This window comes from Micromonospora sp. A202 (assembly GCF_006715105.1).
Taxonomy (GTDB): domain Bacteria; phylum Actinomycetota; class Actinomycetes; order Mycobacteriales; family Micromonosporaceae; genus Micromonospora; species Micromonospora zamorensis.
Window position 1 is genome coordinate 3,736,787 of sequence record NZ_VFMP01000001.1, and the last position, 230,686, is coordinate 3,967,472.

At 70.7% G+C, this 230,686-nt stretch carries 202 protein-coding genes and 4 pseudogenes (2 of these 206 cut by a window edge); 99 read left to right on the forward strand and 107 right to left on the reverse strand.

Translation table 11 applies throughout. The features are described from left to right. Both FBZ33_RS17400 and FBZ33_RS17405 read left to right on the forward strand, forming a co-directional pair. A protein-coding gene (locus FBZ33_RS17400; protein WP_141909878.1) for a DUF1996 domain-containing protein crosses the window boundary here: on the forward strand, positions 1–632 show its 3' portion. It extends 262 nt beyond the left edge of the window; only the last 632 of its 894 coding nucleotides appear in the window; the start codon falls outside the window, past its left edge; it ends in the stop codon at positions 630–632. Between the two features lie 72 nt (positions 633–704). After that, complete coding sequence (locus FBZ33_RS17405) at positions 705–1,307, forward strand: DUF305 domain-containing protein (RefSeq protein ID WP_141909879.1); 603 nt, start codon at positions 705–707, stop codon at positions 1,305–1,307. Between the two features lie 21 nt (positions 1,308–1,328). Here FBZ33_RS17405 and FBZ33_RS17410 read toward each other — a convergent pair whose 3' ends face one another. Together FBZ33_RS17410 and FBZ33_RS17415 are read right to left on the reverse strand one after the other, a co-directional pair. Beyond that, positions 1,329–2,063 carry an alpha/beta fold hydrolase gene (locus FBZ33_RS17410; protein WP_141909880.1) on the reverse strand — a complete coding sequence of 245 codons (735 nt, stop codon included), beginning with the start codon at positions 2,061–2,063 and terminating at the stop codon, positions 1,329–1,331. Further along, on the reverse strand, positions 2,056–2,688 hold the full coding sequence (locus FBZ33_RS17415; RefSeq protein WP_141909881.1) for a TetR/AcrR family transcriptional regulator: 633 nt from the start codon (positions 2,686–2,688) through the stop codon (positions 2,056–2,058). Before FBZ33_RS17415 ends, FBZ33_RS17410 begins: the two co-directional genes overlap by 8 nt. 138 nt (positions 2,689–2,826) lie before the next feature. Between FBZ33_RS17415 and FBZ33_RS17420 the strand changes: the two genes are divergently transcribed. After that, positions 2,827–3,930, forward strand: a complete 1,104-nt coding sequence (locus tag FBZ33_RS17420) for an aldo/keto reductase (protein ID WP_141909882.1) — start codon at positions 2,827–2,829, stop codon at positions 3,928–3,930. Here FBZ33_RS17420 and FBZ33_RS17425 read toward each other — a convergent pair. The 3 genes from FBZ33_RS17425 to FBZ33_RS17435 form a co-directional block, all read right to left on the reverse strand. After that, a complete protein-coding gene (locus FBZ33_RS17425) occupies positions 3,885–4,946 on the reverse strand; it encodes a carboxylesterase (RefSeq protein ID WP_141909883.1) in 1,062 nt (353 codons plus the stop codon). The two genes, FBZ33_RS17420 and FBZ33_RS17425, sit on opposite strands and share 46 nt — an antisense overlap. A gap of 3 nt (positions 4,947–4,949) precedes the next feature. After that, positions 4,950–5,846, reverse strand: coding sequence for an acetyltransferase (locus tag FBZ33_RS17430; protein ID WP_141909884.1), 897 nt, complete (start codon positions 5,844–5,846; stop codon positions 4,950–4,952). Positions 5,847–6,004: 158 nt separating this feature from the next. Further along, on the reverse strand, positions 6,005–7,201 hold the full coding sequence (locus tag FBZ33_RS17435; protein ID WP_141909885.1) for a low temperature requirement protein A: 1,197 nt from the start codon (positions 7,199–7,201) through the stop codon (positions 6,005–6,007). 306 nt (positions 7,202–7,507) lie between these two features. Between FBZ33_RS17435 and FBZ33_RS17440 the strand changes: the two genes are divergently transcribed. Next, complete coding sequence (locus tag FBZ33_RS17440) at positions 7,508–8,620, forward strand: glycoside hydrolase family protein (protein WP_255508921.1); 1,113 nt, start codon at positions 7,508–7,510, stop codon at positions 8,618–8,620. 1 nt (position 8,621) lies between these two features. Here FBZ33_RS17440 and FBZ33_RS17445 read toward each other — a convergent pair whose 3' ends face one another. After that, positions 8,622–9,515, reverse strand: coding sequence for an NAD(P)-dependent oxidoreductase (locus FBZ33_RS17445; RefSeq protein ID WP_141909887.1), 894 nt, complete (start codon positions 9,513–9,515; stop codon positions 8,622–8,624). A gap of 235 nt (positions 9,516–9,750) precedes the next feature. On the opposite strand from FBZ33_RS17445, the gene FBZ33_RS17450 reads away from it, so the two are divergent. Then, positions 9,751–9,996: a hypothetical protein gene (locus FBZ33_RS17450; RefSeq protein ID WP_255508922.1), complete on the forward strand. Its 246-nt coding sequence runs from the start codon at positions 9,751–9,753 to the stop codon at positions 9,994–9,996. 78 nt (positions 9,997–10,074) lie between these two features. Beyond that, a complete protein-coding gene (locus FBZ33_RS17455; RefSeq protein ID WP_088948766.1) occupies positions 10,075–10,494 on the forward strand; it encodes a PPOX class F420-dependent oxidoreductase in 420 nt (139 codons plus the stop codon). Positions 10,495–10,543: 49 nt separating this feature from the next. Here the strand turns inward: FBZ33_RS17455 and FBZ33_RS17460 are convergent, their stop codons facing one another. After that, positions 10,544–11,425 (reverse strand): bile acid:sodium symporter family protein, encoded by an 882-nt coding sequence (locus tag FBZ33_RS17460; protein ID WP_141909888.1) that lies wholly within the window; start codon positions 11,423–11,425, stop codon positions 10,544–10,546. Positions 11,426–11,570: 145 nt separating this feature from the next. Here FBZ33_RS17460 and FBZ33_RS17465 point away from each other — a divergent pair, with 145 nt between their 5' ends. Then, a complete protein-coding gene (locus FBZ33_RS17465) occupies positions 11,571–12,914 on the forward strand; it encodes a glycoside hydrolase family 18 protein (protein WP_141909889.1) in 1,344 nt (447 codons plus the stop codon). 26 nt (positions 12,915–12,940) lie between these two features. Here FBZ33_RS17465 and FBZ33_RS17470 read toward each other — a convergent pair whose 3' ends face one another. Continuing rightward, complete coding sequence (locus FBZ33_RS17470) at positions 12,941–13,321, reverse strand: hypothetical protein (RefSeq protein WP_088948769.1); 381 nt, start codon at positions 13,319–13,321, stop codon at positions 12,941–12,943. A 166-nt stretch (positions 13,322–13,487) separates the two neighbouring features. On the opposite strand from FBZ33_RS17470, the gene FBZ33_RS17475 reads away from it, so the two are divergent. Next, positions 13,488–16,289 carry a M14 family zinc carboxypeptidase gene (locus FBZ33_RS17475; protein ID WP_141909890.1) on the forward strand — a complete coding sequence of 934 codons (2,802 nt, stop codon included), beginning with the start codon at positions 13,488–13,490 and terminating at the stop codon, positions 16,287–16,289. A 73-nt stretch (positions 16,290–16,362) separates the two neighbouring features. Here FBZ33_RS17475 and FBZ33_RS17480 read toward each other — a convergent pair whose 3' ends face one another. The 8 genes from FBZ33_RS17480 to FBZ33_RS17515 form a co-directional block, all read right to left on the reverse strand. Next, positions 16,363–16,788, reverse strand: a complete 426-nt coding sequence (locus tag FBZ33_RS17480; RefSeq protein WP_088948771.1) for a hypothetical protein — start codon at positions 16,786–16,788, stop codon at positions 16,363–16,365. A 60-nt stretch (positions 16,789–16,848) separates the two neighbouring features. After that, complete coding sequence (locus FBZ33_RS17485) at positions 16,849–19,032, reverse strand: hypothetical protein (RefSeq protein ID WP_141909891.1); 2,184 nt, start codon at positions 19,030–19,032, stop codon at positions 16,849–16,851. 274 nt (positions 19,033–19,306) lie between these two features. Continuing rightward, complete coding sequence (locus FBZ33_RS17490; RefSeq protein ID WP_141909892.1) at positions 19,307–21,373, reverse strand: cellulose binding domain-containing protein; 2,067 nt, start codon at positions 21,371–21,373, stop codon at positions 19,307–19,309. Between the two features lie 285 nt (positions 21,374–21,658). After that, positions 21,659–22,072 (reverse strand): hypothetical protein, encoded by a 414-nt coding sequence (locus FBZ33_RS17495; RefSeq protein WP_141909893.1) that lies wholly within the window; start codon positions 22,070–22,072, stop codon positions 21,659–21,661. Positions 22,073–22,074: 2 nt separating this feature from the next. Beyond that, positions 22,075–22,560, reverse strand: coding sequence for an EndoU domain-containing protein (locus FBZ33_RS17500; protein ID WP_141909894.1), 486 nt, complete (start codon positions 22,558–22,560; stop codon positions 22,075–22,077). Continuing rightward, positions 22,553–23,047 (reverse strand): hypothetical protein, encoded by a 495-nt coding sequence (locus FBZ33_RS17505; protein ID WP_141909895.1) that lies wholly within the window; start codon positions 23,045–23,047, stop codon positions 22,553–22,555. The genes FBZ33_RS17500 and FBZ33_RS17505 overlap by 8 nt, the downstream gene beginning before the upstream one ends. Before the next feature lies 1 nt (position 23,048). Continuing rightward, on the reverse strand, positions 23,049–23,375 hold the full coding sequence (locus FBZ33_RS17510) for a hypothetical protein (RefSeq protein ID WP_099854663.1): 327 nt from the start codon (positions 23,373–23,375) through the stop codon (positions 23,049–23,051). Positions 23,376–23,400: 25 nt separating this feature from the next. Then, on the reverse strand, positions 23,401–24,228 hold the full coding sequence (locus FBZ33_RS17515) for a hypothetical protein (RefSeq protein ID WP_141909896.1): 828 nt from the start codon (positions 24,226–24,228) through the stop codon (positions 23,401–23,403). 116 nt (positions 24,229–24,344) lie between these two features. On the opposite strand from FBZ33_RS17515, the gene FBZ33_RS17520 reads away from it, so the two are divergent. Next, positions 24,345–24,584, forward strand: a complete 240-nt coding sequence (locus FBZ33_RS17520; RefSeq protein ID WP_141909897.1) for a hypothetical protein — start codon at positions 24,345–24,347, stop codon at positions 24,582–24,584. Here the strand turns inward: FBZ33_RS17520 and FBZ33_RS17525 are convergent. From FBZ33_RS17525 to FBZ33_RS17540, 4 genes are read right to left on the reverse strand one after another with little or no spacing between them, the layout of a single operon-like run. Continuing rightward, positions 24,523–25,566, reverse strand: a complete 1,044-nt coding sequence (locus FBZ33_RS17525; protein ID WP_141909898.1) for a LacI family DNA-binding transcriptional regulator — start codon at positions 25,564–25,566, stop codon at positions 24,523–24,525. The two genes, FBZ33_RS17520 and FBZ33_RS17525, sit on opposite strands and share 62 nt — an antisense overlap. Positions 25,567–25,619: 53 nt before the next feature. Then, positions 25,620–26,456 (reverse strand): carbohydrate ABC transporter permease, encoded by an 837-nt coding sequence (locus tag FBZ33_RS17530; protein WP_141909899.1) that lies wholly within the window; start codon positions 26,454–26,456, stop codon positions 25,620–25,622. Beyond that, positions 26,453–27,451, reverse strand: coding sequence for a carbohydrate ABC transporter permease (locus tag FBZ33_RS17535; protein WP_141909900.1), 999 nt, complete (start codon positions 27,449–27,451; stop codon positions 26,453–26,455). Before FBZ33_RS17535 ends, FBZ33_RS17530 begins: the two co-directional genes overlap by 4 nt. A 52-nt stretch (positions 27,452–27,503) precedes the next feature. Beyond that, a complete protein-coding gene (locus FBZ33_RS17540) occupies positions 27,504–28,799 on the reverse strand; it encodes an extracellular solute-binding protein (protein WP_141909901.1) in 1,296 nt (431 codons plus the stop codon). Positions 28,800–29,051: 252 nt separating this feature from the next. Here FBZ33_RS17540 and FBZ33_RS17545 point away from each other — a divergent pair, with 252 nt between their 5' ends. The 6 genes from FBZ33_RS17545 to FBZ33_RS17570 all read left to right on the forward strand — a co-directional run bounded on the left by FBZ33_RS17545 (position 29,052) and on the right by FBZ33_RS17570 (position 35,087). Continuing rightward, positions 29,052–30,677: a glycoside hydrolase family 43 protein gene (locus tag FBZ33_RS17545; protein ID WP_141909902.1), complete on the forward strand. Its 1,626-nt coding sequence runs from the start codon at positions 29,052–29,054 to the stop codon at positions 30,675–30,677. A 453-nt stretch (positions 30,678–31,130) separates the two neighbouring features. After that, a complete protein-coding gene (locus FBZ33_RS33630; protein ID WP_185755325.1) occupies positions 31,131–32,333 on the forward strand; it encodes a chitosanase in 1,203 nt (400 codons plus the stop codon). Between the two features lie 158 nt (positions 32,334–32,491). Next, positions 32,492–32,884, forward strand: coding sequence for a MerR family transcriptional regulator (locus FBZ33_RS17555; protein WP_099854677.1), 393 nt, complete (start codon positions 32,492–32,494; stop codon positions 32,882–32,884). Beyond that, positions 32,854–33,201, forward strand: coding sequence for a thioredoxin (gene trxA, locus FBZ33_RS17560; RefSeq protein ID WP_141909903.1), 348 nt, complete (start codon positions 32,854–32,856; stop codon positions 33,199–33,201). The genes FBZ33_RS17555 and trxA overlap by 31 nt, the downstream gene beginning before the upstream one ends. Before the next feature lie 73 nt (positions 33,202–33,274). Continuing rightward, on the forward strand, positions 33,275–33,784 hold the full coding sequence (locus tag FBZ33_RS17565) for an HAD domain-containing protein (RefSeq protein WP_255508923.1): 510 nt from the start codon (positions 33,275–33,277) through the stop codon (positions 33,782–33,784). 52 nt (positions 33,785–33,836) lie between these two features. After that, positions 33,837–35,087, forward strand: coding sequence for an HNH endonuclease signature motif containing protein (locus FBZ33_RS17570; RefSeq protein ID WP_141909904.1), 1,251 nt, complete (start codon positions 33,837–33,839; stop codon positions 35,085–35,087). A 159-nt stretch (positions 35,088–35,246) separates the two neighbouring features. Here the strand turns inward: FBZ33_RS17570 and FBZ33_RS17575 are convergent, their stop codons facing one another. Together FBZ33_RS17575 and FBZ33_RS17580 are read right to left on the reverse strand one after the other, a co-directional pair. Next, positions 35,247–36,515, reverse strand: coding sequence for an MFS transporter (locus FBZ33_RS17575; protein WP_255508924.1), 1,269 nt, complete (start codon positions 36,513–36,515; stop codon positions 35,247–35,249). 61 nt (positions 36,516–36,576) lie between these two features. After that, entirely contained in the window at positions 36,577–37,431 is an 855-nt protein-coding gene (locus FBZ33_RS17580; protein ID WP_141912752.1) for an oxidoreductase, read from the reverse strand. Positions 37,432–37,783: 352 nt separating this feature from the next. Here FBZ33_RS17580 and FBZ33_RS17585 point away from each other — a divergent pair, with 352 nt between their 5' ends. Together FBZ33_RS17585 and FBZ33_RS17590 are read left to right on the forward strand one after the other, a co-directional pair. Next, complete coding sequence (locus tag FBZ33_RS17585) at positions 37,784–38,413, forward strand: hypothetical protein (protein ID WP_141909906.1); 630 nt, start codon at positions 37,784–37,786, stop codon at positions 38,411–38,413. A 51-nt stretch (positions 38,414–38,464) separates the two neighbouring features. Continuing rightward, a complete protein-coding gene (locus tag FBZ33_RS17590; protein WP_141909907.1) occupies positions 38,465–40,357 on the forward strand; it encodes an ABC transporter ATP-binding protein in 1,893 nt (630 codons plus the stop codon). Between the two features lie 72 nt (positions 40,358–40,429). On the opposite strand, the gene FBZ33_RS17595 is transcribed toward FBZ33_RS17590, so the two are convergent. From FBZ33_RS17595 to FBZ33_RS17610, 4 genes and pseudogenes are all read right to left on the reverse strand, one after another. Further along, positions 40,430–40,984 carry a PepSY domain-containing protein gene (locus tag FBZ33_RS17595; RefSeq protein ID WP_141909908.1) on the reverse strand — a complete coding sequence of 185 codons (555 nt, stop codon included), beginning with the start codon at positions 40,982–40,984 and terminating at the stop codon, positions 40,430–40,432. A 106-nt stretch (positions 40,985–41,090) separates the two neighbouring features. After that, positions 41,091–41,643 (reverse strand): annotated as a pseudogene (locus FBZ33_RS17600) (DUF5872 domain-containing protein). 28 nt (positions 41,644–41,671) lie between these two features. Beyond that, entirely contained in the window at positions 41,672–42,961 is a 1,290-nt protein-coding gene (locus FBZ33_RS17605; protein WP_141909909.1) for a HAMP domain-containing sensor histidine kinase, read from the reverse strand. Further along, on the reverse strand, positions 42,958–43,653 hold the full coding sequence (locus tag FBZ33_RS17610) for a response regulator transcription factor (RefSeq protein ID WP_141909910.1): 696 nt from the start codon (positions 43,651–43,653) through the stop codon (positions 42,958–42,960). Before FBZ33_RS17610 ends, FBZ33_RS17605 begins: the two co-directional genes overlap by 4 nt. A 102-nt stretch (positions 43,654–43,755) precedes the next feature. Here FBZ33_RS17610 and FBZ33_RS17615 point away from each other — a divergent pair, with 102 nt between their 5' ends. Then, positions 43,756–44,220 (forward strand): septum formation initiator, encoded by a 465-nt coding sequence (locus FBZ33_RS17615; RefSeq protein WP_141909911.1) that lies wholly within the window; start codon positions 43,756–43,758, stop codon positions 44,218–44,220. A 36-nt stretch (positions 44,221–44,256) separates the two neighbouring features. Here FBZ33_RS17615 and FBZ33_RS17620 read toward each other — a convergent pair whose 3' ends face one another. Continuing rightward, positions 44,257–44,709 (reverse strand): MarR family winged helix-turn-helix transcriptional regulator, encoded by a 453-nt coding sequence (locus tag FBZ33_RS17620; protein ID WP_141912753.1) that lies wholly within the window; start codon positions 44,707–44,709, stop codon positions 44,257–44,259. A gap of 118 nt (positions 44,710–44,827) precedes the next feature. Here FBZ33_RS17620 and FBZ33_RS17625 point away from each other — a divergent pair, with 118 nt between their 5' ends. Then, positions 44,828–45,124: a hypothetical protein gene (locus FBZ33_RS17625; RefSeq protein WP_210924645.1), complete on the forward strand. Its 297-nt coding sequence runs from the start codon at positions 44,828–44,830 to the stop codon at positions 45,122–45,124. A gap of 395 nt (positions 45,125–45,519) precedes the next feature. Here FBZ33_RS17625 and FBZ33_RS17630 read toward each other — a convergent pair whose 3' ends face one another. Next, positions 45,520–49,461, reverse strand: coding sequence for a ThuA domain-containing protein (locus tag FBZ33_RS17630; RefSeq protein WP_141909913.1), 3,942 nt, complete (start codon positions 49,459–49,461; stop codon positions 45,520–45,522). 394 nt (positions 49,462–49,855) lie between these two features. Between FBZ33_RS17630 and FBZ33_RS17635 the strand changes: the two genes are divergently transcribed. Next, a complete protein-coding gene (locus tag FBZ33_RS17635; protein WP_088948797.1) occupies positions 49,856–50,158 on the forward strand; it encodes a DUF1540 domain-containing protein in 303 nt (100 codons plus the stop codon). Positions 50,159–50,237: 79 nt separating this feature from the next. On the opposite strand, the gene FBZ33_RS17640 is transcribed toward FBZ33_RS17635, so the two are convergent. From FBZ33_RS17640 to FBZ33_RS17650, 3 genes are all read right to left on the reverse strand, one after another. Next, positions 50,238–51,698, reverse strand: a complete 1,461-nt coding sequence (locus tag FBZ33_RS17640; RefSeq protein WP_141909914.1) for a hypothetical protein — start codon at positions 51,696–51,698, stop codon at positions 50,238–50,240. Continuing rightward, positions 51,695–53,551 carry a dynamin family protein gene (locus tag FBZ33_RS17645; protein ID WP_141912755.1) on the reverse strand — a complete coding sequence of 619 codons (1,857 nt, stop codon included), beginning with the start codon at positions 53,549–53,551 and terminating at the stop codon, positions 51,695–51,697. Before FBZ33_RS17645 ends, FBZ33_RS17640 begins: the two co-directional genes overlap by 4 nt. Before the next feature lie 115 nt (positions 53,552–53,666). Next, positions 53,667–54,551 carry an IniB N-terminal domain-containing protein gene (locus FBZ33_RS17650; protein WP_141909915.1) on the reverse strand — a complete coding sequence of 295 codons (885 nt, stop codon included), beginning with the start codon at positions 54,549–54,551 and terminating at the stop codon, positions 53,667–53,669. 297 nt (positions 54,552–54,848) lie between these two features. Here FBZ33_RS17650 and FBZ33_RS17655 point away from each other — a divergent pair, with 297 nt between their 5' ends. The 6 genes from FBZ33_RS17655 to FBZ33_RS17680 all read left to right on the forward strand — a co-directional run bounded on the left by FBZ33_RS17655 (position 54,849) and on the right by FBZ33_RS17680 (position 62,269). Beyond that, positions 54,849–56,114 (forward strand): Hsp70 family protein, encoded by a 1,266-nt coding sequence (locus FBZ33_RS17655; protein ID WP_141909916.1) that lies wholly within the window; start codon positions 54,849–54,851, stop codon positions 56,112–56,114. A 5-nt stretch (positions 56,115–56,119) separates the two neighbouring features. Further along, positions 56,120–58,684 carry a LuxR family transcriptional regulator gene (locus FBZ33_RS17660; RefSeq protein ID WP_221629475.1) on the forward strand — a complete coding sequence of 855 codons (2,565 nt, stop codon included), beginning with the start codon at positions 56,120–56,122 and terminating at the stop codon, positions 58,682–58,684. 43 nt (positions 58,685–58,727) lie between these two features. Then, on the forward strand, positions 58,728–60,650 hold the full coding sequence (locus FBZ33_RS17665) for a nitrate- and nitrite sensing domain-containing protein (RefSeq protein WP_141909917.1): 1,923 nt from the start codon (positions 58,728–58,730) through the stop codon (positions 60,648–60,650). Then, positions 60,647–61,096, forward strand: a complete 450-nt coding sequence (locus FBZ33_RS17670; protein WP_141909918.1) for a roadblock/LC7 domain-containing protein — start codon at positions 60,647–60,649, stop codon at positions 61,094–61,096. The genes FBZ33_RS17665 and FBZ33_RS17670 overlap by 4 nt, the downstream gene beginning before the upstream one ends. Further along, the gene (locus FBZ33_RS17675) at positions 61,074–61,454 is read left to right on the forward strand and encodes a DUF742 domain-containing protein (RefSeq protein WP_099854725.1); all 381 of its coding nucleotides are present in this window, start codon (positions 61,074–61,076) and stop codon (positions 61,452–61,454) included. Before FBZ33_RS17670 ends, FBZ33_RS17675 begins: the two co-directional genes overlap by 23 nt. Positions 61,455–61,528: 74 nt before the next feature. Then, a complete protein-coding gene (locus FBZ33_RS17680; protein ID WP_141909919.1) occupies positions 61,529–62,269 on the forward strand; it encodes a cellulose binding domain-containing protein in 741 nt (246 codons plus the stop codon). Between the two features lie 151 nt (positions 62,270–62,420). Here the strand turns inward: FBZ33_RS17680 and FBZ33_RS17685 are convergent, their stop codons facing one another. From FBZ33_RS17685 to FBZ33_RS17695, 3 genes are read right to left on the reverse strand one after another with little or no spacing between them, the layout of a single operon-like run. Then, positions 62,421–62,984 (reverse strand): GerMN domain-containing protein, encoded by a 564-nt coding sequence (locus tag FBZ33_RS17685; RefSeq protein WP_088948807.1) that lies wholly within the window; start codon positions 62,982–62,984, stop codon positions 62,421–62,423. Further along, positions 62,981–64,336: a cell wall metabolism sensor histidine kinase WalK gene (locus FBZ33_RS17690; RefSeq protein ID WP_141909920.1), complete on the reverse strand. Its 1,356-nt coding sequence runs from the start codon at positions 64,334–64,336 to the stop codon at positions 62,981–62,983. The genes FBZ33_RS17685 and FBZ33_RS17690 overlap by 4 nt, the downstream gene beginning before the upstream one ends. Beyond that, complete coding sequence (locus FBZ33_RS17695; protein ID WP_088948809.1) at positions 64,333–65,022, reverse strand: response regulator transcription factor; 690 nt, start codon at positions 65,020–65,022, stop codon at positions 64,333–64,335. The genes FBZ33_RS17690 and FBZ33_RS17695 overlap by 4 nt, the downstream gene beginning before the upstream one ends. A gap of 151 nt (positions 65,023–65,173) precedes the next feature. Here FBZ33_RS17695 and FBZ33_RS17700 point away from each other — a divergent pair, with 151 nt between their 5' ends. The 4 genes from FBZ33_RS17700 to helR all read left to right on the forward strand — a co-directional run bounded on the left by FBZ33_RS17700 (position 65,174) and on the right by helR (position 68,924). Continuing rightward, positions 65,174–65,542, forward strand: coding sequence for an STAS domain-containing protein (locus FBZ33_RS17700; protein ID WP_141909921.1), 369 nt, complete (start codon positions 65,174–65,176; stop codon positions 65,540–65,542). Beyond that, a complete protein-coding gene (locus tag FBZ33_RS17705) occupies positions 65,539–66,135 on the forward strand; it encodes an STAS domain-containing protein (RefSeq protein WP_088948811.1) in 597 nt (198 codons plus the stop codon). Before FBZ33_RS17700 ends, FBZ33_RS17705 begins: the two co-directional genes overlap by 4 nt. Before the next feature lie 74 nt (positions 66,136–66,209). Continuing rightward, entirely contained in the window at positions 66,210–66,590 is a 381-nt protein-coding gene (locus FBZ33_RS17710; protein ID WP_185755327.1) for a YccF domain-containing protein, read from the forward strand. Between the two features lie 141 nt (positions 66,591–66,731). Beyond that, positions 66,732–68,924 carry an RNA polymerase recycling motor ATPase HelR gene (gene helR / locus FBZ33_RS17715; protein ID WP_221629476.1) on the forward strand — a complete coding sequence of 731 codons (2,193 nt, stop codon included), beginning with the start codon at positions 66,732–66,734 and terminating at the stop codon, positions 68,922–68,924. Between the two features lie 14 nt (positions 68,925–68,938). On the opposite strand, the gene FBZ33_RS17720 is transcribed toward helR, so the two are convergent. Together FBZ33_RS17720 and FBZ33_RS17725 are read right to left on the reverse strand one after the other, a co-directional pair. Then, complete coding sequence (locus FBZ33_RS17720) at positions 68,939–71,011, reverse strand: PQQ-dependent sugar dehydrogenase (protein ID WP_141909923.1); 2,073 nt, start codon at positions 71,009–71,011, stop codon at positions 68,939–68,941. Between the two features lie 122 nt (positions 71,012–71,133). Continuing rightward, positions 71,134–71,682 (reverse strand): RNA polymerase sigma factor, encoded by a 549-nt coding sequence (locus FBZ33_RS17725; RefSeq protein ID WP_141909924.1) that lies wholly within the window; start codon positions 71,680–71,682, stop codon positions 71,134–71,136. Between the two features lie 56 nt (positions 71,683–71,738). Here FBZ33_RS17725 and FBZ33_RS17730 point away from each other — a divergent pair, with 56 nt between their 5' ends. Continuing rightward, complete coding sequence (locus FBZ33_RS17730; RefSeq protein WP_141909925.1) at positions 71,739–73,100, forward strand: serine/threonine-protein kinase; 1,362 nt, start codon at positions 71,739–71,741, stop codon at positions 73,098–73,100. On the opposite strand, the gene FBZ33_RS17735 is transcribed toward FBZ33_RS17730, so the two are convergent. Continuing rightward, positions 73,097–73,801 carry a hypothetical protein gene (locus FBZ33_RS17735; RefSeq protein ID WP_141909926.1) on the reverse strand — a complete coding sequence of 235 codons (705 nt, stop codon included), beginning with the start codon at positions 73,799–73,801 and terminating at the stop codon, positions 73,097–73,099. The genes FBZ33_RS17730 and FBZ33_RS17735 overlap by 4 nt on opposite strands. Positions 73,802–73,996: 195 nt before the next feature. On the opposite strand from FBZ33_RS17735, the gene FBZ33_RS17740 reads away from it, so the two are divergent. Continuing rightward, the gene (locus tag FBZ33_RS17740) at positions 73,997–74,794 is read left to right on the forward strand and encodes an SAM-dependent methyltransferase (RefSeq protein ID WP_141909927.1); all 798 of its coding nucleotides are present in this window, start codon (positions 73,997–73,999) and stop codon (positions 74,792–74,794) included. 55 nt (positions 74,795–74,849) lie between these two features. Here FBZ33_RS17740 and FBZ33_RS17745 read toward each other — a convergent pair whose 3' ends face one another. Together FBZ33_RS17745 and FBZ33_RS17750 are read right to left on the reverse strand one after the other, a co-directional pair. Beyond that, complete coding sequence (locus FBZ33_RS17745; RefSeq protein ID WP_141909928.1) at positions 74,850–75,572, reverse strand: cellulose binding domain-containing protein; 723 nt, start codon at positions 75,570–75,572, stop codon at positions 74,850–74,852. A gap of 216 nt (positions 75,573–75,788) precedes the next feature. Beyond that, positions 75,789–76,886 (reverse strand): winged helix DNA-binding domain-containing protein, encoded by a 1,098-nt coding sequence (locus FBZ33_RS17750; protein ID WP_141909929.1) that lies wholly within the window; start codon positions 76,884–76,886, stop codon positions 75,789–75,791. Positions 76,887–77,146: 260 nt separating this feature from the next. Between FBZ33_RS17750 and FBZ33_RS17755 the strand changes: the two genes are divergently transcribed. Then, a complete protein-coding gene (locus FBZ33_RS17755; protein WP_141909930.1) occupies positions 77,147–82,609 on the forward strand; it encodes a carboxyl transferase domain-containing protein in 5,463 nt (1,820 codons plus the stop codon). Positions 82,610–82,637: 28 nt separating this feature from the next. Here the strand turns inward: FBZ33_RS17755 and FBZ33_RS17760 are convergent, their stop codons facing one another. From FBZ33_RS17760 to FBZ33_RS17800, 9 genes are all read right to left on the reverse strand, one after another. Beyond that, entirely contained in the window at positions 82,638–83,216 is a 579-nt protein-coding gene (locus FBZ33_RS17760) for a sigma-70 family RNA polymerase sigma factor (RefSeq protein ID WP_255508928.1), read from the reverse strand. A 194-nt stretch (positions 83,217–83,410) separates the two neighbouring features. Then, positions 83,411–85,261: an ABC transporter ATP-binding protein gene (locus FBZ33_RS17765; RefSeq protein ID WP_255508929.1), complete on the reverse strand. Its 1,851-nt coding sequence runs from the start codon at positions 85,259–85,261 to the stop codon at positions 83,411–83,413. Then, positions 85,258–86,964, reverse strand: coding sequence for an ABC transporter ATP-binding protein (locus FBZ33_RS17770; protein ID WP_141909932.1), 1,707 nt, complete (start codon positions 86,962–86,964; stop codon positions 85,258–85,260). The genes FBZ33_RS17765 and FBZ33_RS17770 overlap by 4 nt, the downstream gene beginning before the upstream one ends. Before the next feature lie 32 nt (positions 86,965–86,996). Beyond that, a complete protein-coding gene (locus FBZ33_RS17775) occupies positions 86,997–87,569 on the reverse strand; it encodes a gluconokinase (protein WP_141909933.1) in 573 nt (190 codons plus the stop codon). Beyond that, positions 87,559–88,788, reverse strand: coding sequence for a D-mannonate dehydratase ManD (manD, locus tag FBZ33_RS17780; RefSeq protein WP_141909934.1), 1,230 nt, complete (start codon positions 88,786–88,788; stop codon positions 87,559–87,561). Before manD ends, FBZ33_RS17775 begins: the two co-directional genes overlap by 11 nt. A 35-nt stretch (positions 88,789–88,823) precedes the next feature. Then, positions 88,824–89,972, reverse strand: coding sequence for a galactonate dehydratase (gene dgoD, locus FBZ33_RS17785; protein ID WP_088948825.1), 1,149 nt, complete (start codon positions 89,970–89,972; stop codon positions 88,824–88,826). A 7-nt stretch (positions 89,973–89,979) separates the two neighbouring features. After that, the gene (locus FBZ33_RS17790; protein ID WP_088948826.1) at positions 89,980–90,795 is read right to left on the reverse strand and encodes a carbohydrate ABC transporter permease; all 816 of its coding nucleotides are present in this window, start codon (positions 90,793–90,795) and stop codon (positions 89,980–89,982) included. Beyond that, entirely contained in the window at positions 90,792–91,742 is a 951-nt protein-coding gene (locus FBZ33_RS17795) for a carbohydrate ABC transporter permease (protein WP_088948827.1), read from the reverse strand. Before FBZ33_RS17795 ends, FBZ33_RS17790 begins: the two co-directional genes overlap by 4 nt. 74 nt (positions 91,743–91,816) lie before the next feature. Beyond that, on the reverse strand, positions 91,817–93,103 hold the full coding sequence (locus FBZ33_RS17800) for a sugar ABC transporter substrate-binding protein (RefSeq protein ID WP_255508930.1): 1,287 nt from the start codon (positions 93,101–93,103) through the stop codon (positions 91,817–91,819). Positions 93,104–93,238: 135 nt separating this feature from the next. On the opposite strand from FBZ33_RS17800, the gene FBZ33_RS17805 reads away from it, so the two are divergent. Then, on the forward strand, positions 93,239–94,024 hold the full coding sequence (locus FBZ33_RS17805) for a FadR/GntR family transcriptional regulator (protein WP_141909936.1): 786 nt from the start codon (positions 93,239–93,241) through the stop codon (positions 94,022–94,024). A 109-nt stretch (positions 94,025–94,133) separates the two neighbouring features. Here the strand turns inward: FBZ33_RS17805 and FBZ33_RS17810 are convergent, their stop codons facing one another. The 11 genes from FBZ33_RS17810 to FBZ33_RS17860 all read right to left on the reverse strand — a co-directional run bounded on the left by FBZ33_RS17810 (position 94,134) and on the right by FBZ33_RS17860 (position 105,570). Then, complete coding sequence (locus FBZ33_RS17810) at positions 94,134–94,916, reverse strand: hypothetical protein (RefSeq protein ID WP_141909937.1); 783 nt, start codon at positions 94,914–94,916, stop codon at positions 94,134–94,136. Between the two features lie 138 nt (positions 94,917–95,054). Next, a complete protein-coding gene (locus tag FBZ33_RS17815; protein ID WP_141909938.1) occupies positions 95,055–95,852 on the reverse strand; it encodes an SDR family NAD(P)-dependent oxidoreductase in 798 nt (265 codons plus the stop codon). Between the two features lie 81 nt (positions 95,853–95,933). Further along, complete coding sequence (locus FBZ33_RS17820) at positions 95,934–97,238, reverse strand: L-fuconate dehydratase (RefSeq protein ID WP_141909939.1); 1,305 nt, start codon at positions 97,236–97,238, stop codon at positions 95,934–95,936. Further along, positions 97,238–98,077, reverse strand: coding sequence for a fumarylacetoacetate hydrolase family protein (locus FBZ33_RS17825; protein WP_141909940.1), 840 nt, complete (start codon positions 98,075–98,077; stop codon positions 97,238–97,240). The genes FBZ33_RS17820 and FBZ33_RS17825 overlap by 1 nt, the downstream gene beginning before the upstream one ends. Continuing rightward, positions 98,074–98,916 (reverse strand): amidohydrolase, encoded by an 843-nt coding sequence (locus tag FBZ33_RS17830; RefSeq protein ID WP_141909941.1) that lies wholly within the window; start codon positions 98,914–98,916, stop codon positions 98,074–98,076. The genes FBZ33_RS17825 and FBZ33_RS17830 overlap by 4 nt, the downstream gene beginning before the upstream one ends. Beyond that, on the reverse strand, positions 98,913–99,890 hold the full coding sequence (locus FBZ33_RS17835) for an aldo/keto reductase (RefSeq protein ID WP_141909942.1): 978 nt from the start codon (positions 99,888–99,890) through the stop codon (positions 98,913–98,915). Before FBZ33_RS17835 ends, FBZ33_RS17830 begins: the two co-directional genes overlap by 4 nt. Continuing rightward, positions 99,887–101,419, reverse strand: coding sequence for a sugar ABC transporter ATP-binding protein (locus FBZ33_RS17840; protein ID WP_141909943.1), 1,533 nt, complete (start codon positions 101,417–101,419; stop codon positions 99,887–99,889). Before FBZ33_RS17840 ends, FBZ33_RS17835 begins: the two co-directional genes overlap by 4 nt. After that, positions 101,416–102,366, reverse strand: a complete 951-nt coding sequence (locus FBZ33_RS17845; protein WP_141909944.1) for an ABC transporter permease — start codon at positions 102,364–102,366, stop codon at positions 101,416–101,418. The genes FBZ33_RS17840 and FBZ33_RS17845 overlap by 4 nt, the downstream gene beginning before the upstream one ends. Further along, positions 102,363–103,436, reverse strand: coding sequence for an ABC transporter permease (locus FBZ33_RS17850; protein ID WP_088948838.1), 1,074 nt, complete (start codon positions 103,434–103,436; stop codon positions 102,363–102,365). The genes FBZ33_RS17845 and FBZ33_RS17850 overlap by 4 nt, the downstream gene beginning before the upstream one ends. Then, complete coding sequence (locus FBZ33_RS17855) at positions 103,433–104,521, reverse strand: mandelate racemase/muconate lactonizing enzyme family protein (protein ID WP_141909945.1); 1,089 nt, start codon at positions 104,519–104,521, stop codon at positions 103,433–103,435. Before FBZ33_RS17855 ends, FBZ33_RS17850 begins: the two co-directional genes overlap by 4 nt. Continuing rightward, on the reverse strand, positions 104,521–105,570 hold the full coding sequence (locus FBZ33_RS17860) for a substrate-binding domain-containing protein (protein WP_221629477.1): 1,050 nt from the start codon (positions 105,568–105,570) through the stop codon (positions 104,521–104,523). The genes FBZ33_RS17855 and FBZ33_RS17860 overlap by 1 nt, the downstream gene beginning before the upstream one ends. Before the next feature lie 123 nt (positions 105,571–105,693). On the opposite strand from FBZ33_RS17860, the gene FBZ33_RS17865 reads away from it, so the two are divergent. The 4 genes from FBZ33_RS17865 to FBZ33_RS17880 are packed head-to-tail and all read left to right on the forward strand — an operon-like array spanning position 105,694 to position 109,201. Next, complete coding sequence (locus FBZ33_RS17865) at positions 105,694–106,413, forward strand: GntR family transcriptional regulator (RefSeq protein ID WP_141909946.1); 720 nt, start codon at positions 105,694–105,696, stop codon at positions 106,411–106,413. Between the two features lie 30 nt (positions 106,414–106,443). Then, the gene (locus FBZ33_RS17870; protein WP_088948842.1) at positions 106,444–107,154 is read left to right on the forward strand and encodes a (Fe-S)-binding protein; all 711 of its coding nucleotides are present in this window, start codon (positions 106,444–106,446) and stop codon (positions 107,152–107,154) included. Beyond that, complete coding sequence (locus FBZ33_RS17875) at positions 107,151–108,596, forward strand: LutB/LldF family L-lactate oxidation iron-sulfur protein (RefSeq protein WP_141909947.1); 1,446 nt, start codon at positions 107,151–107,153, stop codon at positions 108,594–108,596. Before FBZ33_RS17870 ends, FBZ33_RS17875 begins: the two co-directional genes overlap by 4 nt. After that, positions 108,593–109,201, forward strand: coding sequence for an LUD domain-containing protein (locus tag FBZ33_RS17880; RefSeq protein WP_255508931.1), 609 nt, complete (start codon positions 108,593–108,595; stop codon positions 109,199–109,201). Before FBZ33_RS17875 ends, FBZ33_RS17880 begins: the two co-directional genes overlap by 4 nt. Here FBZ33_RS17880 and FBZ33_RS17885 read toward each other — a convergent pair. Next, the gene (locus tag FBZ33_RS17885) at positions 109,190–109,690 is read right to left on the reverse strand and encodes a signal peptidase II (protein WP_141909948.1); all 501 of its coding nucleotides are present in this window, start codon (positions 109,688–109,690) and stop codon (positions 109,190–109,192) included. The genes FBZ33_RS17880 and FBZ33_RS17885 overlap by 12 nt on opposite strands. 92 nt (positions 109,691–109,782) lie before the next feature. On the opposite strand from FBZ33_RS17885, the gene FBZ33_RS17890 reads away from it, so the two are divergent. Next, positions 109,783–111,642 (forward strand): copper resistance protein CopC, encoded by a 1,860-nt coding sequence (locus FBZ33_RS17890; RefSeq protein WP_141909949.1) that lies wholly within the window; start codon positions 109,783–109,785, stop codon positions 111,640–111,642. Positions 111,643–111,938: 296 nt separating this feature from the next. On the opposite strand, the gene FBZ33_RS33635 is transcribed toward FBZ33_RS17890, so the two are convergent. The 3 genes and pseudogenes from FBZ33_RS33635 to FBZ33_RS17900 form a co-directional block, all read right to left on the reverse strand. Beyond that, positions 111,939–112,208, reverse strand: a complete 270-nt coding sequence (locus FBZ33_RS33635) for a cupin domain-containing protein (protein ID WP_305069772.1) — start codon at positions 112,206–112,208, stop codon at positions 111,939–111,941. 67 nt (positions 112,209–112,275) lie between these two features. After that, positions 112,276–113,073: pseudogene (locus FBZ33_RS17895) on the reverse strand (cupin domain-containing protein); the annotation flags it as partial. 13 nt (positions 113,074–113,086) lie between these two features. Next, positions 113,087–113,440 carry a hypothetical protein gene (locus FBZ33_RS17900; RefSeq protein WP_141909950.1) on the reverse strand — a complete coding sequence of 118 codons (354 nt, stop codon included), beginning with the start codon at positions 113,438–113,440 and terminating at the stop codon, positions 113,087–113,089. Between the two features lie 199 nt (positions 113,441–113,639). Between FBZ33_RS17900 and FBZ33_RS17905 the strand changes: the two genes are divergently transcribed. Beyond that, positions 113,640–115,241, forward strand: coding sequence for a helix-turn-helix transcriptional regulator (locus FBZ33_RS17905; RefSeq protein ID WP_141909951.1), 1,602 nt, complete (start codon positions 113,640–113,642; stop codon positions 115,239–115,241). Next, the gene (locus tag FBZ33_RS17910) at positions 115,241–116,068 is read left to right on the forward strand and encodes a GNAT family N-acetyltransferase (protein ID WP_141909952.1); all 828 of its coding nucleotides are present in this window, start codon (positions 115,241–115,243) and stop codon (positions 116,066–116,068) included. Before FBZ33_RS17905 ends, FBZ33_RS17910 begins: the two co-directional genes overlap by 1 nt. 8 nt (positions 116,069–116,076) lie before the next feature. Here FBZ33_RS17910 and FBZ33_RS17915 read toward each other — a convergent pair whose 3' ends face one another. Next, a complete protein-coding gene (locus FBZ33_RS17915; protein ID WP_141909953.1) occupies positions 116,077–117,087 on the reverse strand; it encodes an aldo/keto reductase in 1,011 nt (336 codons plus the stop codon). Positions 117,088–117,203: 116 nt separating this feature from the next. Here FBZ33_RS17915 and FBZ33_RS17920 point away from each other — a divergent pair, with 116 nt between their 5' ends. Further along, positions 117,204–117,812, forward strand: a complete 609-nt coding sequence (locus FBZ33_RS17920) for a TetR/AcrR family transcriptional regulator (protein WP_141909954.1) — start codon at positions 117,204–117,206, stop codon at positions 117,810–117,812. A gap of 30 nt (positions 117,813–117,842) precedes the next feature. Here the strand turns inward: FBZ33_RS17920 and FBZ33_RS17925 are convergent, their stop codons facing one another. Then, positions 117,843–118,472 carry a VOC family protein gene (locus tag FBZ33_RS17925; RefSeq protein ID WP_141909955.1) on the reverse strand — a complete coding sequence of 210 codons (630 nt, stop codon included), beginning with the start codon at positions 118,470–118,472 and terminating at the stop codon, positions 117,843–117,845. A 139-nt stretch (positions 118,473–118,611) separates the two neighbouring features. Further along, on the reverse strand, positions 118,612–119,595 hold the full coding sequence (locus FBZ33_RS17930; RefSeq protein WP_255508932.1) for a GlxA family transcriptional regulator: 984 nt from the start codon (positions 119,593–119,595) through the stop codon (positions 118,612–118,614). 162 nt (positions 119,596–119,757) lie between these two features. On the opposite strand from FBZ33_RS17930, the gene FBZ33_RS17935 reads away from it, so the two are divergent. Beyond that, entirely contained in the window at positions 119,758–120,396 is a 639-nt protein-coding gene (locus tag FBZ33_RS17935; protein ID WP_141909956.1) for an HD domain-containing protein, read from the forward strand. 4 nt (positions 120,397–120,400) lie between these two features. Here the strand turns inward: FBZ33_RS17935 and FBZ33_RS17940 are convergent, their stop codons facing one another. Both FBZ33_RS17940 and FBZ33_RS17945 read right to left on the reverse strand, forming a co-directional pair. Further along, on the reverse strand, positions 120,401–121,285 hold the full coding sequence (locus tag FBZ33_RS17940) for a pyridoxal-phosphate dependent enzyme (RefSeq protein WP_141909957.1): 885 nt from the start codon (positions 121,283–121,285) through the stop codon (positions 120,401–120,403). 63 nt (positions 121,286–121,348) lie between these two features. Then, on the reverse strand, positions 121,349–121,882 hold the full coding sequence (locus FBZ33_RS17945) for a hypothetical protein (protein ID WP_141909958.1): 534 nt from the start codon (positions 121,880–121,882) through the stop codon (positions 121,349–121,351). A gap of 351 nt (positions 121,883–122,233) precedes the next feature. Between FBZ33_RS17945 and FBZ33_RS17950 the strand changes: the two genes are divergently transcribed. Both FBZ33_RS17950 and FBZ33_RS17955 read left to right on the forward strand, forming a co-directional pair. After that, positions 122,234–123,448, forward strand: coding sequence for a hypothetical protein (locus FBZ33_RS17950; protein ID WP_099854836.1), 1,215 nt, complete (start codon positions 122,234–122,236; stop codon positions 123,446–123,448). Next, a complete protein-coding gene (locus tag FBZ33_RS17955; RefSeq protein WP_099854838.1) occupies positions 123,441–124,022 on the forward strand; it encodes a hemerythrin domain-containing protein in 582 nt (193 codons plus the stop codon). The genes FBZ33_RS17950 and FBZ33_RS17955 overlap by 8 nt, the downstream gene beginning before the upstream one ends. A 99-nt stretch (positions 124,023–124,121) precedes the next feature. Here FBZ33_RS17955 and FBZ33_RS17960 read toward each other — a convergent pair whose 3' ends face one another. Further along, on the reverse strand, positions 124,122–124,835 hold the full coding sequence (locus FBZ33_RS17960) for a GAF and ANTAR domain-containing protein (RefSeq protein ID WP_141909959.1): 714 nt from the start codon (positions 124,833–124,835) through the stop codon (positions 124,122–124,124). Between the two features lie 198 nt (positions 124,836–125,033). Next, positions 125,034–126,161, reverse strand: coding sequence for a DUF4185 domain-containing protein (locus tag FBZ33_RS17965; protein WP_141909960.1), 1,128 nt, complete (start codon positions 126,159–126,161; stop codon positions 125,034–125,036). A gap of 230 nt (positions 126,162–126,391) precedes the next feature. Here FBZ33_RS17965 and FBZ33_RS17970 point away from each other — a divergent pair, with 230 nt between their 5' ends. From FBZ33_RS17970 to FBZ33_RS17990, 5 genes and pseudogenes are all read left to right on the forward strand, one after another. Continuing rightward, entirely contained in the window at positions 126,392–127,834 is a 1,443-nt protein-coding gene (locus FBZ33_RS17970; RefSeq protein WP_141909961.1) for a VCBS repeat-containing protein, read from the forward strand. Positions 127,835–127,853: 19 nt separating this feature from the next. Next, the gene (locus FBZ33_RS17975; RefSeq protein WP_141909962.1) at positions 127,854–129,902 is read left to right on the forward strand and encodes an N-acetylmuramoyl-L-alanine amidase; all 2,049 of its coding nucleotides are present in this window, start codon (positions 127,854–127,856) and stop codon (positions 129,900–129,902) included. 19 nt (positions 129,903–129,921) lie between these two features. Further along, positions 129,922–131,439 carry an FG-GAP-like repeat-containing protein gene (locus tag FBZ33_RS33760; RefSeq protein ID WP_370453017.1) on the forward strand — a complete coding sequence of 506 codons (1,518 nt, stop codon included), beginning with the start codon at positions 129,922–129,924 and terminating at the stop codon, positions 131,437–131,439. Positions 131,440–131,454: 15 nt separating this feature from the next. After that, positions 131,455–132,446, forward strand: a pseudogene (locus tag FBZ33_RS17985) (alpha/beta hydrolase). 86 nt (positions 132,447–132,532) lie between these two features. Beyond that, entirely contained in the window at positions 132,533–133,243 is a 711-nt protein-coding gene (locus FBZ33_RS17990) for a DNA alkylation repair protein (RefSeq protein WP_141909963.1), read from the forward strand. A 9-nt stretch (positions 133,244–133,252) separates the two neighbouring features. Here the strand turns inward: FBZ33_RS17990 and FBZ33_RS17995 are convergent, their stop codons facing one another. Then, on the reverse strand, positions 133,253–135,532 hold the full coding sequence (locus FBZ33_RS17995; protein ID WP_141909964.1) for an LLM class flavin-dependent oxidoreductase: 2,280 nt from the start codon (positions 135,530–135,532) through the stop codon (positions 133,253–133,255). 144 nt (positions 135,533–135,676) lie between these two features. Between FBZ33_RS17995 and FBZ33_RS18000 the strand changes: the two genes are divergently transcribed. Together FBZ33_RS18000 and FBZ33_RS18005 are read left to right on the forward strand one after the other, a co-directional pair. Continuing rightward, on the forward strand, positions 135,677–136,204 hold the full coding sequence (locus tag FBZ33_RS18000; RefSeq protein WP_141909965.1) for a MarR family winged helix-turn-helix transcriptional regulator: 528 nt from the start codon (positions 135,677–135,679) through the stop codon (positions 136,202–136,204). 147 nt (positions 136,205–136,351) lie between these two features. Further along, complete coding sequence (locus tag FBZ33_RS18005) at positions 136,352–137,287, forward strand: hypothetical protein (RefSeq protein WP_141909966.1); 936 nt, start codon at positions 136,352–136,354, stop codon at positions 137,285–137,287. A 117-nt stretch (positions 137,288–137,404) separates the two neighbouring features. Here FBZ33_RS18005 and FBZ33_RS18010 read toward each other — a convergent pair whose 3' ends face one another. Next, complete coding sequence (locus tag FBZ33_RS18010) at positions 137,405–138,127, reverse strand: alpha/beta fold hydrolase (protein ID WP_255508933.1); 723 nt, start codon at positions 138,125–138,127, stop codon at positions 137,405–137,407. A gap of 94 nt (positions 138,128–138,221) precedes the next feature. Continuing rightward, positions 138,222–139,223: a GlxA family transcriptional regulator gene (locus FBZ33_RS18015; RefSeq protein ID WP_255508934.1), complete on the reverse strand. Its 1,002-nt coding sequence runs from the start codon at positions 139,221–139,223 to the stop codon at positions 138,222–138,224. 144 nt (positions 139,224–139,367) lie between these two features. Here FBZ33_RS18015 and FBZ33_RS18020 point away from each other — a divergent pair, with 144 nt between their 5' ends. The 4 genes from FBZ33_RS18020 (at position 139,368) to FBZ33_RS18035 (ending at position 142,776) form a co-directional block, all read left to right on the forward strand. Beyond that, positions 139,368–140,006, forward strand: a complete 639-nt coding sequence (locus FBZ33_RS18020) for an HD domain-containing protein (RefSeq protein ID WP_141909969.1) — start codon at positions 139,368–139,370, stop codon at positions 140,004–140,006. A 48-nt stretch (positions 140,007–140,054) separates the two neighbouring features. Continuing rightward, on the forward strand, positions 140,055–141,005 hold the full coding sequence (locus tag FBZ33_RS18025; RefSeq protein WP_141909970.1) for an NADP-dependent oxidoreductase: 951 nt from the start codon (positions 140,055–140,057) through the stop codon (positions 141,003–141,005). Positions 141,006–141,145: 140 nt separating this feature from the next. After that, positions 141,146–141,562, forward strand: a complete 417-nt coding sequence (locus tag FBZ33_RS18030) for a YciI family protein (protein WP_141909971.1) — start codon at positions 141,146–141,148, stop codon at positions 141,560–141,562. Continuing rightward, positions 141,562–142,776 carry an RNA polymerase sigma factor gene (locus FBZ33_RS18035; protein ID WP_185755329.1) on the forward strand — a complete coding sequence of 405 codons (1,215 nt, stop codon included), beginning with the start codon at positions 141,562–141,564 and terminating at the stop codon, positions 142,774–142,776. Before FBZ33_RS18030 ends, FBZ33_RS18035 begins: the two co-directional genes overlap by 1 nt. 25 nt (positions 142,777–142,801) lie before the next feature. On the opposite strand, the gene FBZ33_RS18040 is transcribed toward FBZ33_RS18035, so the two are convergent. Together FBZ33_RS18040 and FBZ33_RS18045 are read right to left on the reverse strand one after the other, a co-directional pair. Continuing rightward, positions 142,802–143,110, reverse strand: a complete 309-nt coding sequence (locus FBZ33_RS18040) for a hypothetical protein (RefSeq protein WP_141909972.1) — start codon at positions 143,108–143,110, stop codon at positions 142,802–142,804. 372 nt (positions 143,111–143,482) lie between these two features. Beyond that, positions 143,483–144,688: an MFS transporter gene (locus FBZ33_RS18045; protein WP_141909973.1), complete on the reverse strand. Its 1,206-nt coding sequence runs from the start codon at positions 144,686–144,688 to the stop codon at positions 143,483–143,485. A gap of 45 nt (positions 144,689–144,733) precedes the next feature. Between FBZ33_RS18045 and FBZ33_RS18050 the strand changes: the two genes are divergently transcribed. Next, positions 144,734–145,279 (forward strand): ABATE domain-containing protein, encoded by a 546-nt coding sequence (locus tag FBZ33_RS18050; RefSeq protein ID WP_141909974.1) that lies wholly within the window; start codon positions 144,734–144,736, stop codon positions 145,277–145,279. A gap of 121 nt (positions 145,280–145,400) precedes the next feature. Next, a complete protein-coding gene (locus tag FBZ33_RS18055) occupies positions 145,401–146,855 on the forward strand; it encodes an alkaline phosphatase PhoX (protein ID WP_141909975.1) in 1,455 nt (484 codons plus the stop codon). A gap of 64 nt (positions 146,856–146,919) precedes the next feature. Here the strand turns inward: FBZ33_RS18055 and FBZ33_RS18060 are convergent, their stop codons facing one another. The 3 genes from FBZ33_RS18060 to FBZ33_RS18070 form a co-directional block, all read right to left on the reverse strand. Then, positions 146,920–148,647 carry an IlvD/Edd family dehydratase gene (locus FBZ33_RS18060; RefSeq protein WP_141909976.1) on the reverse strand — a complete coding sequence of 576 codons (1,728 nt, stop codon included), beginning with the start codon at positions 148,645–148,647 and terminating at the stop codon, positions 146,920–146,922. A gap of 103 nt (positions 148,648–148,750) precedes the next feature. After that, complete coding sequence (locus FBZ33_RS18065) at positions 148,751–150,268, reverse strand: aldehyde dehydrogenase (NADP(+)) (RefSeq protein ID WP_141909977.1); 1,518 nt, start codon at positions 150,266–150,268, stop codon at positions 148,751–148,753. Then, positions 150,265–151,476, reverse strand: a complete 1,212-nt coding sequence (locus FBZ33_RS18070; RefSeq protein WP_141909978.1) for a fumarylacetoacetate hydrolase family protein — start codon at positions 151,474–151,476, stop codon at positions 150,265–150,267. The genes FBZ33_RS18065 and FBZ33_RS18070 overlap by 4 nt, the downstream gene beginning before the upstream one ends. Before the next feature lie 160 nt (positions 151,477–151,636). Between FBZ33_RS18070 and FBZ33_RS18075 the strand changes: the two genes are divergently transcribed. Beyond that, positions 151,637–152,515, forward strand: a complete 879-nt coding sequence (locus FBZ33_RS18075) for an IclR family transcriptional regulator (protein WP_141909979.1) — start codon at positions 151,637–151,639, stop codon at positions 152,513–152,515. A 47-nt stretch (positions 152,516–152,562) separates the two neighbouring features. Next, positions 152,563–153,507 (forward strand): acyltransferase domain-containing protein, encoded by a 945-nt coding sequence (locus FBZ33_RS18080; RefSeq protein ID WP_141909980.1) that lies wholly within the window; start codon positions 152,563–152,565, stop codon positions 153,505–153,507. Positions 153,508–153,566: 59 nt separating this feature from the next. Here the strand turns inward: FBZ33_RS18080 and FBZ33_RS18085 are convergent, their stop codons facing one another. Then, positions 153,567–154,085: a CGNR zinc finger domain-containing protein gene (locus tag FBZ33_RS18085; RefSeq protein ID WP_141909981.1), complete on the reverse strand. Its 519-nt coding sequence runs from the start codon at positions 154,083–154,085 to the stop codon at positions 153,567–153,569. Between the two features lie 110 nt (positions 154,086–154,195). Between FBZ33_RS18085 and FBZ33_RS18090 the strand changes: the two genes are divergently transcribed. The 8 genes from FBZ33_RS18090 (at position 154,196) to FBZ33_RS18125 (ending at position 161,285) form a co-directional block, all read left to right on the forward strand. Beyond that, positions 154,196–154,879: a pyridoxamine 5'-phosphate oxidase family protein gene (locus FBZ33_RS18090; RefSeq protein WP_141909982.1), complete on the forward strand. Its 684-nt coding sequence runs from the start codon at positions 154,196–154,198 to the stop codon at positions 154,877–154,879. Beyond that, on the forward strand, positions 154,869–155,351 hold the full coding sequence (locus FBZ33_RS18095; RefSeq protein ID WP_141909983.1) for a nuclear transport factor 2 family protein: 483 nt from the start codon (positions 154,869–154,871) through the stop codon (positions 155,349–155,351). Before FBZ33_RS18090 ends, FBZ33_RS18095 begins: the two co-directional genes overlap by 11 nt. A 38-nt stretch (positions 155,352–155,389) precedes the next feature. Further along, positions 155,390–156,145 (forward strand): MBL fold metallo-hydrolase, encoded by a 756-nt coding sequence (locus tag FBZ33_RS18100; RefSeq protein WP_141909984.1) that lies wholly within the window; start codon positions 155,390–155,392, stop codon positions 156,143–156,145. An 80-nt stretch (positions 156,146–156,225) separates the two neighbouring features. After that, the gene (locus tag FBZ33_RS18105) at positions 156,226–157,767 is read left to right on the forward strand and encodes a phenylacetate--CoA ligase family protein (protein ID WP_141909985.1); all 1,542 of its coding nucleotides are present in this window, start codon (positions 156,226–156,228) and stop codon (positions 157,765–157,767) included. Between the two features lie 128 nt (positions 157,768–157,895). After that, positions 157,896–158,210: a hypothetical protein gene (locus FBZ33_RS18110; RefSeq protein ID WP_255508935.1), complete on the forward strand. Its 315-nt coding sequence runs from the start codon at positions 157,896–157,898 to the stop codon at positions 158,208–158,210. Further along, a complete protein-coding gene (locus FBZ33_RS18115; RefSeq protein ID WP_141909986.1) occupies positions 158,207–159,292 on the forward strand; it encodes a hypothetical protein in 1,086 nt (361 codons plus the stop codon). Before FBZ33_RS18110 ends, FBZ33_RS18115 begins: the two co-directional genes overlap by 4 nt. Further along, positions 159,289–160,182, forward strand: coding sequence for a hypothetical protein (locus tag FBZ33_RS18120; protein WP_141909987.1), 894 nt, complete (start codon positions 159,289–159,291; stop codon positions 160,180–160,182). Before FBZ33_RS18115 ends, FBZ33_RS18120 begins: the two co-directional genes overlap by 4 nt. 98 nt (positions 160,183–160,280) lie before the next feature. Next, a complete protein-coding gene (locus FBZ33_RS18125) occupies positions 160,281–161,285 on the forward strand; it encodes a DUF3800 domain-containing protein (RefSeq protein WP_221629478.1) in 1,005 nt (334 codons plus the stop codon). A gap of 27 nt (positions 161,286–161,312) precedes the next feature. Here FBZ33_RS18125 and FBZ33_RS18130 read toward each other — a convergent pair whose 3' ends face one another. After that, positions 161,313–161,747 carry a VOC family protein gene (locus tag FBZ33_RS18130; protein ID WP_141909988.1) on the reverse strand — a complete coding sequence of 145 codons (435 nt, stop codon included), beginning with the start codon at positions 161,745–161,747 and terminating at the stop codon, positions 161,313–161,315. A 1,034-nt stretch (positions 161,748–162,781) separates the two neighbouring features. Between FBZ33_RS18130 and FBZ33_RS18135 the strand changes: the two genes are divergently transcribed. The 5 genes from FBZ33_RS18135 to FBZ33_RS18155 all read left to right on the forward strand — a co-directional run bounded on the left by FBZ33_RS18135 (position 162,782) and on the right by FBZ33_RS18155 (position 166,656). Beyond that, positions 162,782–163,063: a hypothetical protein gene (locus FBZ33_RS18135; protein WP_141909989.1), complete on the forward strand. Its 282-nt coding sequence runs from the start codon at positions 162,782–162,784 to the stop codon at positions 163,061–163,063. An 83-nt stretch (positions 163,064–163,146) separates the two neighbouring features. Beyond that, positions 163,147–164,385 (forward strand): MFS transporter, encoded by a 1,239-nt coding sequence (locus FBZ33_RS18140; protein ID WP_141909990.1) that lies wholly within the window; start codon positions 163,147–163,149, stop codon positions 164,383–164,385. A 149-nt stretch (positions 164,386–164,534) separates the two neighbouring features. After that, a complete protein-coding gene (locus tag FBZ33_RS18145) occupies positions 164,535–164,891 on the forward strand; it encodes a YciI family protein (RefSeq protein WP_185755330.1) in 357 nt (118 codons plus the stop codon). Then, positions 164,888–166,153 carry an RNA polymerase sigma factor gene (locus FBZ33_RS18150; protein WP_141909992.1) on the forward strand — a complete coding sequence of 422 codons (1,266 nt, stop codon included), beginning with the start codon at positions 164,888–164,890 and terminating at the stop codon, positions 166,151–166,153. The genes FBZ33_RS18145 and FBZ33_RS18150 overlap by 4 nt, the downstream gene beginning before the upstream one ends. Further along, positions 166,150–166,656: an SRPBCC domain-containing protein gene (locus tag FBZ33_RS18155; protein WP_185755331.1), complete on the forward strand. Its 507-nt coding sequence runs from the start codon at positions 166,150–166,152 to the stop codon at positions 166,654–166,656. The genes FBZ33_RS18150 and FBZ33_RS18155 overlap by 4 nt, the downstream gene beginning before the upstream one ends. 13 nt (positions 166,657–166,669) lie before the next feature. Here FBZ33_RS18155 and FBZ33_RS18160 read toward each other — a convergent pair whose 3' ends face one another. Together FBZ33_RS18160 and FBZ33_RS18165 are read right to left on the reverse strand one after the other, a co-directional pair. Further along, positions 166,670–166,885, reverse strand: a complete 216-nt coding sequence (locus FBZ33_RS18160) for a hypothetical protein (RefSeq protein WP_141909994.1) — start codon at positions 166,883–166,885, stop codon at positions 166,670–166,672. Between the two features lie 40 nt (positions 166,886–166,925). Then, positions 166,926–167,318, reverse strand: a complete 393-nt coding sequence (locus FBZ33_RS18165) for a nuclear transport factor 2 family protein (RefSeq protein WP_141909995.1) — start codon at positions 167,316–167,318, stop codon at positions 166,926–166,928. 157 nt (positions 167,319–167,475) lie between these two features. On the opposite strand from FBZ33_RS18165, the gene FBZ33_RS18170 reads away from it, so the two are divergent. Continuing rightward, the gene (locus FBZ33_RS18170) at positions 167,476–168,117 is read left to right on the forward strand and encodes a DNA alkylation repair protein (protein ID WP_221629551.1); all 642 of its coding nucleotides are present in this window, start codon (positions 167,476–167,478) and stop codon (positions 168,115–168,117) included. 68 nt (positions 168,118–168,185) lie between these two features. Here FBZ33_RS18170 and FBZ33_RS18175 read toward each other — a convergent pair whose 3' ends face one another. Next, positions 168,186–168,359: a hypothetical protein gene (locus FBZ33_RS18175; protein WP_185755332.1), complete on the reverse strand. Its 174-nt coding sequence runs from the start codon at positions 168,357–168,359 to the stop codon at positions 168,186–168,188. A gap of 139 nt (positions 168,360–168,498) precedes the next feature. Here FBZ33_RS18175 and FBZ33_RS18180 point away from each other — a divergent pair, with 139 nt between their 5' ends. After that, a complete protein-coding gene (locus tag FBZ33_RS18180) occupies positions 168,499–169,089 on the forward strand; it encodes a DinB family protein (RefSeq protein ID WP_141909997.1) in 591 nt (196 codons plus the stop codon). A 91-nt stretch (positions 169,090–169,180) separates the two neighbouring features. Here FBZ33_RS18180 and FBZ33_RS18185 read toward each other — a convergent pair whose 3' ends face one another. Further along, the gene (locus tag FBZ33_RS18185) at positions 169,181–171,214 is read right to left on the reverse strand and encodes a hypothetical protein (RefSeq protein ID WP_141909998.1); all 2,034 of its coding nucleotides are present in this window, start codon (positions 171,212–171,214) and stop codon (positions 169,181–169,183) included. 162 nt (positions 171,215–171,376) lie between these two features. On the opposite strand from FBZ33_RS18185, the gene FBZ33_RS18190 reads away from it, so the two are divergent. After that, positions 171,377–171,817, forward strand: coding sequence for a hypothetical protein (locus FBZ33_RS18190; protein WP_141909999.1), 441 nt, complete (start codon positions 171,377–171,379; stop codon positions 171,815–171,817). A gap of 129 nt (positions 171,818–171,946) precedes the next feature. Here FBZ33_RS18190 and FBZ33_RS18195 read toward each other — a convergent pair whose 3' ends face one another. Beyond that, positions 171,947–172,234: a hypothetical protein gene (locus FBZ33_RS18195; protein WP_218906239.1), complete on the reverse strand. Its 288-nt coding sequence runs from the start codon at positions 172,232–172,234 to the stop codon at positions 171,947–171,949. A 690-nt stretch (positions 172,235–172,924) separates the two neighbouring features. Here FBZ33_RS18195 and FBZ33_RS18200 point away from each other — a divergent pair. From FBZ33_RS18200 to FBZ33_RS18210, 3 genes are all read left to right on the forward strand, one after another. After that, positions 172,925–174,343 (forward strand): family 43 glycosylhydrolase, encoded by a 1,419-nt coding sequence (locus tag FBZ33_RS18200; protein WP_255508936.1) that lies wholly within the window; start codon positions 172,925–172,927, stop codon positions 174,341–174,343. A 36-nt stretch (positions 174,344–174,379) separates the two neighbouring features. Beyond that, positions 174,380–176,032: an RICIN domain-containing protein gene (locus tag FBZ33_RS18205; protein WP_141910000.1), complete on the forward strand. Its 1,653-nt coding sequence runs from the start codon at positions 174,380–174,382 to the stop codon at positions 176,030–176,032. A 158-nt stretch (positions 176,033–176,190) separates the two neighbouring features. Continuing rightward, positions 176,191–176,544 (forward strand): VOC family protein, encoded by a 354-nt coding sequence (locus tag FBZ33_RS18210; protein ID WP_185755333.1) that lies wholly within the window; start codon positions 176,191–176,193, stop codon positions 176,542–176,544. Between the two features lie 54 nt (positions 176,545–176,598). Here the strand turns inward: FBZ33_RS18210 and FBZ33_RS18215 are convergent, their stop codons facing one another. After that, entirely contained in the window at positions 176,599–176,748 is a 150-nt protein-coding gene (locus FBZ33_RS18215) for a hypothetical protein (protein ID WP_255508937.1), read from the reverse strand. Positions 176,749–176,956: 208 nt separating this feature from the next. Here FBZ33_RS18215 and FBZ33_RS18220 point away from each other — a divergent pair, with 208 nt between their 5' ends. Continuing rightward, positions 176,957–177,838, forward strand: coding sequence for a fructosamine kinase family protein (locus FBZ33_RS18220; RefSeq protein ID WP_141910001.1), 882 nt, complete (start codon positions 176,957–176,959; stop codon positions 177,836–177,838). A gap of 57 nt (positions 177,839–177,895) precedes the next feature. Here the strand turns inward: FBZ33_RS18220 and FBZ33_RS18225 are convergent, their stop codons facing one another. Beyond that, positions 177,896–178,084, reverse strand: coding sequence for a hypothetical protein (locus FBZ33_RS18225; RefSeq protein WP_141910002.1), 189 nt, complete (start codon positions 178,082–178,084; stop codon positions 177,896–177,898). 258 nt (positions 178,085–178,342) lie between these two features. Between FBZ33_RS18225 and FBZ33_RS18230 the strand changes: the two genes are divergently transcribed. Then, positions 178,343–179,053 carry a flavodoxin gene (locus FBZ33_RS18230; RefSeq protein ID WP_141910003.1) on the forward strand — a complete coding sequence of 237 codons (711 nt, stop codon included), beginning with the start codon at positions 178,343–178,345 and terminating at the stop codon, positions 179,051–179,053. A gap of 45 nt (positions 179,054–179,098) precedes the next feature. Here the strand turns inward: FBZ33_RS18230 and FBZ33_RS18235 are convergent, their stop codons facing one another. Then, complete coding sequence (locus tag FBZ33_RS18235) at positions 179,099–179,977, reverse strand: helix-turn-helix transcriptional regulator (protein WP_141910004.1); 879 nt, start codon at positions 179,975–179,977, stop codon at positions 179,099–179,101. A 242-nt stretch (positions 179,978–180,219) separates the two neighbouring features. Here FBZ33_RS18235 and FBZ33_RS18240 point away from each other — a divergent pair, with 242 nt between their 5' ends. Both FBZ33_RS18240 and FBZ33_RS18245 read left to right on the forward strand, forming a co-directional pair. After that, entirely contained in the window at positions 180,220–181,104 is an 885-nt protein-coding gene (locus tag FBZ33_RS18240; RefSeq protein ID WP_141910005.1) for an aldo/keto reductase, read from the forward strand. A gap of 80 nt (positions 181,105–181,184) precedes the next feature. Beyond that, entirely contained in the window at positions 181,185–182,168 is a 984-nt protein-coding gene (locus FBZ33_RS18245) for an aldo/keto reductase (RefSeq protein ID WP_141910006.1), read from the forward strand. A gap of 121 nt (positions 182,169–182,289) precedes the next feature. Here the strand turns inward: FBZ33_RS18245 and FBZ33_RS18250 are convergent, their stop codons facing one another. Then, positions 182,290–183,498 (reverse strand): cellulose-binding domain-containing protein, encoded by a 1,209-nt coding sequence (locus tag FBZ33_RS18250; RefSeq protein WP_141910007.1) that lies wholly within the window; start codon positions 183,496–183,498, stop codon positions 182,290–182,292. Between the two features lie 361 nt (positions 183,499–183,859). Between FBZ33_RS18250 and FBZ33_RS18255 the strand changes: the two genes are divergently transcribed. Beyond that, positions 183,860–184,882, forward strand: coding sequence for a zinc-dependent alcohol dehydrogenase family protein (locus FBZ33_RS18255; RefSeq protein ID WP_141910008.1), 1,023 nt, complete (start codon positions 183,860–183,862; stop codon positions 184,880–184,882). 68 nt (positions 184,883–184,950) lie between these two features. On the opposite strand, the gene FBZ33_RS18260 is transcribed toward FBZ33_RS18255, so the two are convergent. Next, positions 184,951–187,431, reverse strand: a complete 2,481-nt coding sequence (locus tag FBZ33_RS18260) for a M14 family metallopeptidase (protein WP_141910009.1) — start codon at positions 187,429–187,431, stop codon at positions 184,951–184,953. 359 nt (positions 187,432–187,790) lie between these two features. Here FBZ33_RS18260 and FBZ33_RS18265 point away from each other — a divergent pair, with 359 nt between their 5' ends. Continuing rightward, positions 187,791–188,876, forward strand: a complete 1,086-nt coding sequence (locus FBZ33_RS18265; RefSeq protein WP_141910010.1) for a hypothetical protein — start codon at positions 187,791–187,793, stop codon at positions 188,874–188,876. An 80-nt stretch (positions 188,877–188,956) separates the two neighbouring features. On the opposite strand, the gene FBZ33_RS18270 is transcribed toward FBZ33_RS18265, so the two are convergent. Continuing rightward, positions 188,957–189,301, reverse strand: a complete 345-nt coding sequence (locus tag FBZ33_RS18270) for a DUF1801 domain-containing protein (RefSeq protein WP_088951848.1) — start codon at positions 189,299–189,301, stop codon at positions 188,957–188,959. A 244-nt stretch (positions 189,302–189,545) separates the two neighbouring features. Between FBZ33_RS18270 and FBZ33_RS18275 the strand changes: the two genes are divergently transcribed. Together FBZ33_RS18275 and FBZ33_RS18280 are read left to right on the forward strand one after the other, a co-directional pair. Beyond that, a complete protein-coding gene (locus FBZ33_RS18275; protein ID WP_255508939.1) occupies positions 189,546–190,781 on the forward strand; it encodes an MFS transporter in 1,236 nt (411 codons plus the stop codon). Positions 190,782–190,916: 135 nt separating this feature from the next. Further along, positions 190,917–191,414, forward strand: a complete 498-nt coding sequence (locus tag FBZ33_RS18280) for a polyketide cyclase (RefSeq protein ID WP_255508940.1) — start codon at positions 190,917–190,919, stop codon at positions 191,412–191,414. A 129-nt stretch (positions 191,415–191,543) separates the two neighbouring features. Here the strand turns inward: FBZ33_RS18280 and FBZ33_RS18285 are convergent, their stop codons facing one another. Both FBZ33_RS18285 and FBZ33_RS18290 read right to left on the reverse strand, forming a co-directional pair. Continuing rightward, the gene (locus FBZ33_RS18285) at positions 191,544–191,960 is read right to left on the reverse strand and encodes a VOC family protein (RefSeq protein ID WP_197699542.1); all 417 of its coding nucleotides are present in this window, start codon (positions 191,958–191,960) and stop codon (positions 191,544–191,546) included. Between the two features lie 147 nt (positions 191,961–192,107). After that, positions 192,108–192,470 (reverse strand): VOC family protein, encoded by a 363-nt coding sequence (locus tag FBZ33_RS18290; protein WP_231927066.1) that lies wholly within the window; start codon positions 192,468–192,470, stop codon positions 192,108–192,110. Positions 192,471–192,595: 125 nt separating this feature from the next. Here FBZ33_RS18290 and FBZ33_RS18295 point away from each other — a divergent pair, with 125 nt between their 5' ends. Next, the gene (locus tag FBZ33_RS18295; RefSeq protein ID WP_231927067.1) at positions 192,596–193,603 is read left to right on the forward strand and encodes a zinc-binding dehydrogenase; all 1,008 of its coding nucleotides are present in this window, start codon (positions 192,596–192,598) and stop codon (positions 193,601–193,603) included. A gap of 95 nt (positions 193,604–193,698) precedes the next feature. Here the strand turns inward: FBZ33_RS18295 and FBZ33_RS18300 are convergent. Further along, positions 193,699–194,615: pseudogene (locus FBZ33_RS18300) on the reverse strand (tyrosine-type recombinase/integrase). A gap of 163 nt (positions 194,616–194,778) precedes the next feature. Here FBZ33_RS18300 and FBZ33_RS18305 point away from each other — a divergent pair. Together FBZ33_RS18305 and FBZ33_RS18310 are read left to right on the forward strand one after the other, a co-directional pair. Next, on the forward strand, positions 194,779–195,324 hold the full coding sequence (locus FBZ33_RS18305) for a DUF4240 domain-containing protein (protein WP_088948927.1): 546 nt from the start codon (positions 194,779–194,781) through the stop codon (positions 195,322–195,324). A gap of 58 nt (positions 195,325–195,382) precedes the next feature. Beyond that, complete coding sequence (locus tag FBZ33_RS18310; RefSeq protein ID WP_141910012.1) at positions 195,383–196,192, forward strand: DUF5984 family protein; 810 nt, start codon at positions 195,383–195,385, stop codon at positions 196,190–196,192. Positions 196,193–196,304: 112 nt separating this feature from the next. Here FBZ33_RS18310 and FBZ33_RS18315 read toward each other — a convergent pair whose 3' ends face one another. Then, entirely contained in the window at positions 196,305–196,712 is a 408-nt protein-coding gene (locus FBZ33_RS18315) for a nitroreductase family deazaflavin-dependent oxidoreductase (protein ID WP_141910013.1), read from the reverse strand. A 222-nt stretch (positions 196,713–196,934) separates the two neighbouring features. On the opposite strand from FBZ33_RS18315, the gene FBZ33_RS18320 reads away from it, so the two are divergent. After that, positions 196,935–197,576, forward strand: coding sequence for a DUF4291 domain-containing protein (locus FBZ33_RS18320; RefSeq protein WP_141910014.1), 642 nt, complete (start codon positions 196,935–196,937; stop codon positions 197,574–197,576). 49 nt (positions 197,577–197,625) lie between these two features. Here the strand turns inward: FBZ33_RS18320 and FBZ33_RS18325 are convergent, their stop codons facing one another. The 3 genes from FBZ33_RS18325 to FBZ33_RS18335 form a co-directional block, all read right to left on the reverse strand. Further along, entirely contained in the window at positions 197,626–198,018 is a 393-nt protein-coding gene (locus FBZ33_RS18325) for a hypothetical protein (RefSeq protein WP_221629481.1), read from the reverse strand. 154 nt (positions 198,019–198,172) lie between these two features. Further along, complete coding sequence (locus tag FBZ33_RS18330; protein ID WP_141910015.1) at positions 198,173–199,402, reverse strand: hypothetical protein; 1,230 nt, start codon at positions 199,400–199,402, stop codon at positions 198,173–198,175. A gap of 101 nt (positions 199,403–199,503) precedes the next feature. Then, a complete protein-coding gene (locus FBZ33_RS18335) occupies positions 199,504–200,127 on the reverse strand; it encodes a VOC family protein (RefSeq protein WP_255508941.1) in 624 nt (207 codons plus the stop codon). A gap of 324 nt (positions 200,128–200,451) precedes the next feature. Here FBZ33_RS18335 and FBZ33_RS18340 point away from each other — a divergent pair, with 324 nt between their 5' ends. Both FBZ33_RS18340 and FBZ33_RS18345 read left to right on the forward strand, forming a co-directional pair. Continuing rightward, positions 200,452–201,582, forward strand: a complete 1,131-nt coding sequence (locus tag FBZ33_RS18340; RefSeq protein WP_255508942.1) for a sensor histidine kinase — start codon at positions 200,452–200,454, stop codon at positions 201,580–201,582. Continuing rightward, positions 201,573–202,217 (forward strand): response regulator transcription factor, encoded by a 645-nt coding sequence (locus tag FBZ33_RS18345; protein ID WP_141910017.1) that lies wholly within the window; start codon positions 201,573–201,575, stop codon positions 202,215–202,217. Before FBZ33_RS18340 ends, FBZ33_RS18345 begins: the two co-directional genes overlap by 10 nt. Before the next feature lie 94 nt (positions 202,218–202,311). Here the strand turns inward: FBZ33_RS18345 and FBZ33_RS18350 are convergent, their stop codons facing one another. Continuing rightward, positions 202,312–204,000 carry a cellulose binding domain-containing protein gene (locus FBZ33_RS18350; protein ID WP_141910018.1) on the reverse strand — a complete coding sequence of 563 codons (1,689 nt, stop codon included), beginning with the start codon at positions 203,998–204,000 and terminating at the stop codon, positions 202,312–202,314. 432 nt (positions 204,001–204,432) lie between these two features. Here FBZ33_RS18350 and FBZ33_RS18355 point away from each other — a divergent pair, with 432 nt between their 5' ends. After that, the gene (locus FBZ33_RS18355) at positions 204,433–205,140 is read left to right on the forward strand and encodes an SDR family oxidoreductase (RefSeq protein WP_141910019.1); all 708 of its coding nucleotides are present in this window, start codon (positions 204,433–204,435) and stop codon (positions 205,138–205,140) included. Positions 205,141–205,164: 24 nt separating this feature from the next. On the opposite strand, the gene FBZ33_RS18360 is transcribed toward FBZ33_RS18355, so the two are convergent. Together FBZ33_RS18360 and FBZ33_RS18365 are read right to left on the reverse strand one after the other, a co-directional pair. Continuing rightward, complete coding sequence (locus FBZ33_RS18360) at positions 205,165–205,533, reverse strand: MerR family transcriptional regulator (RefSeq protein ID WP_141912776.1); 369 nt, start codon at positions 205,531–205,533, stop codon at positions 205,165–205,167. Between the two features lie 92 nt (positions 205,534–205,625). Further along, the gene (locus tag FBZ33_RS18365) at positions 205,626–206,828 is read right to left on the reverse strand and encodes a low temperature requirement protein A (RefSeq protein WP_141910020.1); all 1,203 of its coding nucleotides are present in this window, start codon (positions 206,826–206,828) and stop codon (positions 205,626–205,628) included. Positions 206,829–207,045: 217 nt separating this feature from the next. On the opposite strand from FBZ33_RS18365, the gene FBZ33_RS18370 reads away from it, so the two are divergent. Beyond that, a complete protein-coding gene (locus FBZ33_RS18370; protein WP_141910021.1) occupies positions 207,046–207,639 on the forward strand; it encodes a hypothetical protein in 594 nt (197 codons plus the stop codon). A 95-nt stretch (positions 207,640–207,734) separates the two neighbouring features. On the opposite strand, the gene FBZ33_RS18375 is transcribed toward FBZ33_RS18370, so the two are convergent. From FBZ33_RS18375 to murQ, 5 genes are all read right to left on the reverse strand, one after another. Then, entirely contained in the window at positions 207,735–208,499 is a 765-nt protein-coding gene (locus FBZ33_RS18375; RefSeq protein WP_185755334.1) for a class I SAM-dependent methyltransferase, read from the reverse strand. Between the two features lie 28 nt (positions 208,500–208,527). Further along, complete coding sequence (locus FBZ33_RS18380) at positions 208,528–208,935, reverse strand: helix-turn-helix transcriptional regulator (protein WP_099854951.1); 408 nt, start codon at positions 208,933–208,935, stop codon at positions 208,528–208,530. 149 nt (positions 208,936–209,084) lie between these two features. Then, positions 209,085–210,185, reverse strand: a complete 1,101-nt coding sequence (locus FBZ33_RS18385) for a Gfo/Idh/MocA family protein (RefSeq protein WP_141910023.1) — start codon at positions 210,183–210,185, stop codon at positions 209,085–209,087. Further along, entirely contained in the window at positions 210,155–210,865 is a 711-nt protein-coding gene (locus tag FBZ33_RS18390) for a ThuA domain-containing protein (protein WP_141910024.1), read from the reverse strand. Before FBZ33_RS18390 ends, FBZ33_RS18385 begins: the two co-directional genes overlap by 31 nt. A gap of 147 nt (positions 210,866–211,012) precedes the next feature. Continuing rightward, positions 211,013–211,906: an N-acetylmuramic acid 6-phosphate etherase gene (gene murQ / locus FBZ33_RS18395; RefSeq protein ID WP_099857663.1), complete on the reverse strand. Its 894-nt coding sequence runs from the start codon at positions 211,904–211,906 to the stop codon at positions 211,013–211,015. 267 nt (positions 211,907–212,173) lie between these two features. Between murQ and FBZ33_RS18400 the strand changes: the two genes are divergently transcribed. Together FBZ33_RS18400 and FBZ33_RS18405 are read left to right on the forward strand one after the other, a co-directional pair. Next, positions 212,174–213,370, forward strand: coding sequence for an anhydro-N-acetylmuramic acid kinase (locus FBZ33_RS18400; protein ID WP_141910025.1), 1,197 nt, complete (start codon positions 212,174–212,176; stop codon positions 213,368–213,370). Positions 213,371–213,394: 24 nt separating this feature from the next. Beyond that, positions 213,395–216,259 (forward strand): FAD-binding and (Fe-S)-binding domain-containing protein, encoded by a 2,865-nt coding sequence (locus FBZ33_RS18405; RefSeq protein ID WP_141910026.1) that lies wholly within the window; start codon positions 213,395–213,397, stop codon positions 216,257–216,259. Between the two features lie 9 nt (positions 216,260–216,268). Here FBZ33_RS18405 and FBZ33_RS18410 read toward each other — a convergent pair whose 3' ends face one another. Further along, positions 216,269–216,451 (reverse strand): ribonuclease, encoded by a 183-nt coding sequence (locus tag FBZ33_RS18410; RefSeq protein WP_099857667.1) that lies wholly within the window; start codon positions 216,449–216,451, stop codon positions 216,269–216,271. Between the two features lie 458 nt (positions 216,452–216,909). On the opposite strand from FBZ33_RS18410, the gene FBZ33_RS18415 reads away from it, so the two are divergent. After that, complete coding sequence (locus FBZ33_RS18415) at positions 216,910–228,984, forward strand: non-ribosomal peptide synthetase/type I polyketide synthase (RefSeq protein WP_141910027.1); 12,075 nt, start codon at positions 216,910–216,912, stop codon at positions 228,982–228,984. Continuing rightward, on the forward strand, positions 228,981–230,686 hold the 5' portion of the coding sequence (locus tag FBZ33_RS18420; protein WP_141910028.1) for a non-ribosomal peptide synthetase. It continues 1,456 nt past the right edge of the window; the window shows 1,706 of its 3,162 coding nt (coding positions 1–1,706); its start codon is at positions 228,981–228,983; the stop codon falls past the right edge of the window. Before FBZ33_RS18415 ends, FBZ33_RS18420 begins: the two co-directional genes overlap by 4 nt.

Sequence of the window (230,686 nt, forward strand, 5' to 3'; positions counted from 1 at the left end):
ACGCCAACACCACCCTCCCTGACCTGGTCAACTCCCCCAGCACCTGCAACCCGCGGGTGGACGTCTCGTCCTACTGGGTGCCGACCCTGTACCGCGACAACGTGCCGGTGGAGCCGGCGATCGCCACGTTCTACTACCTGGGCGAGGGCGTACGCTCCGACGTCGTCGCGAACACCCAGCCGTTCCCGCTCGGGCTGCGACTCGTCGCCGGCAACGCGAAGGCCACCGGCTCGAACGACAGCATCGCCCGGTGGTCGTGCCTGCACGCCGGGCACGTGCCTCCGTCGAAGGACTTCGTCAACTGCCCGTCCGGCACGATGCTGGAGTCGTACCTGGACTTCCCGCAGTGCTGGAACGGCCGCGACCTGGACTCGCCGGACCACAAGAGCCACCTGGCGTACCCGGTGAACCAGGCCTGCCCGAGCACCCACCCGGTGCACGTGCCCAAGCTGCGGCAGGTGCTGCGATACCCGGTCACCGGCGACCCCTCGCGGATCCGGCTCGCCTCCGGGCCGGGCTACACCATGCACGGTGACTTCTTCAACGCCTGGCCGGTCGCGGAGATGGCCCGTCGGGTCCAGGACTGCATTCGTCCCGTCATCAAGTGCGGTCACGACGGCCGACCGATCTGAGCCGACAGGCTCCCACCACGGAGGCGGGTCCGGTCACGCCGGGCCCGCCGTTCGGGGGCGAGAGGAGGCCGGATGCGAGCCCTCGTGAGCGCGTCCATGTCCCTGTTCCTCGCGGCGCTGCTCGTCACGGCCTGCGCCACCGGATCACCGACCACGACCGCACCGTCGACCGTCGCGCCCTCGGCTGCCAGCCAGTCCGGCTCGGCCTCGCCCAGCGGCTCGGCCAGCCTGTTCAGTCCCACCGACATCGCGTGGCTTCAGCTGACGGTGGCGATGAACGAACGCCTACTGCCGGTGCTGGACATGGTGCCGGGTCGGACCACCGATCCCGGGTGGCAGACCTTCGCCGCCCGGCTCGGCACGGCGCACCGCGCCGACCTGAGCACCGCCCGACGGCTGCTCGCCGAGTCCGGCGCTCCGGCGACCAACCCGCACGAGGGCCACGACATGCCGGGCATGGTCACCGAGCAGGAGTTGACGACGTTGCGGTCGGTGACCGGTGTCGCGTTCGAACGATTGGCAGGTCAGCACGTACGTGCGCACCTGCAACAGGCGGTGCGGGTCGCCGCCGCGGAGCAGCGGAACGGCGTGTATCCGGCGACGACCGCGTTGGCCGCGGAGGTGGTCCGGGCCGGCGACGCAGAGCTCGCCCGACTCGATCGGTTGACCCCGTAGACCGCCACGCCGATCGTCCTCTCAGCCGGCGGCCAGCAGCCGGGCGATCGTCGCTGGCTCCGCCAGGTGCGGGAAGTGGCTACCGGGCAGCACGGTCACCACGACCTCCGGCAGGGTCTCCGTCAGCCAGGTCAGATAACGGGGTGGCGGCTCGGACGAGGTCACCCAGCGGTAGGGAATCCCGCGCTCACCGATGGACCGCAGATCACTGTGGCGCTCGGCGGCGATGTCCTCGTCGGAGCCGCGCAGGATCTCACCCCAGTAGCCCAGCAGCAGGTCCGGCCGGGGATCGGTCGCGGTGGTCACGATCTGGCGGGCCTCGGCCGGCAACGACTCGATGCCCATCCCGGCCAGCATGCCGTCCCACACCCGCCGCCAGTCCGGGCCGCGCAGTGTCGACTCCGCCTGGCGTACGGCCACACCGAAGGGGCCGGGCAGCAGGATCTGGTCCAGATTCACCACGCCGCGCACCGGATAGCGGGCCGCGTACGTCGTGGCGACCACCGCGCCGACCGAATGTCCCACCACGATCGGCTGCGCGAGGCTGGCCCCGGTCACCTGGTCGTGCAGGACCTCGGCGACCTCCGCCATCCGGTAGGACTCCCGACGTGGTGCGTCGCCGTGACCGGGCAGATCGAGGGCGAGGATCTGCCGGTCGGGGTCGATCGCCGCGAGCTCGCGCCGGACCGGGTCCCACTGTCGCCGGTCGTAGGTGAGGCCGTGCAGCAGCACCAACGGTGGTCGGTCGTCATTCATTGTCGCGCCTTTCCTGCTCTCCGCTCGCCCGGGCGCTGGCCCGAAGCGAGTCGATGGTGAGGTCGAGAGCCGCCTCGAGGTGATCGATCTTCCCGGTGGAGAGCAGCAGCAGGACGCCGCCCTGAATTCCGGCCAGCAGCGCCGCGGAGGCACGGTCGGCGTCCACGTCCGGGCCGATGTCCCCGGTCGACTGCATATGGCGGATGCCCTCGGTGATCGCCGCCTGCCAGCGCCACATCAGCCCGGTCACGATCGCCTGCGCGCCCGGCGCGCGTCGGCCGGTCTGACCGAGCAGCCCGTTGAGCGGGCACTTCACGCCCTGCGCGAGGTAGCGCTCGATGAGCCGGTCACGCCACGCCAGCCAGGCCGACCAGGACGTCAGGTTGCTGAGCATCGGCTCCTGGTCGATGAGCACCTGATCGGCCTCGTGCTGGGCCACCGCGAGCAGCAGGTCTTCCTTGCCGCCGGGGAAGTAGTGGAACAGCTGTCCCTTGCTGGTGCTGGTGTGGGCCATCACGTCTTCGAGGCGTACCTCGTCGACGCCGCGCTCGCGGATCTCGGCGGCCGCGCCTGCGACGATCCGCGCCCGGGTGGCCTCGCCCTTGCGGGTCAACGCCCGTGTCATGAGACCCCCGTCACCGATCTGCGTCCGTACCTGCCGGTCCAACGCTAGCGCGGACTTTGGACTTGCAGGTCCATTTTTGCCGAGCAAAGGTCTGGGACGGCCCGCTCGGGGCCGACGCGCGATCGAGAGGACGCAACGATGAACCACTACTACCTGCTCGGGCGGTCCGGGCTGCGGGTGAGCCGGCTGGCGCTGGGCACCATGAACTTCGGCGTCGACGGGTTCCATGCCGCCTACGGCAAGACCGAGGAGGAGGCGGAGCCGATCTTCCGTCAGTACCTGGAGTCGGGGGGCAACTTCATCGACACGGCAGACTTCTACACCGCCGGCGAGAGCGAGAAGATCCTCGGCCGCCTGATCGACCGGGCCGGCGTCCGCGAACGGCTCGTGCTCACCAGCAAGGCCACCAACACCGTCGACCCGACCGACCCGAATGCCAGCGGCAACGGTCGCAAGCACATCACGCGGGCGGTGGAGGCCTCGCTGCGCCGACTCGGCACCGACTACATCGACCTGTACCTGCTGCACACCTGGGACCGGATCACCCCGGTCGAGGAGGTCGTGCACACCTTCGACGACCTGGTGCGGGCCGGCAAGATCCGGTACGCCGGGCTCTCCGACGTACCGGCCTGGTACGCGGCCCGGGCGCAGAGCTACGCCGAGGCACACGGTCTGGCCCCGATGATCAACGTGCAGCTGCCGTACTCCCTGGTCACCCGGCACATCGAGGCGGAGTTCGTGACGATGGCCCAGACCCTGGGAATGGGTGTCACCGCGTGGAGCCCGATCGGTGGCGGCCTGCTCAGCGGCAAGTACCGCCGGACCAGCGAGGGCATGAGCGGCACCGGCCGGTTGACCAACCCCGACGCAGCGGGTCGGGAGATCAGCCCCGGCGACTGGCAGGTGATCGAGGCGCTGGAGAGCGTGGCCGCCGATCTCGGGCGCAGCATGGCGCAGGTGGCGATCAACTGGGTGGCCACCCAACCCGCCGTCGCCTCGGTGGTCGTCGGGGCGAGCAGCCCCGAACAGCTCGCCAGCAACTTCGGCGCGCTCGACTTCGAGATCCCGGCGGACGCCCGTCGGCGACTCGACGAGGCGAGCGCCCCGAACCTCGGGCTGGTCTACAGCATGTTCACCCCGCAGTACCAGTCCTGGGTGGTGAGCCCCGGCCTCGGCATCGGCGACAAGCCGGCCGGTTACGCCCCGCCGGTGTTCAACGGCGCCACCCCGCCCACCCGGTAGGGGAACGGTCCGGGGAGCGGCTCCCCCTCGTAGAGCGCGATGTACAGCCGGCGCAGCTCGGGCCCGTCGGCGCCGAGCGCGGTGAGGTTGAGGGTGTTGTGGCCGACGCCCAACGCCTCCGGCAGGGTGCAGACCTGGAGCGGAATCGCGTTCGCGTCGGCGATCCGGCGCGGCACGCGCTCCGCCGCACCGAGGTCGACCACGCCGTCGAGGGGGCTGATCGCGACGGCCGCGGTCCGCAGACCGGTCCGTCGTGGCGGCTTCGGCAGAGTACGCGCGATGCTCAGGTACTGGGTGACGGCGGCGAGGGAGTAACCGCGCGACGTGACACGGTCCGGGAGGATGCTGCGCCCGTACAACATGATGAGCGGTCGGACCGCGAAGGCCGGCGTCTGCCGACGGTCCGGGCCGAAGAACGGCGACAGCAACAGCAGACGCCGTACGACGGTGCCCGGCACCTGGGCCAGCCAGGCGGCCAGGACGGCACCACCGGAGATCCCCACGACGCCCACCTCGTCTCCCAGGCCCTCGGCGACGGCCAACGCCTGCGCGGCGTACGTCGTCAGCTCGTCGGCCTGGACCCGGTGGTGGGCCCGCAGGTCGACGGTGCCGTGCTGCGGGGCGCGCGGAACCCAGACGTTGTAGCCGCGGTCGAAGAACTCCTCGGCCAGTTCGTCGTACTGGTCGGGCGCGAGGGTGTATCCGTGCAGCAGCAACACGGCCCTGCCGGTGCGGGAGCCGTGGCTCAGGAGACGGCCGTGCGACTCCGGCCGGACCTCCGGGTCAGCCGCCTCGGCGGCGATGACGGCCTCGGCGGCACGGACGGCGGTGTCGAAGTCGAGCGGCCGCGCCGGTGCGACCGAGAGCTCACGGCGCAGCGACCGCCACAGACAGAGCGCGGCGACGGCCGCCACGACCAGCGCCAGTACGCCGACGATGAGCATGCCCCGATGCTGACAGGGCCAGCGGTCGGCGCCGGTGCGGGGGTGCACCCCGGTGACAGGGCGCACCCCCATCCGCTATTCCTGCTGGTCCGCCGGCGCGAAGACGACCCTGGTGCGCAACTGCCGGAACCCGGTCCGTTCCAGCTCGGCCAGCACCGCCACCCGACGCGCGTCCACGTCGGCGATGACCTCCCGGGCGCCGCCGGCGGCCAGCAGCCGGACCGCCTCGACCAGCAGTTCTGGCCGGGCCGCCTCGTCGAGCAGGCCGAGGTAGACGAGGAGCGGATAGCAGGCGTCCCCGGCGGTGCCGACCAGACCCACCGGCTCTCCGGCGTCCAGTGCGACGCGCCATCCCTCCACTCCGTCCCCCAGCCAGCCCAGAGGGTCGGTGGAGAGGTCGACGCCGCTGACCACCCGTGCGATCTCGACGCCGGTCAGCACGTCCGGCTCGTCGATCCTGGCGACCAGGGCGTTGACCTCCGTCGCGTCGAGCGGCGGACGGAATTCGTACCGTCCGGAGGACGCCGGCAGGGGTGTGCCCGTCCAGGAGCATCGGAGCCGCTCCCCCCGCTCGACCAGGCCGGCGAGCCGGGCCGCGGCCATCGGTGCCTCCACCACGGCCCGCACCTCGGGGCGGCGCCGCCAGTGTGCCGGCAGCGCGGCGTAGTACAGGCCGGGACCGCCCAGCGCCTGGTGGGCGGCGTGCAGCAGTTCGGCGCCGACCTCGGGCTCGGCGTCCAGATCGAACCGGTCCAGCCAGGGTGCGCCGACGGCGCCCGGTGGGAGGAGCCAGGCGGCCCGGCCGACCACCCGGCCGTCGCGCAGGGCGACCCAGGTGGTCTCGGGCCGATAGCCGCCACCGGCGACCCCGTCGGCGTAGCCGACCTGGCGCAGTTGGGGCAGCGGATCAGGCATGGAGTCGAACAGGTTTTCCTCGCCCGCGACGAGCGGACGGATGACCAGATCAGTCATGGCGTGGTCCTCCGGGAAGCGAGCGCCCCGGATCAGATCCGCGCGGACGCCGGAGCGCGGAGGGGGCGCAGAACATCGGACATTGTTCTGACCTCCTCCCGGCTCGACGGCGTGCCGGAAGAACATACGCCGATCGGTCGCCGGCCCGCAACGGGTTGTCACAGAGTCGGGTTGGTTTCCGGCCCTCGCTTGTGGGCCCGCTGGTCGAAGACGGCGATGCCGGCCAGGATCACCGCTGCGAGGGCCGCCACGGCGACCGGCGGGAGAAACACCATCGGTACCGCCGCCAAGGCCAGCGTCACCGCACCGACGTACAGCACCCGACACCGCGGCGTGGTTCTGCTCGCCCGCTCCAGGCTGCTGCGCCCGATCAGGAACAGCACCGGGCCGCCGAAGATGATGACCACCAGAGCCCAGTCGATCGGCGGGTGCGGATCCTCGATGACCTGCCCGAAGCCGACGGCGGTGCAGATGATGCCACCGACGATCAACAACAGGCTGTAGCTCGCCCACGGCGACAGCTGGACCCCCTCCCCGCTCGGGGTCGAGGCATGGCCGGACCTGACGTGGTAGAAGTAGATCCGCCAGAACGAGACCACCGCCACGAACGAGGCGACGAGGACGATGGTCCCATCGGTCGAGAAGCCCGGAAAGCTGACCGCGGCGCCGGCTTCGAGCACCACCTCGGCGAGAGCGATCATGAAGAACTGGTTGTACCGCTCGGCGAGATGCGCCTCCGAGACGGTGACCCCCATGCTGTTGAGCTGTCTCCCGCCCATGCGGGGAAGGGGGTAGGTGGTGGCGGCGCCGATCATCTCGATGGCGAGCGCGATGGTCCAGAAGATGCCTCGACCGAGACCGCCGCTGATGCCGCCACTGATCCAGAGCACGCTGGTGACCAGGTGCCAGGTCAGCACCCGGAGCGCGAACGCGTGCACCGGGTGGCCCCGCAGGGCGAACGACAGGAACAGCGGTCGGCCGACCTGGATGACGACGTAGGTGCAGGCGAAGACGACGCCGCGCTGGCCGAAGGCCTGCGGCAACGTGACGGCCAGCACCAGCGTGCCGAACATCGTGGCCAGCAGGACGACTTGGAGATCGGGGCGTCGAGGGTCGTAGGTGCTCGCCAGCAGGGCGTTGAGCGACCAGATCATCCACATCGCCGTGAAGAACAGCACCGTCTGGCCCGCCTCGGACAGCAGCGTGTGCCGGACGATGGTCAGGTCGTCCGCGACCCGCCCGGCGAGACGGGCCAACGCGAAGACGTACACGATGTCGAACAGCAGTTCCAGGACGGTCGCCGAGTTCGGGCTCCTGCTGTCCCCGAGCCCACGGGACCCGATGCGCGTCAACACGGACGGCGGGACAGCTCAGCCGGCCAGGGCCGCCGACACGGGCGGGCCGAGGTGATGGCGGTGCTCGGCGATCCGACCCTTTGCCATCGCCCCCGAGCCCCCTCACCGACCGCGTGATCCAGTTACGCGTACTTTATCCATCTTCTGGCCGATTACGCGGTAGATGGCGGATCTGGCCCGCCGCTCACCCGGGCAGAAACTGTTATCCCGGTACGGGCGTCCAGTCTCCTGAGGGGAAGGTGGTGGCAAGATCCGCCGCCGCCACGGCATCGGACGGCGATGCGACCACACGGAGGAGTCGAGACGATGCGCGCAACAGGTCAGGGTGGAGCGGGCGCCGCGAACGGGAATCGGGGCGTCCACGCGGACCCCCGACGCGGGTTGTCCGGCCGCCTCCCGACCGGCGCGAGGCGTCTGCTGTGGCCGCTCGCCGTGGCCGCCGTGGTCGTCCTTCTGGTGACCGGGGTGATCGTCGTGATCCAACCGACCGGGCCGACGCCCGCTCCCGCGGCAGCCCCGCAGGCCGTCGACGAGCCGCTGGGCGCCAACCCGGCGTCCAGCTCCGCCACCGCGACCACGCCGGTCGCCACGCCGAGCCCGACGGGAGCGACCCCGTCCCCGACTCTGACGCCGACGGCGAAGCCGACGACCGGGCGTACGGTCGCCCCGGCGGCACCCGTGGTGACCTCGAAGCGCAAGGGTGTCGGGGTGTGGACCTTCGACGGCGTCAACCCGGCGCTGGCCAGCTCCGGGGCGAGCTGGTACTACACCTGGGACGTGGCCCACCCGGGCGTCACCAGCCCGAAGGGCGCCGAGTTCGTCCCGATGATCTGGGGGGCGAAGAGCGTCACCGCCACCAACCTGCAACAGGCCAGAAAGAACGGCAGTTACCTGCTCGGGTTCAACGAGCCGGACCTGAAGGGTCAGGCGGAGATGACCGTGGAGCAGGCGTTGGAGCTGTGGCCGCAACTGGAGGCGACCGGCCTTCCGCTGGGCAGCCCCGCCGTGGCCTGGGGCGGTGACCGGCCGGGCGAATGGCTCGACCGCTTCATGGCCGGCGCGAAGCAGCGCGGGTACCGCGTCGACTTCATCGCCCTGCACTGGTACGGCGGCGACTTCACCACCGCCAACGCCGTCAACCAGCTCAGGTCGTATCTCCAGGCGGTGCACGACCGCTACAAGCTGCCCGTCTGGCTCACCGAGTTCGCCCTGATCGACTTCTCCAACGGCGTTCGCTTCCCGACCCAGGCACAGCAGGCCGCGTTCCTCACCGCGGCGACCCGGATGCTGGGCGGCCTGTCCTGGCTTCAGCGGTACGCGTGGTTCGGCCTGCCGGCAACGGACAAGGATCAGACCGGGCTCTTCCGCACGGGCAGCGAGGCGACCGCTGTCGGCCGCGCCTACCAGGCGGCTCGCTGACCTAGAGCTGATCCACGTGGTCTCGCCAGGAGTGCTGCGGCTCGCAGCCCAGCACCCGGCGGGCCTTGTCGATGCTGAGCAGGGTCTCGTGCTCGCCCAGCTCCTTGCGGATCTCGACGCCCGGGTAGACCTCGGCCATCAGGCTGGCGCTGGACCTGGTCATGACGGTGTCGGCGTTGGCGATGATGAACACGTCGGCGCCGGGCTGGTCGTGGGCGAGGGCCCGCTCGACCGCCTGGGCTCCGTCCCGGGCGTCGATGTAGCCCCACAGGTTCCACCGCCGCAGCAGCGGGTCGGCGTCGAAGGAGGGGAACGGGGCGTAGTCCTCGACGTCCATCACGTTGGAGAAGCGCAGGCCCACCATGACCAGCTCCGGGTCCCAGCGGCAGAAGTGCCGCGCCATCTCCTCCTCAAGGGCCTTGTTCAACGAGTACGTCGACTCGGGGCGCGGCGCGTACTCCTCGTCGACCGGCGCGTACGGCGGTGGGGTGTCGAACGGCAGCCCGAGGACCGTCTCGCTGGACGCCCAGACGACCCGCCTGATCCCGGCCGCCCTGGCCGCGGCGAAGACGTTGTACGTGGCGGCGGAGTTGTTGGCGAACGTGGTCGCGTTCGGCATCAGCCCGGGGGCCGGGACCGCCGCCAGGTGCACGACCGCGTCGACGCCGCCAGCGTGTTCGTCGGCGCCTCCGGTGAGCGCCTCCACCACCTGCCCGTAGTCGGTCAGGTCGACCTGGAGGAACTCGCCGGCCACGTCGCGGGGGTCGCGGCCTCCGGCGCGGTCGACCGCGAGCACGTCGACGCCCACGGCGCGCAGGTGGGAGACGACGGCACGGCCGAGCTTGCCGGTGGCCCCGGTGACGACAACACGCCTGGGCAGTGCGGGATTGCTCATGACGACATCTTCTCCGGCGTGGCGCGGCACCCCGCACGCGGGTGGAGCACACCCCAGCGTCCCTGCCACGTGGTCGACGGCGCGACGCTGGCACCGCTGCTGGCCGAAGCCGGCGCGGCGCGCGGCGAGACCCGATGGCAGGCTGAGGGACACCGGGTACGCCTGGTGGTCCGACCGCTGCTGCCGCACGAGCGGACCTGCGCGGACCTCGACCAGGCGGCATCACGGTACAACTTTGGGAGTCAGCGCGATGGGAATGATGGTGACCGCGAGGCGGATCGAGGCCACCGCGGATGAGGTCCGCTATGAATTCGGGTTCGAGGACAGGTTCGACCGGGTTCTCACGATCGATCCCAGAACCCTTGAAGCAGGTGTCGACGACGGCGAATTCAACTCGGCCGCCGGCGCGATCACCGTAAAGATCGTCAAGGCGTGGCGGTCCAGCGGCGAGTTCCCCGCCACGATGATGTACGCCAGTTGAGCGATCACATCCCACGGTGACCGGGACGGAGGGTGCGTAACGTGCAGGGGTAACCCTGACGCGACGAGGAGAGACTTCATGTCCAAGCCACCGCTGCCCGAGCCCGCGATCGCCATGCTGCAGAAGCCGAATCCGGCCGTCATGACCACCCTGCAGGCGACCGGTCAGCCGGTGTCCGCTGCCACCTGGTACCTGTGGGAGGACGGCCGGATCCTGGTGAACATGGACGAGAGCCGCCGCCGGCTGGAACACGTCCGCAACGACCCGCGGGTGTCCCTGACCGTGCTCGACGAGGCCGGCTGGTACACCCACGTCAGCATCATCGGGCACGTCGTCGAGCTGCGGGCCGACGAGGACCTGGCCGACATCGACCGGTTGTCGCAGCACTACACCGGCAATGCGTACCCCCGGCGGGAGCGCGCCCGGGTCAGCGCCCTGATCGAGATCGACCGCTGGCACGGTTGGGGCTCCCTCAAGGACAACGACCAGGTCGGCTGACCAGCATCAGCCCGGCCGGCGGCACCGCCGGCCGGGCTGGCGGCACCCGTCAGGGCTGCACGGTGGCGGGCCGGGCGCCGACGCGGGTCACCAGGTAGCCGAAGGCCGCCGCGGTGAAGAACATGACGATGCCGTAGACGGCGCCCGGGATCGCCATCTGCGTGCTGTTGAGCAACGCCGGGCTGAGCGCGATAGTGATGGCCAGGGTGCTGTTGTGGATGCCGATCTCGAACCCGGCTGCCGTCGCGGCGCTCCGCTCGACACCGGCGAGCCGCGGCACCCCGTACCCGATGGCGAGGCTCAGCAGGTTGAACGCGAGCACGGCCAGGCCGACCGAGACGAAGTAGTCGGCGATGTTCTCCCGTTCGCCGAGCACGGCCCCGGCGATCACCGCGACGAGCACGACGACGGAGAGGATCCGGACCGGCCGGTTCAGACGCTCGGCGACGTGCGGCAGCCGGGCCCGGATCAGCATGCCGATCGCGACCGGGACGAGCACGATGGCGAAGACCTGCACCACCTTGTCGAACTGCAACCCGATGTTCCTGCCGTCGGGCAGGAAGTACGCCGCCGACAGGTTGACCAGGATCGGCAGGGTGAACACGGCGAGCACCGAGTTGATGGCGGTCAGGGTGATGTTCAGGGCCACGTGGCCGCCGAACAGGTGGCTGTAGAGGTTGGCCGTCGTGCCGCCCGGCGAGGCGGCCAGCAGCATCATGCCGACGGCCAGTTCCGGCGCCAGGCCGAACGCGAGGACGAGGCAGAAGCAGAGCGCCGGCAGCACCAGCACCTGGCACACCAGGGCGATGACGGCGGCTCGCGGGTGCTGGGCCACCCGGCGAAAGTCCGCGATGGTCAGTCCGAGACCCAGACCGAGCATGATGATGCCGAGGGCGATGGGCAGGCCGATCAGAGTCAGGGCGGAGTCCATGGCACAACATCGTTACCACCGGGTAACGCCGCAACAATCCCCCATGTGGCTGGACGCTCTTGACCCCGGACTGTGATCGGCTTAACTTCATCAATCAAATAAGTCTCTTTACTAATTCTGCTTGATGCCTCGTGGGAGTGTGCCGATGCGACCATTCCGCCACCGCCGTCTCACGGCCGTCGTCACACTGGCGGCCCTGCTGTTCACCGCCGCCCCGCCCAGCGCCGCCAGCGCGGGCGACAACCAGCAGCGCCGCACCGGTTACCACCGGGTCGGCTACTTCACCCAGTGGGGCATCTACGGTCGGGCCTTCCCGGTCAAGAAGCTCGACACGTCCGGGGCGGCGAGCCGCCTCACCCACGTCAACTACGCCTTCGGCAACGTCAGCGAGGACGGACGCTGCTACGTGGACGGCGGGCCGGGCGAGGGCGACGCCTGGGCCGACTACCAGCGACCCGTCCCCGCCGAGGAGAGCGTCGACGGCGTCGCGGACGCCCCTGGCCAGGCCCTCAGCGGCAACTTCGGCCAGCTCGCCAAGCTGAAGGCCAAGCACCCCAAACTGAAGGTGCTGATCTCGCTGGGTGGCTGGAGCTGGTCGACGTACTTCTCGAACGCCGCCCGCACCGACGCCTCCCGCAAGGCGTTCGTCGCGTCCTGCATCGACCTCTACCTGAAGGGCAACCTGCCCGGCGGGGACGGCGCCGCCGGCGGCCCGGGTGCCGGGGCCGGCGTCTTCGACGGCATCGACCTCGACTGGGAGTGGCCCAACTGGGAGGGTGAGCCCGGCAACGTCATCCGCCTGGAGGACCGGGAGAACTTCACCAAGCTGCTCGCCGAGTTCCGCCGGCAACTCGACACGTACGGGCGCACCACCCGGACGCACCACCCGCTGACCGCCTTCCTGCCGGCCAACCCGGCCACCATGGACGCCGGCTACGAGGGCCGCAAGATCTTCAAGTACCTGGACTTCGCCACCGTGCAGGGGTACGACTTCCACGGCGGCTGGGAGGCAGTGGCCAACCAGCAGTCGGCGCTGCGCGTACCGGCGGGATCGCCGGACAACCCGGACTTCTCCGTCGAGGTGGCCATCGACAGCTGGATCGCCCGCGGGGCGCCGCGCGACAAGCTCGTGCTCGGCATCCCGTACTACGGTCGGGGTTGGACCGGTGTCACCGGAGGCGGCAACGGCCTCTTCCAGCCGGCCACCGGGCCCGCGCCGGCCACCTTCGAGGCCGGCTACGAGGACTACAAGAAGCTCAAGACCCTGGCCGGCAACGGCTACACCGTGCACCGCGACCTCCGCGCCGGGCACGCCTGGCTGTTCGACGGTACGACGTTCTGGACGTACGACGACCCGGCGGTCGTGTTGCAGAAGACGCTCTACATCCGCCGTGCCGGCCTGGCCGGAGCGATGATCTGGTCGCTGGACGGCGACGACGACAACGCCACGCTGACCAAAACGATCGGCCTCGGCCTGACCACCTGGTAGGCGTACCCGCGACGCGCCGCCCGTGATCAACTGGTCGCGGGCGGCGCGCCCTGTCCGGGGGAAACCGCGCGCACGGCGGCCTCGATGAGCGCGGTGACCTCGTCCATGTCCCGAGCCCGGTGCACGTCCAGCTCGGCCGACCAGCCGTCCGGACGACTGAGCTGGACCGTGACGTCGTCGCGGCGATGGGTCAGCCAGCCGGCGATCGCCTGCACCAGCACCATGACGGTGCCAGCGTCGTCGGCCACCACCCGCAGCACCTCGGTGTCGCCCGCCGACGAGGTTGTGGTCACCTCGTCGCGCAGCCGGTCCTCCGCGCGCAACCAGGACGTCAGCGAACGCCGAGCATCGGCGGACGGAAGATCCGGGAAGACCGAGAGCGTGATCATCTCCAGAGACGCCGGCACTGTCTCCTCCTTCCGGGCGAGGTGGACCCCACCCCTCCATCCTGCCAGCCGGCCCCGGCGCGAGCATCCCGTGCAGTCACCGAAGTCGATCGGAGCTTGACCTGCGCATCGGCGGTTCATAGGCTCCGGCCACTGCGAGGCTTTCCCCAGGAAGGGAACCCGAGACATGGCCCCATCGTCGCGTCCGTTCTGGACGGTCCCTCCGAAGCGGCTGGCGGGTGCCGCCACGATCGCGCTCCTGCTCGGCATGGCTCCCCTGCTCAGCGGCACGGCGACCGCGAGCCCCACCCGACCCTCCCCCTGCAGCAACGACCCGACCTCCCGGCTGAGCACCGTGCCCGCCCCGGAGACCGTGCTCGGCTTCCCCCTCGGCGCGGGACAGGAGCGGGTCGTCACCAACGACGAGGTGCGGACGTACCTCGGGGCTGTGGACAGCGCCTCCAACCGGGTCGTCACCGGAGTGATGGCCACCAGCGTGCTCGGCCAGCCGCTGCCGTACGCGGTGGTGTCCAACGAACGCCACGTGCGGCCGTCCGCCCTGCGGAAGATCGCCGACGACGTACGGGACCTGCGCGACCCGCGCCGGACCAGCGCGCGGACGGCCGACCGGACGGCGAAGGACAGCCCGGCCATCGTCTGGGTCACCGCGAACGTGCACGGCGGTGAGAAGAGCGGCACCGACGCGGCGCTCAAGACGCTGTACGAGTTGGCGGCGGGCCTGTCCTGCGAGGTCGCCCGGCGCAACGACAACCTGGTCACCATCATCGTTCCGACCCAGAACCCGGACGGCCGCGACGCGACGCGTCGGCAGAACGAGTTCGGCTTCGACATGAACCGGGACTGGTTCGCCCGCACCCAGCAGGAGACCGACGGCAAGCTCGAACTGCTGCGCCGCTACCCGCCGCAGGTGTTCATCGACGCGCACGAGATGGGTGGCCGGCAGTACTTCTTCCCGCCGAACGCGGACCCGATCCACCACGAGATCGCCGGCGAGGCGGTGGACTGGATCAACCGGATCGGCGAGGCCAACAAGGCCGGCTTCGGCTTCAACGGAGCCTGCGACGACACCGTCACCACCGAGTGCTACTTCAACTACGACACGTACGACATGTTCTTCATGGGCTACGGCGACACAGTGCCCACCACCGGTTTCGGTGCGGCCGGCATGACGTACGAGAAGGGCAGCGCGTCGGCGGTCGCCGACCGGGTCCAGCAGCAGTTCCACACCCAGTGGTCGACGCTGGGCTGGGCCGCCGCGAACAAGCGCGAGGTGCTCAGCGGCTACTTCAACATCTGGACCGATGCGCTCGCCCAGGGCAGGGCGGGCACCCTGGAGCCGAACGAGGTGGTGCAGCCCACCAACGAGGTCCAGTTCCCCGTGCCGGACATCAAGATCCGCTCGTACTTCCTGCTGCCGGACCGGCAGCTCGCCGACGTCCGGCAGCTCGTCGAGCGGCTGCGCCGGATGGACGTCGAGGTGTACGAGGTGCAGAAGCCGACCCGGGTGCCCACCGCGCGGGTCTTCGGCGGACGGACCGCCACGAACGTGACAGTGCCCAAGGGCGCGTACTGGATCCCGATGGACCAGCCGCAGAAGCACTGGATCCAGGCCATCATGGGCGAGGACCCGTACGTTCCGTTCCCCTACTTCTACGACGTGTCGTCCTGGAGCAACCCACTGCTGATGGGCGTCTCCACCATCTACACCGGCGACAACGTCCGACCGAAGGCCGAGCTGGTCCGGGAGATCTCCGGCGGCCGGGGCCCGCTCGCGTGGCCGTGGGGTTCGTACACGTACCCGCTCGACTCGGCCGCCGCCGCGGAGTTCACCTTCCGCCTGCTCGGTCGCGGCGTTCCGCTCGTCCGTGACCTGAAGACCAGCCGCGTCGCCATACCGGCGACCAAGCTGAGCCGCACCGTGGACGAGCTGGCCGAGTCGTTCGGGGTGACCCTCACCCCGGGCGGGCGGCCCACCGGCACAAGCCTGGCCCTGCCCGACGTCGGGCTCTTCCAGGGCACCGGCATCTCCACCACCTCGGGTTCGCACGGCGAGGCCCGGTACGTGCTCGGCAAGCGGTGGGGGCTCGACCTCACGCCGGTCACCACTGCCGACATCAACGACAACACCGAGGCGTTCACCGGGCGTACCGTGCTGCTGGTCCCTGATGGCAGCAGCGCGACCGGCGGTCTGACCGCGACCGGGCAGGCCAACCTGCGCGACTGGATCGCCCAGGGCCACACCTACCTCGGGCTGCGCAACGAGGGCACACGGGTGGCCCGCGCGGCCGGGCTCACCTCCACCACCGAGAAGACCAAACCGGCCGACTACCTGGTGATCGGCTCGCACCTGCGGGTCGACGTCGACACCGACAGCCCGGTCGCGCTGGGCCGCCCGGCGGAGGACTTCGAGTTCAACAACAGCGACCCGATCCTCAACCCGAGCACCACCGGGACGAACGTGCTCAGCTACCCGACGGGTGACACGTTCTGGGCCAACGGCTACACCGTCGGCGAGGATGCCCTGAGGGGCACGGCGGCAGTGGTCGACGAGCCGACCGGTGCCGGCCGGGCGGTGCTGTTCGCGTTCAATCCGCTCTTCCGGGCGTACAACGAGAATGGTCTGCACCTGGTCGCCAACGCGCTGCTCTACCCGGCGGGCGCCTCGGACGCCCGGCGTTCCGCCGGGGTCGACCCGGCGCGCGCCAGCGCCGCCGCCGCGCCGGTCACGCCGGACCTGGGCGGCGGTTGGCGGCCGATCACCATCCAGGTGGCGGCGGCGGACCTGCCGCGCGCTGAGGCGATCGTCGAACGCTTCACCACGGACGCCAAGGCGTCCGCGAAGGACGGCTCGGCGTACGTCGTGATCCCCAACCCGCAGGGCCTCCAGGTCGACGAGCACCCATTCGCGAGCGATCTGGTACGCGCGCTCCGCGATGCCAAGGTGCCTCTGCGGTCGGTGGTCGGCTGACCAACCCGGCACGACAGAGCGCCCGTCCCCGACACGGAGACGGGCGCTTTGTCGTGCGCGCTGTTGCTGGGAACTATGCGCCGAGCTGGCGGAAGATCTCACCACACACGTCGACGCAATGCGCCAGCACGACGTCGGCCGTCCGCACCCCGGCCGTGGTGAACAGGAAAACCTCGCGGTCGACGCGTTCGACCGACTCGGTCCATGGGGCGGCCGTCATCGCCTGCTCGAAGAGGTCGTTGCCCGGGCGGGACAGGCCGAAGACGGCCAGCTTCCCGTCGTCGAAGCTGAGCGTCCACTCCCGGCCGTCCTTTGTGGAGACGGCCAGATAGCCCGGCAGGTCCTCCAGTGCCGGGTCCTGCGGCAGGCGCGCGGCGGCCTCAGCCACCGCGGATGACCCGGCCAGCGCGTCACCGTCGAAGACGTCCCAGCCGTCGACGCGCTGCGGCTCGACACCGTCGACCGCATAGCCAGGGCGGGACCGTTGCCACCAACTCATGGTTCTCACTATCAGGTAAGGGGGGCCCGGTGTCGCCACCAGGCCCCCACACGGACGGGATCAGGGCCAGAACGAGCCGTTCGAGGGATAGATCTTGTACGGGATGCGCTTGGTGCGCAGGCAGTCGAGGAGATCCTGCGGGATGTCCAGCGAGCCGTTGGCGTGCGGCAGGAAGTGCCACGTCGCCTCGGCCACCTGCGCCGTGTCGAGCAGGTGCCGGTCCTGTTCGCACTGCTTCAGGTAGTGCCCAGGGTACGGCTTACCCGTCTTCACCTCGTGCAGCTTGCGCGGCGGGCCGGTCTCCAGGAAGTCCGGCTCCCGTGCCGACCCCGGCCTGGGTACGCCCGGGGTGGCGATCCGCCCGGCGTGATTGCGCACGCCCGGCACCCCCGCCATCACCACGTCGGCGAAGTAGTCCTCGCCAGCGGGCGCCCCCCGCAGCCACGGCGTCGGCGATGGCGGCGGCGTCACCGCGCTGGTCAACGCGTCCGCCAGCCGCCCGAGGCTGTTGTCGGCCCGGCGGGCCATCCGCAGGATGATGTCGTCGGCGAAGCCCGCGTCGGTGAGCCGGCCGTAGTTGCCGAGCAGAATGGCACGGATGGTCAGCGTCTTGACGCTGTCGGAGATCTTGTCGTACTTGGCGACAAAGTGGATCACCTTGTCGAGCCGGTGCAGGTACCGCGCGACGAACTTCGCGGCCTTGCCCGGGATCGCCACCGCGTCACCGGCGTACGGGACCAGGCCCAGGATGCTCAACCCGGCGCCGACCCAGTCCTGGTGGATGATCCCGGCGACGGTGTCGCGCAGGTCCGCCAGGCCGCCGAGCACCCAACCGACCACCGGGATCAGGCTCAGCCCGCCGGAGCACAGGTAGCCCGACAGCCACGCCATCGAGTCCCGCGGTGAGAAGTCCCCGGCGATCAGGCCGACCACGAAATCGGTCACGTACGTCCACTTGCTGACCCGCTCGTCCGGGATCAGCGGATCCAGGCCCTGGTCCTCGGCGTGCGCGAGTTCGTACCCGTCGGCGAGACCGTCCCCGTCGCTGTCGGCGCTGAGCGGGTTCGTCAGGTGCTCGTTGATCTCCGCCCCGTCGCTCAGACCGTCGCCGTCGCTGTCCGGGTTCGCGGGGTTGGTCTCGCTGTCGTCGGTCTCCGTGGTGTCCGCGATGCCGTCACCGTCGGTGTCGGTGTCGGTCGGCGTGGTCTGCACCGGGTCGGCCGGCCCGCTGACTGGCGGCGGCGGGTTGTCCGCCACCAGCGGGTTGCGGCCCTGGGCCACCTCGGCCCCGTCGCCGAGGCCGTCGCCGTCGGAGTCCGCCTCGGTCGGCGAAGTGCCCAGCTCCTGCTCGCGCAGGTTGGACAGCCCGTCGCCGTCGACGTCCTCGGCGCCGTCGTTCGTCCCGTCACCGTCGGTGTCGGACCGGCCCGGCATGGTCCAGCCGGCGAGCTTGGTGATCTCGAACTTGTCGGTCAGGCCGTCGCCGTCGGAGTCGACCAGCAGCGGGCTGGACCCGAAGCGCAGCTCGACCACGTCGACCACGCCGTCGGAGTCGTGGTCGCCGCCGTAGGTGATGCCGAGGCGGGTCAGCACCTTGAAGCCGTTGGCCCAGGCGTCCGCCGACTGGATCGTCGCCGGCACCGGATTGGCCTTGACCAGCATGTCGTCGGCCTTGGCCAGGTTCACCTTCGCCGCAGCCAGATCCGCGAACGCTTCGGTCAGCCCCACCGGAGCGGGCGCGGGTGGTGGGCTGGCCCGGAACGGGCCGATGGTCGCCTCGGCGTCCTGGATCGCCGCGTCCGCCAGGAGGCGGGCCCCCGACAGGGTCTCCACCAGCGCGACCACATGGGCCTGCTCGGCCTCGCCGTTGGGCGGGCTGGCGCCGGTGAGCCGACTCTTGAGGAACGCCTCCAGGTGCTTGAGGTTGTCGAACGCCGCCGCGCCGTCGCCGGCGCTCTTGAGCCGGGCGCCGTCGAAGTACCGGCTGCCGACGTCCGCCAGCACCGGGTCGATCCGGCTGTCGCCCAGCCCGTCCCCCACGTACGGCCGCAGGGCCTGAGTCGACTCGGTGATGTAGACCTGAGCGTCGCTGGTGTAATCGGCGGTGGGGATCTTGGCGACCTCCACCTCCCAAAGGTGTCTACCTTCCGCCGACGCGGGCGTGGCGACCAGCGCCACCGGCACGGCGACCAGTGCCGCGACCACCGCGGCAAGACTCGAACGCAATCGTCTGCTGTGTCCCACTGACACCTCCGTCTATGTGTAACGACCAGGGATCAGGGGAATGCTATTCAAGGATGTGATTGCTTTCGGCCCCGCCAGAATTAGCCCCTCAAATGGCCAATTATCAATATGTGGGTAACAAAAACCCGGGTGGCGGTCGGCGTGCCACGAAGCCCGCCACGACCGACGTCGCCCCGGACTGGCGCGGCCCCCTGCCCGCCGGCACCGTCGCCGGGATCGAGGCCGGGATCCGGCCGGCCCGACGAACGGGCCGGCCGGCCACCCGGCGGCGGCGTCAGCCTGTCGCGCAGACGGTGCCGTTGAGGGTGAACGCCGTGGGCAGCACGTTCGGCCCGCTGTACGCGCCGACGAAGCCGGCGCTGACGCTGCCGCCGGCGGCGATCTGCCGGTTGTCGTCGGTGGGCGTGACGCGCACGGCGGTGCCGACCTGCTCCCAGGTGGCGCTCCAGCCGCTGCTCACCTGCTGCCAGCCGGTGGGCCAGGTCCAGGTGAGCGTCCACCCGTTGATCGGACTGGTCCCGTTGTTGACGATCTCGACGCCGCCGATGTAGCCGTTGCCCCAGTCGCTGTTCGTGGTGAACCGGACGGTGCACGCGCTGGCGGCGGGGCCGCCGGTGGCGAAGGTGAGCGGCGGCGAGGACCAGGACACCCGACCGGCGGTGTCCCGGGCCACCACGTTGACCGTGTACCTGCTGCCCGGCACGAGATTGCCGACAGTGAACGAGGTGGCCGCCGTCTCGCCGAGCTGCTCGCTGAGCCCGCCGTTCTGCCGATACACCTCGTACTTGGCGATCGGGCTACCGCCCGGGGTCGCCGCCGGCCAGGAGATCGTCGCGGCCCGGTCGGTGACGCCGCTGACGGTGGGTTGGCCCGGTGCCGAGGGCCGCCCGGTGGTCGCGCCGGCCGGTCGCAGCACGAGCGTGGTCAACGAGTACGCCGGCAGCGTCCGGCTGGTGGCGGAGCCGGACTGGCCGGTGGCGATGCCGGTGGCGCCGTTGGCGAGGGTGGACACCGTCGGCGCGGCGGTCGACGGGGTGAACCCGGCATAGTCGATGGTGACCGGGTGGGCGTTGTCCGGGTCCTTGTTGACCAGCAACACCGCGAGGTCGCCGTTGCGCCGGCGGACCGCGTGCGCGCTGACCAGCGACTCGTCGCTGCCGGCCCGCACGAACTGGTCACCGGCCTTGGCGAAGAGCTTCATCATGCTCAACCCGTGGTACGGCGCGAACGGTGTGTTCAGCGGTGGTTCGCAGACCGAGCCGTCCTCGGTGCAGGCGCCACTGGAGAGCATGCCGAAGTCGCCGTAGTCGGTCTGCCCGGCGACCTCCGTGACGGTGCCGATGCCGTTGTGCACGTTCCACCAGTGGACGGTGAAGATGCCGTTCTCCAGCAGCTCGCTGTAGGCGTCGGCCAGGAAGAGCGCGGCCGGTTGGGTGGTCCGGCCGGCATCGACGTTCAACTCGGTGAAGCTGATGCCGATGCGGTCGGCGTTCGGGCCGGCGTAACGGCTGAGTTGCTGCCGCAGCAGGTAGGTCGCATCGGAGATGTGGCTGGTGCGGGCCAGCGAGTCGGCGGCGCTGCCGCCCGGGTACCAGTGCACGTCCACGAAATCGATCTTCGGGCCGGCGATGGAGAGGACTGTCTGGTTCCACGGGCCCGGGTCGCTGCCAGCGGTGATTCCGTCCGGCCAGTTGCCCGGCATGGTGAGCACCGCGCCGACCTTGATGCTCGGGTCGACCGCCTTCATGGCGTCGGCGTACTCGACGACCAGCCGCGCGTACTGTGTCGCGCTCTTGTCCGGGTGGTCGTCCGCCTCCCAGGCGGACCCGTAGTGGCCGTTGCCGTAGTTCTCGTTGCCGACCGTCCAGTACCGCGCGCCGTACCCCTTGGTCACGTTGGCGTAGCGCACCCAGTCCGCGGCCTCCGCGGGGGTGCCGGTGCCATAGTTCGCGATGATCATGGGCTGTGCGCCGACCCGCTTCACGGCCGCCATGAACGTGTCGAAGTCGGTGTTCGGCGCGACGTAGCCGCCGGGCGCGGTGTGGTCCTTCCAGTGGTAGATGTCGGCGTACGAGCCGCCGGGATAGCGCATCATCTGCACGCCGGCGTCGCGGAGCAGGTCCGACGTCTCGGGGGTGCCGAGGTTCTGGTCCCAGATGGCGTGGTTGACGCCCAGCGCGGTGTCGGGCACGGTCGCCATCCCCGCCCGGGCGTCGACGGTGACGGCGACGGCGGCCGGGTCGGGTGCGGCGCTGGCGTTGGGTGGGTTGACGCCGGAGAGCGCGGTCGCGGCGAGCAGCAGGCTCGCCAGCAGCGTCGCGCGGCTTCTCGGGAGGTTCATGGGCGGATTTCCTTCGCGGTGAACGACGGTGAGTCGCCCAGCCGGACGGATGTGACGCGGTGGCGGGGCGGACTCGTGGACGGACAGGCCCCGGTGTCCCATCGCTCGTACCCCGTCCCCCGGAATCCCTGGTCGGACCCCGGCTGCCCAGTGGACGGGCGTCGGCCCCCGCAGGCGCGGCAGGCAATCGACGGCCAAGAATGTCACGGCCGGATCGAAGATCTCAAGGGCCCCGACCCGAGCGGCACCGGCGCACACGCGTCGGGCCCATCGGAAAAAGGGGTGTCAGCCGTCGAGGCGCAGCAGGTGACGGCCGGGGAACGGGCCGCCGTGCTCCTGCTCCCAGGTCGCCAGGTGCCGCTTCCTGTCCTGCACGGACGGGGCGAGGAAGTCGAAGTAAGTGAGGATGACCTCGCGCGCCTCGTCGACCGTGTACGTCGTACCCGACGGGACAGGCCCGAGGCTGTCCACCGTGACACCGGTCGGCGTGCAGCGCACGACGGCGGAGTTGCCCTCGTACTCCTCGTACGCGGAACGCCCGGACACCACGTCGTCGATGCACTGCAACAACTCAAGGCAGTCCGGGGCGTAGCTCTGGATGTCGCTGGTGAGTTGGGAGGCGAGGTCGCGGAAGCGCCGGTCACCGCTCGTCATGGTCGGCGCGCCGTACTGGTTACGACCGAACTCAACGTGCCCCATCGTCAGCTTCCCCCCACCGGCCAGGCCGAATACCACGTCGTGCCGCCCGGATTGTAGAAGCCCTCCACCAGCACACCGTTGGCCCTACCCTGCCACTTGTTCGGATCCGCCGGGTGCGGACCTCCCGACCGGAACGCGCCCTCGATCGTCTCGTCGACCCGCTGCGGCGTCCAGTTGTCCGGGAAGAACGTGCTCGAACCCCGCTTCTGACGCCAGACACCGCCGTCGTCGAGCACATCGACCCGGGCCCGGTACGTGCCGTCGACGTGCCGCTCCAGGATCATCTCCCGGCCGTCGGGGCCCACGCGGACCCGGGCGCCGGGCGGGTTCTCCCCCATGAAGCGGTGGTGGAAGCCGGTGCCGCGGGGCGGGTTGGCGTTGGCGTTGACGTGGCCACGAAAGATGTGCTCGTAGCGGCGGTGGCGCATTCGCGCCCGGAGCCACTTCTCGACCGGCCGAAAGAGGCCCGCCTTGCCGCGGCTACCCACCGAGTACCGCTTCGGTCGCCATGTTCAGCAGTTGGTCGATGAGGGCGCCGGTGATGAGCTTGAAGATCGGGATTTCCAACAACGAGGCGCCGAAGGTGACCGCCGCCGTCGCGACGGCCTGCGCGATCTGGATGGCCAGCAACGTGAGCTGCACTATCACGTTGATCTTCAGGGCGAGCACTATACCGGCGCACACCATGAGCCCGGCCCCGATCAACGCCGCCGCGGTAGCCCCGTCGTCGAGGTTCGTCTTCGCCGAGTCGCCGGCCTGCCAGGTGGCCTGGAAACGCTCGATGGCGTCGTCCCGGTTGTCGGTCCACACCTGCCGTGCCGAACTGTCCGCGTCGGCCACCGGCGCGGCCAGACGGTCCGGGAAGGCGAGCCATGCCTGGCCCATCTCCAGCAACTTGGTCTCATCGGCCTCGGGCCAGGTGTAGCCCAGAAGGCCCAGCAGGGACACCAACTCGGCGGGCAGCGTCATTCCCATGTCAGCTGAGCATCTCCCCGAAACGGCCGAGATGCTCCACGATGGCACGCTCGGTTTCCTGATAGTTCAGGCCCATCACTCGGCTCAACTTGCCGATGTCCTCGATCTCGACCCCGTTGGCGTCGTAGCTCTCCAGCGCCAGGTCGCGGATCGTCTCGTACACCATGCCGATGAGCGAACCGAGATCGTCGTTGCCCCAGGGCGCGCCGAACGCGGCCAGCTCGGCGTCGAAGGCGGACAGCGCGGAGCGGATGCGCTGGGCCGAGGCGACCATGTTGTCACCCGCCTCGATGATCGTCTCCGGGTTGATCTCAATCTCACCGGCCATCACGCCTCACCCCGTTCGATCATCGTCACGGCTCCCGGACGCGGGCCATCATGCCGGTCAACGCCCCGGTCAGCGCAGCCATCTGTCGGATGCTGGCCTCCTGCAGCTCAGCGGCCCGACCGCCGAGGTCCTCCCAGGACGGCCCGTCCTGCGGGGCGTCCGCCGGGTCGATCTCGTCAAGGGCCCGATTGACCGCCTCGACGATCGACGCACCCAGCTCCGCGGAGGTGAGTCGACCGGCACGAGGCATCAGCTCCAGACGGACGATCTGGCCGGCGACATCCACCTCGGCCAGGACATGCCCAGCGTCGTCGGACCCGGTCCACCGACGCTCACCCTCCTCGACCTGGTCGGGGCCGGGCGTCGTCGCGCTCGCCGACCGCAGCACGTCCAGGACACCGTGCAGCAGGTCTGCCGAGCCGTGCGCCGGAAGGTCACCACCGAGCCCGGTCGCCGGGCCCACCTTCGCGACAGCCTCGGCCAACGCCCCCTGGAGGCGGTGCATCGCCAGCTCGCTCTCCGCGAGGACCGCCGCCACACTGTCGGTCAATCGCGAGACGTCCGGTGCCGTCTCCACATCGGATGGCACGGCGCGGGTCTCGGCAAGCGCGTTGTTGGACGCCTCCGTCACCAGGGGGCTCAGCTCCGCACCGGACATCCGCATCAGCTGGGCGGCGACCTCGACCGACTGCAGGCGACCTGCCGCCGCGGCGACGGTCACCGACCCGTGCGCGTCGTCGGCGCGGCTCTGCGCGACCGCGTCGGTCCTCGGTGGGCCCGCGCGCAGACCCGCCAGCTCCTGGCGGTACGCGTTCACCCGCGCGGTCCAGCTGTCCCCGGCATCGTCTGACATCCCGCAGCCTCCCCGTCCTGGCCCACGAAACCCTAGCAACGAAAGCCAAACCCGAAGGGCCGTGCTGGTCAGCCCCGGGCCGGACGTCGTGAGCACGGCCCGAATACTCTCTCGGCATGCGGGGACGGTCCGGCGCGCTCAGACGGTGGTACGGGAATCGCGGGCGACTCGCTCGTCGTGCCTTCGTGGCGGTGGTGGTCGGTGCGGTGCTGCTGACCGGCGGCACGGTGGCCAGCGTGGTGTGGATCCGCGACGCGGCCGACGGCCACATCTACAGCGAGGCGCTGAACGGTGTCACGACCGGGGCCGCCCCGACGAGGGCTCTCGCGGCGGTGCGGCACTGTCGCGCACGATGAGTTCGGTGGCCAGCTCGACCCGGGGGCTTTCGGTCTTCTCGCCGCCCGCGAGGCGCAGCACGGTCCGCGCGGCCAGCATGCCCATCTCGGCGAGGGGTTGACGAACGGTGGTCAGCGGCGGTGAACACCAGCGGACCTCCGGCAGGTCGTCGAAACCGACCACGCTGACGTCGTCGGGCACCCGCAGGCCGCGCTTGCGGACCGCCTCGTAGACGCCGAGGGCCATCTGGTCGCTGGAGGCGAAGATGGCGGTGGGCGGATCGGGCAGGGCCAGCAACTGTGTGCCCGCGCTGAACCCGGCCTCGTGATAGAAGTTGCCGGGTCGGATGAGGGCGTCGTCGATGGGGATGTCGGCGGCGCCGAGGGCGGCCCGGTAGCCGTCCATCCGGGCCCGGCTGCACATCAGATGCGGTGGGCCGGCGATGAAGCCGATGCGGCGGTGGCCGAGGTTGATCAGGTACTGGTTGGCGCTCAGGGCACCCGCCCAGTTGGTGGCGCCGATGGTGGGTGACTCCTGGGGGTCCACACCGGCGGGGTCGATGATGACCACCGGCAGGTGCAGGCGGCGCAGCTCGGCCTGCAACGGCGGGTTCACCATCGAGGTCACGAAGATGATGCCCTCGGTGGAACGCGTCCGCATGTTGTCGAGCCACTGCTTGGCCGAGGAGATGCGCCAGTGGATGGCCGACACGACGGTCCCGACGCCGCTGGTCTGACCGACGTCCTCCACCCCGCGGATGATCTCGACGGCCCACGGGCTGTCCAGGTCGTTGAAGACCAGGTCGATGAGGGCGGCGTCGGTGCGCCGGGCCGGTGACCGGCGGCGGTAGCCGTGCCGGTTGAGCAGCGCCTCGACGCGTTCCCGGGTGTCGGGGGCGACGTCGGAGCGACCGTTGATGACCCGGGAGACCGTGGGCACGGAGACACCGGCCAACCTCGCGATCATGGCGATGGTGACGTTTCGGCCGTTCTCCGTGCCCACGGTCCCCCCTTCGTCGTGCTGGAAGCGTCAGGTCTGCTCGCGGTGACGCGATGTCATCCCTTGACGCTGCCGGTCAGGCCGCCGATCAATTGGCGCTCGGCCACGGCGTAGAAGCCCAGGGCCGGCAGCATGGACAGCACGACGTACGCGAGCACCCGAGCGGTGTCGTCGGCGTACTGGCCCTGGAAGGCCTGCACCCCGACGGGGAGGGTCCACCAGCTCTGGTCGCTGAAGACGACCAGCGGGAGCATGAAGTTGTTCCAGCTGGTCACGATGGCCAGCACCGACACGGTGGCCAGGGCCGGACGGGCCATCGGCAGCAGGACCCGCCAGAAGAACCCGAACGAGCCGCAGCCGTCGAGGACGGCTGCCTCCTCGACCTCGGCCGGGATGGTGCGGAAGAACTGGCGCAGAATGATGATGGTGATCGGCAACCCGAAGGCGGCCTGGGGCAGGATGACACCCAGCGGGTTGTCCAGCAGGTTCATGCCCCGCAGCAGGACGAACAGCGGCAGGATGGCCACCGCGAACGGGAACATCAGCCCGATCGCGAACAGCGTCACCAGGAACTCGCGGCCCCGGAAGGCGTAGCGAGCGAAGACGAACGCGGCCATCGCCGCCGCGCCGACGACAATGACGGTGCTGCTCACGGCGATGAGCAGGCTGTTGCCGAGCTGCCGCCAGAACACGCCGTTGCTCAGGATGTCGATGTAGTTCGGCACCCAGGGGTCGGGCCAGCCCAGCGGGTTGGTGGACAGCTGCCCGTTGTCCTTGAAGCCGCCGAGCACACCGAACCACACCGGCACGACGATGAGCGCGCCGACGGCGATGCAGACGAGGTGCAGCACGATGCTGCGGGTCCGCTGGGCACGGCTCGCCGTGGCGGTCATCGCTGGCCTCCCTGGTTGGTGATCGCGCCCGCGGTGTCACGACGCAGCACGATGCGTTGGTAGAGCAGGGCGAAGACGAGGCTCAGCAGGAACATGACGATGCTGATGGCGCTCGCGTAGCCGACCTCGAAGCGGCGGAAGCCGAACTGGTACATCGTGACGGCCAGCGTCTCCGAGGAGTGGATCGGACCACCGCCGGTGAGCACCCAGACCATGTCGAACAGCTGGATGGTGCCGATGACGGACAGGAACACGCTGATCCGGATCGTCGGGCCGAGCAGGGGCAGGGTGACGTGCCGGAACGCCTGCCAGGCGGTGGCACCGTCGGTGACCGCAGCCTCGGACAACTCCTTGGGGATTCCTTGCCGGGCGGCCAGGAAGAGCATCATGTAGAGGCCGAAGTACTTCCAGGACACCACCAGGAAGACGGCGAACAGCACGGTGTCCGGGTCGGCGAAGACCGCGCCCGCGTCGGCGCCCAGCCACCGGGAGACACCCTCGCCCAACCCTCGGTTCGGTGAGAACACCAGGGTGAACAGGACGGCCGTGGTGACCTCGGAGAGCACGTACGGGGCGAAGAAGATCAGCCGGTAGATGGCCCGGCCGCGAATCGGCTGGTTGAGGAGCATGGCCAGGGCCAGCGCCACCGGCAGCTGCACGACCAGGGACAGCACCACCAGCACCAGGCCGCGCCGCAGGTCGCCGCGGAAGGTCGGGTCGCCGAAGGCGCGGGTGTAGTTGTCCAGCCCGATGAAGTTCTCCGGCAGCCCGAAGCCGTTCCACTTGTAGAGGCTGGCGTAGCCGGCCACCACGATGGGGGCGAGGACAAGTAGCAGGAACAGCGCCAGGGCAGGCGCCAGGAACACGGCGAGGACGCCACCCCGGCCCGGCCGGGGCTGGCGGCCGCGCTGTCGCGCGGTGCCCGGCCCCGGTGCCGGCGGATCGGTCGCCGTGTCGCCGCGCCTCGTGTCCGACACGGTCGATGGCCTGGTCATGCCTGCTCCACTCGGGTTCTACGGCCGGCTACGGATGGGTGATGGATCACGGTCAGACGGTCTTTGCCACCTGCGTGATGTCCTTGAGAATCGCCGCCGGCGACTTCTTGCCGGCGATGATCTCGGCGACGCTGTCGTTGATCTGCTGCCCGAGCGCGGGCGCGTACGCCTGGTCGAGGTAGAGCTGGAAGCCGGTGTTCTTGGCCAGGGTCTCCGCGACGACCTTGTTGTTGGCGTCGCTGATCGCCGAGGTGGCGTCCTTCACCGTGGGCAGCACCGCGCCGGTCTGCGCGGACCGCTTCTGGTTGTCGGCGCTGAGCAGGAACTTCAGGAAGTCGATGGTGGCGGCCGGCGCGTCCTTGCCGACGGCGAAACCGTTGCCGCCACCGAAGACCTCGGTCGCGGAGCCCTTGCCGCCGTCCACGGCCGGGAACGGGAAGAAGCCGAGCTTGTCGCCGAGGCCCTTCTTGCTGGTGGAGCTGGACGCCTGCACCGCAGGTGCCCACTGCCCCATCAGCTCCATGGCCGCGCCGCCGTTGCCCATCGTGGCGGCCTGCCCGTCGGGCGAGCCGAACTCGGCGCCCAGGAACCCCTTCTGGAACGGCTGCAGGTCGACGAGCTCCTTGAGCCGCTCGCCGGCGGCGGCGAGATCAGGGGTGTCGAAGTTCTTGTCGTCGACGGCCTTCTGCAACGCGCCCACGCCGCCGATGCGCATGGCGAGGTAGGACCAGTAGAAGTGGGCCGGCCACTTGTCCTTGCCGGCCAGGGCGACCGGGGTGATGCCGGCGGCCTTGAGCTTGCGGACCGCGTCGAGCAGGGCAGCCCAGGTGGCGGGAGCCTCGGTGATGCCGGCACGGGTGAAGAGGTCCTTGTTGTACCAGAACCCGACCATGCCAATGTCGAACGGGATGCCGTAGACCTTGCCGTCGATCGTGTAGGGCTGCATGGCGGCGGGCAGGATGCCGCCGACCAGATCCTTCACGTCGTCGGTGAGGTCCTTGACCAGGCCCGCGTCCACCTGCTGCTTGAGCACGCCGCCACCCCAGGACTGGAACAGGTCCGGCGGGTCGCCGGCCTGGGTGGCGGTGGTGAGCTTGGCCTTGAAGGCCTCGTTCTCCAGCGGCTGGATCGTCAACGTGACGTTGCTGTGCGCGGTCTTGTACTCGTTGGCCATCGCGGCCCAGACCGGCAGCATCGGGTCGGTGTTCTGGATGTGCCACCAGTTGATGGTCTGCGGGGCGTTCGGGTCGCTGGATTTCTCGTCGCCGCTACAGGCGCTCAGCAGGTAGGCGCCAGCGCCGGCACCGGCGAGGCCGAGCAGCGTTCGGCGGGAAAGGTGTGTGGTCATGATCCATCCCTTCGGGGACTCACGGGGTGCTCGGACGCCGGCCGAGCCGGCGGGGTGGAACCTATGGATCTCCGGAACTTTCAAAGCTTCGCCGGTATTACCGGTCGATGGCCGGCACGCTACGAGCTGTTTCCGCAACGGTCAAGACCTCTGTCCTATTGCGAAAAGACCGGCTAGCGTAGTCACGACTTCCAGCGATCCGGGACCGCAAGTTTCCGGAAGTTCCAGACAGCCCCGTCCAGAGGAGCCCTCGTGTCGACCGACATCGCTAACGTGGCGACCGCTACCCGGTCGATCCGCAATCCCGTCCTCGCCGGGTTCCACCCGGACCCGTCGATCCTGCGCGTCGGGGACGACTACTACCTGGCCACCTCGACGTTCGAGTGGTATCCGGGCGTGCGTGTGCACCATTCGCGTGATCTCGTGAACTGGCGCACCCTGGGCGGGGTCATCACCGACCGCCGCCTGCTCGACCTGCGAGGCTGCGGTGACTCCAACGGGGTGTGGGCACCCGACCTGACGTACCACGACGGCCAGTTCCATCTCGTCTACAGCGACGTCGCCAGCTTTGCCAGCGGCTACTGGGACCCGCAGAACTTCCTGGTCACCGCCGAGGACATCACCGGCCCCTGGTCGGATCCGGTGAAGCTGCACGGGCGCGGGTTCGACGCCGCGCTGTTCCACGACGACGACGGCACCAGTTGGTTGCTGAGCATGAGCGCGGACTGGCGACCCGGTCGGGACCGCTTCGGCGGCATCGAGATCCAGCAGTACGACAGGGCCGCGCGCAGCCTGGTCGGCCGGCCGCGCATCCTGTTCACCGGCACCCCGGTCGGGGTCACCGAGGGCCCACACATCTACCGGCACGACGGCTGGTACTGGCTGATCACCGCCGAGGGCGGCACCAGCTGGGAGCACCAGGTCACCGTGGCGCGGTCCCGGGAGCTGTTCGGGCCGTACGAGGTGGACTCGGACGGTCCTCTGCTCACCTCCGTCGGCCGCCCCGAACTGCGATTGCAGAAGGCAGGCCACGGCAGCCTGGTCCGTACGCAGGACGGCGAGTGGTACCTCGCCCACCTGGTGGGCCGCCCCTACTCCCCGCTGGGCAGTTGTGTGCTCGGCCGGGAGACCGCGATCCAGCGGGTCGAGTGGCCGGCGGACAGCTGGCCGCAGATCGCCGGAGGGGTGCCGGCAGACGAGGTCATCGCACCGGACCTGCCCGCGCACCCGTGGCCGGCGGAGCCCGACACCGACCACTTCGACGCCCCCGAGCTGGGCCTGTGCTGGTCGACGCTGCGCCGGCCGGCCACCGCGGACTGGGTCGACCTGCACAGCCGCCCGTCACACCTTCGCATCCACGGCGGGCAGTCACCGGTCGGTCGACAGGCCCCCAGCCTGGTCGGGCGACGCGTCGGCGCGATGCACTGCTCCCTGGAGACCGTGCTGGAGTTCGACCCGGTCGACCACCGCCAGCTCGCCGGGATCACCGCCTACTACAACACCCTCAACTGGCACCACCTCTACCTGACCCGCGCCGACGACGGGCGGACGGTGCTGGAGCTGCTCAGTTCCGACAACGGGCGGCGCACCCCGCACCCCGAGCTGACCGTCGACGCCAGCGGCGTGGACCGGGTCGGCCTGCGGGCCGTGTTCGACGGACCGGTGGTGCGTTTCGACTACGACCTCGGCGCCGGATGGCAGCGGCTACCGGTCGACCTGGACGCGACGATCCTGTCCGACGAGCACGCCGCGCTGATCATCGACGGTGAGCCGGCGGCGTGGGGTTTCACCGGGGCGTTCCTGGGCCTGTGGGTGCAGGACCTCGGCGGCGACGGCGCGTACGCCGACTTCGACCTGGCCACCTACCGCGAAGAGTGAGCACGCGGACGGCACCCGGTGGGTGCCGTCCGCGTTCCGGCCCCGACTGCCGATCCGTTCGCCGCGCGCAGCACCTCGTCCACCCGGAATCCGGTCGCCTCGACCTCACCCCGTACCACCAGGTCCGCGGCCTCACTGAGCTGCCGCACCGTGCCGTACCCACGCAGCTTGCCCTTGGCCGCCGGGAGCGCGGCGCCGGTCGGCGTGGCCCTGGTCGGCGCGGCGGCACTGCTGACGACATCCAACTGGGCGGGCCGGGCATCGAGCGCTCAAGTGTCTGTCAACGAGATGAACATGCGTCGTCACGGCCTGCGGTCGTCGATTGACGACCGCACGAACGTACTGATATCTGTTAATACAGTTTCCTGATGCTCGCGGTGCCCGCCGGGGCCGAACCGCCGCGCCGGGTCACCGACCGGCCGGCGGCACGCCGCCCCTTCCCCGAGGAACACCATGGTTCACAAGAGAACAGCCGCCTACGTCGTGGGCGCCCTGCTGATGGGCGTCGCCGCGATCGGTTACGGGCTGCCGTCGGCCAGCGCCGCGACCGCCGGCCCGATCACCGGCCTCGGCGGAAAGTGCGTCGACGTGGCCGCCGCCAACTCGGCCAACGGCACGGCGGTCCAGCTCTACGACTGCAACGGCAGCGCGGCCCAGACGTGGACCGTCGGCAACACCGACAACTCGATCCGGGCGCTCGGCAAGTGTCTCGACGTGACCGCCGCGTCGACCGCCGACGGCGCCAAGATCCAGTTGTACGACTGCAACGGCACCGGCGCGCAGAAGTGGACCGCCAGCAACGGCACGCTCGTCAACACCGGCTCCGGCAAGTGCCTCGACGTCACCGACCGGAGCACCGCGAACGGCGCCCGGTTGCAGATCTGGACCTGCGGCGGCACCACCAACCAGCAGTGGACCCTGCCCGGCGGCGGCACCCCAACGCCCACCACCCCGACCGGAACCAACCTCGACGACCCGGCGAAGAAGGACGTCGCGATGCAGCTCGTCTCGGCTGCGGAAAACTCCTCGCTCGACTGGCGCGCGCAGTTCTCCTACATCGAGGACATCGGCGACGGGCGCGGCTACACCGCCGGCATCATCGGCTTCTGCTCCGGCACCGGCGACATGCTCGAACTGGTCGAGGCGTACACGCGCACCAAGCCGGGCAACGTGCTGGCCGGCTACCTGCCGGCGCTGCGCGCCGTCAACGGCACCCCCTCGCACTCCGGCCTGGACCCCAACTTCCCCCGCGACTGGCGGACCGCGGCCAACGACTCGGTGTTCCGGGCCGCACAGGAGGCCGAGCGGGACCGGGTCTACTTCAACCCATCGGTACGCGACGGCAAGAACGACCAGGTCCGGGCGCTCGGTCAGTTCGCCTACTACGACGCGGCGGTCATGCACGGGTACGAGGGGATGCGCCAGATTCGAAACCGCGCCCTCGCTCGGGTGAAGCCCCCGGCGCAGGGCGGCGACGAGCGGACCTGGCTCAACGCCTTCCTCGACGAGCGGGTCATCGAGATGAAGAAGGAAGCGGCCCACTCGGACACGTCCCGGGTCGACACGGCCCAGCGGGTGTTCCTCAACAACGGCAACTTCAACCTGAACACGCCGTTGGTGTTCGCCGTCTACGGCGACCAGTTCCGCATCGGCTAGCGCACAGAGGCTCAGGGCGCCGCATCCCGGCGCCCTGAGCCATGCGTGGGCCTGGGCTCGGGGCTGGGCCTGGGCTCGGGGCGGGTTCGGGAGCAGCCTTGCCTTGACGCTGACGACAAGGTTTAGCCTGGTCGCGACAGGCTGGTCGAGGAGGTCTGATGCTGATCGGCGAGCTGGCGGAACGGGCCGGCACGAGCACCCGAACGCTGCGCTACTACGAAGCCCACGGGCTGGTACAACCGCAGCGCTCAGCGAACGGCTACCGCGTCTACGACGAGGCGGAGCTGCGGGTCGTCCGGGAGATCCGGGCGCTGCTCGACGTCGGCTTCGGCCTCGACGACGTCCGACCGTTCGTCGCCTGCCTGCGAGCGGGCAACGCGTCCGGTGACGTCTGTCCGGATTCCGTGCTGGTGCTGCGACGCAAGCTCGCCGAGGTCGACGACTACCTCGATCGGCTCGGAGCGGTCCGTCAGCAGTTGCACACCCAGCTCACCCACGCCATCGAGCACCGGGAGAAAAAATGCCCCAGGAAACGAGCGTCAGCTCCCTGATCACCGTCACCGACGACACGTTCGCCGAGCTGGTGCTGGCCAGCGACCGGCCCGTCGTGGTCGACTTCTGGGCGGAGTGGTGCCCGCCGTGCAAGATGATCGAGAAGAGCCTCGTCGAGCTGGCACAGGAGTTCGGCGACCGGATGGTCATCGCCAAGCTCAACTCCGACGACAACCCGCAGGCCACGCGGCGCTACGCCGTCATGTCCCTGCCGACACTGCTGGTGTTCCGTGGGGGCGAGGTCGTCGGCTCGATCGTCGGATCCAGGCCGAAACTCCACCTGCGGCAGAGCCTGACCATGCACGCCGGCCTGTGACCGCCCACCGGCCCACGCCGGGCGGATGGTGGAGGCGATCGTTCTGCCCTCCGTCTGACAGCGGCGTCGTGACGTGCGAATAACCCGACCCCTGCTGCTGCTCGACATCGACGGTGTCCTCAGCCCGTACGGCAGTCCTCAACCGCCGGCCGGCTACACCGAGCACCGCCTGTTCCCCGGAGAGGAACCCGTCCGTGTCAACCCCGTACACGGCACCTGGATCACCGAAGCGAGTGCCGTCCTGGACATAGCCTGGGCCACGAGCTGGAACGATGAAGCAAACCAACTCCTCGCTCCGCTTCTGCACATCACTCCCCTGCCGGTGGTCACCATGCCGTGCACACCGTTCCACCCCAGCGAAAAAATCCCACTCATTGCCGCCTACGCCCAGCAACGGCCCGCAACATGGATTGACGACCTTCACTCGCCCGAAGCCCACGTCTGGGCCGCGAGGCGTACCGGCCCCACTTTGCTGATCACCACCGACCCGGCGATCGGCCTCACCCGCGATTCCATCGACCGCGTCATCACCTGGGCCAGGCCCTTCAACAACCCCCAGGAACCCCTCGGCTCCGCCTCATAGCGATCGATCGCGACCACTGAAAGTTGTCGTACACCTGTTCTAGTGTGTGGTCATGGTCGAGGAGTTGGCGCAAGCAGACGACGCGGTCGCTGCCTGCGTTGACGACGCCGCCTGGGCTCTCGCCGAGCACGAGCTGATCGCGGCGCTCGACGCCGCACACCGCCTGGAGCAACGTCTCGCCGCCGTGAAGCTGGCGTTCGTGCGGGAGGTGGACGGTCGGGGCACTGCGGTCGCGCAGGGCGCGTCCAGCACCGCGGTCTGGTTGCGTGAGCGACTGCGGTTGACCATTCCCGCAGCCCGTCGGCTGGTCGATCTCGCGGCGTGCGTCGACGCGGCCCCGCCGGCTGTGCGGGGCGCGCTGGCGGCCGGCGCGGTCAGCGTGGAGCAGGTGCGGGTCATCGCCGACACCGTGAGCACTGTGCAGACGGTCGCCGGGCCGGAGGTGGCCGACAAGGCCGTCGGTGTGCTGGTCGACTGGGCCGGGCAGTTCGACCCCATGCTGCTGCGCAAACTCAGCACCCGCATCCTCGACCACGTCGCACCCGACATCGCCGACGCCGCCGCCCAGGCCGCACTGGAAGCCGACGCCCGCCGAGCCAACCGCGACCGCCACGTCACGATGTCCACGCTGACCGACGGCCGACTCCGACTCACCGGCATCCTCGACAGCGAAACCGCCGGCCTGCTGCGCGCCGCGATCGACCCGCTGACCGCCCCGTCCGGCCCCGACGACCAGCGCTGCGCCGGGCAGCGCCGCCATGACGCCCTCGCTGACCTCTGCCGGCTCAGCCTGCGCACCGGGGAGCTACCCGAACACGGCGGCGACCCCGCGCAAATCGTCGTCACCACCAGCTACGACGCCCTCGCGGGACAACTCGGCGCCGCCACCCTGGACACCGGCCTGCACCTCACCCCGCAAACGGTGCGCCGACTCGCCTGCGACGCCGCGATCCTGCCCGCCGTGCTCGGCGGCACCGGCCAGGTCCTCGAGCTCGGCCGACAACGCCGCCTCGTCACCGGCCCACTACGCCGCGCCCTCGTGTTACGCGACGGTGGCTGCGCCTTCCCCGGCTGCGACCGACCACCCCGCTGGTGCGACGCCCACCACATCCGGCACTGGGCCGACGGCGGCCCCACCAACCTCAACAACGCCGTCCTACTCTGCGGCCACCACCACCGACACCTCCACCACAACGACTGGACCGTCCAACTCGGCAACGACAACCACCCCGACTTCATACCGCCCGCCTGGCTCGACCCCGACCAACTCCCCCGCCGCAACCACTACCACCGACGGACATAGACACAACCAGCGGAGAGCAATCACTCCTGCCGTGGTGACGAGGCATGCCCTCGGGACTACTCCACGAGTGGTCGGCCGCGCCGATGCCCGACATCGGGCCCTTCTGCGCCGCCGTCGACGGGCACCGCCCGCGCTGCTGCCGCCCACGATCGCTGGTCTCTAGACGGCCTCCGCTGAGTGCGGACGCGTTCGCTCGCCCCACCGGACGACCGCCGGGGCGGCGAGCCCGACCGCGACGAAGATGCCGCCCATCAGCAGCCATCCGGGGGCACCCCAGGCGATGCAGAGCAGGCCCAGTAAGGAGGGTGCGGCGACGTTGGCCAGGCCCGTGCCGAGCCCGGAGATTCCCGTGTACTGCCCCTGCGCGTGCGCAGGCGCGAACCGGAACTGCAACTCGAGTGAGCCCGCCGCCTGCCACAGCTCGCCGACGGTGTGCGCGGCGACCCCCAGCGTCATCACCGTAACGGCGAGCCAGCCGGGCATCGCCGCCGTGGCGGCGATCAGGGCCATCCCGATCAGGAACGCCAACCCGGAGCGGCGCATGGCCCGACCGGCCGCTGGACTGGTGTCGATCCCCCGGCTCGCTCTGACCTGGAGTGACGCCACGAGGGCGGTGTTGACCAGCACGGCCACTCCGACGAACCAGCGCGGCGCGTGGGTCTGCGAGACGATCCACACCGGCAGCGCGAAGACCAGCACCTGGCCCTGAATTCCCAGGATGGCGTCCAGCGCGGTGACTGCCAGATAGGGCTTGTCCTTCAGTGCGATCCAGCGCCCGGTCATCTGGGGCACTGGAATGGGCGGCAACGAGGGCAGCCGAGTGATGATCGCGGCGCACGCCAGGAAACTGATGGCGTTGCCGACGACCAGGGCCAGGTAGGCCGCACGGGTGTCCAGTTGCACCGCGGCGCCCGCGGCGAGGGCGCCACAACATCCGGCGAGGTTGGCGACCGAACGCAGATAGGCCCGGTACCGGGCCAGGTGCGTGCCGCCGAAACCCCGCACCAGCGGACCGCGAGACGCCCCGCCGGCTGAGTGGGCGAGCTGGGTCAGGCAGACCAGGACGACGAACAGCCAGAACGTGTGCACGAAGGCCAGGGCGGCCATGGTGGCGGCACGGATGATCAGAGTCAGCAGATAGATCTCGCGCGGCCCCCGCCGATCGGCGAGATGCCCCACCGGGATCCCGGCGAGCATCCCGACGAACGCTGCGATGCCCATGCCCAGAGCGACCTGCGCAAGGGGAAGCCCGACGGATCGGGTGAAGAAGAGCACGGCGCTGGCCATGAAGATGCCACTTCCGAGCATGTTGACGAAGGTCGCGAAGGCCAGGACACGCCGAGGGCCGTGATCGGGGATGAGTCCTCGGGCAACGAGCCATGAGCTGTCGGGCGGCGGGATGGGGATGGGCGTTGTCGCTGCCTGCACAGGAACGGACCTTCCGTCGGAGGGTCGTGGGCTCGCGGCAGGGCCGCATCCTGCCGGGCCGCTACTCGAGGCTGGCCAAATCGTCCGGCGACAGGACCAGCGCCCCGGCGGCCAGGTTCTCGACCAGGTGATCGGGGTTGCCGGTACCGGGGATGGCCAGCAGGTGCGGGCCGCGGCTGAGGGTCCACGCGATACGCACCTGCGCCGGCGTCGCGCCGTGCGTGCGCGCGACGGCTTGCACTGCCGCGTTGGCGGCCACACCGCCAGCCTCACGTCCGTCGCCGGCGATCGCGAAGAACGGCACGAACGCGACACCCTGGTCGCCGCAGGTACGCACGAACTGGTCATGCATGCGTCGGGTGTCGACACCGTACGTGTTCTGCACGCAGACCACCGGGGCGATCGCCTGCGCCTGCGCGAGGTGCTGTGGGCGAATGTTGGACAGGCCGAGATGCCGGATGAGACCGGCGTCGCGCAGCTCGGCCAGCGCGCCGAAGTGCTCCGCGACCGAGTCCAGTCCGTGCTGGCGCAGGTTCACCACATCCAGATGGTCGCGGCCGAGTTGGCGCAGGTTCTCCTCGACCTGCCCGCGCAGCTGGTCCGGCCGGGCCAACGGCAGCCATTCCCCCGAGGGGTCGCGGCCGGGCCCGACCTTGGTGGTGATGACCAGGTCATCGGCGTACGGCGACAGCGCACTATTGATCAACTCGTTGGCCGACCGGAGCGGCGAGAAGTAGAACGAGGCTGTGTCGATGTGGTTCACGCCGAGCTCGACCGCGCGGCGCAGCACGCCGACGGCCCGCGCGCGGTCGCTCGCCGCGCTGCCGTTGCCCGTCAGGCGCATAGCGCCGAATCCGATCCGGTTGACGGTCAGGTCGCCGAGGGTCCAGGTGCCAGCGGAACTCGCACTGATCATGTTCGTGGGCATTGGGCGAACTTAGCCACCGCCGCTGACCTGCGCAGTCGGTCGTCTGCCCGATACCGACCGCGCAGAATCGTTGTTAAGTTATCTATCGTGGGAAGCGCTCCGAAGGCAGCGCAGTGACAGCCCGCATTTCCCCTCGGTCCTGGTGCCCTACCGTCCACGTCTGACGGATCCGCCTCCGAAGGCACGGTCGCCGTCGCTCAGCGCGGTCCCGATCAGCACGGTCGTGGCCTCGCCTCCTGCCCACGGTCGTTCAGCGCTCGGGCCGGGGTCTTGTGGCAGCGGGTCGTGCGATATCTTTCGCGCGAAATCGAGACGGGGACGGGACTCAATGACGCGCACGATGCCGGCTGGCCCAACCATCGTCGGCGCGCTGACGTCGGCGATCCTGCTGTTCACGACCGGGTGTTCGGGGCAGTCCGACACTCCCGCGCCGGCAGCGGCCATGCAGTCGTCGCCCCCCGCTGCGGCGATGCGCATCGATAAGCCGGCCAAGCTCCTGGGCACCTGGACCGAGTCCGTGGATCGGGTCATCCGCGGCCAAGCTGAGCAGAACATGGGCAACTTCAAGAAGCTGCTCGCCGCTGGGCCCACCAGCGCTACGGGCACCGCCTACGTCCGGGCCGAAGAGGTGTACTCCCGTGAGCGCGGGCTGCACATTCCCAGCGATGACCAGCGGGTCATCCTGATCAGCGCGGTGTCCGGCACGATCACCGACCCGACCGCGACACTGAACAAGATCTTCGCCGGGCTGCCAAAGGTCACCGACGTCGGGTCGGTCGTGCCGGGCCCGCTGGGCGGGGTGGCCGGCTGCGGCACCGGTCAGGCCGGGACGGGCATCCCAGTCGACGTCTGCGTGTGGAGTGATCAGCACACCATCGGCATGGTGACCTTCATGAATTTCACCAAGGCCGATGACCCGCGAGGTGTGTTCGGTCAGATCCGCGCCGAACTGGAACGCCCCGCGCGGTGACTTGACCTCAAGCTCGGGTGAGGTCCTAACCTCCGGTATCGGAGGTAAGGCATGAGCATGGAATTTACCGCGTGGACGTCTCTGCACCACGCGATGAACGCGCAGGAAGAACGACCACTGTCCCGTGTCACCCTGAAGCGCATCGTGGAGTTCGCGCGGCCGCACCGGGCCCTGATCGTCAGGTTCCTGCTGCTGAGCGTGGTGACGGCGGTCCTCACGGTGGCGGCACCCGTCCTCGCCGGACGGGTGGTCGAGGCTATCGTGGACGGCGCCGACAGCGGCGTCGTGATCCGGTTGGCGGTGCTGATCGCCGTGATCGCCCTGGCCGAAGCCGGCCTGGGTCTGGTGACACGGTTCCATTCCGCCAGCATCGGTGAGGGGCTCATCGTCCAGCTGCGGACGGCCGTCTTCGACCACGTGCAGCGCATGCCGGTGGCGTTCTTCACCAGGACGCGCACCGGAGCGCTGGTCAGCCGCCTGAACAACGATGTGATCGGTGCGCAGCGGGCCTTCAGCGACACGCTGTCCGGGGTGGTCGGCAATGCGGTCACCCTGGCACTGACGTTGGCGGTGATGCTCAGCTTCTCGTGGCAGATCACGGTGCTGGCGCTCGTACTGCTGCCCATCTTCGTTCTCCCGGCGCGCCGGATGGGTTCGAAGCTCGCCCAGTTGCAGCGTGAGGCGGCCGAGCACAACGCGGCCATGAGCACGCGGATGACGGAACGCTTCTCCGCGCCCGGCGCGACCCTGGTCAAGCTGTACGGACGGCCGGCCGAGGAGTCCGCCGAGTTCGCTGCACGGGCGCGTCGGGTGCGGGACATCGGCATCCGTACCGCCATGCTCCAGTGGGTCTTCATCACCGCGCTCACCGTCGTCGGCTCGCTGGCGCTGGCCCTGGTCTACGGGCTGGGTGGTCTCTACGCCCTCCGGGGCAGCCTCGACGCTGGGACCGTGGTCGCCCTCGCGCTGCTGCTGTCGCGTCTCTATGCGCCGTTGACCTCGCTGGCCAGCGCCCGGGTGGAGGTGATGAGCGCGCTGGTGAGCTTCGAGAGGGTGTTCGAGATCCTCGACATCAAGCCGCTGATCCTCGACCGGCCCGACGCCCGGCCGCTTCCCGACGGGCCGGTCGCGGTGGAGTTCGACGACGTACGGTTCGGCTACCCGTCGGCGGACAAGGTGTCGCTCGCGTCTCTCGAAGATGTGGTGAAACTCGATGCCCGCGGCGGCGAGGAAGTGCTGCACGGTGTGTCGTTCCGCGCCGAGGCGGGGCAGATGGTCGCCCTCGTCGGCTCCTCCGGGGCGGGCAAGTCGACGATCGCGCAACTCCTCCCCCGCCTGTACGACGTCGAGGACGGCGCGGTGCGGCTCGCCGACGTCGACGTACGCGACCTGTCAGCCGAGTCGATCCGGACGGCGCTGGGTGTCGTCACCCAGGACGGGCATCTCTTCCACGAGAGCATCCGCGCCAACCTGGCGTTCGCTCAGCCGGACGCCACGGAGGACGAGATGTGGGAGGTGCTCCGGCGGGCCCGCCTCGACGACCTGATCCGCACACTTCCCGATGGGCTCGACACCGTCGTCGGTGAACGCGGGTACCGGTTGTCGGGCGGGGAACGGCAACGGCTCACCATCGCGCGGCTGCTGCTGGCCCGTCCGCGCGTGGTCATCCTCGACGAGGCCACCGCGCATCTCGACTCCACCTCCGAGGCCGCGGTTCAGGAGGCTCTCGCCGAAGCCCTGACCGGCCGGACGAGCGTGGTCATCGCACACCGACTCTCCACCATCCGGGCGGCCGACCAGATCCTCGTCGTCGAAGACGGACGCATCGTCGAGCGTGGGCGACACGGCGACCTGCTCGACGCCGGCGGCCGGTATCAGGAGTTGTACCGCACCCAGTTCGACCAGGACCAGCCGACGGTGAAGGAGCAACGCGTCGCCATCTGAGGCGCGCCTGCTCCACGACCCGCGCCGCCGCCCGCCCGGGGGATCCCCGTGACGGGCGGCGGCGCCGGACGGTCAGTCGTCGTCGTTGTCGTCGTCGTTGTCGTCGTTGTCGTCGTCGTCGTCGTTGTCGTCGTTGTCGTCGTCGTCGTTGTCGTCGTCGTTGTCGTCGCCGTCGACCGGCTCCTGCTCGGCCTTGACCACCGAACCGTTGTCCCGGTCGACGTCCACCTCGTGCTCGGTGTCGCCAGCGACGATCTCGACGCTCCACACCGGTCGACCGTGCTCCTGCTCGGACTCGACCTCGACGATCTGACCGCCACCGGCCTTGGCGAGCGCGATCTCACCGGCACGCTTCTCGTCGACCGCGCTACCCGCCGGCGAGGTGCCAGCTGACGGCGTGCCGCTGGACGGCGTACCCGATGGGGTCTCGGCCGACGGCGTGCCGCTGGCCGACGGCGAACCGCTGGCCCCGGGCGCGTCCGTGGCCGTCGGCGCGACGGTCGCCGCGGCGAGCGTCGTGCCGCCGGTCCGCGAGTCGTCCGCGGCGTTGACGCCCAGCGCGATCCCGGCCACCGCCAGCACCGCCGAACCGCCGACCGTCGCCAGAAGCAGATTGGTGCGCTTCATGGTGGTGTCCACCTTTCCTCGGTTGTCGACTCCGAGGATCGGTCAAATCGGGATAGCAGCGCGCTGTCGGGACGCTAAGGCCAGGTTAAGGCGGTCGACGGGCAGGTCAGCCGCGCCGGTTGAGTTCCGCTTCGAGCCGCTGGACGAGCGTCGCGGTCCTTGCTGGCACGCTCGTTGCGCAGTGCGGTCTTGAGCTGTCGCGTATCGAGGCCCCGGACCAGCTTGGCCGCCTCGGCAACCGACATCTCGGTCATCCGGCCGGCCGTGGTGGCGTCTCGACGCGCTCGCTTGGCCGGGCCGGTGTTCGCGACGTACTGCCTGCCGGTGCGGGAGGCTTCGCGCTTCTTGGTGTCGGTCGCGCGCTTCTGGCTCTCGGACATCTCGTCCCAGGCCTTCTTGGGCAGGTAGCGACTCGTCGTGTCGCCCTTGCGCGCCCGTGTGTCGCCCTCTTTCGTCTGCCATTTCTCGTTGCCCCAGCGCTGGAGCGACTTCTGCCGCTCGTCCTTTTCGCCGAGGAATCCCCCGCCGCGCTTCTTGTACTCCTGGGTGACCAGCTGCGACTTGCGCGCCGACCACTGTCCCGGCCGGCCGCCCTTGTCGGAGGACTTGATCTCTTCCTTGATCTGCTCTCTGAGCTCGGGTTTCGTGTACCGCGCCATGACTCGCAGCTACCCGGGACCGCAGCGGCTATGCCTGCCGCGGTGACGTCGGTGGTCCGAGTCGCAGCAGCACCTGTGCCCCGCCCCGCGGGCCGGTCCGCAACTCCAGGCGACCGCCGGCGGTCTGCGCGGCGCGGCGGGCGATGTCCAGGCCGAGGCCGGTCGAGCCGGCCGCGCTCGCGCCCCGGCGGACGGCGCCGACCGGCATGCCCGGCCCCTCGTCGGCGACGCTGAGGACCACCTCCCCCGCGTCCGAGGCGAGCCGGACGGCGAACGACGTTCCATCGGGGGTGTGCGCGAAGACGTTGCCGAGCAGGGCGTCGACGGCCGCCGCCAGGTCGTCCGCTGCCACACCGACCGGGAGAGGCCCAGGTGCCAGGTCGAGGATGACGGCCCGGCCGGTGTCCTCGGCCAGCACAGACCAGAACGCGACCCGGTCGGCGACGATCGCCGCAGCGTCCGAGGCAGCCGGGCCCGCCGCCGGTGAATGCCGCCACCGGGCCTGCCGGATCAGCCCGGTGACCGCACGTTCGAGACCATCGGCGGCGGCGGTGATCCGGGCCGCGTCGTCCGGGTCGCGCAGCGACTCCGCCTCCAGCCGCAACGCCGTCAGCGGTGTCCGCAACCGGTGGGACAGGTCGGCGACCTGCTCGCGTTCCTGGACGAGGAGCACCTGGATCCGGGTGGCGAGGTGGCTGAGCGCACCAGCCACCTCGCGCAGCTCGGGCGGGCCGGCCGGGGTGACCCGGGCGTCCAGCTCCGCGTTGGCGAGCCGGTGCGAGACGGCGGAGAGGTCGCTGATCGGCCGGACCAGGGTGCGTGCCAGCCGGTCGGCGACCAGCAGCCCGATCAGCACGAGGATCACGCCGAGCAGCGCGAGCACCAGCCAGGCCCGGGTGACCCCGGCGGTCAGTTCGTGCTGCGGCACCACAATCCGGATCACGCCGGTGCCGTCCGCCCGGCCCTGCACGGCGATGACCACCTCCCGGCCAGCCGCCGACTCCCCGGTGAGGCTCTGCCCACGCGCGGCCAGGGCCACCGCCGGCGTACGGGGGGTCTGGGCGCCGAGCACCGTGCCGTCCGGCAGGAACACGCTCACCGGTCGTCCGGACTCCGCGGCGAGCTGCTCGAGGGTGAGCCGGATGGTCGCCGCGTCGGCGGTGCCGACCACCGGCACGAGACTCTGCGCGTCAGCGGTGGCCCGAACGGTGGCCCGGTCCTCGGCGACAGTGCGGACCAGCAGCGCCAGCGGCACCAGGAAAGCGATGAGGGTCAGCACACTGACCGCGGCGACCAGCAACGCGAGCCGTGCCCTCACGGCTGCGCCGCCGGCGCTTCGAGACGCACCCCGACACCGCGCACGGTGTGCAGGTAACGAGGCTGCTGGGCGTTCTCCCCCAACTTGCGACGCAACCAGGACAGGTGCACGTCGACGGTCTTGTCGGCACCCCCGTAGGGGATCTGCCAGACCTCGGTGAGCAGTTCACGCTTCGTGACCACCTGGCCGGGCCGGCCGGCGAGGTGGTGCAGAAGGTCGAACTCGCGCGGCGTCAGCTCGACCAACACCCCGTCCAGGGTGACCTGCCGGGCCCGGGGATCGACGCGCAGCCCGCCGACGACGAGCGCCGGGTCCTGCGCGTCGGCACCGGAGGGCCCTCGCCGCAGCACCGCCCGGGCGCGGGCGTCGAGCTGCGCCGCCGTGAACGGCTTGACCAGGTAGTCGTCGGCACCGGCGTCGAGCACCCGTACGATCTCGGCCTCGTCGTCGCGCGCGGTGGCCACGATGACCGGCACCGAGCTGACCGCGCGCAGCATCCGCAGCAGCTCGCGTCCGTCCAGGTCGGGCAGGCCCAGGTCGAGCACGACGAGATCGGGACGGTCCTCCAGTGCGTCGCGGAGCCCGGCCATCGCGGTCGAGGCCGCGGCCACCGCATGGCCGCGTTCCCGCAGGGCACGGATCAGCGGGGTACGGATGGTTAGGTCGTCCTCGATGAGCAACAGGCGGGCCACAGCTGGCAGGCTAACCGCTACCGCTGTCGGCGAGGCGCACGTTAACCATGCCTTAGCGTCCGGATGTGCCAACGACAAGGACGGATCGGGGATAGTCAGAGCATGGGCCGTCGTTCGATTCTCGTCGCCGCCGGGTGGGTGGCCACCGTCGCCGTGGCGACCCTGATCGGGTTGGGCGCGATCCGGTTGGTGGGCGAGAGCCTCACCGGCACACCGGGTGGGGTGCGCAGCGAGGCCGAGATCGAACGGGCGCTCGCCTCGCCGGAGCCGGTGCCCACCGGTACGACGGGCACCGCCTCAGTCGGGCCGGGCACGGCCAGCCCCACGCCGAGCGCGAGCTCCGGGGTCCGCCGGGGGTTCGCCACCGAGGGCGGCACGGCCGTGGCCGAGTGCGGTGCCGGTGGCGTACGCCTCGTCTCCTGGGCGCCCGCGCAGGGCTACCGGGTCAGGGACGTGGACCGGGGCCCGGACGACGACGTCGAGGTCAAGTTTCGGGGGCCGACTCGGGAGTACGAGTTGAAGGTGCGCTGCATCGGCTCGGAGCCGGTGGCCGTCGCCGACGACTGACGGCCCGGGAGCAGGTGAGGTGAGTGTCGCGGCGGTTCACCGGCTCTGCAGGGCGTCCACCAACCGCCTGAGCGTCTCGCGCGCATTCTCGAGATCCCTGAGGCTGAGACCGGCTCGTTCCACGGCGTCCCGGCGGTCGGCGTCGGAGCGTTCCAGGAGGCCGGTGAGCGTGGCCAGCCCTGCCGTCGTGAGTGTCACCAGTGGCGCGCGGCGGTGATCGGGGTTGTCGTGCAACTCCACCATCCCGGCACGGGCCAGGTCGTCGACCACTCGCTGCACGCTCTGCCGAGCGAGGCCGAGTCTGCGCGCCGCGCTCGCGACGGTGCGGGCACCGTCGGAGAGCACGCTCATCACGTGCCATCGGGCGGCAGTTTGGCCCTCTTCTCGGGCGAGCTCCTCGCTTGAGCGCCGAGACTCGCCTGCCAGTTCGTACACGTCTGCCACCAGCAGCCGATACGCGTCGACCCGGTCCTGTTTCCGTTCGGTCATCGGCAGCACCTTACCACACGTTGACAGCCTACTACTGGAATGACAGCATGCTGTCATGATTCTTCGACTGTGGAGCGGGTGGACGGAGCCCGCTCTCGCTGACGCCTACGATCGGCTGTTGACGCAGGACATCGCGCCCGCGATCCTCGCCCGGGGGGTGGCCGGGCTTCGGGAGCTTCGGGTTCTGCGTCGTTCCCCGCAGGAGCTGGACCCCGCCGAGGGCAGCGAATTTCTCACCGCCATGACTTTCACGGACTTCGCCGCAGTGTCGGCCTTCACCGGCGGCGATCCGTCCGCCTCCGTTGTCCCGCCTGCCGCCCGCGATCTGCTCGGACGCTTCGATCGGCAGTCGCGGCACTATCTGACCCGAGCGGTGTTCCGCGCCGGTGATGGCCAGCCGCCAGGCGTCGGGTGAACACCCGTCCACCTCACTGACCCATTGGCTGCTCGCGGTCGGCGTTCCGGCCGAGGGCGACCGTCCGCAGGGTCTCCTCTCTCCGCCGCACCAATAGCGCCCCGCAAGCCGGCGCCGACCAGATTCCGCACGTCGGCGGCGCCGGGTCGTCGCTGGCCCGGCCGTGCACCAACGAGGAGCACGGCCAGCATCTCGTCCTCGTACACCCGACGGTGTTCCCACGGATAGAAGGCCAGCAGCCGCCGGTAGCGGCGCTCCAGATCGTCGCTGCTCACGCCGCGCCTCCGTCGGTCAGTAGCCACACCCGAGCGGCGTCCGCGTTGTGTCGCAGGCGAGCTGCATTGACGGACGTGGCCGGCACGGATCACCGTGCCGGCCACGTCAACGGTGGTGGTTCAGCTGATGTAGGCCTCCACCTCCCAGAGCGAGTGCCCGTACCCGGTGCCCCGGGCGGTGCCGTTGATCCGCAGGTAGCGGCCGTTGGCACCAAGCGCGCTGTGCTCGTCCACACCGCCGACCGCGCCGGTCACCGTCTTCACCGTCGTCCAGGTGGTGCCGTCGTTAGAGGTCTGGATCTGGTACGCGCTGCTGTACGCCGCCTCCCAGCTCAGCTTGACCCGACCGATCGCTGTGGGACTGCCGAGGTCGACGCGGATCCACTGCGGGTCGGAGAACGTGCTCGACCAGCGGGTGGTGAGGCTGCCGTCCACCGCCTGGGCGCCGGACACGTCGGCCCCCTCGTTGCTGGAGGTCGACGTGGGCTTGTTGAGCAGAAGGTTGCCGCCGGAGGGGCCACCGGTGCCGCCGTACACCTCGAACTCGAACAGTGAGTAGCCCCAGGCGGTCCCCCGGGTGGCGCCCAGGAGCCGGACGTACCGGCCGGACCCGCTGAGCCCGGTCAGGTCGTCCACCCCGCCGTCGCCGCCGGTCACCGTACGGATCGTGGTGAAGTTGACCCCGTCCGGCGAGGTCTGGATCTGGTAACCACTGCCGTATGCCGCCTCCCAGGTCAGCTTGACCCGGTTGAGCGAGTACGTGGCACCGAGGTCCACGTCGATCCACTGCGGGTCACTGAAGGCGCTGCCCCACCGGGTTCCGGCCACGCCGTCGAACGCGTTGGCCGCGCCGTACGCGCCCTCGAAGCTGGACGCTCGTGCCGGCTTGCCCCGGGCCAGGTTGGTGCCCGGCTCGGGATCCGGGTCCGGGTCCGGGTCCGGTCCGGGACCGCCGGGGCTGGTGGAGAGGGTGAACTCGTCGATGTCGAACCACGGCCCAGCGCCCTTGAAGACCAGGAACAGGGTCCGGGTGCCGGTCGGGGCGGTGACCCCACCGGTGACCGTGGCGAAATTGGCGTACCCACCGGTGGGGACCACGGTGGCCGAGCCGACCAGCGGCCCGGTGGGCGAGTCGACCCGCAACTCCACCGTGCCGCCGCCACCGGCCGGTGCTCCGACCCGGGCGCTGAACGACTGGACGCCGGTCAGGTTGTAGGGCCGGAACGAGATCCAGTCGTTGTTGTCGACGTAGCCGACCGCCGCGCCGCCGTGCCCCGCTGCCCCGGCGACGATCTGGACACCTGACGAGTCACCGAAGTGCTCGGCCTGGCGTACCCGAGGTTGCAGGACGGCCTGGGTGTGCGTGGTCAGCGGCGGCTGACCCCCACCGCCCAGGTCGGTGTACTCGGCGTCGATGATGCCGAAGATGTTCGCCGCGGTGTCGTGCTCGCCGTCCGCCGAGGTCTGGATGACGCCGGAGCAGCCCTGCACGCTGCCGAGTTGGTGGCCGTGCGAGTCGTGGCCGAGGACGTAGTTCACCTTCACCCGGGCGCAGTTGATCGCACCGTCCTGGGCGTCGGTGACGGTGACCGAGAACGGCACGGCGTCCCCGAAGGTGAAGGTCTGCCCGTTCAACGGGGTGTTCACTGTGACCACCGGGGCGCTGTTGCCGACAGTGACCACCACGCTCGCGGTGGCCGTCTTGCCGGTGGTGTCCCGGACCGTCAACGTCGGGCTGCGGGTCCCGTTGGTGGTGTACGTGAAGCTCGGGTTGGCCGCTGTCGAGTCGGTGGTGCCGTTGTTGTCGAAGTCCCAGGCGTAGGCGAACGGGTCACCGTCCGGGTCGAGCGTGCCGGCCGAGGAGAAGGCCACTGTCAGCGGCGCGGTGCCGCTGGTCGGGGTGGCCGAGACCTTGGCGACGGGCGCTCGGCCCTCGCGGGCGTACTCGATGCGGTAGAGCGCCGAGTTGGCGTCGCCGTTGAACCAGCCGGTGCCGTAGTCGAGCACGTAGAGCGCGCCGTCCGGCCCGAACTCCATGTCCATGACCTGCGTGCCGGTCCACGGGAACGGGTTGATCTTCAGCGGTTGGCCGGACGCGTCGAGCTTGATGTTCTTGATCCAGCGGCGACCGAACTCACCGGCGAAGTAGGTCCCGTCGTAGTACTCGGGGAACGCCACGGGCGAGGTGTTGTTCGGGTCGTACCGGTAGACCGGGCCGCCCATCGGCGACAGGCCACCGCCGGTGAACTCCGGCGGCGAGCCGGAGCCGCCGTACGGCAGCCACGCCGGGACGGCCGGCGGCAGCTGGGTGATGCCGGTGTTGTTGGGTGAGTTGTTGACCGGCCCGCCCGCGCAGTTGAACTTCGGCCCGGACGGGCCAGACGGGAAGGTGTAGTCGTTGTACGCGTCGTTGCGGGCGGTGCAGTACGGCCAGCCGTAGAAGCCGGGCCGGTCGATCCGGGCGAACTCCACGTTGCCCGCCGGCCCCCGGTTCGGGTCGGCGGTGCCCGCGTCGGGACCGTAGTCACCGAGGTAGACGATGCCGGTGGCCTTGTCCACGCTCATCCGGAACGGGTTGCGGAAGCCCATCGCGTAGACCTCCGGGCGGGTCCGCGCGGTGCCCGGGGCGAACATGTTGCCGGCCGGGATGGTGTAACCGCCGGCGGCGCTCGGCTTGATCCGGAGCACCTTGCCGCGCAGGTCGTTGCTGTTCGCCGAGGTGCGCTGCGCGTCGAACGCCGGGTTGCGCCCGGCCCGCTCGTCGATCGGGGTGAAGCCGGCAGAGTCGAACGGGTTGGTGTCGTCACCGGTGGACAGGTAGAGGTTGCCCGCCGCGTCGAAGTCCATGTCACCGCCGACGTGGCAGCACATGCCCCGGCTGGTCGGGACGTTGAGGATCAGCGTCTCGCTGGCCAGGTTGATGGTGTTGTCCGCGTTGACGGTGAACCGGGCCAGCCGGTTGACGCCTTCCCAGACGGCGAACTCGGCCGGGGTGCCGGTGGCCGGGGCGCCGCCACCGGGGGTGCTCAGTGGCGGGGCGAAGTAGGCGTACACCCAGCGGTTGGTGGCGAAGTTCGGGTCGGCCTTGATGCCCTGCAGACCCTCCTCGTCTCCGGTGTAGACCGGCAGGGTCGCGGCGATCTTGGTGTTGCCGGCGGCGTCGGTGTGCCGGATCACGCCGTTGCGGGAGGTGTGCAGCACGCCCCGGTCCGGCAGGACGGTCAGGCTCATCGGCTCACCGGTCTCGGCCGCGCCCTTGGCCAGCTCCACCTGTTGGAAGCTGCTGGTGACGGTGGGACCGCAGTCGGCGTCGACCTCCCCGGCCGCGGTCCTGATGCCACCGAGCAGGTGCTGACGGAAGCTCGCCTCGGTGTACGACGCGTCGGTGTGCCCCAGGCCGGTGTACCAGGCCCGGCCGCCGGAGTAGTTCTGGCACCAGGAGATCGGGTGGTCGGCGCCCATGCTCCCGCCGGTGTAGGTGCTCTCGTCCAGCGTGGCCAGCACGTGCACATTGCCGCGGGGGTTGGTGCGGTAGTTGTACAGCTCGTCGAACCGGTTCCACCGCTGCGGCAGCGTCGCGGTGGACGGGTGCACCTGGTCGGCGACCTTGACGGTGACGTTCTGCTCGGCGGGGTGCGAGGCGAAGTACGCCCCAACCAGCCCGCCGTACCAGGGCCAGTCGTACTCGGTGTCGGAGGCGGAGTGCACGCCGACGTAGCCGCCGCCGCCGGTGATGTAGCGCTCGAACGCGGCCTGCTGGGCGGCGTTGAGCACGTCGCCGGTGGTGGACAACCAGATCACCGCGGCGAACCGGTCGAGGTTGGCGTCGGTGAACTGGGCGGCGTCCTCGGTCGCCTCGACGGTGAAGCCGTTGGCGGCGCCGAGCTGCTGGATGGCGGTGATGCCCGGGGTGATGGATCCGTGCCGGAATCCGGCGGTCTTGCTGAAGACCAGCACGGTGAAGGGTGCGGCGCTGGCCGTGGGCGGCGCGGCGACGATGCCTCCGGCCACGAGGATCGTGCTCAGCGCGAGGCCGAGCCACGATCTCAGGGATCTGCGCACGGTGGGGTCCTTTCGCGGTGCGAGGGACGGCGTGCGCCGATCACGCCTGGCGGTGGTGGGACGAGATATGTGAATGCATCGTTGCGTCCGAATCACGGGCGCGTCAAGCACTCTCCCACCATCCGTGAGAGCGTTATCTCCGCAGGTCAGGGACGACCGTCGAGAGCTAGATCGAATAACGGTTTTCCGGCTGCGATCCGTGCGCGGAGGCCCCCGAGGTGCGGTGGACGCGCTCGCGGCCCGACGCGCTCGGTGACTGACCGAATCGGATCACCACTGTTAGGTAAGCCTGGCCTATGCAAAATATCCCCGAAAGAGATGACTGATGGGGATTTGTCCCGTCGGTGCCGGGTACTGGGATTGCCCGGCACCACCGACGGAAGCGAGATCGCCGATGACTGACATGCTGGAGATGCCGCGGGTTCACGAGTGCACCGTCACCGACTGCGGCTACAACCACGATGGCTGCCACGCGTTCGCCATCACCATCGGGCAGGAGAACGGGCACGAGAACGCCAACTGCGCCACGTTCATCGACACCTCGGCGAAGGGCGGGCTGGACCGGGTCATCGCCCAGGTCGGCGCCTGCAAGCGCAGCGACTGCCAACACAACGCCGAGTTGGAGTGCCACGCACCGTCCATCCGGGTCGGCCCGGGGCAGGACATCGCCGACTGCCAGACGTACCAACCGCGCTGAGCCCTGCGGGCACCGATGGAGGCGGCCGTGACGGCCGCCCCCGTCGCGCCTCAGATCACGCCAGGTACGACCACCGCTCTCAGCGACCGCCCGCGACCAGCTCGGCGATCATTCCCTCGCAACTGCGGGCGACGACCTGCGCCCCGCGCCGCTGCGCCAGCGGAAGCAGTGGGTCCTCGGCCCGGTCCCGCCACCGCCACTGCGCGTCGGCGGCGACCTGCCAGAGCCGCTGCGCGGTCGCCTCGTGCTCGACACCGAGCCGGGCGGCGAGACCCACCCCGTTGCCCCCGACCAGTCGCTGCGCCTCGTCGGCCAGCTCCACGTCGAACCCGAGCCGGGTGTTGCGCAGCGCCACCAGCAGGCGCAGCTCCCGGAACTCGTGCGCACCGGCGAGGATCTGCTCGACCGCGCCAACCAGCTCGTCGGAGCCCCGGGTGGGCTCGGCCCGCAGCAGCGTCTCCACCGCGGCCAGCGCGGACCGCGCCTTGAGCGTGTCGCGGCGATCGATGAAACAACGGGTCACCGACTCCCGCAGCTCGGTGAGGCCACTGCGCCGGATGAGTTCGGCGGAGAGCTTCACCCGACTGTCGAAGCCACTGCGGACCAGGGTGGCCGCCAGCCGGACACCGAAGATCCCGAACCTGTCCAGCAGCGCGCCGCGGACATCGGTCTCCAGCCGTACCGGCAGCTCGCCACGGAGGAAGCGCTCGGCGGAGATCAGGTGGGCGTCCAACTCCGCCCGGGGCACCGAGGCCAACGTCGCGAGCGCCGCGAAGTCCGATTCGCCGAGCATCCGGCCCGCCAGGCCGAGCATCCCGCTGCACGCCACCACGTTCACGCTGACTGCGCTCACCCGTGGATCGCGGTAGTGCCGCCGGGCGAGCTGACGCGCGCTGAGCAGACCGTCGATCCGACCTCCCCCGGTCTCGTCCGCCCGGGACAACACCATGATCACGTTGATCGGGGCGGCCTGCCCGACGGCGCCGTCCCGGCCCGCCTCCAGCATCCGCAGATCACTGTCGCGACCGTCACGGGTCAGGTACAACACCGCGTCCGAGTCCCGCAGCATCCGCTCCACCAACGGCACCCGGCCCTGCTCGACGTCGCCCGGGAGCGCCGGGGTGTCGATCAGCGTGACCTGCCGAAGCGCGCGCGTCGGCCACTGCACCACGATGTCGCGTACGTCCCCGATATCCCAGCCGAGATCCACCCGCAACCCGTTCACCGACTTGACCACCGTCAGCTCCTGCGGGGGCTGACCGGCCGGGTAGGCGGTGGCACGCGGGGCAGGGCCGTCCTCGTACCAGGTGAACACACCGTCGGCCCGCTCGACCGGCGCGACCTCCTCGCCCATCAGCGCGTTGAGCACCGTCGACTTGCCCGACCGCCACGGCCCGGCAACCGCGATGCGCAGCGGTTGCTCCAACCGGGCCACCTGATTGCGCAACTGCCCCACGGCCCGGGGGTTGCCCTGATAGAGGTCGATGGCCTGGTGTAGCAACCCCCAGGCCGCCTCGTCCAGCCGCAGCCCCACTGTCATGTCTGCGGCTCCAACAGCAGCGGGGCCGAACGCGTGGCGGTCAACTGCTGGGCCTGCTCGTAGAGCGCGGCCAACCGGGTCATCTTCAACCGGATCTCACGCTGCCGCTGCTCGCGCAGGGAGGCGTCGGTGTCGGCCTCCTGCTTGGCGCTGCGGAACGACTGCACGATGGCCTCCTGAAGCTCCTCGGTCAGCCCCGTGAAGTGGTCACGCAGCATCCGCTGCACCTGCCGGACGGCGTCCCGGCAGTCCCGGGTGATCCGGACGAAGAAGTCGTCGACGTGGCGCTGGATCGCGGACTTGACGGTCGCCTGGCGGCGTCGGAGCAACTGCTTGCTCTCGTCGCGGATGCTCTTGCCGCCGAAGAGCGCCCCGATGCCGACCGAGACCGGGTTGATCATCGGCATTCCGGCCAGGGTGGTCGCCAGGCCGAACATCAACATGCCGCCGTACGAGCCCTTCATGCCGGTGAACAGCTTCTGGCCGGTGGTGAACCTGTCGATCGTCGGCCGTTGCAACTCCGGCAGTCGCCGGGCGATGTCGTCCGGCATGGACATGGACCAGGGTGGCAGGACGTCGTAGCCGTACCGGTTGAAGTTGGCGGCCACCCGGCGGGCGATCCAGTCGCAGCGCTGGATCAGCCACTCGTGGTTGGCCTCCGCCGCCTCGACCAGGCTCCGCTCCAACCAGTCCTGAAAGGTGTCCCAGGCGTCCAGCGGATCGGCGGTGTCGAACGCCTCGTCCACAGTGCGCAGGATCTGCCGGGTCCGGTCCCGAAGGTCGTACTCGATGTCCGAGAGCAGGTCGGCGATCTCGTCGTTGAGCGTGTTCTGCCAACGGGTGGAGCACCGGCGCAGCTCGTCGACCTCGCGCTGGGCGGCGTGCAGGCGGGAGATCGGCCCGGACTGCTCCTCGGCCTCCTGGGTCGCCAGCTCGGCGCGCAGCGGTGCGGCCAGCTGCTCCACCACCGTCCGCGCCACCGCCTGCACCGACGCCCGGGCCAGGTGGTCGGACTTGCCGGCCAGGTCCCGCTGTAGTCGGGCGATCAGCGCGGGAAAGCCGGATTCGGCGTTGAGATCACGGTCGCCGGAGGCGACGGCGCGCAGCCGTAGCGTCGCCGAGACCGGGATCAGCGCCGCCGGGACGCCGGCCTCGACGAGATGCTGCCGGTTGCGCTCGGCCACCGCACGCCAGCCGGCCACCAGATCGGTCTTGCTCTGCACCACGACCACGTTCGGGTGCGCGCGCATCACGTGCAGCAACACGTTCAGCTCGGCGACCGACAACTCCCGGGTGGAGTCCGAGACAAGCAGCACGGTGTCCGCGCGGGCGGGAGCCGCGACCGGGGCGGCACCGCCGACACCGGCGACCTCGTCGGTGCCCGGAGTGTCCACCAGCACCAGCCCGGCGCCGAGCAGAGCACGCGGCACCCCGATCTCGACGTACGCCGGACCGCCGCCCGCCCGACGCCCGATCATGCCGGCCACGCCCGCGGCGACCTGGTTGAGCGCCACCGGAGTCCGCTCCACGGTCACCGTGGCGGCGCCGCCGGCGGGACGACCCGTGGCTGGTGGCGGCGCCTGAGCCACCGCGGCGGACGGGGCTTCGGCGTGCTGCACCACGGTCGGCAGGACTGTCGTGCGGCCGTCGCCCACCGGGCAGGCGGGGGCGTTGATGATCGCGTTGATCAGCTGACTCTTGCCCTGGTTCGGCTCACCGATGACCAGGACCCGAAGCGTCGGGTCCAGCAGTTGGGCACGCTTCTGCCGCACCGTCTGGAGCAGGTCACCACGACCATGAGCACTGCACGTACGGGCGATCTCGTCCAGCACGTCCAACCAGATCCCGGCCATCACCGCACCAAGTGTGCGGATTTCGGCTCAATTATCAAGAGGGACCGGATGTGGAACCGGAGAGGGCCGGATCGCCCGAAGCGACCCGGCCTCCCGCTCCTACCGGAGATCCCTGTCAGAGCAGGCCGCCGGTGATACCCAGCAGGCCGTGGTCCGGCGAGGCGTGCGAGTCGCCCAGCACACCATCGGTGGCGCCGCCGGTCACATCACCGACCGTGCCGGTGACACCGGGAAGGAGGCTGTCCACCTGGTGCGTCACACCACCCACAGTGGACGGAACGTCGAGGGGCGGGACGACGCCACCGACAGCGCCGCCCGCGTGGCCCAGACCCAGCCCGCCCAGGGTGTCGTCGACACCGAGGGAACCCACGACACCGTTGAGCTGACCGTGGGTGCCGGAGAGGACACCGCCGGTCAGGTCGCCGCCGAGCAGGCCCGGGTCGGTTGCGCCGAGGAGACCGCTCGGGTCGCCGGCCGCGCCGGTGACGTTCCCCAGAACCGGGTCCGCGATGGCGTCCACCGGCTGCACCACGTCGGCGTCGAGGGTGTGCGCCACGTCGGAAACACCAGCCAGGTCGCTGTCCAACCCGTACGGACCGACGCCCAGGCCGATCCCCGGCAGCACGGTGATCCCGGCGGCGGCGGCCGACGGGTCGACCGCGATGGCGCCGAGCACGCCGGCCTTGATGTCCACGCCGGTGGGAGAACTCGTGACGCTGATCTGCTGCGCCACGCTCTGCAACTGGCCCACCACGTCGGTGGTGTCGGTGACCAGCGGGTCGAACCCGAGCTGCCCGACGGCCGGCACCAGTGGGGTGAGGCCCTGCCCCGGCGCGTAGTCGACCACCAGCGGCACCACGTCCTGCACGTCCGCCGCGGTGATGTCGCTGAGCCCTGCGGCCCGCAGCGCACCCTCGGGGTCGAGGTCGAAGGCCGACCGCGCGTCGGGGTTCGTCAACAGGTCGAGCACGAAGTCGTGGAGGGTCTGGTGCGAGTCCATGTGCCGGTTCTCCTCGGATCTGGCCGTCGGCGGGTGTCGTACATCGACAGTGACGCTATTGCCCGGCCCACCCCCGGACATCGGGGCTCAGCCCGCATCCGGGCCGGTTGAACTAGGGGCTCCGCCGCCTCGTACGTTAGGGGGACAGGGGGAAACCGACCCGGCGAGATTAGGGTCCCGACCAGGGACTGATCTCTGGTACGAACGTAGGAGCCCGCGGGGTTCGCCGGGGGTGGGTCGTCGGCAGCACCGACGCCATCGCCATCGGCCGGCCAACTCACGGGGGGAGAAGAGACGATGCCGTACGTCCTGGGGATAGACATCGGAAGCACCAACACCGCCGCCGCGGTCGCACGGTCGCACGGCACGACCTGGACCCGCCCCGAGCCCGTCCCGCTGCAGGTCGGTTCCGCTCTCGTGCCGTCGGTGCTGTGCCTGTCCGAGGACGGCTCGCTGCACGTCGGCGAGCCCGCCACCGACGACGGCAGCCGCACCACACGCGACTTCGTGCACCGGATCGGCGATGACGTACCCCTGCTGCTCGGCGGCGAAACGTGCGCGCCGCAGACGCTCACCGCCGAACTGGCGGCGTGGGTGGTCGAGCGGGTCCACGCCCTGGAGGGCGGCCCGGCAGAGGCGATAGTGCTCAGCCACCCGGCGGGGTGGCGCCCCTACCGACGGGAGGTGCTGCACCGGGCGCTGTCCGGCTTCGGCCTGCGCAACATGACCTTGCTTCCGCGCACGGTCACTGTCGCCGAGAGCCACGCGGCCCGCGGGTTCGCGGGCAGCACCGCTGTCGTCTACGCCCTGGGGGGCAACAGCTTCGAGGCGGCTCTCGTGCGTCGCACCCCGCGCGGCACCTACGAGACGTTCGGCACCCCGCAGGGCCTGGACCCGATCGGCGGGGCCGACTTCGACGAGGCGCTGGCCGACCACACCCGTACCGCGCTGGCCCGGGAGTTGGCCACCAGCGCACGCCGCGGCACCCAGGCCGCGCTGCGCGGGCTGCGCGCGGAGTGTGACCGGGTCAAGCGGGTGCTGACCGTCGACCTGACGGCCGACGTGGTGCTGGCCCTGCCGGGCGGCCCGGCGCGGATACCGGTGACCCGGGCCCAGTTCGAGGACATGATCCGCCCGACGGTGCAGGTCACCGTCGACCTCCTGCTGCGGGCCGTGCGCAGCGCCAACCTGACGCCGGGGCAGCTCGACGGTGTCCTGCTGGCGGGCGGGTCGACCCGCGTGCCACTCGTCACCGAGCTGATCAGCGCGGCCCTCCCGGTCCCCGTCGAGGTGGAACCGGACTCCCAGTTGACCGCCGCCACCGGTGCGGCGATGGCCGCGTGCCAGGTGGTGTCGCCGCGCCCCCGCCGACAGCCACCGGCCCGCGATCCATCCCCGGTCAGCGGTGCCGGTCGGGCCTCCGTCCCGGCCACCCGCCGCCCCCACCACGACACCACCGTCCCGGGCGATCCGCCACCGCGGCCCCCGGTCCGGGTTCTCCCACTGGACCTGCCGAAACCGTCCCGCCTGGCCTTGGCCCGCAGCCGGGGACGCGAAGGATGACCCCAATGATCATGAATGACATCGCCGAGCCCGGGCTGACGCTGGACCGGGGGCCGCAGGTCCTGCTGGACACTGTCGGACAGGACCCGACCGGCCCGCTCAGCATCGGCATCGCCGGCCCGGGCGGTCACGGGAAGACCGCGCTGCTCGCGGAGCTGGCGCGAGTCCATCAACGGGCCGGGATCACCGTGCGCACGACCGCCCCGGAGCCGGGCGAACCGGTCGACGCCGACACCCTGGTGCTGGTCGACGACGCGCACCTGCTCGACGACGCGCGGATCGAGGTGCTGCAGGGTCTGGCCGCCACCCGTCGGCACCGACTGGTGGTCGCCCACCGCCCGTGGCCCCGGTCGGCGGCGCTCAGCGAGCTGGTCGACGCGCTCCGACGCGACGGGCAGGCCCTGCTCCTCACACCGTTCACCCGGGAGCAGACCGCCGCCTACCTCGCCTCCACACCCGAGCTGGGCAGCCGCGACGACCTGGTCGACTTCGTCCACACGCAGACCTGCGGCGTACCCCGGGATGTCGAGCGGCTGGCCCGCGGCCTGGCCGCCGCGGAGACCCCGACCGGCGCGGTGGTCGACCCACCCCGGTCCGTCGTCGGCGAGTTCGGGCCGGACCTGGACGTCCAACCCGACGCGGTACGACGGCTGCTGCTCGCCGTCGCGGCGGGCGGGACCCTGCCGGTGAGCATGCTCGGCGCCCTCCTGGGCCGGGAGCCGGCGGCGGTGGACGATCTGATCGCCACGACCAGGGCGGCCGGGCTGCTCGGCGCCGACGGCCGGCTCGCACCGATCGTCCGGCGGGCCGTCACGACGCTGAGCCCCACCACCGAGCGGACGGCGGTCTGGCGTCGGCTCACCGAGTTGCAGCTCGCCAGGGGTGGCGCGGTGCTGCCGTTGGTCCGGTCACTGCTCGCGGTCGGCGCGCTCGGCGACTGCCCGGTCCCGACCCTGGCAGCGGCTGCGAACGAGGCTCTGGCCGACGAGCCGGCGTTCGCCGCCGACCTGTTCGCGGCCGCCACGGCGGCCGGACGGCCAGCAAGCGCCGAGCAGGCGCTCGCCGCCGCACTGGCCGGCAACCTCGACGACGCCCTACGGCTGGCGGACCGACTGCTGTCGACGGCCACTCCCCCCGATCGCCGCGAGGCGGCAGTGGTGGCCGCGACCGCCCTGGCGCACCGTGGGCACGTCGGTCGCAGCGTGGAGCTGTACCGGTGGTCGGGCACCGCGTCGGCGCTGGCGTTCGCTGCCGTCGGCGGGCTCGCCACCGGCGACCTGAGCGCCGCCGCCGAGCCGCCGGCCGGTGATCCCGGCGGCGAACCCCCGACCCTGCGCGCCAGCGCCGCCCGGCTGATGGCCACCGGCGTCCGCGACAGCGTGACCGGCTCACCGACCGCCGCGCTCTCCGCGCTCGTGCAGGCCGCCGCGCTGCTGGAGCCGGACGGACGCGCGGCACTCCTGCCGGACAGCCCGGCGGCGCTCGCCGCGCTGACGGCAGTGCACTGCGGCGAGCTGGAGATCGCCGAGCAGGTGCTGCACCGTGCCCTGGCCGCCGGTGTTGGCGGCCCCCTGATGGCTCGTCGCCACCGGTTGTTGCAGGCCTGGATCCTGATGGTCCGGGGCGAGACGCACGCCGCGGCCGAACGTCTCGCCACGGTGACCCTCGACGGGCGGCCGTTGGAGTCGCGCGACCTGCTCTTCGCCGCCGCGATCCGGATGGGCGTCAGCCGGCGCAACAGCGACCTCGGTGCGCTCAAGCGCGGGTGGGGGCAGGCGCTGGAGGCGGTGGTCCGGCACCCCGTCGACCTGTTCACGCTGTTGCCACTGGGTGAGCTGGCCATCGCGGGCGCACGGCTCGGTGACCTGGCCCGCCTGGAGCCGTACCTGCTCCAGGGACGCGCCCTGCTGGGCCGCCTCGGCAACCCACCACTGTGGAGTGTCCCGCTGCACTGGAGCGGGCTGCACGCCGCCATCCTGACCGCCGAGCCGGCAGTCGCCGACGAACATGTCGCCGCGCTGCTCGCCGCCGCCGGTCACAGCCGGTACGCCGCAGTGGTCGCCGCCGCCGCGGAGAGCTGGGTGGAGGTGTTGCGGGGCGTCGTCGACCCGACCCGGGTGGAGGCCGCCGCCCGAGGGCTGCACGACACCGGACTGTGCTGGGACGGTGCTCGTCTCGCCGGTCAGGCCGCGATCCGCACCGCGGACCGGCGGGCGATGACCACCCTGCTGGAGTGCGCCCGCGCGCTCCAGGGGCGGCCACCGGGCGGCCACGGCGGGCAGACACCGACGACCGGCGCGAGCCCGGCGCGCGCGGCCGGCCCCACCCAGCAGGGGCTCAGCGACCGCGAGTACGAGGTCGCCGAGCTGGTGCTGGCCGGGTTGACCTACCGGGAGATCGGCGACCGGCTCTTCATCTCGGCGAAGACGGTGGAACACCACGTGGCGCGGATGCGCCACCGACTCAACTGCGCCAACCGCACCGAGCTGCTGGCCCTGCTGCGCACCATCGTCGCCGACCGGGCCAGCGACACGGCCGGACAGCCGTGGCCACAACGGGCGACCCGATGAGGCACCCACGCGGCGGACGCCTCCGCACCGGGCGGGGCCGACCGTGACGCGCGACGAGGTGCGACTGATCCGGGTCAGGCTGGTCGTGCTGTGCGCCGTCCTCGTCTCGCTCTGGTCCTACGCGGCCTACGTGGCCGGCCAGGACGCGGCCGACCTGCTGCGCGTGCGGGCCCTGGCGGACACCCTGGGCCAGCCCGCCGACCGGCTGATCCTGGGCCTGCAGACCGAACGTCGGCTCACCGCCGAGCGGGTCGCCGCAGCCGCGCCGACGGCGCCCACGCTGGTCGCGGCACGCGAGGGCACCGACCGGGCCGCCGCCGAGGTCCGCGCGTTCACCGAGGGGCGTGACCTTCGACTGCTCAGCGCCGGTGACGTCCGCGACCGGGCCGGCGAGCTGGTCCGCCGGCTCGACGGCCTCGGCACGATCCGGTCCCAGGTGGACGCCGGGAGTCTCGACCTGGCCGAGGCCGTCGACGCGTACGACCAGGTCGTCGACGTCGCCTTCCGGTTGTACGGCCCGGAGTGGGGCGCGTACGAGAGCGCTCTGGCTGCCGACACCCGGGCGGTGATCGCGCTTGCCCGTGCCCGGGAGCTGCTCGCCCGGGAGGACACACTGGTCAGCGCGGCCCTGACCGGCGCTCGGCTCGGTGTCGACGAGCGGAGCCGGCTGATCGAGCTCGTCGGCGGCCAGCGGTACGCGCGCACCGAGGCAGCGGCAGGGCTGCCCGTGGACGGCCGCAGTGAGCACCAGCGCCTCCTGACCGGCCCCGACTTCGCGGGCCTGCTCGCCCTGGAGGCCCGACTGCTCGTGGCCGACACGGCGCTGACCGGGATCACCGTCCAGGCCTGGCGGGCCGCGGCGGACACCGCCCTGAGCGCACTGCAGACGCTGGTGACGACCACCGCCCGCAGCAGTGCCGAGCGGGCCGCACCGGGCGCCGCGGTGGTCGTCGCGCGTACCGGCGCCGTGGTGGGGCTCGGCCTCATCGTCGTGCTCGTGCTCCTGCTGGGTTGGGTGAGCACCGTCCGACGCCTGACCGAGGACCGGACCGGTTCGGACCACGACGCTCCGGCTCCGGCCGGTGATGCCACGGCGACGCCCGACGGCGCCAACCAGGATTTGTTCCTGCGGCTCACCCGCCGCAACCAGGTCCTGCTGCGCGATCAGCTCGGCCTGCTGGACGGGATGCAACGCCGGGAGCGGTCCGCCGAGGAGACAAACGAGCTGTTCCAGCTCGACCATCTCACCACCCGGATCCGACGCAACGTGGAGAAGCTGATCACGCTCGCCGGCGCGAGGCCCGCCCGCCGCTGGCGACGGCCCGTGCCGCTGCTCGACGTGACGCGCGGCGCGGTCGCCGAGGTGCCGGACTACCACCGGGTCCTGATCGCGCCGCACTGGCCCTGGTCGCTCGCGGGCAACGCCGTCACGGACGTCGTCCACCTGCTGTCGGAGCTGATCGAGAACGCCCTCGCCTTCTCCGCTGCGGACACCACCGTACGGGTCAGGGGCGAGCACCGACCGCAGGGTTGCGCGGTCCTGGTCGTCGACGACGGGTCGGGTCTGGACGCGTCCGCGCTGGCCGAGGCGAACCACCTGCTCGGCAACCCGCCACCGGGCGGCCCACCCCCGGGTTCCGCGGGTCTGTACGCGGCCGCCGTGCTGGCCGGCCGATGCGGCGCACAGGTCTCGTTGCGCCCGAGCCGGCGCGGTGGGACCGCCGCCACCGTGCTCCTACCGGCCGGGCTGGTCACACCGAACGTCACCGGCCGTGGAGCGGCCACCGCGCCACCCGGCACCCCCCACCCGCCGGCCCGCGACGCCGCCGACCCCTCCACCCCGAACGGCGACGGCGAGCTGCCGACGCGGACACGCCACACCGGGCCGACCGGCCCGGAACCCGGCAGGACCAGCCTCGACACTGTCGAGTTCCCGGTCGCTAGAGCAACAAGGAGACACCCATGACGTCCGCAGTGGTCACCGACGACGACCTGACCGGCGCCCTGGACCGCCTGGTCGACCGAGTGCACGGCGCGGAGTTCGCCGTGGTGCTCTCCCCCGACGGGCTGTTCCTCGGCGGTTCCCAACAGGTCAGGGGCGAGCTCGCCGAGCAGCTCTCCGGCGTGGTCGCCGGTCTGATCGCGTTGGGGCTGGCCGCCACCCGGATCTGCGAAGGGGGCGGTCTGCGTCAGGTCGTGGTGCAGATGGCGCGAGCGTTCCTGTTCGTCGCCACCATTCCGAACGGCACCATCCTCACCGTGCGGATCGCCGGTGACGACGTCAAGGTCGGCGACATGGCGTACGAGGTGGCGCTCTTCGTCGGGCAGGCCGAGCGGCACCTGCCGATCCGTCTCGGGCCCGCCTCCTCGGCGACGATCGGGGATCCTGGTGCGCAGCACCGGCAGCGCTGACGAGGCGTGGTACGACGACGACGCCGGCCCGGTGGCCCGGCCGTACACGATGACCGGAGGGCGCACCGCGCCCACGGGCGACAAGTTCGACCTGATCTCACTGGTCGTCGCTCGCCGGGGGGTCACGCCGCCCACACCGCTCTTTCCCGAACAGGCGCGGATCGTCGAGCTGTGCCACGATCCGGTGTCGGTGGCCGAGGTGGGTGCCGAGCTGGACCTTCCACTCGGGACGGTCCGGGTGCTGCTCGGTGACCTGCTCACGGCCGGGCTGATCGAGACGCATGACCCGCCGATGCTGTCGGAGGTGCCGAACGAGGATCTGCTCAAGGCGATACTCGTCGGGCTCCGCGCCCTGTGACAGGGCAGATGCCATCCGCGGCAGGCACGGATCGCGGGCGCGCATCCGGCGACGAACTGAAGGGGAGACAGGCAGTGCCGGCAACACCACCCCAGCCACGCCGTACCGTGGCGATCATCCTGCTGGACCGGATCGTGGCCTTCGGCACGACCGCGCGGCGGGTGCTCACCGGACGGGACGACGTCTCGCGGGCCACCTGGGTGGCCGTGATCGCGGCGTTCGGGGTGCTGGTCGCGACGGCCGTCTCCGTCATCGGGTTGCTGCGTACGCCGGAGAAGCTGACGCCGGTGACCCTCGACGCGCCACCGTCCGTCGAGCAGGTGGGCACTCCCTCGACCGGCACTCCCCGGGCGCAGGCACGGCCGGCGGCCAGCAGCCCGGCGGCGCCCGATCCCCCACCGCCCGCGTCGGCCACCGCCGTCCCGACGACCGCAGGTGCGTCGACCCGGCCCACACCGACCGGTGCGACGGCTTCACCCACCCCGACCCCCCTGAACGCCGACTTCGCCATCGCGGACAACGCCCTGCTCAGTTACGGTGCGGCCGTGACGATCAGCAACCCCGGCTCGGTGCCGGTGCCGCAGTGGACGCTGACCGTCACCCTGCCTCGGGAGGTGCTGCGGGTCAGCGCGGTCGAGGGCGCGCGGGTCAGCCGGGACGGTGCGGTGTGGACGTTCGTGCCGGATGGAAGCGCCGGTCAGGTACCTGGCAGCGCCTCGGTCCGGGTGACCTTCCGGGTCAACGGTTCACCGGCGGGTGCCGCCCCCGAGGCCTGCGCCATCGACGGGGCCGCCTGCACCGGCCTGCCGCACTGACCAGGTCGAGTCAGCGGATCGAGTGCGGCACACCCGGCGTTTCGGCGACAGCCGGCAGCGCCGGCGCCAACGCCGCCAGGATGCACAGGCCGCCGACGGGGAGCAGGTTGAGCGTTACAGACCCTCGGTGCCGCCGGCGGTGTGAACGGGCTCACTGCTCCTTGATCAGTGGGGCGTAGGCGGCGCGGGTGAGCGGGTCGGCGGACAGCGAACCGTCGGCCCGGGGCACACCGAGCGGTCTGCCGTCGCGCAGGAAGGCCACTGTGGTGACGTCGTCGCGGCTGGTCAGAGTGCAGACGATCTGCCCGAAGGCGAGGACCTCGTCGCTGCGGCCGGCGTCGACGGCCGGCGCGTCCACCGCGACGAGAGCCTGCGTGCCAGTCACCGTCACACCAGCGGCGTTGACCGCTCCCGGCAGCGCGCTGGTCAGGTCGCTGTCACGTTCCTCCCCGGTGGGTCCGGCGAGCAGGTGCCGCAGTTGGTCGGCCATGCTCGGCACACTGTCGACGCGCCGGACCACGGGGATGATCCAGTTGTCGCGTACGAGGCAGAGGGTTTCGACGACGTGGCCGGCCGGTGCGGTGGCGTCGGCGGGAACGGAGCTGTGGAACGGCCCACGCGGTGGCTGCACCGTTCGGGGGCCGTCGTCGGTGGGGATGCCGCAACCGGTCAACAGCAGGACGAGCGCCAACGGGGCGAGACGGCGTCGGTTCACGGCAGGCTGCCCGGAAGCGCGACCCGGAAGCGTGCGCCGCCCCCGTGTCGATCGACGACGGTGGCGTGCCCCTCGTGCGCTGCGGCGTGCTGGGCCACCAGCGCGAGCCCGAGGCCCGTGCCGTCACCTGCGCCACGGGTGTGGGCGGCCCGACCCCGGACGAAACGGTCGAAGATCGCCTCACGATCCTCCACGGGCACGCCCGGGCCATCGTCGTCGACCTCGATGACGCCGGTGTCACCGTCGCGGCAGAGGCGGACGGCTGCGGGGCCGGCGCCGTAGGTCACGGCGTTGTCGAGCAGGTTCGCCAGGACCTGGGCGATCCGCCGCCGCTCGACGTGCCAGGTCGGGGAGACGCCCGGTGCCAGGTGGACGAGGCTGACCGGCAGGTCGTACGCATGGCAGGCCTCTTCGGCCAGCTCCACCACGTCCACCGGGGCACGGTGTGCGGGCTGGTCGCTGCGAGCAAGGTCGATCAGGTCGTTGACCAGTCGCTGGAAACGGTCGATCTCGTCGGCGACGAGCCCGGCGGCAGTCGCCGTCCGGTCGTCCTGGTGTTCCCGACGACGGGCCAGGACGCTGGCCGCCGCAGCGAGGGTCTGCAGCGGTGAGCGCAGTTCGTGGCTGACGTCGGCGGCGAAGCGCCGGTCCCGTTCGATACGGCGGGCGAGCTGGTCGACCATCTGGTTGAACGAGGAGGAGAGGCGGGTCAGGTCGGGGTCGGTGGCCGGGTCCAGCCGGGCGGTGAAGTCACCGGCGGCGATCTTCTGGGCAGCGTCGGCGACCGCCGTCAGCGGCCGCAGTCCGTGTCGGGTGGCGTACCACCCGAGGGCGGCACCGGACCCGGCGACCAGCACCGCGACGGTGGTCAACGCCAGCGCCAGGACCTGGAACGTCTGCTCCAACTCACGCATCGAGTTGACCTCGAAATATGCCGCCGACGAGGACAGCGGCACCCCCACCACCAGGGCGGGTTGCCCGGCGACGCGTACGCGCTGCACCGCCGGCTCCCCGGCGGCGACGATTCGACGCAACTCGGCGGGGATGGCGGCTGTGGTGTCCGGGTCCGCTGTGCGCGCGTACCACTCGCCGTTGAGGTGCAGCACCGGCCGCCGGCTCCCGCCGGTGTCCAGCGACCGGAGCACCTCCACCACGTCCGGACTGTCCGTGTCGAGCCCGGCGTGCACCACCGCGGCGTCGAAGTAGGCGGCCCGTAGTGCGATGCGTTCCCGGTCGTCGAGCAGCGATCGCCGGGTCAGTTCGTAGGAGACCAGGGCCATCGACGCGGAGAGCAGGAGCGCGCCGACCGCGAACGCGGCTGCCACCCGGGTACGCAGTCCGAGGCGTCTCATCGTTGCAGCTTGTAGCCCAGACCCCGCAGGGTCACCAGGTGCCGGGGGTTCGCCGGGTCCGGCTCGATCTTCTGCCGCAGTCGGCCGACGTGCACGTCGACCAGCCGTTCGTCGCCGCTGTCGTACCCCCAGACCCGTTGCAGCAGCTGCTGACGGGACAGCACCCGGCCGGCGTGCTCGGCCAGCTCGCAGAGCAGGCGGAACTCGGTGCGGGTGACGGTGACCTGCTGACCGGCGCGGCGCACCTCCCCCGCCTCCGGACTGATCTCCAACTCCCCGAAGGCCACCGCCGGCACCGGATCCGGCGTCGACGCCGCCGCCAGCGGTCGAGCGCGCCGACGCAGGGCTCGCAGTCGGGCGGTCAGCTCCCTGATCGCCACGGGTTTGACGACGTAGTCGTCGGCGCCGGCTTCGAGAGCGGCCACGATGTCGTCGGTCCCGTCCCGGGCGCTGACGACCACGATCGGCACGTCGTCGTCACGGCGCAGTTGTCGGATGCACTCGAAGCCGTCGAGGCCGGGGAGCATCAGGTCGACGAGCACGTAGTCGGCCGGGTGGTGACGCTGGGCTCGCAGGCCCTCCTCCGCGGTAGCCGCCCCGAGGGCGTCGTAGCCCTCGTCCTCCAGTGCGAGCAGCAGCGCGAGCCGGATGCGGTCGTCGTCCTCGATCACCAGTACGGCCGTCATGCCGGAATCATCCTCGGCGGCCCGCCGAGCGGCCAACCGTGCTGCCCAGCTCGCGGTTTTGTCACACAACTGTCACAGAGCCTTGCAGCTATCGCCAACCCCGCCCGTAACGGTGGTGGTGGACCGAGGGCTGAGGGAGAGGGGCACGGCCATGACAACGCCGGTGATGCCGACGCGGTACACGCTGCCGCTGGTCGAGGTGCGCGTCACGGAACTCGACCTGGCCTGCCTACCGGAGGTCGGTGCGATGTTCGATCGGCTGCTCAGCCTGCGCCCCGCGCAGGTCGTGCTCGACCTCTCCGACTGCCGACACCTCGACGCCGCCGCCATCGGCCTGCTCCTCGACCTGCACCGTAGACTGGCTCGCGCCGACGCGGTCCTCACCGTGCGCAACCCGAACCCTCGGGTCCGCCGCATCCTGCACATCGCCCGCCTCGACCAGGTGCTGTCGATCGTCACCGACCAGGGCCGGGCGACGCGGACCGCGCCAGCCCAGGGCGTAGGAAGGACCCCAGCATGACCGTCGTCCCGGACGAGTACCTGATGACCCTGATCTGCGACACCTGTGGCGAGACCATCCGCGGCACCGCGTGCGTGCTACCCGACGCCGAGGTCGTCTGGACCCTGGTGGCAGAGCACGGCTGGAGCGGCTCTCCGTTCGCCACCGGGCCGCACCGCTGCCCGCACTGCAGCCTGCTGCCACCCCCGCGCCGCGGGCCGGGCTCCTGCGACGACCACGGTCCCGGAGGCATCCTCGGCATCGACCACCTCGACGACGTCACCGTCATCGCCGCGACGGGCGACATCGACCTCGACACCGGCGACACGCTGCGCACGGCGCTGCGGCACGTGGCCGAGGTGGGCGGACACGTGGTCGTCGACCTGAGCCGTGTGCACATCATCGACTCGACCGGGCTCGGTCTTCTCGTCCGCGCACACCGCGACGCGCGGGAACGCGGGGTCACGCTCTGCCTCGCCGCGCCGTCGCGATTCATCCGCACCGTCCTGCACACCATGCGCCTGGACGGAGCGTTCCCGATCTTCGAGAGCCTCGACGACGCCGTCGGCCAGTTGTCCGACGACGCCACGCGACGCCAGCACGTGGCCGGCTGACCGTGCGCATGCTCCGGCGAGGAGGGGCGGAAGGGCCGCGTGGCCCGGTGGCGAGCATCGCTCATGCTGGAGTGGTGATTCGTTTCGTACTGAACGTGCTGTGGCTCATCTTCGGCGGTGGCATCGTGCTGGCGGTCGGGTACGGCGTCGCCGCACTGATCTGCTTCGCCCTGGTCGTGACGATCCCGTTCGGGGTCGCGTCGCTCCGCCTCGCCGTCTATTCGCTGTGGCCCTTCGGCCGCACCCTGGTGCCGAAGCCCGGCGCGGGCGTCGCCTCCGGTCTGGCGAACATCCTCTGGCTGGTGCTGGCGGGCTGGTGGCTCGCGCTGTCCCACATCGTCGCCGGGGTCGCCCTCTGCGTGACGATCATCGGGATTCCGTTCGGCATCGCCAACTTCAAGCTCGTGCCGGCGGCGTTCTGGCCCCTCGGCCGGGAGGTCGTGGACACGCCCTGAGCTTGGAAAATGGGGACACCTGGCCCCCTGCCACTTCTAACATATAGCGCACTGGGGGGCTTGCGGCAAGACCCGGTCCGTCCCGCAAAATCGTCGGCCGAGGCCAGAATCTGCCGAATTGGAAGTTCCCATTTGAATTCCTTGCCCACCTCCGTGTTCGATCTCCCCGATCACCTCTGTCCCAAGGCCGACCCGGCGCTGATCGGCCGCGACGAGCAGCATTTCGCGACGATGGCGGAGAGCCTTGATCAGCTGAACGCCGAGCTGTCCGAGCGCCTTGCCGCCGAGCGCAGGGCGCCCGGCGGCAAGGGCCGGCAGGCGATGGACCGGGACGAGGAGATCCGTCGCCTGACCGGCCGCCTGCGTGCGCTGAGTCGCTACGGTCTGGACCTGTGTCTCGGCCACGTGGTCGGTGCGGACAACCCCGAGCCCGTGTACGTCGGACGTCGCGGCCTCACCGACAGCGAGGGTCGGCGGTTGCTGCTCGACTGGCGCTCGCCCGCCGCCGAGCCGTTCTTCGGCGCGACCCACGCCAACCCGATGGGTCTGTCGAGCCGTCGCCGGTACCGGTGGACGCGCGGCCGGATCAGCGACTACTGGGACGAGGTCTTCACCCCGGACGGGTTCGTGGGGCACGCCGTCGCGCTCGACGACCAGTCCGCGTTCATCGCCAGCCTCGGCAGCGCCCGGTCGACCCGGATGCGGGACGTGCTCAGCACCATCCAGGCCGACCAGGACGCCATCATCCGAGCGGGATCGGCCGGGGCGCTCGTCGTGGACGGCGGTCCGGGCACCGGGAAGACCGTCGTCGCGCTGCACCGCACCGCCTACCTGCTCTATTCCGACCCTCGCCTGGGTCAGCGCCGGGGTGGCGTGCTCTTCGTCGGGCCGCACCAGCCCTACCTGGCCTATGTCGCCGACGTCCTGCCCAGCCTCGGCGAGGAGGACGTGCAGACCTGCACCCTGCGGAACCTCGTCGGCGAGGGTGCCGGGGCGACTGTCGAACCCGATCCGGACGTGGCCCGGTTGAAGTCCTCCGCGAAGCTGGTCGGTGCGATCGACGCCGCGGTCAGGTTCTACGAGGACCCACCGGTCAAACCGATGACGGTCACGACCGACGAGGCCGACATCTGGCTGGGTGCCGACGACTGGGCCGACGCGTTCCAGGCACCCGGGCCGGGCACCCCGCACAACGAGGCGCGAGACGAGATCTGGGAGGAGTTGCTCACGATCCTCGTGGACAGGTACGACGGCGACGAGCCGGACGACGTGGTCCGCAGGTCGCTGCTGCGCAACAGGGAGCTGCGTGCGACCTTCAACCGCGCCTGGCCCCTGCTCGACGCCGCCGACCTCGTGGGAGACCTGTGGTCGGTGCCCGCGTACCTGCGCACGTGCGCGCCCTGGCTCAGCCCGACGGACGTCCGGAAGCTGCAGCGCGACGACGCCCGGGCCTGGACCGTTTCCGACCTGCCGCTCCTGGACGCGGCACGGCGGCGCCTCGGTGAGGCGTCGGAGCGTCCGCGTCGGCACGACCCCGTCGCCGCCGTCGAACGCGAGCACCGGGCCCGGGTCGTCGACGAACTGCTCGCGGCCAACGCCTACGACGACGGCGAGGGCCTGCTGACGATGCTGCACCAGCCGGACCTTCGCGACGCCCTGGCCGACGAGTCCGCGCTCCCCGCCGCCGATCCGGATCTGCTGGCCGGCCCGTTCGCCCACATCGTCGTCGACGAGGCCCAGGAGCTGACCGACGCCGAGTGGCAGATGCTGCTGGCCCGCTGCCCCTCGCACAGCTTCACCATCGTCGGGGACCGCGCCCAGGCCCGGCACGGGTTCACCGAGTCGTGGCAGGAACGCCTGGAGCGCATCGGGCTCGACCGGATCACGCTGGCCACCCTGAGCATCAACTACCGGACCCCGGAGGAGGTCATGGCGGAAGCCGAGCCGGTCATCCGGGCTGTGCTCCCCGACGCCAACGTGCCGACCTCCATCCGCAGCAACGGGCTGCCCGTCGTCCACGGATCGGCCGCCGAGCTGGGCGCGATCCTCGACGCCTGGCTCGGCGAGCATGCCGACGGGACCGCCTGCGTGATCGGCGATCCGACGTTCCCACCGACGTCCCGCGTCCGGTCGCTGAGCCCGGAGCAGGCCAAGGGTCTCGAGTTCGACCTGGTCGTCCTGGTCGACCCGGAGGCGTTCGGCACGGGCATCGAGGGGGCGGTCGACCGCTACGTCGCGATGACCCGGGCGACCCAGCAACTCGTGATCCTGACGGCACGAGCCGTCTCCGCGGGGCCACCACGTGGGTGGCCCCGCGGAGACGTCGCTCACTGAACCGCTGCGGTCCCCTAGTTGCCGAGCGTGACGTGCAGGATCCGCTCGTTGCTGTTGTTCGGGGTGCTGTCCTTGTCACCGGTGTTGGTGGTGGTCAGCCAGAGCCCTCCGTCGGGAGCCGGCTCCACCGTCCGCAACCGACCGTAGGTGCCGCTGAAGTACGTCTGCACGTTCGTCAGACTGCTGCCGCTGATCACCGCGCGGTACATCCGGGCACCACGCGCGCAGGCCACGTAGAGCGCGTCCCGCACGATCGTGATGCCCGAACACGACCCTTCGGCGGTGGGATAGGTACGCGCCGGCGCGATGAACCCGGCGGTGCCGCACGTGCCGCTGGTGCCCTCGCACGCCGGCCAGCCGTAGTTGCCGCCCCGGGTGATCAGGTTCGTCTCATCCATGACCGAGTTGCCGAACTCCTGCTCCCACAGCCGGCCCTGCGAGTCGAACGCCAGCCCCTGCGGGTTGCGGTGGCCGTAGCTCCACACGTAGTTGCCGAACGGGTTGTCGGAGGGAACGGTGCCGTCCGGGTTGAGGCGCAGGATCTTGCCTTCGAGGGCCGCCCGGTCCTGTGCGTAGTTGCCGTTCTGCGCGTCACCCGTGCTGGCGTACAACTTGCCGTCCGGGCCGAACCGTAAGCGCCCACCGTCGTGGTACTTGTTGCGCCGGATGCCGCTGACCAGCACCTGCTCGCTGGCCGTGTTGAGTCGCCCGTTCTCCAACCTGATCCGCACGATCCGGTTGTCGCTGGGCGAGGTGTGCATGATGTACAACCAGCGGTCGCTGCTGTAGCTGGCCGAGATGGCGAGCCCGAGCAGGCCGCCCTCACCTTCGGTGCTCTGCACGTTCGGCACCGTGCCCAGGTTGGTCTTGGCGCCGGTGGTGGGGTTGAGCTGGATGATGTCGTGCGCGTCGCGGCGGTTGTAGAGCACGTTGCCGTCGGGCAGCGTCACCAGGCCCCACGGGATGTCGGTGTCGGTGGTGACCTGGCGCACCCCGCACACCGGGTTGCCGCACGCCGCGCCGGTCGTCACTGTCGTCGTGCCGCTGCGCGAGGAGGCGTTGTCCTGGGCGTCCCGCGCCACCACGTAGTACTGGTACGCGGTGTTCGCGGCCAGCCCGCTGTCGGTGAACGTGGTCGCCGGCGGCGCGCCGGTGACCGTGCCGACCTTCACGCCGGCGCGGTGGATGTCGTACGCCCGGACCCCGATGTTGTCGCTCGACGCGGTCCACCGCAGTGTCACGGTGGTGCCCGACGCGGTGCCGGTGAGCTGTTGTGGCGCGGTCGGCGGCTGGGTGTCGGCCTGGCAGGGCGGCGGCGTGATCGAGACCGTGGTGCTCGCCTGGGACACGTTGCCGGCGGCGTCGCGGGCGTTGACGTACAGACCCCAGGTCGCGCCAGCGACCACCGTGAGGGTGGTGGACAGCGTCGTGCCGCTCACCGATTTCATCAGCTGGCCGTCGTGGTAGACGTCGTAGAAGGCGACAGCGACGTTGTCCGTCGAGGCGTTCCACGCGAAGGTCACCGAGTTGCAGGTCAGGCCACTCACCCGCGGGCTGCCCGGCGCCGTGGGCGGCTGGCTGTCGCTGCTGCCCAGGGCAGTCGTCCACCGTTGGTTGGTCTGCCCGTTGCAGGTCCAGAGACCGACAGTGGTGCTGTTGGCGGTGCCCGCGCCGGTCACGTCCAGACACAGGCCGGACTGGACGCCGACGATGGTCCCGTTGGTGTTGATCCGAAAGCGCTGGTTGGCACCACCGTTGCAGCCGTTGATCTGCAGTGCGGCCGGCGCGGTGGTGTCCTGGCCGACCACGTCGAGACACATCGTCTCGTTGTAGACCCGCAGTTCACCGGCCGAGGTGAGGCTCCACGCCTGGTTGGCCTGACCGTTGCAGTCGTAGATGTTGATGCCGGCGCCGGCGGTCCGCACATTGCCGACCACGTCCAGGCACCGGCCGCTGGCCACGCCGACCACCGTCGACGGTGCCGCTGCGGCGGCCGGCACGCCGACGGCCACGGTCAGCAGCGTCACCGCCGCCATCACCGCCGGCAACAGCCGCCGTCGTGGTTTGGTTCGCGCGATGACTCGCATCCGTCCTCCAGGATCAGGGCGTCGCCCAACGATAGACATCGACTATCAAAGATGCATTCGTCGCACAAGTCAAACGATGTCACTCGATCGGGGGCAAACCCGCAGAACGGCGTACGCTTCGCTCAGCCGCCCTCCAACGACTCCCGCACGTGCCGACGGGCGTGATGGATCCGGGACTTCAGCGTGCCGACCGGAATGCCCAGTTGCCCGGCGATCTCCTGGTAGTCGAGCTGACACAGATCGCGGAGCACGAGTGCCGTCACCAACTCCGGCCGGTGAGCCTCCAGCCGGTCCAGCGCGTCCAGAAGGTCGAGGCGGGATCCGGCGATGACGCTCGTCGTGCGGGGGTCGGCCACCTCGACGGGCAACAGCGCACTCGGTTGCTCGGCTGCCCGACGCCGCAGCGACCGGTACGTCTGGCGGGCGCAGTTGGCGACCACGGTGTGCAACCAGGTCGAGAACAGCGACCGCCCCTCGAACCGCTCGATGTGCCGGGCCACCTGCACCAACGCGTCCTGTGCCGCCTCCTCCGCGTCCTGCCGGCAGGGCAGGAACCGCCAACACTGCTCCAGCACGCGCGGGCCGATCGCGGCCAGCAGCGCGTCGAGTGCGGCGCTGTCGCCGGCCGCCGCCCGTCTCGCCAGCTCCTCGGTGTCAGATTCGTGCGCCACCCGCGCTCCCCCGCTCGTGGGCGTCACCGGAGTCCCGGTCGCCGGATAATACGGTCGTGTCCATCCCCGCACAGGTCGGCCGTTACCGCATCGCACACCCCGTCGGCGCCGGCGCGTTCGCCACCGTGTGGCTGGCGTACGACGACGAGCTGCGCTCGCCGGTGGCCGTGAAGGTGCTCGCCGACAACTGGTCGCAGCGAGCCGACATCCGGGGTCGTTTCCGCCAGGAGGCCCGGTTCATGCGGCAGGTGGACTCCGACCACCTGGTCCGGGTGCTGGACATCGGTGAGCTGCCCGACGGTCGGCCATACCTGGTGATGACGTACGCGGCGGGCGGCACGCTCGCCGACCGCCTCAACGACGGGCCGCTGCCGGTCCGCGAGGCGCTGCGCATCGCCGCCGACATCGCCCGGGCGGTGGCCGTCCTGCACGACAACGGTGTGCTGCACCGCGACCTCAAGCCCTCCAACGTCCTGTTCGACACCACCGCGGCCGGGAGCCGGGTGCTGGTCGCCGACCTGGGGCTGGCCAAGACGCTCGCGCACGCGTCCGGGTTCACAGTGGTCGCCGGCACGCCCGCCTACATGGCCCCCGAGCAGCTCGTCCCCGGCGGTGGCATCGACGTGCGCGCCGACGTGTACGCGATCGGCGCCCTGACGCACCACATGTTGACCGGAATGCCGCCGGGGCGGCCGGTCGAGGCGACACCCCGCGCCTCCGCCGCTGTGGAGCGCACCGTACGCCGAGCCCTGCATCGCGAGCCTGGCCGCCGCTGGCCAACCGCGGCCGCGTACGCCTCGGCGTTGGAGGGTCTGCTCGCCACGCGCCGGGTCGCGGCCCGGCCGCCGTCGCGGCGCATCCGCCGGTCCCTCGCCGCCGTCGCCACCGTGTCCTCGACGCTGGTCATGGCCGGGTCGGCCACCGCCGCCACCGCACCGCACGGCTGGACGCGGGTGGGCGACGCGTCCGGTGCCGTCTCGCTGGCCGTGCCGGACGGCTGGGCGGGACAACTGCGCGACCGCGGCTGGGACCCGGCAGTGATCGGCCTCGCCGAGGAGCGTGGCCCCGGCCTGCTCATCGGAAGGGACCTCGGCGAGTGGTCCGACGTCGAGAGCCCCACACCGGGGGTCTTCGTCGGGGTGAGCCGCACCCTGCGTGCGGCCGAGCCGACGCTGCCCGATCACAGTGGCTGCACAGCTGCCGCCGACCGGACGGTCACCGTCGGCACCCTCGGTGGGATCGTCGCGCACTGGACGCGATGCGGGGGCACGGAGACGTCGTTCAGCGAGGTCACCCTGGTCGCGGCCGACGGTTCGTTCGGCGTGTACGTGCAGGTCAAGCAGACCGACGGCGTGGACCGCACCGACGAGGTCCTCGGCACGCTGCGGGTGGACACGTCGATGGTCGCGCAACGCTAGTACCGTTCCCAGTTTCCGCTGCCGTCGGCCTTGCGCCACCGCCTGGTCTCGGTGTTGCCGTCGAGTTTGCGGACGGTGGCCTCCACGTTCTGGCCCACCACGCGGTACGAGACGAAGGTCATGACCCGGTCGCCGGCCGGGCTGGGGTCGTCTCCCAGGATGACCGGCCACGCGTACCGGTTCCGGCCGTTGTCCGCGAGCTGAACGGGCACGAGGGCCTGCCGCCGCGAGGCGTCGGGGTTGCCCAGTTCGACGAGGACCAGCGCGTCCTCGGTCTTCGGGGCATTCGCCGGCTCCTCCGTGACGAAGTCGGCGTACACCGGCCGGGCACCGCCGGGCAGGATCCTGCACGGCACGTCGAGGCCGTTCGACCCGTTGCGGAACGACACGGAGTCGTCGGACTCACCGCAGAACTCCAGGTCGCGGATCACCGCGTTGGGCCAGTTGGTCCGCCTGATCTCGCTCTCCTGAGTGGCCGGCCCGGAGGTGCGGGTGGCCGCAGCTTCCGGGCTGGAGCTACGGGTGGCCGGAGCACTCGGCCCGGAGCTGGTCGGCGCCGGAGCACCCGGTGACGACGGGCTCGCGCTGCCGGCCGGAGAGCCGGCGGGCGCCGCCTCGCCGCCGACACGGTCGACGGATGACGTGCACCCGGTGACGAACGTGAGGGTGAGCACCACTCCGGAAATCAGCTTGCCGCGCATGGCTGGTCCCTTTCTCCGCGGGTCTGTCACAGGGTTGGATGCTCCGCCATGGGCATTGGTTCACGCGAAACTCCTACCGTCGAGCTGCTCTGGCAGACCGAACGCCCGGAGTCGACAGTGGACCGCCCGCGAGTACGATCCCGGTCACACCGCAGAGGTGATCTCCCGCCGACGACCCCTCGATAGGAGCCTGGCATGGCCGGCCCGGACGCCGAACTCACCGCGAAGCTTCAGCCCGACGTGCCGCACGCGGCCCGGATCTGGAACTACTGGATGGGCGGCAAGGACAACTTCCAGTCCGACCGGGCAGCCGGCGACGCGGTCGCCGAGGTCTACCCGGAGATCGTCCTCATGGCGCAGCAGTCGCGCCTGTTCCTGGTGCGGGCCGTGCGTTACCTGGCGGCCGAGGCGGGCATCCGGCAGTTCCTGGACATCGGCACCGGCCTGCCCACCATGCAGAACACGCACGCGGTCGCCCAGGGGGTCGCGCCCGACTCGCGGATCGTCTACGTGGACAACGACCCGATGGTGCTGGTGCACGCGCGGGCGCTGCTGGCCAGTACGACGTCCGAGGGTGTCACCACCTACGTACCCGCCGACTACCACGACCCGGAGAGGATCCTCGCCGAGGCGGCGCAGACGCTCGACTTCGACCAGCCCGTCGCGGTGATGTTCATGGGCGTGATGGGCTACGAGCCCGACCTCTCCGTGGTGCGCTCGATCGTCGAGCGGACCATGGACGCGATGCCCTCCGGCAGCTACCTCGTGCTCTGGGACGGCACCAACACCAGCCCGGCTGTCGTCTCCGGGGCGGAGCGACTGGCACAGAGCGGCGGCGTCCCGTACATCCTGCGCAGCCCGGCGGACCTGGACAGTTGCTTCTCCGGCCTGTCGAAGGTGGAGCCGGGCCTGGTGCCGATCCCCCTGTGGCGACCGGACGAGCCCGACGTCACGGCGATCGACGCCTACGGCGCGGTGGCGCGTAAACCCTGACCGACAGCACGCCGCCCCGCTCGCGCCAGCACGGCGGGAGCGGGGCGGACGTCGTTTACCGGGCGCAGGCCATCGTCAACCCGTCGGGCACCGAACTGGTCGTCACCAGCATTCCGAACGTCGTCGCACCGTCCAGCGCCAGCGCCCCGTTGTGCGAGGCATTGCGGACCGTGACGTCGACACCGACGGTCTCGGCCACGCCACCCCAGGCGGTCTGGACGCGCTCGTCACCGGACCACCGCCAGGACACCAGCCACCGGTCCAGCGGTTGGGTCCCGGTGTTGCGGACCGTGACCGTGGCGACGAAGCCGTTGCCCCAGCGGGCGTCGATCGTGGCCGTCGCGCGGCAGGATGTCAGCGAGGCCGTCCGCGCCGACGCGTTCATGAACGGGTGCCGCCGACCGTCGACGTCGGTCAACCGGTACCAGTACTCCGTGTCCGGGGTCAGCCGGTCGACGGTGACCGAGCCGTCGCGCTCCGGCCCGGAGACGGCCACGGCAACCGGCGTCCGCCACTGTTGGGCGTCCTCACGGCTGACGAAGAGGCTGACGGTCATCGGCGGGTCGTAGCCGCAGGGTGGGCGGAGGAAGATCGAGTACGAGATGGTGACGCTGGTGGTGGTGACCCCGGCGACGTTGGTGGTGATCGGCAACACGGGCGGGCAGGTGAGCGTCGGCGAGGGCGTCGGCGTGGCCGTGGGCGTGGGCTCTGTGGTGCCGCTCGCCCCGCCCCAGACGGCGAGCGCGACGGTCGTGACGGCGAGGAACATGCGAAGCATCGGTACCTCCGGTGGTTGCCGGGCACCGCTGACCGAGGTGGTAGCCGGTGCCGTGCTCAGGATCCGGTCGCCGACGAGGACTGCCCGGCACGGGTGAACTGGCCACCTCGTGCGTCCTGTGGACCGGAGAGGGTGTGGTGCGCGCTGGCTCCCGAGCACGACCGAACCACATCATGGCAGTCGACAATCATCGATACAAGGCCGTTGGGGTTGGCCTCACCGGGGCGACGCGGCGACCCGCACCCGGTCGCTCTCCTTGTCGGAGAGGAACAGCGCCAGCGCCTGCCCCTGCTCGGCGACGGCGGTGCGGTCGGCCCGGGAGAAGCCGGTCAACGGGTTGACGGTCACCGTGCCCGCCTCGACGCTCCAGGTCGCGGCGACCCGGCCGTTGACCAGCACCACGCGCTCACCGGCCACGGACAGGCCGCGGTGGGCGTCGTCGATGATCCGGCTGCGGTCGTCGTAGCCGAGGATCGCGTTGTCGAACGCCGGGAGGAAGCGCACCGGAGCGGGTGTCTCGGGGTCGGGGCGTGGTGCGTCGGCGAGGTCGATCAGCTTTCGGCCGCGCTCGTCGCGGAAGGTGATCAGCTCGTCGCGCATCGCGGTCACCGCAGCCGGCAGCCCGGCGAGGCCGGACCAGGCGCGCACGTCGGCCGTGGCGGCCGGCCCGAACGCGGCCAGATAGCGCCGTACGAGGATCTGGCCGACGGGATCGGCGTCGTCCGGCGTCGGCGGGTGGACCTCCCGACCCAGCCACGCGGAGAGCGGGGCGTGTCGGGCGCCGCCCTTCATCCGCCACACTCCGCGTGGCGGCAGTTGGGTCAGCGGGACGAGGGCCATCGCCATCTCGCCCAGGGCCTGCGGGCCCGGTGTCGGCCAGTGCTCGCCGAGCGCTCGCCCGATCTCTGGCATCGAGCGCGGCTCACCGTCGGCCAGCAGCGCCCGCGCCGCCGCGGCGAGTTCGTCGAGGCCAACCCCGTCCAACTCGCCGCGGTAGACCCCGAGCACCCGCTGGCACAGCATGGCCTGGTGCCGGGATCGCCAGGCCAGCACGTCGTCGGCGACGAGCAGGTGCACGGTGCGGCGCATGAGATGGGTACGGACCACCTGTCGCTGGGTCAGCAGGGTCGAGAGCACCGCGGGGTCGAAGGTGCGCAGCCGCGACCAGAGCCCGACGAAGGGTTCCTGCGGTTCCTGCGCCTGCAGGCCGCCGAGGTGCGCGACGGCGTCGAGGACCGGCAGGTCGGCGCGATCGAGCAGCAACTGCCGGGCGAGCGTCGCGCGGTTGAGCGCCCGCGGGTCGAGAACGGTCACCTCCTCATTGTCAGGCCCGGGGTGACAGTCACTGACGAGCGGCCGGTCGAGGTGAAGGTGATCCGGGTGCCCGCCTGGGCTACCGTGGCGGTCGCGGGCTGCGGGGACACCAAAAACTTTTGTTCACTTCCTACAACTGAGAGACGGTTGGTTCGGTGGTTGCGCCATAGCGCTGGCAGCCGCCAGCCGGAAAGGTGATCACTGCTGGGAGCCGTCGTCTCGCGGCACGCAGTTCAAGGTCTAGCTAAGGGGTCAGTCGGGTGTTCAACCGTGTCGCCATCGTCAACCGTGGTGAAGCCGCCATGCGGCTCATCCACGCGGTCCGCGAGTTGGCCGCGGAGACCGGCAACCAGATCGAAACCGTCGCTCTCTACACCGACGTCGACCGCACCGCCACCTTCGTCCGCGAAGCGGACATCCCCTACGATCTCGGTCCCGCGTCTGCCCGCCCGTACCTCAATCTGGCGGTGCTGGAGCGCGCCCTGACGGAGACCGGGGCCGACGCCGCCTGGGTGGGCTGGGGTTTCGTCGCCGAGGATCCCGCGTTCGCGGAGCTGTGCGAGAAGATCGGTGTCACCTTCGTCGGGCCGAGCCCGGACGCCATGCGCCAGCTCGGCGACAAGATCGGCTCCAAGCTGATCGCCGAGGAGGTCGGCGTGCCGGTCGCGCCCTGGAGCCGTGGCGCCGTCGAGACCCTGGACGCCGCCCGCGCCTCGGCGGCCAAGATCGGCTACCCGCTGATGTTGAAGGCGACAGCGGGCGGCGGCGGGCGTGGCATCCGCGTGGTCCGCACCGAGGCCGAGCTGGTCGACGCGTACGAGCGGACCAGTCAGGAGGCCGCGCGGGCGTTCGGCAGCGGCATCGTGTTCCTGGAACGCCTGGTCACCGGGGCCCGGCACGTCGAGGTCCAGGTGATCGCCGACGGGCAGGGCACCGCGTGGGCGCTCGGGGTGCGCGACTGCTCGGTGCAGCGACGCAACCAGAAGGTCATCGAGGAGTCGGCGTCGCCGGTGCTCGACCCGGCGCAGACCGCCGAGCTCAAGACGTCGGCCGAGCGGCTGGCCATCGCGGTCGGCTACCGCGGCGCGGCGACCGTCGAGTTCCTGTACCACCCCGGCGACCGGCTGTTCGCGTTCCTGGAGGTCAACACCCGCCTCCAGGTCGAGCACCCGATCACCGAGTTGACCACCGGGTTCGACCTGGTCAAGGCGCAGCTGCACGTCGCCTCGGGTGGGCGGCTCGACGGCGAGCCGCCGATGGAGCGCGGGCACGCCATCGAGGCCCGCCTGAACGCCGAGGATCCCGACCGCGACTTCGCGCCGTCGCCGGGGCGGATCGCGCGGCTGGACCTGCCCAGCGGCCCCGGCATCCGGGTGGACACCGGCGTCAGCGAGGGCGACACCATCCCGGCCGACTTCGACTCGATGATCGCGAAGATCATCGCGTACGGCCGCGACCGCGACGAGGCCCTCGGCAAGCTGCGTCGGGCGATGGCGAACACCACGGTGATCATCGAGGGTGGCGCGACGAACAAGAGCTTCGTGCTCGACCTGCTCGACCAGCCCGAGGTGATCGACGCCAGCGCCGACACCGGCTGGATCGACCGCGTCCGCGGTGAGGGCCGACTCGTCACGCACCGCCACTCCGCAGTCGCCCTGGCGGCCGCCGCCATCGAGTCGTACGAGGAGGAGGAGCGCGCCGAGCGGCAGCGGCTGCTGTCGACGGCGTCCGGTGGGCGCCCGCAGGTGCAGCACGCGAGCGGCCGACCGCTGGACCTCAAGCTGCGCGGTGTCGGCTACCGCACCCGCGTGGCACGGGTCGGCCCACACCGGTTCCGGGTCGGCATCGAGGCGGGCACCGTCGTCCGCACCGCCGACGTCGAACTCGACCGGTTCGACCGGCACACCGGCCAGATCGTCGTCAACGGCATCCGGTACCGCCTGCTCACCGGCACGTACGGGCCGACCCACCTGGTCGAGGTGGACGGTGTGACGCACCGGGTCAGCCGCGACGAGGGCGGCGTCCTGCGCTCCCCGATGCCGGCACTCGTCGTCGCCACGCCGCTGGAGGTCGGCGCCGAGGTCGAGGCGGGCGCTCCGGTGCTGGTGCTCGAAGCGATGAAGATGGAGACGGTGCTGCGCGCGCCGTTCAGGGCGCGGCTCAAGGAGTGCGCCGTCTCGGTGGGCAGCCAGGTCGAGGCGGGCGCGCCGCTGATGCGCCTGGAGCCGCTCGCGGACGACGCCGAGGACACCACGGACGACCCGACCGCCGAGACCGTCGAACTGGACCTGCCGACCGCCTACGAGACCGTTCCGGCGGACGAGCGGGGCAGGCGCGGTCAGGAGGACCTGCGGGGTCTGCTGCTCGGCTTCGACGTCGACCCGCACGACGACCGCCGGGTGCTCGACGGCTATCTCGCCGCGCGGCGGGAGGCCGCCGAGGCCGGTCACCGGCCACTGGCCGCGGAACTCGACCTCATCGAGGTGTTCGCCGACCTCACCGAACTGAGCCGCAACCGGCCGACGGGTGAGGACGGCGGCGCCGCGCACGTGCACAGCGCGCGGGAGTACTTCCACACCTACCTGCAGAGCCTCGACGTCGAGCGGGCCGGGCTGCCGGACGCCTTCCAGACCAGGCTCGCCAAGGCACTCGGCCGGTACGGCGTCACCGACCTGGAGCGCTCCCCCGCCCTCGAAGCCGCCGTCTTCCGGATCTTCCTCGCCCAGCAGCGCGCGTCCGCCGACGCCACGGTCATCGCGACCCTGCTGCGCGCCTGGCTGCGGGAGACCCCGCCGGACGAGAGTTTGCGTGAGCCCGCCGGCCTGGCGCTGGAGCGGCTGATCGCCGCGACGCAGGTCCGCTTCCCCGTGGTCGCCGACCTCGCCCGCGGCGTGGTGTTCGCCTGGTTCGCCCAGCCGCTGCTGCGCCGCAACCGCGCCCGGGTCTACGCCGAGGTCCGTGGGCACCTGCGGCACCTGGACGCGCACCCGGACGCGGCGGACCGCGCCGAGCGCATCGCCGAGATGGTACGCAGCACCGAGCCACTGGTCCGGCTGCTCGGCCAGCGGCTCGTCCGCGACCACCTCGACAACGCGGTCATGCTGGAGGTGCTGACCCGCCGGTACTACGGCAACAGGGCGCTCACCAGCGTGCGTACCCAGGAGGCCGCCGGCTGCACGTTCGTGGTCGCCGAGCGCGCCGATTCGAGCGTGGTCTCCGCCGCGGTGAGCTTCGACGCGTTGGGCGGCGCGCTGCGCGGGCTGGCCGAGCTGGCCGGCGACGAGGACTCCGTTGACGCCGACATCTACCTCGGCTGGGAGAACCAGCCGGAGGACTTCGACGCGATGGCGGCGGCGCTGGCCGAGGTCATCGCCGCGCACCCGCTGCCGACTCAGGTCCGACGGGTCACCACCACCGTCGCGGGTCGCGGCGGAGCGGTGATGCACCACCACTTCACCTTCCGACCGTCGGGCACCCAGCTGACCGAGGACCGGCTGATCCGCGGCCTGCACCCGTACATCGCGCAGCGGATGCAGTTGGAGCGTCTGCACAAGTTCGACCTGACCCGGCTGCCGTCGTCGGACGAGGAGGTCTACCTCTTCCAGTGCGTGGCGCGCGAAAACCGTTCGGACGAGCGCCTCGTGGCGTTCGCGCAGGTGCGTGACCTGACCGAGCTTCGCGAGCAGGACGGCCGACTGGTCGCGCTGCCGACGACCGAGGACGCCATCGCCGCCTGCCTCGACTCGATCCGCCGCGCCCAGTCGCTGCGGCCGTCGAAGACGCGCTTCAACACGAACCGGATCGTGGTCTACGTCTGGCCGCCGAGCGAGCTCACCCGCGAGGAGATGGAAATGATCGCCGGGCGCGTGCGCCCGACGACCGCGGGGGCCGGGCTGGAGGAGATCCTGTTCATCGCCCGCCAGCGCGACCGCCGGACCGGCGAGCTGACCAAGATCGCCGTACGGATCTCGTTCGACGCCGCCGGCGGCGCGGAGCTGGCCGTCGGCGAGCCGCCGGTCGAGGCGATCGAGCCGCTCGACGAGTACCGGCTCAAGGTGTTGCGCGCGAGCAGCCGCAACACGGTGTACCCGTACGAGCTGACCGGCAGGCTCGGTGACTTCGTCGAACACGACCTCGACGACGACCACGTGTTGCAGCCGGTGGACCGGCCGCGGGGGTGCAACAGCGCCGCGATCGTCGCCGGGGTGGTCACGACGCCGACCGAGCGCTACCCGCAGGGCGTCACCCGGGTGGTGCTGCTCGGCGACCCGACGAAGTCGCTGGGTGCCCTGTCGGAGCCGGAGTGCCGGCGCGTGATCGCCGCCCTGGACCTGGCGGAGCGGATGCACGTGCCGCTGGAGTGGTGGGCGCTGTCCGCCGGCGCCCGGATCTCGATGACGTCGGGCACGGAGAACATGGACTGGGTGGCCGCGGCGCTCAAGCGGATCGTCGAGTTCACCCAGGCCGGTGGTGAGATCAACATCGTGGTCGCGGGCATCAACGTCGGCGCGCAGCCGTACTGGAACGCCGAGGCGACGATGCTCATGCACACCAAGGGCATCCTGGTGATGACACCGGACTCGGCGATGGTGCTCACCGGCAAGCAGTCGCTCGACTTCTCCGGTGGCGTGTCGGCCGAGGACAACTTCGGCATCGGTGGCTACGACCGGGTGATGGGCCCGAACGGGCAGGCACAGTACTGGGCGCCGAACCTGACGGCTGCCCGGGACGTGGTAATGGCGCACTACGACCACACGTACGTCGCGCCCGGCGAGGACGCGCCCCGACGGGCGGTCACCACCGACCCGACCGACCGCGACATCTCCGACTTCCCGCACGACGTGGCGGGCAGCGCCTTCGCCACCGTCGGGGAGATCTTCTCCGTCGAGGCCAACCCGGACCGCAAGAAGCCGTTCGACATCCGTACGGTGATGCGGGCCCTCTCCGACCAGGACCACCCGGTGCTGGAGCGCTGGGCGGGCATGGCCGACGCGGACACCGCGGTCGTGCAGGACATCCACCTCGGTGGCATCCCGGTCTGCCTGCTCGGCATCGAGTCCCGGTCGGTGCCGCGGCACGGCTTCCCGCCCACCGACGGTCCGGACACCTACACGGCGGGCACGCTGTTCCCCCGCTCGTCGAAGAAGGCAGCGCGGGCCATCAACGCGGCCAGCGGCAACCGGCCCCTCGTCGTGCTGGCGAACCTGTCGGGCTTCGACGGCTCACCGGAGTCGATGCGCAAGCTGCAGCTGGAGTACGGGGCCGAGATCGGTCGGGCGATCGTGAACTTCCGGGGGCCCATCGTCTTCTGCGTGATCTCGCGCTACCACGGCGGTGCGTTCGTGGTGTTCTCGAAGGCGCTGAACCCGAACATGACAGTGCTCGCGCTGGAGGGCTCGTTCGCCTCGGTGCTCGGTGGCGCGCCCGCCGCCGCTGTGGTGTTCGCCGCCGACGTCAACGCCCGTACGGCGGCAGACCCCCGCGTGCGGGACCTGGAAGCCCGCGTCGGTGCCGCGGCCGGCACCGAACGCGCCGCGCTGACCGCGGAACTCGACGAGCTGCGCTCGTCGGTGCGCGCGGAGAAGCTCGGCGAGGTGGCGACCGAGTTCGACCGGGTGCACAACATCCAGCGCGCCGTGCAGGTCGGCTCGGTGGACGCCGTCATCCGCGCCGCCGAGCTGCGTCCGCGCATCATCGAGGCCATCGAGGCCCGCCTGGGGTGAGCGGACGGGATCGGGCGGGGTCCCAGCCTCAGCTGGTTCGCCGCGTACGGCTCCCGTCGCCCTCGGCCTGCCAGGCGGCGACGAGGTCCTCCCGTGCCCGGGCGACCCGGGAGCGGATCGTGCCGATGGGGCACTGGCAGACGTGGGCGGCCTCGGCGTAGGAGAGGCCGAGCACGTGGGTGGCGACGAACGCCTCACGACGCTCCCGGGTCAGGCCGGCGATCAACTGGTGCAGGGTCACGCCCTCGTCGGCCCCGGCGGCGGTCGCGCCGGCTGACTCCGCCGCTGTCTGCCAGTCCGGCACCGACGCGATCCTCGGCCGGGCCACCGCCGTCCGGACGTGGTCGACGGCGACGCGCCGGGCGATCGTGAACACCCACGTCCGGGCCGACGAGCGGCCGGCGAAGCCGGGCAGGTTGCGGAACGCCCGCAGGAACGTCTCCTGGGTCAGGTCGTCAGCCTCACCCGGCCCGGCGAGGTGCGACAGGAACCGCCAGACCTGGTCCTGAAGGGCCCGGACGAACGCGGTGGCGGCCTGCCGGTTACCCCGGCCCGCCTCCTTCGCCCAGCGGGTCACCTGGTCGTCGTCAGCGACGCCGTCTCGCACGGACCACCGTCCTGTGTGCCACGGGCGCTCCTTCATGGCGAGGTGCCATCGTCGGGACGCCGCCGGTCAGCCGCGCATCCTGGTTGTCGCTGGCCGGTCCGGAAAAGTTCCCGGGCTCCCCCGGTCGGTCGACTTCCCGGTTGCGTACCAGCGGGCCGGGGCCACGGCGGGACGGCGCGCGCCTCGTCGGCCGCTCAGCCCAGGACGGGTTGCTCCTCTACCTGCCCGGTGCTCCCGCGCCCCTGCGGCGGCACGGGGTCGGGCATGCGCCAGGACCGCCACAGCTGGCTGTAGCCACCCCCGGCCGCCAGCAGCTCGGCGTGCGTGCCGTGCTCGGCGACACGCCCATGCTCCATCACGACGATGCGGTCGGCGGTGGCCGCCTGGCTCAGTCGGTGGGCGACGACCAGGGTGGTACGTCCCTCGGTGGCCGCCACGGCGGCGCGGTCGAGGTCACGCGCACCCGCGCTGCCCGCCTCCGCGGTGGCCTCGTCGAGGACCGCGACGGCGGGATCGGCGAGGACGAGGCGGGCCAGCGCGAGCTGCTGGGCCTGGGCCGCGGTGAGGTGCCGTCCACCCTCCCCCACCTCGGTGGCGAGGCCGTCCGGCAGGGTACGGAACCAGTGGGTGGCACCGACGAGGTCGAGGGCGGCGGTCAGCTCGTCGTCGGTGGCGTCCGGGTCGGCCAGCCGCAGGTCGTCGGCGAGCGGCCCGGCGAAGACGTGCACCTCCTGGCTGATGAGGGCGATCTCGCGGCGCAGCCGGTGCTCGCCGAGCTCGGCCAGCGGCACGCCGCGCAGGGTCACCGACCCGTGGGTGGGCGCGATGATGCCGGCGATGATCCCGGCGAGCGTGCTCTTGCCCGCGCCGCTGGCGCCCACGAGGGCGACGCGCTCGCCCGGTGCGAGTCGGAGGTCGACGTCGCGCAACACGACCGGCCCGTCGTCGTAGCGGTGCTGCGCGACGGTCACCTCCAGTGCCGCCGGTTCGGCCCGCGCCTGCCGGGCGGGCTCCGGGCCGGCCGGGGTCGCGGTGTCCGGCAGCGCGGTGACCCCGACGAGCCGGGCGAGGCTGGCACCGGCCTGCAGCACGGAGTCCGACTCGAACAGCAGCAGGCCGATGGGGTTGAAGAGGCGGTGGAAGTAGAGCGCGGCGGTGGTGGCGGCTCCCACAGTGGCGAGGTCGTCGCGCACCAGCAGGAAGCCGGCGAGCAGCACAGCGGCCAGCCCCACGAACTCCGACCGGTTGATGCGCAGCCCGAACCGCGTGAACAGCCCGAAGATCTCCAGCGACAGGTCGCGGGCTACGCCGGAGCGCGCCGCGATCCGGGCGACGTGGGCGTCCTCCATCCGGTAGGCGCGCACGGTCGCCGCGCCGCGGAGCGCCTCGGCCGTCGCCTGCGCGCGTTCGCCAGTGGCCACCCGCTCGCGGGCGTAGTACGGGATCGACCGTTTGAGGTACCAGCGCAGCGCCAGCGCGTACGCCGGTGCGGCGACCAGCCCGGCGATGCCGAGCCGCCAGTCGAGGGCGAAGAGCCCCGCTGCGGTCAACACGACGGACAGCAGAGCGCCGAGGAAGGCCGGGCCGCTGGTGGCGATCACGTTCGTCACCACGGCCACGTCGTCGCCGGCGCGGGCCACCAGGTCCCCGGTGCCGGCTCGCTCCAGGGTGGCCGACGGCAGGTGCAGGGCGCGGTCGAGGACCCGCTCCCGGAGCCGGGCCAGCACCGTCTCGCCGAGGCGTGCGGCGACCGCGGCGCCGACCGCGGTGAGGATGCCCGCGAGCACCGCGGCACCCGCGATCACGCCCGCCCAGGTCACGATCTGCGACGTGTCGGAGCCGGCGATGACGTCGTCCACGAGGCGACCGAGCACCCAGGGGGCGACGAGCCCGGTCGCGGACGCGGCGACCAGCAACGTGCCGGCGACGGCGCTGAGCCCCGGCAGGCGGGCCAGCTCGGTGCGGAGGGTGGCCCAGGTCTGTCCGGCGGTGGCCGTCGGCAGCAGTTGCCGGGGCTCGGCCCCGGTCATGGTCGGCTCGGTCATCGCAGGATCTCTTCCCGGTAGCGGGCGTCGCTGGCGAGCAACTGCTCGTGCGGCCCCTCGGCGATGACCCGGCCCCGGTCGAGCACGACGACCCGGTGTGTGACCCGCAGCAACGCCGGGCTGGTGGTGATCAGCACCGTGCCGTGGGTGTCCGCTCCGCGGGCCGAGGCCAGCCCTTCGGCGAGCAGGCCCTCGGTCACCGCGTCGACCGCCGTGGTGGGGTTGTGCAGCACCAGCACCGGGGGGTCGGCGACGAGCGCCCGGGCCAGACCGATCCGCTGCCGCTGCCCGCCGGACAGGTTCGCCCCCCGCTCGGTGAGCTGACGGTCGAAGCCGTGCGGGTGCGCGGCGAGCACGTCCTCGGCCGCCGCGGCACGCATCGCGGCACGCAGGACCGTGTCGTCGACCTGGGCACCGGCGCTGAGGTTGGCGCGCAGGGTGCCCTCGAACAGCGCCACGTCATGCTGCTCCACCAGGACCACGGCGCGCAGGGCGTCGATGTGCAGCTCTTCGGCGGGCACGCCGTCGACGTACAGCGTTCCCCGACGGTCCGGTTGGGGCGCCCGGCCGGCCAGCACCGCGACCAGCGCCTCGGCGTCGCTCGGGTCGTAGGCGAGCACGCCCAGGATCTCGCCGGCGCGGACGTGCAGGCTGACACTGTCGAGGCCCGCGTGACCGACCCCGTCGAGGGTCAGCCGGGACGGGGTCGGCGCGGGCGGCCCAGCGTCGCCCGGCGTCAGGACCGGTGCCGCGCCGAGGACCCGGGCGACCCGCCCCGCGGAGGCCCGGGCCATGGCGAACAGCTGTACGCAGTACCCGAGCGTCTGCACCGGCTCGGCGATGAACTGGGCCAGCCCGACGACGGCGACGAGTTCGCCGATGGTGAGCCGGCCCTGGAGCGCGAGCCAGCCCGCGACGCCGGCGACCGTCGCGAGGAACAGGCCGTTGACCATGGTGGTGAGCCCGAGGTGCAGGCCCTTGGTGGTGGCGGCACGCAGGGTGACGTCGAGCGCGTGTCGGCTGGCGCCCGCGTACCGGCGCGCGGCGTGGTCCTGCGCGCCGATGCCGCGCAGCACGCGCAGGCCGGTGACGAGGTCGACGGCGAGCGCGGTGGTGGCCGCGAGGGCCTCCTGCTGCGACGAGCTGCGCCGGGTGAGCAGCGGTGCCATCCGTTGCAGGGCGAGGACCAGCAGGGGTACGCCGAGGAGCACACCGAGCCCGAGCGGGACGTCGACGACGAGCAGCGCGACGGCCGCGACCACGATGGCGGTGAACGCGGCGGCGGTGAGCCCGGCGACCCGCACGACCAGCGCGGACAGCTCGGCGTCGGAGGCCGTGACGGACAGCAGCTCTCCGTCGCGCATGCCGGAGTGGTGTCCACGCGGGTCGAGGGCGCTCCGGGCGATCTCGACCCGCGTCGCGTGTGCCTCGTGCTCCACCGCGGCGTACGCCATCCGGGCACCGGTCCGGTAGGCGAAGGCCAGGACGGTGAACAGGGCGGCCAGCCCGGCGAGTGAGAGCAGCAGCGCGCGGACGTCACCGGTGGCGACCGCCCGGTCGATGACCACCCCGATGGCGACGGGGACGAGGGCTTCGGCGGCCTGGTGCGTGCACAGCAACGCGATGCCGAGCAGCACCCGGCCACGCTGTCGGCGCAGCGCGCGACGAAGCACCACGCCACCGCTGATCTCGGCGACTGACATGCGAGGCGGACTCCGTTATCGATTAGGGTTGGCTAACCTAACACGCTCCGTTGCGGGTCCGGACGGCGGTAGGGGTGCAAGCCGAGGCCGTCCACTGCCGCCGCGACCAGAGCCTCCGGGGTGAGCGCGACGTCGAGCACGAGCACCGACTCGTCCGGCTCCGCCGGCTCCAGCGTGGCGAGCTGTGATTCGAGCAGGCTCGCCGGCATGTAGTGCCCCTCGCGCCGGGCCATCCTGGCCCGGATGACCTCCGCCGACCCGGCGAGGTGCACGAAGTCCAACCGAAGCGTGCCCTGGCGCAGCACGTCCCGGTACGACCGCTTGAGCGCCGAGCAGGCCAGCACCGTCGACCGGCCCTCCGCGCCGCGATCGGCGATCCACGCGGCGATGTCCCGCAGCCAGGGCCGGCGGGTGGTGTCGTCCAGCGGTACGCCGGAGCGCATGCGTGCCACGTTCGCCGGGGAGTGGAACTCGTCCGCCTCGGCGAACGCCAGCCCGGTGGCTGCGCTGATCCCCCGCGCCACGGTGCTCTTGCCGGCGCCGGAGACCCCCATCACCACGACGTGCCGGGTGGGTGGGGCGTCGCCCCGCCCCTCACCAGTCATGGATCGTGCCGTCCTTGAGCCGGTTGAACGGCAGGTAGGCCGGCTCGTACGGGAAGCGGGCCGCCACCTCCTCGTCGAGCTCCACCCCGAGACCCGGCTGATCGCCCGGGTGCAGGTAGCCGTCGGTGAAGGTGAACGACTGCCGGAACACCTCGTTGGCCAGCGGGGTGTGCTTCATGTACTCCTGGATGCCGAAGTTGTGGATGGCCAGGTCCAGGTGCAGCGCCCCCGCCATGCCCACCGGGGAGATGTCGGTGGGGCCGTGGATGCCGGACTTGATCTGGTACTGGGCGGCGAAGTCGAGCAGCTTGCGCATGGCGGTGATGCCACCGGTGTGGGTGACCGCGGACCGGACGTAGTCGATCAGCTGCTCGCGGATCAAGGTCTGGTAGTCCCAGACCGTGTTGAAGACCTCGCCGATGGCCAGCGGGGTGGTGGTGTGCTGGCGGACCAGCCGCAGGGCCTCCTGGTTCTCCGCCGGGGTGCAGTCCTCCAACCAGAACAGGTCGTACGGTTCGAGGGCCTTGCCGAGCTTGGCGGCCTGGATCGGGGTCATCCGGTGGTGACCGTCGTGCAGCAGCGGCAACTCCGGGCCGAACTCGCCGCGGACCGCCTCGAAGACCTCGGGCAGGTGGCGCAGGTACGCGCGGGTGTCCCAGTCCTCCTCGACGGGCAGCGGGGTGCGCTGCGCGGGCTCGTAGTCGTAGCGCTGGCCGGTGGCGCTGGGCTGCGCGGCCACGCCGTACACCGCGTTGATCCCCGGCACCGAGGTCTGCACCCGGATCGACCGGAAGCCCTCGTCGAGGTGGCGGCGGATCGAGTCGAACAGCTCGGGAAGGTCCCGTCCCGACGCGTGCCCGTACGCCATGATGCCGGTGCGGGACGCGCCGCCCAGCAGTTGGTACAGCGGCATGCCCGCGGCCTTGGCCTTGATGTCCCACAGCGCCACGTCGACCGCCGCGATGGCCGCCATCGTGACCGGCCCACGACGCCAGTACGCCGAGCGGTACAGGAACTGCCAGGTGTCCTCGATCCGGTGCGGGTCCCGCCCCATCAGCAACGGGGCCACGTGGTCGCGCAGGTACGAGGCGACGGACAGCTCACGGCCGTTGAGCGTGGCGTCGCCCAGACCGGTGATGCCCTCGTCGGTGGTGACCTTCAGGGTGACGAAGTTCCGGTCGGGGCTGGACACGATGATGTCTGCTGCGACGATCTTCACGGGGTGCCTTTCGTTCCTTCAGGACCGGGGTGGTCTCACCATTCGGCGAACGAGCCGTCGGGGTGCCGCCAGGTCGGGCTACGCCAGGCGTGGCCCCGCTTGTCGGCGGTCCGCACCGCGTGCTCGTCGATCTCGATGCCGAGACCGGGTGCGGTCAACCGCTGTACGTAGCCGTCGACGAAGGTCAGCGGGGTCTTGTCGAGGCAGTAGTCGAGCACCTCGGCGCCCTGGTTGTAGTGGATGCCGACGCTCTGCTCCTGGATCAGGAAGTTGGGCGTCGCGAAGCCGACCTGGAGGCAGGCGGCGAGGGCGATGGGCCCGAGCGGGCAGTGCGGGGCGAGCTGCACGTCGTACACCTCGGCCAACGTGGCGATCTTGCGCACCTCGGTGATGCCGCCGGCGTGCGCGAGGTCCGGCTGGGCCACGGCGATGCCGGCCTGCAACACGGGCAGGAACTCCTGCCGGCTGTAGAGCCGCTCCCCGGTCGAGACCGGGGTGGTGGTGCAGCGGACGACCTCGCCGATCAGGTGCGAGTTCTCCGGCACCACCGGTTCTTCGAGGAAGAACGGCCGGTACGGCTCCAGGAGCGGGGCGACCCGCCGGACGTTGGCGAGGGTGAATCGCCCGTGGAAGTCGACAGCGACGTCGCGGTCGTCGCCGAGGACCTCGCGGGCGACCGCCACCCGCTGCACGACCGCGTCGAGTTCGGCAACCGAGGCCAGCGCGCCCATCCGTCCCGACGCGTTCATCTTCACCGCGGTCAGGCCCGCCTCGACCTGGGCGCTGATCTGGTCGCGGATCTCGGCGGGCTCGTCGCCACCGACCCAGCCGTAGACCCGGATCCGGTCCCGGACCGGCCCGCCGAGCAGTTGGTGCACCGGGGCGCCGTAGTGCTTTCCGGCGATGTCCCAGAGCGCCTGGTCCAGACCGGACACCGCACTGGCCAGGATCGGGCCGCCCCGATAGAAGGAGCCCTTGGTCATCACCTGCCAGTGGTCCTCGATGCGCAGCGCGTCCCGACCCGTGAGCAGCTCGCTGAGCTGGTGGACGGCCGTGCGTACGGTCTCGGACCGACCCTCGCAGGTCGCCTCGCCCCAGCCGACGATGCCGGACTCCGTCTCGACCCGGACGAACAGCCAGCGTGGCGCGACCAGGAAGGTCTCCACCTTTGCGATCTTCGTCATCGAGCTGTCAGCCCTTCGTGGCACCGGCGGTGAGGCCGGAGACGACGTACTTCTGCACGAACAGGGCGATCAGCATGATCGGCAGGGTGACCACTGTCGCGGCGGCCATCAGGCCGCCCCAGTCGATGCTGGCGTACCCGACGAAGTCGAAGATCGCCACGGGCAGCGTCTTCGTGTCGGAGCCGGAGAGCACCAGGGCGAACATGAAGTTGTTCCAGGAGAAGATGAACGAGAGGATGCCGGCCGTCGCGACGCCGGGCACCGACAGCGGCAGGGTGATCCGCCGGAACGCGCCGATGTGGGTCAGCCCGTCGACCAGCGCCGCCTCTTCCAACTCGGTCGGCAGGCCGTCGAAGTAGCCCATCATGATGTAGACGATCAGCGGCAGCGACACGAACATGTGGCTCAGGATCAGCACGCTGAACCCGCCGACCAGCTTCAGGTTCGAGAAGACGTAGTACCAGGGCACCAGGAGTGAGACGCCCGGGATCACCCGGGCCATGAGCACGACCAGCGCCGACTTCTTCATGTTGAAGCGGCTCATCGAGTAGGCGGCGGGCACGCCCAGCAGGAGCGAGAGCGTGGTGGCCGCGAACGCCACCCAGAGGCTGTTGCCGATGAACTCGAGATAGTTGGCCTGCTGGAGGACGGTCTCGTAGTTCTTCAGGCTGGGTGAGAAGACGAACGCCTTGGCGGTGTCGTAGATGTCCACATTGGTCTTGAAGGACGCCGCGATCATCCAGAGCAGCGGCGCCATCAGCCCGAACACCACGACCACGAGAGCTGACGTGCGGAAGACGCGGTACGGCTTGCTCGGCTTCATCGGCCCAGCCCCTTCTTGCGATAGGTGAGGGCCCACATCACCCCGATGATGATCAGGAAGAAGATGATGAGAACGGTCGACGAGACGCCGTAGTCGTTGTAGTCGAAGCTGAGGCCGTAGGCGTACACGTTGAGGGTCTCGACCTCGTGGAACGACCCGCCGCCGCGCCCCTTGGTCGCGTAGAGGATGTCGAACGTCTTGAGCGCGTCGATGCCGCGCAGCAGGATGGCGACGATCACCGTGGGCATCAACAGCGGGAGGGTGACGTGCCGGAACCGCTGCCAGCTGCTGGCGCCGTCGATCCGGGCCGCCTCCTGGGGCTCGTCGGAGAGTGAGGTGAGCCCGGCGAGCAGGATCAGCACGACCATCGGTGTCCACTGCCAGATGTCGATGAACATCGTCGTCGGCAGGGCCGAGTTCTGGCCGGCCAGCCAGGGCTGTGGGCCGATGCCGATCCAGCCGAGCAGCTGGTTCGCCATCCCGATGTTGGGGTCGAAGATGAGGCGCCACATCATGCCGACCGCGACCGGGGTGGCCACCAGCGGCAGGAGGATCGCTACGCGGACCCACTTCTCACCGCGGAAGGGCCGCCACAGCAGCAGGGCTATCGCCATGCCGAGAACGACCTCGAAGAACAGCACGACGCCGGTGAACAGGACCGTACGCCAGACCGCCGGCCAGAACCGGTCGGTGTCGGTGAGCACGTCTAGGTAGTTCTGGAACCCGATGAACTCGGACTCGGCACGCACCGAACCCTCGGCGTCGGTCAGGCTCAGATAACCCGTCCACGCCACCGGAAAGATGATCAGCACGGCGACGAACGCCATGGCGGGTGCCGCGAAGAGCCATTTGCGATGTTTGTTGGCCCACTGCGACCAGGCCGACGACTCCGGGGACGCCATGGGGGCCTTGGGCGAATCGGTGCGGGGTGCGGTGACGGCTGACATTCAGATCTCCGGGTTCGGGGGCCAGGTCCCGGCGAGGCGGCGGAGCACGTCGGCTCCGCCGCCCGGCGCCTGGGTTACTTCGCCTCGTCGTCGAGGAACTTCTGGAACGCCGCGTTCGCCGCGTCCGCCGAGCTGGCGGCGTCCTTACCGGTGATCGCGTCGACGATTGGCTGGCCGACGATCTCGCGCGCCTCAGCCACCTTGACGACCAGCGGGCGGTCGTGCCCGACACCGTTCGCGGTGCTGACCGTGTTGGCCTCGGCCAGGTCCTTCGGCAGGGTCGCGGTGCTCGCCGGGTTCGCCCAGACCGAGGTACGGGCACCGGGCACGCCGGCCGTCTGCTGCGCCAGCGCCTGCTCCTTGCCAGCCGCCCACTGGATGAACTTCCAGGCGTTGTCCTTGTTCTCCGAGCTGTCGTTCATGCCAAGCGCCCAGGAGGGGATGTTGTACGGCTTCGACCCGGCAGGGCCGGCCGGGAACGCGGCGAAGCCGACGGTGTCGACGACCTTGGACTTGGTGGGGTCGGTGGCGTTCTTGTAGAGCGAGTTGGCCTCGGTGTAGAAGGCGGCCTTGCCCTGCGTGAAGATCGCCATCGCCTCCGACCAGCTCATGTCGGTGCTGATGTTCTCCGGGCCGTGGTCCCGGAGCAGGCCGCCGTAGAAGGCGTACGCCTGCTTGGCCTGCTCGGTGTTGACAGTGGCCTTTCCGCTGCTGTCCACGAAGTCGCCACCGAAGCTGAAGAGGAAGCTGGAGAACTGGGTGACGGCGGCGGCCTTGCCGGTACGAGCGACGAAGCCTGCGACGCCGGGGTTGTCGGCCTCGATCTTCGCCGCCTGTGCCTTGAGTTCGTCGAGGCTCTTGGGTGGCGCGGTGAAGCCGGACTTGGTCAGCAGGTCCTTGCGGTAGTAGAGGACCTCCTGCTCGGTGATGATCGGCAGGCCGACCACCTTGTCCTCATAGGTCGTCGCCTGCACCGGCCCGGCCTGGAAGTCGCCGAACTCGAAGGCGCTGTCCGACTTGACCTTCTCGCTCAGGTCGGCGAGGTACTTGTTCTTGCCGAACTGCTTCCCCTCCTGCAGGGGCCGGTACATCATCACGTCGAGGTCGGTGGACCCGGCGTTCAGCTTGACGTTGTACTGGTCGGACAGTTGGTCCTCGCCGAGCTGGGTGACCTCGACCTTGAGGCCGGACTGCTTCTCGAACTCCGGCAGGGCTTTCTTGATGTTCTCTGTCCAGACGTGGTTCACCAGCGTCACGCGGACGGTCTTCGAACCTTCGCCGCCATCGTCACCGCCGCAGGCGGTGAGGCTCATGGCGGTGACCACGGCCAGAGAAGTGCCGATTATCGATCGACGTCGCACGCTTGTCTCTCCTTCTGTCGTGGCCGCCGCCCTCGGAAGAGCCGCTACCTCGGTGTTACATCCGCTTAACATCGGGATGCTAGGCCGAATAGACGGATTACTTCAAGAGGTTGATGTAAATGATATGATCTTTGAGTGGAACCGTCCTCAGCAGAGGTTGCAGCCGCTCAGACCGCCCCCGCCGAGGCTGGGCTGCACGCCCGCGTCCTCGACCATCTGGGCACCGCCATCTGCGGCGGCGAGCTGGCACCCGGCGCGATCCTCAACATCGACGAACTGGTCGACAGGTACGCCGTCTCCCGCTCGGTCGTCCGCGAGGTGCTGCGCGTCCTGGCGTCGATCGGGTTCATCGAGGCACGCCGACGGGTGGGGGTGATGATCCTGCCGGCCAGCGCGTGGAACGTCTTCGACCCGCAGGTGATCCGCTGGCGGCTCGCCTCGGCTGGCCGGATGGCCCAGCTCCGGTCGATCACCGAGCTACGCACCGCCGTCGAGCCGCACGCGGCCTACCTGGCGGCCAACCGGATCGGCCACGACGAAGCGAGTGACCTGGTCGGGCTGGCGGCGAAGATGTGGGCGGCTGGCGAGGCCGGTGACGAGGAACGCTTCCTGCACCTCGACATCGAGTTCCACCGGCGCGTCCTGCTCGCCTCCGGCAACGAGATGTTCGTCCGGCTTCAGGATCTGGTCGCCGAGGTGCTCACCGGCCGGCACAAGCACCACCTCATGCCGCACCACCCGCACGAGCAGGCTCTCCAGATGCACGCGGACGTCGCCCAGGCGATCCAGCGACGCGACGGCGCACGCGCCCGGCAGGCGATGGTGCAGCTGATGGAGCAGGCGTTCGACGAGATGAAGTCACTGTGGGAGCAGACCTCGGTGCCCGACCGGGAGGAGCCTCCCGGGTCGGCCAGCCGCTGATCGACTCGGTCTACGGGAAGTCGCGGTGTCAGGTCGCCCCGGACACCGCGACTTCCGTGAAGCCGAGTCGATCATGGGCCGGCGGCGGGTGGCGCCGACCGGATCGGTCTCAGCGCGCGGTGCCGCGACCCGATCGACCCGCACCGGCGGAGGGCCGGTGCGCGATGCGGGGCGCCCGCACGGCGGAGGCGTTGCCGGCGCCGGGGCGGTAGTCCCGTGCCGCGCTGGCCACCATCTCGTCGGGGTCGCGGGTGAGCTGCTGCCGGATGTGCGCCGGCACGAGCTCGGACGTCGCCATCGCCAGGCGGACCTGCACCGACCGGTCGTCGACCAGGCGCTCCAGGTCGGCCTCGTCCAACTCCAACGAGCGGACCAGCGCGGCACGCACGTCGACCACCGGGTCCGCGGCGAGCGCGCTGCGCTGCGCGGCGGTGGTCCGCGGGTTGCGGGCGACCCCCTTGCGTACGCGGGCGGTGCGATCGGCCAGCAGGGTGTTGATGACTTCGAGGTCGTGGGTGTGGGTGGCGAGTCGTTCCCGTACCTCGGGTGAGACGTCGTCGGTCAGCTTGGCGGCCAGCTCGGGCTCCAGGTCCCGGCTCTCCGCAAGGAGGCCGCGAAGCTCCTTGTCCGATGCCTGCGCCATGGCCCGGCGGACCGACTCGTCGCAGGCCGGGTTGCTGGCGACCGCCCAGCGGATCCACCGGTCGTCGTCCTTGACCAGACGCAGGAGGTTGGCGATCGAGGTGGAAGGGTTCCTCGCCACGGCCTCCCGGACCTGACGATCCTGGTCCCTGGTGAGCGGTCGCAGGGCCTGCGCGGGCGCGTCGGCCCGAGCGGCGACCGCCTTGCGGACCACCGCCGACGGGTCGGACGCCAGGTCGATAAGGGTCATTTGTGGCGTTGTGGGGTCCTGTGCGAGGGCGAGCCGCGCGTCAGCATCGCCACCGATCGGACGGTGGGCGGTGGCGTCGGACCCGCTGTGACGGTCGGGCTCGCCGACGTCCTGCTGTTTCCCCATGACCCAATCATGTCACGCGCCCGATCCGGCACTGCGGGCCTGACCAGCGCCAGGTGGCACCTGGGCGGGTAGTCGCAGGCCGGACATGCCACCATCCACCGCCAGCGACGTCCCGGTCACCGACCCGGTGGTGGGCGACGCGAGGTAGACGACGGCGGCGGCCACCTCGTCGGCGGTCACCAGACGGCCGGTCGGCTGACGGGACGCGAGCTGCCGCTTCTCCGCCGTCGGGTCGGCCGCGCCGGCGAGCAGGCGGGCCACCCAGGGCGTGTCGACGGTGCCGGGGGCGACACAGTTGACCCGGACCCCCTCGGTCACCAGGTCGGCGGCCATGGCGAGGGTGAGGGCGTGCACGGCACCCTTCGACGCCGAGTACAGGGCGCGTCGGGGCAGGCCGACGGTCGCCGCGATCGACGAGATGTTGACGATCGCCGCCGACGACGATCGCCGCAGGTACGGCAGGGCGACAGCGCTGGTGCGGGCCACGCCGGTGACGTTGACGTCGAGCACCCTGTTCCACTGCTCGTCGTCGTCCTCCTCCACGGTGCCGACGGCGGAGATGCCGGCGTTGTTCACCAGGATGTCGATGCCCCCGAATGCCTCGGCGACCGAGGCGACGGCCCCGCTGAGCGAGGACCGGTCGGCCACGTCGGCCCGGACGCCGTGGACGTGCGGATCGTCGGGCAGGCCCGACACGTCCAGGTCCAGGACGCCGACCCGGGCCCCGGCGGCCACGAACGCCCGTACGCAGGCGTTGCCGATCCCCGAGCCACCGCCGGTCACCACCGCCACCAGGCCGTCACACCGCATGTTGCTCTCCCATTCCGAGTAGTCCTCCAGGTTGACGCACCGCCGTCAGGAAGGCCGTGCGGTCGAGCAGGTCGAGGCTCGTCAGACCCATGCCGGCCCGTCGGGGTACGCGTACCTGGCGAGGCTCTCCGGGCGCATCGCGGCGGAGAACCCAGGGACGGTCGGCACCACGTAGTGCCCGTCGGAGATCACCACCGGGTCGACGAAGTGCTCGTGCAGGTGGTCGACGTACTCGACGACCCGGTCACGGGTGGAGGCGGACACGGCCACGAAGTCGAACATGGACAGGTGCTGGACCAGCTCACAGAGGCCGACGCCCCCGGCGTGTGGGCACACCGGCACCCCGTACTTCGCGGCCAGCAACAGGATGGCGACGTTCTCGTTGACGCCACCCACCCGGCACGCGTCGATCTGCACGACGTCGACGGCGCCGGCCTGCAACAGCTGCTTGAACACCACCCGGTTCGCCACGTGCTCGCCGGTCGCGACCCGGATCGGCCCGCCACCGGGTGCGCTGGCCGACAGCGCCGACCGGATCGCCGCGTGGGCGAGCACGTCGTCGGGGCTGGTCGGCTCCTCGATCCACCACGGGTCGTACGGCGCCAGCTCCCGCATCCGGGTGACCGCCTCGGCGACGTCCCAGCGTTGGTTGGCGTCGACGGCGATCCGAATGTCCGGGCCGACCGTTTCGCGGGCGATCCGGAGGCGGCGCACGTCGTCGGCGGCGTCCGCGCCCACCTTCAGCTTGATCTGGGTGAACCCGTCGGCCACCGCCTGCTTGGCCAGCCGGATCACCTTCTCGTCCGGGTAGCCGAGCCAGCCGGGCGACGTCGTGTACGCGGGATATCCCCGCTCGGTGAGCCGGACGATCCGCTCGGCCCGACCCGGCTGCGCCGCCCGCAGGATCTCCAGCGCCTCGTCGGGAGTCAACGCGTCGCTGAGGTACCGCCAGTCGACCAGGTCGACGATCTGCTCGGGGCTCAGGTCGGCCAGGTATCGCCAGACCGGTTTGCCCGCCCTCTTGGCGACCAGGTCCCACATCGCGTTGATCACCGCCGCCGTCGCCAGGTGCATCACCCCCTTCTCCGGGCCGAGCCAGCGCAACTGCGAGTCCTGGGTGAGCGAACGGGCGAACGCGCCGAGGTCGACGGTGTCCGGGTCGAGCCCGACCACGTACGGCACCAGCGCCTCGATCGCCGCCCGGCAGACCTCGTTGCCCCTCCCGATGGTGAAGGTGAAGCCGTGTCCGTCCGGCCCGTCGTCGGTGCTCAGCACCAGGTACGCGGCCGAGTAGTCGGGGTCCGGATTCATCGCGTCGGAACCGTCCAGGTCACGCGAGGTCGGGAACCGCACGTCGTACGTGTCGACGGAGGTGATCACCGCCATCAGGCCCTCCCGAGCGTGCTGCGCTGCCGGCCGAGACCGTCGATCTCGACCTCCATCACGTCGCCCGCGGCCAGGTACGGGAACCGGCCGGAGAGCGCCACCCCCTGCGGGGTGCCGGTGTTGATGACGTCGCCTGGGTCCAGGACGGTGTACTGCGACAGGTGCCAGACCAGGTACGCCACGTCGAAGATCATGTCCTTGGTGCTGGAGTCCTGTCGGGGCTCGCCGTTGACCCAGGAACGCAGCCGCAGCGCCTGCGGGTCCTCGATCTCGTCGGCGGTGACCAGCCACGGGCCGAGCGGCTGGAACGTCTCACAGGACTTGCCCTTCGACCACTGGCCTCCGGAGACGGCGAGCTGGAAGTCGCGCTCGGAGACGTCGTTGGACAGCGCGTACCCGGCGATGTGCCCGAGGGCGTCGGCCGGCGAGGCGAGGTAGCGGGCCCGGCGGCCGATCACGACCGCCAGTTCCACCTCCCAGTCGGTCTTCGTCGAGCCACGCGGGATCAGGACGTCGTCGTGGGGGCCGACGACGGTGTTGGGCGCCTTGTAGAAGATGATCGGAGCGGTCGGGGGCTCGGCGCCCGACTCGGCGGCGTGCGCGGCGTAGTTCTGCCCCACGCAGAGGACCACCCCGGGGCGGGCGACCGGCGCGCCGACCCGCTGCCCGGTGATGTCGACCTCGGGCAGGTCGGTGGCCTCCCGTGCCCGCTGGACGCCGTCGCCAGCGAGGAACTCCCCGTCGACGTCGGCGGTGAGCGACGAGAGGTCGAAGTGCCGTCCGTCGACGTACAGCACGGGGCGCTCCCGCCCCACGGGCCCGACGCGCATGAATTTCACGAACCAACCTCCAGTGCATAGGTACGAGTCGCGGTGCCCGCCAGCACGGCGGTCCGCTCGTCGGTCGACAACTCAGCCAGGCAGGCGTCGAGCGCCGTCCACGCCTCGGCGTACGAGGCGACGAGGTCGCAGACGGGCCAGTCGGAGCCGGCCATCAGGCGTTGCGGGCCGAACAGCTCCAGCGCGGTGTCGACGTACGGTCGGATGTCGGCCACCCGCCACCCGGTGCCGGCCTCGGTGAGCAGGCCGGAGAGCTTCGCGACGACGTTGTCGCAGGCGGCCAGGTCGCGCACCGCGGCGCGCCACCCGGCGAGACCATCCGCGTCGATCCGCGGTTTGCCCAGATGGTCGAGGACGAAGGTGACACCGGGAGTGGCCCGGGCCGCCTCGGCGCAGGCGGGCAACTGCCCGAGGTGCACGACCAGGTCGAAGGTCAGCCCAGCGGCCCCGATCGCCGCGAGGGCGGCACGCACGTCGGGACGGGCGAGGTGCCCTGGGTCGGCGACCGCCTGCACCTGGTCGCGGATGCCGACCAGCTTCGTCGCGCCGGGCAGGCCCCGGTAGCCGGCGAGGGTGGCGGGCAGAGCCGGGTCGGTGAGCGACGCCCAGCCGACCACGCCGGCGATCCGGGGGGTGGCGGCGGCGAGGGCGAGGAACTCGGCGGTCTCGGCGGCGTCGCAGCGGCCGGCCTCGACCAGCACCGTCGCCGTCACACCGGCCGCGTCGAGCCGGGGTACGAGGTCGGCGATGGTGTAGTCGCGCCGGATCGATTCCAGGCCCGGTGCGGCGAGCCAGGGACAGTCGGCGGTCCACAGGTGATGGTGGGCGTCGATGATCATGGCGTTGGCACCTCCCCCGGCAGCAGACCCTCGGCCTTCAGGTCCGCCCACAGCGCGTCCGGAACGTCCCACTCGAACATCGCCACGTTGTCGGCGATCTGCTCCGGGTCCTGGGCGCCGATCACCACGCTCGCGACCGCCGGATGGCCGAGCGGGAACTGGATCGCCGCGGCACGCAGCGGCACGCCGTGCCGCTCGCACACCGACCGGATCGCCGTGGCTCGGCGCAGCAGCCCCGCGTCGGCCGGCCGGTAGTCGTAGTGGGCACCCGGCCGCGGGTCGGCCAGCAGGCCCGAGTTGTAGACCCCGGCGGCGAGGACCGAGATCCCCTTCTGCCGGCACAGCGGCAGCAGCTCGTCGAGGCCGGACTGGTCGAGCAGCGTGTACCGGCCGGCGAGCATGAAGCAGTCGAAGTCGCCGGCGTGGGCCAGCTCGACCAGCGCCGGGGCCTGGTTCATCCCGGCGCCGACCGCGCCGATCTCACCGGCCTCGCGCAGCCGCGCCAGCTCCGGGTACGCCTCCGCCGCCGCCTCGGCGAGGTGGTCGTCCGGGTCGTGGATGTGCGCGATGTCGACCCGGTCCAGCCCCAACCGGGCCAGGCTCTCCGCGTGCGAGCGGCGCACCCCGGCGGCGGAGAAGTCGAACCGCGGCGACAGGTCGGTCGACTCGGCCCAGAACCCCTGCCCGTCGCCACCGCCGGGGACGAGCAGCCGACCCACCTTGGTGGAGAGGGCGAACTCGCCGCGCGGCTTGCCGGCGAGGACCGCCCCGGCCCGCCGTTCGGAGAGGCCGCAGCCGTAGAGCGGGGCGGTGTCGAAGTAGCGCAGCCCGAGGTCCCAGGCCGCCTCGACGGTGGCGTGGGCGACCTCGTCGCCGACGGCGGTGAAGAGGCCGCCGATCGGGGCGAGCCCCAGACCGAGCCGGGTCACCGCCACGTCCGTACGCCCCACTGTCACCTGGTCCGTGGCCCTCACGCCACCACCCCCTGCCCGTCGTGGATGAAGCGGATCACCGACTGGCTCATCCGGTCATAGTCGTGGTCGTTGTCCAACTCCCCGACGATGGCGAACTCCCGCATCACCGCGATCCGGTCGGCGAGGGTCACCATTTCCGGCAGGTCCGACGAGATCAGCAGGATCGCCATCCCCCGCGCGGCGAGACCGGCGATCAACTCGTGGAAGGCCGCCTTGGTGCGGACGTCGATTCCCACTGTGGGTTCGTCGATGATGAGCACGTCGCAGTCGGCGGCCAACCACTTGGCGAGGCTGACCTTCTGCTGGTTGCCGCCGGAGAGCTGGCCGGCGTGCTGGTCGGGCGAGGCGAGGCGGATGCCCAGCCGGTCCGCGTACTCGTCGACCAGGGACCGCTCCGCCCGGTCCCGGACCAGGCCGAGCCGGGCCAGCTTGCGCCACACCGTCACCGCCGTGTTGTGGGCGACGGTCTGGTCGAGGAAGAGGCCCTCCTCCTTGCGGTTCTCGGTGACGTATCCGATCCGGTGCCGGTGCAGGGCGTCGCCCACGTCCCGGATCCGGGCCGGGCACCCGTGCACCCGCACCTCACCGGCGGTGATCCGGTCGAGGCCGAGGAGCGCCTTGGCCAGCTCGCTGCGGCCGGCACCGACCAGCCCGTACAGGCCGACGATCTCGCCGGGGCGTACGACGAGACTGACGTCGTGGTGGCCGGCGGTGGTCGCGACGTGATCCAGAGCCAGGGCCGGTTCGGTGTCCGCGTCGACGGTGCGCTCGGCGAGGTGCACCTGCTGGTACGCCCGGCCGACCATCAGGTCGACGATCTGCTCGCGGGTGTGGTCGGCGAGGGGCTCGGCCTCGGCGACGCTGCGCCCGTCGCGCAGCACGGTCACCGTGTCGGCGACCGCGAAGACCTCCTCCAGCTTGTGGCTGACCAGCACGGTGGCGTGACCCCGCTCGGACAGTCGCCGCACGATCCCGTAGAGCCGGTCGGCCTCGTCGTTGGTCAGCGAGGCGGTCGGTTCGTCGAGCAGCAGCACCGTCGAGTCGGCCGACAACGCCTTGGCGATCTCCACCAACTGCATCTGGGCCACCGAGAGCCGCGACACCGGCAGGTCGGGGTCCAGGTCGAGGTCGAGCAGGTCGAGGCACCGACGTGCCTCGACGCGCAGCGCCGCCCGGTCGAGCAGGCCGGCGCGCCGGGGCAGGTGTTGCAGGCAGATGTTCTCCGCGACGGTGAACGCCGGGATGAGGTTCCGCTCCTGGTGCACCACACCGATGCCGGCCCGCTGGGCGTCCTGCGGGTTGCCGAGCTGCACCGTACGCAGCTCGCCGTCCGGCCCGGGCAGCCGCAGGAGCCCACCGTCCGGCCGGTACACCCCGGTGAGGATCTTGATCAGGGTGCTCTTGCCGGCGCCGTTCTCGCCGAGCAACGCGTGCACGCTGCCGGCGGTCAGGGTCAGCGTCGCCTCGTCCAGGGCACGCACCCCGGGGAACGTCTTGACCAGGTTCTCCGCGGACAGCACGATGCTCATCGCTGGCCTCCGGAGAGCTTGTCGCGGAACTGACCGAGCAGCACCGCGCCCAGGACGACCGCGCCGATGATGAGGTCGACCCACCGCCGGTTGATGTCGAACTGCGACTGGCTCACGTCGACCAGCCTTACCAGGAAGGCCGCGAGGACCGTGCCGGTCACGCTGATCATGCCGCCGGCCAGGGCCACTCCGCCGATGATCGGCGCGGCGAAGCTGGGCAGCAGCAGGTCGTCGCCGATCGAGGCGTTCACCGAGCCGAAGGCGGCCACCACGATCACGGCGGCGAACCCGGCCAGCAGCCCGGACAGGGTGTGGGCCAGCACCAGCGCCCGGTCGTTGGAGATGCCCGACAACCGGGCCGCGAACGGGTTGCCGCCGGAGGCGAGCAGGTGCCGCCCCGGCACGGTACGACGGAAGAAGAGCGCGACCGCGACCGCGATGGCGACCGCCAGCAGGAACACCACTGGCACCCCCGCCAGGGACGCCTGCCCGAACTCCCGCAGCCCGGGCGAGTAGCCCTGGTAGGTGCCGGTGCCGTTCACCCCGTACCGCAGCCCCTCGAGGATCGTCATGGTGGCGAGGGTGACGATGAACCCGTTGATCCGGGTGAAGATCACCAACAGGCCGTTGACCAGGCCGACGGTGGCGCCGAGGGCCAGCGCGGCGAGCACCGCGACCGGGGCCGGCAGACCAGCGTCGATCATCAGCCAGCCCGAGGCCACCGCGCAGAACCCGGTGAGCACGCCCACCGAGAGGTTCATCTGACCGACGGCGAGCACCACCATCTGGGCCAGACCGATGACGATCGGCAGGGCGAGGAAGCGCAGGAACGCGTCCAACGTGCCGGCGGTGAGCAGGTTGAAGTCGGTGGCGACCGCGAGCGCCGCGAACCCGAGGGCGGCGATCACTGCGAGGGTGAACTCGTTGGTCCGGACCAGGCTCCTCATGATGTCGACACCGCCCTTCGTTCGGCGATCACGGCTCGCAGCCGGTCCAGCGACAGCGCCGCGAGCAGGACCAGTCCGATGTAGAGCTTCAGCTCCTCCAGGGAGAACTGGAGCAGGTTGAGGCCCTTGTAGATGACCTGGGTGAGGGTCGCGCCGAGTGCGGTGCCGAGCACGCTGACCGCGCCACCGGCGAGCAGTGTGCCGCCGAGCACCGGGGCCAGGAACGACGGCAGCAGGAACGACTCCCCGATGTTGGCGGAGAAGGCCCCGTTGTTGGCGGCCAGCAGGAACCCGGCCAGTGCGGCGAGCAGCCCGCTCACCGCGTGTGCGGCGACGATCCGACGGTGTGTGGGGATGCCGGACAGCTCGGCGGCGACCGTGTTGGAGCCCGTCATCAGGATCTCCCGGCCCAGCCGGGCATGCCGGAACAGCAGCCCGACGCCGAGCGCCGCCGCGACCGCGATCGGCACGACCAGCGGGATCCGGGGTCCGCAGACGTCCCCCATGCAGTAGTCGGCGAAGGTGTCGAAGCGCAGGGCGGACAGCCCGCTGGGCTGCACCGCGAACGACACCCCGCCGGTGGCCCACGTGTAGAGAATGGTGACCAGGCCCAGCAGCCCGAAGTCGAGCGCGAGGGTCACCACGAAGGAGTTGACGCCGGTCTTGGCGATGAGCAGGCCGGCGAGCGCGCCGATGCCCGCCCCGACGGCGAGGCCCACCAGCAGCCCGACCAGCAGGGGTACGCCGAGCCGGTCGTAGACGAGGCCCATCGCGAAGGTGGACAGCGCGGCCATCCGGCCGACCGCCATGTTCATGTGCCCGAGCGAGAGCACGGCGAGCTGGGCGAGACCGACCACGACGTACACGCTGATGTCGGCCTGTAGCGGCGCGAGGGTGAGCCGGGGGTCGAGGAACGCGGGGGTCAGCGACGAGAAGAGCACGACCAGCGCGGCGATGACGATGAGCAGGCCGAGTCGGGGGTTCGCCCAGACCGGCAGGACCCGGGTGGGAGGCCGGGCCTCGGCGGCCGGAGGCGCCGCCGGCGCCTCCGGCGCGGTTTCGGTCTTCACGCCACCCTCCGGTCCTCGATCGCGTCGCGGTCCCAGTCGATGCCGAGGCCGGCCTCGCCTGGGGCGAGGGCGTGGCCGTCGACGATCGCGACCTCGGTCCGGGTGATCGCGCGCAGTTGCGGGATGTGCTCGACGTAGCGGCTGTTGGGCACGGCCGCGCAGAGGCTCACGTGCAGCTCCATGAGGAAGTGCGGGCAGACCACCACGTTGCACGCCTCGGCGAGGTGCGCGACCTTGAGCCACGGTGTGATGCCACCGATCCGCGCGACGTCGACCTGGACGATGCCGGCGGCCTGGCGGCGCAGGTACTCGGCGAACTGGCCGATGGAATACAGCGACTCCCCCACCGCGACGGGGATGCTGGTCGCGCGGGCGAGCAGCTCGTGCCCGGCGACGTCGTCGGCCGGCAGCGGCTCCTCGAACCAGGCGACCTGGTGCGGTTCGAGCAGCCGGGCCCGGCGGATCGCCTCCGCTGCGGTCAGGGACTGGTTGGCGTCGACCATCACATCGAAGTGGTCGCCCAGGGCCGCCCGGACCGCGCCGATCCGCGCCGCGTCCTCGGCCGGATTCGGCTTGCCCACCTTGAGCTTGACGCCGGGCCAGCCGGCCGCCTGGGAGATCTTCGCACCGGCGACCAGCTCGTCCTCGGTGAGGTGCAGCCAGCCGCCCTCCGTGTCGTACAACGGGATGCGGTCCTTGGCGCCGCCGGCGAGCACCCACAGGGGCAGGCCGGCGGCTCGGGCGCGCAGATCCCACAGCGCGGTGTCGACCGCGGCGAGCGCCAGCGAGGTGACGGCGCCGACGGTGGTGGCCCGGGTGGCGGCGTGCAGGTCACGCCAGATCGCCTCCACCCGCGCGGCGTCGCGGCCGACCAGGTGTGGCAGCAGGTAGTCGCGCAGCAGCGCGAGCACCGCGGTGCCGCCGGTCCCGATCGTGTACGAGTAGCCCGTGCCGTGCCCGCCGTCGGCCGTCCGTACCTCGACGAAGACCGTCTCCTGCTTGAGGAACGACTGCACCGCGTCGGTGCGGACGGTCTCGACGGGGATGTCGACGAGGTACGCCTCGGCCTTCGTGATCTTCGACATCAGTTGCACTTGAGCAGGTCGCCGTCGAACTTCTTCCGCAGTGCCTCGGTGGTCGCGGTGCGGTCGGCCTCGTAGCCGTCCAGCTTGTCCCTGGTCACCACGAACGAACCGGAGTCGATCGTCACGCCGGGCTCGGAGATCGTGCAGCCGCCGCTGAGCTTCATCAGCGCGTACGAGCCGACCCGGGCCTGGCCGACCGGGTTTTGCAGGACGGTGGCTGCCACCGATCCGCCCCGCAGCCCGTCGAGGACCGCCGGGTCGTCGTCGATGGCGATCACCTTGATGGGCAGCTTCGACTGGCGTACGCCCTCGGCGGAGGCGACCGCCGGGTTGTAGGCGGTGTTCACGATCGCCTGGATCTGGTGGCCCTTGGCGGCGAGCAGGTCGGCCACCGCCTTCTGGGCGCTCTGGAGGTCCTTGTCGATGTCGGTGACGCTCTGGACGAGCACCACCTTGCCGCCGGTCTCGGCGACCGCCTTCTCCACGCCCTTGATCCGGCGCTGGGTGTTGGAGTCGACCTTGTTGCCGGTCAGGTGCACCAGGTTGCCCTGGCCACCCATGGCGTCGATGGCGGCCTTGGCGCCCTTGTACGCGGCGACCTCGACGTCGGTGGAGAGGCAGAAATCGGCCTTGTTGGCCCCGGCGGGGCACGACGCCAGGGAGCCGACGGCGAAGCCCTGCCGCTTGAGGTCCTCGAAGGTGGAGTTGATGTTGTCCGGCGAGACGCCGAAGACGCCGAAGGCGTTGTAGCCCTGTGCGGCCAGGGACTTGAGCACGTCGTTCTGTTTGGTCTGGTCCCAGCCGGCCGTCTCGTTGAAGGTGACGTCGCCGAGCGAGAGCTCCGATTTCGCGGCGGCTCCGGCGTCCTTCCAGGGCTGGAAGTACGGGTGCGAACCGCCGGGCACCAGCGCGACCTTGACCTGGGCTGGTTCCCGGCCGCCGGCTTCGGTGTCGGTGGTGTCGCTCTTCTTGGTGCAGGCCACTGTGGTCGTGGCGAGGGCCAGGACGGTGAGGCCCGAGCCGATCCGGGACAGCATTCTGCGCGACATGTTCGTCTCCTCGGGGCGGTGGTGGTGAGACGGCGGCGGGGGAACCTATTTCCTATAGGATGTTGCTTTGCTAGTGTGTACTCGCTCACGCCAGCACAGTCAAGGGGTTGCTTAGGAGACGAGATGGCCCAGCAGGAAGCACGCGAGGGTCGACTCCGTCCCGCCCGTCGGCTCACCCTCAGCGAGGACGTCTACGAGTCGATAAAGACCCTGGTGATGGACCACATCCTTCCCCCTGGGGAGCGGGTCAACATAGACGCCCTCGCCCGTGAGCTGGACGTCTCCCCCACACCGGTCCGCGAGGCACTCGCCCGGTTGGAAGCCGACGGACTGGTCCGCAAGCGCCCCCTGTCCGGCTACACCACCACGCCCCTGCTGAGCCGCGCCGAGTTCGACGACCTGTTCGACGTCCGCCTGCTGCTGGAGGGCGCCACCGCCGGCCGGGCCGCCACGCACGCCTCCACCGAGGAACGACAGCGGATCACCGCTGAGGCCGCGGCGAGCATCGACGTGGAGGCCGGCGACGGTTACCGCCGACACGCCGCCTTCACCGCGCTGGACGCGAGATTCCACGACCTGATCGCCGAGGTCGCCGGCAGCCCCCTGCTGCGCGACAGCGTCACGCGGCTGCACTCGCACCTGCACCTTCACCGGCTGTACTTTCCGGTCACCGGCGCCCCGGACACCAACACCGAACACCAACGCATCGCCACCGCCATCGCCGCGGGTGACTCCGAGGCTGCCGCCGAGGCGATGCGGGCCCACCTGACCGCCGCCCGGGAGCGCCACCTGCCCGCCTTCGACCAGCTCCCCGACCCCGGAACACCGCGCGACCCGGTGTGATCCCGCCCCCGACACACGTGAGGAGTCGCCATGCGCATCGCCCTCTTCATCACCTGCGTCAACGACGTCGCCTACCCGGCCACCGGCATCGCGGTCACCCGCATCCTGCGGCGGCTCGGCCACACCGTCGACTTCCCCACCCGCCAGACCTGTTGCGGGCAGATGCACGCCAACACGGGCTACCGCGCCGAGGCGATGCCGATGGTGCGCAACTACGTCGACGTCTTCGACGGCTACGACGCCGTCGTCGTGCCGTCCGGGTCGTGCACCGCGATGATCCGCGACCAGTACCCGCACCTGCACCCGCCCGCCGCGTCGGTGGCCGCCCGCACCTACGAGCTGTCCGAGCTGCTCGTCGACGTCCTCGGCGTCACCGACGTCGGCGCCGAGTTCCCCGAGACGGTCACCTACCACCCCACCTGCCACGGCCTGCGGATGCTGCGGTTGGGTGACCGGCCGCTGCAACTGTTGCGTCAGGTTCGCGGCATCCGGCTGGTCGAGCTGGCCGACGCCGAGGAGTGCTGCGGTTTCGGCGGCACGTTCGCCCTGAAGAACCCGGACGTCTCCACAGCGATGCTCACCGACAAGTGCGCCCGGGTCGGTGAGACCGGCGCGCAGGTGCTCGCCGCCGCCGACAACTCCTGCCTGGCGCACATCGGGGGCGGCCTGGACCGCCACCGGTCGGGCGTGCGGGCCGTGCACTACGCCGAGATCCTCGCCGCGACGGGAGCCGCCTCATGAACCGTCCGGTCGCACCGGCCACCGGCAGCGGACGCATCCGCACGCCACTGCCCTTCCCGACCGCGGCCAGACCGGCCGTCGCCGACACCCAACTGCGCGCCAACCTGCACCGCGCCACCCGCACCATCCGGGACAAACGCGCCCGGGTCGTCGACGAGGTACCCGACTGGGAGGCCCTCCGCGACACCGGCGCCGCGATCAAGGCGGACGTCCAACGCCGGTTGCCGGAGCTGCTGGAGCAGTTCGAGGCGTCCGCCACCGCTGCCGGCGCCACAGTGCACTGGGCCCGGGACGCGGCCGAGGCCTGCCGGATCGTGGTCGAGCTGACCCGGGCCACCGGGGCCGACGAGGTCGTGAAGGTCAAGTCGATGGCGACCCAGGAGATCGAGCTCAACGAGGCCCTGGAGGCGGCCGGGATCGCTGCGTACGAGACCGACCTGGCCGAGCTGATCGTGCAGCTCGGCGACGACACGCCCTCGCACATCCTGGTGCCGGCGATCCACTACAACCGGGCGCAGATCCGGGAGATCTTCCAGCGTCGAATGCCCGACGTGCCGGCCGACCTCAGTGACGAGCCGTCCGCGTTGGCCGAGGCGGCCCGCGCGCATCTGCGCCGACGTTTCCTCTCGGCCCGGGTGGCCGTGTCCGGCGCCAACTTCGCCATCGCCGACACCGGCACGTTGGTGGTCGTGGAGTCCGAGGGCAACGGGCGGATGTGCCTCACCCTCCCGGAGACGCTGATCAGCGTCGTGGGCGTCGAGAAGCTGCTGCCGACCTTCACCGACCTGGAGGTCTTCCTGCAACTGCTGCCGCGGTCGTCGACCGGTGAGCGGATGAACCCGTACACCTCGATGTGGACGGGCGTCACCCCCGGTGACGGGCCACAGGACGTGCACGTGGTGCTGGTCGACAATGGACGCTCCGCGGTGCTGGCCGACCCGGTCGGGCGGCCGGCACTGTCGTGCATCCGCTGCTCCGCCTGCCTGAACGTCTGCCCGGTGTACGAGCGGGCCGGCGGACACGCGTACGGCTCGGTGTATCCGGGGCCGATCGGGGCGATCCTGTCACCTCAGTTGACCGGCGTGGCCGACAACGCGTCCCTGCCGTACGCGTCGACCCTCTGCGGCGCCTGCTACGACGTGTGTCCCGTGAAGATCAACATTCCGGAGATCCTGGTCCACCTCCGCCAGCAGGCACCGCATCCACTGGCCGAACGCGCCACCATGGGCGTCCTGTCGTGGGTGATGCGCAGCCCTCGGCGCTGGGCCGCCGCCCTGCGTCTGGCCCGGACCGGCGCGGGCCCTCTCGGGGCGTACCGCGAACGGCGCACCGGGGCTCGGACACTGCGCCGGCTGCCCTGGCCCGTCTCCGCGTGGACCCGGTCGCGTGACCTGCCGCTGCCCGCGGCGCAGACCTTCCGAGAATGGTGGGGAAAGCAGTGACCGCACGTGACGAGATCCTGGCGCGGCTCCGCACGGCCCTGGCCGACGACCCGCCGCCCGTGGAGGTGCCCCGCCGGTACCGCCGGGTCGGTGACCGCCCCGACCCGGTCGCCATCCTCGTCGACCGGCTGGAGGACTACCGGGCGGTCGTCCATCACGGCATCGGCTCTCTGCCCGGGTTGCTGGCCGGGGTGGACCGGCTCGCCGTGCCCGTCGACGTCCCCGCCGGCTGGCTGACCGGCTACGCCGGGCAGGTGCACCGCGACGCTCCCCCGCTGACACCGGCCGACCTCGACGCGATGGACGCGGTCCTGACCGGCTGCGCCGTGGCGGTCGCCGAGACGGGGACCATCATCCTCGACGCCGGCCCGGCGCAGGGGCGACGAGCGCTCACCCTGGTGCCCGACCGGCACATCTGTGTCGTGCGCGCCGACCAGGTCGTCGGCCTGCTGCCGGAGGCGCTGACCCGGCTGGACCCGCGCGCGGCACAGACCTGGATCTCGGGCCCCTCCGCGACCAGCGACATCGAACTCAACCGGGTCGAGGGTGTGCACGGGCCGCGCCGGCTGGAGATCGTGCTGGTCGACGGCACCTCAGGAGCGTGACGCCACCTGCTCGTCGCCTGACGGGGTCTCCTCCCGCAGCGGGATGCCCCGCAGGTTCAGCACCATGACGACACCCACGCCGACCACCAGCGCGATGTCGGCGACGTTGCCGACGAAGAACCCCGCGTAGTCGATGAAGTCCACCACGTGCCCCCGGGCGAACCCCGGCTCGCGGAAAAGACGGTCCAGCAGGTGGGTCGTCGCGCCGCCGAGCACCAGCCCCAACGCCACCGCCCAGGCGCGCGACATGACCCGCCGCGCCACGACCGTCACCGCGACCACCGCCGCGGCCGCGAACACCGCGAAGATCCAGGTGTACGCGGCGCCGATCGAGAACGCGGCACCCGGGTTGTAGACGAGTCGCAGTTGCAGCAGCTCACCGACGACGGTGATGGTCTGCCCGTCGGACAGCGCGGACTCGGCCCAGTACTTGGTGAGCTGATCCGCGGCGAGCACCACAGCAGCGATCAACACGACGGCGCGGAACATCCCGGAACCCTAGCCGCTCGACCTGGTTTTGCCATCTGAGGAAAAAGATCGCCACCTCTTGAAAAAAGTCTCACGGCGGTGAGGATATTCAAATGCGTCGTCTCCCTCAGACTTGCGGGCGGGTGGTCTCGGGCCTCCTTGCGCTCCTCCTCGCCTCGGCGGTCGCCCTCCTCGCGTCCGCCCAACCCGCCGCAGCTCACGGGACTCTCGCCATGTCCACTCCGGCGAGCGGCGCCACGGTGAGCGAGCCGTTGACGTCGGTGCAGCTCTACTTCACCGAGAAGGCCGCCGCCAACGCGTTCTTCACGATCACCGCCCCGGGCGGCGTCCGGGTCGACAACGGCTGGTCGTACGGGGAGCCGAAGCCGCTGGACAAGCCGGTGCGGGAGTACTTCCTGGTCAACGGGCAGTTCGAGCCACGGGAGTACACGACGGGGTTCCCGGCGGTGGTGCCCGTCTCCCACCTGCCGGCCAAGGGCCAGTACTCGGTGAGCTACCTGTCGGTCGCCTCCGACGGCGACACCGTGCGGGGCACGTTGACCTTCCGCTACAACGGGCGGGTGACGGCAGCGCCGCAGGGGTGGAGCCCGCCGTCGACCCAGCCGGACCCGGCGCTGGTGGCCGCCACCGAGCAGCACGGATCATCCGGGCAGGCCTCAGCGGTTCCGACCGCCGCGGCCGAACCGTCGACCTCGCCGGCCGCGGTCACGGTGGCGCCACCGGCCGAGGAGAGCGGCCCCGGAGCACTGACCTGGGTCGGTTGGGCGGTGGCGGTCGCGGCGGCCGGGGCGGCAGCCGGATTCGTCGTCTGGCGTCGCCGATCGGCTTCCACCGGAAAATCCACCGGCCGGGGCCGTACCTCGTCGGCGACCTCCGGTCGACGCGGCGGCGGCGCCCGTTCCACGACCAGGACCGGCGCCGGCAAGACCGTCGGTGCCAAGCCGAGCGCCGGCAAGGTCGACCCGGGCCCACGGCCCGACACGGACCTCGCCGCCGTGACACCTGGGTCCCGGCTGAGCAACACCCACCTGGCGCTGCTGGTCGGTGGGCTGGTGATCGCCCTGCTGGCCGGGTTCGGGCTGGCTCGCATCGGGACCGGCGACGAGAGCCCGGCGGGCGGCACCGCCCGACAGGCCGCGGGCGTTCCACCCGCCCCGGGGCAGGCGGAGTCCGCGACCGACGGACACCAACACCCGGCGGGCACCGGGCCGCACACGCATCGCGGTGACGGCGCGACGGGTGAGACGCTGGCGACCGGGACGACGGTCAGCGCCGGTGGGTACACCCTGCAACCGCTGGAGCGGTCCCAACCCCCCGGTGTACGCGCGGACTACCGGTTCCGCATCGTCGGGACCGACCGGCAGCCGGCGACGCGTTTCGCTGTCGTCCACGACAAGCCGTTGCACCTGATCGTGGTGGGCCGCGACCTGTCCGGCTACCAGCACCTGCACCCGACGATGGCGCCCGACGGCACCTGGAGCGTCCCTGTGACGCTGCCCCGGCCCGGCGGCTACCGCGTCTACGCGGACTTCTCCGTCACCGCGACCAACGGCACGCAGGTCCCTCTCGTGCTGGGTGTCGACCACACCGTGCCCGGCGCGCACACCCCGACCGCGCTGCCGCCGGCGCAGGCCGAGACGACGGCCGGGCCGTACGCGGTGTCGATGAACGGCACCCCGACGGTGGGGGTGACGGCACCGATGCACTTCCAGGTCAGCGCCGACCCGACCACGCCGGTGCAGTTGGAGCCGTACCTGGGCGCGTACGGGCACCTGGTCGTCGTCCGCGAGGGCGACCTCGGGTACGTGCACGTCCACCCCGAGCCGGAGCTGGTCGACGGGTCGGTCAAGTTCTGGCTGACCGCGCCGAGTTCGGGCCGGTACCGGGCGTTCTTCGACTTCCAGGTCGCCGGCAAGGTGCACACCGCCGAGTTCACGATCAACGTGCCCTGAGACCGGAACTTTTTCCCTGCTGCGGCCGACCATCCAGCCAGCAGCAATCATCGGCTCACCGACGCCGCCAGGCGGAAGCTCTGGCGGCGTACGCGGCCTGCCGCTGTGGGCACTGCTGATCGGCGTACCGGTGATCGTGGCGATCGGCTGGGCGCTTCCCCTGTTCGGGCTCACCCTGCCCGTCTTCCTCGTCATCGACGTCGTCGTCGGCGCGGTGTCCGACGCCGACTACTCGCCGAGGCTCCCACCTCTCCGGCACGCGTCAGGAACTGATCCGCGAGGGCCAGTCACAGTGGTCAGACCACCGTCTGCTTTGTGGTCGGCAAGGCATCGACCATCGACTTCTGCACGTTGATCGTGTCCGCGATGATCTCGTGGGGCGTGTTGGCCATCCACTGCATCACCGAGATGTCCTCGAAGCGCGGGTGCCGGAACATCTCCAGGAACACCAGCGGTTCGTCGCCGGTGTTCTCGATGTAGTGCCCGTACGCGAACGGCACGTAGCCCACGTCGCCGGCCTGGAAGTCGAACGTCCGGGCGGCGGCCTGGGCCGCGAAGACGCCCATCCGACCGGGTGCCGGAGATGTAGTACTGCCACTCGTCGGTGGTGGGATGCCAGTGCAGTTCGCGCATTCCCCCGGGCTCGACCTCGACGAGGGCGGCGGCGGTGGTCACGGACGCGGCGAAGTTTGTCGAGTCGGTGACCCGTACCGTCCCGCCGCGGAAGCGTTGCGGGGTCTGGGCGGTCATCCGGTGTTTGAAGCTGCGCGGGATGTCACCGGTGGGGCTGACCACCCGGTCCTGTTGCAGGGGCGGGGGCACGTCGCCCTGGAAGATGTACTTCTCCCGCTCGGGCAGGTTCTCCATCTCTTCTATGGTCCAGCCGAAGTTCTTGGCTAGGACGTGCCGGGGCGTGTGGGCGAAGAAGTCGCTGAGCAGGAAGGTGTTGTTCTCCGAGAACGCGCCGTCGTTGAAGACGAGCAGGAACTGGGCGCCCTCGTCCAGCGCCTGGATGTTGTGCGGCACACCCTGCGGAAAGAACCACAGGTCGCCCTCCTTCACGTCCTCGATGAAGTTGCGTCCCTCGTGGTCGACCGCGCTGATCCGGCAACTGCCGCTGAGCATGTAGGCCCACTCCGACTGCTGGTGCCAGTGGATCTCGCGGTATCCGCCCGGCTCCAGGCCGAATTGGACGCCGGCCAACTGGGTGGCGATCGGCAGATCCCGGGCGGTGACCTCGCGGGTCCAGCCACCCTTCTCCACCCGGGTGTGCGCCTGGGAGAACGAGAACTTCAGGTTGGGCACCAGTCGACTGTCGGTCGTCGGCGGCACCACCAGGTCGGGGTTCTGCCGCTCGAGTGCGATGTTGCGGCCCGGGATGGGCGGGCCGCCCTGGTCGCCGCGTCGCGGCTGGGGATCGCTGTTCGCCATGATCGCTGTCTCCTCACTCCGGCCGGGCCGGGCCTGGCGCGGACACGGATCCGCCTCGCAGGCGTGGCCGGGACGGCAGCCCCAGCAGGGTGCGCACCGCGGGCCATCCGTACTGGAGCGCGATCGCGGCGGGAACCGCCACCGCGGTCGCCACCACCACCAGACGGGTCCACGGCGGAGCGTGGCCACCCGCCCCGGTGCCGGCGAACACGACGAGAGCCAGCAGTACGACCCGGAGCCGGTGCACGCCCGGGAGCCCGGTCCGCCCCGGCTGCTCGCCCCGATCGTTGGCTGTCGAACAGCAGTCGGGCCCACTCGTTGCGCTGCTCGGCAGCCAACCATCGAGGGGCGACGTGGAGTGAGCCATGCTTTCGATGATCGGGGCCGGTGCGGCGCCGTCGCATCACGTGATCGCGCCATTACGGCACGCCAAATCCGGGACGTCGTGGGCCATTCGGCGCAATCGCGCCGGTTCGTCGATCTGGTCGCCCGCCTCTGCCGCCATGGCTAGGCTCGGTCGCAGGACGGCATTACGACGCGCCGGGTAACCACCGGGGAGAACGCCATTGTCCGAATCATCCTTCAACGCCGGAGCCATCCCGGCTGACGACATCGCCGCCGACGCCGAGCAACGACAACGGTGGCTGTTCGCCGCGGCGGATCAGCTCCGGCTCGACGGGCGCGGCCAGGCTGCCCTGCGCGTCCTTGCGGTGGAGATCGCCGCGAACGGCCGCGGTGAGCGACACCGCGCCCTGCTGCTCGGTCGCCTGGCACAGATCGCGGCGCTGGAGCCACCGTCGGTCGCCCTCGCGGGCCTACGGGAGTCGCTGAACCAACGGCTGGACGCCCCGAGCCGGGCCACTCTGCTCGCCGTCATCGCCACCGTCGCTGCCCGCACCGGACATCCGGACGCCGATGCCCTGCTGCGCGAGGCGGGCACCGCGCACGCCGCAGCGGGCGACCGGTCATCCGCCCGCCACCTCGCCCTCGGCCGGGCCGCCCGCGCGCTGTCGCACGGAGACCTGCCCGGCGCACACGCCGTCCTGACGGCCATGGACCCGGACGCCAGGGCGGCCCGACGGGACGTCACCTCGGTCCGAGCCGAAGGAATCCTGGTGCAGCTCGGTCTCGGTCGGCACCAGGATGCCCGGACGGCGATCGGTCGGGCCTTCGACGACACCACCTCGACCGGTACGCCGTTGAGCGGCACCCTGACCGCCCTGGACTGCCTGCGCATGGTCGCGGTGGGCGAGTTGCCCGAGGCTGCCGCCCTCGCGGCCACCAGGCTCGGGTCCGACTCGGTGGACATCAGTCAGGAGACACGTGCCCTGCTGGTCACGGTCATCGCGGAGGTGCACCACCGCCGCGGCGATCACCATGCGGCGCGCGCCATCCTGCGTACCTGCCTGACTCGTAGACGGTGGCCGGACAGTACGGTGTGGACTCCCGCCCTCTGCGTCGCCGTCCGCGATCCGGCCCTCAGCGAGCCGTCGAGCCTCCTCGACAGCATCGTCGCCGACCTGCACCGGTCGGTGCGGTCGCTCCTGCCGGTGCCGCAGTTCGGCCCCCGCCTGGTCCGCGTGGCGGTGGCCGCTGGCGACAACCAGGCCGCCCGCCGGGTCACCGAACTTGTCGCACTGGTGGCCACACGGACTCCGGTCCGGCTGTGGCAGGCACTGGCGGACCAGACCAGAGGGCTGCTCGATCGCGACCCCGACGCACTCCGGTCGGCGATCGCCGGGCTGCGCACCACCACCGCGTGGCCGGCCCTGGCCGATGCGTTGCTCGACCTCGCCAACAGCCCTCGGCTGCATCCGACCGAGGCGTGGGACGCCGCGCACGAGGCGGCTGCCCTCTACGCCCGCATCGGCGCGCCGGGCGACCAGGCGACCGCCGACCGGAGATGCGCCGAACTCGCGGCCACCCCACGCCGTCGGTCGTCGGTCGATGAGTCGCCGCGCACGGGTATCGACGCGCTCACGCCCGCCGAGGAGCGGGTGGCCGAGATGCTCGCCGCCGGTGCCACCAAGAAGGAGGCGGCCGGGCACCTCTTCGTCTCGTTCCACACGGTGGACACCCAGCTCCGGTCCATCTACCACAAGCTTGGCATCAACAACCGGATGCAGCTGGTGCGAGCCTGGGACCGGTACAGGTCGACAATCGGCTGATGACCGAGCCATCCGACCTGACCCCGCTCGCCGAAGGCGTGGAGTGCGAATTCATGTACTCCTACGAGTCGCGGACGCCCGAGCCCGCGTACACCGATCTCGGGATCGCGACCACGCGCATCGGCGGCGGTGTCGTCCTCGCCATGCGCAACGACCCCTCCGGTGGGTACTGGAGCAAGGCGCTCGGCTTCGGCATCACCGAGCCGTTCACCGCGCGGACCCTGGACGACGTCCTCGACTTCTACCGGGAGCAGGGCGTCGCTCAGGCCGTCCTCCAGCTTGTCCCGTCGGTGCTGCCCGCAGGCTTCGACGAGATCGCCGCGGCACGCGGGCTCGAAGCGGGGAGCACCTGGTTCAAGCTGGCCGCCAGACCCGGTGACGTCGCTGCGGCCCCGACCAGCCTGCGCGTCGGCCCGGTGTCGACGGCCGAGGCGCAGCGCTGGGCGAACGTCGTGCTCTCCGGCTTCGGCATGCCGGCCGGTGGGCTCACCGACATGCTGACGGCGACAGTGGGCGAGCCGGCCTGGCGGCCGTACGCGGCGTGGGACGACGCGGAGCTCGTGGCGGGCGGCAACCTGTTCCTGCACGACGGGACCGCGTCGCTCAACGCCGCCGCGACGACACCCGGTCACCGCGGCCTCGGTGCACAGTCGGCGCTGATCGCCGCCCGCGCCCGAGCCGCGGCCGAGGCCGGATGCCAATGGCTGTTCGTCGAGACCGGGAAGCCCGCACCCGGTACGCAGAACCCGTCGCTGAACAACATGCGCCGGGCCGGGCTGGTGCCGCTCTACGAGCGGCGCAACTGGGTCTGGCGGTCAACTCCCTGACGTGGCCGTCACTTCTCGCTGTCGAGCAGGTCCATCATCGGCGCCGCATACCGCTGGCCGGAGGCGGCACCGGCCGGCACGGCACGCTCGATCTCGTCCAACGTCTCCTGATCCAGCGTCAGGTCGGCTGCGGCCAACGACTCGGCCAGCCGATCCCGCCGCCGCGCGCCGACCAGCGGCACGATCTGCTCACCCTGTGCGGCCACCCAGGCGATCGCCACCTGACTCGTGGTCGCCCCCAGCCGCTGGGCGACCCGGCCGAGCGCGTCCACGAGGCGCAGGTTCGCGGCCAGGTGCTCGCCCTGGAACCGTGGGCTGTTCGCCCGGAAGTCCGTGCCGGTCAGCTCACGATCGGCCGACCAGTGCCCGCTGAGCAGACCTCGGGACAGCACACCGTAGGCGGTCAGGCCGATGCCCAGCTCGCGCAGCGCCGGCAGGATCGTGGCCTCCGGGCCACGCGACAGCAGCGAGTACTCGATCTGGACGTCACTGATCGGTGCCACGGCGGCGGCCCGCCGGACGCTGTCCGCGCTCACCTCGGAGAGCCCGATGTGCCGGATGTAGCCGGCCTGCTGCATGTCGAGCAGCGCGCCCACGGTCTCCTCGACCGGCACCTGTGGGTTCAGCCGCGACGGCCGGTAGATGTCGATGTGGTCGGTGCCCAAGCGGCGCAGCGAGTACGCCAGCCGGTCCTTCACCGCCGCCGCCGACACGTCGTACGGCGCGGCCTGGAACCCGCCGTCCGGTGTCCGGCGCGCGCCGAACTTCACGCTGATCACCAGCTCCTCCCGGCGGCGCTCCCGCAGCACCCGGCCGATCAGCATCTCGTTGTGGCCTGACCCGTAGAAGTCGGCGGTGTCGACCAGGTTCACACCGGCGTCGATCGCCGCGTGCAGGGTCGCGATGCTCTCCGCCTCGTCGGCCGGCCCGTACAGGTCCGACATGCCCATCGCACCGAGGCCGATGATCGACACCTCCGGCCCGGAGGCACCCAACTGTCGCCGTCGTAGACCCGTCATGATCCTCGTCTCCTTCGGTCGTCGTCGCGGTGCGTCCTGCTGCCGGGGCACCGTTGTGTACGCTGTGTCCATATAACCAGCACGAAGACACTCTGTCCATATAACTCGGAGGACCAGTGGCCCAGCTCACCCCGGATGCGAACACGCCACCCCGGCGTGGCCGTGGTCGCCGACCCGCCGACCAGGTACGCGCAGAGATCCTCACGGCCGCCGGTGATCTGCTGCTGGCCGAGGGCATGACCGGCTTCACCATCGAGAAGGTCGCCGCCCAGGCCGGGGCCAGCCGGATGACGATCTACAAGTGGTGGCCCTCCAAGGGGGCACTCGCTCTGGACGGCTACTTCACCGTCGTCGCGCCCACCTTGGCCTTCGCCGACACCGCCGACATCGTCGCCGACCTGACCAACCAGCTCGTCGCCTTTGTCCACCTCGTGCGCGACACCCCCGCCGGGCGGGTCATCGCCCACCTCATCGCGCAGGCGCAGACCGACCCCGAGCTGGCCGACGCCTATCGGCAGCGCTACTCGGGCCCCCGCCGGGCCCTCGCCGTGGAAGCCCTCACTCGGGCCATGGCCCGGGGTCAGTTACGCGCCGACATCGACCCCGAATCCGTGGTCGACCAACTCTGGGGCGCCTGCTACCACCGGCTCCTCGTCCCCGACCTGCCGCTCACCGAGGACTTCGCCCGCACCCTGGTCGACAACCTCATCCGTGGGCTGCGCTGACCGGCCGACCGCCGCCTCGCGTCGCGAGGCTCACTCGGGTGGCGTGGCCCCCGACTGCTCGCTGACCATGTACGCCGCGTACCAGTCGGGCCAGTTCTCGTCCCGCTGGCCGGTGCGCTCCTCGTGCTCGCCGTGGGCGGCAGCCGCGCGTCGCATCGCGCTCGCCAGGTCGGTCGCCGAGCCGTACGACGTCAGCCCACTCTCGATCCGACCCGGAAGCCTGTTCGTGATCTCCTGCATCAGCCAGGTGTTGCCGTCCGGGTCGCGGAACGTGGCGCGCGAGACGTAGCTGCGCCGCTCCGGGTCCAGCCCGTCGACCGGGCCGGCCGGGCTGACGTGGAAGACCCCGCCGACCTCGACGCCGGCGGAGACCAGGGCGTTGCGGGTCGCCTCGATGTCGGACACGACCAGGTAGGCCATGGCCGAGCCGGGCGCCGCCGGCGTGAGCCCGGGGCCGAACTGCACGGAGCACCCGGAACCGTGCGGCGTCAGCTGGACGATGCCCGGCGGCGTCTGGTCGAGGCGCCACCCGAGGCGTACGTAGAACGCCTTCGCGCGGTCGACGTCCGACACCGGGATGACGATCACCTCCAGCTTCATGTCGACGCCCTCGACGCCCGACATGCCGCTCGCGTCGCCCTGAGCACTCTTCGGGCTCATCGCTGCCCCTTCCGATCACCACGAACCGCCTGCGTCTCTGCGGGATGCCGCGTTCCCGACATCAGCCGGACGACACCTTCGCGGCCTGGCGCACTCCCAACAAGGCGACCAGGGCGAGAAGGATGACGGCTCTCCGAGGTCACGGTTCGACGGGGTCCTCGTTGTCCAGCACCGTCGCCGGGTCACGTGCCGTCGTGCGGAACCGCTGCTGGTAGGCACGTGGCGACACTCCGACCCGGGTGAGGAACATCCGGCGCAACGTCTCCGGGCTGCCGACGCCGACCTGTTGGGCGCAGGCGGTGACCGACTGGCCCGCGTGCAGCAGGCGGATGGCCGCGTCGACCCGCACGCCCTCCACGTACTTGCTGGGGCTGCTGCCCAGCTCCTGCCGGAACAGCCGGGAGAGGTGACGCGGGCTGACATGAGCCCGACTGGCGAGGGCGGTCACCGAGTGGTCGCCAGCCGGGTCCGCTGCCACCGCGTCGGTCACCTGTCGCAGCACCGGGGTGCCCGGTCGGGGCAGGGCCAGCGAGGGAGAGAACTGCGACTGACCGCCGGGCCGTTGCAGGAACACGACCAGTGACTGCGCGACCGACCGGGCGATCTCCTCGCCATGGTCGCGCTCGACCAGGGCCAGCGCGAGGTCGATGCCGGCGGACACCCCGGCGGAGGTGAAGATCGTCCCGTCCTGCACGAAGATGGCATCGGGCTCCACCCGCACCCTCGGGAACGCTGCAGCGAGCAGTCGGGCGTGCTGCCAGTGCGTCGTCGCGCGCCGGCCGTCCAGCAGGCCGGCGCCGGCCAGCACGAAGGCGCCGGTGCAGACCGAGGCCGTACGAGCGGCCCGGCGGGACAGAGCCGTCGCGGCGGCGGTGAGTTCAGCACTGATCGGGTTCGTCGGGAGCGCATCGCCGCCGACCACGAGGGCGGTCCCGACGTCGGTCGCCGAAGCGACGTCGCCGTCCACGGGGACGCGCATACCCGTCGAGGCGCGCACCGCGGCGCCGTCGCTGGAGCGCACCTCCAGCTCGTACCGTGCGCCGAACCTGGCGGCCTCCGCGAATACCTCGAACGGCCCGGCCAGGTCGAGTAGCTTCATCCCGTCGAAGACCAGAGCCGTCACCCGGTGCGGCTCTGCCGCCGGACTGCCCACAGCGTCGGCCCCCTTCACCCATGTCCCGATCTGAGGGAAGCATGGCAGATGGGACGGGGCGCTGGCCGGTCCGCTCGGGTGACGCTTGACGCATCGGAGCCCGGCCGGGCTCCCGGACCGACAGGAACCTCCATGAGCCAGACGATCGCCGGCATCGAGATCCCCGACTCACGGCTCGCCAACGACGCCACCGAGCTCGTCCGCCAGGCCACCGACGACCTGCTGTTCCATCACTCCCGGCGGGTTTTCGTCTTCGGCTCGCTCCAGGGTCGGCGGCTCGGCCTGAAGGCCGACCCCGAGCTGCTCTACGTGGGCGCGATGTTCCATGACCTGGGGCTGACCGAACGCTACCGCCGCGATGATCAGCGCTTCGAACTCGACGGCGCGGACGAGGCACGCCGCTTCCTCCGGTCGAACGGCATCGGCGAGCGCGAGGCGCGGCTCGTGTGGGAGGGCATCGCCCTGCACACCACACCGGAGGTCCCGTACCGCCTGGAGCCCGAGGTCGCCCTCGTCACCGCCGGGGTCGAGACGGACGTGCTCGGCATCGGCTACCACGAGTTGTCGCCCGCCGACATCGCGGCCGTCACCACGGCTCACCCACGGCCGAACTTCAAGCGAGCCATCGTCGACGCGTTCGCCGACGGCTTCCGGCACCGGCCGGACACCACCTTCGGCACCGTCAACGGCGACGTGCTGGAGCACCGGGTGCCCGGCTACCACCACATCGACTTCGTCCGGGTCATCGAGGAGTCCGCCTGGCCCGAATGAGGCCCTAGACCTGCGGGTGGCCGAAGAGACCGGGAAGGCCGCCGGTGTGCAGGAAGATCACCCGGTCGCCGTGCGGGAAGCTGCCGGCCAGCAGCGCAGCCATCGCCCGACCGGTGTACGCCGGGTCCAGGAAGACCCCCTCGTCGCGTGCGGTCGTCTCCAACGCCGCCCGCGCCGCGTCGGTGAACGTGCGGTACCCGGCGCCCACCTGGGAGCCGTCGATCCGCAGCGCGCCCGGCTCGACCTCGCCGACGAGCAGCCCGGCGACAGTAGCGCGGGGGTCGGGCACGGCGCCGACACTCACGCCGACCACCCGCTCGGCGCCCAGTTCCCGTACGAGGCCGGCCATCGTCCCACCGGAGCCGAGCGCGACCACGACCTCGGCCGAGTCGATGTCCGGCACCTGGGCGCGCAGCTCCCGAGCGCAGTCCACGTAACCCTGGGTGGACGCGGGCGAGGTGCCGCCGAACGGGATGAGGTACGCCGATCGGCTCTCCGCCTCGTGCGCCACCACCTCGGCGAGCGGTCGGTGCCCGCCCCAGACGATCTCGGCGCCGGCGAGCCCGTCGAGCAGCAGGTTGCCACGCTGGTCGTCCGGGGGCGGGCCGTCGAGCACCAGCACGCAGGCGAGGCCGAGCCGGGCGGCCGCGGCGGCGGTGAGGCGGGCGTGGTTGCTCTGCGGTGCGCCGGAGGTGATCACGGTGGTGGCGCCGACTGCGAGCGCCTCGGCGCAGGTGTACTGCAACTTGCGGATCTTGTTGCCGCCCCCACCGAGGCCGTTGAGGTCGTCACGCTTGAACCAGAGGTCGGCCAGGCCCAGCCGGGCGGCGAGCCGGGGCGCGGCCTCCAGCGGAGTCGGCCAGGTGCCGAGGGAAACGGGGGCGATCATCCGTGCAGCTAATCACTCCACTGCCCCGCCCGCAGCACCTCGGCCGACAGTGGCAGTGACGCGTCAGCCCTGACGCACCGCGGCACGCGGCAGCGGACCGACGTCCGAGTGGCGACCGGGCCGGAGCGCCGCGTGCCGCTGTCCAGGTCCGGCGCCGTCGCGGGCGGCGAGCACATCCGCCACCGCACCGGTGGCGAACCCGTAGATGGACTTGTGCACCATGTCGATGGCGAGTTCCGCACGTGGCCAGGTCAGCGGGGGCGCCCCCACACCGGTGACGTTCTCCAGGATCTGGTCGCTGGTCAGGCGCACCGCCGTGAACATTCCCGACGCCCAGGTGCCGCGCAGGCCGGCCTGAGCCATGACACTTCGCAGCACGCCGACCAGCGCGCCCTGCCCGTAGTGCATCGCCAGGTTCTGCCACCGCGGCTGCTTCCCCGGACGTTCCGGCAGGCCAGTCAGCCGTGCCAGCACCCGGGCCGGCACGTACGAGTCGGGTCGGCCTGTCACCCGTTGCTCGACCTTCTCGGCAGCCGTCATCACCGCCGCCCCCACCAGACCTGCCACCAGTCCCTGCCACACCGCTCTCTTCAGCATGGTGGACGCCCTACCCAGTGGACGGGCACTCACACCCGTCTCGGTTCTCCCGGGCACCGGATCCCGGTTCCGGACAACATGCGTGGTTTGTATCCGCTCGCCGTGGGTAGCGTGATTTTCGGGTCAAGACACGCGCCCTTCGATGGTCAACCCTGCCTCGCGCCACACGCGCCGGGTGGGCACCCTCGTCGATGGCGGAGGCAACGTGTGACGGACCGAATTCCGCAGCTAACCCACCACGGCCGCGCCCTCAGCGCGGCCCAGGTGATGCGGCACCGTGCCGTCCCCCGAAATAGCCGTTAGTGGGCGCAATTGCCGGGTACGTCCCACCTCCCCCGACAAAGGAGAGAGATGTTCAATCCCCTGGACCACAAAGGAATCCCACTCGACGGTCAGATCCGCAACTGGCGTGAACTGAACGTCGAGCCGATCGACCCGGAGGCGGTCGACCCGTACACCCGGTGCCGGATCATCACGATGAACGGCATCGAGGTCGAGGCGATCAACTTCCAGCACCAGTTCGCCCGGAACTGCCCGGACCAGGAGGTCCGCCGGCAGCTCGCCTACGTCCGGTACGTGGAGAGCCAGCAGCAGAGGGTGGTGAACTGGCTGCTTCCCGGCGTCGCCAGCGTGCTCGAGACGACGCTCGGCTACGAACAGGTGGCCGTCGACCTCACCGCCTGGGTGGCCCGACACGAACCCGACCCCTACCTCAAGCAGGCGTACGAGTTCGGCGTGCTGGAGGACTTCGACCACCTGTACCGCTACGCCAACCTCTACGAGATGGTCGAACGGCGTAAGGCGGAGAAGATCGTCAACGGTCTCACCGAGGTCATGCCGGGCCGGCCGACCATTCAGGAGCACCGGCACCCCTTCGACGAGGTTCGCACCCCGTACGACCGCAACTCGGTGGACCCGCGCTCGAAGCTCCACGCGTTGACGATCCTCTCGGCCGAGCAGCAGGTGATGTTCTACTACATGAACGTCGGCCCGCAGTACATGGAACCGATCGCGCGCCAGCTCTACCAGGAGATCAGCCTCATCGAGCAGGAGCACGTCACCCACTACGAGTCCCTGCTGGACCCGGGCGAGAACTGGTGGGAGCGGCTGCTCACCCACGAGTACAACGAGTGCTGGCTCTACTACTCCTTCCTGCAACAGGAGAGCGACCCCCGGATCAAGGCGGTCTGGGAGCTGCACCTGCAGATGGAGCTGGCTCACCTCCAGCAGGCCGCCGACCTCTTGCGCCGGCACGACGGCCGGGAACCCGAGGAGATCGTCGGCACGGCCGGGTTGCCGGAGCCGCTAACCTTCGAGCCCAACAAGGATTACCTGCGCCACCTGCTCGCCACCCAGATGGATCTCACCAAGCTCGGCGAGGGCTACGTCCGTGAGGCCCACGAGCGTTTCGAGTGGATGCAGGAGCAACTGCACGACGGCCAGAAGCCGCCGAGCGAGCAGGTCATCGACATGCACCGGGAACGCTTCGGCGACGAGTACCGGATGGAGACCGAGGGGCCGCACCCGATCGAGACGCTGCGCGCCGAGGGAGGCAGCCATGCCTGACACTGACGCCCCGACCACGCCAGGGCCCGAGGAGGACGTGGTCGACCTGCTGCTCGCGCAGCACGCCCAGATCGAGCAGCTCTTCCTGCTGGTCATCGGCAGCACCGGCGACACCAGGCGGGACGCCTTCGACGATCTGGTCAAGCTCCTCGCCGCGCACGAGACCGCCGAGGAGGAGGTCGTCCACCCGCTCGCCCGGACTCTGCCCGGTGGGGGTGGTGACGCGATGGTCGACGACCGGCTCGACGAGGAGCGGCAGGCGAAGGAGACCCTGCAAACCCTGATCAAGGGCGGTGTGGACGCCGACGGCTTCGACACGGGGATCGTCCTGCTGCGCGACGCCGTACTCACGCACGCCCGTTACGAGGAACGCTACGAGTTCCCCCAGCTGCGCCAGCATGTCCCGGTCGACCGGCTGCGCAGCCTCGCCACCGCCGTGCGGGCGGCGGAGGCGTCCGCGCCGACGCGGCCGCATCCCAGCGCCCAGTCCGCGAAGGGCAATCTGGCCGCCGGCCCGGTGCTGGCCGTCATCGACCGGGTACGCGACGCGGTGCGCAAGCCGTCGGAGAGCTGACCGGAATCAGCCGGGCGGTGATCCGTTCCGCGTGATCTGCCGACAGGGCCACCCGCCTCGCGCGGGTGGCCCTGTCGGTGAGCTGCGTGCAGTCGGGACTCACCCGCGCTTCGTTCCGACCGCCTGGGCGACAAGCGCCTCCGCGACCTCGCGCACCTTGCGGTTGGTGTCCTGGGAGATCTTCGACAGCAGCGCGAACGCCTCCTCGGACGAGCACCGCCGCTCCCCCATGATGATCCCTTTGGCCTGCTCGATCACGGCCCGGCTCCGCATCGCCTCCTGCATCTGCGCTGCCAGCGTGGCGGCGTTCTCGTACAGGTGGGCGTTGGCCAGGGCCACCGCCGCGTACGCGGCGAAGCCTTCCGCGTTGGCGATCGAGGACGAATCGAAGGCGTTCGGCGAGTCGCTGTAGACGTTGAGCGCGCCGACCACCGACCCCTGGATGGGAAGCCCGATCGAGAGAGAGCTCCGCACCCCGGCGGCGCGGGCCCTCTCCGCCCAAGCCGGCCAGCGCTCTTCGGTGGTCATGTCCGGCACCGAGATGGTGTCACCGCTGGCTGACGCGTCCAGGCACGGGCCGCGGTGCTGCTCGTACTGCCACTCGTCCAACTTACGGGCCAACTCGCCGGTGAAAGCCCCGGTCGAACCGACCTGACCCCGAACCAGGGTGACAGTCACCTCCCTGGTCCCGGGAATGCTCCGGTTGGCGAGTTCGGCGATCCGGCCCAGCATGTCGTCGAGGCTGATCTCGTCGAGTCTGACCCGGCTCAGCTCGGCCAACGCGTCAGCGGGTTGCATTGTCGGCTGCGTCATCGCCGTGGGCCCTCCTCGATCAGCGTCCGCCAAAATGCGACATTCCGGGATGGCCGGCACCCCATCAGCTGCGCTCCGGGGCGTTCGTCGTCAATCTTGGTCCTACCCCCTGGATCACCCACTCACACCCCGCCGGGAACCTGGCGGGCCGCGATCAGTTCAGGCAGGTCGGGCCCGGGAGGCCAGGTCAGTGACCCGTCACACCGAGCCGGTGAACTGGCTGACGTGGTAGGCGGTGCTGCGGCCGTCCGGGGTACGCGTCCACTTGGAGACCATCAGGTGCAGATCGTTGGCGCTGCGACTCGACCAGGGATGGATGAACCCACCGTAGAGAGCCGGCTCCTGCCAGCTCGTCACCTGGATCTTCTCCGCCGTCCACGCCCGGTCCGGTCCGGACGCGGTCCGGGTGACCAGGCACCCGTTCTGGCAGTTCAGGTATGACATCACCCAGGTCCCGTCGGCCAGGCGGCGCACGGACGGTTCACCGAAACGGCCGGTGAGGATGGGTGTACAGGGCCGGCCCCAGCCCCAGTTGGTGCCGTTCCAGCCCCAGCCCTCGTACGACTCGGGGTAGAAGAGCCGGTCCCAGCGGACGCGGCGCAGCATCATCGGGCCGTCCTGCCGCCCGGCGCGCACCGAGAAGACGTAGACGTGATCGCCGTCGCGCTGCATGGTCCACATCTGGAATGGGTCCCTGTTGTCCGGGCTGTTCCACCACTTGAGCGGCGTACGGACGAAGTCGTTGCCGTTGTCGGAGAACGCCAGCCCCGCGTAGCGGGACTTCCACTGCGGCCCGGCCGGGCCGGCGGAGTTCCAGTTCTCGATGCTCATGTAGGAGATGACCTGCCGGCCGGTCTCCGGGAAGCTGATGCCGTCGTTGGGGATGACTGTCACCTCCGGCAGGCCGTCGATGCCAATGCCGTGGTGGCCATTGTGCATCAGCTCGGGCGCGCGTCCGTTGCCGGCCACCCGCGCCGCGCTGTCGAAGACCACTCCACCCGGGGCGGCGGGGTGGACGGCGGAACGCAGCATCACGGGTGAGCGCCAGTCGTTCGGCACGGGCGGCCCCTCGGGCCACGGCGTGTCGAAGGTGTCGCCGAAGAGGTAACCGATCGAGCCGTTCTCCAGCACGTACGGGATGCCCAGATCGGTGCCGGCCACCCGCCAGCGGCTGGAGGTGTCGAGGTCGGCACCGGTCAACCGCTTCTTCCACACCGCGGCCTGGGCCGGCGCTGCCGTTGTCAGGACCGTGCCGACGGCACCGAGCGCGCTGGCCGCACCTATCGCGGCGGCGCGACCGAGCAGCGAGCGACGACGCACACCCATGGCTGTCCCCTCCGGTCGGATCGATGCCCTCGACACCGGTTGCGGGCGAGTAAACCCGCGACAATCGTCGGTGTCAATACCTGCCCGCCCTGACCCGTGCAATGAAGGAATTCTTCATGACGCATTGACATCGATCATCGCCCTGATGACACTCTCAGCATTCGATACGGGTGTCCGAGGCGGTTCGCGACGCCACCAGGATGGCCGCTCGACCCCCTGGGAGGAGCAGCGTGAGACGTACTCTCCTGGCCCTGCTGGTCGCCCTCGGCACCGCCGCGGCGACGGTCACGGCGGCGCCCGCGCAGGCCGACCCGGTCGGCACCCTGGCCTGCACCTCCATCCCGGCCAACCGCGACCCCGCGGTGACCCTGGTCGTCTACCGGGTCGCCCGCGCGCACAACGCCAACGACAAGGTGACGCTGTCCGCCTTCGAGGCGGGCTGGGTCGAGTCACACATGAACAACCTGCCGTGTGGCGACAAGTCGTCGCTCGGGGTCTTCCAGCAGCGCTGGGACTACGGCTGGGGAACGCCGGAGCAGATCATGGACCCGGTCTACGCCAGCACCCAGTACGTCACCCGGGCGATCGTCTGCGACCGCAACAACCCGGGGTTCAGCGCCGGCCAGGTCGCCCAGTGCGTCCAACGGTCGGGTTTTCCCGACCGGTACGACCAGGCGGCCGCCACCGCGCGGGCCCAGCTCAACGAGGCGACCCGGACCCACGCCATCGCCGGCGGATCCGCCACCGACGTCACCGGCGACGGCCGCGACGACATCGTCGGCTTCACCCAGAACGCCCTCGCCGACGTCTACGTGGCCACCTCCACCGGCGGCTCGTTCGCCGGCACCTCGGTGAAGTGGAACGAATTCTTCTCCATCGGTGGCGAGACCGCCTCCACTGGCGACGTCAACGGCGACGGCCGGGACGACATCGTCACCTTCGCCCACAGCAACACCGGCGACGTGTACGTCGCGCTGTCCACCGGCACTTCGTTCGGCGGCGAAGGGAAGTGGCACGACTGGTTCGCACCGGGTGCGGAGATCGGCGCGGTCGGCGACGTCGACGGTGACGGGCGCGACGACATCGTCGCGTTCACCCACAACCCGGCCGGAGACGTGTACGTCGCGCTGTCCACCGGCACCGGCTTCGGCCCCGGCCTCAAGTGGCACGAGTACTTCAGCCCCTTTGGCGAGTTTCCCGCCCTCGGTGACGTCAACGGCGACGGACGCGACGACCTCGTCACCTTCACCCAGGGCCCCGCCACCGCCAGCGACGTCATCGTCGCCCTGTCGAACGGCAGCTCGTTCGGTGCCGCGCAGAAGTGGCACGACCTGTTCGCCGTCGGCGCCGAACTGCCCCGCGTCGGTGACATCAACGGCGACGGCCGCGACGACATCGTCACCTTCACCTGCAACGCCGACGCCGACGTGTACGCCGCCACCTCCACCGGCACCGGCTTCGCCGGGACCACCGTGAAGTGGAACGACTACTTCTGCCTGGCCGGCGAGTTCCCCTACCTCGGTGACGCCGACGGGGACGGCAGGGACGACCTCATCGTCTTCACCAAGGGCGGCACCAACGACGTCCACGTCGCACGCTCCACCGGCACCGGCTTCCTCGGCGCCACCAGATGGCACGACTTCTTCGGCCTCAACGGCGAGACGACGCTGTGACCCGCGGATTGGAGACCCCATGCGACTGACCAGGCGCAGGTGCGCCCTCATTCTGACGGCGGTGCTCGCCGGGCAGGTCGCGACCGCGCCGGCCGACGCGGCCCGTCCCGTGGCGCCCGGCCCGCTCGCCGCGGACTTCGCCCGGGCCTCCGCCGAGTTCGACGTGCCCCGCGACCTGCTGGTCGCCGTGGGCTACGGCGAGACCCGCCTGGACGGGCACGGCGGCCTGCCCAGCCAGGCCAACGGATTCGGCGTCATGCACCTCGTCAGCAACCCCACCCAGCACAGCCTGGAACGGGCGGCCACGCTCACCGGCGAGCCGGTCGGCCGGCTGCGCTCGGTCACGTCCGCCAACATTCGCGGAGGCGCCGCGGTGCTGCGTGACCTGGCCGACAGCGAGGGACTGACCGCCGGTGCGCGCGACCGGCTGTCCGCCTGGTACCCGGTGGTGGCGCGCTACAGCGCCGCCGTCGACTCGACTGCCCGGCTCTACGCCGACCACGTCTACGACCTGCTGCGCACCGGCATCGCGGCCACCACCGTCCGGGTCGCCGCGCAGCCGGTGCGCCCCGAACTCGGCCGGTACGCGTCGATCACCCCGGCTGGCGCCGGCCCGAACGTCGCCGCGGCGGCGGTGCCGGAGTACGGGCCGGCCCGCTGGATCTCCGCCTACGGCGGCAACTACCAGGCCGGCCGGTCGTCACGGATCACCACCGTCGTGGTGCACGTGACCCAGGGGTCGTACGCCGGCACGGTGAGCTGGTTCCAGAACCCGTCGGCGGGGGTGAGCGCGCACTACGTGGTGAAGTCCAGCAACGGTGAGATCACCCAGATGGTGCGCGAGGGAGACACGGCCTACCACGCGCGCTCGGCCAACCCCTACGCCGTGGGCATCGAGCACGAGGGGTTCGTGGACAACCCAACCTGGTTCACCGACGCCATGTACCGGTCGTCAGCCGCGCTTACCCGCTACCTCTGTGACAAGTACGGGCTGCCGAAGACCCGCGCGGCGATCAGAGGGCACAACGAGATGCCCGGCAACGACCATACCGATCCCGGTCCGAACTGGAACTGGAACTACTACATCTCCCTGGTCAACGCCGGCGGCTCGGGAGGCCGCTACCTGGCGGGGTCACCGACGGACTTCACCGGCGACGGCCGGGACGACGTCGTGAGCTTCACACAGGGCAGCCTCAACGACGTCTACGTGGCCACCTCCACCGGCAGCGCGTTCGCCGGTACGTCCGTCAAGTGGAACGACTTCTTCGGCCTCAACGGGGAGACCCTGCTGTCCGGGGACTTCAACGGCGACGGGCGCGACGACATCATCACCTTCACCCACGGCTCGCTCGCCGACGTGTACGTGGCCCTCTCCACCGGCACCAGCTTCGGCGGTGGCCTGAAGTGGCATGACTGGTTCGCGCCGGGCGCGGAGGTCGGTGCGGTCGGCGACGTCGACGGCGACGGACGCGACGACATCATCGCGTTCACCCACGACACGAACGCCGACGTGTACGTGGCGCTCTCCACCGGCACAGGCTTCGGCCCCGGCCTCAAATGGCACGACTACTTCTCCATCCCCGGCGAGTTTCCTGCCCTCGGCGATGTCGACGGTGACGGCCGCGACGACATCATCACCTTCACCCAGGGGCCGCTCACGGCGTCGGACGTGATCGTCTCCCTCTCCACAGGAAGCGGATTCGGCGCGCCCCAGAAGTGGCACGACCTGTTTGCCGTCGGCACCGAACAACCCCGCGTCGGCGACATCAACGGCGACGGACGCGACGACATCGTCACCTTCACCTGCAACGCCGACGCCGACGTCTACGCCGCCGTCTCCACCGGCACCTCATTCGTCGGCACCACAGTCAAGTGGAACGACCTCTTCTGCCTGCCCGGCGAATTCCCCTACCTGGGCGACTACAACGGCGACGGCAAAGACGACATCGTCGCCTTCACCAAGGGCAGCTTCAACGACGTCCACGTCGGCCTCTCCACCGGCACCACCTTCCTCGGCGCCACCAAATGGCACGACTTCTTCGGCCTCAACGGCGAAACCACCCTCTGAGTACGTCAGGAGTCCCGCCATGTCCCGGCCTTCGCGTACCCCCGTCCTCCGCGCCCTGGTCGCGCTTCTCACCCTGGCCATGGCGGTCCTGACCGCCGTGGTGGTGTCACCCTCGCCAGCGATGGCCGCACCGAACTTCAAAGCGCCGTTCCCGTGCGGGCAACGCTGGACCTACGACCACCACAGCGCGGAGGTGCGGCAGGCGTTGGACTTCGTGCGCGCCGACGGCGGCGCCACCGGAGGCACCCCCCAGGTGGCGTCCGCAGCGGGTGTGGCCCGGCACTACTCCCAGCCCAGCGGGGCCGGGAACTACATCGTCGTCGACCACGGTGGGGGCTGGACGACCTACCACTTCCATCTCAGCGCCTACTCGGTCGCCAATGGCGCGTACGTGCAGCAGGGACAGCAGATCGGCATCACCGGCAGCACCGGCAACTCCTCCGGGCCGCACGTCCACTACGAGCAGCTCTACAACGGAGTCGGACAGACGATCGCCATCAACGGCGTCTCGCTCGCTCCCTACCCGGCCCAGTACAACCAGAAGTACCTGGTCAGTGACAACTGCGGCGCCTCGTCGGGCGGCCGCTACCTGGCCGGCTCACCGACGGACTTCACCGGCGACGGCCGCGACGACATCGTCGCCTTCACCCGCGGCTCACTCAACGACGTGTACGTGTCGGCGTCCACCGGCTCCTCGTTCGCGGGGACGTCGGTGAAGTGGAACGACTTCTTCGGCCTCAACGGGGAGACCCTGCTGTCCGGGGACTTCAACGGCGACGGGCGCGACGACATCGTGGCCTTCACCCACGGCTCGCTCGCCGACGTGTACGTGGCACTGTCGAACGGGTCGTCGTTCGCGGGCGCCACGAAGTGGCACGACTGGTTCGCCCCGAACGCCGAGGTGGCCGCGGTGGGGGACGTCAACGGCGACGGCCGCGACGACATCGTCGCCTTCACCCACGACGGCGCCGGGGACGTGTACGTCGCGTTGTCCTCCGGTTCGTCGTTCGCCGGGACGGCGCTCAAGTGGCACGAGTACTTCTCGATCGCCGGTGAGTTCCCCGCCCTCGGCGACGTCGACGGTGACGGCCGCGACGACATCATCACCTTCACCCAGGGGCCGCTCACGGCGTCGGACGTCATCGTCGCCCTGTCCACCGGAACCGCGTTCGGGGCGGCACAGACCTGGCACGACCTGTTTGCCGTCGGCACCGAACAACCCCGCGTCGGCGACATCAACGGCGACGGACGCGACGACATCGTCACCTTCACCTGCAACGCCGACGCCGACGTCTACGCCGCCGTCTCCACCGGCACCTCGTTCGTCGGCACCACAGTCAAGTGGAACGACCTCTTCTGCCTGCCCGGCGAGTTCCCCTACCTGGGTGACTACAACGGCGACGGCAAGGACGACATCGTCGCCTTCACCAAGGGCAGCTTCAACGACGTCCACGTCGGCCTCTCCACCGGCACCACCTTCCTCGGCGCCACCAAATGGCACGACTTCTTCGGCCTGCCCAACGAGACCACCTTCTGACCCAGGGAGACTCCAATGCTCGACGTACCCCCGCCCGCGTCGATCAGCCGGCGCCGGCTGATCGGTGGCTCCGCGGCGGTGGCCGCCGCCGGGCTGTTCGCCGGCGCCTTCGCCGCGCCTTCCGCCGCCATGGCTGCCACCGACGGGTACGGCCTGCGCATCGTCGACCGCAACGAGAACGGCGGCCGCCTCCAGTACTACCGCTTCGCCACGGATGCATCGAGTGGGACCCCGGCGTCAACGTGCTGCTGCCTGACGGGTACCACACCAGCGGCAAGCGGTACCCCGTGCTGTATCTGCTGCACGGTGGCAACGCCGACTTCCGCACCTTCCACCTCCAGGAGAACATCATCGGTCTGACCGCCGGCCGGGAGGTAATCGTCGTCATGCCGGACGCGTCGACCGGCTGGTACTGCAATCCGGTGAACAGCTTCGTGGGACCGCGCAACTGGGAGACCTTCCACATCGCCCAGTTGCTGCCGTGGATCGACGCGAACTTCCGTACCTTCGCCGAGTACAACGGACGCGCGGTGGCCGGCTTCTCGATGGGGGGCTTCGGCGCGTTGAAGTACGCGGCCAAGTACTACGGCCACTTCTGCTCGGTCAGCTCGCACTCCGGGCCGGCCAGCCTGCGTCGGGACTTCGGGCTCGTCGTGCACTGGGCCAACGCCACCTCCGCCGCGCTGGACCTCGGCGGCGGCACCGTCTACGGGATCCCGCTGTGGGACGAGGCGCGGGTCAGCGCCGACAACCCGGTCCAGCGAATCCCGAGTTTCCAGAACAAGCGGATCTTCCTGGCGGCCGGCACGTCACCCGACCCGATCAACTGGTTCGACACCGTCAACGAAACCCAGGTGCTCGCCGGTCAGCGCGAGTTCCGCGCCGCACTCGCCCGGGCCGGTATCCCGCACGAGTGGCGCGAGGTGCCCGGCGGGCACTTCTTCCGCCACGACCTGTTCGTCCAGGACCTCAACGGGATGCTCGGCCGGCTACGCCGCGCCGGCTGAGGTGGCCAGCGGCGGCTCGCTGTGCATGCTGGGCTCGCTGTGGACGCGGCGTCGTGGCCACTGACCGGCACGGTAGCTTGCTGGTCATGGCCACGAGCGTCGACGTCCGTCGAGACCTCGCCAGCCGTGCCGACCCGGGTCGCGCCGAGGCGTCGAGCCGTTTCCTGCAGATGGTCCCCGGCGGTTACGGCGAGGGCGACCGGGCCATCGGCGTGTCCGTGCCGGACCAGCGCACGGTGGCCGGCAGATACTGGCGCGACCTCTCCCTGGCCGAGACAACGACGCTGCTGCACTCCGACGTGCACGAGGAGAGGCTGACGTCGCTGCTCATCCTGGTCCGCAAGTTCACCAGGGGCCACGACCAGGAACGGGGCGAGATCTACCGCCTCGTCCTGGCCAACACCGACCGCATCAACAACTGGGACCTGGTCGACTCGTCGGCGCCGTACATCGTCGGCCCCTGGCTCGTCGACAAGGAGCGCGGCGTCCTGGACCGGCTGGCCGGGTCTGACCTCGTGTGGGACCGGCGCATCGCCGTCATGGCGACTTTCGCCTTCATCAAGGCCGACGACTTCGAATGGACCTTCCGGCTCAGCGACCGGCTCCTCCAGGATCCGCACGACCTCATCCGCAAGGCGGTGGGCTGGATGCTGCGTGAGGTGGGCAACCGGGACAGAGCGGCGGAGGAGGAGTTCCTGCTCCGCCGCTACCACGCCATGCCCCGGGTCATGCTGCGGTGCGCGATCGAGAAGTTCGAACCGCAGCGACGGAGGGAGTACCTGTCCGGCACGCTCTAGACGACCGGGTCAGCCCGGTGTCGCCGGTGAGATCGGGAAGTTCCGGTTGAAGACGTTGTCCGGGTCGTACGTGGCCTTGATCGCGCGCAGTCGGCTCAGCGTGGGCTCGGGCCAGGCATCCAGCAGTCGAGCCGGGTCGGTGTCGGACTCGAAGCTGAGGTACATGCCGTCCACATGCGCGTACAGCTCGGCCCACAGCTTGTCGAGTTGCGGCCTGCGGTCCGGGACCGTGGCGGCGAGCACCGAGAAGTTCTGCTCCCGGTGCGGGTACGCGGTCGCGTCGCGAGCGACGTCGTTGACCGCCGCGCCGACGGACCGGAGCTGCATGATCATCACGTCGCCGGAACGGATCATGTTTTCCATGAGGTCGGCTGCCTCCGGTGTGACGTGGTGCAAGAGCCCGCTGCGGGTGTCCCGCAGACCCTGACCCCGATGGTCGTTGCCGGGTGGCACGACGATCGCCGGGTACGGCACGAGTTGCGCCTGCTGATCGAGAATCGGGCCGATCTCCAGGAACGGGCTCAGCGCGGACTGCGCCGCCTCGACGTCGTCACCGGCGTACACGAGGGTGACCTGGGCCATCGGGGGGTTTCCACGGCGGCCCGGGAAGAGGGACAGGAAGCTCGTCAGGTCCCGCGGCGCGTCCTCCACGAGCCGGCCCCACCGGTGCAGCAGTTGGGCGGTGTCGGTGGCGTCCGCGACGAGGTGGGCGTAGACGACTTTGTCGACCTCGTACGCCTCCAGTTCGAGGGCGGTGACGACGCCGAAGTTGCCGCCGGCGCCACGGACGGCCCAGAACAGATCAGCATGGTGCTCGTCGTCCACCCGGAGCAGGCGGCCGTCGGCGGTGACGATCTCGGCGGCGACGACGTGGTCGATGGTCAGGCCGTGGCGGCGCGCCAGATAGCCGACGCCTCCGGTGGTGGCGAGGCCACCGACGCCCACGTCACCGTAGTCACCCGAGCTCATCGCCAGGCCGTACGGGGCGAGCGTCTGGGCCACCTCCCCCCAGCGGGCGCCCGGCTCCAGCCGGATCCGGCGAGTAGCCCGGTCCAGCACCTCGACCCGGTTCATCCTCGACATGTCGATGACGATCCCGCCGTCGTTCGTCGACCGGCCGCTGATGCCGTGCCCGCCGCTGCGCACGGACAACGGGACGTCCTGGGTCCGCGCGTACGACACGGCATCGACCACCTCGGCGGCGGTCCGCGGCCGGATCACCAAAGCCGGTGACCCCTGCCAGCTGTAGGTGTGGCGCACACCCTCGTACTCCGGATGGCCGGGCTCGACGGCACCGGTGGTCAGCGATGCGGGCAGCGCGTCGTAGTCGAGGCCCGGGTGCCGCTCGGACCGGGCAGCGACCGCGTGGGTCGGTCCGGTGCCGGACGCGGTTCCCGCCCGCTCCCTGGCGACCGCCTCCCGCAGCGCGGGGGCGATCTCCTGCCCGAGGGTCTGGATCAGTCGCGGGTCGTCCCGGCCGATCAGGAAGGTGCTGAAACCCTCTTCCAGGACCATCGGGAGGAGTTGTTCGACCCACTGCTCCGCCGGGCCCTGGAGGAAGCCACGGCTGCGCGACGAGACGTCGACAGTGAACAGATTGAGCAGTCGCCGGATCTCCCGAGGGTCACGTCCCGCCCCGACCGCCGCCTCGTCGATGAGCCGGTTGGCGGTCACCCGGTCCGGAGACCGCAGGTATTCCAGGGTCGGCAACCAGCCGTTGGCCTTCTGACCGGTCAACGCCAGCATCTTCGGCTGGTACGCGCCGAGCCAGATGTCGATGTCGTGGGCCGGCGCGGGGCCGCGCCGCATGCCGGGGATCGGGTAGTAGTACTTCCCGTCCCGCCGCAGCGACCCGGGGGCCTCGGCGTCCCAGACCCCTCGCAGGACGTCGATCGCCTCGCGCAGCGCCTCGACACCCTGCCCCGCCGTCAGCCGACGAGCGCCCATGCCCTCGATCCCGTCCCAGAACGCGCCGGCGCCGAGGCCCAGCTCGAAACGACCGTGGGACAGCCGGTCCAGGCTCGCCGCCGCCCTGGCCAGGACGGCCGGCGGGCGCAGCGGGAGGCTGAGGACGTTTCCCGAGATCCGCAGTCGTTCGGTGCGGGCCGCGACCCAGCTCAGCAGGGTCCAGGTGTCTAGGAACTCGGCGTTGTACGGATGGTCCTGGAAGGTGGTGAGGTCCAGTCCCGCCGCTTCGGTCAGCTCAGCGAGCGCCACCACGTGGTCGGGGTCCTGAGCGCTGGGCGTCAGAAACGTGCCGAAGAGAAGTTCGTGCCCGTAATCAGACATTTCGTCAGCATCTCCGTGGTCATGTTGCCAGAATATAATCTGCACAGCAGATCGTATGTCCCACAACGCACTTGCCCACTGGCTGATTCCTCGGTGCACAGGAACTTCGGTCTGATCAACACATCGCCTGCTAGCGTCCGGTGCATGTCCGCCACCGACGCGTGCGAACTGCCGGCCGACCGCAGGCGCGGTTCGACCTTCGGCTGGTCGCTGGGTGTCGTGCTGCGCCGCTGGCACGAGTACGTCGAGGAGACACTGAGCGACCTGCCGCATCGCAGCCGGGGCTACCACATCCTGGCCGTCGTCGTACACGAGGACGTGCCCACGCAGGGCGCGCTGGCCGCGCGCCTTTCCATCGACCGCAGCGTCCTGACGTACGTCATCGACGACCTGGAGAATGCCGGTCTCATCGAACGGAAGCTCGACCCCCAGGACCGGCGCGCCCGCCGGGTCGTGGCCACCGACCGCGGGCGTGCGGCACTCGCCGAGGCCGAACGGCGGGTCGCCCACGCCGAGGACCACGTGCTGGGCGGGCTGCCCGAGGATCAGCGCGAGGCCTTCCGCGACTTCGCCGCCCGCGCGGCCGAGGCGATCCACGCCGCCGCGCCCGCCACTGACCCCTGCGTCGCCGTGCGGAGCGTCCTTCCGCAGACCGAGCAGTCAGACCGGTAGGCCGCCGGGCCGCCCGCCGAGGTCGTGGCCCGCGCACCGCGCGAGGATCGCTCGCTTGCGGGTCGGCGACGAACCTCACCCGAGCGAGGGAGTGCGTTCCCCTGCCGGCGGGGGCCGTCCGCGCGCCGGTCCCGCGAGGATCGACGCATGACGACATCGGCACCGGCCGTCCGCGAGGCGGGCCATGGCCTGACGTACGCAGTGCTCGGCTGGGCCGTGGCATACGGGGGTTTGCGTCTGGCGTGGACCGTCGGTGAGGCGCCAGGGTTCGGGCGGTTCGGGACGGACCTGCTGGGTTTCACCGGCTGGTGGTCGGTGGCGATGTGCGTCGCGGCGGGTGTCCTGGCGGTTGCTCTGGACCGGCTGGTGGTGTGGCGGCCAGTGCTCGCGGCAGTCGCCTGGGCGACCGCCGGGGCGCTGGTCGCCGCAGCCGCGATCCTGCTGCCGGAGCTGGTGGGCTTCCTGCTGTTCACGGTCGGCCCGTACTTCGACCCGCTCGCGTTCGCCAGCCGGCTCGGCTGTGTCACCGGAGCGGTCCTGCTCGGCCTGGCCACCGCCCGCTATCAGCGGCGCACCCGGGGCGACTGTCCGGACTGCTGCCGGACGGTCCAACCGGGTCTGCGGCGCTCGACACCAGCGTGGTGGGCGCGGTGGGCCGCGTACGCCACAGTGACCGGCCTCGTCGCCCGATTCGCGGCCCAGGCAGTAGTGGGATTCGACGGTCTCACCGACGACGCCACAATGGTCGGACTGATGGTCGGCATGGTGCTGGCCGGGGTGTTGTTGCCGCTGGCGCTGGTGCACCACTGGGGTGGGGTCTGGCCGGGATGGGTGCCACTGCTCGCCGGCCGCACGATCCCTCGTCTGCTGTTGCTGGTGCCCGGCTTCGGCCTCGGGACGGGCATCGTGGCCTACTTCGGCATGGGGATGGTGCAGGTGGTGTCGGGATCGGAGAGCGAGTTCTCCGACGCGTTCCTCTGGGTGGCGATGTCGGCGTACAGCATCCTGGGGCTCGGCCTCGTGGCGGCGTCCAGCGACTACCACCTGCGGACCCGCCGGCCGTGCGGTGCCTGCGGCCGGTGACCAGCCCGATCGGGACCGTCGATCGCCGTGCCCGCCGACCGTTCGGTCGACGGGCACCGCACCCGCTGACGGCGGCAGCGCACACCAAAAGCCGGGGTGTGACGGAATGGCTCGGGCTCAGGACGTTCCCCGTACCGCCTCGATGATGGTCTCGGCGACCTCGCCGGGCTGGGACGCCGTCATCGCGTGGGAGGCGCCGACGATCTCCCGGACGCCGCGGGCGTCGGCCCGCTCGGCCATGAAGCGGTGCGCCGCGACCGGGATGTTGTGGTCCTGGTCGCCGAAGACGAACCAGCTGGGCAACAACTTCCACGCCGGTGTCGTCGACGCCAGGCCCTCGCCGAGCGCCTGCTCGGTCACCGGCCGCTGCGTCCGGGCCATCAACGCCGCCGTGTTGCCGGACACGTCCTGGACGAACTGTTTGTGGTAGGCGTTCTGGGCGATGGCCACCTCGTTGCCGCCGGTCGCCACCGGGTAGGACACCAGGGTGTCGGCGAGTGTGCTGCCGGGGAACTTGCCGGACAGCGCCAGCGCCGACTCACCCGTCTCCGGGGCGAAGGCATTGACGTAGACCAGGGCACGCACCATCGGGTCGTCGGCCGCCGCCTCGGTGATGACCATTCCGGCGTACGAGTGGCCGACGAGCAGGACCGGTCCGCCGACACCTCGTACCACGTCCCGCAGGTATGCGGCATCTCCGGCGACGCTGCGCAGCGGGTTGGCGGCGGCCACCACGTTGTAGGCCGCACCGAGCCGCTCGATCACACCGTTCCAGCTCGCCGACTCGGCGAACGCGCCGTGAACGAGGACAACGGTGACGTCTTGGTCTGACACGGCCATCGGCTCCTTTGCCTGAGGACGGGCTCGGGTGGACGCCTCGTCCGACTACGTGGGCGCGGCTGATTACCCACCCTGCGACCAGGAAACGTCGCGTTCAGGTCGGACGAGTCGTGCCGAACCGCCGTTGGTAGGCGGCGGGGGTGATCGACAGCTTCCTGGCGAAGACCCGTCGCATGCTCTCGTAGCTGGGAAACCCGGCGAGGGTCGCGGCCTGCGACGCGGTGTGGCCCTGGTCGAGCAGCGCCCTGGCCAGGTCGAATCGGATGTTTTCCACGTAGCGGGCCGGAGTCGTGGACAACTCGTCGCGAAAGAGCCGGGTGAGATGCCGGGTGCTCACGTTGAGATGGTTCGCGAGTTCGCCGAGTGAGTGGTCGCCGCGGGGGTTGGCCGTCACCACGTCGGTGATGCGCCGCAGGGCCGGCGAACGGGGCGGCGGCCCTTGCAGCGGCGCCGAGAACTGGGACTGCCCGCCCGCACGCTGCATGTACACCACCAGGGCGCGTGCGACGTCGCGCGTCAGATCGGGCCCGTGGTCCTCCTCGACGAGCGCGAGCGCCAGATCGATGCCGGCCGTCACCCCGGCCGAGGTGTACGTGGTGCCGTCGCGAACGTAGATCGCGTCGGGCTCGACACGGCACGTCGGGCACCGGACGGCGAGCTCGTGCGCGACCTGCCAGTGCGTGGTCGCGCGCTTGCCGTCGAGGACGCCGGCGGCGGCGAGGACGAACGCCCCCGTGCAGATCGACGCAACCCTCCCGGCCGACGCGGCCGGGAGCCGTGCTGCGTCCGCCAGCTCGGCGGGCACCGGGGTACGCGGATAGTGGTCGGACCCGGCCACCAGGAACGTGTCGACAGCCGGCTCCGAGGAGACAGCACCGTCGACCGCCATCCGAACCCCGAGACTCGACGTGACGTCCGCGCCGGTCGGCGACAGCAGCATGATCCGGTAGTCGGCACCGAACCGGTTCGCCTCCTTGAACACCTCCGCCGGACCGGCGATATCCAGCAAGGTCACCCCGTCGTAGACGAGGATCGCGACGCGGTGGGGGCCGCCGGTCACCGCCGCGGCTCCTTCGACGGCGGACGGCAGGGGCACCGCTTATTGGTAGCACGCTGTCACCGGGGAAGACGGCCGTCCGGATATGAGTGGTTCCTGGCCGGACGAAGGCGGCAGCGTACGACGATCGGTGGGCAGCATGGAGGTCGTTCACCTACGGACACTTTCCCGGAAGGTCAGACCATGCCAGAGGTCATCGCGGGGCTGGAGATTCCTGAGACGGCAGCGGTCGCCGAAGCGACCAGGCACATCCAGGAAACCACCACACCGCTCATCTACCACCACTCCCGACGGGTCTTTCTCTTCGGCCTGATCCACGCGCGCAGACTGGGCGTGAACCCGGACCCGGAGTTGCTCTATCTGGCGGCCATGTTCCACGATTCCGGCCTTCTGATGCCCTTCTCCGACGTCGAGCAGCGCTTCGAGGTCGATGGCGCCGACCACGCCCGCAGGTTCCTGCTGGACCGGGGTTTTCCCACGACCGCCGCCGAGACCGTCTGGACGGCCATCGCGCTGCACACCACACCGGGCATCCCCGACCGGATGGGCCCGGAGATCGCCACCACCTACCTCGGCGTCCTGACCGACGTGCTCGGGCTCGGCCTGGACGGACTGGAACACGATGAGCTGGGCGAGATCCTCGCCGTCCACCCGCGCGGGGACTTCAGGAACGAGTTTCTGCGGGTCCAGTTCGACGGAATGAAGAATCGTCCCGAGACCACGAACGGCACGGTGAACTCCGACATCCTCGAACACTTCATTCCCGGCCTGCCGCGCGTCACGACGGTCGAGCGCATCCTCAATTCGCCCTGGCCGCACTGACCGGACTCAAGCTCCCATCGGACGAACTCTTGTGGAAAGGATCCGAGCATGCAAGCGATCACCGTGCGAGACCGTGACGCGGGCGTCAGTGGGCTCACCCTGACCGACATGCCATACCCGCACGCTGCGGAGAACGACGTCATCGTGCGCGTACACGCCGCAGGGTTCACTCCCGGAGAGCTCGGCTGGCCGGCAACGTGGACCGACCGCGCCGGCCACGACCGGACACCCAGCATCCCCGGCCACGAGCTGTCCGGCGTCGTGGTCGAACTCGGCTACGGGACCACCGGCCTCAGCGTGGGCCAGCGGGTGTTCGGCCTGACCGACTGGGCCCGCAACGGGTCCCTGGCCGAGTACACCGCGGTGGAGGCCCGCAACCTGGCACCTCTCCCGGCCGACATCAACCACACCGTGGCCGCCGCGCTGCCCATCTCCGGGCTGACCGCATGGCAGGCACTGTTCGACCACGCCCACCTCACGACCGGCCAGACCGTCCTCATCCACGGCGCGGCGGGCGGTGTCGGCTCGATCGCAGTCCAACTCGCCCGGGAGGTGGGCGCCCGGGTAATCGGCACCGGCCGAGCCGACGACCGTGCTGCCACCCTCGCCCTCGGCGCGCAGACCTTCGTCGACCTGGACGCCGACGATCTGCGGCAGGTCGGCGAGGTGGACGTGGTGCTCGACGTCATCGGCGGCGACATCCTCACGCAGTCGACCGAACTGGTACGCCCGGGCCGGACACTGGTCACCATCGCCATGCCGCCCACAGTGCAACCCAGGGACGGACGAGCCATCTTCTTCGTCGTCGAACCTGATCGCGTCCGGCTGGCCGACCTCGCCCAGCGCCTCCGTACCGGACGGCTCAACCCCGTCGTCGGCGCCGTACGACCACTGGCCGAGACGGCCGCCGCGTTCGCCCGCCATCGTCGTACACCCGGCAAGACGATCATCCAGGTCGTGGACGAACAGTTGCCCGCCGCCGACGAATTTCGCGGTTGAGGGCGGGACACGGATCGCAGGAAGGGGCAGGCTGCGTCCCGGCGAGAGAATATTCAGGGGCCGTGTCGATCCGCGGGCCGCTCGTTCGACGTGGGGGTGCGAGGCCCGCCGGGCGGCCCCGCCGGACGAAGGAGAACGCGATGGCGCAGTACATGCTGATCATGCGGGGCACCGACGAGACCAACGCGGCCGTGATGGCCAACGTCGACGAGCTGATGACCGCGACCCGCCTGTTCATCGAGGAGGCGGCCAAGGCCGGCGTCTACGTCGCCGCCGAGGGGTTGGACGATGCGAGCCAGGGCGTCGTGGTGCACTTCGGCGACGAGGCGCCGGTGGTCACCGACGGGCCGTACGGGGAGACCAAGGAGCTGTTCGGTGGCTTCTTCCTGCTCGACGTCGCCTCGATTCAGGAGGCTGTCGAGTGGGCCAAGCGGGTTCCCTCGGTTCCCGGATCCAAGATCGAGATCCGTCGGGTGCCCGGTGAGGACGAGGTCCCGCAGGACAGCGGGAAGTTCGTCACGGAAGGGACCTCGCACGGGAGCAGCGGCCGGGTCTGATGGGTACGGCCGACATCGAGGCCGTCTGGCGGATCGAGTCGGCCCGGATTGTCGCCGCGCTGACCCGGTTCACCGGCGATTTCGGGCTGGCCGAGGACGCGGCCCAGGAGGCGGTGGCCGAGGCGCTGGTGTCGTGGCCGCGTGCCTCTCCGGCCAATCCGGGCGGCTGGCTGATGGCCACGGCCCGGCGGCGGGCGATCGACGCGATCCGCCGCCGGGCCGCCCTACGGGACCGTTACGCCCTGCTGGCCGCCGAACCCGCGGTCGACGCGGAGATCGACCCCGACCGGATCGACGACGACATCCTGGCGCTGATGTTCGTCAGCTGCCACCCGGTGCTCTCCCCGGAGACCCGGGTGGCGCTGACCCTGCGCGTGGTCGGCGGGCTGTCCACCGAGGAGATCGCCCGCGCGTTCCTCGTACCCGTGCCGACCGTGCAGGCCCGCATCACCCGGGGCAAGAAGACGATCGCGGCGGCCCGGGTGCCGTTCGAGCTGCCGGCCCCCGATGAGCGCCGAGAACGGCTGGGTGGTGTGCTCAGCGTCCTCTACGTGATCTTCACCGAGGGTTCGACGGCCACGACCGGCGACCGGCTGCTGCGCCCCGACGTCGCGTACGAGGCGATCCGGCTGGCCCGCACGCTCGCCGCGCTACAGCCGGACGAGCCGGAGGTGCACGGCCTGCTCGCGCTGTGCGAGCTGACGGCCGCGCGCTTCCCGGCCCGCACCGCCGCGGACGGCACGCCGGTCCTGCTCGAGGACCAGGACCGCCGACTGTGGGACCGCGCGGCGATCCGCCGCGGGCTGGCGGCCTTGGCCAGGGCATCGACCCGCGGCCTCCGCCCCTATGGTCTGCAGGCCGCCATCGCGGCCACCCACGCGTCGGCGCCCTCCGTCGAGGAGACCGACTGGGACCGGATCGTGCTGCTCTACGAGGCACTCGGTCGGGTCGCGCCCTCCCCGGTGGTCGAGCTCAACCGGGCCGTCGCCGTGGCCATGGCCTCGGGGCCGGCGCAGGCCCTGTCCATCGTGGACGGTCTGGTCGCCTCGAACCGACTGGCCGGGTCGTACCTGGTCCCGACCGTACGCGGGGAGCTGCTGAGCCGTCTTGGTCGCCGACCCGAGGCGCGCGCCGAGCTGGAGCTGGCCGCTCGGCTCTGTGCCAACCAGCGCGAGCGCGCAGTGCTGCTCCGCAAGGCGGCCGCGCTGAGCTGACTCCGCAGCCCTTCACGCCGCGCCGTCACCCACCGGGGCGGCTGCTCGTCAGCCAACCGGTGAGCTGCTGGCTGGTCTCCGCTGCGAGCGCCGCCGCCGCTCGTGCGGCCAGGGTGACGAGCTCAGCATGCTCCGTCCCCGTCACCTGCAAGGGTGGCTGAGGGACACGGTGCGAGGCTGTCCGTGTCGCGTCACGGGTGATCCGGGTGGCGTCGGCCGTGCCCCGCTCGGCCAGGCGTGGGTCCGCGTCGACGGCCAGGATCAGCGCGGCGCGCAACTCGGCGCCGACACCCCGGCCGCGCAGGAGCCGGTAACCGGTCCGGCGCAACTCCACCCGGCCATCCCCGGGCCACCGCCCGTACCAACGGCGCGTCATCGTCGAGGTACGCGGCGACCTCGGCGTCCTGCCCCGCGCAGACCAGCCCGGTCAATGCCACCGCCCGCACCTCGGCCCGAGCCGATCGAGCCAGACGCTTCAGGGCGTCGAGCCGGCGGGTCCCCACCGCCTCACGGCACGCGGCCTCCGCCGCCCGCGCCCGAACCCGCACATCCGGATCCGACTCGGCAAGCTCCCGATCATGGCGACATCCTGCCCCAGCCGACCAGCCCGACCGAACCCCATTTCCGGCCGAGCGGCAAACCGAGGCGGACGGCAACTCCACCGGGTCGGGCCCGTGCCGCCAGCCCTGCCAGGCGACGCCTTCCGCTACCGGCGGCGGAGCAGTATGCCGCCCGCTGTCCCCGCGACAATCGGAAAGGCGGCGACCAGCAGCAGTTGGGCACTCACCGGCAGGTGGGAGGCGAGACCTAGGAGACCGGCACCGATCGCGGAAGCCGCGACCTTCAGTCCGGCGCCGATGGTGAAGACCTGCGTACGGGTCGTCTCGGTGGCCAACTGGTCCCGGGCCAGGAACAGCGCTGCGGCGAACGGTCCGGTGAAGAGCCCCGACAGCGCAAACAACGCTGCGGTCAGCGGTAGGGAGTGCACGGCGGCCGCCAGCGCGATGGGTGCGCCGACCGCGACCATGGCCCAGACCGTCACAACCGGCGCGCGGGAGGCCGGCATCGGCCGCCAGGTCCAGAGCAGGGAGCCCACGAACGCACCTCCGGCGATCACGCCGAGCAGCAGGCCAGCGCGCGTGGGTTCGTGCGCGGCGGCAGCCAGGGTGGTGGCGACCACGGCGAGACCGCCCAGGCCCAGTTGGCCGAAGCTGGTCGCGAGGGTGAGCACTCGCAGGGCCGGATCGCGCGCGACCGCGCGGGTGCCGTGGAACAGGCCAGCGGTCCGCGCCGCCACGGTGTCGGAGGTGGGCAGATGCAGGGAAGCGACGCCGAGTGCGCCGAGTGCGGCGATGATCGCGAGCGCAAGGATGGCGGTGCTCGGGCCGGCCGCCGCCGCGACCAGCCCGACCGTCGCCGGCCCGGCCATGCCGGCGACGTTGTAGAACAGCGAGTCCAGCGCGAAGGCACGAGCCTCGTGCCCGGGTCCCGCCAGCTCGGCCAACCGGCTGGTCAGCCCGCCGGTCACCGCCGGTCCGCAGCACCCCGCAAGCACGAGGACGAGGTAGGTCTGCCACAGCGGCGCGTGACCGAGCAGGGCGACCGGGGCCGCGAGGGCGCCGGCGAAGACGGTGATCGCGCCGGCGAGCACGGCCGCCGGCCGTCGCGACCGGTCCACAAGCGCACCGACCAGCGGTGCGGCCACCACGTGTGGAATCAGCAGGGTCGCGACCAGCGTTCCGCCGACGGCGGCGCTGTCCGCCCGGTCCAGGGCGAGAAGCACCAGCGCCACACGTGCGCCCTCGTCGGCGGTACGCGCCAGTAGCGCTGCGGCCAGGTAGTGGGCCAGCCGTGCGCCGTGCCGGCGGCTGCCGGGATCGGTTGCCGTCACCTGTTGGACCGGTGATGCCATCGAATCACTCTTGCATCGCGTCGCGTCACCGGTCAAGATGGTGACGTGAGATTCGAGTTCATTGCCGACCGGCCGGTACTGGACTTTCTTCCCACGCTCGCCGAGCGCGGCCACACCGACGTCGAGCAGCTGACGGCCCCGCAGGATTTCGCGGACTGGGCCGTTCAGGCTGGCGTCGTCGAGCAACCCCCTCATGTGGACGATGCGGCTCTGCGGCAAGCCAAGGATCTCCGCGAGGCGATGTTCCGCCTGGTCCGAGCCCTGATCGACGGCACCGACGCGGCTCCGGCCGATCGCGAGCTGGTCAATGATGCCGCGGCTGGACCGCTACCCGAGCTGCGCCTGGACGTCGACGGGGTGCACCGGACGGGCGACACCGACGCCGTCCTGACGGTCCTCGCGCGCGACTGCCTGGAGTTGCACGCCAGCGACGACCGTCACGCCCTCCGGTGGTGCGCCGACGAGCACTGCACCCGAGCGTTCGTCGACCGGTCGCGAGGCTCGCGACGACGCTGGTGCGGCATGCGCGGCTGCGGAGATCGCGCCAAGGCCGCCGCGTACCGCCGTCGACGGCGAACCTCGGCCCCCTGAGGCATCGGCCCCGATTCTTCACCCCGATGTCACCGAGCGATCCGGTCGGCGACATTTCGGTGTCCGCCCGCAGGAGTTGGCTGCCAGTCGTCGCACTTGTCCTGACCAGGAGCTGATCGCCGTGCCTTCTTCTCGTCGTACCTTCCTCGCTGGCAGCGCCGCCGCGGGCGTTGGCCTTGCCGTCGCCGGCGGCCTGCCGTCGCTGGCCCAGGCCAGCCCGGGCCGGCCGCACCCGCCGGTCAAGTCCGGTCACGTGCCCTTCCCGCCGCTCGTGGACGACCCGAAGGGAATCCTGGCCCTGCCCGAGGGCTTCAGCTACACAGTGGTCACCCGGACCGGCGTGACCCGGCTCGACCGTGGCCAAGGCATGACTCCGGCCGACCACGACGGCATGGCGGTCTACGACGCCGGCAACGGCCGCTACACCCTGATCCAGAACCACGAGATCGACCCCGGCGCGGAGTTCGGCGTGCCGCACGTCAAGGGAACGGTGTACGACCCGGGCGCCGTCGACGCCGGCGGATGCACCGTGATCAGGACCGACCGTGCGGGCCGCAACCTGGGTGAGTTCGTCGCCCTCTCCGGCACCATCTCCAACTGCGCCGGCGGGCCCACCCCCTGGGGGACCTGGCTCACCTGCGAGGAGACCGAGGACCGGGCCGGCGACGAGTGGGAAGAGGGCGGCCGGTCCGGCGTCTACCAGAAGGACCACGGCTACGTCTTCGAGGTCTGGGCCGACGGCAGCGCCGACCCGAGGCCGATCAAGTGCCTGGGTCGCTACTCCCACGAGGCCCTGGCGGTCGACAAGGACCGCACCCACATCTACCTCTCCGAAGACGCCGACGGGCCCAACGGCCTCTTCTACCGCTGGTCGGCGCCGCGCGGCGTCAAGGTCGGTCCGGGCGTGCTCACCCGGCTCGCGCCCAACGCCGGCGTCCTCGCCGCGATGCAGATCATCATGGACGACGGTTCGGTGCTGCCGGACGTCGCCTACCTGACCTCCGCGCAGCTGGGTCGCCCCTTCCCCGTCCGGTGGATCGAGGTGCCGGACCGAGACGCGCGGGACAGGTCCGTACGCGAGCAGTTCACCGATGGCCAGGTCACCCGCGGGCGCAAGTTCGAGGGTGTGTGGGGCACCGACGAGGGCGTGTACGTGGTCAACTCCTTCGCCTGGGACGAGGGTGACCTGCCGGCGGACGCGGCACCGCACGACGGCATGGTCTGGTTCTACGACTACAAGGCGCAGACCATCCAGCTGGTGACGTACTTCCCGCACCAGAGCGCTTCCGAGGAGGGGACGCCGGTCAGGTACAACGACATCACCTTCGACGGCCCGGACAACGTGACCGTCACCCCGTGGGGAAGTCTCGTCCTCGCCGAGGACGGCAAGGGCACGTCCCACGTGCTCAGCGCGGTCCCGGGCGGCCCGACCTACGCGATCGCCGGCAACCAGCTCAACGACTCGGAGTTCTGCGGGCCGACCTTCACCGCCGACGGCAGAGTGCTCTTCGTCAACCTGCAGGACCCCGGCCTCACCCTGGCCATCACCGGCCCGTGGGAGAAGTACCTGGGCTGAGCCCGGATTCGGATCGATCGGTGGGGGGCGGGCGGAACCGCCCGACCCCCACCGCGTCCACACCTCAGTGCGAGTGACGGGGCACGGCACTGCCGCTGCCGCCGACGAGGAAGTCCAGGTCCGCGCCCTGGTCGGCCTGCAGGACGTGCTCGCTGTACAGCCGTACCCATCCCCGGTCGGCCACCGGCGGCGGCGGCCGCCACGCGGCCCGGCGCTGGACAAGCTCGGTGTCGTCGACCAGGAGTTCCAGGCTCCGCGACGGGACGTCGACGCGGATCAGGTCGCCGGTGCGCACCAGCGCGAGCGGGCCGCCCACGGCCGCCTCCGGCGCCACGTGCAGGATGCAGGTGCCGTAGCCGGTGCCGCTCATGCGGGCGTCGGAGATCCGCACCATGTCCGTGATGCCGGCCGCGAGCAGCCGTCGTGGCATCGGCACGTTGCCCACCTCCGGGAAACCGGGGTAGCCGCGCGGCCCTGCGTTGCGGACCACGAGCACCGTGTCGGGGGTGACGTCCAGGTCCGGGTCGTCGGCGGCGACGACATAGTCCTCGATCCGGTCGAAGACGAGCGCGGGACCGGTGTGTGTGAGGAGCTGGGCGGAGGCGGCGGACACCTTCAGCACCGCCCCGGACGGCGCGAGCGAGCCACGCAGCACCACGGTGCCGGAGCCGGCGGGCTGGAACGGCTCGGCCAGGGTGCCGATGACCTCCCGGTTCCAGCACTGGGCGCCGGTGATGTTGGCGGCCACGCTCCTGCCGCTGACGGTGACGTGGTCCATGTTCAGCAGCGGGGCGATCTCCGCCATCACCGCCGGAACGCCGCCCGCGTAGGCGAAGTCCTCCATGAGGTACGCCCCGGACGGCATGAGGTTGACGAGCATCGGCACGTCGGCGGTGAGGGTGTCGAAGTCCTCCAGGGACAGGGGGACGCCGAGGCGTCCGGCGATGGCGAGCAGGTGTACGACGGCATTGGTGGAACCGCCGATCGCGGCGTTGACCCGGATGGCGTTCTCGAATGCCTGCCGGGTGAGCACCGTGGACAACCGTTGGTCCTGTTGGACCATGGCGACGATCCGGCGGCCGGCGGCGTGTGCGAGCGCGTACCTGCGGGAGTCGACAGCCGGCACGGCGGCGGCCCCCGGGAGTTGCACGCCCAGCGCCTCGGTCACGCAGGCCATCGTGGAGGCGGTCCCCATGGTCATGCAGTGGCCCCGGCTGCGGGACATGCCGACCTCCGCCTCGGCGCAGTCGGCCGCGCTCATCCGGCCCGCCCGCATCTCCTCGGTGAAGCGCCAGACGACGGTGCCCGAGCCGATGTCCTGCCCGCGGAACTTGCCGTTGAGCATCGGGCCGCCGGTCATCATCAGAGTCGGCAGGTCGACGCTCGCCGCCCCCATCAGCAGACCGGGCGTGGTCTTGTCGCAGCCGGAGAGCAGGACGACCCCGTCGAGCGGGTTGGCCCGGACCGACTCCTCCAACTCCATCGCCAGCAGGTTGCGGTAGAGCATGGTGGTGGGTCGCATCAGGGGCTCGCCCAGGCTCATCGCGGGGAACTCCAGGGGCAGGCCGCCGCTCTCCCACACGCCCCGCTTCACCGATTCGGCCAGGTCCCGCAGGTGGGCGTTGCAGGGTGTCAGCTCCGACCAGGTGGTGGCGATGCCGATCACCGGACGACCGTCGAAGACGTCGTCCGCGAACCCCTGGTTGCGCATCCAGGACCGGTGGATGAACCCGTTGCGGCCCTCCGCACCGAACCACTGCCCGCTGCGCAGCGGTGGATTCGTCGTCGACATCGGCACACCTTCCTGTCGTCGTCCCGCACGGCGTCTGCGAGCGGGCGGGTCTGGCTGGTGACATCGGGACCAGGGGCACGTGCGGGAGCGACCGATGGCGCGGCTACTCCCCCTTCGGTTCCAATTTCCCGTCGACTCGGCGCGGAATGGCGGTGTACGCGTCCCGAAGCTCGTCGGGGAGGATCCACTCCGGGGCGTCCTGCCACGCCAGCGGACGGAGGAACCGTCGGATCGACGTGGCGCCGACCGAGGTGTGCACGGCGTTGGTCGACGGCCAGGGCCCGCCGTGGTGCTGAGCCCACGACACGCGGACACCGGTGGGATAGCCGTCGAAGACGATCCGACCCGAGCGGGCGGCGAGCACGTCGACCAGCCCGCGCACGGCATCGGCGTCATCGTCGGGTCCACGATGGACGGAACCGGTCAGTGACGGCGGGACGGTCGCCAGCACGGCGTCGAGTTCGGCGACGTCGCGATACCGGACCACGACCATGAGCGGTCCGAAGCACTCGCCGGCGATCTCGGCGGTGAGTCCCGGCAGGTCGACCTCCAACAGGGTCGGTGCGACGGTGAAGCCCTCGCCGGGCTCGACCTGGGGCCGGGCCGAGACACGCGCACCGGCCTGCTCGAAAGCCGTCGCGCCGCTCTCGTAGGCGTCCCGGATGCGCTCGTTCAACAGGACCGTGCCGCCCGCCGAGGCGACCCTCCCCCGCAGCCTGTCGACCAGGTGCTCACCGCCCGGATCCGCCGGGATGAACGCCAGACCAGGCTTGGTGCACAGCTGACCACCCGAGGCCGTGAAGGAGGCGAACAGCCCTTCGGCGATCGCGTCTGCCCGGTCGGTGGCCGCGCCGGGCAGGACGACGATCGGGTTGACGCTGCTCAGCTCGGCGTAGAGGGGAATCGGGTCGGGTCGTTCGTCGATGGCCGCCTGGATGGCCCGGGCGGCGCCGACGGAGCCCGTCAACGCGACCGCGCGGATCGCGGGGTGGCGCACCAGCGACCGGCCGGACCGCTCCCCGTACACGGTGGTGATCACGCCGTCGGGCCCGCCCAGGTCGCGAATGGCCGACCCGATCGCGTCGGCGGAGGCGTGCGACGTCAGCGGGTGCGACGGGTGGGCCTTCAGGACCGTGGGACAACCCGCGGCGAGCGCGGAGGCGGTGTCGCCTCCGGCAACCGAGAAGGCGAAGGGGAAGTTGCTGGCTCCGAAGACGGCGACCGGCCCGAGGGGCATGAGCATCCGCCGCAGGTCAGGGCCGGGCCCGATGGGGGTGTCGGCGGCGTGGTCGATGGCCGCCTCGACGTACCCGCCGTCGCGCAGGACGTCGCCGAACATCCGGAACTGGAGAGCCGACCGGGTGAGCTCCGTTTCGAGCCGCGCCTGACTCAAGCCGGTCTCCGCCTCCGCGACGGCGACCAGGTCCGCGCGACGGGACTCCAGAGACTCGGCGACGCGGTCCAGCATCTCCGCCCTGCCGATTCTGCCCAGGCCGGAGAGCCACTGCGCGGCACGGGACGCCTGGCCGGCGACAACCTCCAGCCGAGACTCGTCCGTCTCGTTGAGATCGGTCGCGCGACGCCGACCGTCGCGCGGATCGACAGTGTTGACCACGTTCACAGCAGCCCTCTCCTCCCCAGATTGCCCATCAGATCGCGGACGCCGAAGTGCCAGGGCTCGCACTCCTCCGCGTGCCACACCCGGTTGACCAGGGTGCCGAGCGCCGGACAGCTGATCCGTACGACGTCGTCGACCTTGTGGGTGAAGCCCTCGCCTGCGCGGTCGCGGTCCTGGATGGGCGCGAACATCGTGCCCAGCATCAGGGCGGCACCGTCGGGATAGCTGTGGTGCGGGCCGATCAACTGCCGCACGAGGTCCTCGGGGTCCCGCGACATCCGGGTCATCTCGGACACCGCCTCCAGGAGGAAACCGTCCAACCCGCGGACCTCCAGGCTGACCTCGAGTTCGCGGACCCGATCCATGCCGAACCGGTCGTCGAAGAGCCGGATCAGGGGGCCGAGGGCACACGAGGCGTTGTTGTCCTTCGCCAGCGGAAGCAACAGCGCCGACCGGCCCTCCACATCCCGCAGGTTCACGTCGTTGCCGAGGGTGGCGCCGACGATCCGGCCACTGGACTGGACGATGAGCGTGACCTCGGGCTCCGGGTTGTTCCAGGTCGACGCGGCCAGCACGCCGACCGGAACGGCGGTGCCGACGGCGGACAGCATCTGACCCTTGGTGAAGATCTCGGCGTCCGGGCCGATCCCCACCTCCAGGTACTGACTCCACATGCCCTCGGCCACCAGCAGACTCTTGAGCCGCTCCGCCTCCGCCGAGCCCGGAGCCAGGCTGTGCAGGTCGACACCAACGTCGGCGAGCATTCGGCGCCGGATGTCCCCCGCGAGCGCCAGGTCTCCCCGGGCCCGTTCCTCGATGACGCGTTCGATCATCGAGACGGGAAAGGTCACGCCGGCGGCCTTGAGCACCTGAAGGTCGACCGGGGTGAGCAGCCAGGGTCGCGTACGGTCGCGGGTCTCGGCCTCGGTGTTGGCCAGTATCTCCCCGAGGTCGCCCACCCGCGGCCCGTCGAGCCCGGCCACCGTCGCGGCGGGGTCGGGAAGCTCGCAGATGTCCCGGACGGTCGGGAACCGACGGCTGATGTCGAAGACCTCGCCGTTTCGGACGGTCACGGGCGAGGGTCCGTCGACGGACGGGTCCCAGATCCGGCCGACGAGGACGCTGTCGTCGGCGTCGTCCGGCAGCGCCTGGACGGCGGTGCCGGCCCAGCCCGCGCCCGGGGTCGTGCGCCGGGGCCGTGGCACCGTCATGAGCCGCTCCCCAGGTCGAAGAAGGATTGCTCGCCCCGGGGCGGATGTCACAGACGGCGTCCTGGTACATCCGGAGTGGATACGAGTCAGCGTCAGGCGTGTGAAATTGCAACGATCGTAGCGCCATGTGCAACGCTGTCAAGCGCTGGTTGCGCATGGCATGACCCTCATTGCGTATTATGCAATCGCAGTGGCGGTCATGTTCCGCCGCGCGGAGGGAGACAGGGCCTTGGCGCAATCGATTCGCCGTGCGATCGACCTCGTCCGTCGGTCGGCGGAGCACCCGCTGTCGCTCACGGAGGCGGCGGACGTGCTCGGCGTCCACAAGTCCACGGCCCTGCGCATCCTCCAGACACTGGAGTCCGCGCGCTTCGTGCGCCGGACCGGCGCGGGCACCTATGTGCTCGGCAGTGGCGTGATCGAGCTGTCCGAGCTCGCGCTCGGCTCGATGGACCTACGTCAGTTCGCCGCCGCACATCTGCGTGCGTTGCAACGCCAGACCAGCCACACCGTGCACCTGGCGCAACTGACCGGCGACGAGATCATCTACATCGACAAGGTCGACAGCCCGGCGTTCGACGCCGTCAAGCTGCCGTCCCGGGTGGGCCGCGCGGTGTCGATCTACGCGAGCGCCGTCGGCAAGACGATCCTGGCCTACCTACCCCAGGAGGAGCGCGACCGCCTCCTGTCCCCCGTCGTCTTCGAGCGGTTCACCGACACCACCTTCGCCGACCCCGAATCTCTCGCGACCGAGTTGACCCGCATCCGGGAGCAGGGCTGGGCCACGGACAACGGCGAACACGACGCGTACGTGATGTGTGTCGCCGCACCGGTCAGGGATTCACGAGGGCAGGTCATCGCCGCCGCCTCGATGACGGCGATCGAGGTCATCGCGAGCCTCGACCAGTTGAAGAGCGCCCTTCCGCTCCTGCTGAGGACCGCGGACCAGATCTCGTCCGAACTGGGCTACACACCTCCGTCACCCGCGAGCACTGACGGCTCGGTCGACGACGACCGTCTGACGAACACAACCAGCTGAGGAAAGAGGGCACGAGGGCGGCCCCGGCGACCGTTAGAATCGCCGCCGTGGAGCTGGACGAGACCGCCGCCCGACTCGGGGTGCCCGTCGAGGACGTCGAACGCGTGCACCAACTCGCCGGTGACCGGCCGTCGGCGCCGCTGCCCGACAAGGCCGACGCGCGCGCGATCCTCGGCCGGCTCGCGGTGCGGCCGGACGACACCACCGAGATCATGGCCGGCTGGCCCGACCCCGACTCGCCACACTGGACCCCGGAGCTGCGCTGGCTGCTCGACCGGTCGATCGCCCTGGTCCGCGCCGACCTCGGCGGCCACGGCTGGCTGTCGCCGGGGCCGGAGTTGCCGCGCGAGCGGGGCCCGGCGTGGCGGCATCTCTACGTGTACGCGTACCTGGCCCTGGTCGACGTCGTCACGGCTTATCACCGCGATCACGGCATCGCCGACGCCGTGTCCTGGGTGACCCTGGCGGACCTGGGCCGCAACCTCGCTGTCGACCGGCGGATGCGCGGCGAGGGCTGGCCGGTGATGCAGAGCTGGCTGACCCTGCACGCGCGCGGTGGCCTGTACGAGCTGGGGCGGTTGCAGCACCAGCGCGGTGGCGGCGCCATCGACCTGCACATCCCCGAGTCGGGACCGCTGACCCCGGAGGCGGTCGCGGCGTCGCTCGACGAGGCCCGCGCGTTCTTCCCCCGCCACTTTCCCGACGAGCACTACACCGCTTTCGCCTGCGGCTCCTGGCTGCTCGATCCGCAGCTGCGGGAATACCTGCCCGAGGACTCCAACATCGTCCGGTTCCAGCGGAGGTTCGAGCTGGAGCCCTACGACGAGCAGGAGGGGCCCGACGCCGACGTGGAGGTGCTGCGGTTCGGGTTCCGTAGCCTCACCACGCCGCTCGACGAGCTGCCACGCGGCAGCGTGCTCCAGCGCGCGATCGTCGACCACCTGAAGGCAGGCCGGCACTGGCAGTGGCGCCGCGGTCGCTTCCCGATCTGACCAGGCACCTGGCGGCCGACGAGAGCGCGGCCGACGAGAGCCACCGACGCCCCGCGTGCTCAGGTGACGCGATGCCGTTGGTAGTGGCGGGCCGCTTTGGCGCGAGAGCCGCAACCGTCCATTGAGCACCAGCGTCGGGTGCCGTTTCGCGACGTGTCGTAGAAGTGCAGGACGCAGGCGGGGTTGCCGCAGGGACGGATGCGGTTGGGTTGCTGGCGAAGCAACTCCAGGTAGTTGACGGCCGCCTGCCAGGACGGAAGCCAGTCGGTGCCGACGTCATGGTGCTCCTGCACGGCCCCCTGCCGGAGCGTGTAGCGCGAGGCGCCACGGGCGAGGATCGCGTTGACCGCCCGTTCGGCGTCCTCGCCGGGCTGCTCCAGGACGCGACGCAGCGCCGCGCGCGCCTCGCGCAGCGGCATCTCCACCGACTCGGGCTCCCCCGGCAGTCGGTGCTCGGCGAGCCAGTCTCGCAGCCCGTCGGGCTCGTCGAACAGGTCGACCATGCGGCCTCGCTCGACCCACTGGGTGTTGATCAGGTCCAGTGCGAGGGGCTCGCCCACCAGTGGCCGACGTGTCATGGCGCCAACCTTACCACCGTTCGCCGCTTGACAGGTTAGGCAGGGTGGCGTACCTTCTAACCGGCTAACTAAGCCGAGGGGGTTAGACCCGAGTTCGGAGGGCGTCCGCCATGCCACATCGCTACCTACAGGAACTGACCAGCGCCTCGGTGGTCGCCGCGCAACAGCGCTACGGCAGCCGCCCCGCCATCGCGCGCATGGTCGCCGGCTGGGACACGGACGCGATGCTCGGCGCCGACGAGACCGCCTTCATCGCCGAACGCGACAGCTTCTACCTCGCCACCGTCGGCGAGAACGGCTGGCCGTATCTGCAGCACCGCGGTGGGCCGCCCGGCTTCCTGCGCGTTCTCGACCCCACCGACGGGCACAGCGTGCTCGGCTGGGCCGATCTGCGCGGCAACCGGCAGTACCTGTCGGTCGGCAACCTCGGCACCTCGCCGCGGGTGTCGCTGCTGCTCATGGACTACGCCCACCAGCAGCGACTCAAGATCATCGGCACGGCCCGCGTTACCGACGTCCGGGACCGGGCATCCGAGGGCCTGCTGGAGAGGCTGAACGTGCCCGGGCAGACGGGCAAGGTGGAACGGCTGATCACCGTCGACGTGCACGGCTACGACTGGAACTGCCCGCAACACATCACGCCCCGCTTCAGTGAGGCGGAACTGGCGGACGCGCTCGCGCCGATACGCGACGAACTGACACGCCTGCGCGCGGACAACCACGCCCTGCGCGCACAACTGCACGGCCACGCCCTACCCGACGATCAGCGAGACAGGGACAGCCATGAGCACTGACGCCCCCGACCCGAACGCGCCACCGCGGCACCCGGTGCCGCCGTTCGACGCCGAAACCGCACGAATCAAGGTGCAGGCCGCCGAAGACGCCTGGAACACCCGCGACCCGCAGCGCGTGGCCGCCGCCTACACACCCGACAGCATCTGGCGCAACCGGTCGACATTCCTCACCGGCCGCCACGAGATCGAAGCGTTCCTGACCGACAAGTGGGAACGCGAACTCGACTACGTGCTCCGTAAACAGCTGTGGGCTTTCCACGAAAACCGTATCGCCGTGCGGTTCCAGTACGAGTGGCACGACGCCACCGGCCAATGGTGGCGCAGCTACGGCAACGAACAGTGGGAGTTCGACGAGCGCGGCTACATGGCCCGTCGGGAGGCCAGCATCAACGACGTCCCCATCTCCGCCGAGGAGCGCCGCATCCACGGGCGGAGGCCCCCAGGCGACGCCACCGACATACCGCTGCGGTGACAACCGCCGGCACCACCGCAAGACCAGGGAGAAACACCATGAACAAGCTGACGGTACGCTCCGTCGGCGGTCCGACGGCGGTGTTCGACTACGCGGGCTCACGCGTCGTGTTGGACCCGACGTTCGACGATCCGCGGACGTACCAGAACGGCCCCGTGACGGCGACCAAGCTCACCGGCCCGAGCGCAGCGCCCGAGGACCTCGGCCAGGTCGATGTGGTGCTCGTGTCGCACGAGCACCACATCGACAACCTGGACATCTCCGGGCGGGAGTTCGCCCGCCGGGCCCCACGGGTGTTCACCACCGCCGCTGGGGCACCGAATCTCGGCCCCGGTGCGGTCGGCCTCCGGCCGTTCGCGCACGCCGAGGCCGGCGGCATCCGCGTCACGGCGGTTCCGGCGCTGCACGGAACGCCGGAGATCGGCGTGCACAATGGCCCCGTGGTCGGCTTCGTGCTGGAGGCGACCGACTGGCCAACGGTCTACGTCAGCGGTGACAACGCCTCCCTCGACGTCGTGGCCGTCGTCGCGGAGCAGTTTCCGGCAATCGAGATCGCGTTCCTCAATCTCGGCGCGGCCCGGATCGCCGTACGCGGAGACGGGTTCCTCACCTTGACGGCTGACCTGGCGGCCCGAGCGGCGGCCCTGCTCGGCGCCCGGGCGGTGATCCCTGTGCACCAGGACGGCTGGGGGCACTACACCCAGGATGCCGACGACGTCGTACGGGCCTTCGAAGAGGCCGGCGTGCGGAATCTGCTCGTCGACCTGCGTCCCGGCGACTCGACGACCGTCTGACGAAGAGTCCACAACGTACTCAACGACGCCTGAGTACCCGCCGTCATTCGCCCGCCCCAGCGGCTCGATAGCGTTGCCGCGTGGTCACTTTCCTGCGCCGGTGGACGCTGCGATCCTCGAGCTTCGCTCTGACCTGGCTCTACACGCTCTACCGGATCCATCCGGCGGTGTGGCGGCTCACGGCACGTCAATACCGCCCGTACATGGGCCACTTCGCCCGGCTACACGCCTGGATGACGTGCCAGTTCGCCGCGATCGACGTCCCCGCGTACGGCGACTTCCTGCGCCGCGGCAACTGGCGGTTCCGGTGGTTCGACCTGTCGTCGTACCCCCCGACCGACAAGCGGGCCTACGTGCAGGCGTACTCGGAGGCGCAGCGCTGTCGGCACGGCGAGATCGAGATCGCCGGCAGCGTGGTCGACGAGTCGTCGGGCTCGTCCGGGCAGCCGTTCAACTGGGTCCGCAGCCGCCGTGAGCTGCGCTCGGTGCACAAGAACCTGGCCGGCTACGCGACAATGGTGTTCCCGTCCAAGCGGCGGTTCGTCATCAACGCGTACTCGATGGGCGCCTGGGCCACCGGCACCAACACCGGCATCGCCATGTCCACCATCGCAATGGTGAAGAACACCGGGCCCGACCTTCAGAAGATCGTTGACACCCTGCGCTACTTCGGGCCCGGCTTCGACTACATCGTGACCGCGTACCCGCCGTTCCTCAAGCACCTGCGCGACAAGCTCGACGCGGAGGGCTTCCCGTGGGCCGACTACCGGATCAGCGGTCTGGTCGGTGGCGAGGGCATGACCGAGGCGCTGCGGGACTACCTGGAGGAACGCTTCCTGAAGGTGCGCTCTGGGTACGGGGCCAGCGACCTCACCATCGGCATGGCCGGGGAGAGCGACTTCAGCGTCTGGGTCCGTCGACGACTGCGCACCGACGCCGCGCTGCGGACCGCCCTGCTCGGTGCCGACGAGCGTCGGCTGCCGATGGTCTTTCAGTACAACCCGCTGGAGACCTACCTGGAGACCACTGCGGACAACGAGGTGCTCTGCACCATCAACTCGACGGCGGTGCTCAATCCCCGGGTCCGCTACAACATCGGCGACGAGGGCCGGCTGATCTCGTACCCCGATGTCGTGGCCGCGATCACCGACCCCGCCGCGCGGGCCGCCGCGGACCGCGCCTGGCAGGTCGACCGGATGCGGCTGCCACTGCTGTTCCTGTACGGCAGGAAGGACAGCACGATCTCCTACATGGGCGCCAACATCTACCCGCAGGACGTCGAGTACGGCCTCTACACCGGCAACCCCCAGGCGCACCTGCTGCAGAGTTTCTGCCTCCAGGTGGTCGAGCAGGCCGACCTGGAGAGTCGACCGGTGGTCAACCTGCAACTTCGCGACGGCGTGGCCCTCGGCCCCGATGAGCGGCAAGATCTCGTCCACACCTGCCGTGCCGGGGTGCTGCGTCACCTCGCCGAGGTCAGTCGGGACTTCGCCGAGTCCCTCGCCGAGGACCCGTCCGCAGCCGACCTGCGGGTGGAGATCCACGAGTACGGCACCGGCCCGTTCGCCGGCGCCGGCTCCACGATCAAGAACGTCTACCTGGTGAGGGGCGTGCCGGCGTGAGGACCACCGACTTCTCCGCGACTCCCCCGGTGGGCCAGGCGACCGCCATGTTCGTCGGGGCCACCCGCTATCGGGGGCCGCGCTCGATCTTCACCCTCACCCGGACCTGATTCCGGATGGTCCGGCAGATGAGACGGATGAAGGGGTACCGCTGGCACACCGTGTATTACCAGTTTCCCTTCACGCTTGGCACCATCGCCTTCTTCAGCGACCGCGACGCACTGCTGACGTTCGCCCGCAGCCGCCACCACCGCGACCTCATGTGCTGGGTGACCGATCACGGCACCACGAACGCGACCGGTGGCTACATCCGCCTGTACAACGCCGAGCCCGAGGGCTACAGCAACGGCATCTGGCGCGCCGAGGCGGACGGCATGGCGCACATACCGACCTTCACCCCGCTCTCCACCGAGACGGCCGGCCCACCGGTGCACCGCGGATGAGACTGGATCCGGTGCGGTCCCGGGCCGACCTGCGGGCGTTCGTCGACTTCCCGCTGCGGCTGCACCCGAGCGACCGGTACGTACCCCTGCTGTCGTCGGTCATCGCGGCCCACCGCCGCACCGCGGACCTGTTCCTGGTCCGCGACCGCCACGGTGTGGTCGTGGGGCGCACCAGCATGCACCGAAGTGCCGCCTTCGACGCCAAGGTGGGCCCTCGACAGCTGTTCGGGCACACCGAGTTCGTCGATGACAACGACGTCTTCGCCGCCATCATGGACGCGGTCGAGACCAGGGCCGACGGTCGGCCACTGTTCGGGCCGGTGGCACTGCTGCCCAACCAGACCGGCGGGGTGATCACCTCGGGCTTCGCCGACCGCGGCTTCGTGGACTCCGCGTGGAACCCCGCCTACTACCCGCACATGTACGAACGGCACGGCTTCCACCGTCGCTTCGAGGCCGACACCTGGCTGGTCGACGTCCACGGCACGGCCGTCGCGGACCAGGACCACGGTTTCGTCTTCGACGACGCCCGGATCGCCGCCGAGCAGCTCGTCGTCCGGCACGGCTCCCGGTGGCGTCTACGCGGCCAACTGCCGATCCTGCGGCGAATGCTCAACGAGAGCTTCGCGCAACTCGGCTACTACACCGACATCTCCGCCGAGCAGTTGGCGGAGCAGACCGACGGTCTCGCGTTCCTGCTGGACGAGGCGCTGCTCCTCTGGCTGGAGAAGGCCGGCAGGCCGGTCGCGTTCGTCGTCACCGTGCCGGACATCTCCGAATACCTCATGCGCGTCGGTGGCCGGCTCGGTATACCCAACCAGCTCCGGCTGCTCGCCACCCGCCGCCGCTACCGCAGCGACGCCGTCCTCATCATCAAGGGCACCGTGCCCGACGAGCAGGGCAAGGGGTATCTGACGCTGCTGTCCCGGGAGCTGCACCGCAACCTCGCCAGCGTCGGCTACCGCACGCTGCGCAGCACCTTCGTGGAACGGACGAACATCGCCTCGGCCGCCCAGTACCGGCGGGCCGGGGGCCGGCCACTGCACGGGTACACCTTCTACGAGAAGGCGGCGGTTGCGTGAGCTGGGTCGAGCGGTTGCGGGCCAACGAGGCGATCTGCCGCCGGGCGCCGAGCGCGCACAACACGCAGCCCTGGCGACCGGAATACCACCCGGACGAGATCACCATCGGCGTCGATCCTGCCCGCAGCCTGCCCGACTCCGACCCGACGGGGCGGGACCTGGCCCTCGGCATCGGCGCGTTCGTCGAGACGTGCCTCATCGTCTCCGCCGAACTCGGTCTCACCGTCACCGCGGCCCCCGGCCCTCGACTGGTCCCCGCGGCGGACCGCTACGCGACTCCCTTCACCATCGCCGACGTCGAGTCCCGCCGGGTCGCCCGTGGCCCGTACGCGCCAGGGTGCGTCGACGCCGCCGTCATCGCCGAACTCGGCCCCGGCATCGCGCACGTCCCGGCCCGGGATCTCGTGTCGGACCTGCTGGTCGCCGACCGGTGGCTCTTCGGCACGCCGGCCGTCGCGGTCGAGCTACGTGAATGGCTGCGGCTGAACCCGGCCCACCCTCGCTACCACCTCGACGGACTCACCGACCGGGCGCTCGCCCTGTCCTGGTTCGAGGCACGGTTCCTGTCCGCCGCGCTTCGCGCGTACCCGGTCACCCGCCGGCTGGGCCTCCCGGCGCTGCTGGCCGCCAGCGGCCGCGGTCTGTTGCGCTACGACGGCAGCGTCCTGGTGCTGCTCGCCGACGACGGCGACCGTATCGCCGCAGGCCGGCGTCTGCTGCGTACGTGGTTGACGCTCGCCCGGCACGGCCTGTCGGTCCATCCACTCAGCCAACTCGTCGACTGCCCGGCGACCGCCAGCCGGCTGGCCGAGCGGGTGGGCGGCGAACCGCTCGCGGTGTTCCGCGTCGGCCGGCCCCTCGCCGAGCCGGTCCGCTCGGCGCGACAATAGCGCCCCTCCCGGCCCGGTCACCTCGCCCTGCCGTACACAATCGGGTTGTCCTGTGCGGGCGCAGGCATGACCATGGTCGGCATGGCGGGAGCTCGCGGGTGAGATCGCCACTTCAGGGCGGGCTGCCGCTGCGGGACGCGGTGGTGGGCGCCGTCGTGGAGATCGCCTGCGACGAGTCGGGATTCTCGGGCACCAACCTGCTGCACTCGACCGCTCCGGTGATCACGCACGCGAGTGTCGACCTGATGGTCGATGAGGCCGTCGCGCTCATCACCGAGCTGCGGTCGGGGTTCCGGTTCTCACCACACGAGCTCAAGTCCGGGCGGTTCCTGCGCGGCTCGGGTGCCGACGAAGCCCTGGAGTGGTTCCTGACCGCGCTGACCGGTCGCGCGCACGTCCACCTGATCGACAAGGAGTTCTTCCTCGTCACCCGGATCGTCGACTTCCTGCTGGCCGAGCCGTCGTACGCGGCCGGCACCCGGCTGGCCCTCGACCAGCGGCCGACCGCTCTCGCCCTCTACACGGCCAGACACTCGGCCGGCAGCGACTGGAGTGCCTTCCTGGCAGCGTTCGTCGACCTCGTCCGGATGAAGCGGCGGGTGCCGGTACGGCAGTCGGTACAGCGGTTCTTCCAGGCCCGGGACGCGCTGCTGCACCGCAGGCTCGGCGCGGCGGCCGACGCCGTCCTCGACGGGCTCAACCCGGGCCATGTGCGGGCCGTGGTGGCCCGGCTCGACGACGACCGGTCGGTGCCCCCACCACTGGAACCGCTGCTGCCGGCGCTGGCGGAGACGGTCCTGTCCTGGAGCGGCGGCCAGCGGCAGGTGCTGGTGACCCACGACGAGCAGAGTGCCCTGACGGCCGATCGACTGACCCGCCTCCAGCGGATGATGGCCGGCGGTGGCGCCCCGTCGGCGGCAGCCGACACGACCTGGGCTCTGCCGGACGGAGTGTCACCCCTGGCTGGGCTCGTCATGGTCGACTCCCGTGACGATCCGCGCATCCAGGTCGCGGACCTCCTCGCGGGGGTGGCACGGCGCAGGCCCGGGATCATCGGCGACGCTCTCCGTCAGCCGCCGCCACCGCGCGATCCCGTGGTGTGACGCCTTACCGACGCGTCCCCGGCGCTCTCAGTCGAGACAGAACTCGTTGCCCTCGACGTCCTGCATGACGAGGCACGACTCGTTCTCGCCGTCGGCCCGCAGCAGTTGCACACGTGCCGCGCCGAGGGGGATCAGTCGCGCGCATTCCGCCTCCAGTGCGGCCAGGCGCTCCTCACCCACCAGCCCGGTGCCGACCCGCACGTCGAGGTGCACCCGGTTCTTGACGACCTTGCCTTCGGGAACGCGCTGGAAGAACAGTCGAGGGCCCACACCCGAAGGGTCGACGCACGCGAACGCGGCACCCTGACGCTCGGGCGGCAGCGTGCGATCGAATTCCTCCCACGAGGCGAACCCCTCCGGCGGAGGCGGCACGACGTAGCCCAGCACCTCGCACCAGAAACGAGCGACGCGCTCAGGTTCCGCGCAGTCGAAGGTGATCTGGACCTGCCTTACCGTCGCCATCGGTCCACCATAGAGGGTGCGTCGTCATCCGTGGACCGGCCTCTGACCAGGTGCGGCGCGATGGAAGGTGTAGCCCGCGTTTTCCGGGGGCAAGCAACGCAGATGGACCGCACGACAGGGAGCGAGGAGCGACCGCTCGGCCAGCGGTGCCGGACCGGTGACTCGGACCGGGCACGGCTGGCGACACGGCTCTCAACGGCCCCTGTGCGATGCGCCTGAGGCACAGCCTGCCCGCGGTCGCGCTCGGTGCGGTGGCACTGGGCGTGGCTCTCGGCGCTGACCCCGCTCGCGCTGACTCGACGTCGTCACTGCCGGTGCCAGTGCCAGTGCCGACCGGTCCCCACCCCGCGACGGCCGCCACTTCACCGAATCTCATCGAGGCGTTGTTGCCCGACGTGGTCGAGTCGCCGCTGTCCATCCCCCTGCCGCTGCCGTCAATCACTCCCCTGCCGCTGCCGTCAGCCACTCCCCTGTCGCTGCCGTCAGCCATCCCCCAGCCTTCGACGTCGGCCAGGCTTCCGGCCGCCATCCCGACCCGGCGGCCAAGCGTGCCGTCGTCGTCGTCGCCGCCCACCGCCCCCGTCCCGTCCGCTTCGGCTTCCCGGGCTGCCTCGCCGCCGTCGCCGTCGGCACCGCCAGCACCGTCGACCTCCGGGACGGCGACGGTGTCCCGGGGCAACTCCCACGGCAGCGTCGAACGCCGCGCGCGGGATCGGGCCCGGACGGCGGGTCACACGCAGGTGTCGATGATCGCGGTCCCCGCGCCGACGCCGCGCCCACCGGCTCGCCCCGAGTCGGGGCTGCCGGCATTCGTGCTGGCTGTCGCGTCCGCGCCCGCGGGCGTCGGCGCCAGCGGTGCCGATTCTCCGACGTCGGCGGCTGAACATCCGCCACCCATCTCGCCGCTGTCCCGGGGGCTCACTGTCGCCGCCGTTGACATGCGCTCCACCAGCCGGCCCGTGGAGCGGGGCCCTCCGCCGCCGCGGCAACCCCTGATCAGTCAGCCGTGTCCACGACGTTGATCAGGAGAGATCATGGAAATAGCCGTTGTCTGGATCCCCGCCGACATCGAACCGTCGGAGCCCGCCGTCGCGATGTGTCTCGCACACCTTCGTCGACACGACTACCGGTTGAACGGAATCGTCCGGGCACCCTGGGAGACCGTCGAGCAGCAGATGATCGACGGTGAAGTGGATGTGGTCGTGATCGCCGACCCTGCCCACCTTCCGCCGGACCGGTCACCCCGGATCGAGGTAGCCACTTCGGCGTCGACGGCTCACGAGGACCAATCGGCTTTCGACCCGCAACTTGGCTGAACCGACCAAGCGCCCCGTCCACAACGGACGGGGCGCTTGGTCGTGGTGCTCCCGCCGCACGCGCCCCTATAGTGAGTTCCATTATGAGACTTACTGCCTTCTGGCGCTGGTGGGGCGCCAGCACGACCAGTCACCTCGGTTCGGCGATCGGTGGGGTCGCCCTGCCGCTCACCGCGCTGACCGTGCTGGACGCCTCGGCCCTCGAAATGAGTCTGATCACGGCGGCCGGCTACCTCGCGTACCTGCTGATCAGCCTGCCGGCGGGGGTGATCGTGCAGCGCGTGCCGCTGCGCGGCACGCAGGTCGCCCTGGACCTGATCCGGGCCCTCGCCATCGCGTCAGTGCCCCTGGCCTGGTGGTTCGACGCCCTGACGGTGGTCCAACTGATCGTGGTCGCCCTGGTCGTGAGCTTCGCCAACGTGCTGTTCGACGTGGCGAACCAGACCTTCCTGCCGGAGATCGTGCCGGCCGCGCAGTTGCAGGCGCGCAACAGCCTCAACTCCGGCACCTATGCCGCCACCCAGCTCGGCGGGCCGTCCCTGGGCGGGCTCGCGGTGCAGCTGCTGGGCGCGGTGCCGACGCTGTTCGTGGACGCCGTCAGCTACCTGATCTCCGCCGTGCTGCTGCGCACCCTTCCGGCCCGGCGCCTGCTGCGCCCGGCCGAGCGGCCACCGATGGTCACGATGATCCGCGAGGGCTGGCACTTCGTGCTCCGACACCCGATCATCGGACCCTCCATGTGGGACGCCACAGCGACGAACTTCGTCTGCGGCGGGATGCTCGCGCTCTTCCCCTACTACCTGGTACGCGAGCTGCACGCGTCGCCACTCATGGTCGGGCTGCTTCTCGCCGCCGACGGACTCGGCACGCTCGTCGGCGCCGCGCTGACAACCCGGTTCACCGACCGGGTCGGCACCGCACGCGGCCTGGTCATCGCGGCCGTCGTCGGGGTGGCCGGGGCGCTCGTCATTCCGCTGGGCAGCGGCACCGCCGCCTATCTCGCCTTCGCCGTCGGGAACCTCGTCTTCGCCGGCTCCTCGGTGGTGCTCAGCGTGACCACCCGCACCTACCGGATGCTCGCCAGCCCGCCGGACCTCCTGTCGCGGGTGATCGCCACGGTCAAGTTCGTCTCCTGGGGCGCCATCCCGCTCGGCAGCCTGCTTGCCGGCCTCCTGGCCGGGCCACTCGGCGCGCGTACCACCCTGTTGATCTTCGGTGCCCTCACCGTGCTGTCGCCCATCATCTACCTGTCGACCCCGATCCGGCGGCTGCGCGACCTGCCGCTCGACGCCGCCGCGGAACCCGTCCAAACCCGGGTGTGAACCGCGCGACAGAGCGGTGGACCGGCGGGCACCGCCGCCGGCCATCCCACCCGGCAAAATTGATCCCCTCGTTTGTCGATCGGCGATCAGGTTGACTCGTCGGTGAGGTAGGCGGGCCCGGCGGGGCTCCACACGATGGGATGCGCGACATGGCGAAGTACCTGATCCTCATCCACGGCGACGAACGGCAGTGGGCCGCGATGTCACAGCAGGAGATGCGGAAGCGTGACGAGGCCCACGGCGCCTTCTGCGCCGCAGCCGGTCCGGCCTTCCTCGACGGCCAGCAGTTGGAGCCGGCTGCCGTCGCGACCACACTGCGCACCGACCCGCACGGACGGCTGGCCATCACGGACGGGCCGTTCCTGGAGACCAAGGAGGCGGTGGGCGGCTACTACCTGATCGAAGCCCCCGACCTAGACGAGGTGATCAGCCTGGCCTCGCGGCTGTACGAGGTCTCCGCCGGGCACAGCGGGGTGGAGATCCGTCCGGTGGTCGATCACGGATGAGCGCCGAGGTGGTCGCGGCGGTCGCGCAGGCGCACCGCCGCGACTGGACCCAGTTGCTGGCCGCGACGGCACGCCTGACCCGGGACCTCGATCTCGCGGAGGAGTGCACCCAGGACGCCTACGCCCAGGCGCTGCGGGTCTGGCCGCAGATCGGCATCCCCGATCGTCCCGGTGCGTGGCTGACAACCACCGCCCGCAACCGGGCGCTGGATGTGCTGCGCCGCGAGTCGGCGTTGCGTCGGGCTCTACCGCAGCTGGTGACCGACCAGTCGGTGCCCGGCCCCGAGGACGGCCTCGATGACGACCGGCTCCGACTCGTCTTCACCTGCTCTCATCCGGCCCTGTCCCGCGACGCCCAGGTCGCGCTGACACTGCGGCTGGTGTGCGGGCTGTCCACGGCGGAAGTGGCCCGTGCGTTCCTGGTGCCGGAGCCCACAATGGCCGCACGGATCACCCGGGCCAAGAAGAAGATCACCACTGCCCGTATCCCGTACCGTGTGCCGTCGCCCGACCACCTCGCCGGGCGGGTCAGCGCCGTCCTCGAAGTCGTCCATCTGATCTTCACCACCGGCCACACGGCGCCGAGCGGCGGGCACCTTGTCCGCCGTGACCTGGTCGACAGCGCGATCAACCTCGCTCGCATGCTGCACCTGCTCATGCCGACCGACACGGAGATCAGCGGCCTGCTCGCGCTGCTGCTGCTCATCCATGCGCGTGACGACAGTCGCCTGTCGGCCACCGGTCGGCTGCAACTGCTCTCGGAGCAGGACCGCGGGCGTTGGGACACCCGGCTCATCAGCGAGGGGGTCGCCCTGGTGACCGTCGCCCTGTGTCGCAGACCGCCGACACGTTACGCAGTCGAGGCCGCGATCGCCGCCGTGCACGCCGAGGCGCCGACCTGGCAGGGCACCGACTGGGCGGAGATCGTCGGGCTGTACGACGTCCTGCTCCAGCTCTGGCCCTCGCCGGTGGTCGAGCTCAACCGTGCCGTGGCCGTGGGTCTGCGCGACGGCCCGCAGGCCGGTCTCGACGCACTGACGCCACTGCTCGCCGAACCGGTCCTGGCCACCTACGGCTACCTCAGCGCCGCCCGTGGTGACTTCCTGCGCCAACTCGACCGCTGGGCGCCGGCGGCGGACGCCTACCAGGAGGCCCTGGCCCACACCGACAACACTGTCGAACGCGCCTTCCTCAGCGAACGGCTCGGCGACGTCCAGCGCCAGGCGTCGGCGACGATCACCTTCGAGGAGGCGTGCCGGTGACAGGTGGTCGGGCCGAGCCCGTCGCGGTGTCCCGGCGGATCGCCGCGCCAGCGGCCGACATCTTCCGGATCCTCGCGGATCCTCGGCGACACACCGATCTCGACGGCTCCGGGATGCTGCGGGGTGCCGTATCGGATGCGGTGGTCGCCGCCGTCGGCGACGTCTTCGTGATGAGGATGCACTACTCGCGGTATGGCGACTACGAGATGAACAACCACGTCGTCGAGTACGAGGTGAACCGGCGCATCGGCTGGACACCGGAGCCGGGCCGAGGCCACCCGGACACCGCACCCGGCGCCACTGCTCGGACGCGATGGGGACACCGGTGGACCTACGAGCTGACGCCCGACGGCCCGGACGCGACCATCGTGACCGAAATCTATGACTGCTCCCAGCTGCCGGCCGACGAGCAGGCGGCGATGGACGGCGGGCGCGCCTGGATCACGAGCATGACCGAGACGCTGGAACGGCTGGAGGCGCTCTGCGCCAACCCGCCCGACTGAGTCAGCGGCCCTCCTACGAAGCCGCGAAGGCCAGCCCTTGCTCGGCCAGCGCGGCGGCCAGGATGTCGGCCGCCTTCGGCCCCACCCCGTGCATGGCCAGCAGATTGCGGCGGCTGTGGGTGGCCACCTGGGCGAGCGTGGTGATGCCGGCTTCGAGCAGAGCGCTGGTCGCTGGTCGCCCGATCGGCGGCAGGTCACCGATCGGCGCGGGCACGTGTCGGGTACTCACGGAATCACGATAGTCCGCCCCCAGCCACCGGGGCCTCGGGTCACGAACCGTCCGGAGGGTTGGCCGGCTGCTGTCCCGGCCAGAACGGCCACTCCTCGAACGACCGGCAACGTCCGTCCTCGGCGAACCGCATGACCCACAGGTCGCGGTACTCCTGCTCGACCGGGTCGCCGTAGCGGACCTCGTGACGCGACACGGCGGTGTCACCGTCGACCGCGACGATCTCGCTGGTCATCCGGAACACCTCGTCGGGGCCTTTGCGCTGTTTCTTCCACATCTGGGCGATGGCCGGCAGACCGACGACAGGTGTCCAGTAGGGCCCCTGCTGGTAGCTCGCATCCTCGGTGAAGAGAGTTACCAGGGCATTCGTGCCGGGCGTCCGCCACAGCCGCTCGTACGCGGTGAGCCATTCGTTGACGTGCGTCCTGTCCATGGACATCACTGTGCCATTCGACGGGCCACGCGCGGCAGGAACCGACCAGCCGCAGGTCATCACCGGTCCACTGCGTCGTAAGGTGCATCTCACACCCGAACAGCTGGAGGCTGCGGTGACCGCGACGACGCCGACTGACACGGTGCTGGCCGAGGTGATGGCCGAACTGGCCGCGCTGGAGGACCACCGGACACGCGAGGTGAACGCGAAACACGGTGACGACCACGGTGTGCACCTCGGCAAGCTTCGTGCTGTCGCCAAGCGGCTCAAGACGCAGCAGGAACTCGCCCGCCAGCTCTGGAGGACCGGCGACACAGCGGCGAGACTGCTGTCGCTCCTGATCTGCCGTCCCAGGGCGTTCGAGCGTGCCGAGCTGGACGTCATGGTGCGCGAGGCACGCGCGCCCAAGGTGCACGACTGGCTCGTGAACTACGTGGTGAAGAAGAGCCCGCACGCCGAGGAGCTGCGCCTGGCCTGGTGTGCCGACCCGGACCCGGTGGTCGCGAGCGCCGGCTGGGCGCTGACCACCGAACGCGTGACGAAGAAGCCCGAGAGCCTCGACCTGCCGAGGCTGCTCGACGTCATCGAGAGCGAGATGAAGGACGCGCCGGATCGCCTCCAGTGGGCGATGAACCACTGCCTGGCCCAGATCGGGATCGAGCACGCCGCGCACCGCGCTCGCGCGATCGACATCGGCGAACGTCTGGCGGTGCTCAAGGACTACCCGACATCCCCGGGCTGCACGTCTCCATACGCGCCCACCTGGATCAACGAGATGGTGCGCCGCGCGCACACCTGACCAGTGCGCCGATCGAGCGCATGGTGGTGGCGGCGCGGGGAGGGCCCGGACCTCCCCGCGCCCCGTCGTCAGCCCTTGAGCACCCGGTCCCAGTCGACCGTCCTGGCCCAGTCGGCGTAGCTGTGCCAGGCCACTCCCGGGTACTGCGCCCGCAGAGCGGCCACGTCGACGAAGTCGGTGTTCTCCTCGAAGCGCTGGAACATGTCGGCGATCTCGTCGCCCGCCCACTGCCGGCTTGGCACGAGACGCGGGGCCCGGGAGCAGCTGTGGCGCTACGCGGACATGCTCTCGATGCGTTGCCGCCCGCACACTGACCGCATGCTGATCTTGCAAACGTCGCCGCCCCCCACGCTGGCGCGGCCCTGAGGAAGACTGGCGGTCATGGCTGACCTGAGCGATGCGAAAGCTGCGCTGCACCTCTACCTGAAGGAAAATCGCGACGACCTGATCTGGAAGCTCGACGGGCTGAGCGAACGCGATGCGAGAATGCCCCGCACCGCGACCGGCACCAACCTGCTGGGCATCATCAAGCACTGCCTCAATGTCGAAGCCGGCTACTTCGGGCCCACCTTCGGGCGCGAGTTCCCGACGCCGGAGGAACTCGTCCCCGTGCAGGCGTTCGACGAGGACCCACAGGCAGACTGGTACGCGAGCGAGGACGAGACCAAGGACGGCCTGATCGATCTGTATCGCCGGGTCGGGGTGTTCGCCGACCAGACGATCGACCAGCTGCCGCTCGACGCGCCGGGGCAGGTGCCGTGGTGGCGCCCAGGCCGGCAGGACGTGACGCTGCAGCGGATCATCATCCACGTGACCTGCGACCTCGCCCGTCACGCTGGGCATGCCGACATCATCCGCGAGCAGCACGACTCGGCGATCGGCCTGCGGCAGGACAACACCAACATCCCGGACGACTACGACTGGTCGGCGTACGTCGCCAAGCTGACGAAGCTCGCGGACCGCTTCGCCTAGGGCACCCACGAACGCGCCGCCCACCGCGGATCTGCGGCGGGCGGCGCGTGACGTCAGGAAAGGTTCGCGCCCCGCAGGGCGGCAGAGCGGGTCACGGGCAGGGCGTCCGCGCGCAGACGTCGATGACCTTGCCGGTGAGCAGGAAGGCGGCCTTCTGTCTCTGGGCTCCGGCCTGGGCACGTGGGAACTCGTGCGGATCCTCCCCGTACTCCGGCCCGGCCGGGGCGAGGTTCGTCGGCGGTGGCGCGTACGCCGCGCCGCTGTTCCAGACCACGAGCGCCGAGCCGGTGTACGGGTAGCGGCGGATCGGCGCGATGCCCCAGTACGGACGCACGTCCGATGACCAACCGTCGGCGAGCGCGGGTGTGTGCAGGCGAGCCCCGATGGTGCGCGCCTGGACCTCCGCTGCGGCGGGCGAGACCTGCTGGTCACCGAAGGCCACGTGCATCAGGACCTGGTGCGGTGGGGTGCCGGGCAATGGCCGGTCGGTCATGTGCTGGGCGTACCCGTTGGCCTCGGACCGGTCCCACAACATCTGCAGCAGCGCGAGGATCAGCTGTTGGTCGACCTTGTCCGGGTAGTAGCCGTCCATGACCGACTGGAACGGGGCGAAGTCCACGCTGCGCTGCAGCAGCGTGGAGTAGTTCATCGCCGGTACGCCGAGCACCGAGCGGGTCCAGTCCTGGGCGATGGCGGTGAGGGCACCACCGTTGATGCCACCCTGGCTGTTGCCGTCGTAGTGCAGCCCGCCGGCCAGGTTGATCAGCGGTCGTGCGGTGGCGTCCCGGAACGCTGGGTGGGCGGCGAACCCGCCCGGGTGGATCATCGTGCGGCCCAGGAACAGGAAGTTCAGGAAGCTCTGCTGCAACCGGTCCGCCACGGCGGGAAAGGCGCTGAGGTCGGCGAAGGCACCGGCCACGTAGGGGACGTCACCGGCGGCCATCCCGATCCAACTGGTCGCGCAGAAGGTGAAGTTGTGGGTGTTCGACATCGTCCTGACGTTGCCGGCGTTGATCTCGGTCGGCTTGCCGAGCAGGCCATGGCCGTAGAGCGACAGGTGTGCCGGCTTCGCGGCGGAGGCGCTGCGCGGGATGTTGCAGACGAAGTCCGCCGCGATCGTCGCGCCGGACGGCGTGGGCAGGGCGTTCGGCGTCTGCGGCGTCCCGGTGCCGCCAGCGGGCCCGTAGTGAAGCCGGGAGCCCGGCCCGCCGTCGCCGGTCAGATAGGACGGTACGCCGATGGTGCCGGTCACCTGCCGGGCGATCAGCGGCTCCTGCTCCGGTGGGTAGTCGGTCACCTGGGTGACGGTGAACGACGGTGCGGCTCGACGGAGGCTGGCGAACGCGCTGTCGCGGACCGCCAGCATCCGCCCGGTCAGACCCTGCCGGCTGGCCACCGTGAAGTCCCAGGCCAGGTAGAGGCTGTGCCGTTTGACCCCGGTGCGGGTCAGGTCGGCGAGGATCCGCTTCATCTGCGGCGCACGGCTGTCCCGATGGCTGAGGCCGGCACCAGTCACGTACGCCCTGAACGCCTTCGGTGCCGGGATCGACGCCCCGTTGCCGTCGCGCATGCCGCGCAGGCCGACGACGTAGCGGGTGCCCTCGGTCAGCGCCACCGCAGGTCGGATGATCAGCACCTGCCGGTCGGGCTCGCCGGTCGCGTGCGCGTCCAGCTCGGCCCAGTACGGCGTGCGCTCACCGGTCCGCGCGTTGATCAGCACGATCGGCGCGTCCGGCGCCAGCGAGCGGCCGATGTCGGTGACCGGCGCGATCCCGGTCGCCGTGGCGTCGAGGCCGGGCACGCGCACCAGGATCGGCGAGCCCGGGCTGAACCCGTCCTGCCGGTTCCATTCCGTCGGGTCGATCGGGGTCCCCTGCACGTTGGCGGGCATCGCGGCGGCCGCGAGCCGCACCCGCTTACCGGTGGGGCTGGTCCGGTCCGGCACGGTGAAGTAGTCGTTCGGGAAGGGCAGCAGGCAGGCCGTCGGGTCGATCGGGTCGCAGGCCTGCTGCCCGGTCGGTGCAGGAGTGGCGGGCGGTGCCGCAGCAGCCGACGCCCCGAACAGGACGGTGCCCGCGGTCACCAGCACGGACACGGCGAGACGGAGCCTTCTAATTGTGGTCACACGCATCTCCTTCGACGCAGGTGGTGTTCTTCCTACGCTCGTGAAGGAATCTCAGCAACCAGCACGACGCCCGTGGATGAGCAGGCACCCTGAAGGAGCAGTGCGACTGCGCCGAGGGCTCCGTCTGTCGTTGGCCGCGGGCTGACAGGCTAGTTTGCTCGGATGAGTCTTCTCGATGACGTCGCCCGGCGTGACAACTGGCGATGCTGGGTGTGCGACGAGCCGGTCGACGCTGACATGTCGGTGAACGACCCGCGTGGGCCCAGCGTCGACAGCCGCACCGCCGACAAGAAGGCCAAGGTCGTCGAACGGCTTGCGCACCGCGCCTGCAACACCCGCAAGGGCGCCGTCAAAGTGGTCATCGCCTGGCCGGACCGTCTGCACGTGGTGGAGCCCGCGCCGCTGATCACCGTCGCCGAGAGGCTTGAGCGCAAGGGCGGCCGGGAGTTGGTGGCCCGTTGCCCGAGCAGGAAGGACGCCCAGGAGGCGGCGGACTGGCTGGTCGACCGGTTTTCCCGGCTGGCGCCCGGGCTGCCGGTGACCGCGAGCGTCGACGCGGGCGGCGGCCAGTATCTCGTCGCTCTGGCCACCGGCCGCCGCTGACTGGCGACCTGGTCGGCGGAACGTCGCCGGCCAGGACCGCCCCGCCACGGGTACGGCAATGCGTCCGGACGCTGTCCGGACGCATTGGCATCGGCAGGTCGCTGACCGGCCGGTGGGTAGCAGTCTTGCTCAGAAAGGGGGTGCGTCCTGGCCCATCAGCGCCAGAACGACGCCTCCCTTTCCGCTCTTGAGGCCCTGAACGACGACCTTGCCGGTGCTGCCGTCGGGCAGCTCCAACGTGAAGGTCTTCCCGACCGCGTTCTTGGGGCCGTTGCCGGCGCTGTTGGCAGGTCGGAAGTCACCTGCCCACGGCGGGACCCCGCCCCTGCGGGCGGGCTCGGCGAAGAGAGCGGCGGTGCCGGGGGTCCTGGTGCCATCCGACGAAAGGAGCACTGAGGCGCTGCGAAAGGTAGCCATATGCGGCAAGGATATCCCGGACCGCGCCCATTTGCGCCACCGCGGCTCCCCGTGACGCGCCTGGTGCGCAAAGGGCACTATCAGCGGATGGGCGACCAACCGAAAAGAGTGCGTGCACGGGTGCGCCACCTGGCGGACCGTTCCTACGTCGTGCTGATCGACGGGCCCGATGGCGATGTGGAGGTCGGTCGTACCCGCCGGACGCGTGAGGTGCTGTCCATGGCGCGAGCCGGGGCCGCAGGTGCGCTTGGTGTGCCGGAGGGTGGTTTCGACCTCAACGACATCGCCCTCACATTACCGACGAAGAGGTTGCCGCGTTCGACGAGTACATCTCGGGCGCCAACCAGACACCTTGACACCTTGACACCTGTCGATGTTAGCGCCAACACTGAGACCGCAACCTGGGCGCAACGCCACCGTCATATCTCGCGATTCACTCGCGCATCGACCCCGGCGGGGCGCCGCAGGCTGGCGGCGCCGTCACCCGGGCGTCGCGGCCGGTTCCGGTCCCACGTGCTGCTCGGCGTCGACCTGATCGGCCACGACGCCACCGGCCGGCACCACCTGCGCCGATGAGTCGCTCACCAACCGTACGGAGGACAGATGCCGCTGCCACTCCACCCAACCGATCCGTTTGCCCGCCCGGCAACCGGCCGGGGGCCTGCCGGCCGCCGACGTCTACGGTCGGTCGTGGCCGCGGTGTTGGTGGTGCTCGCCGTGGCAGCCGGCCTGCCGGCGGCCGGGCCGGCGCACGCCGCACCGGCGGTCAACTACACCAACCCGCTGGTGAACCAGAGGGCCGACCCGCACATCGTCCGGCACACCGACGGCTACTACTACATGACCGCGACGGTGCCGCAGTACGACCGGATCGTGCTGCGACGTGCGACCACCCTCCAGGGCCTGGCCACGGCGGCGGAAACCACGATCTGGAACCGGCACACCAGCGGCGAGATGGGCGCCCACATCTGGGCGCCGGAGATCCATTTCATCAACAACCGGTGGTACGTCTACTTCGCCGCGGGCCGCACCGACGACGTGTGGCGGATCCGCATGTACGTGTTGGAGAACTCCAGCGCGAATCCGCTGACCGGGTCGTGGACCGAACGTGGTCGGATCATGACACCGTGGGACACGTTCAGCCTCGACGCGTCGACCTTCGTCGCCAACGGAGTGCGTTATCTGACCTGGGCGCAGCAGGAGCCGGGCATCTCCAACAACTCCAACGTCTACCTCGCCCGGATGGGTGCCAACCCGTGGCAGATCACCGGCACGGTGACGCGACTCGTCGTGCCGACGTACGACTGGGAGACCCGCGGCTACCGGGTCGCCGAGGGACCGGCGGTGATCCAACGCAACGGCCGCATCTTCCTGACCTACTCGGCCAGCGCCACGGACGCCAACTACTGCCTCGGGATGCTGAGCGCCTCGGCCACCGCCAACCTGCTCGACGCCGCCGCCTGGAGCAAGAGCCCCAACCCGGTGTTCGCCAGCAACGCCGCCACCGGTCAGTACGGCCCCGGCCACAACTCGTTCACCGTCTCCGAGGATGGGCAGAGCGACATCCTGGTCTATCACGACCGCAACTACCGTGACATCAGCGGCGATCCGCTCAACGATCCGAACCGGCGGACGAGGCTGCAGAAGCTGTACTGGAACGCCGACGGCACCCCGAACTTCGGCATCCCGGTGCCCGACGGGGCCACACCGGTGCGGCTGCGTTCACACGATCTGACCAGCAGCTACATCCGGCACTACGACTATCGGGCCCGGGTCGAGCCCAACGTGGCCAACCTGGCCGACTCGCAGTTCCGCATCGTCAGCGGCCTCGCCGGGGGCGGGACAGTGTCGTTGGAGTCGACCAACTTCCCGGGGTACTACCTGCGTCACCGTGGCTACGCCCTGTATGTCGAACGGAGCGACGGCTCGTCGCTCTTCGGCGGCGACGCGAGCTTCCACCGCCAATCCGGCCTGGCTGCCAGCACCGGGGTCTCCCTGGAGTCACAGAACTTCCCCGGCCGGTACGTGCGCCACCGCGACGGACTGCTCTACCTGGAAGCGGTGACCACGAGCGCCGAGCGCGCCTCCGCCACCTTCCACCTGGAATAGCCGCGGGACCACTCCCCCATCGAGCCAGGAGCACCGATGACCCCCACCATCACGAGAAGACCGTCCAGCCACGGCCCGATCCACCGCGACCGGCGTACCGGCCTGGTTCTGGCCATGATCACCGCGCTGGTCGGTGCCGTCGGCGCTGTGCTGGTCGGCGCGCCGCCGGCACAGGCGGCGACCGTCGACACCAGCGCCTACTACGTTCTGGTCAACCGGCACAGCGGCAAGGTGCTCGACGTCGCGGACACGTCGACGGCGGACGGCGCGGTGATCCAGCAGTGGTCCCGCAACGACGGCGTGTGGCAACAGTTCCAGTTCGTCTCGTCCGGCAGTGGCTACTACCGCCTCAAGGCTCGGCACAGCGGCAAGGTCGTCGACCTCTGGGAGTGGAGCGCCGCCGACGGCGCCGAGTACCGCCAGTGGCCGGATGTCAACGCCACCAACCAGCAGTTCCAGGTGCTCGATTCCGACGGCGGTCATGTCCGGCTGATCAACCGCCACTCCGGCAAGGCAGTCGAGGTCTGGGAGCGGTCCACCGCTGACGGGGGCCGCATCAGTCAGTACACCGATCAGAACGGTGCGAACCAGCAGTGGCAGATGGTCCAGGTGGGCGGGGGCAGCACGCCACCTGGCTGTGGCAGCGGGTCGACCAACGCCGAGGCCGTGCTGAGCGGGAGCACGTGGACGGCCCGTAACGGCTCGTCGACGCTCTATTCGGGTTCGAGCATGTTGTCGGCGATGCAGGCGGCGGTGAACTCGCTGTCGGCTGGTCGGACGTCGAAGCAGCGGGTGGTGGTTCGTGGCTCCGGTTCGGTGAGCGCGGGTTCGCGGTTGTCGTTGCCGTCGTACACGACGCTGGCGGTGTGCGGCACGATCAACGTGACCGGGTCGGGCTCGGGTGATCAGGCGCCGGTGTATTCGCGGGGGACCACGGATGTCGAGGTGCAGAACCTGACGCTGACCGGGTCGCCGTTGTACGGGATCTTCATGCGCAACGTGAACAACCTGACTCTCGGGCAGATCGACATGCGGCTCTCCGCCGGGCTGGGCGTCCGTATCGACAACCACGGTGGCGATCGGGCGGTGAAGGTGCGCAACGTCCGCATCGACACCGTGTACGTGTCGGGGAGCGGTAGCCACGGGGTGGAGACGTACGGCGTGGACGGTTTGACGATCGGAACGGTCACGGCGCGGAACACCCGGGACTCCGGCCTGCTGCTCAACGACACGATCAACGCCACTGTCGGCACGGTCGACGCGCAGGGCGCCGGTGCCGGCACCGGGTACGCGGCGTTCCGGATGGCCAACCGCAACGGCCGGGTGGGCAACTCGTACCCGACGAACATCCGGGTCGGAACCGTGATCGCGTCCGGTGGTGGCCGCGGGATCTTCTGCGTGTCCGAGTCCGGTGGCGCGGTCATCGACCGGGTGACGATCTCGAACACGGGGAACAACTCGATCCTGGTGGAGAACTGCTACAACGTCGTCATCGCCGGGGTGTCCGGAACGGTGACCGGCGGCGGCGAGATCAGGATCGCGTCGCGGACGGAATTCCCGATCTCCTCCGGCATCCGGTTGCAGAACCTGACCGTCAGCGGCACCAACATCACCCAAAGCCCCTGCGGCGGCGCCAACAACACCATCAGCAACGTCACCCGGGTCAACTCGACGCTGACCTGGTGTTGAGAGGCTGGCCCTCGCGTACTCGGTGAAGGGCGGTGGGTACGCGCACGTTGCGGGCCCACCGCGGCGCTGCCTCCCGACTCCCCGCGCGGCGATGAGCAGGTATGGACGCACGACGCAGGATGATGAGCGGATTCCACAACTCGAAGCAGGAGGTCCGCGTGCGCGTCGTCCGCGTCCTGGCCAACCTTCCGGTGCCTGACATCAGCGCCGCCAAGGGCTTCTACAGCGACTACCTCGGGTTGAGCAACGAGGAGTTCAACCTGGGCTGGGTGGCCCGCTACACCTCGCCCGACAGCGGCGCGAGCGTGCAGCTCGTCTCCGGCGACGCGTCCGCACCGGAGGATTCGGTCATCTCGGTGCAGGTGGACGACGTGGACGGCGCCTACGCGGAGGCACAGCGCCTCGGTTACGCGATCGTCCACCCGCTGACCACTGAGCCCTGGGGAGTGCGGCGGTTCTTCGTCCGCGCTCCGGACGGCAACGTCATCAACGTGGCAGCCCATAGTTCCTGACCAGGGATCAGGGCGGCGGCCGGGCCAGCCAGGTGCCGGCTGTCGCAGACCTCGTCAGCGGTTGAGGTAGGCGGCCAGGCCGCCGAGTTCCTCGCTGGCGATGAACACCGAGCGCACGTTGAGAAGGGCCTCCTCGACGTGCGCGGTACAGCCCCGCGCGGAGTCACCCCACGAATCAGCGATCTTGATCTCGGCGGGTGCCATGCACCCCCACTGGTCGGTGACGGAGGCCAACCACCGCCGTCGGTCACGTGTTCGCAGAACCAACCTACGGGACACCGCTGCGGTGTCCACAGGACCGTGGCCGCCTACGCTGACATCGACGTGAAGGCCGGACCGACAGCGGTTACTGGTGGCCGCCGGGGGCGTGCAGCCGCAGGCAGGGGTGCACGCAGATGAGAGGTGTGTCCTGATGAGCTCGACGACGATGCTGCTGGAACGCCTGCTCCAGGCCGGGATGAGCGAGGTCGTCACAGTGGAGCCGGTGACGGGCGGGGTCGCGGCGCTCGCGGGCATCGCCACCCGTCGGGACGCCCCGTCGGTGTTCGTCAAGGGCTTCGCCGACGCGCCCGCCGAGGGGGTCTTCGTCGCGGAGGCCGAAGGGCTGGCCGCCCTACGCAAACTCGGCGGCATGGCCACACCCGAGGTGCTCCTGGCGGACCCGGAACTGCTCGTGTTGTCAGTGCTGCGCCCGAGGCCGCACACCGAGAGCTTCTGGGAGCAGCTGGCGCACCTGCTCGCCCGCATGCACACGAGCACGACCCATCCTCGCTTCGGATGGCACCACGACAACTGGCTGGGCCGCCGCCGCCAGGTCAACACGTGGCATGACGACGGGTTTGCGTTCTTCGCAGAGCACCGGCTGCTTCGGTGGCTCGGGGAGCCCCGCGTCGAGGCGGCGCTCGACGCGGCGGACCGGGCGGCACTGGAGCGGCTGTGTCACCGACTGCCGGACCTGCTGCCGGACCGGCCCGCGTGCCTGACACACGGCGACCTGTGGACGCAGAACATCATGGCCACCCCGGACGGGCAGCCCGCGTTGATCGACCCGGCCGTGTCGTACATGTGGGCCGAGGTCGACCTCGCCCATGTGTGGTCCACCTCGCCCCCGCCCGAGGCGCAACGGTTCTTCCAGGTCTACGCGGACCTGACCTCGCTGGACGACGGCTGGCAGGCCCGCATGCCGGTCGTCCAGCTGCGACAACACCTCGCCGTGCTGGCCCAGTTCGACGACGACTGGGGTGCGGGCGAGCAGATCCGCGCCACCCTTGCCCCGTTTCGGACGCGATCCTGAGCAGAGGACCGACCGTTGACCGCCGCAACCGCGCGAGCGGTCGTGTCGGAGCGGGTCTCACGGACGAGCGTCGTCATCATCGCCGCCCCGACCGCAACCAGGGCGACGCCCACGGACGTTGACGGCGGCCACCAGGGTGACGATCGCAGCGGTCAACTGCAGCACACCACCGAGCAGATCGACCAGGCTGGAGATGGCGCCAGCGTCGGGAACAAGGTGCATCGCGGCCTCCGGGTTCGTGCCCACCGTCCGCTTCCTGCGGAAGGCCCTCCCCCGGGCCCAGCGGTAACCGCTTGGACGCCGCTGCCATTGTGGCACCCTCCCGCACAGCAGAGGAAGGTGTGCACCAGATCGACATCTGCTCATAACAGGCGGTCACTGCCTCTGCACGAGCTCCGCCGCCCTGTGGGGGGTGCTGTCGTCACCCCTTTCCGCAGGGGCTCCCTGACGGTCGGGATCGCGGGTTACATGGGCGCCGGCCCACTACCGACACCGGGAGGACCGATGGACGCGAGGAACACCTACCCGCGCCGCGCGCTGCTGCGAGGCGTCCTGCTCGGTGCCGCCGGGACGGCGGCCGGTTCGGTGCTGGGTGCCTGCGCCGATTCGCCAGAGGCTGCCCCATCGCCGGCTTCCACCCCGGACGGTAGCGCATCACGCAGCGCCCCGGCCCCCTCCTCGTCGTCAGGCAGCACAGCGCTGCTGGCCTACTTCTCCCGCGCCGGGCAGAACTACTTCAACGGGGGCCGCCGCCGTCTGACCGTCGGCAACACGGAGGTCGTGGCGAGCATGATCAGCCGCCTCATCGGCTGCGACGTGCACCGCATCGAAGCCGCCGATCCCTACCCCGACGACTACGAGCCGACCGTCGCGCGCAACGTACGGGAACAGAACGAGAACGCCCGCCCGGGCATCGTCAACCCACTCGACTCGATCGAGCGCTACGACACGATCCTGCTCGGCAGCCCGATCTGGAACGTCCGGGCACCGATGATCATGACGACATTCGTCGAGGGCCTGACCTTCACCGGTAAGAGGGTCCACCCGCTCACCACACACGCGATGAGCGGACTGGGGACCACCGAACGCGACTACACCGCCGCCTGCCCGGGTGCGACGATCGGGGAGGGCCTGGCCGTGCGCGGTGAGGAGGTCGCCGACGGCGAGCCCGACGTCGCGGACTGGCTGCGCCGGATCGGCCTGCTCACCCGATGACCCGCCCGAGAACGTCACCAACCCGAGGGCGAGGTCATCGGCCGCTCATCCGTTGGTCCCGGTCGCGACGCCTTCCCGCGTCGCGGCCCAGGTGGCGAGCAGCTCCAGGCCGTCACCGGAACTGGTGCCCGGCTCGGCGGAGTAGGTCAGGACCGTCAGAGACTCGTCGCCGGACAACTCGAGCACTTCGAAGGCCAGGTCCAGGTCCCCGATGGCGGGGTGGCGGAAACGCTTCGTGCCGTGGCGGTGCACGTAGACATCCTGGGCGGCCCACCAGGCGCGGAAGGACTCGCTGCGCATGGACAGCTCGCCGATCAGGTTCATCAGTTGCTGGTCCTCGGAGTGCTGCGCGGCCGCGATGCGGAGCGCGGCGACGGCGGAGCGGGCCACCTGCGCCCAGTCCGGGTAGAACGCCTGAGCGTGCGGGTCCAGGAAGATGAACCGCATCGAGTTCACCGGCAGCGCCGTGTCAACGGCGAACATGGGCGCGTAGAGGGCCATGCCCAGCGGGTTGGCAGCCAGGATGTCGAAGCGGTGGTTGCGAAGGAACGCCGGCACACCGGTCATCGAGTGCAGCACCCGGCGGACTGCTGGCCGGATCTCGGCGACCTTGTCGCGGCGGACGCGGGTGCGGGCGGGCCGGGAGCCGGAGGCGCGGGCGAGGTGGTGCAGGTGCGCGGTCTCGGTGTCGTCGAGCTGTAGCGCGCGGGCAATGGCGTCCAGAACGCTGTCGGACACGCCCGCGAGGTTGCCACGCTCCAGGCGGGTGTAGTACTCGACGCTGACGCCGGCCAGCGCGGCCACCTCGCCGCGGCGCAGCCCGGCGACGCGCCGGTTGCCGTACGCGGGGATGCCGGCCTGCTCGGGGCTGATCTTGGCCCGGCGGGAGGTGAGGAACGCCCGGACCTCGCTGCGCTTGTCCATGTTTTCCAGGTTAGGCATGCCGCCTGGCAGGAGGGGGACCCTGCCAGTACCCGTTTGAGCAGGGGCTCCCCGGAAACCTGACTGCGGTGTGTGCTTGCTGGTGACAGGACCGGCGGGGCGGATCGAGGGGATGTTGTCGCAGACGAGACGACGACCAGCTGCTCGGGCGATGAGCTGCCGCCGGACGCCCTCCCCAAGATCGACGCCGCCTGTCACGCCCGGAACTGAAAGGAAACGTTTCCATGCCAACCCCGCACCTGACGCCGAACAACGGCGTCGAGATTCCCGCCGTCGGACTTGGCGTCTTCCAGACGCCTCCGCAGGAGACCCGCTCCGCGGTCGAGGCTGCGCTCGCCACGGGCTACCGACACATCGACACCGCGGCCGCGTACGGCAATGAGCGTGAGGTCGGCGAGGCGATTGCCAGCTCGGGCGTCGACCGTTCCGAGGTGTTCGTCGAGACCAAGATCTGGATCAGCGACTACGGGTACGACCAGACGCTGCACGGCTTCGAGAAGAGCGCCGCCAAGCTGGGCGTCGAGCAGATCGACCTGCTGATCCTGCACCAGGCGTTGCCGTCGGAGTTCGACCGGACCCTGGATGCGTACCGGGCTCTGGAGAAGCTGCTTGCCGACGGCAAGGTCCGCGCCATTGGCGTCAGCAACTTCATGGTCGACCACCTGACCGCACTGCTCGACGCCGCGACTGTCGTGCCCGCGGTGAACCAGATCGAGGTGCACCCCTACTTCGCGCAGCGCGAGGTGCAGGCCTTCGGCGCACAGCACGGCATCCTCTCGCAGGCCTGGTCGCCGATCGGTGGCATCACCTTCTACCGCGACGGGGAGCACACCAGCACGTTGCAGGATCCAGTGATCGGGGGCATCGCGAAGGCGCACGGCAAGACCCCGGCGCAGGTGATGATGCGCTGGCACGTGCAGCAGGGCCGCTCGGCGATTCCGAAGTCGACGAAGCCCGCGCGGATCGCGGAGAACTTCGACGTTTTCGGCTTCGCGCTCACCACCGAAGAGCTCGACGCCATCGACGCCCTGGACACTGGCAAGCGCGGGGGCCCTGAACCCGCCGACATCACCCTCGCCACCTTCGGCAGGCCGATCCCCGAAGCCTGAATCCACCCGAGCCCGCTGTCCCGCAGGCCCACGTCGTGGGCAGTCGGCTATCCACTTCGATGAACGACAGGGAGAGCAGCATGCGTACGGTAAAGCTAGGTGAGCTCGAGGTTGCCCGCATCGGGCTCGGTGCGATGGGCATGTCGCATGGTTACAGCGGCGCCGGCAGCGACGATGCCGAATCGATCCGCACCATCCACCGGGCTCTCGAGCTTGGTGTCACCCTGATCGACACTGCGGAGATCTACGGCCCGTACATCAACGAGGAACTCGTCGGCCGCGCCCTGCAGGGTCGCCGCGACCAGGTCGTGCTGGCCACCAAGTTCGGCCTCATCTCCCACGATGGCCGCGTTGCCGGAGGCCTGGACAGCAGCCCGGACAACATCCGCAGCGCGGTCGAGGGCTCACTCAAGCGCCTCGACACCGATCACATCGACCTGTACTACCAGCACCGCGTCGACCCGAGCACCCCGATCGAGGACACCATGGGCGCCCTCGCGGCCCTGGTGCAGGAAGGCAAGATCCGCTACGTCGGCCTGTCCGAGGCCTGGGTCGACACCATCCGCCGCGCTCACGCCGTACACCCGGTCACGGCCCTGCAGTCGGAGTACTCGCTGTGGACGCGTGACCAGGAACAGATCCTTCCCGTGCTGCGCGAGCTGGGCATCGGTCTGGTGGCGTACTCCCCACTCGGCCGCGGTTTCCTCACCGGCGCCCTACGCACCCCGGCCGACGTGGAGCGCCTCGACGACAGCGACTTCCGCAAGAACCACCCGCGCTTCACCGGGGAGAACTTCCAGCGCAACCTGGGTATCGCCGACCAGGTGCAGGCGGTCGCCGACCAGGTGGGTGCGACCTCAGCCCAGGTCGCACTGGCCTGGCTGCTGGCGCAGGGCGACGACGTCGTCCCGATCCCTGGCACCAAGCGGGTCAGTCGCGTCGAGGAGAACGCCGCTGCGGACGCCGTCACTCTCACGCCCGTTCAGGTGGCGACCCTCACCGCGCTGCCCGTCGCCGAGGGCGGTCACCACACCGACGAGCAGATGCGGGTGATCGAACGCTGACGCTCGACCAGACAGTCGGAGATGATCGAGGGTGTGTCACATCCAGCGCGACACACCCTTGATCATCTGCCGGGACGCGACGGTGCACCGCTGACGGTGCACCGCTCACGACCTCGACGGGTCAGCAGCCGATTCGGCTGGACCCGACCGCGACGTCGTCGTACCAGAGGGTGTCGGCCCCGCCGCCGTAGCTCTCCCAGCCCAGCTTCAGGTCGGTGAGTTGCGGTCGCCAGGTGCGGTTGTACCACTGGCCGTCGATGTCGTGCGTAGGGACGCCGTCCGCGGTCAGTCCGGTGACAGCGGTGCCGTCCAGCCACGTACGAAGCTGACCGGCCGAGCCGTCCACCATGAACTCCACACAGGCCCACCGGTTGACCGGTAGTGGCAGGCTCTGCGCCACCCCCGCCGGACTCTGCTCGGGCAGGGTCGCGTCATCGGAGGCGCGGTTCCACTGCAGGGCGCCGTTCTGGCCGCCCAACCGCAGGTCCTTGTTGCCGTCGGCGGCGTCGGCCATCGTCACCATCGTGGTGTGATCGGTGGGCTGGGCGGTGGTGTGCCGCACCCAGATCCGTCCGTACCGCACACTGCCGACGCTGCCGAGGTTCTTCGTCGACCTGATGAAGACGTGGTTGCAGTACCCGGCTGCGCCGTTGATCCGGACCGCCCGGCTGCCGCTGTGCGTGGTGGTCGTGTCGATGGTGGCCGTGCCGGCTCCGGAGCAGTCCGGGCTCACCACGGCCCAGTCACCAGACGGCGTCGAGCCGGTCTGGTTCTCGAAGCCGTCGCAGAGCACCGCCTCGGCGCATCCGACCGGCGGCTCAGTGGTCGGCGGAGGCGTCGTGGGTGGGGGCGTCGTGGGCGGAGGTGTCGTGGGCGGGGGCGTCGTCGGCGGAGGCGTCGTCGGCGCGGCGCCGTTGCACGGCACTCCGTTCAGGCTGAAACCGGTCGGCGCGCCACCGCTGGCGCCGAACGTGCCCTGCACGCCGAACTCGGTCGCGCCGCCGGCCGGGATGCTGCCGTTGTACGACGCGTTGCGGGCGGTCACCGTCGATCCGGACTGGCTGACCGTGGCGTTCCAGCCGTTCGTGACGCGCTCGTCCCCGGCGTACGTCCAGGTGACGGTCCAACTGGACACAGCGGTGTCGCCCGGGGCGACCTTGATGTTGGCGGTGAATCCGCCGGACCACTGGTTGGGCGTGTAGTCGACCCGGCAGCCCTGTGCGGCTGCGGCCGGGCCCGTGAGCAGGGCTGTGCCGGTCACGGTCACGGCGGCGGCCAGCGCGGCGACGACCACCAGGGTCGGAGCGGGGCGGGCACGGAAGATCGTCATGAAGGGTCCTTCTGCCATCGAGCTGAGCGGAGGCGACGCGGCAGCGCGCGTCCGGGACGGACGCGGCACGACAACGCGCCCTGGGTGCGGCGCGGCGGTGCGCCACAGCGGCTGGTCGGCGCGTACGACCGAAGTGCCCGGCTCGGGGTGGACCTGTCAGCCGCCGACGGCCCGGTCGCCCGGACCACGGCGGTGCCCATCCTCAATCTATTTACCGCTCTCGATTTAATCAAGCGTCGGCAAGGCGGTGGTGGTGAGCGTCGTCCCGAATGTGCCCAGGAGGCGGCATCATCACGGCCTGCCCGGGTAGTTGGACGGGTAACAACAGGCCGGACGTCCGGCCCCTGGGAAGGAAGAACTTGTGCGTGGTGTCGTGATGCACGCTCCCGGCGACGTCCGGGTCGAGACGCGGGAGGATCCCAGGATCCTGCTCCCAACCGACGCGATCATCCGGGTCTCCGCGACCTGTGTCTGCGGTTCGGACCTGTGGCCGTACCGGGGAGTCGAGCCGGTCAAGGGACCGTCGCCGATGGGCCACGAGTACGTCGGCATCGTCGAGGAGGTGGGCGGCGAGGTCCGCACCATCAGGCCGGGCCAGTTCGTCGTCGGCTCCTTCTTCGCCTCCGACAACACGTGCCCGATCTGCCGTGCCGGCTACCAGTCCTCATGCGTGCACCGCGAGCCGGTCGGCGGGCTCGGCGCCCAGGCCGAGTACCTGCGCGTACCCCTGGCCGACGGCACCCTGGTCGCGACGCCGGACATTCCCTCGGACGACCTGATCCCGGGTTTCCTGGCGGCCTCCGACGTGCTCGGCACGGGATGGTTCGGTGCCGTGGCGGCCGAGGTCGGCCCCGGCAAGACCGTCGCGGTGGTCGGCGACGGTGCGGTCGGTCTGCTCGCCGTGCTGGCCGCGAAGCGGCTCGGCGCGGAACGGATCATCGCGATGAGCCGGCACGAGCCGCGCCAGAAGCTCGCCGCGGACTACGGGGCGACCCACATCGTCACCGAGCGCGGCGACGAGGGCGTGGCCCGCATCAAGGACCTCACCGACGGTCTCGGGGCACACTCCGTCATCGAGGCGGTCGGCACCCAGGAGTCGATGATGCAGGCCATCCGGGCCACCCGGGCCGGTGGTCACGTCGGGTACGTCGGCGTGGCTCACGACGTCGAACTGCCCGGGGATGAGCTGTTCTTCTCCCACGTACACCTGCACGGCGGGCCCGCCCCGGTGCGCCGGTTCCTGCCTGAGCTGATCGACCTGATCGCGACCCGGCAGATCGACCCCGGCAAGGTCTTCGACCTCACCCTCCCCCTCGACGAGGCCGCCGAAGGGTACCGGGCGATGGACGAGCGCCGCGCCATCAAGGTCCTTCTCAACCCCTGACCATCCCGTCGTCGCCCCGTCGGCGCGGTTGGACCACACCGACGGGGCAACGATCCTCGGGAAGGGCGCTACTTCTTGGCGATGGTGATCGTCGCCGTGCGGTAGTTGTTGCGCTTGTCCTTCTTCGTCGGGTCGTAGTTCTTCTCGATGTTGCCAGCGCTGTCGATCGAGAACCAGCGGAACGTCGTCGTCTCGGTCACGTGGAACACCTGCCCCGGCTCGCGGAACTCGGTGGCCGCGTAGCGGGGCGACTCAAGCGTCGGCCGGCTGCCGTCGGTCGTGTAGTAGATGGTGGCCGGCTCGCTGGTCTCGAAGCGCACGTCGACGGGCCCGCGGTACTTCCCGTCGCCGGGGATCAGCCGGGACGTCGGATCCTTCTTGTCCTTGCCCCAGTCCGCCGCGACCCGGAACATCTCCATGATCCCGTTGGCGTACTCCATCGTTTCGGCGTGGCCACTGACCAACTCCGGGTTTCCCGTCCACTCGGGTTGGAACGAACCGCCCTGCCAGTCGCCGGTAGCGGGGTTGTAGACGGAGCCGCCGACCTCCCAGCCGAACGCGTAGATGCCGTAGGTGTAGTACAGGTCCTCGCGCACGTTGCCCGCTGAGGAGTAGAGGACGTCCGACGAGCCGCCGACGTTCTCCGGTGTGACGACGGTTTCCCGGTGCGCCTTGACCTGCGACAGGATCCGGGCGGCCGACTGCCAGTAGAACGCCTCGTCACCCAGCGGCGGGCGCGGCGTGGTGATCCGTCCGTCCGCGATGTAGGCGCCGGGCTGCCAGAACAGCTGGCCGCCGTTGGAGTGCACCGACATCATGAACTTGATGTTCGAGTACTTCTCGACCAGCCAGATGATGTTCTTCGACTCGGGCTCGGACAGCTCCTCCGGCCCCTGGTAGGTGCCACTGACGCAGTTGGTCGACCCTCCCGCGTAGCCGTCGTGGCCCGACCCGACCCGGTAGTTCCGGTTCAGGTCGACGCCCCACGAGTTCCGCTGCGCCGGATCGGCGCTGGCGTCCGGGCAGTGGTTCGTCATGTTCTTACGCTGCGAGGCGAAGTTGTAGAAGCTGTAGTTCGCCCCGTCGGGGTTGTTGGACAGGATGAAGAAGATGTCGGTGTTCTCGACAATCTTCTTCGTCTCCCGGTCCGACCGGTAGTTGTGCACCAGGCGCTCGGCCGACTCCAGGCTGGTCGTCGCCGGCACCCACTCGCGGGCGTGGTCCTGCGCCTGGATCAGGACACCAGGCTTCTTGCCGTCACGGTGCTTGCCGATCCGCAGGACCGGGATCGTCGCGGGGCCTCGCGGCACCTCACCCTCCGGTGCTCCGACGCGCTTCTGGTCCAGGAAGTCGGTCAGCGCGACCGGGCCGGCCGTCGGCGCGACGATGCCGCTGCCCTCGTTGGTGCGGTACGGGTGCGCCCGGTCGATGAGGCCCGCGGACCGGGTCCGCAACGCGTCCGCCACCTGGGTGGCCGTACTCGCCGGCGCCCCGGCGGCGTCCGTGGCGAGCAGGACGCGAACCGCCTTGCCCGTGACCTCCACCGCGAGCGGGAGGTTCGCGTCGGGCCGGTCCACGAACTCCACTGTGATGTCGTTGCCGCCCTCGTGGCCCCACGCCGCGGAGGTGACGACGACCGCCGCCTGCCCGGTGCCGCCGAGCTGAGCCTGCGCCTTGCGCTGGTACCCGTTGGTCTGGTTCGGCAGGTAGACGATTTCGGCGATGTCCGGGTACTGGCGGGCGATCTCCTTGGCGCGACTGTAGAGCTGCTGCGGGTGCTTGTAGCCGTCCACGAAGTCCGACTTGTAGGACGGGTTCGCCGTCAGCGGCGGCGGGGCGTTCTCCAACCAGTTCGAGACCACACCGGTGGTGACCCCGCCAGTGGAGCTCGTCACCTGGATCCTGGTCGGGCGGGTGTCGAGCTTGAACAGGTTCCGGTGGAACATGTACTGCCCGGAGTCGACGAACCGGCTCATCGTCCGGGCGAAGCCGAACGGCGTGCCCTTGCCCGAGTCGTTCTCGACCTGCATCCCGACGATCGGGTCCGCCTGCTGACCCTCGGTGGTCCGCGCCTCGACGTACAGGAAGCCCTGGCCCTTCGTGGTGAACCAGTCGGCGCGGGCGATGCGTACCGTCGCCTGGTGGTTCGACGGCTGGACAGCCCGCGCGCCGGCGGCGTCGACGCCGATGCCGCCGTCGGCCTGGTCGCTCCAGGCGAAGCCGGCGTCGTCGGCGAGCACCTCGACGCCCATCGCCGTAAGTTCGGTGACCTGCTCGGCGGTCACCACCGCCTCGCCTTCGATGCCGGTCGGCACGCGTCGGAGGCCGTGCTCAAGGTCGAAGCCGGCGGCGGCCACCTTGTCCAGCATGTCGGCGCCGGTCAGCCTGACCTGTACGAGGCGTACCGACTCGCGATCCTCAGGTTGGGATCGGCTGGTGGCGGCTGACGGCCCGGTGGGATCGGCGCCCGCAGGCCCGGTTGCCACGAGGATGCTACCCACCAGGGCGGGCAGCGCCAGAAGCGCGATGCGCCGTTGTATGTGCCGCATTCCCCCTCCTTCTACTTACGACGGATGGTTGAGGTGGTGGCAGGGACTCCGTGCTCGTCGACGATCGTCGTTGCGAGAAGGACGGGAGGACGGGAGCCGGCTGGGTCCGGTGAGCGTATGTGCGTTTGCGGCCGCAGTGGATCGCCTCGATCGAATTTGAGCATTCCTTGAGGCGATCAGCACCGTGGATGGCGCGAACGTGTCCACGGTGGGCGGCGCCTGCCACGAACGCGACTCGCCGTCGCGCGGTCCGCCCGGTGGCGGAGACCCGACACCGGAGCGCGAGGTAGCCGACTGTGACCAATGCATCACTGCGCGCACACTCCTCATCGACATGTTCCCGTCGACTGGAGGAACACATGCGTCTCCGATCGTTCGTCACCGCCGCGCTGGCCGCCGTACTGGCGGCCAGCGCGCTCGCGCCAGTGACCCCGGCAGCGGCGGCCACCGCCGACCGCTGGGGTTTCGCGTACGTCAAGGACCCCACAGTGCCGGTCTGGACCGTGCTGGACACCAGCCGGCAGTGGGGTAGCTGGAAGACCGCGTTCCCCGCCGCGTGGGCCGACGGTGTCAAGCTCGCGCCCGGCCGGTTCCAGGTCCGTTTCCCGCAGGTGGGGGCCAGCTCGCGCGGGGTGCCGCACGTTACCCCGGTGAACCGGACCGGGCACTACTGCGAGGTGGTCCGCTGGTTCCAGTCCGGCGCCGACGAGATCGTCGACGTGCAGTGCCACAAGCCCGGCGGCACGCGCGAGGACACCCCGTTCACAGTGCTCTGGACGACCAGCTCCGGCGTGCTGCCGGCCGGCACCTCCCACGCGTACGCGCAGTGGGGCGGCGGCGTGGTGGTGCAGTCGTACAACTCCACCGGCGTGGTGAACACCGTCGGCCCGCTGGGCGTCGGCCAGTATCTGGTGCGGCTGCCCGGGGTGGGTCTGGCCGGGCTGCTCGCCGGCAACGTGCAGGTCACCGCGGTGCAGCCGAACGCCGGCCCCCGCCGGTGCAAGGTCTACTCCTGGAACGCGGTCGGCACCGACGTGCAGGTGTACGTCTTCTGCTACAACCAGGCCGGTGCGCTCACCAACACCGACTTCGCCCTCTCGTACCACCGCCGCCGGCCGGTGATCGGCTCCCTCGGCCCGCCGTCGTACTTCGGTTACCTGGGTACCGCCGTCGGTGGGCCCACCAACGACAACTCGGTGCTCGGCGTCGGAGCGAACACGGTGGCACCGCTGGCCCCCGCCGGCCGCTACCTGGCGACCTTCCCGCAGATCGGCATCAAGGAGACCCACGCCCAGGTGGTCGCGCAGGGTGCGGGTAGCAACTACTGCCACCTCACCCAACCCTGGACGTACACCACCAACGCCGACGTCGACGTGATCTGCTTCGACAACGCCGGCGTGGTCACCCCGCACCGGTTCCTGGCCACCTTCACCTCGCGGCTCTGACGCCGCCGGCACCGGCGGTGGCAGCCCTCAGGCCACCGCCGGTGCCCGCGTCCATCACCCCCGCGCGGAGGTGTACGCAGCTACAGGGCAGCCGTGGTCTCTTTGAGGATGCCGGCAAGCGCGTCGTAGTCGACGGTCTGCCCGTCCTTGATGTCGACGGCTTTGCGTTCACCCTTGCCCAGGGACCGGAGGAAACCCTTGACCTCCGGAACGTCCGTCGCGTTGAACACCATGAAGGAGATCTTGTCCTTGGCCACCGAGATGACGGCCGCGTAGTGCCCGTTCTTGAGGTAGTGCGGCTTGCCGTACTGCAGTCGCTCCTCGACATCCGGAATGGTCTGGACGACCATCGCGCGCAGCTTCTCGCACACGTCGATCTGCCACGGCTGCGTCTTGTTGATGTACTGGGTGACGTCGTCACTCATGGCCATCTCCTTATTGTCGTTGCCAAAGGATGGTCGACCCGCGACGCTTCACCCGCAGCCCGACCCGACCTGATCCGGTCGCCGCCGGAGCCGCCCCTGCCCGGGCAGGATCGTACGACGAATCCGCACCTCTGAGGGGCCCCGTGACTCTGGGATGTCGGCCCCGCCGCACCGGTCGGGTGCAGCGGCTTCGGAGCCCTGGATTACGGTGACCAGGAAAGGTGGGTGGATCATGGTGCCGCAGGTGTCACCGCGAAGGGCCTGGGCCGTGCTCGTCGCACTCTCCCTCGCGGCGTTCGCGTTCATCACGACCGAGCTGCTGCCCGTTGGGCTGCTGACCCACATCGCGCCCGACCTCGACCGGTCCCGCTCGCAGGTGGGTCTGCTCGTCAGCGGGTACGCCATCGTGGTCGTGCTGGCGTCCGTGCCTCTGGCCCGGCTGACCCAGCGGATACCCCGACGCCAACTGCTCGGCGTCACGATGCTCCTGTTCGCCGCCGCGAACGCCCTGGCCGCGCTCGCGTCGACGTACGCGGTGCTGGCCGGCTCCCGCGTCGTGACGGCGCTCGCCCAGGCGCTGTTCTGGTCCATCGCCACGGCAACCGTGACCGGCCCCTTCCCGGCCGCGGTGCGCGGCCGGGTGGTCGCGCTGTTCGCGACCGGAGCGACGCTCGCCCCCGTGCTCGGCGTACCCCTCGGCACCTGGCTCGGGCAACAGGCCGGCTGGCGTACGGCGTTCGGGGCGCTGGCCGGAGTCGGGCTGGCGATCGCCGTCGCGGTGTTCATCCTCCTGCCCTCCTATCCCCCGGCTGCTGGCGGCGCCGCCCGTGGCACCGCACCCGACGGGCGGCGCTTCGTCCTCCTGCTGGTCGCGACCGCCCTCGGCATCGGCGGCTTCATGACCCTGCAGACCTACGTCACACCGTTCCTGCTCGACGTCACCGGCTTCGCCGACTCGGTGCTGGCACCACTGCTGTTCGTCTCCGGCGCGGCCGGCGTCGTCGGCACCCTGGCCGCCGCCCGCACCCTGGACAGCCGGCCGACCGCCTCCCTGCTGGCGCCGCTGAGCATCGGCGCGGCCTCCCTGTTCGGCCTGTACGCACTCGGCGCGCTCCGGCCCGGCGTGGTCGCACTCCTCGCCGGCGTCGGCCTCGCCTACGCGGGGTTCGGCTCCGCCGTGCAGAGCCGGATGCTGCAACTGGCCCCGGGCAGCACCGACATCGCGTCGGCCGGCGTCAGCACGGCCTTCAACGCCGGCATCGCCGGCGGCTCGCTGCTCGGCGGCGGCCTCCTGCCCACCCTCGGGCCACGCCCGCTGGCGCTCGCCGGCGGGCTGCTGACGCTGGCCGCCTTCGCGTTGCTCGCCGTGGACGCGTGGCGGAGCCGCGCCGTCGGGTCAGCGTCGGCCTCCACCCTTGGCAGCCCAGCGACCGCGCGAGAGATCACGCCGGCCCGGACGGGAACGTCGTTGCACGACTGACAGAGCGCGTCACGGATCGCGGCGGAACGACGTGCTCTGCTCCCGTCATCCGTTGGCGAGAGGGGTCAACGGCGGACACTGACGAGTCCCATCGACATGACGGAACATAGGTGAATGATCGGTGACCGGTGGGGCGTGACCGACAGCGAGACGCTGCGTACCTATCCCTGTGACGACCTCGTCGTCGCACCCGCCCTACAAGCCTGGCGCGGAGTGTCGATCGCGGCGCCCGCCGCAGCAGTGTGGCCGTGGGTGGCCCAGGTGAGGCTTGCGCCCTATTCGTACGACTGGATCGACAACCGCGGCCGCCGCTCGCCTCGACAGTTGCAGGGCCTACCCGAGCCCCAGGTCGGGGAAGCATTCACCACCGCCGGAGGACGAAAGTTGGGCCGGATCGTCTCGGTCGACCCCGGCAAACAGTTGACGAGCACCATCATGGGCGCCTTCATGTCCTACGTCCTCGTGCCCCAGGAGCACGACAGGACGCGCCTGCTGCTCAAGGTCGTCATGCAGACGACCCGCTGGGCCGCACTCGGCCTGTCCATCGGCGACCTGATCATGGCTCGACGACAGTTGCTGAACCTGAAGCAACTCGCCGAACACAACGGGCACCACGGACCCGCCACGGAATGAGATCAGGCGAACGGCGATCGACAGTCCTGGGCGGCTGCTGCGCGTCGTCCGCCCCGCATTCTGGGACACTCGGATCGCGGCAAATCAGGACGTCTGACCTGGGCGCCTCGACTGACAACTGCGGCGACGTCATGCGAATCCGAGGAGGTCCCACCGGTTGCCGGCGATGTCGAGGAAGACCGCGACCCGGCCATAGGGCTCGGCCCTTGGCTCCCGGACGAAGGTGACACCGGCCTCAGCCATCCGTCGGTAAGTGGCGTCGAAGTCGTCGACTCGGAGGAAGAACCCGACTCGGCCGGCTACCTGGTTACCAGTTGCGGCACGTTGGTGTTCTCCGTCGGCGCGAGCGAGGAGAATCCCGGTCTGGGCACCCGGCGGCCGGACGACGACCCACCGCTTGGGCCGCCCGTCAGTGGTCAGCGATGGGGAATCCTCGACGAGATCGAAGCCGAGTACATCGGTGAAGAACGCAATCGCGGGGTCGTACTCGTCGACGATCAGGGCAACCAAATCGATCTGCACCACGGCAGCGTACGCAGGGTCCATCGTGCTCGCCGCCCGCGTGCCGACAGCGGCAGAAGAGTGTGTCGGCGGCTCCAGGCTCTCGCGGCCGCTTGTGATCACTGTGCAACGACGACGGTGCGTACGACGCCATCAGCAGGTCTCGGATGCTCGGTCGAAAGCCTAACCAGATCACACCCGGTAGTACTGCACGACGCAGAACTCGTTGTCCTCCGGGTCGGTCATGACGAGGACTGCGCCCTCTTGGTAGTCATGCCGTTCACCTGTCCACCGCCCGCCCAACATCCCGATCCGATCGACCGCTTCGTCAACGTCGGTAACGGCGATGTCGAGGTGTAGTCGCGTCTTGCCGGCCTTGGGCTCCGGGACCGGCTGGAATGTCAGCACCGAGCCGCCCCCGGCGACAGTGACGCGCCGCCAGCCGGGAAGAGACTCCGTCACGCGTCCTCCAAGCACCACAGACCAGAAGTCAGCCAGTCGCTGCGGATCCCGGCAGTCGACCGTGACTCCGGCAAGTCGGCCCAGTGTCTCCACGACACCGACCATAGCGACGATGTGCAGCCCATTCCCACTGGGGCGCACTCATCTCGGCACGTCCGGACGGCAGTCAGGCCAGCTCGGCGGGACACTGGGTAGCGCGCGCCTCGCAGCAGAAGCGGATGATCGATCATGCCGCGTTGGCCGGTTACTGCGGGCGCGGGTGTACGTTGCTGATCATGCGAGCTGTGCAGTGCGCCCGTTTCGGCGGTCCCGAGGTTTTGAACCTTGTCGACGTGTCGGAGCCGGTGACGGTCGATGGTCAACTGCTCGTCAACGTGAGCGCGGCAGGGGTCAACTTCGCCGATACCAGCCGCATTGCCGGGTCGTATCGTCCGGTGCCGGAGCTGCCGTTCACCCCGGGCACTGAGGTGGTCGGGCGGGCGACTGACGGTCGCCGGGTGCTCGCACCGATTTTCGACGGTGGTGGCTTCGCTGAGCGGGCGGTCGTGGAAGTCGCGGACGCCGTTGCGGTGCCCGAGGGGGTGGGCGACGCCGAGGCGCTCGCGCTTCTCGTCCAGGGCCTGACCGCCTGGCACGTATTGAGAAGCTGTGCGCGGATGCGCGTCGGTGAGACCGTTGTCGTCAACGCCGCGGCCGGTGGTGTCGGCTCGCTTGCTGTGCAGCTCGCCAAGCACTTCGGTGCCGGGCGTGTGATCGCCACAGCCTCTACGGACGCTCGACGTAACCTGGCCCTCTCCTTGGGTGCGGACGTCGCCGTGTCCAGCGACCCGGACTGTTACGCCGAGCAGGTCCTGGAGGCCAACGATGGCACGCCGGTGGATGTTGTGCTCGAGTCGATCGGCGGCCGCGTGTTCAGCGCCGGCCTCGAAATCCTGGGGAACTTCGGACGTCTGGTCACCTTCGGGAATGCCTCCCGCGAGGGCTGTCCACCTGTCGATCCGAGCGCACTCGCGGACCGCAACACAGCCGTGATGGGCTTCTGGCTACGCCCGGCCCTCACCGTTCCCGGCGCCTACGCGGAGCCGTTAGCCGAGATGTTCGCGCTCACGGCTGCCGGAGTGCTGAAGCCGATGGTCCATGCGGCATATCCCCTTGAGGACGCCCGCCGCGCTTTCGAGGACCTCGTCGCCCGCAGAACCACCGGCAAGGTAACCCTGCGTCCCTGAGACTTGAGCCCGATCACCCGTCGCGATGCGGTGAAGCACCGCGAGCCTCGCCCGCCAACCGATGCACCACTTTCGGCAAAGCCGTGAGCGGTTGATCACGTTCCGGAGGCCATGTAGGCGGCGAGGATGTAGTTGGGGTGCCGGTCGAGGTTCTTGCGGGCCCGGTCATAGCGCATGGTGGTCCGTGGGTCGGCTTGGCGGGCGGCGATCTGCACGTCGCGGAGGCTGACGCCGGCGTCGAGCATGGTCGTCACGAACGTGTGCCGCAGCATGTGGGGTGCATCCTCGGCATCCGGATGCCCGCTGTGTGGGCGAGGTGCTTGAGTCGGCGGGTGGCGGCGTGCCGGTCCATCCTCCGACCATGGGCGTTGCGCAGGATCGGGCCGGCGGTGCGGTCGTCGACGGCCTGATCGATAGCCCGAGCGACCGCGGGTGGTAGCGGGACGAGGACCACCTTGCCGCCCTTGCCACGCACGCGTAGGACCCGGTGACCGTGTTCCTCACCGAGGTCGGCGATGTTCGATCCGCAGGCTTCGAAGATCCGTAGTCCGAGCAGGCCCAGGAGCGCGACCAGGGCGAAGTCGTTCGGGTTCGAGGACTTCCGCGCGGTGGTGATCATGGCTTCGACCTGCAGGTGCCCCAGTCCGAGGGTCGGTGACTCGGCCGGCACCGTGGGCCGGCGGACGTAGTCGGCCGGCGAGTGCTCCAGGAGGGCGTCGATGACGCAGACCCGATAGAACCCAACCACGACCGACAGCCGGCGGGACACCGTCGAGGGCTGGTACCGGCGGACGTCTTGTAGCCAGCGCACGTACCGCTCGATGTCCACCCGCGCCGCCGCCAGCGGGTCCAGGTCGTGGTCGGCGCACCAGCGGAGGAAGACCCGTAGGTCGGAATCAGTGTGGACGCGAGTCTGGCCACGGTAACGGCCCAGGAAAGCGGACACCGCGGCGCGCACAACGAGTTGATCGGTCAGTACGACAGGGAAAGCGGAAGCAGGCGAGGTAGTCATACATCACCGTGCGTCACCATCGGCGATGAACACCAGCCCACCTGGAGCGGCAGATGCGGATGCCCGATCTTGAATCACGTCGGCTAAGGCTCACCCTTGCGGCCTTCGGAAGGGTCTGTGCGGCGACCTTCGACGCACAGGACCGGCTTGGTACGGTCTGGCAGTGGAGGGGGCGGTGTTCTGGCGCATCGTCGAAGGCGCCCGGGCTGAGGTGGGCGCCGACACCGAACGCGTCGCCCAGGTGCTCCTCCGCAGCCTTCGCGCGTTGACTCCGGACGAAATCGAACAGTTTGAGGAACTCTGGTTCCAGGCACAGGACGAGCTCTACCGCTGGGCGATCCGGGACGCTGCGACACTCCTGCTGGGCCGCTTGGACGACGATGACTTCCTCTCGGTGCAGGACTGGATCCTGTCGCACGGGCGGCCAACCAGCCAGCGCGTCCAGGACGACCCTGACAGCCTTGTCGAGTTGGCACCCGACCGGCGCAACGCTCGGATCGACTGGTTCTGCGGCCTCCCGCTCGAAGCGCACATCGCCGCAACCGGGGCTCCGTTCGCTATAGACGGGCCTTCCGGATCAGATACACCCGTCGGAACTCCGGCCGACCTGACCGACGAGACCCGCACGAGGCAGCGATTTCCCAGACTCACGGCATACCTCGACAGCAATCCGTGGATCGAGCGCCCGTGGGAACGCGCCACCAGCTGACCGCCGCACGCACTCGAGGCTTTCGATCGCCCGCCGGAAGTTACGGGATACTGCCTTAATGATCAGGTTCCGGTTCGAGCTGTATCCACTGGACGAGGTGTCACCGTGGGGCAGTGACCAGCCGAGGCTCCACTGGTTCGGGCTCACCGAGGGCTGGTACTGGCTTGAAGCAAGCGGGCAGGAGCTGCTGTGCCGCACCCGGGAAGTTCACCCGCATCCCTACATCGACTATTACCTGGCCCGGCTCTGGGAAGATGTCATTGTCCTTACACCTGAGGTGCTGGAGCCGGTGCCCGACGATCTGCAGCCATTCATTGCCTCCGACCCCGCGCAGTGGACGTGTGACCCGCTCGAGTTCGTGGCCGAACCGGGTGAGGAACGGACCGACGACGGGAACGCGGGCGTGCCCGACCATCCAGTCGTCACGGCCGCGATCTGGCAAGGCGAGCACCATCTGGACTTCGGTTACCTGCGTAATCCTCCCAAGCTCCGGTTCTGGCGTACCACCCGCGGCGATCGCGACGAGATCACCATGGATTGGCGGCACGAGGACGACGGCGAGATCGGTTTCACCGCCGACCCCGCAGTCCGGCTCAGCGTGCCGACCACCGCATACCTTGAGGCCGTGCACACCCTCAACCGCGAGCTGATGGACGCCATGGGGCAGCGGGTCGAGGAGCTGGAACGCCGCGGCGGGCTACCTGGCGTGGACCTTGACCTCGTCCATCTGCGGCCGGAACACGAAGACCGGCGGCATTGGCTTGCCAAGAACCTCGACCGCTGTCCGAAGACCGACTGGAACGTTGTCCGCCAAGGTGCCCGCCTGCTGCTCGGTGACGTTCAACAGGCCGACGCCCCAACCGGCTAAGCATTCCATCGAGCGCCTGACCGGGACAGCATCCGCTCATCGGCATGAGCGGTACGCGCCGGATCAGCGGCGCGCCCCCCAACGCCGGGCAATGGGGTTGCACCGTCCCTGCCTACGGCGCAGGTTCCAGTACGACGACTGGGATCTCGCGGGTGGTCTTCCGCTCGTAGTCGGCGAAGCCTGGATACGCGGCCTTCTGCGCGCTCCAGATCCGTTCCCGCTCGTTGCCGGCGGCAACTCTGGCGACCAACTCGACCTTGTCCGTACCGATCTCCGCTTGGGCCTGCGGGTGAGCGAGCAGGTTGTAGTACCAGTCGGGATTGGTGGGCGCACCGCCCTTGGACGCGAACACGGCGTAGCCGCCGTCCACCTTCTGGTACATCATCGGGTTCACGCGAGGCTGACCGCTCTTGGCGCCGACCGTGTGCAACAGCAGCAGCGGCGCGCCAGCGAACTGACCTCCGACCTGCCCACCGTTGGCGCGAAACTCAGCGATGATCTTGTCGTTCCAGTCGCTCATGCCTCTCCTCGCCTCCACGAACCGGCTCCTTGACCACGATTCTGACAGTCCCGGCCGGGGCGTGACACTGCGAGCATGGACCAACGAACCCGGCGGCGACAATGCGTAGCGCTCGGTTCGCGGCGAATACCGGTGCAGCCGCAGGTCCCATTTCGGCCTGGTGCTGGGCTGGGTGCGGAATCTCGATGGCGCAGTCGAGTCCCGATCGGTGACGATCAAGCCGTGTCCGTTCCCGCCCGTCAGATCCGCGCCCGCTACTCACCCGACACCATCACCGTGTACCAGGCGTATCCCCCGCAGATCGCGCTGGCGGCGGTGGCAGCCGGCCGTTTCGTGGCCCCCTTCAAGCGGGATCGGATGACGTGGATCAAGCCGTCGTTCCTGTGGATGATGTACCGCTGCGGCTGGGCCATCAAGCCAGGGCAGGAGCGCGTGCTGTCCATCGACATCGCGCGGGAGGGATTTGAGTGGGCGCTGGCACGAGCCAGCCTGAGCCACTACGACCGAGACCTGCACGGCGACAAAGAGACCTGGACCCGGCAACTGAAGGCCAGTCCCGTACGAGCGCAGTGGGATCCGGAACGATCACTGCGTTTGAAGGCGCTGCCGTACCGGTCGCTGCAGGTCGGGTTGTCCGGCGAGGCAGTCGATCGATACGTTGACGACTGGATCGTGGCCGTCACGGACATCACCCCCACCGTTCACCGCGTGAGGGACCTCCTGCGTAGCGGCGACGAACAGGCGGCAACAGCTCACCTGCCCGTCGAACGTGTCTACCCGCTGCCGGCTCAGATCGCCGCCGGCCTCAACGCCAGCCCGGACGTCGCCGCCGAAGAGGTGGCCGAGCAACAGCATCCACACTGACGCTCGCTCGGCACGCCAGCGCGCCCCGCTCGGCGGCGTGTGCGGGCGCTCATCGACCAGGGGTGAAGAGGTCCTCGCCGCTGATCACGAAGCACCCGAACATGTCGCCGAGGACCGCTCGTTGGTGTTGCGTAAGCGGGTTTACGAACACGGCAACACCGACCTCTGCGGCCCGGCACGCTTGCGCGACTTCGCGCGCTTTGCCCGGGCTAAGCAGTGTCCGCCGCGACAACGGCAACGCCATCTTGGCCGCACCGCCGTGCGAGACACCCCGCCGCTGAATGTGCCGGCTCACTACCCGCCCGCCATGGACCTCCACCGAAGCCGCCAGCACATCAAGCTTTGCGCCGAAGTCTTTATCCTTCGCCGAGAAAAGGCCCACGAGCGCCACGCCGGTGCCCGCCAGCACGGAGGTCAGTGACTCGGTCAGATATTGCCGCACGGGGGCATGGTGTCAGACGCCACAGGCACCCGCTCATCGGCTAGATCCGGGCGTCGACCCGTCACGGCTTTCGTCTCGGTGGCGTGCACGGTCAGCGACCAGATTCGCGGCCTGCACTGGCCGGTGAACGGCATCCGACGGGTCGGTCTGGGCCTCATCGGTCGACGATCGGAAAGGCCCGCCGCACTTCCGTCAGGAACTCGGACCGCCGAGCGGCGTAGGTGTTGACCGCCGCCCACAGTGCCTCCAGGGCAGCCTGCAGCGGATCCGACTCGCCAGCGGCCAGGAGCGCCGGCAGTGCCATCGCGACCGGGTCCACCGGGGCGTCGATAAACGCGCGGAGCGGATCAGTCAGGCTCCGACCCGCTGGCCGCAGCGCGGTCACGGTGAACGTGACGGCCGGCTCGCACAGGATGCGCGTCCGCAGCGCTGACATGTCGGCGAATTCGGCGGGTAGTGGCACACCCCGATCCAGCGCCGTCCACACCGGCGTCATCCAGTCGAGGTCCGCGATGCCGGCGACGGTGAACGCCTGCCGCGCCGCCCAGATCGCGATCTGTCGTTGAACGACGGGGTCGGCTTCGGCCACCCCGTCGACCAGGGCCCTGTCCAGCAGGGCGATGCCATAGACGTTGCCGCGCACGCGCCGGAGCCGCTCACTCGGCGGGCGGCCGCCCCAGCGCCGCAGCTCGTCCCGCTTGCGGTACTCCTCGTCGCGACGTTCCTGCTCCACCCGCTTGAGGATCTCAGCCTCGACCTGCTCCGACAGGGACGGCGGGGGTGGCAACGCGCGCGCCCAGGCGTGCCAGTAGGCGGCGCCGCCGCTGGTCTGGCGCAGGATCGCGTCGGCGCGCGTCACGCCGTCACCCGGTTCGTCGCCGGTTGTGTCCTCCGGCCAGAAGCACAGCAGGTAGCGGTCCGGCCGCTGGTCCATGTAGGTGTAGTCGTTCTCGGCAAGCTCGTCAGGGTCGTGACCGCCGAACGGGTCGTGCCCCTCATCCATGCTCATGGCGCAGTACCGCACGCGGTAGACCGACAACCGGCTGGTGTCCTGCCCGTCGGAGGTCAGCGGCAGCCGGGCGAGTGAACCGTCGCCCCACGGGACCAGGTCGAGCACTGCGGCCCTCGGCGCGAACGACACCTCCACCACCTCCTCCCACTCCTCCGCTGCCGCTGGCGGCTCGACGTCGTGCAACTCGACAGTGAACTGGACCTGCCCGGAGTGCGTACCGGTCATCAGGAACAGCGTGCCCGGCTGACCGCCCCCGCAGAGGCCATTCGCCTGCCCGGCGAACGACCCGGCCATGTCGTCTGGCAGCTCACGACTCGTCACGTAGATCTGCCCGTAGGCGACCGGAGCCTTGCCGTCGAAGAGAACGCGCATCGATCGATCCTGTCATCGACCGACGGACGCCCGCTGTCCCCACGAACGGCAGACAGGTCGACGATCGCCTGTGCGGCGGCGTCGCGCTGCCGGATGTGGTGTTATTCGCGGGCGATCCAGGTGGCGACGCACGCCTCGTTGCCTTCGGCGTCGGCCAGAATCCACCACTTCGGCGCATGTGCATCGGAGACGAGGTGGCCGCCTGCGGCCAGGGCGGCGGCGATGCGCGCCTCAGCCTGGTCATGGGGAACGGCGACGTCGAGGTGCATGCGGTTGCGCTCTGAGCGCACCGTGTCCATCTGCTGCAACCCGAGGCCCGGGCCTCGGCGTGACGGGTCAGCCAGGTAGTCGTCTCCGACGCGATCGTAGCCGAGCAGTGCCTGCCAGAACGGCAGCACGTCCGCGCCGACGAGTGCGTCGAGGGTGACGTTGACGAGCTGGACGGCTGTCGGGTCCGCGGGGAAGTTCAGTGCCTTCGCGGCCGCCGAGATCCGGCGGGCCAGGGCGATGTCGCGCCGGGTCATGGACACTGTGACACCGGAGTGCCGCAGGTCGACGGTGAGATGTTGCTGCTCTGGGCCGTCGACGAGCCGGCCAATCTCATCCACGAGCGTGATGCCGTTGGCCAGCGAGCCGGTTCGGAAGTGCGACGAGACCAGGTGATAGAGACAGCGCCAGTCCTCGACACCATCGGCCGCGTGGAACTGCCCCGCGGTGATGTGCATGGTCATGCCGGCGAACGTTACATCGACAGGGAGACGTTCGAGGGAGCACGTCCGGCGCCGGCTGGAGGCGGCGGTTTGTTCGATGGGTGGTGCGGTTTTCCACACCCCGGCGGTTGTGGTCGGCCCGCTGACGTCGGCGGTCGACCTCATGGTCCGGGCCGCGGTGAGTTCATAGCGTCTTCGGCATGACTAGGTTGGGGGGCGGCCCGGCCGCGGTGCCGGCCGCCCAGGCGAGGCGGCGTGGGTCCGAGACGACATGAGCGATGGGGGGACGCCCCGGTGGCGGAACGCGCGGTGCCCGCTGGGCGGTCGTGGATCGACAGCATGACCCGGTGGGGCCGGCCGTTGGCGGGCGTGGTGGTCGGTGTGATCACCGGTGCGTCCGAGATGCTGTTCCTGCTGCTCGCCGCGCTCGTCGTGGTCGGGGTCTCGCCCGCGCCGGCGGCTCAGCGCCGCATCGGCGCCACCATCATCCGGTACGCCCACCGCGTCACCGAGTGGGAACGGCACCGCCTGGCCGTCATCGCCTCGGAACCACCGCCACAACCGGTCCGGGCGAACGGACCGCGGGTGCTCGGCTACCTCGCCGCCCGCCTCCTCCCGGCGGTGCTCGGTCTGCTCACCACCGGCCTGCTCGTGGTCGGTGCCGTCCTCGCCGTCATCGTGGTACGTGCCTTCGTCGCGGGCACCCTGAATGCGGCGGGTTTTCTGTTGCAGGGGCTCATCGGCGCGGCCCTGCTGCTGGTGAATGTGCAGGCGATAGTCAGCGTGGCGACGCTGGATCGATGGCTGGCCCGCAGCCTGCTCGAATCCCACACCCGTGAGGCCCTTCAGGCGCGGATCAGCGAGCTGGCCGTCAGCCGGGCCGGTGTCATCGCCGCTGTCGACGCCGAGCGCCAGCGCATCGAACGCGATCTGCACGACGGGCTCCAGCAACACCTCGTGGCGCTCGGCATGCTGCTCGGCCGGGCGCGCCGCACCCGCGACCCCGACAAGGCCCGCGAGCTGCTCGCGCAGGCACACGAGGGCGCCCAACGCGCCGTCGACGACCTGCGGGACGTGGCCTGGCGGGTGTACCCCGCCGCCCTCGACCACACCACGCTGGACGAGGTGCTGAGCATGGTGGCGCAACGATCGCCGGTCCCGGTGAGGGTCAGCTACCGCGTGCCGGTCCGGCCCGCCCGACCGGTCGAGACCGTGCTGTACTTCGTGGCCTGCGAAGCGATCACCAACGCCGCCAAACACGCCCGAGCTAGCCTGATCACCATCGAGATCATGGCGGGGGACGGAAACATCACGATGCGGGTCCGGGACGACGGCCTCGGCGGAGCCGACCCGCACGGCAGTGGCCTGCAGGGACTCGCCCGCCGGGTCAGCGCGCTCGACGGGCACTTCGAGGTGGACAGCCCGTCCGGTGGCCCGACGACCATCCGGGTGGCACTGCCGTGCGCATAGTCCTCGCCGAAGACTCCACCCTGCTGAGGGAAGGGCTGGCCCGCCTCCTCGCCGACGAAGGACATGCGGTGGTCGCCGCGGTCGCCGACGCCGATCAACTCGTCACGGCCGTCGAACAGCACCGCCCCGATGTCGTCGTCACCGACGTCCGCATGCCGCCCACCAACACCGACGACGGGCTGCGGGCCGCCCTGGAGATCCGCCGCCGCTGGCCCGACATCGCGGTGCTCGTCCTCTCCCAGTACGTCGAGAAGCGCTACGCCAAGAAGCTCCTCGCCGACCGGTCGGAAGGCATCGGCTACGTGCTGAAGGACCGCGTCGCCCAGGTCGAGGACTTCCTGGACGCGCTCGACCGCGTCGCCGCCGGTGCCACGGCGCTCGACCCCGAGGTCGTCCGGCAGCTCATGTCGGCCACGAGCCACAGTGACCCGCTGAACCGCCTCACCCCACGCGAACGTGACGTGCTGCACCACATGGCGCAGGGGCACACCAACGCCACCATCGCCGAGCGCCTCCACGTGTCACAGAGCGCTGTCGAGAAGCATGTCAACACCATCTTCGACAAGCTCGGGCTGCTACACGTGACCGGTTACAGCCGCCGGGTCCTGGCCATCCTGCGCTACCTCGGCTCCTGAGGGCCCAGGTTCGCCCGGAGAGTCACCCCGATGGGGCGTGCGGATGCGTTCGCTCGATCACACCCACACGCCACACCGACGGTGAGAAGACGCCTCAGAGGGTGAACACGAGCGTGGAGATGCTGCGTGGACCGACGTTGATGGTGGCCTGACCTCCGTTCACGGTGGTCGGCTGGCTGGCCGCGTTGGCGGTCTGCGAGGTGAGGAAGTGCTCGGCCTTGCTGACGTTCTGCGGGGCCTGGACCACGGCGTTGTTGACCGCGTTGTTAGACCGGTTGAGGATGACCAGGCTGATCTTCCCGTCACCCTGGTAGGCGGTCACCTCCAGCGGCGACGCCTTGGAGCTCTTCGCCAGGGCGACGCGCTGGTAGCCGGGGCGGACGTACTTGGCGTACTGCGAGAACGCGTAGCCGCGCTTGAGCGGGGCGCCCGCGACGGTGCCGTACGCCGCTTCGCCGTCACCGATGAACGAGTAGTAACGCTTGCCGTACCACCAGATGTAGGCGTTCCAGTTGGCCTCCATCGACTTGTGCACGGTGCGCATGATGTCGTCGAGAGTCTCGTTCCAGACCGCCGCGTTGCCGGGGTTGCCCCAGATGTTGGAGCCGCCGCCGTCGGCGGCGTGCAGATTCCACTCCGTCATCCACACCGGCTTGTTGTGCTGCTCGGCAAGGGTGTACGGCTTGAGCCGGCCGGCGTCCTCAGTGCCGTACAGGTGGCCACCGATGTAACCGATGTTGTTGCGGGCGATCGCGTCGTTGAGGGTTGGATCGGTGTAGTTGTAGTTCAGGTTCACCGCCTCGGCGACCATCAGTTTGGTGTTCTGCACCTTCGTGCCCTGGTCGCGGACGAAGGTGCGCAGCTCCGTGCCGCTCCAGTCCATCGAGTCGTAGTCCGGGTGCCAGTCCGGCTCGTTCTGCACCGAAGTGACGTCGATCGGCACGCCCTGGCCACGCATGTACTGGACGTAGCTGTTCAGGTGGTTGGCGTAGTCGTCGTAGTAGTCGGTCTTCAGTTTGCCGCCGTTGACCCGGCTGTTGTTGGTCTTCCACGCAGCCGGCGCGGTCCACGGTGAGGCGAGGATCTTCACGTTGGACCCGGCGGTCTTCGCCGTCTTCAGGGAGTTCACGTGTGTCGCCCACTCGCTGGACACCGGTGACAGACCGGTGCGCACGATGGACAGACCCAACTGGTTGGCGCCCATCCCGACCAGTGTCTGCGTCTCCGTCGTGGACCATGCGCTGCCCCAGATGGACTGGGCGGCCCCGAACCCGTCGACGGTCTGGTATCTGGTCGCGCTGTTCACCGTGATGTCCGCCGGCTCGTTCGGGGGTGGGGTCGTCGGCGGCGGGGTGGTGGGCGTCGTGCCACCGGTGCAGGCCACCCCGTTCAACGCGAAGTTGGTCGGATCAGGGTTGCTGCCGGTCCACGAGCCGTTGAAGCCGAACGACACCGTCCCGTTGGCCGCGATGCCCCCGTTGTAGCTGACGTTCTTGGCGGTGACTGTGGCGCCGCTCTGGGTCAACGTCGTGTTCCACGCCTGCGTGACGGTCTGTCCGGCGTCGTAGGACCATGTCAGCGACCAACTCGACACCGCGTCACCGACGTTGGTGATCGTGACGTTGGCCCCGAAGCCACCCTGCCACTGCGACGACACGCCGTAGTTCACCGAACAGCCGGCGGCTGCTGCCCCTGCCGGCAGCGCCAAGGCGACCGCTGTCGATGCCAGCAGCATGGCGCTGGCCGACATCAACGCGGTTCTGATCACTCTGGGTCTTCTCATCGATTATTCTCCTGGATCGGGGGGACACTGATCCGTCGCCGTCGGGCCACGCCGCCACCGCAGCCAGGTCAGCGGTGCAGAGCATCGTTAGCGTTAACAAGCGTCGCTCGCCGTGCCCACGGCTGAGTCATGTCGATGCACTGCTGGCGCCCGAGCTCCCGACGGCACGCCACCTACGCCCACATCGACTCTGATAGATGAGCACCGCGCCCGTCAAGCTGCGACGGCGAGCTTTCGCGAAAGTTTCGAACGCCCCTCGCCCCCAGGCGTTCCCCCGGCACAACCCAGCCGCCAAATGTTGTCGTGAACATTCGGGCCGGACCGAGGGTGACCGAAGTCACCGGCCAGCGCCTTGAATCTGACACCAATGACAGGTTCTAGCGTTTCGGTGGCAGCGCACCTGGCGTCGCCCCTCCACCGAAGGAGTTCATCGTGCAGATCCAGGGTTCCATCGCTCTCGTGACCGGCTCGAACCGCGGCATCGGACGGGAGTACGTCGCGCAACTCCTCGACCGGGGCGCGGCGAAGGTCTACGCGACGTCCCGCAACGGTCAGCACGTGGACCTACCGGGTGCCGTACCGCTGTCTCTTGAACTCACCGACCCCGCCGCCGTCCGCGCGGCGGCCGAGGTCGCGGCTGATGTGACGGTGCTGATCAACAACGCCGGCGTCGACTCCCATGTCGACCTGGTGGCCGGCGACCTCGACGCCGTCCGTCGCGACATGGAGGTCAACTATTTCGGCACCCTCTCCGTGGTGCGAGCGTTCGCCCCGGTGCTGGCCCGCAACGGCGGCGGCGCGATCGTCAACGTCCTCTCGGCGCTGTCCTGGTTCTCCTGGCCCGGGGAGGGGGCGTACGCGGCCGCGAAGGCGGCGGCCTGGTCGCTGACGAACAGCATCCGCCTGGAACTCGCGGCACAGGGCACGCACGTCACCGGCGTCCACGTGGGTGCGGTGGACACCGACTTCAGCGCGAACTACGACGGCGCGAAGATCGACCCAGCGGACGTCGCTCGGGCCACCCTCGACGGTCTGGCGTCAGACGCCCTGGAGGTCCTTGTCGACACGTGGAGCGCCGACATCAAGGCCGCGCTGGCTCGCGACCCACGCGACTTCTACTCCCAGCTCTCCGCAGCCTGACGGTCCGCGGGCGGGCGGCCCGGGTCAGGTGCGGGCGAGCACCGCGCGGTGGGCGCGGTTGGCAGCGATCAGCTCGTCGAGCACCCCGCGGGTGTGGACCAGGTCCTCGATGTGCCGATCGAGTCGGTCGCGCTCGTGGCGCATGCGATCCACTGCGGCCTCGGAGGTGTCCTCACTCGGCGAGTCGACACACGGCAGCAGGTCGACGATCGTCCGGCTGCTCAGCCCGGCGGCGAACAGACGCTGGATGAGGACGACGCGCTCGACCTGACTGTCGCTGTAGCGGCGGTGGCCTCTGGGGCTGCGAAGGCTGGTGAGCAACCCCTGCTCCTCGTAGTAGCGCAACGATCGCACGCTCACCCCGGCACGGGCGGCGAGTTCGCCGATCCGGATGCTGGCCGTCATCGCTACCCCCACAGCACACCTGACATGGATGTCAGATTCAGTGTATCCATCGCCTCGCGGTTACCTGAGGGCCGGCGTGATCAGCGTTCGAAACGGTGTGGGTGCGGCCGTTCGAGAGGGTTTTCCCTGGCGCGCATCGTGTCGGAAATGGCAATGCCACCGAGGACGACGACGGCGGTGACGGCCGCGGCCAGTGGCGGCAGGAGCACCATGGCTGGCGCGGCGCCGAGGAGCACCAGCGCGCCGATTGTCCGGGAGCGGGACACCCGGTCGAATACGGCGTGTTCGGCCAGGGCCCGCCCGACAAGGAACAGTATCGGTCCGCCGACAATGACGAAGATCCACGCCGTTTCGGTGTGTCCGAACGGGTGATCGATCACGATTTCGTACCCGACGGCGACGGCGACGATGCCAGCCACCATGAGTACGTGGGCGAGGAACGCCTCCCGGACGAGGCGGGCGGGCCCGACGGAGACTCTGATCGCCTCGGGTAACAACTGGCCCGCCTTGAAAAGGTAGACCCGAAACAGCAGCACCGTCGTGATGAATGAGACCGCGAAGGCTATCGCGGCCCCGCCCTGCCGAAAGGACGTGTCGCTGTAGGCCGATCCCGTCGTCAGAATCAACTCACCGAGGGCGATGATGAAGAACTGCCGGTAGCGCTCGGACAGATATTCGGCCAGGACGGGCCACTGTCGTTGGGCGGGGCGGGTCCATGGCGCGGGATAGAACAGCAGCAGTGCAGCGCAGTCGATGGCCAGCGCCAGCGTCCACAACAACCCACGCGCCGAACCCGACACGATGGCGCCAGCGAGCCACGGCACGGCGGAGATCGCGAACCAGAGGAACACCCCAGCCGCTCGACGCTGGGCCTCGTGGCCGCGCAGCGCCGGCACGATGACCAGCCCACGAACGATGTGGACGGCAACGTACGCTCCAGCGAAGGCCAGGCTCCGGTCGCCGAACGCCTGCGGCACCGCGACCGCCATTATCAGTGCGCCGAGCATGGCCGCGTAGACCAGCAACTGAAGCTGCGGCCGCTGCGGATCGTAGAGATCGGTGACCCATGCCGTGACCAACCAGAGCACCAGGAAAGCCAGCAGCAACAGCAGCGTCTCTCCGGCTTCGACAAGGACCACTCGCCGCTCGGTGAGGTCCTCGACCAGCCGGTGGGAGACCCGGTTGAGGGCAAAGATGAACACCAGGTCGAAGAAGAGTTCCAGAAGACTCGGTCGCTGCGGTTGCCCCGGCTTACGCAGCAGCTCTGCTGCCCTTGTCGACATGGGCCGCCCGTTTCTGCCGGCTTCGCCTATCTGGGTATTGGTACCACGCCGGGCGGGTCGTCGAGTTGATACCGAACGATTGCCAACGTGACATTCGCCGGATTCCCATGCGCGAGGGAGCAGCTACCCCCTCGCAGGGGATCGCTTCCGTTCCCAGATGGCCGACCGTGGAGGTAACACAGAGCCGCGGCACCGCGGCCGGATCGGGAGGACGACCATGCGTAAGACACTCGGATGGGGCATCGCGGCAGCGGCCATGCTGGTTGTGGCGGCGACGCCGGCCGGGGCCGCGAGCCACAGGCCGGCCCAGGTGACCGGATCGGCGGAGTTCGTGCTGCCGTACGGGCAGGACAGCGACGTGCGATCGTTCGCCTTCGACGCCCGGTCGGTGCCCTACAGCCGCCCGATCCCGCTGCCGGGCGGGGAGAAGGGTTCTCCCGCAGACGCCACGGGCACGGTGCGGGTCGCGCACTGGCTGGCCACGGAGAACATCACCGTCCGCTTCGAGGCGGCGGTCGACTGCATGATCACCAGCCCGGGTCATGCGACAGTGACCGGCGTGGTCATCCGCGCTGACGAGAAGGCCAGCGACTTCCTCGGCCAGCGGGTCGGCTTCAGCGTGCAGGACGGCGGCCGTGGCCGCGACCGGGTCGGCTTCACCTGGTCGGCCAGCGCCGACCAGAACGAGGCAGGCCAGTGGGGTCCGGCCCGGGTCGGCACCTGCCTCGCGCCGGCGGCGTTCGCCACTGTGACTCGCGGAAACTACACGGTGCGGCACGCCGAGCTGACCGCGCCGCCCGAGGACCACTGACCACCACAGCGCTGTGACAGAACCACGGCGGGGCGGAGATCGCCCCGCCGTGGTGCGCACGCACCCCGCGACGGACGGACTTCCGGCGATACCGGTCAGCGACGAGCCGTGACGATCCAGGCGCGCGAGTCGAAGTACACGCCGCCGTCGGTGTGGTGGGCGTCGAGGGTGGTGCGCAGCCGCGTACGGGCCTGCTCGGCGGCCGTGGCGTCCAGTTTGGCGAGCAGATCCTTGAATTCCCACAGACGGAACACCGCATCGAAGGCGGTGGCGCTGTCCGGACCGTAGTAGACGGGTACGTGCACGTCGGTGAAGTCGACCTCCGCGAAGCCGGCCGCCACCAGGAGGTCTCTGGTGACGGTCTGGTCGGCGAGGGAGAACGGGTTCGGACCGCCGGGCGTGGCTGGCTCCTCGGTGAAGGTCCGGCGGATCGCGGTGGCCCATTCGTTGCGGTCGCGGTCCTGCCACACCAGCAGCACCAGGCGCGCGCCGGGGCGCAGCGCGCTGCCGATGTTGGTGAACGCGGCGGCCGGGTCGGCGAAGAACATCGTTCCGAACCTGCTGATGCAGAGGTCGAAATGCGCCGGTGGGAAGAGGTGCACCTGGGCGTCCGCCTGTTGAAAGGTGACGTTCGGCAAGCCCTCGTCGTCGCTGAGCTGACGGGCCCGTTCGAGCATCGGCCCGGAGATGTCAACGCCTGTCGCGCTTCCGTTCACCGCCGCGCGGGCGGCGTCGCGGGTGGACTGGCCGGTGCCACAGCCGATGTCGAGCACACGGTCGTGAGAGCCGACACGGGCGGCGGCGCGGAAGAGTTCGTTGTGCAGGCGCAGTTCAGCGTCATAGTCGAACAGGTCGGACATCACCGTCACCGGGTCCTCTCGATGCCTGTCAGCTGGCCCGGGACGACCTTCGGTGCCCGAGGCGGCGTAAGGCGGCCAGAATGTGCTCTCGTTCGGCGGCAGTGGTGCGGGGATCGACCAGTCGGTCCCGGACGGCCACGAAGAGCGCCTCCGCCGCCGGCACCTCCGGCGCCGGTGTGTCGTACGACAGCGGGGTGAGAGCGCGCAAAGCGGCGCCGAGCGGGAGGTCCAGGGCCGCGCAGAACGCCCGCACCTTGGGAAGCTCCGGATGGTGCTGCCAGTCACCGGACAGCCATCGGAAGACGGTGGAGCGACCGACGCCGCTACGAGCCGCCACTTCCGTGATGGACCAGCCACGCTCGTCGCTGGCGGCGTCGACAGCACCGCGCACGAACCGAGCGAACGCGTCCTGCGCGGCCCGTCGGGTGTCACCCATGTCCCGGCCGTCGCCTCCCCCGCAGTCGACACCCGGCGGGGCCGGTGCGTCGTGGTGCGTCCGCTTCCCTCCGCGGACGTGTCGCATCACAGTAATCGATGCCAATCGAGCTGACCGGGACCTCACACCGGTCGTCATCGCGGACCCCTTTACGCGTTCCAGGCCTCGACCGGGGTGAGCGGCACCGGTTCGGGCCGCTCGGCCGCCGTCGTCAGCTCGACCCGCCGTCCCTCGGCGGCCGACCGGAGCAGGGTGGTCATCGTTTCGAGGACGTGCAGCGCGACGTCGCCGCCCGCGCGCGGCGGACGCTGACGTTCAGCCCTGACCAGGTCGATCAGGCCGATGCCTCGGGAGGCCTGGGCGTAACCGGCGCGGGGTTCGAGGACGCGCCACCCGGTGCCGCCGAGCGCGAACAGGCGGACCTCACCGTCGAAGTAGTTCGGGTCCGGCACGGCGAGCGTGCCGGTCTCCCCGTGCACCTCGATCGGTGCGGCCGTCGTCGCGACGCCGTCGAAGCTCGTCGTGATGGTGGAGAGAGCGCCGTTGGCGTGCTCCAGCACGCCGCTGACGTGGGTGTCCACCTCCACCGGAACCCGCTGGCCGGTGCGCGGGCCCGAACCGATGACGCGCTCGGCGCGCAGGCGGCTGGCGGTTCCGACCACCGCGCGCACCGGGCCGAGCAGGTGGATGAGCGCCGAGATGTAGTACGGCCCCATGTCCAGTAACGGGCCGCCGCCCGGGGCATAGTAGAAGTCGGGGTTGGGGTGCCAGCGCTCGTGCCCCGCCGTGACCATGACGGCCGACGCGGACAGCGGACGTCCGATGAGCCCGCCGTCGATCGCCGCCCGCGCTGTCTGCGTACCCGTGCCCAGGACGGTGTCCGGCGCGCACCCGACTCGGACGCCGGCCGACGCGGCCCGTTCGATGATCGAGCGGCCGTCCGGGAACGTCACGGCGAGCGGCTTCTCGACATACACGTTCTTGCCGGCCTCGATCGCGCCGAGCGAGATGTCGGCGTGCGCCGCGGGGATCGTGAGGTTGAGTACCGTCTGCACGTCCGGGCGGGCGAGCAGGCGCTCGACGCTCAACGCCTCGGCCCCGGGAATCGTGGCGGCGAGCGCGGCCGACCGGGAGGCGTCGAGGTCGGCCAGTGCGGCGATGCTCACCGCGGGGTGGTTGGCGAGGGTGTCCAGGTAGGCGCGGGAGATGAACCCGAGCCCTACGACGCCGACGCGGTGCGGGTCGCCCACACCATCCCCCTCTCGATGACGGCACGGACGCCCGCGTGCTCCAGCACGTCGAGGCTGTGCCCCGGGGTCGTCACGACGATGCGCCCGGCACCCCAGAGCCGGGTCCAGATCGCCGGCGAGGTGACCGGGCGGTGCCACGGGTGCCACGCCTGCGTCGGGTGGGTGGTGACGGCCAGTACGTCGATCAGGTCGTCGTGCAGCACCCAGTACTGCTCGGTGACCAGGTCGAAGTCCTCGATGCCCGCGGTGATGGGATGATCCCGGCCGAGGTCGGTGATGCGCACCGTGTGCGGCAGGAAGTTGTCCTCCGGGCCACCGTGGCGCTCACACGGCTCCTTGCCCGGATGGGTCGCGAACTGCCCGCCCACCAGTTGGAGATAGTCGGACGACGCGCGGAACGAGTCCACGATGCCGCCGTGCCAGCCGGTGAAGCCCGTGCCGGCGACGACTGCCGCGCTGAGACCCGCCAACTGGTCGGCGGTGATCTGCGACATCGTCACGCACTGCACGACGAGGTCGGTGTCGGCCATCTCGGCGGCATCGGCGTAGATCTCCGTCGACTCCTCGACCCGTACGGCGTAGCCGCTGCGTTCGAGGAAGGGGAGGAACAGCTCCGTCGCCTCGACCGGTTGGTGCCCCTCCCAGCCACCTCGGACCACCAGTGCTCTGCGCTGCGTCACAGTCGCTCCCTCCCCCGGCCCGTCGCCACCGGGCTGGCCGCGCCCGCCCCGGTGACGAGCCGCCGATTCGCGTGCCTTGCGGGCACCGAAACCGTACTCGGAGGACACCACTGAGGACAGTGGCCGGGCTCCGCCTGCCGCAGTGGCTCAGGCCGCTACGGCCGCCCGGACGTCGTCGTCGGCGGCGCGCAGCCGTGCGGCGGCCTCCTCGGCGGTGCAGTGCGCGAGCAGCAGCACGATGGCCGTCTTGGCGTGCCCGTGTGCCGCCGCGAGCGCCTGCGTGGCGGTGTCGAGATCGGTGTGGGCGGCTTCGGCGACGATCCGACGCGCCCGGTCGACGAGCTTCTCGTTGGTGGCGTTCATGTCCACCATCAGGTTGCCGTAGACCTTGCCGAGCCGGGCCATCGTGGCGGTCGAGAGCATGTTGCAGACCAGCTTCTCGGCGGTGCCGGCCTTGAGTCGGGTGGAGCCGGTGAGGACCTCGGGGCCGGTGGGCACCTCGATGGCGACGTCGGCGTGCCGGCTGATCACCGCGTCGGAGTTGCAGGCGACGGAGACGGTCGTCGCGCCGAGCGCGCGGGCGTGGGCCAACCCGCCGACCACGTACGGGGTACGGCCGCTGGCGGCGAGCCCGACCACCGTGTCGCGGGCGGTCAGGCCGACCGCGTCGAGGTCGGCGACGGCACCGGCCGGATCGTCCTCGGCGCCCTCGACGGCGACACCGAAAGCTCCGGCCCCGCCGGCGAGCAGGCCGAGAACCCGGTCGGGCGGCGTACCGAAGGTGGGTGGGCACTCGACGGCGTCGAGCATGCCGATCCGGCCGCTGGTGCCGGCACCGAGATAGATGAGTCGCCCGCCCTGTCGGAGCGACGCCACGACGACGTCGACGGCGGCCGCGATGTCCGGCACGGCCCGGCGGACGGCCTCCGCGACCGAGCGGTCCTCGTCGTTCATCGCGAGGAGCAGCTCGGTGGGGGACATCTGGTCGAGGTCGCTGGTGCGGTCGTTGCGAGTCTCGGTGCCGAGGGTGCTGAGGTCCACGGGGTGGTCGTTCCTCTCGCTGGTGAACACATCGCCGGCCGACGGGAGGCGGCTCACCGGCGCGCGTTCCCCATATCAGCAGGCTGGGGGCTCAGCGTAGCCAGCCCGGGCCCGCTCTGGCAAAAAGTTTCGCGTTACTCTCGACTAACGTCGCTTATTGACAGGCGCTGGTAGGAGGCGAGCCGTGTCCTACAACCATGGACGCACCGACGAGGTCGACGACGACTCGGCGGCAGCGCCCGCCGGCCGGGCATGAAGGAGGACGTGATGCGCGTGATCGGCCTGATGTCCGGGACCTCCTACGACGGCATCGAAGCCGCCGCTGCCGAGTTCGACCTGAGCGGCGACACCCTGCGGATGCGAACGCTGGGCCGGCTCAGCCACCCGTACCCCGACCGGCTGCGCGCCCAGATCGCCGCCGCCCTGCCGCCCGCGGCGACCAGCACCGAGGCGATCTGCGTGCTGGACACCGGCGTCGGCCAGGCCTTCGCCGAGGCCGGCGTGCGGGCTCTCGCGGAGCTGTGCGACGGTCAGGCCGACCTGGTCGTCTCGCACGGCCAGACGATGCACCACTGGGTCGAGGCCGGAGTGGTCCGGGGCACGCTCCAACTGGGTCAGCCGGCCTGGATCGCCGAGGCCACCGGCCTTCCGGTCGTGGCCGACCTGCGCAGCCGCGACGTCGCCGCCGGCGGTCAGGGCGCTCCCCTGGTCGCCCTCTTCGACGCGCTGCTGCTGGGTGGCTTGCCCGGCGTCCCCGCCGCGCTGAACCTGGGCGGCATCGCCAACATCACCGTCGTCGCGCCCGACGCGGAGCCCCTCGCGTTCGACACCGGGCCGGCGAACGCGCTCCTCGACGCCGCCGCCCGCCACTTCAGCGGGGGCACCGAGGAGTACGACCGGGACGGGCGCGGGGCTGCCGCCGGGCAGGTGGACCCGGTCCTGCTGCGGCGGCTGCTCGACGAGCCGTACTACCGGCTGCCCGGCCCGAAGAGCACCGGCAAGGAGCTGTTCCACCTTCCCTACCTGCTCGCCGCCCTCGCCGACGCGCCCACGCCGGATCCGCAGGACGTGCTGGCCACGCTCACCCGCCTGACCGCGGTCACGGTGGCCGGGGCCTGCCGCGACCATGGCGTCACCCGGCTGATCGTCTCCGGCGGCGGCGCACGCAACCCGACGCTGATGCGCATGATCGCCGAGGAGCTGCCGGGCGTCGACCTGACGTCCAGCGACGACATGGGTGTCGCGTCGGACGCCAAGGAGGCGCTGGCCTTCGCGCTACTGGGCTACCTGACCGTGCACGGGCTGCCCGGCGCCCTACCGTCGGGCACCGGCGCGCGGCACGCCTCCGTGCTCGGCAGCATCACCCCCGGCCGGCAGCCGCTGCGGTTGCCGGCGCCGGTCGACACCGCTCCCCGCCGCCTGCTGATCGCCGGCCGTCCCGCCGTGCCACCGGTGGCCGGCTGACCACGTTCCCGGGAGGATCCGCCCATGCACCCCGTCGTAGGACCACCCGCACCGACCGCAGCTCGCGCCCGCGAGGTCGCCGAGCTGCTGCGCTCGCGCCTCGACGACCCGACCCGGGCCAGCGCCGAGCTGCCCCGACGGTTGGCGGCGGCGCACGACGCCTCGCCGTACCTGTTCGAGCCGCAGGCCGTCGTCCGCGCCGCCTCGGCGGCCGAGGTGGGGGCGCTGATGGCCGGTGCACGGGAGGCCGGCGTACCGCTGACCCTGCGCGGCGGTGGCACCAGCCTCGCCGGGCAGGCCGGCGGCACGGGGGTGCTGGTCGACGTGCGCACCGACTGGCGGCACGCCGAGGTGCTCGATGACGGCCGCCGCATCCGGCTCCAGCCCGGCCTGACGATCCGGCAGGCCAACGCCCGGCTGGCCCGCTACCGACGCCGGCTCGGCCCGGACCCGGCCAGCGAGGCCGCGTGCACTGTGGGCGGCATGGTGGCCAACAACTCCAGCGGGATGACCTGCGGCACCACCGACAGCGCGTACCGCACCATGGAGTCGCTGCGCTTCGTCCTCCCGTCCGGCACCGTCGTCGACTCCGCCGCACGCGACGCCGACGACCGGCTGCGCGCCGACGAGCCCGAGCTGCACGCCGGGCTGCTGCGCCTACGCGACAGGGTGCGCTCGGCACCGGGGTCGCGCGCCACCATCGAGCGGCTGTTCTCCATGAAGAACACCATGGGGTACGGGCTGAACTCCCTTCTCGACCACAGCAGCCCGGTCGAGATGCTGGCCCACCTGATGATCGGCAGCGAGGGCACGCTCGGCTTCGTGGCCGAGGCCGTCTTCCGTACCGTCGAGATCCACGAGCACGCCGCCACCGGCCTGCTGATCCTGCCCGGGCTCACCGACGCCACCGACGCGCTGCCCGCCCTGCTCGCCGCCGGTGCCCGTACCGCCGAACTGCTCGACGCGGCCGCCCTGCGGGTCAGCCAGCGCGACCCTGGTGCGAGCCCGACCCTGCGCGGGCTGACGGTCGCCGGGCACGCAGCGCTGCTGGTGGAGTTCGCCGAGGACAGCGCGGAGCGGTTGGCCGCGACGCTGGCCGACGCCCGAGGAGTGCTCGACCGGCTGCCCGCCGTCACCGGCACCGAGCTGACCCGGGACCCGCGTGAGCGGGCCCGGCTCTGGCACCTGCGCAAGGGCCTCTACACGGCGGTCGCCGGTGCCCGCCCGCCCGGCACCACCGCCCTGCTGGAGGACGTCGCGGTGCCGCTGCCGCGGCTGACCGGCACCTGCGACGGCCTGATCGGCCTGTTCGACAGGCACGGCTACTCCGACGCGGTGATCTTCGGGCACGCCCGGGACGGCAACCTGCACTTCATGCTGACGCAGTCCTTCGACACAGCGGCGGAGATCGACCGCTACGCCCGGTTCACCGACGACATGGTCGACCTCGTACTGGCCGAGGGGGGAACACTCAAGGCGGAGCACGGCACCGGTCGGGCCATGGCACCCTTCGTCCGCCGCCAGTACGGCGACGAGCTGTACGACGTGATGCGCGAACTCAAGCGGCTGTGCGACCCGAGTGGTCTGCTCAACCCCGGTGTGCTGCTCAACAACGACCCGACAGTGCACCTGCGCCAGCTCAAGGCCGTCCCGACGGTCGACCCCGAGCTGGACGCCTGCGTCGAGTGTGGCTACTGCGAGCCGGTGTGCCCCACCGCCGACGTGACCACCACGCCCCGGCAGCGCATCGTCCTGCAACGACAGATCGCCCTCGCCACCGCCGCCGGCGACGAGGAGCGCCGCCGGGAGCTGACCACCGACTACGAGTACGCGGCGGTGGACAGTTGCGCCGCGGACAGCCTCTGCGTCACCGCCTGCCCGGTCGGCATCGACACCGGCGCGGCGATGAAGCGACTGCGCGCCGAACGGCACGGCCCGCTCGCCCAGCGCACCGCCCGCGCCGCCGCGCGGCACTGGAAGGGTGCCGTGGCCGGCGTCCGGGTGGGCCTGAGCGCCGCCCACGCCGTGCCGACGCCGGTGACCCGTGCCGCCACCGGGGTGATCCGCGGGCTCGGTGCCGGCGAACTCGTGCCGCTGTGGAGCGACGACATGCCGCGCGCCGGCGCTCCCCGCCCCGCCCCCCGCAGCGCGCCGGACGCGCAGGCGGTGTTCTTCGCGGCCTGCGTCGGCAGCCTCTTCGCGCCGGAGGACGGCCCGGCCGGGGACTCGGCGGCGGCGTTCCTGCGCCTGTGCGACCTGGCGGGCGTGCCGCTCGTCGTGCCCGCGACGGCGGACCTGTGCTGCGGAACGCCCTGGCAGTCCAAGGGTTACCCCGCCGGCCACCGCGAGATGGCCGAGCGGACCCTCGCCGCGCTCTGGACGGCCAGCGACGAGGGCCGCCTGCCCATCGTGTGTGACGCCTCGTCCTGCACCCACGGGCTGGCCCAGCTGACCGCCGCGCTGGCCGAGGAGGACCAGGCGCGTTACCGCGACCTGCGCTTCGTCGACAGCGTGACGTTCATCGCCGAGCACCTCCTGCCGGCGCTGCCGGAGCCCCGGCGTCTGGGCTCGCTGGCCCTGCACCCCACCTGCTCCACAGTGCACCTGGGCGGCATCGAGGACCTGCGCGCCGTGGCCCGGGCGGTCGCCGACACCGTGACCGTGCCGGACAGTTGGGGGTGCTGCGCCTTCGCCGGCGACCGGGGGCTGCTGCATCCCGAGGTGACCGCCGGCGCCACCGCGGCTCAGGCCGCCGAGATCAACCAGCGCGGCTACGACGCGTACGCCTCCTGCAACCGCACCTGCGAGATGGGCATGAGCCGGGCCACCGGGCAGCCGTACCGGCACGTGCTCCAGGTGCTCGTCGAGGCGGTCGAGCCGCTGGCGTAGCCGGACGGGCTACTCCTCCGGGACGCGTGGGCCCACCTCACCGCGCCTCAGGTGCTCCTCGTTGCGGTCGGCCTCGCTGTCGGCGTTCGCGGCGCCGGCGCCGGGGTCCGTCGTGCGGCGCCCCTCGGCATCCTGATACACCTCACCGGTTTCGAGGGCTCTCTCCTGCTGACTCTGCTCAGGGGTGGTCATGAACGCCCAGATACCCTCCGGCCGCACCAACAAACGGTCAGTGGCGTGAATGCCGCAATTTAATGGCCGATCATCGGCGCAATCCGGTTCGCCATGAAATGGGAACGGGATGACTGCGAAAGCCCTCGCGTACCGGAGATCCACCATTCAGTCGAGAACTAGTCACGTGTTCGACCCGAGCGACCGACGGCAATGGACGAACGCGCACCGGCCCCGCACCGAAAGCATCGACGGCCGACACGATCTGTGGATCCCATGAAAGATCACGAGTGTGATGATGTGACAGGGAAGCGCATCGGAACAACGACAGCTGTCGCATGAACGACTGATCACCTTTACCGGCGTGGGTAGCTTCCGAGCCGTGGGGGCGACCGATCGTCGTGTCACAGCATCCCCGCGCCGCAGCCGCTTTACCGGTGCCGCCGACCCAGGTCGACAAACCGTCACAGCAGGCTCGGATGCGAAGTCAGGAGCCATTGCTGGACCGGGCCGCCGCGTGGGCGGATCCGGCCGTTGCTGGCATCACGAAGGAGACGGACGCGATGACCGACGTCATGCGGCCCCGGCAGGCGACGCCGGTCGTGCCGCGCCGCCGCGACAGTGCCGGCGCCCTGGTCGCGGCGACCCACGAGCAACGCCAGATGTGGTCGTTGAGCCGTCTCGACCCCGATCCGGCCAGCTATCTGGTGCCGTTGGCGTACCGGCTGGTCGGGCCACTGGACGTGGCGGCACTGGCCGGGGCGCTCGACGCCCTGGTGGCCCGGCACGCCGCGCTGCGCACCACGCTCGCACCCGGCGGGCCCGGCTCGGGGCCAACCGAGGCCGACGACGTCGCGCCGCGCCTGGTCCAGGTGGTCGGCGAGCCGCAACCAGGACTGTTGCGGGTGCACGATCTGGGCGGGCTGCCCGCGTGGCAACGCGACCAGGAGATGCAGGCCCGGATGCACGCGGAGACGCGTGACCCGCTCGATCTGGAACGCGGACCGGTGCTGCGGGCCAGCCTGCTGCGCTTCGCTGCCGAGGAGCACGTGCTCCTGCTGACGTTCCACCACGTCGCCGTCGACGAATGGTCGCTCGGCATCCTGCACGACGAGTGGGAACGGCTCTACGCCGCGCACCGCACCGGACGACCGGCTGACCTCGGCCCGGTCGTCGTCGACCAACGCGATCATGCGACGTGGCAACGGGACTGGCTCGCCGGGGCCGAGGCGGCGGCGCAACGCGACCACTGGCACGCGCAACTCGCCGATGCGCCCGCCGTCCTGGAGCTGCCCACCCGCGGACGCCGGCCCGCGGTGCCGTCCGGTGCGGGGGCCACAGTGTCGTTCCCGCTGGACGTGCCCACCGACCGGCTGCTGGCGTTGTGCCGACGACTCGGCGTCTCCCCGTACATGGTCATGCTCGCCACGCTGCACGTCCTGTTGGCACGCTGGACCGGGCAACGCGACATCGTGGTGGGAACGCCGGTGGCGAACCGCCGGCGCTCCGAGGCGCAGCAGCTCGTCGGGCTGCTGCTCAACACCGTCGCGGTCCGGGCCCGGCTGGACGACGACCCGTCGTTCGAGACGCTGCTCGCACGGGTGCGCACCGCCGCCGGCGACGCCCTGGACAACGGCGAGCTTCCCTTCGGGACACTGCTGGAGTCGCTGCGCCCGGCCCGCAGGCCCGGCTTCGCCCCGCTGTTCCAGGTGATGTTCGTGTACGGCCGTGAGACGGCACCACCCAGCCTCGACGGCATCGAGGTCACCTCAATCGACGTGCCCGGGACCACCGCGAAGTTCGACCTGACCGTCTCGGTACGGGAGAACGCCGACGGTGTGCGGACCGTGCTGGAATACCGCACCGACCTGTTCGACGACGACGCGATGGCCCGCCTCGCCGGTCATTTCCAGACGTTGCTGCGCTCGCTGGTTGCCGAGCCCGGCGCACCGGTCGGCTCGGCCACGATGCTCAACGCCGACGAGTACCGGCAGCTCGTCGTGGCGGCCAACGCCACCGCCACCCCCGCCGAGCCGGACGACCTGGTCCACGTGCTCATCGAGCGGCAGGCGCGCCGAAACCCCGACGGGGTGGCGGTTACCGACGGGGACACCGCGCTGAGCTACCACGAGCTGCACACGGCCGCCGAGGCGCTGGCGGAGACGCTACGCGGGCGGGGCGTGGGCATCGGCAGTCTCGTCGGAGTGCTGCTGCCGCGTGCGGTCCCGTTCGCGGTGGCGGTGCTCGCCGCACTGCGGGCCGGCGCGGCCTACGTACCCATGGATGCGGCGAACCCGCCCGCCCGGCTGCGGTATCTGATCGAGGACACGGCCGCGCCGGTCGTCCTCACCTGCGCGGAGCTGGCGCACCTGGTGCCCGACGGCCTGGCGCTGCTGGTGCCCGACCGGCACACGCCGGTCCCTGCCGCGCAGCCCGGTGGCGCGGCGGCCGGTCCCCGGCGACGGCCGCGACGGCGACCGGAACCCTCGACGGACGACCTCGCGTACGTCATCCACACCTCCGGGTCCACCGGCCGCCCCAAGGGGGTCATGGTCACCCACCGGGGGGTCTGCAACTACGTGCGCTGGGCCGCCCAGGCCTACCGGCTGCGGCCCGGGGACACGGTTCCGCTGCACTCGTCGGTCGGGTTCGACCTGACCGTCACGAGCCTGCTCGTCCCGCTGGTCAGCGGGGCAACCGTGCTGATGCTCGGCGAACACCTCGGCCCGGAGGCGCTCGGCGAGGCGCTGCGCCACCAGCGGCCGGCCTTCGGCCTGGTCAAGATCACCCCGGCTCAGCTCGACCTCGTCAACCATCAGCTCAGCCCCGCCGAGATGGCCGGCCGCACCCGGTGCTTCGTCATCGGCGGCGAGAATCTGCGCGCCGACCAGGTGGCGCCGTGGCGGGCGCACGCCCCCGACACCACGCTCGTCAACGAGTACGGGCCGACGGAGACGGTGGTCGGCTGCGCCGCGTACGAGGTCGACCCGTCCACTCCCGTCGACGGCTCGGTCCCCATCGGTCGACCGATCGCCAACACCGAGCTGTACGTGCTGGACGCATGGGGCAACCCGGTCCCGGTGGGCGTTATCGGCGAGCTGTACGTCGGCGGAGCCGGCGTGGCACGCGGCTACCTGCACCAGCCCACGCTGACGGCGGCGCGGTTCGTCCCACACCCGTTCTCGTCCGCCCCCGAATCCCGGCTGTACCGCACCGGTGATCTCGTGCGACTGCGTCCCGACGGGGACCTGGAATACCTGGGCCGCACCGACAGCCAGGTCAAACTGCACGGTTACCGGGTGGAGTGCGGCGAGATCGAGGCCGCCATCCGCCGATGCCGGCCGGACAGCGACGTGACGGTGCAGCTGCGCCGGGACGACCCGGACGACCCGCGCCTCGTCGCGTACGTGACGGGCGGAGCCGGCGTGGCCAGCAGAGCCGACGGGGCCGGCGGGGCGGAGACTGACGCGGCGGCCCTGCGGGCGGCGCTCGCCGCCGAACTGCCCTCCTACCTGGTGCCCGCCGCCGTCGTCTTCCTCGACGCTTTGCCGCTGACCCGCAACGGCAAGGTGGACATCGCCGCGCTGCCCGCCGCCGGTCGGGAGGTGCCCCGGCAGCGCGCCGAGGCGGACCCGGATCGCCCGACGCCCGAACAGCCGGCGACCGCACCCATCGCGCCCGTACCGGCCAACTGGGACGCCGCCCGGATCGGGCTCGAACGGCTGGTCGCCGACGTGTGGCGGGACGTGCTCGGCGTCGCGCAGGTCGGTACGCGGGACAACTTCTTCGACCTCGGCGGCCACTCGATGCGCCTGCTGGCTGTCCTCAAGCGACTGCACGAGCGGCTCGGTGACGTCGTCACGGTCACCGACCTGTTCCGCAACCCCACTGTCGAGTCCCTGGCGGCGTTCCTGACCACGGCCACCACCGGCGCGCAGGCCCCGGTCGCCCCGGCCACGACGGCCCGCGTCACCCGGCCGCGGACGGGCACCACGGCCGAGCCCGGCGGCCTGATCGCCGTCGTCGGCATGGCCTGTCGCTTCCCCGGCGCGCGGACCATCGACGAGTACTGGCACAACATCCGCGCCGGCGTGGAGTCGGTGCGGGAGTTCAGCGTCGAGGAGATGCTGGCCGACGGGGCCGACCCGTTCCGGCTCGACGATCCCGCGTACGTCCGCGCCGGCACCTGGCTGCCCGGGATCGACGAGTTCGACGCCGCCTTCTTCGGCGTCACGCCCCGGGAGGCGCAGACCCTCGACCCGCAGCACCGGATGCTGCTGGAGTGCGCCTGGCACGCGCTGGAGCACGCCGGCTACGACCCGGCGGGCCACGCCGGCCGGATCGGCCTGTTCGCCGGGTCGGGTCGCAGCACGTACCTGCTGGACAACCTGAGCAGCCATCCGGAGCTGATGCACACCATCGGCGAACACCAGTTGTCCATCAACAACGACAAGGACTTCCTGCTCAGCCGTGTCGCGTACAAACTCGACCTGACCGGCCCCGCCGTCACCGTGGCAACGGCCTGCTCGACCTCCCTGGTCGCTGTGCACCTTGGCCGGCAGAGCCTGCTTACCGGTGAGTCCGACCTGGTCCTGGCCGGTGGGGTCAGCGTCTTCCCGGCGCAGCGGCGCGGCTACCTCTACCACGACGGCGGGGTCTACTCCCCCGACGGACACTGCCGGCCGTTCAGCGCCGACGCGCGGGGCAGCATCGCGTCCAGCGGGGTCGGCATCGTCGCGCTCAAGCGGCTGGAGGACGCGGTCGCGGACAACGACACCGTCTACGCCGTGATCCGCGGTTCCGCGATCAACAACGACGGCGCCCGCCGCACCGGCTACACCGCGCCCGGCGTCGACGGCCAGGTTGCGGTGATCAGCAGCGCCCTCGCGTCGGCCGGCGTGCAGCCCCGCTCGGTGAGCTATGTGGAGGCGCACGGCACCGGCACCAGCCTCGGCGACCCCATCGAGGTGACCGCCCTGACCGAGGCGTTCCGGCGGGGCACCGACGAACAGGGCTTCTGCGCCCTCGGCTCGGCCAAGGCCAACATCGGCCACACCGACGCCGCCGCCGGTGTGGCCGGGCTACTCAAGACGATCATGGCGTTGCACAGCCGTACGCTGCCGCCCACCATCAACGTGAGCCGACCCAACCCGGCGATCGACTTCGAGAGCAGCCCGTTCTACCTGAACGACACCGCCCGACCGTGGCCCGGCGACGACGGCCCGCGCCGGGCGGGCGTCAGCTCGTTCGGCATGGGCGGCACGAACGCCCACGTCGTGCTGGAGGAGCCGCCGGCCACAGCCGCCGCGCCGCCTGCCCCGCCGGCCACCGGGCCGCACCTGCTGGTCCTGTCGGCGCGTACGGTCGAGTCGCTGGATCGGCAGACGCGTCAGCTCCGCGACTGGGTCGGCGCGCACCCCGACGTGGACCTCGCCGACGTGGCGGCGAACCTGGGCCGGCGCCAGCCGATGACCCACCGCCGTTTTCTCGTCGCGGCGGACCACGCCGACGCGCTGGCCGCCCTCGACGCGCCACAACGGCAGTTCACCGGCGTTCATCCCGGTGGCCGTCGGACCCTGGTGTTCGCCTTCCCGGGGCACGGCGCGCAGCACGTGGCGATGGGCGCCGGCCTGTACCGCGCGGAGGCGACCTACCGGGCGGTGGTGGACGAGTGCGCCGAGCTGCTCCGCGACGACCTCGGCCTCGACCTGCGTACTCTGCTGTGCCCAGCACCCGACGGCCACCCGGAGGCGGAGCGGCTGCTCGCGCGGCCCGGGTTGATCCAACCCGCTCTGTTCGTCACCGGGTACGCCCTCGCCCGGTCGCTGCTCGCCCGCGGGGTGACCCCGGACCTGATGGTGGGACACAGCCTCGGCGAGTACGTCGCGGCGTGCCTCGCCGGTGTTTTCTCCCTGGCCGACGCGCTGCGGCTGGTGAGCGCCCGCGGTGAGCTGGTCGAACGGACCCCGGCCGGGGCGATGCTCGCGGTGAGTCTGCCGGAGACGGCGGCGGCGGGGCTGGCGGTGGACGGTCTGTCGCTGGCCGCCGTCAACGCACCCGAGCTGTGCGTGCTGTCCGGCGCACCGGAGGCGATCGAGGAGCTGCGCCGGCGGCTGACCGCCGACGGGGTCGGGTGCCGGCCGCTGCGGGTCACCCGGGGCTACCACTCGGCCCTGCTCGACCCGGTGCTCGACGAGTTCGCCGACCACGCGCGCCGGGTGACCTACCACGAGCCGCAACGCCCGTACCTGTCCAACCTGACCGGCGGTCCGGTCGCCCCCGGGCAGGTCACCGACCCCGCGTACTGGGTGCGGCACATGCGGGAGCCGGTCCGGTTCGCCGAGTCGGCAGCGCTGCTCGCCGAGCAGGACGTCGTCCTCGCGGAGCTGGGTCCCGGGCACGCCCTCGGTGGCCTCGCCCGGTTGGCCGGGGTGCGGCCCGGTCAGGTGGTGGCGGCGATGCGGCATCCGCGCAGCGACGCCGAGGACCTCACCACGATGCTCGACGCGGTGGGCCGGCTGTGGCTGTGCGGCGGGCGGGTCGACTGGCAAGCGTTCCACGGTGGCCCACGTCGCCGCCTGGCCCTGCCCGGCTATCCCTTCGAGCGGCGCCGCCACTGGCTGGACGCGGTGTCGCGGCCCGACACGGCGCAGCCCGTGGCCGTCCCGCCGAGCTCTACCGCTCCGGAGGCACCCGGGCAGGTCGAGGCCGGCAACCGCCCACCGGTCAGCACCGCCTACGTCGCCCCGAGCACGCCCGGGCAGGAAATCGTGGCGGACCTGTGGAGCGAGCTGCTCGGGATCCGGCCGATCGGGGCGCTCGACAACCTCTTCGAGCTGGGCGGGCACTCGCTGCTCGCCACCCAGTTCGTCGTGCGGCTGCGGGCCCGACTCGGCGTCGCGCTGCCGCTGGAGACCATCTTCGCGACGCCGACCGTCGCCGGGATCGCGGCCACGCTGCCGCAGACCGGCCCCGCACCCACCACCACCGTCGCACCGCGGCCCAGCGCCGCACCGACCATCCCCCGCGCCGACCCCGACGCCGGGCCGGCGCCGCTCTCCTCCGGGCAGCACCGGCTGTGGTTCCTCGACCAGGCGTACGAGCAGAGCGCCTACACCGTCGGCACGGCACTGCTGCTCGACGGCACCCTCGACGTCGACGCACTGCGCCGGGCCCTCGCGGAGCTGACCCGGCGGCACGAGTCGCTGCGTACCGTCTTTCCGCTCGGACCCGACGGCGACCCGGTGCAGCAGGTGCTGCCGCCCGGCCCGGTGGACCTGCCGATCGTGTCCGCCCCGACCGGCGCGGACGACACGGCCCCGGTCGCCCGCAGCATCGTGGAGCCGACGGTCGCCGACGCGGTGCCGCCATGGGCCCACGCCGCCCTCGCCGCCGACGTCGGACGCCCGTTCGACCTGGCCCGCGGGCCGCTGTTCCGTGCCGTGCTCCTGCGCATCGCCGACGACCGGCACGTGCTGTCGATGACCATGCACCACGCCGTCTCCGACGGTTGGTCACTCGGCATCGTCGCCGACGAGGTGGCCACCCTGTACGGCGCCGCCCTGGACGGTCGCGCCGCGCCGCTGGCCGAACTGGCCGTCCAGTACGGCGACTACGCCCGGTGGCAACGCGGCCGGCTGGCGGACGTCGACAGCGACGACATGCGGTACTGGCGCGAGCAGCTCGACGGGGTGGCGAGCGTCCTGGAGGTGCCCACCGACCGGCCCCGACCGCCCGTGCAGACCTTCCACGGCGCGGTGCACACCCAGGTCCTGTCCCCGCACGCCGCCGACGAGCTGCGCCGGTTCAGCCGGACCCGGGGCGCCACCCTGGCCATGACGGTGCTGTCTGCACTGAAGGCGCTGCTGTGGCGCTACACCGGCCAGCGGGACATCTGCATCGGCACGCCGGTCGCCGGGCGGGTACGCGCCGAACTCGAACCGATGGTCGGCTTCTTCGTCAACATGCTGCCGTTGCGGACCTCGATCGACGGCGAGTGGACCTTCGAGGAGCTGCTCCAGCAGGTCCGGCGCACCGCCCTGGGCGCGTACGACCACCAGGAGGTGCCGTTCGAGCGGCTGGTGGATCTCGTCGACGCGCCCCGCGACCTCAGCCGCAACCCGCTGTTCCAGGTGATGTTCAACCTGCTGAACCTGCCCGAGCGGCGGGACCTGGGAACCGCCGGGCTGCGGATGGTCCAGTTCGCCGTCGAGCCGGGGATCGCCCAGCAGGACCTCGCCCTGTACGCGTACGAGGTGACCGAGGGGCTGCGGTTCCGGTTGGAGTACAACACCGACCTGTTCGACGCGGCCACCGCCGAGCGGATGATGGGGCACCTGGAGACGCTGCTCGCCGCTGCCGTCGCCGACCCCGACGTCCGGTTGGCGGATCTGGCCGTCCTCACCCCCGCCGAGCTGAGCCGCGTCGACGAGTGGAACGACACCGCCACCCCGCTCGGCTGGGCCACGGCCGGTCGGGACGGGGGGACGCCGACCCTGGTCGAGCTGATCGCGCACCAGGTCGCCACGAACCCGGACCGGCCGGCCGTGACGTTCGGGACCACCACGCTCACCTACGCCCAGCTCAACGCCCGGGCCAACCGGCTCGCGCACCGGCTCCGCCGGGCCGGGGTCGGCCCCGACGGCACTGTCGCCGTCTGCCTGCACCGCTCCGAGGAACTGCCGGTCACGCTGCTCGGTGTGCTCAAGGCCGGCGGCGCGTACGTCCCGGTGGACCCCGACTATCCGATCGAGCGGCAGCGGTACGTGCTGACGCACAGCGGTGCGAGCGTCCTGATCACCGATCCGGGCCTGGCCGACCGCTTCAACGGGTACGCGGGCGAGGTACTGCGCACCGACGCGATTGCGGGCACCGGGCCGGAGACCGACCCCGAGCCGCTGGCCGGGCCGGACCATCTCGCCTACGTGATCTACACGTCCGGGTCCACGGGCCACCCCAAGGGCGTCCGGGTGACGCACGGCGCGATCGTCAACACCCTGGCGGCCATGCGGGAGCGGCCCGGCCTGACCAGCGACGGCACGATGCTCGCGATGGCCAGCTTCGCCTTCGACATGTCCGTACCGGAGCTGTTCCTGCCCCTGGTCGTCGGCGCGCGGATGCTGCTGGTGGGCCGCGACGTCGGGTACGACGCGCCGCGACTGGCCGCGCTGCTCGCCGCGGAGGGGGTCACCCTGGCCCAGGGCACCCCGGCGACCTGGCGGCTGCTGATCGAGTCCGGCTGGACCGGGCTGCCCGGCCTGACGGCGGTGTGCGGCGGCGAGGCGGTGTCCGCGCCGCTGGCCCGGCAGCTCGCCGAACGGGTCGGGGCGTTGTGGAACCTCTACGGCCCGACCGAGGCCGCCGTGTGGTCCACCATGGAACGCCTCGAACCCGACGTCACCCACCTCAGCATCGGCCGCCCGATCGGCAACGTGCGCGCCTACGTGCTCGACCCGCGACTGCGTCCCGCACCGGTGGGCGTGCTGGGTGAGCTGTACCTCGGCGGCGCGGGGCTGGCGCGTGACTACCACGGCGACCCCGACCTCACGGCGCAGCGGTTCGTGTCGGACCCGTTCTCCGCCGGCCGGCTCTACCGCACCGGGGACCTCGGCCGGTGGCTGGCCGACGGCCGGATCGAGTTCGTCGGCCGCAGCGACTCGCAGGTGAAGGTCCGCGGATTCCGCATCGAACTGGGCGAGATCGAGGCGGTGCTGCGCCGCCACCCGGAGGTCCGCGACACCGCAGTGGTGGTCCGCGAGGACGACGGCGAGAAGAGCGTCGTGGCCTACCTGACACTGACCACCGGAACGGCGGCCGACGGGGACGGACCCGACGGCGGGGCGGCTGGGCAGCCCGTACCCGACTTCGACGCCGACCCCACGCCCTGGCGGGCTTTCGCGCGCACCTACCTGCCCGATTACATGGTCCCGTCCGCGTTCGTGGTGCTCGACCGGATGCCGCTGAGCGCCAACCGCAAGGTCGACCGGGCCGCCCTGCCGGCACCGGTACGCGGCGGGGCCGGCGTCGGCGCGGCACCGCCCGACACCCCGCTGCGGGCGGCGCTGGCGAAGCGGTGGGCGGCGGTGCTCGGCTACGACACCGTCGGCATCGACGACGACTTCTTCGACCTCGGCGGCGACTCCTTCAAGGCCATCAAGGCGTTGGCCGGCAACGACCCGGCGATCAGCGTCCTCGACCTGTTCCGCCACCCGACGATCCGCTCGTTGACCGAGCACCTGGACGCGACAGGGGGGTCCGCCGGGCGGCTGCTGCACGAGCTGACCCCGGCGCTACCGGCGACGCCGACACGGCTGACGCTGGTCTGCGTACCCTTCGCCGCCGGTAGCGCGATCACCTTCCAGCCGCTGGCGGACGCCCTCCCACCCGGCGTGCGGCTGTACGCCCTGGAGCGCCCCGGGCACGACGTGAACCGCCCGGACGAGCCCCTGCTGGGCATGGACGAGCTGGTGGACGGCTGCGTGGCCGAGGTCGTGGCGGGGATCAGCGGCCCGGTGGCGGTGTACGGGCACTGCATGGGCGGCGCCGAGGCGGTGGAGCTGGGCCGTCGGTTGGAGGCGGCCGGTGTGGAGCTGACCGGCGTGGTCATCGGCGCGCACTTCCCCGCCCCTCGGCTGCCCGGCCGGGTGTTCCGCTGGCTACGGCAGTGGTTTCCGACGGAGCGGTGGACGTCGAAGCGCCGGACCCTGGAGTCGCTGCGGGCGATGGGCTTCTTCACCGAGGTCTTCGACGAGCGGGAGAAGGACTTCGTGATGCGCGTGGTCCTGGCCGACGCCGCGATGGGCGAGGACTACTACACCGACGTCTACGACAACGGTCTGCCCAGGAAACTGTCGGCCCCGATCGTCTGCGTGGTCGGTGGTGGCGACCGGGCCACCGAGCTGTACCAGGAGCGCTACCTGGAGTGGGAGTTCTTCTCCGACCGGGTGTCCCTGGAGGTCATCGAGGGCGCCGGCCACTACTTCGCCAAGCACCAACCCGCCGAGGTGGCGCGCATCATCCAGGCGACCTGCGATCCGTCGAACGCGACGTCCGCCAAGCCGCCGGCCGACGCGGTTACTCCGCCGGCCGCCGCCGCGCCCCCGCCGGCCGCCGTGGTCGTGCCGGCGACGGACGGCACCCCACCCGCCGTACGTCGGGCGATGCCCAGCCTCACCGTGTTCTACCTGATCGCCCTGGGTCAGCTCGTCTCGCTGATCGGCAGCGGACTGACCGGCTTCGGCATGGGCCTGTGGGTGTACCAGCAGACCGGGTCGGTCTCGTTGTTCGCCACGGCCACCGTCCTGGCGCTGCTGCCCGCCGTGGTGCTGTCCCCCATCGCGGGGGCGCTGGCCGACCGGTGGGACCGGCGACTCATCATGATCGTCGCGGACTGCGTGGCCGCCACCGGCACGGTGAGCCTCGCCCTGCTGCTGTGGCTCGGCCAACTCCAGCTCTGGCACGTCTTCACCGCCATCACCGTCACCGCCGTGGCGACCGCCTTCCAGCTACCCGCCTACCTGGCGGCCGTCACGCAACTCGTGCCCAAGCGGTACTACGGGCGCGCCAACGGCATCGTCTCCCTCGGCACCGCGACGAGCACGGTGCTGGCGCCGCTGCTCGGCGGTGCGCTGGTCATCGCGGTCGGGCTGCGCGGCGTCGTGATCATCGACCTGCTCACCTTCGCCGTCGCGGTCACCGTCACCCTGTCGGTCCGGTTCCCGAACACCCTGTTCGTCCGGCGCGAGGAGACCTTCCGGCGGGCGGTCCTGGGCGGTTGGCGGTTCATCGTGCGCCGGCACGGCCTGGTGGCTCTGGTCGTGCTGACCGCGTCGCTCAACTACTTCTTCGCCATGGTCGAGGTCCTGGTCACCCCGCTGACCCTGTCGTTCGGTGACCCGGCGGTGCTCGGCCGGGTGCTTGCCGCCAGCGGCGTCGGCATGCTCGTCGGCTCGGTCCTCATGGGAGTGTGGGGCGGCACGGCCCGGCGGACCACCGGCATCCTGGCGAGCGTCGTGCTCCTCGGCGCGTCGCTGCTCACTGTCGGCCTGCGCCCGAGCCCACTGTTCCCGGCCCTCGGCCTGTTCGGCATGGGCCTGGCCACGGCCCTGGTGAACACGCACTGGTTGGCCATCGTGCAGGCCAAGGTCGGGCTGGAGCTGCAGGGCCGGGTGCTCTCGATGGGCCAGATGCTGTCCTGGCTGATGGTGCCGGCCGGTTTCCTCACCGCCGGTCCGCTCGCCGAGCACGTGTTCGCCCCGATGGTGTCGCCCGGCGGCCTGCTGGCCGCTGTCGTCGGCACCGACCCGGGCCGCGGCATGGCCCTCGCGGCGATCGTCGCCGGCCTCTGCTCGCTCGCCCTGGCCGCCATCGGCATCGCCTACCGACCGATCCGCCACGTCGAGGACGAGCTGCCCGACAACGACCCCGGCACTGTCATCGTCGCCGACAAGGACCGCCTCCAGGCCGAGGCCGACCGACGGCTCGCCGAGCACCGCGCTGGGGGCGCGCAGCGGGCCGAGCCGGTCCCGGTGGGCGGGCGCGGTGGTCGTCGATGAGCGCCCCCGCCCGGCCCGCCGGCCCGACCCGCCGAACCGTCGACCGACGCGCCACCGGCGTACCAGCCGACGTCGACTGTCTGCACCGGATGGTGGCTGCGCAGGCCGCCCGAACCCCGCAGGCCGAGGCGGTACGGCACACCGACCGCACGTGGTCGTACCGGGATCTCGACGAGGCCGCGAACCGGCTGGCCCGGGTCCTGCTCGAGCGCGGGGTGAACCGGGAGGACCGCGTCGGCGTCTGCCTGCCCCGGACACCCGAACTGGTGGTCGCCCTGCTCGCCGTACTCAAGGCCGGCGCCTGTTACGTCCCGCTGGACCCGGCGTACCCGCCGGCCCGGGTGGCCTTCATGGCCGCCGACTCCGGGGCCCGCCTGGTGCTCACCCGCGCCGACCTCGCCGACCGGTTCCCCGACCTGGCCGTCCCGATCGACCGACTGGACCCGCCCGGGGACGGCACCGACCCGGCGGTGCCGACGAGCCCGACGGACCTGGCGTACGTCATCTACACCTCCGGCTCCACCGGGCGGCCCAAGGGCGTGGCGATCGAGCACCGCTCGGCGTCGGTGCTCATGCACTGGATCCGGCAGACCTTCGACGACACCGAACTGGGCGGCCTGCTCGCCGCCACCTCCGTCTGCTTCGACCTGTCCGTCTTCGAGATCTTCGGCCCGCTCTGCTGGGGCGGGCGGGTGCTGCTCGTCGACGACGTGCTGGCCCTCGCCACCCCCGGCGCGGATCGGCTGCCCGTCACACTGGTCAACACCGTGCCCTCCGCGATGGGGGAACTGCTCACCGCCGACGCCCTGCCCGCGAGCGTGCGGACGGTCTGCCTCGCCGGTGAGCCACTCACCGCCGCGCTGGCCGCCCGGGTGTGGTCGCGTCCGCACGTCCGCCGGCTCTGCAACCTCTACGGCCCGTCGGAGGACACCACCTACTCCACCTGGGCGGAGGTGCCGCCGGACAGCGGGGACCCGCCGATCGGCCGGCCCCTGCCGCAGACCCGGGCCTACGTCCTCGACCCCGAGGGGCGGCCGGTCCCGCCGGGCGATCCGGGCGAACTCCACCTGGCCGGGGCGGGCGTGGCCCGGGGCTACCTCGACCGCCCGGAAGAGACGCGGGCCCGGTTCCTGCCCGACCCGTTCCGCCCCGGCGAGCGGATGTACCGCACCGGCGACCGGGTCCGGCTGCGCCCGGACGGGCAACTGGCCTACCTGGGCCGACTCGACGAGCAGGTGAAACTGCGCGGCTACCGGATCGAGCTGGGTGAGGTCTCCGCCCGCCTCGCAGCCATTCCCGGCGTACGCGAGGCGACCGCCGCCGTCCGGGAAGGACCGAGCGGGGATCCGCTGCTGGTCGGCTACCTGGTCGGCGAGCGGCGCGACGACGTCCGGGCCCGGCTGGCCGGGGTGCTGCCCGCGCCGCTGGTCCCCGCGACGGTGGTCTGGCTGGACCGGCTGCCCACCCTGCCCAACGGCAAGGTGGACCGCTCGGCACTGCCCTCCCCCGCCCTCGGCGGCGACGCCGGGCCCGACGCCGGGCCGTTCGACGGCATGCTCGCCGAGGTGGCGGCCGTGTGGCGCGAGGTGCTCGGCGTGCCGGTGACCACCGCCGACGACGACTTCCTCACCCTCGGCGGAGACTCACTGCTCGCCGTCCGCTGCGCCACCCGGCTGGCCGCCGCGACCGGCCGACCGGTCCA

Coding starts and splice junctions, on each gene's coding strand:
- FBZ33_RS17405 (WP_141909879.1), top strand. CDS start 705: ATGCGAGCCCTCGTGAGCGCGTCCATGTCCCTGTTCCTCGCGGCGCTG.
- FBZ33_RS17410 (WP_141909880.1), bottom strand. CDS start 2,063: ATGAATGACGACCGACCACCGTTGGTGCTGCTGCACGGCCTCACCTAC.
- FBZ33_RS17415 (WP_141909881.1), bottom strand. CDS start 2,688: ATGACACGGGCGTTGACCCGCAAGGGCGAGGCCACCCGGGCGCGGATC.
- FBZ33_RS17420 (WP_141909882.1), top strand. CDS start 2,827: ATGAACCACTACTACCTGCTCGGGCGGTCCGGGCTGCGGGTGAGCCGG.
- FBZ33_RS17425 (WP_141909883.1), bottom strand. CDS start 4,946: ATGGGGGTGCGCCCTGTCACCGGGGTGCACCCCCGCACCGGCGCCGAC.
- FBZ33_RS17430 (WP_141909884.1), bottom strand. CDS start 5,846: ATGACTGATCTGGTCATCCGTCCGCTCGTCGCGGGCGAGGAAAACCTG.
- FBZ33_RS17440 (WP_255508921.1), top strand. CDS start 7,508: ATGCGCGCAACAGGTCAGGGTGGAGCGGGCGCCGCGAACGGGAATCGG.
- FBZ33_RS17445 (WP_141909887.1), bottom strand. CDS start 9,515: ATGAGCAATCCCGCACTGCCCAGGCGTGTTGTCGTCACCGGGGCCACC.
- FBZ33_RS17455 (WP_088948766.1), top strand. CDS start 10,075: ATGTCCAAGCCACCGCTGCCCGAGCCCGCGATCGCCATGCTGCAGAAG.
- FBZ33_RS17460 (WP_141909888.1), bottom strand. CDS start 11,425: ATGGACTCCGCCCTGACTCTGATCGGCCTGCCCATCGCCCTCGGCATC.
- FBZ33_RS17465 (WP_141909889.1), top strand. CDS start 11,571: ATGCGACCATTCCGCCACCGCCGTCTCACGGCCGTCGTCACACTGGCG.
- FBZ33_RS17475 (WP_141909890.1), top strand. CDS start 13,488: ATGGCCCCATCGTCGCGTCCGTTCTGGACGGTCCCTCCGAAGCGGCTG.
- FBZ33_RS17480 (WP_088948771.1), bottom strand. CDS start 16,788: ATGAGTTGGTGGCAACGGTCCCGCCCTGGCTATGCGGTCGACGGTGTC.
- FBZ33_RS17490 (WP_141909892.1), bottom strand. CDS start 21,373: ATGAACCTCCCGAGAAGCCGCGCGACGCTGCTGGCGAGCCTGCTGCTC.
- FBZ33_RS17495 (WP_141909893.1), bottom strand. CDS start 22,072: ATGGGGCACGTTGAGTTCGGTCGTAACCAGTACGGCGCGCCGACCATG.
- FBZ33_RS17505 (WP_141909895.1), bottom strand. CDS start 23,047: ATGGGAATGACGCTGCCCGCCGAGTTGGTGTCCCTGCTGGGCCTTCTG.
- FBZ33_RS17510 (WP_099854663.1), bottom strand. CDS start 23,375: ATGGCCGGTGAGATTGAGATCAACCCGGAGACGATCATCGAGGCGGGT.
- FBZ33_RS17515 (WP_141909896.1), bottom strand. CDS start 24,228: ATGTCAGACGATGCCGGGGACAGCTGGACCGCGCGGGTGAACGCGTAC.
- FBZ33_RS17520 (WP_141909897.1), top strand. CDS start 24,345: ATGCGGGGACGGTCCGGCGCGCTCAGACGGTGGTACGGGAATCGCGGG.
- FBZ33_RS17530 (WP_141909899.1), bottom strand. CDS start 26,456: ATGACCGCCACGGCGAGCCGTGCCCAGCGGACCCGCAGCATCGTGCTG.
- FBZ33_RS17535 (WP_141909900.1), bottom strand. CDS start 27,451: ATGACCAGGCCATCGACCGTGTCGGACACGAGGCGCGGCGACACGGCG.
- FBZ33_RS17540 (WP_141909901.1), bottom strand. CDS start 28,799: ATGACCACACACCTTTCCCGCCGAACGCTGCTCGGCCTCGCCGGTGCC.
- FBZ33_RS33630 (WP_185755325.1), top strand. CDS start 31,131: ATGGTTCACAAGAGAACAGCCGCCTACGTCGTGGGCGCCCTGCTGATG.
- FBZ33_RS17555 (WP_099854677.1), top strand. CDS start 32,492: ATGCTGATCGGCGAGCTGGCGGAACGGGCCGGCACGAGCACCCGAACG.
- trxA (WP_141909903.1), top strand. CDS start 32,854: ATGCCCCAGGAAACGAGCGTCAGCTCCCTGATCACCGTCACCGACGAC.
- FBZ33_RS17570 (WP_141909904.1), top strand. CDS start 33,837: ATGGTCGAGGAGTTGGCGCAAGCAGACGACGCGGTCGCTGCCTGCGTT.
- FBZ33_RS17580 (WP_141912752.1), bottom strand. CDS start 37,431: ATGATCAGTGCGAGTTCCGCTGGCACCTGGACCCTCGGCGACCTGACC.
- FBZ33_RS17585 (WP_141909906.1), top strand. CDS start 37,784: ATGCCGGCTGGCCCAACCATCGTCGGCGCGCTGACGTCGGCGATCCTG.
- FBZ33_RS17590 (WP_141909907.1), top strand. CDS start 38,465: ATGAGCATGGAATTTACCGCGTGGACGTCTCTGCACCACGCGATGAAC.
- FBZ33_RS17595 (WP_141909908.1), bottom strand. CDS start 40,984: ATGAAGCGCACCAATCTGCTTCTGGCGACGGTCGGCGGTTCGGCGGTG.
- FBZ33_RS17615 (WP_141909911.1), top strand. CDS start 43,756: ATGGGCCGTCGTTCGATTCTCGTCGCCGCCGGGTGGGTGGCCACCGTC.
- FBZ33_RS17620 (WP_141912753.1), bottom strand. CDS start 44,709: ATGACCGAACGGAAACAGGACCGGGTCGACGCGTATCGGCTGCTGGTG.
- FBZ33_RS17635 (WP_088948797.1), top strand. CDS start 49,856: ATGACTGACATGCTGGAGATGCCGCGGGTTCACGAGTGCACCGTCACC.
- FBZ33_RS17640 (WP_141909914.1), bottom strand. CDS start 51,698: ATGACAGTGGGGCTGCGGCTGGACGAGGCGGCCTGGGGGTTGCTACAC.
- FBZ33_RS17645 (WP_141912755.1), bottom strand. CDS start 53,551: ATGGCCGGGATCTGGTTGGACGTGCTGGACGAGATCGCCCGTACGTGC.
- FBZ33_RS17650 (WP_141909915.1), bottom strand. CDS start 54,551: ATGGACTCGCACCAGACCCTCCACGACTTCGTGCTCGACCTGTTGACG.
- FBZ33_RS17655 (WP_141909916.1), top strand. CDS start 54,849: ATGCCGTACGTCCTGGGGATAGACATCGGAAGCACCAACACCGCCGCC.
- FBZ33_RS17660 (WP_221629475.1), top strand. CDS start 56,120: ATGATCATGAATGACATCGCCGAGCCCGGGCTGACGCTGGACCGGGGG.
- FBZ33_RS17670 (WP_141909918.1), top strand. CDS start 60,647: ATGACGTCCGCAGTGGTCACCGACGACGACCTGACCGGCGCCCTGGAC.
- FBZ33_RS17690 (WP_141909920.1), bottom strand. CDS start 64,336: ATGAGACGCCTCGGACTGCGTACCCGGGTGGCAGCCGCGTTCGCGGTC.
- FBZ33_RS17695 (WP_088948809.1), bottom strand. CDS start 65,022: ATGACGGCCGTACTGGTGATCGAGGACGACGACCGCATCCGGCTCGCG.
- FBZ33_RS17700 (WP_141909921.1), top strand. CDS start 65,174: ATGACAACGCCGGTGATGCCGACGCGGTACACGCTGCCGCTGGTCGAG.
- FBZ33_RS17705 (WP_088948811.1), top strand. CDS start 65,539: ATGACCGTCGTCCCGGACGAGTACCTGATGACCCTGATCTGCGACACC.
- FBZ33_RS17720 (WP_141909923.1), bottom strand. CDS start 71,011: ATGCGAGTCATCGCGCGAACCAAACCACGACGGCGGCTGTTGCCGGCG.
- FBZ33_RS17735 (WP_141909926.1), bottom strand. CDS start 73,801: ATGCGCGGCAAGCTGATTTCCGGAGTGGTGCTCACCCTCACGTTCGTC.
- FBZ33_RS17740 (WP_141909927.1), top strand. CDS start 73,997: ATGGCCGGCCCGGACGCCGAACTCACCGCGAAGCTTCAGCCCGACGTG.
- FBZ33_RS17745 (WP_141909928.1), bottom strand. CDS start 75,572: ATGCTTCGCATGTTCCTCGCCGTCACGACCGTCGCGCTCGCCGTCTGG.
- FBZ33_RS17765 (WP_255508929.1), bottom strand. CDS start 85,261: ATGACCGAGCCGACCATGACCGGGGCCGAGCCCCGGCAACTGCTGCCG.
- FBZ33_RS17770 (WP_141909932.1), bottom strand. CDS start 86,964: ATGTCAGTCGCCGAGATCAGCGGTGGCGTGGTGCTTCGTCGCGCGCTG.
- FBZ33_RS17775 (WP_141909933.1), bottom strand. CDS start 87,569: ATGACTGGTGAGGGGCGGGGCGACGCCCCACCCACCCGGCACGTCGTG.
- dgoD (WP_088948825.1), bottom strand. CDS start 89,972: ATGACGAAGATCGCAAAGGTGGAGACCTTCCTGGTCGCGCCACGCTGG.
- FBZ33_RS17790 (WP_088948826.1), bottom strand. CDS start 90,795: ATGAAGCCGAGCAAGCCGTACCGCGTCTTCCGCACGTCAGCTCTCGTG.
- FBZ33_RS17795 (WP_088948827.1), bottom strand. CDS start 91,742: ATGTCAGCCGTCACCGCACCCCGCACCGATTCGCCCAAGGCCCCCATG.
- FBZ33_RS17810 (WP_141909937.1), bottom strand. CDS start 94,916: ATGACCCTTATCGACCTGGCGTCCGACCCGTCGGCGGTGGTCCGCAAG.
- FBZ33_RS17815 (WP_141909938.1), bottom strand. CDS start 95,852: ATGCGGTGTGACGGCCTGGTGGCGGTGGTGACCGGCGGTGGCTCGGGG.
- FBZ33_RS17820 (WP_141909939.1), bottom strand. CDS start 97,238: ATGGCGGTGATCACCTCCGTCGACACGTACGACGTGCGGTTCCCGACC.
- FBZ33_RS17830 (WP_141909941.1), bottom strand. CDS start 98,916: ATGATCATCGACGCCCACCATCACCTGTGGACCGCCGACTGTCCCTGG.
- FBZ33_RS17840 (WP_141909943.1), bottom strand. CDS start 101,419: ATGAGCATCGTGCTGTCCGCGGAGAACCTGGTCAAGACGTTCCCCGGG.
- FBZ33_RS17845 (WP_141909944.1), bottom strand. CDS start 102,366: ATGAGGAGCCTGGTCCGGACCAACGAGTTCACCCTCGCAGTGATCGCC.
- FBZ33_RS17855 (WP_141909945.1), bottom strand. CDS start 104,521: ATGTCGAAGATCACGAAGGCCGAGGCGTACCTCGTCGACATCCCCGTC.
- FBZ33_RS17860 (WP_221629477.1), bottom strand. CDS start 105,570: ATGTCGCGCAGAATGCTGTCCCGGATCGGCTCGGGCCTCACCGTCCTG.
- FBZ33_RS17865 (WP_141909946.1), top strand. CDS start 105,694: ATGGCCCAGCAGGAAGCACGCGAGGGTCGACTCCGTCCCGCCCGTCGG.
- FBZ33_RS17870 (WP_088948842.1), top strand. CDS start 106,444: ATGCGCATCGCCCTCTTCATCACCTGCGTCAACGACGTCGCCTACCCG.
- FBZ33_RS17875 (WP_141909947.1), top strand. CDS start 107,151: ATGAACCGTCCGGTCGCACCGGCCACCGGCAGCGGACGCATCCGCACG.
- FBZ33_RS17885 (WP_141909948.1), bottom strand. CDS start 109,690: ATGTTCCGCGCCGTCGTGTTGATCGCTGCTGTGGTGCTCGCCGCGGAT.
- FBZ33_RS17890 (WP_141909949.1), top strand. CDS start 109,783: ATGCGTCGTCTCCCTCAGACTTGCGGGCGGGTGGTCTCGGGCCTCCTT.
- FBZ33_RS33635 (WP_305069772.1), bottom strand. CDS start 112,208: ATGGGCGTCTTCGCGGCCCAGGCCGCCGCCCGGACGTTCGACTTCCAG.
- FBZ33_RS17900 (WP_141909950.1), bottom strand. CDS start 113,440: ATGGCTCACTCCACGTCGCCCCTCGATGGTTGGCTGCCGAGCAGCGCA.
- FBZ33_RS17910 (WP_141909952.1), top strand. CDS start 115,241: ATGACCGAGCCATCCGACCTGACCCCGCTCGCCGAAGGCGTGGAGTGC.
- FBZ33_RS17915 (WP_141909953.1), bottom strand. CDS start 117,087: ATGACGGGTCTACGACGGCGACAGTTGGGTGCCTCCGGGCCGGAGGTG.
- FBZ33_RS17925 (WP_141909955.1), bottom strand. CDS start 118,472: ATGAGCCCGAAGAGTGCTCAGGGCGACGCGAGCGGCATGTCGGGCGTC.
- FBZ33_RS17935 (WP_141909956.1), top strand. CDS start 119,758: ATGAGCCAGACGATCGCCGGCATCGAGATCCCCGACTCACGGCTCGCC.
- FBZ33_RS17940 (WP_141909957.1), bottom strand. CDS start 121,285: ATGATCGCCCCCGTTTCCCTCGGCACCTGGCCGACTCCGCTGGAGGCC.
- FBZ33_RS17945 (WP_141909958.1), bottom strand. CDS start 121,882: ATGCTGAAGAGAGCGGTGTGGCAGGGACTGGTGGCAGGTCTGGTGGGG.
- FBZ33_RS17950 (WP_099854836.1), top strand. CDS start 122,234: ATGTTCAATCCCCTGGACCACAAAGGAATCCCACTCGACGGTCAGATC.
- FBZ33_RS17955 (WP_099854838.1), top strand. CDS start 123,441: ATGCCTGACACTGACGCCCCGACCACGCCAGGGCCCGAGGAGGACGTG.
- FBZ33_RS17960 (WP_141909959.1), bottom strand. CDS start 124,835: ATGACGCAGCCGACAATGCAACCCGCTGACGCGTTGGCCGAGCTGAGC.
- FBZ33_RS17965 (WP_141909960.1), bottom strand. CDS start 126,161: ATGGGTGTGCGTCGTCGCTCGCTGCTCGGTCGCGCCGCCGCGATAGGT.
- FBZ33_RS17975 (WP_141909962.1), top strand. CDS start 127,854: ATGCGACTGACCAGGCGCAGGTGCGCCCTCATTCTGACGGCGGTGCTC.
- FBZ33_RS33760 (WP_370453017.1), top strand. CDS start 129,922: ATGTCCCGGCCTTCGCGTACCCCCGTCCTCCGCGCCCTGGTCGCGCTT.
- FBZ33_RS17990 (WP_141909963.1), top strand. CDS start 132,533: ATGGCCACGAGCGTCGACGTCCGTCGAGACCTCGCCAGCCGTGCCGAC.
- FBZ33_RS17995 (WP_141909964.1), bottom strand. CDS start 135,532: ATGTCTGATTACGGGCACGAACTTCTCTTCGGCACGTTTCTGACGCCC.
- FBZ33_RS18000 (WP_141909965.1), top strand. CDS start 135,677: ATGTCCGCCACCGACGCGTGCGAACTGCCGGCCGACCGCAGGCGCGGT.
- FBZ33_RS18005 (WP_141909966.1), top strand. CDS start 136,352: ATGACGACATCGGCACCGGCCGTCCGCGAGGCGGGCCATGGCCTGACG.
- FBZ33_RS18010 (WP_255508933.1), bottom strand. CDS start 138,127: ATGGCCGTGTCAGACCAAGACGTCACCGTTGTCCTCGTTCACGGCGCG.
- FBZ33_RS18020 (WP_141909969.1), top strand. CDS start 139,368: ATGCCAGAGGTCATCGCGGGGCTGGAGATTCCTGAGACGGCAGCGGTC.
- FBZ33_RS18025 (WP_141909970.1), top strand. CDS start 140,055: ATGCAAGCGATCACCGTGCGAGACCGTGACGCGGGCGTCAGTGGGCTC.
- FBZ33_RS18030 (WP_141909971.1), top strand. CDS start 141,146: ATGGCGCAGTACATGCTGATCATGCGGGGCACCGACGAGACCAACGCG.
- FBZ33_RS18035 (WP_185755329.1), top strand. CDS start 141,562: ATGGGTACGGCCGACATCGAGGCCGTCTGGCGGATCGAGTCGGCCCGG.
- FBZ33_RS18045 (WP_141909973.1), bottom strand. CDS start 144,688: ATGGCATCACCGGTCCAACAGGTGACGGCAACCGATCCCGGCAGCCGC.
- FBZ33_RS18060 (WP_141909976.1), bottom strand. CDS start 148,647: ATGTCGACGACGAATCCACCGCTGCGCAGCGGGCAGTGGTTCGGTGCG.
- FBZ33_RS18070 (WP_141909978.1), bottom strand. CDS start 151,476: ATGACGGTGCCACGGCCCCGGCGCACGACCCCGGGCGCGGGCTGGGCC.
- FBZ33_RS18075 (WP_141909979.1), top strand. CDS start 151,637: ATGACCCTCATTGCGTATTATGCAATCGCAGTGGCGGTCATGTTCCGC.
- FBZ33_RS18085 (WP_141909981.1), bottom strand. CDS start 154,085: ATGACACGTCGGCCACTGGTGGGCGAGCCCCTCGCACTGGACCTGATC.
- FBZ33_RS18090 (WP_141909982.1), top strand. CDS start 154,196: ATGCCACATCGCTACCTACAGGAACTGACCAGCGCCTCGGTGGTCGCC.
- FBZ33_RS18095 (WP_141909983.1), top strand. CDS start 154,869: ATGAGCACTGACGCCCCCGACCCGAACGCGCCACCGCGGCACCCGGTG.
- FBZ33_RS18100 (WP_141909984.1), top strand. CDS start 155,390: ATGAACAAGCTGACGGTACGCTCCGTCGGCGGTCCGACGGCGGTGTTC.
- FBZ33_RS18110 (WP_255508935.1), top strand. CDS start 157,896: ATGAGACGGATGAAGGGGTACCGCTGGCACACCGTGTATTACCAGTTT.
- FBZ33_RS18115 (WP_141909986.1), top strand. CDS start 158,207: ATGAGACTGGATCCGGTGCGGTCCCGGGCCGACCTGCGGGCGTTCGTC.
- FBZ33_RS18130 (WP_141909988.1), bottom strand. CDS start 161,747: ATGGCGACGGTAAGGCAGGTCCAGATCACCTTCGACTGCGCGGAACCT.
- FBZ33_RS18135 (WP_141909989.1), top strand. CDS start 162,782: ATGGAAATAGCCGTTGTCTGGATCCCCGCCGACATCGAACCGTCGGAG.
- FBZ33_RS18140 (WP_141909990.1), top strand. CDS start 163,147: ATGAGACTTACTGCCTTCTGGCGCTGGTGGGGCGCCAGCACGACCAGT.
- FBZ33_RS18145 (WP_185755330.1), top strand. CDS start 164,535: ATGGCGAAGTACCTGATCCTCATCCACGGCGACGAACGGCAGTGGGCC.
- FBZ33_RS18150 (WP_141909992.1), top strand. CDS start 164,888: ATGAGCGCCGAGGTGGTCGCGGCGGTCGCGCAGGCGCACCGCCGCGAC.
- FBZ33_RS18165 (WP_141909995.1), bottom strand. CDS start 167,318: ATGGACAGGACGCACGTCAACGAATGGCTCACCGCGTACGAGCGGCTG.
- FBZ33_RS18170 (WP_221629551.1), top strand. CDS start 167,476: ATGGCCGAACTGGCCGCGCTGGAGGACCACCGGACACGCGAGGTGAAC.
- FBZ33_RS18180 (WP_141909997.1), top strand. CDS start 168,499: ATGGCTGACCTGAGCGATGCGAAAGCTGCGCTGCACCTCTACCTGAAG.
- FBZ33_RS18190 (WP_141909999.1), top strand. CDS start 171,377: ATGAGTCTTCTCGATGACGTCGCCCGGCGTGACAACTGGCGATGCTGG.
- FBZ33_RS18195 (WP_218906239.1), bottom strand. CDS start 172,234: ATGGCTACCTTTCGCAGCGCCTCAGTGCTCCTTTCGTCGGATGGCACC.
- FBZ33_RS18205 (WP_141910000.1), top strand. CDS start 174,380: ATGACCCCCACCATCACGAGAAGACCGTCCAGCCACGGCCCGATCCAC.
- FBZ33_RS18215 (WP_255508937.1), bottom strand. CDS start 176,748: ATGGCACCCGCCGAGATCAAGATCGCTGATTCGTGGGGTGACTCCGCG.
- FBZ33_RS18220 (WP_141910001.1), top strand. CDS start 176,957: ATGAGCTCGACGACGATGCTGCTGGAACGCCTGCTCCAGGCCGGGATG.
- FBZ33_RS18230 (WP_141910003.1), top strand. CDS start 178,343: ATGGACGCGAGGAACACCTACCCGCGCCGCGCGCTGCTGCGAGGCGTC.
- FBZ33_RS18235 (WP_141910004.1), bottom strand. CDS start 179,977: ATGGACAAGCGCAGCGAGGTCCGGGCGTTCCTCACCTCCCGCCGGGCC.
- FBZ33_RS18240 (WP_141910005.1), top strand. CDS start 180,220: ATGCCAACCCCGCACCTGACGCCGAACAACGGCGTCGAGATTCCCGCC.
- FBZ33_RS18245 (WP_141910006.1), top strand. CDS start 181,185: ATGCGTACGGTAAAGCTAGGTGAGCTCGAGGTTGCCCGCATCGGGCTC.
- FBZ33_RS18250 (WP_141910007.1), bottom strand. CDS start 183,498: ATGACGATCTTCCGTGCCCGCCCCGCTCCGACCCTGGTGGTCGTCGCC.
- FBZ33_RS18260 (WP_141910009.1), bottom strand. CDS start 187,431: ATGCGGCACATACAACGGCGCATCGCGCTTCTGGCGCTGCCCGCCCTG.
- FBZ33_RS18265 (WP_141910010.1), top strand. CDS start 187,791: ATGCGTCTCCGATCGTTCGTCACCGCCGCGCTGGCCGCCGTACTGGCG.
- FBZ33_RS18270 (WP_088951848.1), bottom strand. CDS start 189,301: ATGAGTGACGACGTCACCCAGTACATCAACAAGACGCAGCCGTGGCAG.
- FBZ33_RS18285 (WP_197699542.1), bottom strand. CDS start 191,960: ATGGACCCTGCGTACGCTGCCGTGGTGCAGATCGATTTGGTTGCCCTG.
- FBZ33_RS18295 (WP_231927067.1), top strand. CDS start 192,596: ATGATCGATCATGCCGCGTTGGCCGGTTACTGCGGGCGCGGGTGTACG.
- FBZ33_RS18310 (WP_141910012.1), top strand. CDS start 195,383: ATGATCAGGTTCCGGTTCGAGCTGTATCCACTGGACGAGGTGTCACCG.
- FBZ33_RS18315 (WP_141910013.1), bottom strand. CDS start 196,712: ATGAGCGACTGGAACGACAAGATCATCGCTGAGTTTCGCGCCAACGGT.
- FBZ33_RS18330 (WP_141910015.1), bottom strand. CDS start 199,402: ATGCGCGTTCTCTTCGACGGCAAGGCTCCGGTCGCCTACGGGCAGATC.
- FBZ33_RS18335 (WP_255508941.1), bottom strand. CDS start 200,127: ATGCACATCACCGCGGGGCAGTTCCACGCGGCCGATGGTGTCGAGGAC.
- FBZ33_RS18340 (WP_255508942.1), top strand. CDS start 200,452: ATGACCCGGTGGGGCCGGCCGTTGGCGGGCGTGGTGGTCGGTGTGATC.
- FBZ33_RS18350 (WP_141910018.1), bottom strand. CDS start 204,000: ATGAGAAGACCCAGAGTGATCAGAACCGCGTTGATGTCGGCCAGCGCC.
- FBZ33_RS18365 (WP_141910020.1), bottom strand. CDS start 206,828: ATGTCGACAAGGGCAGCAGAGCTGCTGCGTAAGCCGGGGCAACCGCAG.
- FBZ33_RS18370 (WP_141910021.1), top strand. CDS start 207,046: ATGCGTAAGACACTCGGATGGGGCATCGCGGCAGCGGCCATGCTGGTT.
- FBZ33_RS18375 (WP_185755334.1), bottom strand. CDS start 208,499: ATGTCCGACCTGTTCGACTATGACGCTGAACTGCGCCTGCACAACGAA.
- FBZ33_RS18380 (WP_099854951.1), bottom strand. CDS start 208,935: ATGGGTGACACCCGACGGGCCGCGCAGGACGCGTTCGCTCGGTTCGTG.
- FBZ33_RS18400 (WP_141910025.1), top strand. CDS start 212,174: ATGCGCGTGATCGGCCTGATGTCCGGGACCTCCTACGACGGCATCGAA.
- FBZ33_RS18405 (WP_141910026.1), top strand. CDS start 213,395: ATGCACCCCGTCGTAGGACCACCCGCACCGACCGCAGCTCGCGCCCGC.
- FBZ33_RS18410 (WP_099857667.1), bottom strand. CDS start 216,451: ATGACCACCCCTGAGCAGAGTCAGCAGGAGAGAGCCCTCGAAACCGGT.
- FBZ33_RS18415 (WP_141910027.1), top strand. CDS start 216,910: ATGCGAAGTCAGGAGCCATTGCTGGACCGGGCCGCCGCGTGGGCGGAT.